Origin of the sequence: Dyadobacter crusticola DSM 16708 (genome assembly GCF_000701505.1) — a bacterium.
Taxonomy (GTDB): domain Bacteria; phylum Bacteroidota; class Bacteroidia; order Cytophagales; family Spirosomataceae; genus Dyadobacter; species Dyadobacter crusticola.
The window spans coordinates 57,672-288,357 of the sequence record NZ_JNJB01000006.1; the positions used below are offsets into that span (position 1 = coordinate 57,672).

The 230,686-nt window shown below is 48.4% G+C and carries 182 protein-coding genes (2 of these 182 only partly in view); 101 read left to right on the forward strand and 81 right to left on the reverse strand.

The genetic code is table 11. From position 1 onward, the window contains the following. Together Q369_RS0108755 and Q369_RS0108760 are read right to left on the reverse strand one after the other, a co-directional pair. Positions 1-1,112 carry the 5' portion of a TonB-dependent receptor gene (locus Q369_RS0108755; RefSeq protein ID WP_031527425.1) on the reverse strand. Its footprint begins 1,057 nt before the window's first position, so 1,112 of the gene's 2,169 nt are visible here — the first part of the coding sequence; its start codon is at positions 1,110-1,112; its stop codon lies beyond the left edge, outside the window. A gap of 72 nt (positions 1,113-1,184) precedes the next feature. Further along, positions 1,185-1,499, reverse strand: coding sequence for a hypothetical protein (locus Q369_RS0108760; RefSeq protein WP_031527426.1), 315 nt, complete (start codon positions 1,497-1,499; stop codon positions 1,185-1,187). 201 nt (positions 1,500-1,700) lie between these two features. On the opposite strand from Q369_RS0108760, the gene Q369_RS0108765 reads away from it, so the two are divergent. Then, positions 1,701-2,108, forward strand: a complete 408-nt coding sequence (locus tag Q369_RS0108765) for an EthD family reductase (RefSeq protein WP_031527427.1) — start codon at positions 1,701-1,703, stop codon at positions 2,106-2,108. Positions 2,109-2,188: 80 nt separating this feature from the next. Here the strand turns inward: Q369_RS0108765 and Q369_RS0108770 are convergent, their stop codons facing one another. Beyond that, positions 2,189-3,727 (reverse strand): RagB/SusD family nutrient uptake outer membrane protein, encoded by a 1,539-nt coding sequence (locus Q369_RS0108770; RefSeq protein ID WP_031527428.1) that lies wholly within the window; start codon positions 3,725-3,727, stop codon positions 2,189-2,191. A 10-nt stretch (positions 3,728-3,737) separates the two neighbouring features. Beyond that, positions 3,738-7,097: a SusC/RagA family TonB-linked outer membrane protein gene (locus Q369_RS0108775; protein WP_031527429.1), complete on the reverse strand. Its 3,360-nt coding sequence runs from the start codon at positions 7,095-7,097 to the stop codon at positions 3,738-3,740. A gap of 225 nt (positions 7,098-7,322) precedes the next feature. On the opposite strand from Q369_RS0108775, the gene Q369_RS0108780 reads away from it, so the two are divergent. After that, complete coding sequence (locus Q369_RS0108780; protein ID WP_031527430.1) at positions 7,323-9,341, forward strand: M13 family metallopeptidase; 2,019 nt, start codon at positions 7,323-7,325, stop codon at positions 9,339-9,341. A 31-nt stretch (positions 9,342-9,372) separates the two neighbouring features. Then, complete coding sequence (locus Q369_RS0108785; RefSeq protein ID WP_229206776.1) at positions 9,373-11,103, forward strand: GH39 family glycosyl hydrolase; 1,731 nt, start codon at positions 9,373-9,375, stop codon at positions 11,101-11,103. Between the two features lies 1 nt (position 11,104). Here Q369_RS0108785 and Q369_RS0108790 read toward each other — a convergent pair whose 3' ends face one another. The 4 genes from Q369_RS0108790 to Q369_RS0108805 all read right to left on the reverse strand — a co-directional run bounded on the left by Q369_RS0108790 (position 11,105) and on the right by Q369_RS0108805 (position 15,743). Next, entirely contained in the window at positions 11,105-11,809 is a 705-nt protein-coding gene (locus Q369_RS0108790) for a porin family protein (protein WP_031527432.1), read from the reverse strand. Positions 11,810-11,959: 150 nt separating this feature from the next. Beyond that, the gene (locus tag Q369_RS0108795) at positions 11,960-14,404 is read right to left on the reverse strand and encodes an ABC transporter permease (RefSeq protein WP_031527433.1); all 2,445 of its coding nucleotides are present in this window, start codon (positions 14,402-14,404) and stop codon (positions 11,960-11,962) included. A gap of 200 nt (positions 14,405-14,604) precedes the next feature. Next, entirely contained in the window at positions 14,605-15,060 is a 456-nt protein-coding gene (locus Q369_RS28295; protein ID WP_051663981.1) for a hypothetical protein, read from the reverse strand. 134 nt (positions 15,061-15,194) lie between these two features. Then, positions 15,195-15,743: a 2'-5' RNA ligase family protein gene (locus tag Q369_RS0108805; protein ID WP_051663982.1), complete on the reverse strand. Its 549-nt coding sequence runs from the start codon at positions 15,741-15,743 to the stop codon at positions 15,195-15,197. An 83-nt stretch (positions 15,744-15,826) separates the two neighbouring features. Between Q369_RS0108805 and Q369_RS0108810 the strand changes: the two genes are divergently transcribed. From Q369_RS0108810 to Q369_RS0108820, 3 genes are all read left to right on the forward strand, one after another. After that, on the forward strand, positions 15,827-16,228 hold the full coding sequence (locus tag Q369_RS0108810; RefSeq protein WP_031527436.1) for a barstar family protein: 402 nt from the start codon (positions 15,827-15,829) through the stop codon (positions 16,226-16,228). Positions 16,229-16,375: 147 nt separating this feature from the next. Then, positions 16,376-16,942, forward strand: coding sequence for a hypothetical protein (locus Q369_RS0108815; RefSeq protein ID WP_031527437.1), 567 nt, complete (start codon positions 16,376-16,378; stop codon positions 16,940-16,942). Beyond that, positions 16,939-17,943 (forward strand): alpha/beta fold hydrolase, encoded by a 1,005-nt coding sequence (locus tag Q369_RS0108820; protein WP_031527438.1) that lies wholly within the window; start codon positions 16,939-16,941, stop codon positions 17,941-17,943. The genes Q369_RS0108815 and Q369_RS0108820 overlap by 4 nt, the downstream gene beginning before the upstream one ends. An 8-nt stretch (positions 17,944-17,951) precedes the next feature. On the opposite strand, the gene Q369_RS0108825 is transcribed toward Q369_RS0108820, so the two are convergent. Further along, positions 17,952-19,406 carry an aminotransferase-like domain-containing protein gene (locus Q369_RS0108825; RefSeq protein ID WP_229206777.1) on the reverse strand — a complete coding sequence of 485 codons (1,455 nt, stop codon included), beginning with the start codon at positions 19,404-19,406 and terminating at the stop codon, positions 17,952-17,954. A 188-nt stretch (positions 19,407-19,594) separates the two neighbouring features. Between Q369_RS0108825 and Q369_RS0108830 the strand changes: the two genes are divergently transcribed. Beyond that, on the forward strand, positions 19,595-20,842 hold the full coding sequence (locus tag Q369_RS0108830; RefSeq protein ID WP_031527440.1) for a hypothetical protein: 1,248 nt from the start codon (positions 19,595-19,597) through the stop codon (positions 20,840-20,842). 11 nt (positions 20,843-20,853) lie between these two features. On the opposite strand, the gene Q369_RS0108835 is transcribed toward Q369_RS0108830, so the two are convergent. The 4 genes from Q369_RS0108835 to Q369_RS0108850 form a co-directional block, all read right to left on the reverse strand. Further along, positions 20,854-21,504 (reverse strand): ATP-binding cassette domain-containing protein, encoded by a 651-nt coding sequence (locus tag Q369_RS0108835; protein ID WP_035333184.1) that lies wholly within the window; start codon positions 21,502-21,504, stop codon positions 20,854-20,856. 2 nt (positions 21,505-21,506) lie between these two features. Continuing rightward, a complete protein-coding gene (locus Q369_RS0108840) occupies positions 21,507-21,827 on the reverse strand; it encodes a hypothetical protein (protein WP_031527442.1) in 321 nt (106 codons plus the stop codon). 93 nt (positions 21,828-21,920) lie between these two features. Next, the gene (locus Q369_RS28300) at positions 21,921-23,705 is read right to left on the reverse strand and encodes a serine hydrolase domain-containing protein (RefSeq protein ID WP_051663983.1); all 1,785 of its coding nucleotides are present in this window, start codon (positions 23,703-23,705) and stop codon (positions 21,921-21,923) included. A 50-nt stretch (positions 23,706-23,755) separates the two neighbouring features. Then, positions 23,756-26,167 carry an ABC transporter permease gene (locus tag Q369_RS0108850; RefSeq protein WP_031527444.1) on the reverse strand — a complete coding sequence of 804 codons (2,412 nt, stop codon included), beginning with the start codon at positions 26,165-26,167 and terminating at the stop codon, positions 23,756-23,758. Positions 26,168-26,434: 267 nt separating this feature from the next. Between Q369_RS0108850 and Q369_RS0108855 the strand changes: the two genes are divergently transcribed. Continuing rightward, entirely contained in the window at positions 26,435-26,689 is a 255-nt protein-coding gene (locus tag Q369_RS0108855; RefSeq protein ID WP_035333186.1) for a hypothetical protein, read from the forward strand. Positions 26,690-26,737: 48 nt separating this feature from the next. Here the strand turns inward: Q369_RS0108855 and Q369_RS0108860 are convergent, their stop codons facing one another. After that, entirely contained in the window at positions 26,738-27,628 is an 891-nt protein-coding gene (locus Q369_RS0108860; RefSeq protein ID WP_031527446.1) for a dienelactone hydrolase family protein, read from the reverse strand. A gap of 165 nt (positions 27,629-27,793) precedes the next feature. Here Q369_RS0108860 and Q369_RS0108865 point away from each other — a divergent pair, with 165 nt between their 5' ends. From Q369_RS0108865 to Q369_RS0108875, 3 genes are all read left to right on the forward strand, one after another. After that, on the forward strand, positions 27,794-28,057 hold the full coding sequence (locus Q369_RS0108865) for a hypothetical protein (RefSeq protein WP_031527447.1): 264 nt from the start codon (positions 27,794-27,796) through the stop codon (positions 28,055-28,057). A 106-nt stretch (positions 28,058-28,163) separates the two neighbouring features. Continuing rightward, the gene (locus Q369_RS0108870; RefSeq protein ID WP_031527448.1) at positions 28,164-29,684 is read left to right on the forward strand and encodes an FAD/NAD(P)-binding protein; all 1,521 of its coding nucleotides are present in this window, start codon (positions 28,164-28,166) and stop codon (positions 29,682-29,684) included. Further along, positions 29,668-30,582, forward strand: a complete 915-nt coding sequence (locus Q369_RS0108875) for an AEC family transporter (protein ID WP_031527449.1) — start codon at positions 29,668-29,670, stop codon at positions 30,580-30,582. Before Q369_RS0108870 ends, Q369_RS0108875 begins: the two co-directional genes overlap by 17 nt. Here the strand turns inward: Q369_RS0108875 and Q369_RS0108880 are convergent. After that, on the reverse strand, positions 30,556-31,053 hold the full coding sequence (locus Q369_RS0108880; RefSeq protein WP_051663984.1) for a DoxX family protein: 498 nt from the start codon (positions 31,051-31,053) through the stop codon (positions 30,556-30,558). The genes Q369_RS0108875 and Q369_RS0108880 overlap by 27 nt on opposite strands. Positions 31,054-31,116: 63 nt before the next feature. After that, positions 31,117-31,683, reverse strand: a complete 567-nt coding sequence (locus Q369_RS0108885; RefSeq protein WP_031527451.1) for a Crp/Fnr family transcriptional regulator — start codon at positions 31,681-31,683, stop codon at positions 31,117-31,119. 321 nt (positions 31,684-32,004) lie between these two features. On the opposite strand from Q369_RS0108885, the gene Q369_RS0108890 reads away from it, so the two are divergent. From Q369_RS0108890 to Q369_RS0108910, 5 genes are all read left to right on the forward strand, one after another. Beyond that, entirely contained in the window at positions 32,005-35,136 is a 3,132-nt protein-coding gene (locus Q369_RS0108890) for a SusC/RagA family TonB-linked outer membrane protein (RefSeq protein ID WP_031527452.1), read from the forward strand. Positions 35,137-35,147: 11 nt separating this feature from the next. Next, positions 35,148-37,043 (forward strand): RagB/SusD family nutrient uptake outer membrane protein, encoded by a 1,896-nt coding sequence (locus Q369_RS0108895; RefSeq protein ID WP_031527453.1) that lies wholly within the window; start codon positions 35,148-35,150, stop codon positions 37,041-37,043. Between the two features lie 143 nt (positions 37,044-37,186). Next, a complete protein-coding gene (locus Q369_RS0108900; RefSeq protein WP_031527454.1) occupies positions 37,187-37,876 on the forward strand; it encodes a DUF3823 domain-containing protein in 690 nt (229 codons plus the stop codon). 56 nt (positions 37,877-37,932) lie between these two features. After that, the gene (locus tag Q369_RS0108905; protein ID WP_031527455.1) at positions 37,933-39,243 is read left to right on the forward strand and encodes a glycoside hydrolase family 99 protein; all 1,311 of its coding nucleotides are present in this window, start codon (positions 37,933-37,935) and stop codon (positions 39,241-39,243) included. Positions 39,244-39,311: 68 nt separating this feature from the next. Further along, positions 39,312-40,877, forward strand: coding sequence for a glycoside hydrolase family 43 protein (locus tag Q369_RS0108910; RefSeq protein ID WP_031527456.1), 1,566 nt, complete (start codon positions 39,312-39,314; stop codon positions 40,875-40,877). Here Q369_RS0108910 and Q369_RS0108915 read toward each other — a convergent pair. Then, on the reverse strand, positions 40,874-43,423 hold the full coding sequence (locus tag Q369_RS0108915; protein WP_031527457.1) for a hypothetical protein: 2,550 nt from the start codon (positions 43,421-43,423) through the stop codon (positions 40,874-40,876). The genes Q369_RS0108910 and Q369_RS0108915 overlap by 4 nt on opposite strands. Before the next feature lie 202 nt (positions 43,424-43,625). Here Q369_RS0108915 and Q369_RS0108920 point away from each other — a divergent pair, with 202 nt between their 5' ends. After that, on the forward strand, positions 43,626-45,857 hold the full coding sequence (locus Q369_RS0108920) for a GH92 family glycosyl hydrolase (protein ID WP_031527458.1): 2,232 nt from the start codon (positions 43,626-43,628) through the stop codon (positions 45,855-45,857). A 14-nt stretch (positions 45,858-45,871) separates the two neighbouring features. On the opposite strand, the gene Q369_RS0108925 is transcribed toward Q369_RS0108920, so the two are convergent. The 3 genes from Q369_RS0108925 to Q369_RS0108935 form a co-directional block, all read right to left on the reverse strand. Beyond that, positions 45,872-46,813 carry a hypothetical protein gene (locus tag Q369_RS0108925; RefSeq protein WP_031527459.1) on the reverse strand — a complete coding sequence of 314 codons (942 nt, stop codon included), beginning with the start codon at positions 46,811-46,813 and terminating at the stop codon, positions 45,872-45,874. Between the two features lies 1 nt (position 46,814). Next, positions 46,815-48,251 carry an MBOAT family O-acyltransferase gene (locus tag Q369_RS0108930; protein WP_031527460.1) on the reverse strand — a complete coding sequence of 479 codons (1,437 nt, stop codon included), beginning with the start codon at positions 48,249-48,251 and terminating at the stop codon, positions 46,815-46,817. Positions 48,252-48,422: 171 nt separating this feature from the next. Then, on the reverse strand, positions 48,423-49,112 hold the full coding sequence (locus tag Q369_RS0108935) for an HAD family hydrolase (RefSeq protein WP_031527461.1): 690 nt from the start codon (positions 49,110-49,112) through the stop codon (positions 48,423-48,425). A 79-nt stretch (positions 49,113-49,191) separates the two neighbouring features. Here Q369_RS0108935 and Q369_RS0108940 point away from each other — a divergent pair, with 79 nt between their 5' ends. From Q369_RS0108940 to dgoD, 3 genes are read left to right on the forward strand one after another with little or no spacing between them, the layout of a single operon-like run. Continuing rightward, positions 49,192-49,755, forward strand: coding sequence for a Crp/Fnr family transcriptional regulator (locus Q369_RS0108940; RefSeq protein WP_031527462.1), 564 nt, complete (start codon positions 49,192-49,194; stop codon positions 49,753-49,755). Between the two features lie 59 nt (positions 49,756-49,814). After that, positions 49,815-51,518 carry a PQQ-dependent sugar dehydrogenase gene (locus tag Q369_RS0108945; protein WP_031527463.1) on the forward strand — a complete coding sequence of 568 codons (1,704 nt, stop codon included), beginning with the start codon at positions 49,815-49,817 and terminating at the stop codon, positions 51,516-51,518. Positions 51,519-51,576: 58 nt separating this feature from the next. Further along, positions 51,577-52,725 carry a galactonate dehydratase gene (dgoD, locus tag Q369_RS0108950; protein ID WP_031527464.1) on the forward strand — a complete coding sequence of 383 codons (1,149 nt, stop codon included), beginning with the start codon at positions 51,577-51,579 and terminating at the stop codon, positions 52,723-52,725. 161 nt (positions 52,726-52,886) lie between these two features. On the opposite strand, the gene Q369_RS0108955 is transcribed toward dgoD, so the two are convergent. Further along, positions 52,887-53,132: a hypothetical protein gene (locus Q369_RS0108955; RefSeq protein ID WP_157488124.1), complete on the reverse strand. Its 246-nt coding sequence runs from the start codon at positions 53,130-53,132 to the stop codon at positions 52,887-52,889. 121 nt (positions 53,133-53,253) lie between these two features. Here Q369_RS0108955 and Q369_RS0108960 point away from each other — a divergent pair, with 121 nt between their 5' ends. Continuing rightward, positions 53,254-53,958 (forward strand): formylglycine-generating enzyme family protein, encoded by a 705-nt coding sequence (locus Q369_RS0108960; protein ID WP_031527466.1) that lies wholly within the window; start codon positions 53,254-53,256, stop codon positions 53,956-53,958. A 27-nt stretch (positions 53,959-53,985) separates the two neighbouring features. Continuing rightward, the gene (locus tag Q369_RS0108965; RefSeq protein ID WP_031527467.1) at positions 53,986-54,180 is read left to right on the forward strand and encodes a hypothetical protein; all 195 of its coding nucleotides are present in this window, start codon (positions 53,986-53,988) and stop codon (positions 54,178-54,180) included. Positions 54,181-54,199: 19 nt separating this feature from the next. Here Q369_RS0108965 and Q369_RS0108970 read toward each other — a convergent pair whose 3' ends face one another. Further along, on the reverse strand, positions 54,200-55,492 hold the full coding sequence (locus tag Q369_RS0108970) for an alpha/beta hydrolase family protein (RefSeq protein WP_031527468.1): 1,293 nt from the start codon (positions 55,490-55,492) through the stop codon (positions 54,200-54,202). 236 nt (positions 55,493-55,728) lie between these two features. Between Q369_RS0108970 and Q369_RS0108975 the strand changes: the two genes are divergently transcribed. From Q369_RS0108975 to Q369_RS0108990, 4 genes are all read left to right on the forward strand, one after another. Beyond that, a complete protein-coding gene (locus tag Q369_RS0108975; protein ID WP_031527469.1) occupies positions 55,729-58,134 on the forward strand; it encodes a GAF domain-containing protein in 2,406 nt (801 codons plus the stop codon). A 78-nt stretch (positions 58,135-58,212) separates the two neighbouring features. After that, positions 58,213-59,187 carry an OmpA family protein gene (locus Q369_RS0108980; protein ID WP_031527470.1) on the forward strand — a complete coding sequence of 325 codons (975 nt, stop codon included), beginning with the start codon at positions 58,213-58,215 and terminating at the stop codon, positions 59,185-59,187. Between the two features lie 53 nt (positions 59,188-59,240). Further along, entirely contained in the window at positions 59,241-60,458 is a 1,218-nt protein-coding gene (locus tag Q369_RS0108985) for a Pycsar system effector family protein (RefSeq protein ID WP_031527471.1), read from the forward strand. A gap of 4 nt (positions 60,459-60,462) precedes the next feature. Beyond that, entirely contained in the window at positions 60,463-61,329 is an 867-nt protein-coding gene (locus Q369_RS0108990) for an SdiA-regulated domain-containing protein (protein WP_031527472.1), read from the forward strand. Here the strand turns inward: Q369_RS0108990 and Q369_RS0108995 are convergent. Further along, positions 61,326-63,038: an alpha-amylase family protein gene (locus tag Q369_RS0108995; protein ID WP_084165690.1), complete on the reverse strand. Its 1,713-nt coding sequence runs from the start codon at positions 63,036-63,038 to the stop codon at positions 61,326-61,328. The genes Q369_RS0108990 and Q369_RS0108995 overlap by 4 nt on opposite strands. 275 nt (positions 63,039-63,313) lie before the next feature. Here Q369_RS0108995 and Q369_RS0109000 point away from each other — a divergent pair, with 275 nt between their 5' ends. Beyond that, entirely contained in the window at positions 63,314-64,783 is a 1,470-nt protein-coding gene (locus Q369_RS0109000; protein WP_031527474.1) for a PhoX family protein, read from the forward strand. Positions 64,784-64,849: 66 nt separating this feature from the next. After that, the gene (locus tag Q369_RS0109005) at positions 64,850-66,637 is read left to right on the forward strand and encodes a cytochrome-c peroxidase (RefSeq protein WP_031527475.1); all 1,788 of its coding nucleotides are present in this window, start codon (positions 64,850-64,852) and stop codon (positions 66,635-66,637) included. Positions 66,638-66,763: 126 nt separating this feature from the next. Here the strand turns inward: Q369_RS0109005 and Q369_RS0109010 are convergent, their stop codons facing one another. Next, positions 66,764-67,642: a helix-turn-helix domain-containing protein gene (locus Q369_RS0109010; RefSeq protein ID WP_031527476.1), complete on the reverse strand. Its 879-nt coding sequence runs from the start codon at positions 67,640-67,642 to the stop codon at positions 66,764-66,766. A gap of 100 nt (positions 67,643-67,742) precedes the next feature. Here Q369_RS0109010 and Q369_RS0109015 point away from each other — a divergent pair, with 100 nt between their 5' ends. Together Q369_RS0109015 and Q369_RS0109020 are read left to right on the forward strand one after the other, a co-directional pair. After that, positions 67,743-68,621, forward strand: a complete 879-nt coding sequence (locus tag Q369_RS0109015; RefSeq protein WP_031527477.1) for an SDR family oxidoreductase — start codon at positions 67,743-67,745, stop codon at positions 68,619-68,621. 93 nt (positions 68,622-68,714) lie between these two features. After that, a complete protein-coding gene (locus Q369_RS0109020) occupies positions 68,715-69,584 on the forward strand; it encodes an NmrA family NAD(P)-binding protein (RefSeq protein WP_031527478.1) in 870 nt (289 codons plus the stop codon). Here the strand turns inward: Q369_RS0109020 and Q369_RS0109025 are convergent. After that, positions 69,581-70,921, reverse strand: a complete 1,341-nt coding sequence (locus Q369_RS0109025; protein WP_051663985.1) for a hypothetical protein — start codon at positions 70,919-70,921, stop codon at positions 69,581-69,583. The genes Q369_RS0109020 and Q369_RS0109025 overlap by 4 nt on opposite strands. A 177-nt stretch (positions 70,922-71,098) precedes the next feature. Here Q369_RS0109025 and Q369_RS29460 point away from each other — a divergent pair, with 177 nt between their 5' ends. From Q369_RS29460 to Q369_RS0109050, 6 genes are all read left to right on the forward strand, one after another. Next, complete coding sequence (locus tag Q369_RS29460) at positions 71,099-71,710, forward strand: carboxypeptidase-like regulatory domain-containing protein (RefSeq protein ID WP_229206778.1); 612 nt, start codon at positions 71,099-71,101, stop codon at positions 71,708-71,710. 20 nt (positions 71,711-71,730) lie between these two features. Further along, positions 71,731-74,157 carry a SusC/RagA family TonB-linked outer membrane protein gene (locus Q369_RS27595; protein ID WP_310588982.1) on the forward strand — a complete coding sequence of 809 codons (2,427 nt, stop codon included), beginning with the start codon at positions 71,731-71,733 and terminating at the stop codon, positions 74,155-74,157. A gap of 20 nt (positions 74,158-74,177) precedes the next feature. Next, complete coding sequence (locus tag Q369_RS0109035; RefSeq protein WP_031527480.1) at positions 74,178-75,854, forward strand: RagB/SusD family nutrient uptake outer membrane protein; 1,677 nt, start codon at positions 74,178-74,180, stop codon at positions 75,852-75,854. A 44-nt stretch (positions 75,855-75,898) separates the two neighbouring features. Beyond that, entirely contained in the window at positions 75,899-78,376 is a 2,478-nt protein-coding gene (locus Q369_RS0109040) for a hypothetical protein (RefSeq protein WP_031527481.1), read from the forward strand. Between the two features lie 314 nt (positions 78,377-78,690). Beyond that, a complete protein-coding gene (locus Q369_RS0109045; protein ID WP_051663986.1) occupies positions 78,691-81,708 on the forward strand; it encodes a SusC/RagA family TonB-linked outer membrane protein in 3,018 nt (1,005 codons plus the stop codon). Between the two features lie 12 nt (positions 81,709-81,720). Beyond that, positions 81,721-83,220, forward strand: a complete 1,500-nt coding sequence (locus tag Q369_RS0109050; protein WP_031527483.1) for a RagB/SusD family nutrient uptake outer membrane protein — start codon at positions 81,721-81,723, stop codon at positions 83,218-83,220. Positions 83,221-83,296: 76 nt separating this feature from the next. Here Q369_RS0109050 and Q369_RS0109055 read toward each other — a convergent pair whose 3' ends face one another. After that, the gene (locus Q369_RS0109055) at positions 83,297-83,683 is read right to left on the reverse strand and encodes a helix-turn-helix domain-containing protein (RefSeq protein WP_031527484.1); all 387 of its coding nucleotides are present in this window, start codon (positions 83,681-83,683) and stop codon (positions 83,297-83,299) included. Positions 83,684-83,791: 108 nt separating this feature from the next. Here Q369_RS0109055 and Q369_RS0109060 point away from each other — a divergent pair, with 108 nt between their 5' ends. From Q369_RS0109060 to Q369_RS0109075, 4 genes are all read left to right on the forward strand, one after another. Further along, positions 83,792-84,244: a carboxymuconolactone decarboxylase family protein gene (locus tag Q369_RS0109060; RefSeq protein WP_031527485.1), complete on the forward strand. Its 453-nt coding sequence runs from the start codon at positions 83,792-83,794 to the stop codon at positions 84,242-84,244. Between the two features lie 66 nt (positions 84,245-84,310). Continuing rightward, positions 84,311-84,652: a YciI family protein gene (locus Q369_RS0109065; RefSeq protein WP_031527486.1), complete on the forward strand. Its 342-nt coding sequence runs from the start codon at positions 84,311-84,313 to the stop codon at positions 84,650-84,652. 177 nt (positions 84,653-84,829) lie between these two features. Then, complete coding sequence (locus tag Q369_RS0109070) at positions 84,830-86,047, forward strand: RNA polymerase sigma factor (RefSeq protein ID WP_205624309.1); 1,218 nt, start codon at positions 84,830-84,832, stop codon at positions 86,045-86,047. Between the two features lie 2 nt (positions 86,048-86,049). Beyond that, on the forward strand, positions 86,050-86,547 hold the full coding sequence (locus Q369_RS0109075; RefSeq protein WP_031527488.1) for a GNAT family N-acetyltransferase: 498 nt from the start codon (positions 86,050-86,052) through the stop codon (positions 86,545-86,547). Positions 86,548-86,613: 66 nt separating this feature from the next. On the opposite strand, the gene Q369_RS0109080 is transcribed toward Q369_RS0109075, so the two are convergent. Further along, positions 86,614-87,555 (reverse strand): nitrilase family protein, encoded by a 942-nt coding sequence (locus Q369_RS0109080; RefSeq protein WP_031527489.1) that lies wholly within the window; start codon positions 87,553-87,555, stop codon positions 86,614-86,616. A 513-nt stretch (positions 87,556-88,068) separates the two neighbouring features. On the opposite strand from Q369_RS0109080, the gene Q369_RS0109090 reads away from it, so the two are divergent. Further along, entirely contained in the window at positions 88,069-88,737 is a 669-nt protein-coding gene (locus Q369_RS0109090) for a response regulator transcription factor (RefSeq protein ID WP_031527490.1), read from the forward strand. Positions 88,738-88,745: 8 nt separating this feature from the next. On the opposite strand, the gene Q369_RS0109095 is transcribed toward Q369_RS0109090, so the two are convergent. The 3 genes from Q369_RS0109095 to Q369_RS0109105 all read right to left on the reverse strand — a co-directional run bounded on the left by Q369_RS0109095 (position 88,746) and on the right by Q369_RS0109105 (position 90,962). Beyond that, entirely contained in the window at positions 88,746-89,012 is a 267-nt protein-coding gene (locus tag Q369_RS0109095) for an SWEET family sugar transporter (RefSeq protein WP_031527491.1), read from the reverse strand. Positions 89,013-89,094: 82 nt separating this feature from the next. Continuing rightward, positions 89,095-90,414 (reverse strand): chloride channel protein, encoded by a 1,320-nt coding sequence (locus Q369_RS0109100; RefSeq protein ID WP_229206780.1) that lies wholly within the window; start codon positions 90,412-90,414, stop codon positions 89,095-89,097. Further along, positions 90,381-90,962, reverse strand: coding sequence for an HPP family protein (locus Q369_RS0109105; RefSeq protein WP_374754347.1), 582 nt, complete (start codon positions 90,960-90,962; stop codon positions 90,381-90,383). Before Q369_RS0109105 ends, Q369_RS0109100 begins: the two co-directional genes overlap by 34 nt. A 257-nt stretch (positions 90,963-91,219) precedes the next feature. Here Q369_RS0109105 and Q369_RS0109110 point away from each other — a divergent pair, with 257 nt between their 5' ends. The 5 genes from Q369_RS0109110 (at position 91,220) to Q369_RS0109130 (ending at position 100,004) form a co-directional block, all read left to right on the forward strand. Beyond that, positions 91,220-91,858 carry a (2Fe-2S)-binding protein gene (locus tag Q369_RS0109110; protein ID WP_031527494.1) on the forward strand — a complete coding sequence of 213 codons (639 nt, stop codon included), beginning with the start codon at positions 91,220-91,222 and terminating at the stop codon, positions 91,856-91,858. Next, complete coding sequence (locus tag Q369_RS0109115) at positions 91,855-92,853, forward strand: FAD binding domain-containing protein (RefSeq protein WP_031527495.1); 999 nt, start codon at positions 91,855-91,857, stop codon at positions 92,851-92,853. The genes Q369_RS0109110 and Q369_RS0109115 overlap by 4 nt, the downstream gene beginning before the upstream one ends. Positions 92,854-92,868: 15 nt before the next feature. Next, positions 92,869-95,094, forward strand: a complete 2,226-nt coding sequence (locus Q369_RS0109120; protein ID WP_031527496.1) for a xanthine dehydrogenase family protein molybdopterin-binding subunit — start codon at positions 92,869-92,871, stop codon at positions 95,092-95,094. A 66-nt stretch (positions 95,095-95,160) separates the two neighbouring features. Further along, entirely contained in the window at positions 95,161-96,837 is a 1,677-nt protein-coding gene (locus tag Q369_RS0109125; RefSeq protein ID WP_035333188.1) for a serine hydrolase domain-containing protein, read from the forward strand. Between the two features lie 179 nt (positions 96,838-97,016). After that, a complete protein-coding gene (locus Q369_RS0109130; RefSeq protein WP_084165691.1) occupies positions 97,017-100,004 on the forward strand; it encodes an ATP-binding protein in 2,988 nt (995 codons plus the stop codon). 35 nt (positions 100,005-100,039) lie between these two features. Here the strand turns inward: Q369_RS0109130 and Q369_RS0109135 are convergent, their stop codons facing one another. From Q369_RS0109135 to Q369_RS0109155, 5 genes are all read right to left on the reverse strand, one after another. Then, on the reverse strand, positions 100,040-101,194 hold the full coding sequence (locus Q369_RS0109135) for an efflux RND transporter periplasmic adaptor subunit (protein ID WP_031527499.1): 1,155 nt from the start codon (positions 101,192-101,194) through the stop codon (positions 100,040-100,042). Positions 101,195-101,203: 9 nt separating this feature from the next. Next, positions 101,204-105,562 carry a CusA/CzcA family heavy metal efflux RND transporter gene (locus Q369_RS0109140; RefSeq protein WP_031527500.1) on the reverse strand — a complete coding sequence of 1,453 codons (4,359 nt, stop codon included), beginning with the start codon at positions 105,560-105,562 and terminating at the stop codon, positions 101,204-101,206. 100 nt (positions 105,563-105,662) lie between these two features. Continuing rightward, positions 105,663-106,040, reverse strand: coding sequence for a hypothetical protein (locus Q369_RS0109145; protein WP_031527501.1), 378 nt, complete (start codon positions 106,038-106,040; stop codon positions 105,663-105,665). Positions 106,041-106,117: 77 nt separating this feature from the next. After that, positions 106,118-107,548, reverse strand: coding sequence for a TlpA family protein disulfide reductase (locus tag Q369_RS0109150; RefSeq protein ID WP_031527502.1), 1,431 nt, complete (start codon positions 107,546-107,548; stop codon positions 106,118-106,120). Positions 107,549-107,677: 129 nt separating this feature from the next. Next, complete coding sequence (locus Q369_RS0109155; RefSeq protein WP_169739244.1) at positions 107,678-108,553, reverse strand: response regulator; 876 nt, start codon at positions 108,551-108,553, stop codon at positions 107,678-107,680. A 171-nt stretch (positions 108,554-108,724) separates the two neighbouring features. Here Q369_RS0109155 and Q369_RS0109160 point away from each other — a divergent pair, with 171 nt between their 5' ends. Next, positions 108,725-109,177: a VOC family protein gene (locus tag Q369_RS0109160; RefSeq protein WP_229206781.1), complete on the forward strand. Its 453-nt coding sequence runs from the start codon at positions 108,725-108,727 to the stop codon at positions 109,175-109,177. A 3-nt stretch (positions 109,178-109,180) separates the two neighbouring features. Here Q369_RS0109160 and Q369_RS0109165 read toward each other — a convergent pair whose 3' ends face one another. After that, entirely contained in the window at positions 109,181-109,651 is a 471-nt protein-coding gene (locus tag Q369_RS0109165) for a nuclear transport factor 2 family protein (RefSeq protein ID WP_031527505.1), read from the reverse strand. Positions 109,652-109,729: 78 nt separating this feature from the next. Continuing rightward, on the reverse strand, positions 109,730-110,170 hold the full coding sequence (locus tag Q369_RS0109170) for a GNAT family N-acetyltransferase (RefSeq protein WP_031527506.1): 441 nt from the start codon (positions 110,168-110,170) through the stop codon (positions 109,730-109,732). A 94-nt stretch (positions 110,171-110,264) separates the two neighbouring features. On the opposite strand from Q369_RS0109170, the gene Q369_RS0109175 reads away from it, so the two are divergent. From Q369_RS0109175 to Q369_RS0109190, 4 genes are all read left to right on the forward strand, one after another. Beyond that, a complete protein-coding gene (locus Q369_RS0109175; RefSeq protein ID WP_031527507.1) occupies positions 110,265-111,068 on the forward strand; it encodes a hypothetical protein in 804 nt (267 codons plus the stop codon). A gap of 8 nt (positions 111,069-111,076) precedes the next feature. Then, positions 111,077-112,609, forward strand: coding sequence for an alkaline phosphatase family protein (locus Q369_RS0109180; protein ID WP_031527508.1), 1,533 nt, complete (start codon positions 111,077-111,079; stop codon positions 112,607-112,609). A gap of 48 nt (positions 112,610-112,657) precedes the next feature. Then, a complete protein-coding gene (locus Q369_RS0109185) occupies positions 112,658-113,008 on the forward strand; it encodes an iron chaperone (protein ID WP_031527509.1) in 351 nt (116 codons plus the stop codon). Between the two features lie 98 nt (positions 113,009-113,106). Beyond that, positions 113,107-115,998, forward strand: a complete 2,892-nt coding sequence (locus Q369_RS0109190) for a PVC-type heme-binding CxxCH protein (RefSeq protein ID WP_031527510.1) — start codon at positions 113,107-113,109, stop codon at positions 115,996-115,998. Positions 115,999-116,090: 92 nt separating this feature from the next. On the opposite strand, the gene Q369_RS0109195 is transcribed toward Q369_RS0109190, so the two are convergent. Then, positions 116,091-117,290: a DUF748 domain-containing protein gene (locus Q369_RS0109195; RefSeq protein WP_031527511.1), complete on the reverse strand. Its 1,200-nt coding sequence runs from the start codon at positions 117,288-117,290 to the stop codon at positions 116,091-116,093. Between the two features lie 135 nt (positions 117,291-117,425). Between Q369_RS0109195 and Q369_RS0109200 the strand changes: the two genes are divergently transcribed. Together Q369_RS0109200 and Q369_RS0109205 are read left to right on the forward strand one after the other, a co-directional pair. Next, positions 117,426-117,797: a hypothetical protein gene (locus tag Q369_RS0109200; protein ID WP_031527512.1), complete on the forward strand. Its 372-nt coding sequence runs from the start codon at positions 117,426-117,428 to the stop codon at positions 117,795-117,797. 37 nt (positions 117,798-117,834) lie between these two features. Continuing rightward, positions 117,835-118,302, forward strand: coding sequence for a GNAT family N-acetyltransferase (locus Q369_RS0109205; RefSeq protein ID WP_229206782.1), 468 nt, complete (start codon positions 117,835-117,837; stop codon positions 118,300-118,302). Positions 118,303-118,366: 64 nt separating this feature from the next. On the opposite strand, the gene Q369_RS0109210 is transcribed toward Q369_RS0109205, so the two are convergent. Continuing rightward, a complete protein-coding gene (locus Q369_RS0109210) occupies positions 118,367-118,759 on the reverse strand; it encodes a hypothetical protein (protein WP_031527514.1) in 393 nt (130 codons plus the stop codon). Between the two features lie 157 nt (positions 118,760-118,916). Then, positions 118,917-119,657 carry a lysophospholipid acyltransferase family protein gene (locus Q369_RS0109215; RefSeq protein WP_031527515.1) on the reverse strand — a complete coding sequence of 247 codons (741 nt, stop codon included), beginning with the start codon at positions 119,655-119,657 and terminating at the stop codon, positions 118,917-118,919. A gap of 142 nt (positions 119,658-119,799) precedes the next feature. Between Q369_RS0109215 and Q369_RS0109220 the strand changes: the two genes are divergently transcribed. Next, complete coding sequence (locus Q369_RS0109220) at positions 119,800-120,786, forward strand: acyl-ACP desaturase (protein ID WP_035333190.1); 987 nt, start codon at positions 119,800-119,802, stop codon at positions 120,784-120,786. Positions 120,787-120,836: 50 nt separating this feature from the next. Here the strand turns inward: Q369_RS0109220 and Q369_RS0109225 are convergent, their stop codons facing one another. After that, positions 120,837-122,828, reverse strand: coding sequence for a T9SS C-terminal target domain-containing protein (locus Q369_RS0109225; protein WP_031527517.1), 1,992 nt, complete (start codon positions 122,826-122,828; stop codon positions 120,837-120,839). Between the two features lie 160 nt (positions 122,829-122,988). After that, positions 122,989-124,443 carry a S41 family peptidase gene (locus Q369_RS0109230; RefSeq protein WP_051663988.1) on the reverse strand — a complete coding sequence of 485 codons (1,455 nt, stop codon included), beginning with the start codon at positions 124,441-124,443 and terminating at the stop codon, positions 122,989-122,991. A gap of 213 nt (positions 124,444-124,656) precedes the next feature. On the opposite strand from Q369_RS0109230, the gene Q369_RS27600 reads away from it, so the two are divergent. Both Q369_RS27600 and Q369_RS0109240 read left to right on the forward strand, forming a co-directional pair. Next, positions 124,657-124,896, forward strand: a complete 240-nt coding sequence (locus Q369_RS27600) for a DUF433 domain-containing protein (protein WP_031527519.1) — start codon at positions 124,657-124,659, stop codon at positions 124,894-124,896. Continuing rightward, positions 124,880-125,206 carry a DUF5615 family PIN-like protein gene (locus Q369_RS0109240; RefSeq protein ID WP_031527520.1) on the forward strand — a complete coding sequence of 109 codons (327 nt, stop codon included), beginning with the start codon at positions 124,880-124,882 and terminating at the stop codon, positions 125,204-125,206. Before Q369_RS27600 ends, Q369_RS0109240 begins: the two co-directional genes overlap by 17 nt. On the opposite strand, the gene iolE is transcribed toward Q369_RS0109240, so the two are convergent. The 8 genes from iolE to iolB all read right to left on the reverse strand — a co-directional run bounded on the left by iolE (position 125,203) and on the right by iolB (position 135,879). Next, entirely contained in the window at positions 125,203-126,105 is a 903-nt protein-coding gene (gene iolE / locus Q369_RS0109245; RefSeq protein WP_031527521.1) for a myo-inosose-2 dehydratase, read from the reverse strand. The two genes, Q369_RS0109240 and iolE, sit on opposite strands and share 4 nt — an antisense overlap. A 155-nt stretch (positions 126,106-126,260) precedes the next feature. Beyond that, the gene (gene iolD, locus Q369_RS0109250) at positions 126,261-128,126 is read right to left on the reverse strand and encodes a 3D-(3,5/4)-trihydroxycyclohexane-1,2-dione acylhydrolase (decyclizing) (protein ID WP_031527522.1); all 1,866 of its coding nucleotides are present in this window, start codon (positions 128,124-128,126) and stop codon (positions 126,261-126,263) included. A 25-nt stretch (positions 128,127-128,151) separates the two neighbouring features. Further along, a complete protein-coding gene (locus Q369_RS0109255; protein ID WP_031527523.1) occupies positions 128,152-129,102 on the reverse strand; it encodes a class II fructose-bisphosphate aldolase in 951 nt (316 codons plus the stop codon). Between the two features lie 204 nt (positions 129,103-129,306). Beyond that, complete coding sequence (locus Q369_RS0109260) at positions 129,307-130,920, reverse strand: sodium/sugar symporter (RefSeq protein ID WP_031527524.1); 1,614 nt, start codon at positions 130,918-130,920, stop codon at positions 129,307-129,309. Between the two features lie 155 nt (positions 130,921-131,075). Next, on the reverse strand, positions 131,076-132,104 hold the full coding sequence (gene iolG, locus Q369_RS0109265) for an inositol 2-dehydrogenase (protein ID WP_031527525.1): 1,029 nt from the start codon (positions 132,102-132,104) through the stop codon (positions 131,076-131,078). 116 nt (positions 132,105-132,220) lie between these two features. Then, a complete protein-coding gene (locus tag Q369_RS0109270) occupies positions 132,221-133,687 on the reverse strand; it encodes a CoA-acylating methylmalonate-semialdehyde dehydrogenase (RefSeq protein WP_031527526.1) in 1,467 nt (488 codons plus the stop codon). Between the two features lie 118 nt (positions 133,688-133,805). Then, the gene (gene iolC, locus Q369_RS0109275; protein ID WP_031527527.1) at positions 133,806-134,813 is read right to left on the reverse strand and encodes a 5-dehydro-2-deoxygluconokinase; all 1,008 of its coding nucleotides are present in this window, start codon (positions 134,811-134,813) and stop codon (positions 133,806-133,808) included. A gap of 205 nt (positions 134,814-135,018) precedes the next feature. Beyond that, on the reverse strand, positions 135,019-135,879 hold the full coding sequence (gene iolB, locus Q369_RS0109280; RefSeq protein ID WP_031527528.1) for a 5-deoxy-glucuronate isomerase: 861 nt from the start codon (positions 135,877-135,879) through the stop codon (positions 135,019-135,021). A 125-nt stretch (positions 135,880-136,004) separates the two neighbouring features. Between iolB and Q369_RS0109285 the strand changes: the two genes are divergently transcribed. The 6 genes from Q369_RS0109285 to Q369_RS27605 all read left to right on the forward strand — a co-directional run bounded on the left by Q369_RS0109285 (position 136,005) and on the right by Q369_RS27605 (position 144,708). Beyond that, on the forward strand, positions 136,005-137,036 hold the full coding sequence (locus tag Q369_RS0109285) for a LacI family DNA-binding transcriptional regulator (RefSeq protein ID WP_031527529.1): 1,032 nt from the start codon (positions 136,005-136,007) through the stop codon (positions 137,034-137,036). 100 nt (positions 137,037-137,136) lie between these two features. Next, positions 137,137-139,809: a DUF3857 domain-containing protein gene (locus Q369_RS0109290; protein WP_084165693.1), complete on the forward strand. Its 2,673-nt coding sequence runs from the start codon at positions 137,137-137,139 to the stop codon at positions 139,807-139,809. A 39-nt stretch (positions 139,810-139,848) separates the two neighbouring features. Further along, positions 139,849-140,736, forward strand: a complete 888-nt coding sequence (locus tag Q369_RS0109295) for a helix-turn-helix domain-containing protein (protein ID WP_031527531.1) — start codon at positions 139,849-139,851, stop codon at positions 140,734-140,736. Positions 140,737-140,825: 89 nt separating this feature from the next. After that, a complete protein-coding gene (locus Q369_RS0109300) occupies positions 140,826-141,827 on the forward strand; it encodes an aldo/keto reductase (RefSeq protein ID WP_031527532.1) in 1,002 nt (333 codons plus the stop codon). A 144-nt stretch (positions 141,828-141,971) separates the two neighbouring features. Next, positions 141,972-144,359, forward strand: a complete 2,388-nt coding sequence (locus Q369_RS0109305) for an ABC transporter permease (RefSeq protein WP_031527533.1) — start codon at positions 141,972-141,974, stop codon at positions 144,357-144,359. A 130-nt stretch (positions 144,360-144,489) separates the two neighbouring features. Continuing rightward, entirely contained in the window at positions 144,490-144,708 is a 219-nt protein-coding gene (locus Q369_RS27605) for a helix-turn-helix domain-containing protein (RefSeq protein WP_229206783.1), read from the forward strand. A gap of 184 nt (positions 144,709-144,892) precedes the next feature. On the opposite strand, the gene Q369_RS0109315 is transcribed toward Q369_RS27605, so the two are convergent. From Q369_RS0109315 to Q369_RS0109330, 4 genes are all read right to left on the reverse strand, one after another. After that, a complete protein-coding gene (locus Q369_RS0109315) occupies positions 144,893-146,584 on the reverse strand; it encodes a RagB/SusD family nutrient uptake outer membrane protein (protein WP_031527534.1) in 1,692 nt (563 codons plus the stop codon). 10 nt (positions 146,585-146,594) lie between these two features. After that, the gene (locus Q369_RS0109320) at positions 146,595-149,570 is read right to left on the reverse strand and encodes a SusC/RagA family TonB-linked outer membrane protein (RefSeq protein WP_031527535.1); all 2,976 of its coding nucleotides are present in this window, start codon (positions 149,568-149,570) and stop codon (positions 146,595-146,597) included. Positions 149,571-150,028: 458 nt separating this feature from the next. Next, complete coding sequence (locus tag Q369_RS0109325; RefSeq protein ID WP_031527536.1) at positions 150,029-152,572, reverse strand: ABC transporter permease; 2,544 nt, start codon at positions 152,570-152,572, stop codon at positions 150,029-150,031. A 13-nt stretch (positions 152,573-152,585) separates the two neighbouring features. Next, positions 152,586-153,254, reverse strand: a complete 669-nt coding sequence (locus tag Q369_RS0109330) for an ABC transporter ATP-binding protein (protein ID WP_031527537.1) — start codon at positions 153,252-153,254, stop codon at positions 152,586-152,588. A gap of 188 nt (positions 153,255-153,442) precedes the next feature. Between Q369_RS0109330 and Q369_RS0109335 the strand changes: the two genes are divergently transcribed. Continuing rightward, on the forward strand, positions 153,443-154,129 hold the full coding sequence (locus Q369_RS0109335; protein ID WP_031527538.1) for an arylesterase: 687 nt from the start codon (positions 153,443-153,445) through the stop codon (positions 154,127-154,129). A gap of 81 nt (positions 154,130-154,210) precedes the next feature. Here the strand turns inward: Q369_RS0109335 and Q369_RS27610 are convergent, their stop codons facing one another. Further along, positions 154,211-154,375 (reverse strand): lmo0937 family membrane protein, encoded by a 165-nt coding sequence (locus tag Q369_RS27610; protein WP_082489155.1) that lies wholly within the window; start codon positions 154,373-154,375, stop codon positions 154,211-154,213. A 172-nt stretch (positions 154,376-154,547) separates the two neighbouring features. Between Q369_RS27610 and Q369_RS0109345 the strand changes: the two genes are divergently transcribed. The 5 genes from Q369_RS0109345 to Q369_RS0109365 all read left to right on the forward strand — a co-directional run bounded on the left by Q369_RS0109345 (position 154,548) and on the right by Q369_RS0109365 (position 160,498). Further along, complete coding sequence (locus Q369_RS0109345; protein ID WP_035333200.1) at positions 154,548-155,375, forward strand: alpha/beta hydrolase; 828 nt, start codon at positions 154,548-154,550, stop codon at positions 155,373-155,375. A 96-nt stretch (positions 155,376-155,471) separates the two neighbouring features. Further along, complete coding sequence (gene fucP, locus Q369_RS0109350) at positions 155,472-156,716, forward strand: L-fucose:H+ symporter permease (protein ID WP_031527540.1); 1,245 nt, start codon at positions 155,472-155,474, stop codon at positions 156,714-156,716. Positions 156,717-156,854: 138 nt separating this feature from the next. Beyond that, entirely contained in the window at positions 156,855-157,754 is a 900-nt protein-coding gene (locus Q369_RS0109355) for an ROK family protein (RefSeq protein WP_031527541.1), read from the forward strand. An 82-nt stretch (positions 157,755-157,836) separates the two neighbouring features. After that, positions 157,837-159,018 carry an acetyltransferase domain-containing protein gene (locus Q369_RS0109360; protein ID WP_229206784.1) on the forward strand — a complete coding sequence of 394 codons (1,182 nt, stop codon included), beginning with the start codon at positions 157,837-157,839 and terminating at the stop codon, positions 159,016-159,018. A 70-nt stretch (positions 159,019-159,088) separates the two neighbouring features. Beyond that, a complete protein-coding gene (locus tag Q369_RS0109365) occupies positions 159,089-160,498 on the forward strand; it encodes an alpha/beta hydrolase-fold protein (RefSeq protein WP_031527543.1) in 1,410 nt (469 codons plus the stop codon). Positions 160,499-160,534: 36 nt separating this feature from the next. Here the strand turns inward: Q369_RS0109365 and Q369_RS0109370 are convergent, their stop codons facing one another. After that, a complete protein-coding gene (locus tag Q369_RS0109370) occupies positions 160,535-162,646 on the reverse strand; it encodes an alpha-amylase family protein (protein WP_031527544.1) in 2,112 nt (703 codons plus the stop codon). A gap of 153 nt (positions 162,647-162,799) precedes the next feature. Between Q369_RS0109370 and Q369_RS0109375 the strand changes: the two genes are divergently transcribed. Further along, on the forward strand, positions 162,800-163,930 hold the full coding sequence (locus tag Q369_RS0109375; protein WP_229206785.1) for a BamA/TamA family outer membrane protein: 1,131 nt from the start codon (positions 162,800-162,802) through the stop codon (positions 163,928-163,930). Here the strand turns inward: Q369_RS0109375 and Q369_RS0109380 are convergent. Then, the gene (locus Q369_RS0109380; RefSeq protein ID WP_031527546.1) at positions 163,927-165,063 is read right to left on the reverse strand and encodes an MFS transporter; all 1,137 of its coding nucleotides are present in this window, start codon (positions 165,061-165,063) and stop codon (positions 163,927-163,929) included. The genes Q369_RS0109375 and Q369_RS0109380 overlap by 4 nt on opposite strands. Before the next feature lie 75 nt (positions 165,064-165,138). Between Q369_RS0109380 and Q369_RS0109385 the strand changes: the two genes are divergently transcribed. Further along, complete coding sequence (locus tag Q369_RS0109385; protein ID WP_031527547.1) at positions 165,139-165,888, forward strand: DeoR/GlpR family DNA-binding transcription regulator; 750 nt, start codon at positions 165,139-165,141, stop codon at positions 165,886-165,888. A gap of 58 nt (positions 165,889-165,946) precedes the next feature. On the opposite strand, the gene Q369_RS0109390 is transcribed toward Q369_RS0109385, so the two are convergent. From Q369_RS0109390 to Q369_RS0109400, 3 genes are all read right to left on the reverse strand, one after another. After that, positions 165,947-167,668 (reverse strand): GMC oxidoreductase, encoded by a 1,722-nt coding sequence (locus Q369_RS0109390; protein ID WP_031527548.1) that lies wholly within the window; start codon positions 167,666-167,668, stop codon positions 165,947-165,949. 26 nt (positions 167,669-167,694) lie between these two features. Further along, positions 167,695-168,225 (reverse strand): gluconate 2-dehydrogenase subunit 3 family protein, encoded by a 531-nt coding sequence (locus Q369_RS0109395; protein WP_031527549.1) that lies wholly within the window; start codon positions 168,223-168,225, stop codon positions 167,695-167,697. Between the two features lie 380 nt (positions 168,226-168,605). Beyond that, positions 168,606-168,944 carry a DUF3592 domain-containing protein gene (locus tag Q369_RS0109400; protein WP_031527550.1) on the reverse strand — a complete coding sequence of 113 codons (339 nt, stop codon included), beginning with the start codon at positions 168,942-168,944 and terminating at the stop codon, positions 168,606-168,608. 172 nt (positions 168,945-169,116) lie between these two features. Here Q369_RS0109400 and Q369_RS0109405 point away from each other — a divergent pair, with 172 nt between their 5' ends. After that, on the forward strand, positions 169,117-170,166 hold the full coding sequence (locus Q369_RS0109405; protein WP_031527551.1) for an aldo/keto reductase: 1,050 nt from the start codon (positions 169,117-169,119) through the stop codon (positions 170,164-170,166). 4 nt (positions 170,167-170,170) lie between these two features. Here the strand turns inward: Q369_RS0109405 and Q369_RS0109410 are convergent, their stop codons facing one another. Beyond that, positions 170,171-170,812, reverse strand: coding sequence for a LuxR C-terminal-related transcriptional regulator (locus Q369_RS0109410; RefSeq protein WP_031527552.1), 642 nt, complete (start codon positions 170,810-170,812; stop codon positions 170,171-170,173). A 707-nt stretch (positions 170,813-171,519) separates the two neighbouring features. Between Q369_RS0109410 and Q369_RS28305 the strand changes: the two genes are divergently transcribed. The 3 genes from Q369_RS28305 (at position 171,520) to Q369_RS0109425 (ending at position 175,049) form a co-directional block, all read left to right on the forward strand. Beyond that, a complete protein-coding gene (locus Q369_RS28305) occupies positions 171,520-174,072 on the forward strand; it encodes a T9SS type A sorting domain-containing protein (RefSeq protein WP_051663991.1) in 2,553 nt (850 codons plus the stop codon). Between the two features lie 164 nt (positions 174,073-174,236). Continuing rightward, complete coding sequence (locus Q369_RS0109420; RefSeq protein ID WP_031527554.1) at positions 174,237-174,737, forward strand: hypothetical protein; 501 nt, start codon at positions 174,237-174,239, stop codon at positions 174,735-174,737. 117 nt (positions 174,738-174,854) lie between these two features. Then, a complete protein-coding gene (locus tag Q369_RS0109425; protein ID WP_031527555.1) occupies positions 174,855-175,049 on the forward strand; it encodes a hypothetical protein in 195 nt (64 codons plus the stop codon). 180 nt (positions 175,050-175,229) lie between these two features. On the opposite strand, the gene Q369_RS0109430 is transcribed toward Q369_RS0109425, so the two are convergent. Further along, the gene (locus Q369_RS0109430) at positions 175,230-175,763 is read right to left on the reverse strand and encodes a YfbU family protein (RefSeq protein ID WP_031527556.1); all 534 of its coding nucleotides are present in this window, start codon (positions 175,761-175,763) and stop codon (positions 175,230-175,232) included. A gap of 150 nt (positions 175,764-175,913) precedes the next feature. Between Q369_RS0109430 and Q369_RS0109435 the strand changes: the two genes are divergently transcribed. Then, positions 175,914-176,153 carry a hypothetical protein gene (locus Q369_RS0109435; protein WP_031527557.1) on the forward strand — a complete coding sequence of 80 codons (240 nt, stop codon included), beginning with the start codon at positions 175,914-175,916 and terminating at the stop codon, positions 176,151-176,153. On the opposite strand, the gene Q369_RS0109440 is transcribed toward Q369_RS0109435, so the two are convergent. The 4 genes from Q369_RS0109440 to Q369_RS0109455 form a co-directional block, all read right to left on the reverse strand. After that, positions 176,147-177,418 carry a replication-associated recombination protein A gene (locus tag Q369_RS0109440; protein ID WP_031527558.1) on the reverse strand — a complete coding sequence of 424 codons (1,272 nt, stop codon included), beginning with the start codon at positions 177,416-177,418 and terminating at the stop codon, positions 176,147-176,149. The two genes, Q369_RS0109435 and Q369_RS0109440, sit on opposite strands and share 7 nt — an antisense overlap. A gap of 91 nt (positions 177,419-177,509) precedes the next feature. Beyond that, the gene (locus tag Q369_RS0109445) at positions 177,510-178,091 is read right to left on the reverse strand and encodes an RNA polymerase sigma factor (protein WP_031527559.1); all 582 of its coding nucleotides are present in this window, start codon (positions 178,089-178,091) and stop codon (positions 177,510-177,512) included. A 160-nt stretch (positions 178,092-178,251) separates the two neighbouring features. After that, complete coding sequence (gene ade / locus Q369_RS0109450; protein WP_031527560.1) at positions 178,252-179,895, reverse strand: adenine deaminase; 1,644 nt, start codon at positions 179,893-179,895, stop codon at positions 178,252-178,254. Beyond that, positions 179,892-180,797: an AraC family transcriptional regulator gene (locus Q369_RS0109455; RefSeq protein WP_031527561.1), complete on the reverse strand. Its 906-nt coding sequence runs from the start codon at positions 180,795-180,797 to the stop codon at positions 179,892-179,894. Before Q369_RS0109455 ends, ade begins: the two co-directional genes overlap by 4 nt. A gap of 156 nt (positions 180,798-180,953) precedes the next feature. Here Q369_RS0109455 and Q369_RS0109460 point away from each other — a divergent pair, with 156 nt between their 5' ends. The 7 genes from Q369_RS0109460 (at position 180,954) to Q369_RS0109490 (ending at position 187,452) form a co-directional block, all read left to right on the forward strand. After that, positions 180,954-182,609 carry a UxaA family hydrolase gene (locus Q369_RS0109460; protein WP_031527562.1) on the forward strand — a complete coding sequence of 552 codons (1,656 nt, stop codon included), beginning with the start codon at positions 180,954-180,956 and terminating at the stop codon, positions 182,607-182,609. Positions 182,610-182,691: 82 nt separating this feature from the next. After that, a complete protein-coding gene (locus Q369_RS0109465; RefSeq protein ID WP_031527563.1) occupies positions 182,692-183,465 on the forward strand; it encodes an SDR family NAD(P)-dependent oxidoreductase in 774 nt (257 codons plus the stop codon). 216 nt (positions 183,466-183,681) lie between these two features. Beyond that, positions 183,682-184,551 (forward strand): fumarylacetoacetate hydrolase family protein, encoded by an 870-nt coding sequence (locus Q369_RS0109470; RefSeq protein ID WP_031527564.1) that lies wholly within the window; start codon positions 183,682-183,684, stop codon positions 184,549-184,551. Between the two features lie 135 nt (positions 184,552-184,686). Next, entirely contained in the window at positions 184,687-185,517 is an 831-nt protein-coding gene (locus tag Q369_RS0109475) for an amidohydrolase family protein (protein WP_031527565.1), read from the forward strand. A 10-nt stretch (positions 185,518-185,527) separates the two neighbouring features. Continuing rightward, entirely contained in the window at positions 185,528-185,863 is a 336-nt protein-coding gene (locus tag Q369_RS0109480; RefSeq protein WP_031527566.1) for an L-rhamnose mutarotase, read from the forward strand. Between the two features lie 28 nt (positions 185,864-185,891). Beyond that, positions 185,892-186,674, forward strand: coding sequence for an endonuclease/exonuclease/phosphatase family protein (locus tag Q369_RS0109485; RefSeq protein ID WP_229206786.1), 783 nt, complete (start codon positions 185,892-185,894; stop codon positions 186,672-186,674). 1 nt (position 186,675) lies between these two features. After that, positions 186,676-187,452, forward strand: a complete 777-nt coding sequence (locus Q369_RS0109490) for a (Fe-S)-binding protein (protein ID WP_031527568.1) — start codon at positions 186,676-186,678, stop codon at positions 187,450-187,452. A 65-nt stretch (positions 187,453-187,517) separates the two neighbouring features. Here the strand turns inward: Q369_RS0109490 and Q369_RS0109495 are convergent, their stop codons facing one another. Further along, positions 187,518-187,913, reverse strand: a complete 396-nt coding sequence (locus Q369_RS0109495) for a T9SS type A sorting domain-containing protein (protein WP_031527569.1) — start codon at positions 187,911-187,913, stop codon at positions 187,518-187,520. Positions 187,914-188,156: 243 nt separating this feature from the next. Between Q369_RS0109495 and Q369_RS0109500 the strand changes: the two genes are divergently transcribed. The 10 genes from Q369_RS0109500 to Q369_RS0109545 all read left to right on the forward strand — a co-directional run bounded on the left by Q369_RS0109500 (position 188,157) and on the right by Q369_RS0109545 (position 201,905). Then, positions 188,157-189,533: a lactate utilization protein B gene (locus Q369_RS0109500; RefSeq protein WP_031527570.1), complete on the forward strand. Its 1,377-nt coding sequence runs from the start codon at positions 188,157-188,159 to the stop codon at positions 189,531-189,533. Beyond that, positions 189,533-190,120 carry a LutC/YkgG family protein gene (locus Q369_RS0109505; RefSeq protein WP_031527571.1) on the forward strand — a complete coding sequence of 196 codons (588 nt, stop codon included), beginning with the start codon at positions 189,533-189,535 and terminating at the stop codon, positions 190,118-190,120. The genes Q369_RS0109500 and Q369_RS0109505 overlap by 1 nt, the downstream gene beginning before the upstream one ends. Positions 190,121-190,122: 2 nt before the next feature. Then, positions 190,123-190,629 (forward strand): GNAT family N-acetyltransferase, encoded by a 507-nt coding sequence (locus Q369_RS0109510; protein WP_031527572.1) that lies wholly within the window; start codon positions 190,123-190,125, stop codon positions 190,627-190,629. Positions 190,630-190,766: 137 nt separating this feature from the next. Continuing rightward, a complete protein-coding gene (cmk, locus tag Q369_RS0109515) occupies positions 190,767-191,477 on the forward strand; it encodes a (d)CMP kinase (protein ID WP_031527573.1) in 711 nt (236 codons plus the stop codon). A 2-nt stretch (positions 191,478-191,479) separates the two neighbouring features. Beyond that, the gene (locus Q369_RS0109520) at positions 191,480-192,547 is read left to right on the forward strand and encodes an NAD(P)/FAD-dependent oxidoreductase (protein ID WP_031527574.1); all 1,068 of its coding nucleotides are present in this window, start codon (positions 191,480-191,482) and stop codon (positions 192,545-192,547) included. A 16-nt stretch (positions 192,548-192,563) separates the two neighbouring features. Continuing rightward, positions 192,564-195,773, forward strand: a complete 3,210-nt coding sequence (locus Q369_RS0109525) for a hypothetical protein (protein WP_031527575.1) — start codon at positions 192,564-192,566, stop codon at positions 195,771-195,773. Positions 195,774-195,885: 112 nt separating this feature from the next. Beyond that, complete coding sequence (locus tag Q369_RS0109530) at positions 195,886-196,809, forward strand: PorP/SprF family type IX secretion system membrane protein (protein ID WP_051663992.1); 924 nt, start codon at positions 195,886-195,888, stop codon at positions 196,807-196,809. A gap of 108 nt (positions 196,810-196,917) precedes the next feature. Further along, complete coding sequence (locus tag Q369_RS0109535; RefSeq protein ID WP_031527577.1) at positions 196,918-199,680, forward strand: 2-oxoglutarate dehydrogenase E1 component; 2,763 nt, start codon at positions 196,918-196,920, stop codon at positions 199,678-199,680. Positions 199,681-199,728: 48 nt separating this feature from the next. Next, positions 199,729-201,315 carry a 2-oxoglutarate dehydrogenase complex dihydrolipoyllysine-residue succinyltransferase gene (odhB, locus tag Q369_RS0109540; protein WP_031527578.1) on the forward strand — a complete coding sequence of 529 codons (1,587 nt, stop codon included), beginning with the start codon at positions 199,729-199,731 and terminating at the stop codon, positions 201,313-201,315. Positions 201,316-201,392: 77 nt separating this feature from the next. Continuing rightward, entirely contained in the window at positions 201,393-201,905 is a 513-nt protein-coding gene (locus tag Q369_RS0109545) for a hypothetical protein (RefSeq protein ID WP_157488125.1), read from the forward strand. Here the strand turns inward: Q369_RS0109545 and Q369_RS0109550 are convergent. Further along, the gene (locus Q369_RS0109550; protein ID WP_031527580.1) at positions 201,902-202,234 is read right to left on the reverse strand and encodes a nucleotide pyrophosphohydrolase; all 333 of its coding nucleotides are present in this window, start codon (positions 202,232-202,234) and stop codon (positions 201,902-201,904) included. The two genes, Q369_RS0109545 and Q369_RS0109550, sit on opposite strands and share 4 nt — an antisense overlap. Positions 202,235-202,391: 157 nt before the next feature. Further along, positions 202,392-202,844, reverse strand: a complete 453-nt coding sequence (gene dtd, locus Q369_RS0109555; protein ID WP_031527581.1) for a D-aminoacyl-tRNA deacylase — start codon at positions 202,842-202,844, stop codon at positions 202,392-202,394. Positions 202,845-203,071: 227 nt separating this feature from the next. Between dtd and Q369_RS0109560 the strand changes: the two genes are divergently transcribed. Both Q369_RS0109560 and Q369_RS0109565 read left to right on the forward strand, forming a co-directional pair. Then, entirely contained in the window at positions 203,072-205,492 is a 2,421-nt protein-coding gene (locus tag Q369_RS0109560; RefSeq protein WP_084165694.1) for a cellulase family glycosylhydrolase, read from the forward strand. Positions 205,493-205,505: 13 nt separating this feature from the next. Next, positions 205,506-206,930 carry an L-serine ammonia-lyase gene (locus Q369_RS0109565; protein ID WP_031527583.1) on the forward strand — a complete coding sequence of 475 codons (1,425 nt, stop codon included), beginning with the start codon at positions 205,506-205,508 and terminating at the stop codon, positions 206,928-206,930. A gap of 2 nt (positions 206,931-206,932) precedes the next feature. Here the strand turns inward: Q369_RS0109565 and mgtE are convergent, their stop codons facing one another. Together mgtE and rsmA are read right to left on the reverse strand one after the other, a co-directional pair. Then, on the reverse strand, positions 206,933-208,285 hold the full coding sequence (gene mgtE, locus Q369_RS0109570; RefSeq protein ID WP_031527584.1) for a magnesium transporter: 1,353 nt from the start codon (positions 208,283-208,285) through the stop codon (positions 206,933-206,935). A 76-nt stretch (positions 208,286-208,361) separates the two neighbouring features. Beyond that, positions 208,362-209,162, reverse strand: coding sequence for a 16S rRNA (adenine(1518)-N(6)/adenine(1519)-N(6))-dimethyltransferase RsmA (gene rsmA, locus Q369_RS0109575; protein ID WP_031527585.1), 801 nt, complete (start codon positions 209,160-209,162; stop codon positions 208,362-208,364). Between the two features lie 81 nt (positions 209,163-209,243). Between rsmA and Q369_RS0109580 the strand changes: the two genes are divergently transcribed. Further along, a complete protein-coding gene (locus Q369_RS0109580) occupies positions 209,244-212,861 on the forward strand; it encodes a PAS domain S-box protein (RefSeq protein WP_031527586.1) in 3,618 nt (1,205 codons plus the stop codon). A 135-nt stretch (positions 212,862-212,996) separates the two neighbouring features. Then, entirely contained in the window at positions 212,997-215,885 is a 2,889-nt protein-coding gene (locus Q369_RS0109585) for a TonB-dependent receptor domain-containing protein (RefSeq protein ID WP_031527587.1), read from the forward strand. A 79-nt stretch (positions 215,886-215,964) separates the two neighbouring features. On the opposite strand, the gene Q369_RS0109590 is transcribed toward Q369_RS0109585, so the two are convergent. The 4 genes from Q369_RS0109590 to Q369_RS0109605 all read right to left on the reverse strand — a co-directional run bounded on the left by Q369_RS0109590 (position 215,965) and on the right by Q369_RS0109605 (position 220,472). Beyond that, complete coding sequence (locus tag Q369_RS0109590; protein WP_031527588.1) at positions 215,965-216,606, reverse strand: LysM peptidoglycan-binding domain-containing protein; 642 nt, start codon at positions 216,604-216,606, stop codon at positions 215,965-215,967. A gap of 61 nt (positions 216,607-216,667) precedes the next feature. Beyond that, entirely contained in the window at positions 216,668-217,159 is a 492-nt protein-coding gene (gene purE / locus Q369_RS0109595; protein ID WP_031527589.1) for a 5-(carboxyamino)imidazole ribonucleotide mutase, read from the reverse strand. Between the two features lie 5 nt (positions 217,160-217,164). Then, positions 217,165-218,307: a 5-(carboxyamino)imidazole ribonucleotide synthase gene (locus Q369_RS0109600; RefSeq protein WP_031527590.1), complete on the reverse strand. Its 1,143-nt coding sequence runs from the start codon at positions 218,305-218,307 to the stop codon at positions 217,165-217,167. 107 nt (positions 218,308-218,414) lie between these two features. Then, the gene (locus Q369_RS0109605; protein ID WP_031527591.1) at positions 218,415-220,472 is read right to left on the reverse strand and encodes a BatA domain-containing protein; all 2,058 of its coding nucleotides are present in this window, start codon (positions 220,470-220,472) and stop codon (positions 218,415-218,417) included. A gap of 197 nt (positions 220,473-220,669) precedes the next feature. Here Q369_RS0109605 and Q369_RS0109610 point away from each other — a divergent pair, with 197 nt between their 5' ends. Both Q369_RS0109610 and Q369_RS0109615 read left to right on the forward strand, forming a co-directional pair. Further along, a complete protein-coding gene (locus tag Q369_RS0109610) occupies positions 220,670-221,221 on the forward strand; it encodes a YcxB family protein (RefSeq protein WP_031527592.1) in 552 nt (183 codons plus the stop codon). 74 nt (positions 221,222-221,295) lie between these two features. Continuing rightward, positions 221,296-221,745, forward strand: coding sequence for a GNAT family N-acetyltransferase (locus tag Q369_RS0109615; protein ID WP_031527593.1), 450 nt, complete (start codon positions 221,296-221,298; stop codon positions 221,743-221,745). Here the strand turns inward: Q369_RS0109615 and Q369_RS0109620 are convergent. Together Q369_RS0109620 and Q369_RS0109625 are read right to left on the reverse strand one after the other, a co-directional pair. After that, entirely contained in the window at positions 221,732-222,355 is a 624-nt protein-coding gene (locus tag Q369_RS0109620) for a DUF1684 domain-containing protein (protein ID WP_031527594.1), read from the reverse strand. The genes Q369_RS0109615 and Q369_RS0109620 overlap by 14 nt on opposite strands. An 82-nt stretch (positions 222,356-222,437) precedes the next feature. Beyond that, entirely contained in the window at positions 222,438-222,977 is a 540-nt protein-coding gene (locus Q369_RS0109625) for a hypothetical protein (RefSeq protein ID WP_031527595.1), read from the reverse strand. Positions 222,978-223,249: 272 nt separating this feature from the next. Between Q369_RS0109625 and Q369_RS0109630 the strand changes: the two genes are divergently transcribed. After that, positions 223,250-223,669, forward strand: a complete 420-nt coding sequence (locus Q369_RS0109630; protein ID WP_031527596.1) for an OsmC family protein — start codon at positions 223,250-223,252, stop codon at positions 223,667-223,669. A gap of 6 nt (positions 223,670-223,675) precedes the next feature. Here the strand turns inward: Q369_RS0109630 and hemW are convergent, their stop codons facing one another. After that, positions 223,676-224,797, reverse strand: coding sequence for a radical SAM family heme chaperone HemW (gene hemW / locus Q369_RS0109635; protein ID WP_031527597.1), 1,122 nt, complete (start codon positions 224,795-224,797; stop codon positions 223,676-223,678). After that, complete coding sequence (locus tag Q369_RS0109640; RefSeq protein ID WP_035333208.1) at positions 224,797-226,863, reverse strand: TonB-dependent receptor; 2,067 nt, start codon at positions 226,861-226,863, stop codon at positions 224,797-224,799. The genes hemW and Q369_RS0109640 overlap by 1 nt, the downstream gene beginning before the upstream one ends. 240 nt (positions 226,864-227,103) lie before the next feature. On the opposite strand from Q369_RS0109640, the gene Q369_RS0109645 reads away from it, so the two are divergent. Next, the gene (locus Q369_RS0109645; RefSeq protein WP_031527599.1) at positions 227,104-227,562 is read left to right on the forward strand and encodes a hypothetical protein; all 459 of its coding nucleotides are present in this window, start codon (positions 227,104-227,106) and stop codon (positions 227,560-227,562) included. A gap of 56 nt (positions 227,563-227,618) precedes the next feature. On the opposite strand, the gene ctlX is transcribed toward Q369_RS0109645, so the two are convergent. Further along, on the reverse strand, positions 227,619-228,575 hold the full coding sequence (ctlX, locus tag Q369_RS0109650; protein ID WP_031527600.1) for a citrulline utilization hydrolase CtlX: 957 nt from the start codon (positions 228,573-228,575) through the stop codon (positions 227,619-227,621). Between the two features lie 47 nt (positions 228,576-228,622). Beyond that, positions 228,623-230,077, reverse strand: a complete 1,455-nt coding sequence (locus tag Q369_RS0109655; RefSeq protein WP_031527601.1) for an arginine deiminase family protein — start codon at positions 230,075-230,077, stop codon at positions 228,623-228,625. Positions 230,078-230,331: 254 nt separating this feature from the next. Between Q369_RS0109655 and sufC the strand changes: the two genes are divergently transcribed. Next, positions 230,332-230,686, forward strand: partial view of a Fe-S cluster assembly ATPase SufC gene (sufC, locus tag Q369_RS0109660; RefSeq protein ID WP_031527602.1) — the 5' end (the start) only. 404 nt of this gene lie beyond the right edge of the window; 355 of the gene's 759 nt are visible here — the first part of the coding sequence; it begins with the start codon at positions 230,332-230,334; its stop codon lies beyond the right edge, outside the window.

The following is a 230,686-nucleotide window of genomic DNA, read 5'->3' on the forward strand; positions in this document are numbered from 1 at the left end:
GAATTCTTAACAGTCAGCCGCATTCGCTCACTGTAATCATGCTCGAAGCTCAGTTGCATTGACAAGCGGCTGCTCTTGTTTTTTTCGAAGTACCGGTTTAATGCATCGCCTTCGTTCCTGATGTAGTTCATATCCCCGCCAATGCGGTCTTCAAAGACGGTATTCAGTCCGACATTCAAGCGCGTCCGGTCATTGAAATAGACGAACAATTTGGGGTTAAATACATAACGCTCAGTCTTTGGGATAGCTGAAAAACCCTCATCGGAAGGGTCGTAAGCGCGACTGCTGTTGCGTGCAGCAAAAAGCGTAAGCCCAATCTTGTTGAACTTCTGACTATAAAACCCATTCACATCCAGGCCGCCCGCAGAAGTGCCATTGATCAGAAAGCGCAGCTCTCTTTCGTCGGCCGGCGCTTTGGACACCAGGTTTACAAGTCCCGCAATTGCGCCGCCTCCGTACAAAGTGGAAGCAGCGCCTTTGATAACCTCAACCTGTTTGAGGTCCAGCGGAGGTGTTTGCAGCAAGCCAAGTCCGCCTGAAAAACCAGCGTATAATGGGAAACCGTCTTTCAGGATCTGGGTATAACGACCGTCGAGCCCCTGGATACGGATGCTCGAATTAGCGGAAGTTGCCGAAACCTGCTGCGTCTGGATACCGGTACTTTCATTGAGCATCATACGGATATCACCTGGTTTCATGTTGGCCTTTTCTTCCAGCTCTTCACCGCCGATAAACTCCACGCGGGTAGGAATGTTCTGAATTGTGCGCGAGCTGCGTGTTGCCGAGATGATCACTTCTTCCAGCTCTTCATCGCTGGCTTCCAGCAGTACAATGAGCGTATCGCCCGCCACAGGAAAGGTAATTTGCTGCTCCTGCGGTTGGTACCCGATAAAGCTGAATGTGAGCTTTTGCCTGCCTGCGCGTATCCCTGCCAGACTGATCAAACCTTGTTCATTTGCAGTTGCGCCGACCGTGGTTCCGGCAATCTTTACAGTTGCGCCGGGAAGCGCCTGGCTCGATGCTGCGTCACGGATAACGGCTGTCAATGTATGCTGCGACATTGCCACACTGCTGCTCAGCAGCAATAGGAAAGCGCCAAATGCTTTTTTCATTTGAAGTTGATTTTAATAAAAGAATAGCCTGGGAACGGATGTAACGACACCCGGCAATTGATGGGTGAAATATCAGGCTATCTGCGGCGGTTGCCAGATCGAAGCCGGCATATTAGTCCAGGTTGCTTCGAGGTAGTAGAAGGGTGCTTTGGGAATGGTAATGGCTGAGAGTGACAATTTTACAAACAGCTGGCTGGGCAAAATGCTGTTGCACGCTCCGCAGGCAAGGAATGGAATGCACACACTATGCGCTTTGTGATCGTTTGCAGGGCGATCATTGCTGGCTTGCTCGCTGATCTTTTCTTTACAGCAATCACTATCAGCTTCGCAGGTGAAGCCCGAAAGTGTCAGCAGGTAAAGTGAGAACAAGTAAATAAACCATTTCATACAGCAAATGTAAGCGGAAATGAACTCCTGCAAAAAAGTATTAAATTACTTCACGCTCAATGCAGCACGCTGATTTTCGCGAAGCAGCATTAATGTCCCGATCACACCCTGTAAAAGTCCCGGCTGCCCTGCCGGGGAAGTTCGTCAGGATACTATTTTTGAAGTATTTCACAAAAACATCTTAACACCGGAAAACTGATTATGAAATTGAAACTGCTCCTGTCGTTTTTTCTATTTGCCACTGTTCTCACTGCTTTTGGTCAAGCAAAGCCGAATGCGGCGACTCCTGAGAAGGGCCTGATTAAAATATCCGTGCTGTATCCATTCTCCGAAGGGAAAACCTTTGATGTGGATTACTATGAAACCAAGCACATGCCCATGGTAGCCGGGTTCCTGGGATCAAACCTGGTGAGGTATACCATTGAAAAAGGTGTTGCCAGCGGCATTCCCAACCAGCCGTTGCCATTTATGGCTATCGGCTCATTTTACGTAAAAAGCCTGAAAGAGTACCAGGACGCGATTGGCCCGAACAGGGATGCGATCCGGGCGGACTTTGCAAATTACACCAATATAAGCCCCGTCATCTTGGTCAGTGAGGTAGTGAAATGAAGTAGTGTGAATGCGTAGGTAATAAAAAAGGGGCGCTTCACAAAGTTGAAGCGCCCCCATGCAGGTTTCGTCCGGTTGGATCAATAGCCAGGATTCTGGTACATTCTCGTCGGATCAAGTTTGTATTCGTCAAAAGGGATCGGATAGTAGCGGTCTTTTGGTCCAAAATTCGAAAGTTTGGCAAGACCAAAACTGTCCTGGCTTTTCGCTTTGAAATAAGCTACCAGCTCGTCGGTTGTAAAAAAGCGCAGCAGGTCAAACCAGCGATGGTTTTCAAAGGCAAGCTCCGTGCGGCGTTCGTGCAGTATCGCGAGCTTCAACGTCGGATATTTGGCGCGGTAAGTCGCATTGCGGATCGATTCGGCGTACAATGGCAGACCTGCGCGTTCACGGACCTGGTCAAGGAAACCGATTGCCGCCGCTTCATTTCCCAGACACATATTGACCTCAGCCAACATCAGGATCACATCAGCATAGCGGATCAAAATCCAGTCATTTCCTCCAAAACCCTGGTTCGTAGCAGCCGGACTTGCATCGCGGAACTTGGTGATAAAGTAATCGCGTACAATTGGGTCCGCGGCAAACTTGATGCTGAAATCTTTTCTGACATCCGCTTCTTCATAGTCAAGCACAAGATCCGGCTTAACATTGCCGCCTGCGCCCGTGGAAGTCACCAGTGAGTTGATCGTTTCGCCTCTTGCCTGATTGTTCCGCGCAATGGCCGACGAAAAGTTAATGTCGCCCTGCTTGTTAACTACCTGGAAAATGATCTCCGGAACGGTAGATTTCTTAGCTACATCAAAAACATCTGCGTATGGGATTTCTTTCAAAGTCCCGAATGTGCGCAGGTCGTAACAAGCGGTCAGATAGTTCTTCGCCTGATTGAGGTTCGCAGTCCGGTTTGCCTGGTCCAGCGTGGTTGCCATCGTCAGATACACCTGTCCGAGCAATGCATTCGCCGCAGCTTTGGTTACTTTTCCTTTCAATGCGGTAGTCTGCACGGTCGGCAGCGGACTGTTCACAGCATCGGTCAGGTCGGTGACGATCTGCTGGTAAACCACATCCTGTTTTTCACGGAACGTATTTTGCGGTACTTCTGCAAATGTCAACGGTCTGGTAATCAAAGGTACATCGCCCCATCTGCGTACCAGATGAAAGTAAATCAATGCACGCATGAATTTGGCTTCTGCCTTGTACTTCTCTTTCAGGTTGTTATCTGTAAAATTCACCTTCTCAATTCCTTCCAGAACCTGATTGGAGCGTGTGATTGTCTGGTACAATGCCAGCCAGTGGCTTTTCAGATACGTGTTGCTGGGCAGAAGGGAAAAATCGTTGAACTGAAACGGCTCACCTGCATTCGACTGGTTGTCGTTCCTCCCCGTGTTGTCCGAACGTTCTTCGCTGTACAGCGCGCTGGTTTCCCCGATTCCGTTTCCATTGCGTAGCGATTGGTAAATGCCATTCACAGCCGCTTCCACGTCGCCGGGCGATTGGTAAAATGATGCATTGGAAACTGCATTCGGATCTTCCAGGTCAATGAAATCGGTAGAGCAGGCACTGAGCACGCAAAGTGCGAGCGCAGTAATGATATGGGTTAATTTATATTTTTTGTCAAACATAGCTGCTTAATTAAAAGGTGATGCGTGCGACAATGTTGTAGGCGCGGGCCAATGGATATTTACCGTAATCAACACCCGGCGTCAGGTTGGAACCGTTATTGTAATCCACCTCAGGGTTGTAGCCCAAATATTTGGTCAATGTAAATGCATTATCTACACCCACATAAATCCGGAGGTTACTGATCGCATTTTTGCTGATCTGGGCGATCTGAGGGAAGTTGTAGGCCAATGTCAGGTTGGTACATCTCAGGAATGAACCGTCTTGCAGATAGAATGTAGACAGACGCGTGCTGTTGCTCTGCGTGCCTCCGCGTGCGGCGCGATAGATCTTACCGTCGCCAGGTTCCGCTTCGGAGCGGTAGCGGTTCAGCACTTTGGAATACTGGTTACCTGATCCTTCCATATTGAAAATGTAATAATCCTGACCATCCAGTACCTGGCTGCCGTAAACGCCGTTGAACGAAGAGCTGAAATCAAAGTTTTTATAGCTCGCCGAAATCGCGAATCCATAGGTAAACTTCGGATGCGGCGTGCCGATCACCTGCTTGTCCGCATCATTCACGACGCCATCCCCATTGATATCCTCAAAGTAAAGGTCACCCGGACGGAGCGGATTGGTAGAGGCCGTTGAACGCGCCGGTCCTTTCGGCACATAACCGGCCGGGAATTTCTGCGTCGAAGCATTGTAAACCGCATTGTCAGCCGCCAGATTTTCCATATCCGACTCACGCACCATGCCTTTTACTTTGAAACCATAAAACATCCCGATCGGCTGCCCCTGCTGGGTAATGTGCGTAATGTAAGAGCGTTCCGCACCGGTAGAAAGAATGGTGTTCGCACCACCCATATCGAGTACTTTGTTGCGGTTGAGCGAGAAGTTACCGCTGATGTTCAGGTTGAAATCGCGGTTTGAGATAACTCTTGCATCTGCCTGGATATCAAATCCGGTGTTCTGTACTTTGGAATTTCTCAGGTTTGTCAAAATGGTTGAAGAACCGGAAATCGCCGAAAGCGGCTGATTGAAGAGCAGGTTGTAAGAACGGCTCAGGTAATAGTTGGCAATGATGGAAAGCCTGTCATTAAGTAGCCCGAGGTCGAGACCCACATTGTATTGTGAAGTCGACTCCCAGCCCAGGTTCTGATCTTTAATGCCCCCGGCCCACAAGGCTGTGTTCACCGTTCCGTTTCCGAGAACAACCCCGCCCGGAGCTGCCATCGTTTGCAGGAAGTTGTAGTTACCAATGTTGTTGTTTCCGCTCAATCCCCAGCTGGCGCGCAGTTTCACCGTGGAAGCGCTACCCAGCAGATCGTTGTAAAACGGCTCATTCGAAATGTTCCAGCCTGCCGAAACCGACGGGAAGCTTCCCCAGCGGTTGTCAGGACCGAAACGCGAAGATCCGTCAGTCCGGAAAGATACGGTCAGGTAATATTTATTGTCAAAATTATAAACCGCGCGGGCCAGGTAGGAGAGCAATGCCCAATTAGTTTTTCCCGTTCCGTCGCCTTCCGGGTTGCCCGTGTTTAATCCAAAATAAATCGCGTCCGCACCTTTTCCTGTAATTTCTTCGATCCGGTCGTTCTGGTAACCGCGTGCCGTAACGGAAATCACGTCCCGGTTGTTCTGCTGCGCTGTGTAACCGAGTAATCCGTCGAAATTATGCTTGCCCCATGTCTTTCTGTAATTGAGGGTAAATTCAGCAAGCTTATCCATGAAGCTTACTGTCCTTGCCACGGAATTCGCAGCTGCAATGGCCTGAGGTGATCCTGGCGGGTTAGCGCCTTCGCTCAGGCTCGTTGGCCGGTAAAATTCATACTTCTCATTATAAGTCTGCAAGCCCAGGTTTACCTTGAACGTCAGATCTTTAATGATTTCAAATGTGGCAAATCCATTGTAAGTTCCGCGCTGACCAGAACGGTTAATGTGCGTTTCTGTGGCCAACGCAACAGGGTTTTCTATGGATTGCAAACCAAATCCGGAGCTCAATGCAGCCGCCTCATTCTTGGCAAGCGAGCCGTCTTCATTATAAGCTTTGAAAATCGGCATATACACCAGCGCTCCCAGAATCGGCCCCTGATTGAACCGGCCTTCCTGCACCTCGCGGTTCATATTGTAAGTGTAAGCCAGGTTAGCACCGACTTTCAGCTTCTTGTTTACATCCGCGTCAATGTTTGCCCGGAAGTTCGTCCGCTCCTGTTTGGTGCTGAGGATAATGCCTTGCTGGGTCAGGTGCCCTCCGCTGATCGCATAGCGCAGGCCCTTTTGCCCGCCGCTGAAACTGATGTTATGGCGGCTCACCGGCGCATTGCGGTAAAGCTCGTCCTGCCAGTCGGTGTTGTATTTAGGTGTGATCAGCCGCTGGTTGGCAAAATCATAAATGTCCGTAGGAATGCTCACCGAACCCGCGCTGCCGGGGAGGTTTTTGATACGGGTTGCATTGTCGTCCGAAAACATGGCGTCGTTCCAGGGTTTTCCGCCGTTCACCATCAGGTCGCGATACGTGTTGTTACGGCCGTCAATCAGCAATTGCGCAAAATCAGAAGAATTAAGCATATCCACCTTCTTGGCCAGCTGATGCACCCCGAACTGATAATCGTATTCCAATTTCCCTCTGCCTTCCTTGCCGCGCTTTGTAGTGATCAAAACCACACCACCCGCCGCACGCGAACCGTAAATGGCCGCAGAGGCAGCATCTTTCAGGATATCAATGGACTCAATGTCATTAGGATTGATAAATACATCATTACCAGCCGGATAGCCGTCGATCACATAAAGCGGATCAGAGCTTGCATTGATAGAACCCACACCGCGGACACGGATTTTTGTTCCCACATAAGGCGCGCCGCTCACCTGGGAAATCTGCACGCCGGCTACTTTTCCAACCAGGGCCTGGCCGACAGTAGGTGTTGTGAGGTTTAATTCCTTTGCTTTTACACTCGAAACAGCACCGGTAAGATCGCTTTTTCTGAGTGTCTGGTAACCCACGGCCACCACCTCGTCGAGCATCATCGCATCTTGCTTCAACTGAACATTCAATGGTTTTTCATCCGAAACCACCACTTCGTGAGCGAGGAAGCCGACGAATGAAAATACGAGCGTGGATCCTGCCGCAGCCTCGATCACGAACTCCCCGTTTACATCGGTCACAGCGCCGTGGCTGTTGTTCCCCTTTTCAATGACAGTAACACCGAGCAGCGGGTCACCGTTGCCGTCAAGCACCCGGCCGGTGATCCGGATTTTCGGTGCGTGCGTCCCGGCGTGACTGATTGATACTCGGTGCTCTGGCCGCGCCGCCCGTGCCGGGCCAAACGCACTGAAAACCAAAGAACCAGCAATTACCACAGGAACAATGGGTAAAAGAAGTTTTTTCATAAACAGATTATAATTTGATTTTTACAAGATTGGGGCTTCGGGTTCTCGCAGGTCCAAACACAAAAAACGCCCAAATAAGGGCGCAAAGGTAGGTTTGCAGTGTTAAGTCAGGAGGTGCTTAATGTTACGGGGATGTGAATTTTACAAGATTGCAGGCAAGTGGCGCCACTTTTACGTAAGTTGTAGGACTTGTTTTACTTACCCGACGCGGCTACTTTCCAGATTATGAAACCTATCTACTCCCTCTGTTTTGTTTTGCTGGCGGCTGGCGCTTGCCGTCAAAAGCCTGATACAGGCGAAAGCCGGGTTGTGATCACCGGAGTCGATTCTACCAAAAAGCCGGGCGATGACTTCTTTATGTATGCCAATGGTATCTGGTACGATACGATCCGCATTCCCGATAGTCAGACCGGCGTGGGTTCTTATTCTTTTCTCAACTATCCCCAGCGTACCCGGCTGAAAGGTATCCTGGACAGCATCTCCGCGGCCAGCAATGCAGCGGGGAGTATCGAGCAGAAAGTGGGCGATTTTTATGCGTCGGGAATGGATACGGCCACAATCAACAAGCAGGGTTACCAGCCAGTCAAATCGCTGCTCGACCGCATTGATGCGATAAACGATCGGCCTTCGCTCCTGAAATTGGTAGCTGAGGAGCAAAAGGCCGGAAACGGCTCGATAGTCGGGTTTTACGTGGGTCCGGATGATAAGCAGAGTACAGTCAACATAGCGCAGTTTTACCAGGCGGGTACCGGTTTGCCGGAAAGAGAGTATTATTTCAAAAATGACTCAACAACCGCCGGGGTTCAGAAAGCATATCAAGCTTATCTGACCCGACTTTTTGAACTGTCGGGAACAGCAACGGATGCCGCGCAGAAGAATGCAGCGGTTACCTATGCGATCGAGAAACAACTCGCTTCCGCGCACAGGACCAATGTCGAGCTCAGGGATGTAAAAGCCAATTATAACAAAACCGCTGTCGCTGCACTTTCGAAAAAACACCCGAACATTGATTGGGCCGGATTATTGAATAATCTGGGTGCAAAAGTTGATTCCGTCAATGTAGGCCAGCCGGGTTACTACGACAAGCTGAATGCGATGCTCAAATCGGTTTCGCTGGCTGACTGGAAGGTTTACCTGAAAGCGCACGCATTGAGTAACTATGCCGATCTGCTGAGCCAGCCTTTTGTCGATGCATCTTTTGCTTATACCAAAATCCTGACCGGACAGGCTGTGAAACAAACGCGTGCCGAGGAAATGACGCAGGCGATTGATCAGTCTCTCGGAGATGCGCTGGCGCAATTGTACGTTAAAAAGTATTTCCCCGAATCGGCCAAAAAACGAATGGCAGTATTGGTCGATAATCTCAAAAAGGCTTTCGAAGCCCGCATTGACCGGCTTGACTGGATGAGCGATTCTACCAAGGCGAAGGCGAAGGATAAACTGCACGCATTCACCGAAAAAATAGGCTATCCTGATAAATGGCGCGATTACTCGCAGGTAAAAGTAAAACGCGATACCTATTTTGAAAACCGCCTTGCAGCCGACAGGAACGAATACCTGTACAATCTGGACAAGCTCGGCAAGCCCGTGGACCGCACTGAGTGGCACACCACGCCTCCTACTGTGACTGCTTATAACAATCCGCCGTTGAATGAGATCGTGTTTCCGGCAGGTATTTTGCAGCCGCCGTATTTTGATGTTAATGCAGATGACGCGCTGAATTATGGTGGAATTGGAATGGTGATCGGCCACGAGATCACGCATTCGTTTGATGATCAGGGTGCGCAGTACGACAAAGCCGGCAATGTGACTGACTGGTGGACCAAAGCCGATTACGCCAAATTCAAAGCCAAAACCCAGCAGGTGATCGATCAGTACAATGCGTTCACTGTACTTGATTCAATGCACATCAAAGGTGCGTTAACCGTGGGCGAGAATACGGCAGATATCGCCGGCGTGGCAATTGCTTACGATGCATTCAAGCTGACCGAGCAGGGTAAGGACACGACCAGGCTGGATGGTTTCACGCCCGATCAGCGCTTCTTTATCTCTATCGCGCGCATCTGGCGCGTGAAAACCCGCGACGCTTACATGTCGATGTACGTCAATACCAACCCGCACTCACCTGCCAAGTGGCGCGTGAACGGACCTTTGATGAACTTTACGCCATTTTATAAAGCATTTGATGTCCAGCCGGGCGACAAAATGTATAAGCCTGAGAAGGACCGCATTACGGTCTGGTAAAAAATAATGTCAATGTCGCCGGAATTAACTGATGAAAAACTTAGCTGCTAAAACCCGTCAAATGCTCCCTGTGAAATTCAAAACTACGTTATTCAGCGCCGCATTGTTTGCCGCAGCCTTCGTTCCCGCACTAAGTCAGGACGTGCAAAAACCCGTGAGGATAGAAGTTGACCTGACGAAAGTAAAAGCGCCAATGCAGCCGATCTGGGCGTTTTTCGGGTACGATGAGCCTAACTACACCTACATGAAGGATGGTAAAAAGCTGCTGACGGAGATTTCACAGCTGAGCAAAGTGCCGGTTTACGTTCGCGCCCATAGCTTGCTGGTAACCGGCGATGGTGAAGCGGCGCTCAAATGGGGCTCCACCAATGCTTACACGGAAGATGCGCAGGGTAATCCGGTTTATGACTGGAAGATTGTCGACAAGATCTTTGATACCTACATCGAAAGAGGCATGAAGCCCATTGCGCAGATCGGTTTCATGCCGCAGGCACTTTCTACCAAACCTGAACCTTACCGCCACCACTGGAAACCCGGCGACGATTATAACGACATTTACCTCGGCTGGGCTTATCCGCCCAAAGACTACAAGAAATGGGCAGAGCTGGTATACCAGTGGGTAAAGCACTCTGTCGCGAGGTATGGACAGAAAGAGGTCGAAAGCTGGTACTGGGAGCTTTGGAACGAGCCGAACATCAGTTACTGGAAAGGTACTGTCGATGAGTACATTAAGTTGTACGACTACACGGCAGATGCTGTCAAGCGCGCATTACCGACTGCCAAAATCGGCGGTCCGGAGGTAACTGGCCCGGGTTGGGATAAATCCGAAAAATTCATGCGGGCTTTCCTGGACCATGTAACGAAGGGCAAGAATTATGCAACAGGCAAAACCGGCTCGCCGATCGATTTCATTACCTATCACGCAAAAGGCGCACCGAAGATCGTGAACGGACATGTGCAAATGAATATGGGTACACAGCTGCGCGATCTGGATAAAGGTTTTGAAATAGTAGCTTCTTACCCGACTTTGAAAAAGCTGCCTATCATTATCGGAGAATCTGATCCGGAAGGTTGCGCGGCCTGCTCGGAGGATGTGAGTCCGCAAAATGCTTACCGGAATGGTACCATGTATTCAAGTTACACGGCAGCTTCATTTGCCAGAAAATATGAGCTGGCGGAGGCGAGGGGAGTAAACCTGCTGGGTGCGGTGAGCTGGTCTTTTGAATTTGAAGAGCAGGCGTGGTTCCGTGGCTTCCGTGACCTGGCTACGAACGGGGTAGATAAACCTGTGCTGAACGTGTTCCGTATGTTTGGTTTGATGGAAGGTAACCGCGTGGAAGTAAAGCAAAACCTTGCCTATAACTTTCAGAAAGTGAGGGACGAAAGTGTTCGTGGTGAAGCCGATATCAATGGTATTGCATCCAAAGCAGCCAATGCGGCAGCAGTAATGGTTTGGAATTACCATGATGATAATGTGCCGGCGCCGGATGCAACTGTTCAGGTTGCTGTCAGCGGATTACCTTCGCGGGAGGTACTGATGCACCATTACCGGATTGATAAGGAAAACAGCAATTCGTATGAAGCCTGGAAAGCAATGGGATCGCCGAAGCAGCCAACAGCGGAGCAGATCAGGTTACTTGAAAAAGCCGGCCAGCTTTCCTTGCTTACTTCTCCGGAATGGATCAGACCGAAAGCTGGCCAGGCAACGATAGAAATGCAGCTGCCACGACAGGGTGTATCACTGCTGCATTTCAAATGGTAGCTTATTTACCGACTGGAACGAGTACACCGATGTGAGCTGACGCGCCGCGGTTATACACTTTGGTATTGTCACCGTCAACCGATGTCGCCAGGTTGCGTAATCCGAAGTGGTAGCGTCCTTCTGCAAAAATTTTCAGTGCGCCGAGTGGGTAAGCCAGTCCCGCGCCGCCGACCATTCCGAAGTCGAACTTGCGGCTGTCTTCTCCGAAGCTGTACGTTTCATCCCGGCTTTCGCTGGCAATCAGCTCGTTGTCAATATAAAGCTTTGAGGTAGATTTCGTTTTCAAATTGCCCATCAGCAAACGGACTTCCGGACCTATGGAGAAAAGTCCTTCCAGCTTCCCCAGTTTTGGTCTGTATTGAAACAAAATTGGCAGTTCAATGTAGTTTACTGACAAATTTCCTTTTACATCGATCTTGACAGTCTGATTGTTAACCATCTCCTCAGATTTCATCCGAATCCGTGTGCCGCGTTGTGAAAATCCCGGTTCAAGCTGAATGCTGGTTGTGGCACTCATGGGCAGATTGAAAAGAACGGCGAAGCTCAATCCGGGTTTCGGTCTAAAAGGATAATTCTCGTCATCCTGCACTGCGAAATTGGCAAAGTTAGACCCGGCACGTAGCCCGATACTCGTTTGCGCCCAGGATGCAGACCCGGCGAATAAGCAAAATACTAGCAAAAGGAACTGCCGTACCGATGTTTTCATAGTCGTTGATTTTTGAGGAATAAGTTTGTTGAGATAACATTGAAATTTACTCCTAAAAAACCAAAACTATTCAAGATTAGGAACAAGTGGTGACTTAATATTTCTGTTAATAAAAAGTTTGTCGCGGCCGGGCTATAATAGCAAGCTGCATTACTCACTACGAAGCGTCTGGACAGGGTTCATCAATGCGGCTTTCAGGCTCTGAAAGCCGACGGTGAGCACTGCTATGATAATCACGAGGCCGCCTGCTCCCGCAAACATCCACCATGCGATATCAGTCTGGTAGGCAAAATCCTGCAACCATTTTTTCATCAGATAACCGGCAATAGGGCAGGCAATGAGAATAGAGATCAGGACCAGGCGCAGGAAATCCTTTGAAATCAAAGCTAAAATCCCGGCTACACTCGCACCCAGCACTTTTCGTACACCGATTTCCTTGATACGCTGCTCGGTCATGTAGCTGGCGAGACCGAATAAGCCCAGGCATGCAATAAAGATGGCGAGCATCGATGCCAGTGCAAACACCTGACTGTACTGCTTTTCTGTCTGATACTGCTCATTGAATTTCTGGTCGACGAAGTAATATTCGAAAGGATTGCCCGGGTAGGCAGCTTTGTACAGCGTTTCCAGTTCTTTGAGCTGCTCTTGCATGTTGGTAGTTGAAACCTGCAAAACCATCCTGCCGCCCGCCTTCCGGGGCATGAAAATGATCGGGTCTACCACACTTTGCAGTCCCTGGTGATTGTAATCCTTTACCACGCCCACTATCTCGTAAGGTTGTCCCCAGCTCACGATACCGCCCACCGCTTTTTGTGCAGACTCAAATCCGAGCTGCCGGGCGGCTGCTTCATTGACCATGAGCTTGCCGCTTTTCTCCCACGCCTGTTCGGCTTCACGAGGCGTGAAATTGCGGCCGGCGACAACGGGTATCTGGAATACGGACAGGTAATGGTCGTCAATAATGCCCATTGAATAGCTTCTTTTAGACTCGTCCCATTTGTCGCCTTGCCTCGTAATGCCAGATGCATTGAACGAATAGTAGGTTCCGGGCACAATCCCGGTATGCGAGAAGTTTTTGACGTAAGGCAATGCACCGATCTGATTGTCAAAAAGCGCGGAGCTTGTTGCTATACTTTTATCGTCCCCGATCTGCGGTCCGTTGATTACCAGCCGCTGCGCGGGTTTGAAGCCCAGGTCTTTGTTTTGCATGTATTGCAGCTGCTTATACAGCACAAGCGTCGCTATGATCAGAATGACGGAAACGCTGAACTGCATGACTACCAAAACTTTCCGGAGCCAGCTGTCTTTGCCTGTGTTCAACTTGGAGCTGGCACCTTTTAATATCTGCACCGGCTGCAGGGAAGTGACCGAAAATGCCACGTAGCTCCCCGAAAGAAATGCGCCTGTGATCAGCAGCAATGCCGCCAACAGCCAGGAAGGATCATTGAGCAGCCCTTCCAGTGAAAAATTCTTCTGGGTAAAATCATTAAAGCTTTTTTGAACTGAGTAAACCAGCAGTATTCCCAAAGCGAAACCCAACAGATTGAGGAGGAAAGATTCGCCTAAAAACTGATTAATCAGCTGGAATCTGCCTGCACCGACCACTTTTCGAACACCTACTTCTTTCGCTCTTTTCAGAGATGCCGCAGTGGACAGGTTGATGTAGTTGAACCACGCGATTCCGAGGATCAGGATGGCGATGCCGCCCAGCAGGTACACAAACGACAAACTGCCGCTGGTAGGGTAAGCATCGTCCATGGAAGAACCAAGATGGATGTCAGCAAGGGGCTGCAGCACAAATCTGCTTTTATCTTCGGGGTTCAGTTTCTGTTTGAGCGCATTTACCTTCTTCTCAAATGCGGCGTAATCGGCTTTTTCATCGAGCTGGAAAAAGTTTGTCACATAGGAGCCGTCAAAACTATCCAGTCTGGCCCAGCCGTTTCCATTCAGGTTGGCGGGATTCGCAAGCGTTTGAAGGGAAAGCACGGCGTCGAACCTGATATCCGAATTTTCAGGCATATCCTCGTACACGGCAGTAACGGTATACAAGGTTCGGCCAAATTGATTATTCATCACCAACGTTTTCCCAACTGCCTTTTCAGTGCCGAAATACATTTTTGCCCGCGACACAGCCAGTGCTACCGTGTTCGTTTCCGAAATCGCCGATTGTGCATTTCCGTGGCGTAACGGAAAGGTAAAAAGCGTGAAAAAGCTGGCGTCAGCATAAGCCATCGCATTTTCGCGGAAGGTTTGTACCCTGCCCTTATTATCCCGGCTTTCGATAGTTACCACGCCGTTTGCCGTACCATCCGCAATCCGGCAATAAGCTTTCACCTCGCTGAATTCCTTCTTGATCAAAGGAGCAACTGCGGGGGCCATTTGGACAAAAACGTCGCCCGTCGGCCGGCTGTCAAACATCCGGTAGATCGAAGGCAGCTCTTTGTGGAACGTGTTTACGCTTTTTTCGAAAGCTACATATTCGAATATCAGTATGAAAGCTGCGATGCCAAGACCCAGTCCGGCCACATTAATAATGGAAAACAGCCGGTTCTTGAGCAGACTGCGAATTGCGATTTTCAGGTAGGATTGTAACATAGTTCGGGGCGGCGCATAGTAGTTAGGTTTTTATAGAATAGCGAAGATTATGCCACTATCCAAAACCACTCTGAGCCGCTCCGTTCGATGATTTTTCAGCAAATGCTGTACGAATTCGAACAGTTGCAGACTGAATTTGTTCGGTAACTCAATGTACGTTGCTGTTAGATACGGAGCCCCGCGCTAATGCCCCTGCACTTCTATTTACAATCGCTTTTTTCCAGTTTCACACCCGCGTAGCGAACGTTTGATTTGTCGGCAAAAACGAATTTTCCGTTCTTAAAAACCCTTTTGCCAAGTCCTTCAACGAGCAAGGTATCGCTTCTGAGAAAGGTAACTTCATTGACGAACTCGGAATCTGCGGACATGAAAGTGTAAGTACCCCAGATTGTATCGCCGACCATTTTCCCGAGCAATAATCCATTGTTCTGATCTTTTTCATAAAGCTTGTAGCCGAGGCTGCCTTTGATACTATCCCCATACATCAATGCATTGAACAGGACGGTATCTTTCTGCGCGAAAGAAGAGTAGCACAGATTGAACGTGCTGTCCGACTCGGATTTCTTGGTATTAAGTGCAGCATTTTCAGTCGGGCCGGAGTTACAGGAGGTAAGGAACAAAGCGGCTAGTGAAAGCAGGAGAATGCAGTTTTTCATTTTGAAGATTTTTAGTTTTTGATCGTGTGATTTTGATCTTAGCTGACTGCAAAGCTACTTTTCCCTGAACCGCCAAAAAGTGACTGTAATGGGCTCAGATTATGAGAATGGTCATGATTTTCAACGCTGCTCACTTACGAAATCAACGTGCTGCCCAGGAAAGGAACGGTTGTAATAAATTCCCACGGACCGCCTTTGTAGCGCCACAAACTGATCCCGGTGACCGCGAAACTGAATGGTTCAAAGTTGTCTGACAGCTCAGCGAGCAGCTTTTTGGCAGCGGCGGGTTCTACCTTATTCTGTACAGTGATATGGAAATTCCTTTTTTGCTTGTCCTGGCTGGTCAGGTATTGGGCCCAGCGCTTTTGCAGCTCCTGGTGCAATGCAGGCAGCTCGGGTGAAACGATTTTGAATGCGGTACCGAAGCCCAGTGATACAAGGTGCAGGGCAGTTGCCCCGAACTGCGGCTGGTGCTGTGCGAGCTTTTCCAGGTCTTCCACAATCCACGGCTCGTCGGGTAATGCATGAAAGAGGGTTAAATGTGCACGCAGGTAATTGCGCTCGGGAGGGAAATGCTGCTGACGGAGCTGGTTGAAGAAATCCTGCGCGGCCGGCGAGATCACCAATGTAGCTACCAGCGGCTCCCGCTTGGGCTCCTCTTCCGAAAAGTTTGTTTGTTCCATTTGATCTCTGGAGTTAGCTGAACGGTTTCTGCAATGATCGTACCTTTGGCGCATTTCACAACCTCTATCATTCATTCACAACATTGAATCACAGAAAACAGATCGTCATCAACGGAAATGCAATCCACGATATAACCTCCTTTTACGACGAAGTTAACCGCGTGTTCATGCATTCAGAAACCTGGAATCTCGGCGCCAGCCTGGATGCATTCAACGATCTGCTGTCAGGAGGTTTTGGCGAGATAAAAGGGAACGAACCTGTCGATCTGATCTGGATCAATCAGAGCAGGAGCCGCGAGGTTTTGGGTTATGAGGTAACGAGAGCCTATTACGCTGCAAAGCTGGAACCTGGTTCGCCTTTTAACAAAACACTTTTCACGGAAAAATTGCGGGCGCTGGAATGCGGCGAGGGTCAAACGTATTTTGAAATCATTCTGGAAATCATTGCAGAACATCCGAATATCCGGGTGGCAAACGCATTGTAAGCGATTCAAGCTGCGCCTCAATACTACAATTCAGTTTTGTTTTGTGATGATCCGGGCTGGTAAATAGGCGTTTCACAAAGTCCCCGGTTGAACCGGCGGCTGTCATGCGGATACCTTTGTTGCAAATCAAACACAACTCGGAACCACATGATAAATCGTGGTATTTTCTACCTGGGACTCATTTTGACAGTCCCGCACTTGCTCTCTGCACAGTCTCTCAGAGTAGGTTACTTTGGCGAGACGGTCACGCACTACGGACTGCGTGCCGCTTACGATCAGCCCATTGCCAGTAAGGTTTCAAAGCGGAACTCAGCGCATAAGATCTTGTACTGGTCTGCTGGCCTGGCGGCTTACCGGCACCCGCAAAATCACGTCGGCCTCATTGTTTCTCCTGAGTTAGGCTACCGCCGGATTGGTAAACGCGGCAGCCTTTTTGAATTTGCCCTTTCTCCTGCCTACTTCCGGTATTTTCTCGAAGGCCGCACATTTGAAGCTACACCCGAGGGGGATTTTCGGCGCGTTAGAATGGCGGGTGGAAATGCGTTTTTACCCACAGTATCGGTCAGTCTGGGGCACGATCTGTCCGTTCGCAGGCAGGTGCCGCTTGCCTGGTATGTGCGGCTGAATGTGATGCAGCAGCGGCCTTACAATACCTCTCACTTAACACGCTTCGGGATTGAAGCAGGAACACTTTTAGCCCTCAAAAAACGATGAAACATTTTGCCAGATTGTTAATGTTCAGCTGCTTGCTCGTGCTGCTCGGCTGTAAGGAAAATGATTCGGAGCCGCGGGAAGATGCGACGCTGTACCTGCGGCATAAGGGCGCCGATATGCCGGTTTGGGTAAAAGGGAATAAGCAGCCCAACAAAATTGTGCTCTTCGTTCACGGCGGCCCGGGTGATTGTGCAATGTGCTACCGCTATTACCTGAAAGAGCTGGAAAACGATGTGATGATGGCGTACTGGGACCAGCGCGTTGCGGGCGCTTCTTCGGGCAAGGTGGATCCTGCTACCTTGCGCTACGCGCAGTTTGGAGAAGATATGGAGCTGGTGATCAGGTTGCTGAAAAAGCAGTATCCAAATGCGGAGGTATACCTGCTTGCGCATAGCTTTGGTGTGGAGCTGGCCTGGCAATTCTTGACAACTGGAAACAACCAACAGCAGGTGTCGGGCGCGATGATGGTGAACGGGATGTTTTCCTACTACCGGTGGCTTTACCAGGTACGTGAATGGGCATTAAAACAGGCGCGGGAGAAGGGAAATGTGGAAGCTGAAAATTTCCTGACTGCCAATCCGGTTACCGCGCAAAATACAGCAACTGTTGACTGGGAAGGCATTTACCGCTGGATGCACAAGCTCGATGGTAATCCTATATCGCTTTATTCAGACAAGAAGTACGTCATCAATTATGCATTCAACTCCCCGAACACAGCTCTGGCGCAATTCACGCACAGCAAAGCTTACGGCTACTACGGTGATGTGGAAAGCCGGAAGTTTGAAAAAGGCGGGTTGCTGGAAAATGTGCGTGTACCGATTGGCTTATTCTGGGGTGCGAAAGATGGAATCGTGCCGCTGGAAGTAGGGGAGGAAACGCAGGTTTTGTTAAAAAACACAGAGGTAACCCGCGTCACGTTCGCACAATCCTGGCACGAACCGTTCATTACTGAAACAAGCCAGTTCACGCAGGCTGTACGCTCGTTTGTGAGCCAGCATTGAAGCAGCATTTACGCCCTGACCAGCGATTGTGTCAGGGCACCCAATATTTTGATCGCGTGCTCGATCTGTTTGTTCATCGGAATACCGAAACAGATCCGGATATAGTTTGAAAACCGCCCGTCGGTACTGAAAACCTGTCCTGGTGAGACACTGATCCCCTGTTTCAGCCCCATATTGAAAAGATCAAATGCATCAATGGATTTTTCAAGCTCTACCCAAAGCACGTAACCTCCTTGCGGCTCGCTGATCCGCGTCGACGCCGGAAAGTGGGTTTCAATGGTGCGGGTATACAGCAGGCACTGCTCTTTTAGGGCAGCCCGAAGTTTCCGTAAATGCAGGTCAAACCGGCCCGTCTGAAAGAAAAGGCCTACTGCAGCCTGGGTTGGCGTGGCCGAAGATACGGTGTGCATCAACTTGATCTGAATGAATTTGTCCATGAATTTGCCGGGCAGGCACCAGCCTACGCGGTACCCGGGAGCCAGTGATTTCGACACGGAAGAACATAGCAGCACAAGTCCTTTTTTGTCATAACTCTTACAGGTCCGCGGTCTGGATTTGCCAAAATAAAGCTCTCCGTAAATATCATCCTCTATCAGCGGAATATCTGCGGCGGCAAGCAGCTCGACGAGCCGCTTCTTATGTGCATCCGGCATTACGCAGCCCAGCGGATTGGTGAAATTGGTGACAAACAGGCAAGCATTGATCCTGACAGACTGCATTGCTTCTGCCAGATAATCGATATCAATGCCGGTACGCGGGTCAGTAGGGATTTCCAGCACTTTCAGTCCCAGACTTTTCATGACATGGAAGATACCGAAGTAGGTAGGCGTTTCGATGGCAATCGTGTCGCCTGGTTCTGACACTGCTTTCAGACTGAAAACAAGCGCTTCCATGCAGCCTTGCGTAGTTACCACCTCATTTTCGCTGACCTGTCCGCCCCAGTTGAATGCATAGCGCGCGATTTGCTGTCTGAGCATCAGGTTACCTCTTACATCCTCGTAGCCAACGCATTGGTCTGCGCTGTTGCGGACTGCCTCGGCCATTGTCTTACTCAGTTTGGCAGCAGGCAGCAGCTTCGGCGAGGGCACTGCGACAGACAGCCTCACCAGTCCCTCGGCTTGCACATTTTTGTAAACCCACGCCAGGATATCGTCCACGCTCGCCCGCTCGGGCAAACGCTGCTCGTCGGGGAGGTACCGCAACGAATGCAGGGGCTGATCGCGGTGGCTGACGTAAAACCCCGATTTTGGCCGCGCTTCGATGAGGCCTTTTATTTCCAGCTGTGTATATGCTTTGAATGCGGTAGACAGGCTCACACCCTGTTCTTTACTGAGCGCCCGGACCGATGGGAGCTTGTCACCAATTTTGAGCGCGCCGCTCAGGATATTGCTTTCCAGCTTTTCGGCAAGCTGGTTGTATAAAAATTCCTCCTGCCTGGTTGTAGCAACTTCCGTGATCATCATATTCAGTTATGCCCAAAAATAAGCAAAGTGCAACTGCTCTCTTAGTCGCGCAAACTTTTATGGAGAAGCAATACAACTGTTTCGCACATTACCAGCCTCTTTAAGCAAAATAACAGCCCGAAATTTACCATTGTCGCCGGTAAGCGCTGAGGGCGCATTCCTTTAATCCTGTTAAATGCCTGCCCATTATGAAGCCGCTATACCTTGCTTTATTGTCACTGATCTCCCTTGCCGGCTTTGCCCAGGATACTGTCAAAGTTGCCTTCACCGAGGAGCAGGATACATTGGTCCGGCAGCGTTTTGTCGATCGGTACGAAAATGTTTTCATGACCAAAGTTCCCTCGCGTCACATGTTCAAGGTCAGTTTAACATTCCTTCCCAATTATTTGATGAATGTTAAAAACAGCGGTAATGAGGGAACCCAACTGGATCTCGGATATGAATATAAGTTGCTGCCTTCCTGGTCAGCAGGGGGAGAAGTGGGCGTTAGCGGCCATCAGGGCACACATGTTGGATTTGGAGGTGTGTTTTCAGCCAAAGTATATACCCGCTGGTACTATGATATGCGGCGCAGGATCAGGGAAGGAACAAGTGTCAACAATTTTACCGGTAACTTCCTTGCGCTGGTCGGCGAGAAGCAATGGGGCAAAGGGGTGGCACTTGACCAGCTTCAAAGGCTGGGCGTAGAGTTCGGTCTGCAGCGACGGTTTTTCAATCTCGGCCGGATCGAATTGGGAGTTGGTTTGTACTATCAGGATTATAAACAGTTAGAGTACCAGTTTTTGCTTACCCAACACCTGAACAAATCTTGGCCGGTGGCAATCACCTCGCGTACCAGCATGGGCATTGGTTTCGGGGATTGGAAACGACAGAAGAACATACCGATTTGTGACGTTTTATTTTGTGAAGATGATGTGCAGCAACAATGGAAACTGCTGTGGCCCAAACTGTACCTTTCTCCCAATTTCTTAAATGGGACAGTCGGTGTGGGCTATGAAAGAAAGATTGCAAAAAGTCCTTTTTCCCTCAATACCCAGTCCACTGCTTTTTATATGCGCATTGCTGCGAAGGGATTGTCTTACCCGTTGGATAAAGTCCGGGTAAGTAACGATTTTCAGGTCCACTCTTCCGTACAATTGCGTTATTACTTAGATCAGCGACGGAATATCAGGCGTGGGACCGGCGGTAACAACCTGTCAGGAGCGTACATCGGCCCGTATGCCGACCATTTGTTTTATCATAGCGAGACGATATTCGGGGTTGGTAAAAGTAAGAAGCACGTCGGCCTGGGACTTGGATTTGGCGTGCAGCAAACCATATTCAACAAAGCTTACGTTGATCTTTCAGCCGGCCTCAGCCACAACCTTTTAAAGACAGATGCAGATTCAAAACGCCGTCTCGGTTCAGTTAAGCTTGGTTTCGGGTTGATTTTGTGAAAACAGGATTGTTAATAAATGTATCCGAAGTCGCGGAGCTGCTTCATAGGTTCCTGCAGCAGAATAGTCCTGCCACCATCGCTTAGCAGGTACACCTGGTCTGACATTGCGAGTACATCCTGATAGTAATGATCTGAGATGAGAATGCCTTTGGAAGTTTTCAGTACCGAGAGCCAGGCTTTAATCCGCTCCACATGCAGCGGCATCAGATTTGAAAAAGGTTCATCCAGCATGATAAATGGCGCGGGGCAGGAGATAACCATGATGGTTTCAATCAAACGCTGCTGGCCTCCTGATAGCTGATCCAATTGTTGGGACAATATGCTTTCAAGCTCCGGAAAGTACGATACAGCCTCTTCAACGGGCACTTTATAAAGCCTGAGTGCCTCCGAAACTTTGAGGTATCCCGGTACAAACTGCCGCTGTGGCAGGTACGCAGCAACATTGGTTTGCTGGTAAAGTTTGCTGACGTACGTCTTGTCAATCCTGACAGAGCAGTTTTGCGCTGGCCGCGTGCCGTAAATCACTTGCAGCAAGCTCGACTTGCCGCTTCCATTCCGCCCGAGCAAGCCTACTATTTCTCCCTTTTCTATTTTCAGGTAAATATTTTGGAGAATCTTCCGGCCGCCGTATTCGAGCAGGATACTATCTGCTTCTAGCATATTCAGCCTAAGATGATGGTCTTTAAAATGATCCATAATGCAAACACGGCGAGGTCCAGCAGGTACGTCAGCAAAGCCAGTCTCATTTCTGACAGGCCGAAATGATTGTAAAAAACAAAACCTTTTCTGTTGGAGGAACGGAACAGGTACCATATCAAAGCCTGGCACCCGCTGCGCAGCCACAGGAAAATCATTATAAACGTAGGAAATACCTCAGCTGTGAAAGAGGGAAAGTCCACAATGCCCCACATCAGCAAGGAGGTGGCTGTGGTTACAGGCCAGATACTTCTGTAAAAGATAGCTATGACTTGAAGCTTTCGCATTCCCTTGTTTTTTGTGGGAAGATAGCGTGCTTCAATCAGCAGTTTTGAAATTTAACATCTTTTAACCTGCGAAAGCAGCTTCTCAAAAGCCGCTCATTTACTCACAACATCACAGTCAGTCACCAGACCTGCGGCGGTTAAATGAACAAGTACAAACCGGCCCGGTTTGTTGCCGGACAGCTGGTAAGTGACGATTTCATTTACATCGCCGCCGTGCCGCTGAATGCCGCGGCCCTGCACATTTTCGGTATGTACAAGCTGGATCGCCGTCATTCCGTGCAGGTCCCGGGTGCCCTGTGTAAAGGCGCGGCGAGTTCCATCGGCAATGCCCGGAGCTTCTTCCAGCGCCTTTCCGCCTTTCCCCATTGCATTGAGCGCGGCTTCTATCTGCTTGGTGCGCGCTGGATTCGGGTCGGAGGTGGTTTTCGGGCTTGTAAAAAGCGGGCCGATCCGCGGGACTTTTCGTTCCTCGTTACCGGTTTTCCACATGAAGTCAGTAACCTGCCCTTTTGCATCGGGCGTGAAAGTCACAATCGCGTCGCGGTCGGTGGAAGCGAATTGTGTTGGTGAGAGAGGCACAAACTCCTCGTCAGGCAGGTTATCCGTCAATGAATACAGGCGGTTGTTTTCAAACAGGAAGGCGATCATCCTGTTGTTATCGAGCTCGTACCTTCCCTCAAAAGCCGCCACTTGTGCGTGTTTCACATTGGCCGCCACACGTGGAATGGGCCTGCTCACCGGAAACCCTTCCCAATGGTACTGTGCGGCAACTGCATTCAACACCTGGCCCACCAATCTTGAATTATCATTTGCATTAATCATAATCACAACGCCCTGTCCGGTCTCGGCACCGGCTGTCAGCAAAGCATCAAATCCTTCGTCGCGGCCGCCATGACCAAACCGCAGGGCATTTCCTTTGCCTTCCACAAACACGCCGAGCCCGTCATTATTCTTCTGATCGGTGAGCATTTGCCGGATCATGGCTTGCGAGAGTACTGAGCCTGCTTTCCCGGCAAGACCATTTTGAATGCTGATCGCAAAACGGGCCAGGTCCGATGGGGTAGTCCATAGTCCCGCAGCTGCCATTTCGGGGTAAATGTGCCAGCGGCCTTCTACCATAGTTCTGTCACTCGTGTGAGCCGTAGCGGTCAGTTTCGCCTTATCGGCAGGCAGCGGCTGCTTAAAAGTACTTACGCGCATGTTGGTGGGCGTTAGTATGGTTTCCTGCATGAACTCAGGAAAAGATTTGCCGGTAACATCGATGATCATTTGCTGCATCACCGTGTACCCGCCACCGGAGTAGCGCCACTGACTTCCGGGAACAAAGTCGACCCGCACGGGGCCGGTATTTGCGGGTGTGGTCCCATCGAGTATCTGTACAACGGACGGGATAGGCCCGGCTGCGGCGTAACCCGGAAAGCCGCTGACGGTCAGTCCCGTGGTGTGGCTGAGCAAGCCGCGTAACGTTACTTTTTTGTCTTTCAAAAATTCATTTTCAGGTACTTTCCATGTTTTTAATTTGCTGTTCACATCCTCGTCAAGCGACAGTTTTCCTTTTTCAACCAAAAACAATGCGCCTACTGCTGAGACGGACTTGCTGATCGAGCCGGCCTGAAATAAAGTCGATTCAGTTACAGGTATCTTGCCTGTTTTATCGATAAACCCGTAACCTTTTGCCTTCACGATCTTACCATCCTGAATAACGGCAAGCGACAGTCCAGGTACCTGCCGTTTTTTCATCAACGATTCAATAATCAGATCAAGACTATCCACCTGAACCGCGGAGCTGGAATGCTGGCTGATGCTGTTTTTTGCATTGACGGTCACCGCTCCACTTTGAAAAGCAAGCGCAGCCAGCAGGAGAAATGTGTATTTCATTAGATAAGCGGTTTTGGGTTGAATTGAGAAAGTAAGCGGGTGAAAATCTCCTAGTCGGCACGCAGCGCTTTCACCGGGTTTTCCAAGGCAGCTTTGAGCGCCTGGAAGCTGACGGTCAGGATGGTGAGCACAAGTGCGGCCATTCCCGGGCCGGCGAAAATCCACCAGGTCATTTCAGAACGGTAATGGTACCTGGATAACATTTGACCCAGAAAGTAATAGCTGAGCGGCGCGGCAATGCAGACTGCAATGATGGTCAGGTATACAAAATCTCTGGCAATCATAGCCCAGATGCTTGCAATGGAAGCGCCCAAAACCTTCCTGATGCCAATTTCGCCCCGTCTTTGCTCAGCGGTAAATGCGGCAAGACCGAACAATCCGAGACAGGATATGCAGATTGCAACCGCGGCAAACAGGAAAGTCAGCTGACCAATGCGGTTTTCCAGACTGAATTTCGATCCATACTGCATGTCGGCAAACTGAAAATCAAACACCATTCCGGGTATGTGCTTGTCAAACAACGTGCGGATCTTTGCGAGCGCACTTGCTTGTTCAGTATTTTTATTTAGTTTGATAAACAGGTAATTAGGTGCGTAAGTCATGAAATAGATAGTCTGCTTCACCGGTTCGTAAGGCGATTGCATCACCATATCACGCACCACACCGACAATGTGATATTCCGAGTCATTGAAAGTGCCGTCTTTCCAGCGGACTTTGGTACCTACGGGATCAGTAAGCCCCATGTATCTGGCAGCAGATTCGTTGATGATGATCGCAGAGGAGTCGGCAATGTAATCTTTTGAAAAATCCCTTCCCTGAATGACTTTCCAGCCGACAGTTTGTCCGTAGCTGTGTGAGGCTGCGATCACTGCAAATTGATCCTGGTCGGTCCCTGATTTGCCTTTCCAGTAAAAACCCCGTGCATTGGAAAGTACATCGGTGACGGGACCGGAAGATTGCGCCACTGAAAAAACGGCGCCGGATTGCAGCAGATCATTTTTCAATGCTTCCAAATGCATACTGCCAGGCGGTATCTTCACATTCAGCAACCCTTTCTGATCATAGCCGGTATCCCTGTTTTGCACAAACTGAACCTGCCGGAATACGCCGACGGTTCCGATAATGAGGGAAACAGAAATTGTAAATTGCAGAACAACCAGTGCTTTACGTGGTGTTGAGGAAAACCTTCCGGTGCTGCCCGTGCCTGACTTCAATATATTCACCGGCTTGAAAGAGGAGAGGTGCATTGCCGGGTAACCGCCCGCCGCAAGGCTCACTGCAACACAGAAGGCAATGGAGATCCATAGGAAATACGAATTCTGTATTAATCCGTGTTCGCCGAAAACGTCAATGTGCTTGTCCGTGATTGCATTGAATTGTGGCAATGCAGTCTGCACAAGCAGTAAAGCCGCTACAAACGAAACAGCGACCACGAGAAAGGATTCACAAATAAACTGAAAAACAAGTTGCGCGCGCATTGACCCGACAGTTTTGCGCACACCCACTTCCCTCGCGCGCTTTGCAGAACGCGCCGTGCTCAGGTTCATGAAATTAATGCAGGCCAGCAGTAGAATGAAGATCGCAATCGCCGTGAACAGCTTGACATAGTAAATCTGGCCGCCTGTATTGACACCGTTTTCCCAGTTTGCATACAAGTGCCACCTGCTCATCGGATGCAACGAGATCAATGCTGAGGCAGGTGCATGGCTTTTCAGATGCTGGGCGGGTACGTTCCTGATCTTTTCCGAGACAGCCGCTATTGTTGTACTCTTCCGGGTTTGGACCAGTATTTCGAAGGTATTTACCTCCCAATTGTCTTTTAGCTGATCTACCCACTGCCTGCTTCTTGCCGATTTGAAGAGCTTCCAGGGAGCTATGAATGCGAGGTTATGGTAATCTGAATTGGATGGAAAATCCTTGTATACACCTGCTACAATGCCTTTCAGCTCATTGTCGATGGTCAGGACTTGTCCATTCGCCCGGGTTGTGCCAAAGATCGAGCGCGCGGCGGATTCGGATAGCAGCAGATTCGACGGACCTTCTAGCGCCGTGTCGCTGCCGCTGAGCATTTGAAGCGATAGGATTTTGGGGCCGTAGGGTTCCATAAACCTGCCTTTCTTCCTGAATTTATGCTCTCCCGCAATCAGGTTGTAATCTTCCGTATCCCATGAAACCGCAACATGTTCAAAGTCTGCCGCAAATTCTTCCCGCAGCGTGGCGGCGAGCGGGAATGGCATGTTCGGCGTACTGACGATCTCCCCATTTTGCGTGCGGTGCGACATCAGGCGTGCCACGTGCTGGTGGTTCCCGGCGCCTTTATTAAAGTTCCATTCGTCCCAGACCCATACAAAAATCAGTATGGCTACCGTCAGGCCGAGCGCAAGGCCCGAGAGGTTGATCAGGGTGTAGCCTTTGTTTCTGTAAAAACCTCTGAGCGCAATTTTAAAGTAGTTTTGGAGCATGTTGAAAAGGGGCAGGGATTAAGGCACGTCGTAGTATGTCACTACTTGTAGGATAAATATGGTGCCATTCTGGTAGTGTGCTCGGCAAGCGGTTTTTTTACGGAATCATGTTCGCAATCGGACACTTTTTCCGCTGTTTCCGAACAGGAACAATGCATGGAATGGAGCCCGGTAACAGCGCGGCACAATGTTTGAAACGGATCATACTGTACGTAACAGCAATGCGTATTGAACAATAATCCCAGCAGGATCTACACGAAGGCATTTATGAAAAAGAAAGACAGTCTGAAAGAAAGCTACATCAAAATGCTTGAATGGTATCAGTACCGGGCAGAAGAGAATACAGGATCATTAAAAAAGCTTCAAAAGCTGCTGGCCGAGCTCGACAGGGAATCCGAAGCGAGTGAGGCTTACGAAAAAGATGTGGACGATCTCGAATCCCTGAAATTCATTTACGAAACGGGCATCCGCAACTTTGAAAGCCAGGTCGAAAAGTACAAGGCAATGATCGCCGAAATGTGAACCCGCGAGCACAACGCAGTACGCATTGTGCTCCGTTTTTCAGGTATGCTAGGATTTTAGCTTCGCATTGAAGAACTCGATCGTACGTTTCCAGGCAAGCTCGGCCGCCGCCTTATCGTAGCGGGGCGTAGTATCATTATGAAATCCGTGGTTCGTATCCGGATAAATGTAGGCTTCATATTCTTTATTGTTGGCTGTTAATGCCTCCTGATAAGCAGGCCAGCCTTCATTGACGCGCGCATCGAGCGCGGCATAATGGATCAGCAGCGGCGCTTTGATCTTCGGAACATCTTCGGTCGCCGGCTGCCCTCCGTAAAAGGGAACCGCTGCCGCCAGTTCAGGTACGCGGACTGCCATCATATTGGCAATGCCGCCGCCGAAACAGAATCCGACAACACCGATCTTCCCATTGCAGTCTGGATGGTTTCTCAGATAATCGAATGCGGCAATGAAATCTTCCTGCATTTCATTCCGGTCGCGCTTGCTTTGCATGGCACGGCCTTCATCGTCGTTGCCGGGATAGCCGCCGAGCGGGGTAAGCGCATCGGGTGCAATGGAGAGAAATCCGGCCAATGCAGCCCGTCTGCCTACATCTTCAATATGCGGATTCAGACCGCGGTTTTCGTGTACAACGATCACACCGCCCAGTTTTCCTTTCGCATCCGCGGGCTTGGAGAGCAATGCCTTGATCTTGCCGCCGCCTTTTGGAGAATCATAGGTGATATAGTCCGATTTCAGCCTGGTATCGCCGGCGTGTACCTGGATCGCACCGTGGTAGTCGGGCATGAGGAAGCTCATCAATGAAGCTACTGTAATCCCGCCCACCGCGTAAGCAGATAGTTTTTGCATAAAATCACGTCGCTCGACGCGGTTGTGCGCATAGTCGTCGTAGAGGTCAAAAACTTCCTGTTTAATATCTTCTTTCCTGATTTCTGACATATATCCTTTTAGGTTGATGTGATGTGTAAATATATAGGTTTGAACCGATATCCGTGCGGGCGTATGCTTCACTTCAACTTATAACCGTAAACAAAATAATATTGACCTTTTGCTAGCGTTTTTGGCACAAATTGAATAATTTATGTGTCAAAAATGCATTCATCCATGAATTCAAATCTAGAAGAGAAACGGAGAGAGTTGTTTGAACTTCATAAAGCGAAACTGGGTACCGACGCCCCGCTGATGAGAAGACCTGTTGCTGCGCCTGCTGTTGCGCAGAAAGTAAAAGCAACCGACATGAGAGAAGCGGAGGCAAAAGTGCCGCTTACTACCAGAAACAAGATCAAGTACGTCATCATAGCTATAACTGCACTGATCGTTCTGGCTGAACTCGTATTCCTCGCCAGTCAGGCAGGTTGGCTGGGATAACCAAAGCTACCCGCGCACAATCCAGCCATTTTGCATAGCACGATTGTTTTAGTACTCACCTGAGCCGGAAGTTGGTTCCGGTGTGTGTCGATAGCAAACGTCAAAAATGGGTTCAATCAACATAACAATCATCGGGGGAGGAGCTTGCGGGATTTCCGCATTTACGGAGCTTTTCCTTCAACTCAGGATCGCAAACCTTCATCAGGAAGTCAGTATCACCATAATAGAAGAGAATGAAGAGGTAGGCAAAGGGCTCGCTTTCGGTACCAAACAACCAGGCCACATTCTCAATACCCAGGCCGACCTGATGGGGATCCATCTCGCAGAGCCAGAACATTTCAGCGAGTGGCTGATCAGGCACCAGCAGCGGATAGGAGAGGAGATAGTCGACAACCAGGGCAAGAATGAGGCTTTTACAACCCGTAGGCTCTACGGAGATTACCTGAAAGAGCAGTTCGAGCATTACTTTTCACTGGCCAAAGCGGAGGGAATGCAAACCGAAGTGGTACACGCAAGTGCCATTAACGTTAAAAAGGAAGAAAATGGCTTCACGGTCTTCCTTTCCAATCAGCAAACACATGCATGCGATTACCTGGTGCTCGCGCCCGGTACACCCGTCGCCAACAATTATCCGCACCTGGAAGGCAAGAAAAACTATTTCGGATCGCCCTGGCCTTCGTCAGATATCCTCGAAAATGTGCCCAGAGATGCAGATGTGGGCGTTTTGGGTTCAAGCCTGAGTGCGATAGATGCTTTGATGACGCTCGCGGATAACGAGCACCGGGGCAAAATTACCTTCTACTCGCTCGACGGGCTGATGCCGCGCGTACAGGTTGAAAAACCGGAACCTTACGAGCGTAAATACCTCACCATTAAAAACCTGCACCGCATTCAACGGGAAAAGCTGCGCAACCCGACCGTTGTGGAGGTTTTCAGACTTTTCGTGAAAGAAGCCGAAAGTTATGCGGGCAAGAAAATTGACTGGAAAGCGACTAAACGCGACAGAAAGCCAGCAGCTGAACTGTTAAGAGAAGACATCGAAACTGCTCGGGCAGGCGGGGATGCATTGATGAACATTCCATACTCGCTGCGTTATGACAGTTCCGAAATGTGGAAGGCGCTGGATGAAAGCGAGCGGATCAAATTTAAGCAATGGCTGGGCGGCTACTGGGCAACCAATCGCCACGGGATGCCGCTTGTCAATGCAGAGCGCGTTTGTAAGTTGTTTGACAATCAGCAGCTAAGCGTTCAGTCCGACCTGAAAGAAGTAAAATATATAGAGGACAAGGAAGGCTTCGAGATGCGTTTTGGGGATCAGGTGAATTTTACCAAATACCTGATCAATGCAACCGGCCCTGCTTCGGCTGTAAAGGCTATGAAATCGGAGCTTATCAAAAATCTGGCGGAAGGAAAGCTCATCGAACCAGAACCTGTGGGCGGGATCCGGATGGATACGCAAACCATGCAGGTAGTAACTTCCGGCAAGCCGGTCCCTCACTTTTACGTACTAGGCCACCTTTGTAACGGACTGTTACTCGACGTGAATGCGGTTTGGTTTAATGTACGTACTATCGGCAGTTTGAGCCAGCACATCCTAAAAACCATCGTCAGTGAAAGAACTGCTTAAACTCTATTCCGAGCTGCTTCCGGTGCTGGCATTTATCCCCATCGGATACTGGGTAAAGAAGAAATTCAATGTCCAGGCCAAGTACATCAGCGCGCCGTTAATCAAGGTATTGCTGCCGCTGGTCGTGTTTTTCAATGTACTAGATGCGGAAGCGCAGAAGCTTTACATTCTGCCGGTGATTACTTTCATACTCGCATTGTCGATGAACCTGGTGGCGAATTTTGCCCATAAAAAATTCGCAAATGACATGGAGCCGCTGCTGCTGCGAAGCTCATTCTCATTTTTCAACATTGCCTTTTTCGGCATTCCGACAGTTACCGCCCTTTTCGGCGAAAAGGATGTGAGCACATTGATCTGCATTTACCTCGGTTCCGCATTGTATGGGGATACGATCGGTTATTTTCAGGTTGCCAAAACAAAGCTCTCCAAGTCGGACGCGATCAAAAAAGTACTGCAAATTCCTTTTCTGTACGTTTTCGTAGCTGCGATGATCTGCAAGTTACTGGAAGTGGAAACCCCCGAATTTATGAAAGCGCCCATTAAGGTGGTCAGCTTTTGCGTTTCTTCGGCGGGTATGCTGATCGTCGGCTTGCAGCTGGCAGATGTTGATTTTAAAGAACTCAAAGGCAAGCTTTACGCCAAGCTTTTTGCATTAAGGGCAGTCGCGGCAGCTGTAATTGTCGGTGCATTGATCCTCGCGGAGTACCTGATCTTCAAAAAGCTGGAAGATAACGATTATAAAATGCTGGCGCTGGTACCGCTGTTTCCGGTGGCCGCCAATGTGACCGTATTTGCATCTTTTCTGAAAACAGGTGAGTCGCAGTCTGTACTGCTTGTTTTTCTCTCGACGATTTTGTCGCTGGTGCTCGTTTCACTTGCGGTATTGTTCTTTTTTTAGCCGCGGCTGCCGCATTGCAGGCTCCGGCCGGATCGCAGAAAGGTAAACCCACGCAATAAAGAAAAGCTGCAACGGAACCCTGAACCAGAGATATCCCGGCCCGTCGCCGTCGTAAGAGGCTGTTTGCAGATTAATGTGGTGCATTGCGCCGTAAATATTGGCAGGCAGTATCATTACGAAAAACACGATCAATAGCCAGCCGGTTAACCATGTGAATTTTGGTAAAAGCAAGCCGGCCGCGGCAGCAAGTTCCAGTATTCCCGTAATCCAAACGAGCTCCCGCTTAAACGGAAGAAAGTCCGGCAGCATCATTTCCATTCCTTTTGTAAATCCAAAATGCGCGAGCCCGGTAACAACCAGCATCGCTGCCATTCCGATCCGTGCAGCGAGCGCCAGCTCATATTGTCCACGCGTTTTTCTCAAAATCAATAATGAGATTGTAAATACAATGATCAGGACTATTTCAGGCATATCTGTCGGCGTTTTGTTTCTGCAAAGTTGCGCCGCTATAAAGTGCGATGAAATGAACCTGGGTTAAGAAATGCGTTTCCGGATGCGGCTGAGCGCCTGTGGCGTGATGCCGATGTAGGAAGCGAGGTACTTACCCGGAATCTCCTGAATGAGCTTAGGCTGGTTGTTGAGTAAATGCAAATACCGCTCTTCTGCGGTTTGGGTGAGAAAAGCCATTTCACGCTCCGTTTTTGTCAGGAACAATTGTTCCGCAGCAAACCGCCCGATCCGGTTACCGACGCTTGTTCGCTCATAAACTTCTTGCAAATCGGGGTAGCTGATGCGCCAGAGTACCGTGTTTGTCAAAGCTTGTATGTAAAAACCAGCCGGCTTCCTGGTAATGAACGAACTGTACCCGCTCATAAATTCACCCGCAAAAGCAAAGTCAAACGTGAGCTCTTCCTCATTTTTGTCGAGGAAAAAACGCACGATTCCCGATTCGATAAATGAAAGGTAATGCTCCACCTTTCCGGCTGTCAGCACCAGTTCCTTCTTCTGAAATTCCTGCTTCACCAGCCTGGATGAAAATGCCTCCCATTCCAGATCGGACAGAGGTGTAATCTGTTCAAAATAACTGCGGATTGCCTGCATGAACTTGGGTAGCTGTTTTAAATGAAAGATAAGCTACGAAGCGGCTTGATGCCTCTTTTCTTTCAATTTCTCTATTTTTTATACAGATAATTAAAAAATTAATGGGTTTTCCGGGGCTGTTAATCATTTATTAACTATTTCTTAATAGTGCCCCTCGTTCTTTGATCCCACGGTTTGGCCAGCCAGCATAGTACCTAAAACCTTTCAAATTAAATCATGATAAGAACCCGCAAGCGAATCTTCTCCATTCGGAGCAGCGTGGAGAAATGCTGTACCTCAGCTATCGATCAGTCAAAATGAAACTGGATTTAAACAGATAATATGGAAAATCAACTTTTATTAAAACGGGAAATCTTACAGGGTTTCCACAGGATAAGCCGGTGTTTATGCCTTTGCCTGCTGCTCGCATTGCCAGGACTGGCAGTGGCGCAAAGCAGCGAGGTAGAAATATCAGGCGATGTGCGGGATGAAAAAAATTTGGGGATACCCGGCGCAAGCATTGTTTTGCAGGGCACCACAAAGGGGACCACTACCAACACCGACGGTAAGTTTACGCTCTCGGTACCCAGGTCGGGATCGGTATTGATCGTGAGCTTTTTGGGTTACAAACGCCAGGAGATCACCGTAGGCAGCCAGACTGCATTTGATATCAAAATGGAGCTGAGCACCGACGAGCTCAATGAGGTGGTAGTGGTAGGTTACGGTACCCAGCGCAAGCAGACACTCACCGGCGCGATTTCCAATATCGTGACCGAGCAGATCAAAACCACCACGCATACCAGTCTCGCACAGAGCTTGCAGGGAAAGGTAGCAGGTGTGCAGATCCGCCAAAATTCGGGCGAGCCGGGATCATTCAGTACCAATATCAATATCCGCGGATTCGGCGAGCCGCTGTATGTGGTCGACGGGGTGGCACGCGACGGCGGGTATGAATTCCAGAAGATCAATCCCGACGATATCGAGAGCATTTCGGTGCTAAAAGATGCTTCCGCTGCGATTTTCGGTATTCGCGCGGGGAACGGCGTTGTGATTGTTACGACCAAAAAAGGAAAGCAGGGAAAGCCGCAATTCAGCTACAATGCAGTTTACGGAAGGCAAAGCCCGACCGACGTACCCATGATGACCAATGCACTGCAATGGGCTGAAATGCGGAATGACGCGGCCAAGAATCTGGGCGAAAACCCTGTTTACTCACCCGAGGAGATCGAAAAGTTCAGGTCGGGCGCGCCGGGTTATGAGAGTACCGACTGGTACAAGGAAGTGCTCAACAAATCGGCGAGCCAGCAACAGCATTTCATTTCCGCTTCGGGCGGTGAAGGTGCAGCCACTTACTTCGCCAGTTTTGGTTTCCAGAACGAAAACGGCTTGCTGAAAAGCAAGGATATGGGTTATAAAAAATACACTTTCCGTACTAACGTGGGTATCGATCTGACCAAAAACCTGAAAGCGGATATTATCCTGTCAGGCTTGTTTGATAAACGCGACCAGCCGGGAGATAACTTTTTCAACATTTACAAAGGTACCCGCATTGCCCTCGCTACCGAGCGGCCTTATGCCAATGATAATCCAAGATATCCTGCACTGCTGAGCGGCGGATACAACCCGGTTGCATTGGCAAATGGCGATCTGACAGGTTATAGCGAGGATGTGAACAAGTTCTTTCAGTCAACCTTTGCATTGACGTACACGGTACCATTTGTGCCCGGCTTGCGTGTGAAAGGTTTGGTAGCTTACGATAGCAATAACTACCGCAATAAGTCGGTTTCGAAAAGCTACAATCTGTACACTTACGACGCTACGCTGGACAAATACACAGCCCACCAGCAACGCAACCCTTCGCGGATCGGCAACAACTTTTCTGATAACAACCGCGTCACTTTCCAGGGACAGCTGTTTTACAATACAGTTATTGCCAAAAACCACACCCTGGGAGCCACACTCGTGTACGAACAGCAGGAATCTAAAAACCGCTGGGCGGGACTCGGGCGGGAGTATGCATTCTACACCAATGATCAGATCGACCAGGCGGGTTTAAATAACCAGACTACCAGCGGATCGGAAAGCGAATATGCAAGCCAGTCTTACGTTGGGCGTTTGAACTATGATTTCAAAGAAAAATACCTGCTCGAAGTAGCCGCCCGCTACGACGGTTCGTACCGCTACCATCCCGATCGTCGCTGGGGCTTGTTCCCGGTGGTATCTGCCGGTTGGCGCGTTACGGAAGAAGAATTTATGAAACAGATCCCATTCATTTCCATGCTGAAACTGAGAGGATCTTACGGTCTGGTAGGAGCCGATGCCGGCGCGCCGTTCCAGTATGTTCCAGGCTTCTCGCTGTCGGGAGGCGGAGGTTATGAGTTTACGAATGGAAACTACACTACCGGCGCGGCTTCACCTGCGATCGTGAATGAAAAACTGACCTGGTTCAAGTCCAATATTCAGGATATCGGGATTGATGTTGGCTTGTGGGATAACAAGATCGACTTCACGTTTGACATTTACCAGAGAGACCGCAAAGGCTTGCTGGCCAGGCGGAACGTTTCACTTCCAAACACATTCGGAGGTACTTTGCCGGAAGAGAACCTGAACAGCGACCGGGTACGCGGGGTTGAACTTTCAGCCAGTTACAACGGCCAGATACGCAATTTTAAATACGGGATTTCGGGTAACTTCAACTACGCCCGCACCATGAATCGGTATGTGGAAAGAGGCGATTTCCTGAGCAGTATGGACAGGTGGCGCAACGGCGCTGCCAACCGGTGGAATGACGTCGTGTGGGCTTACCAGCTCGAAGGTCAGTTCCAGAATACCGACGAAGTCATTTACGCGCCGATCCAGAACGGCGACCTGGGCAATACCCGCGAGCTTCCGGGTGATTTCAGATACAAAGATGTGGACGGAAACGGCGTGATCGATGGAAACGATGCAATGCCCCTTTTCTTCGGAGGAGATCCTAAAATGTACTATGGTGTGACGCTTACCGCAGGCTGGAAAGGCTTTGACTTTACTGCATTGTTCCAGGGATCGGGCAAATACAGCGTGCGCTTCCGGGAAGTTTATGCGGAGGTATTCGCATTCCGTGGCAATACGCCCGAGTACTTCTACGATCGCTGGCATTTATCGGAAGACAACCAATGGATACCGGGTACGTGGCCCGCTTCCCGCTTCAATTACAATGTGGGCGCGATGTACGCCGAGAGCTCAGCCTGGCGGAAAGATGCTTCTTACCTCCGTTTTAAAAGTGCGCAGCTGGGGTATACATTCAATGTAGGCTGGCTGAAAAAGATCGGTATTCAGGATGTACGCATTTACGGTAATGCGCATAACATCTTCACCTGGGCAGATCCGTTCGTGAAGCCATTTGACCCGGAAAAAATCGAGGGGTTGTTTGGTGCGGGACTTACTTACCCGGTGACGAGAAGCTACAACTTCGGTATCAATGTTAAATTTTAATAGCTGCAAAGATGAAAATATTTAAAAATGCAGGGTTGTTGCTCGTGGTCTTTTTCGCATTAAGCTGCGGGAATGTGCTCGACAAGCAGCCGCTCGATAAGTTGCAGGGAGAAAACCTTTTCTCCAACCCCGAAGGTGTGAAGCTGTACATGGCCAACCTGTACTATCAGCTTCCGATCGAGGATTTTACATTCTTCCGTCAGGGTTTTAACTGGAACACGGGCGATCCTAACAACGGCGGATTTGCGCCGGCCATGGTGACCGACGAAGCGGTACATACCGAGTTCGGCGATTTTGTCGGAAATGATGATTTTCAATGGTGGGACCAGGGCTACAAACTGATTCGCGACACGAACATCCTCATCGACATTATCCCGACGCTGGACATTACCGATGATGAAAGAAAAGCGCTCATTGGCGAAAGTTCGTTTATCCGCGCCTATGCGTATTTCGGTTTGGTGAAAAGATATGGCGGGGTTCCGCTGATCACCGCGGTTCAGAAGTACGAAGGCGATGTGGAAGCATTGAAAGTACCACGCAGCACAGAAAAGGAAACCTGGGATTTTGTGATGAAAGAATGCGACCTCGCGATCGCAAATCTCGCAGAATCGTGGCCGGGCGGGGAGCGTCGGGCGACCAAGTGGGTAGCTTATGCACTGAAATCCCGCGCTGCATTGCACGCTGCATCTCTGGCAAAATACGGGGACAGATCTCCATTATCGGGTACAGCGGTGGATCAGAAGCTGGTGGGGCTTGACAAATCTGCTGCTGCCGAATTCTACAAAGCAGCTGCTGACGCGTCGGAAGCGATTATGAATTCAGGTAAATTCTCCTTGTTCCGCGCCAACCCGGCGACACCGGAAGAAGCAGCTAACAATTACCGCCTGCTTTTTGAAGATCCCAACAATGCGCCAGAGGAAGTGATTTTTGTCAAAGGCTATGCAAGACCAGGTTCGGGTACTGGTCACAATTACGGGATCTGGTACCAGCCCAACCAAACCGCAAACGGCTGGCCGCACCCGGGCCGCATGAACCCGACGCTGGAACTGATGGACATTTATGAGAGCTACGATAAACCGGGCGTAAGTGCACCTATCCTGACGTCGGAAGCGAGCAACGACCTTACTGACTACAATGGATTCAATGCATCCAAGCAGTACAAGCGGTTTGAAGGTCCGAATGATATTTTCAAAGGAAAAGACGCACGGATGTGGGCGACAATGATTTTACCGGGGACTAACTGGAAAGGTCAGAAGATCATTATCCAGGCAGGATTCATCAAGCCCGACGGCAGCGCGCAGATTATGGGCGGCGAGCCTTTTACGGTGAATGGAAAAACATATTACACTTACGGAGCGGCGGACCGTACCCAATATTCAGGTTTCGATACCTGGGGCGGGAACAACACGCGGACTGGCGTAAGCTTCAAGAAATTCTTGAATGAGGGTGTAAATGTCCCCCCGGGCTGGAACCAGAGCATTACTGATTTTGCTGATTTCAGGTACGCCGAAATCCTGCTGAACTATGCCGAGGCAATTGTGGAAAGTGGGGCAGGTGACAAGGTAAAAGGTGCAAAAGCGCTCAACGATATCCGCCACCGCGCGGGTCACAAAACGGACATTCCGCTGACAATCGACAATGTGATCCGGGAGAGAAGGGTAGAGCTGGCATTTGAAAACAAGCGTTTCTGGGACCTGATCAGAAGACGTGAGTACCACACCGTTTTCAACAACACCATGCGCCACTCGATCCTGCCGGTACTGGACCTACGCGCTACGCCGGCAAAATACATTTTCATCCGCACCAACGTAGCCAGAAGCAACCCATCAACCTTCGACTACAAGCAGTATTACAGATACATCCCCGGCATCGGGGCGAATGGGTTGGTGCAGAATCCGCAGTATTGAAACCAAGGAGGATGGAGGAAAGGGAGGATGGAGGAAAGGGGCAAAGGAGAATCTTTCCAGGCTTTGTCAGTCTGAGCGGAGTCGAAGACATGGTGCACGATGTCTTCCTCCCTTCCTACCCAAATCATTAAAAAAAACAGATCATGAAAAAAATACATACCTACATTTCCGCCTTCGTGCTGATGCTTTCGGCTAGCGCATGCAGCATCGACAACTACCCTGCGCCGGATGCGCAGTTGTATGGGACTATCCTGGATATTGACACCAATGAGCCGGTGGAGCAGGATATCATTCGCGGCAGCGCGATCGAGTACATTGAGCACGGGTATGCTTCGCAGACCAAGCAGCTGATGATCTTCAAAAACGATGGTTCGTACCGCAACAATCTGGTTTTTTCGAATACCTACACCATTGCGCCGGTGCGCGGTAACTTCGTGCCGCTTACCCCGCAGGAGGTAACCGTAAATGGCGAAACTCAACTTGATTTCAAGGTGCAGCCTTACATCCGGGTCAAGGACGCCAGGATTGAAAAAGTAGGCAACAAAGTGGTAGCCAGCTTCAAATTGCAGCAAACCGTGATCAACAATGTGCGCAAGATCGGCTTGTACGCACATCCGGAGCCTTCGGTAGGTGAGCCAATGCGTACTGCGCTTGTCGAACAGGAGATCAATGGAGTAGTGGATGCAAACAAGGTCTACACCCTCGAACTGGATGTGGCTGCCAACAGCAATGTCCTGAAAACAGGTAACCAATATTTCTTCCGCATCGGAGCAATCATCGACGCGCCGGAGTCGAAGTTCAATTATGCGAAGGCAGTGCGGCTGGGATTGTGAGGTTTGTGCGCAAAATCAAACAAAACCAAACAAATAAATCAAACTAAACCATCAAAATGAAATTACTGACATTCCTAATCCTTTTACCTTTTCTTTCTTTAAGCTGCGATGGAGCAGAAAACAACGACAAACCAGTCTACCCCACCCCCGTCGAAGAAGTTAAATACGACACAACCGGCGTTCTATTCAAAAGCTACAAAGGACTCGTAATGGCGGGGTACCAGGGCTGGTTTACTGCGGAAGGCGATGGTGCGGGGCGGGGCTGGCACCATTATCAGAAAAACGGCAAGTTTGAGCCGGGATTTACTTCCATTGATTTCTGGCCCGATGTGACTGACTATTCCAAAACCTACAACACGGCATTCAAATACGCGAACGGAGAAGTTGCAAAGGTGTATTCTCCCTACGATGAAGAAAGTGTAGACCTGCATTTCAAATGGATGAAGGAGCACGATATCGACGGTGTTTACATGCAGCGGTTTGTGAGTGAAGTGAAGGGTGAGAGCGGCAAAAAGCATTTTAACAAAGTGCTTGAAAATGCTTTAAAAGCTTCTAAAAAGTACGGTCGCGCGATCAGTATCATGTATGATCTCAGCGGCTCGGTTTCGGCCGATATGGATTTTATCGTAAAAGACTGGGAAGAGCTGCAAAAGCTGTTCAACCTGTTTGACAACAAACAAAATCCGACCTACCTGCGCCACAACGGCCGGCCCTTGCTAGCAATTTGGGGTGTGGGTTTTAATGATGGCAGGAAATATACAATCGCCGATATTCAAAAGCTGGTTGAGAAAATCAAAGGTCCGACCAAAAAGGCATCCATTTTGCTGGGGGTACCTTATTACTGGCGCACGCTCGGGAATGATACCGAGAACTCCCAGCTTTTGCATACCGTGATCAAAAGTGCCGATGTGATCATGCCGTGGGCAGTCGGCAGGTACAATGCGGGTTCCTACACGCAGGTGGCAGGGACACAGCTGCCGGCGGATATTACCTGGTGCAAAACCAACAACATCGACTACGCACCCCTTGTGTTCCCGGGTTTCAGCTGGGGTAATCTCAAAAACGATAAGTCGCTCTACAATCAGATTCCGCGCAACAAAGGCGAATTTTTGTGGCAGCAGATAGCAGGTGCAAAAATGTCGGGTGCGGAAGCTTTGTATGTCGCAATGTTCGACGAGGTGGACGAGGGTACTGCCATTTTCAAAACCAAAAAAGAAGGCGAAACCCCGCTGAATGCAGATGGTCAGTTTGTGGGGATCGAGCCCGATCTGGCAACCGATTACTACCTCTGGCTTACGGGACAAGGCGCCAAATGGTTTCATGGAGGAAGCGGCTACAATGGCAGCAAGCCCGTCCGCAAACCATAGTATGCACATTTTCGCTTCTGAATTCTGAATAAAATTCTTTTTCTTAGGTCAACCATTCTAATGAAAAGATGAGATTTCAGCTGCTTGCATTTGCATTGATCCTGTTTTTAAACCATCAGATAACAGCCCAGAAAGCAACCCCGGGCCGGGTAATTACCTACCGTAACCCCGTGATCGCCGGCGACTTTGCTGATCCGTCGGTGATCAGGGTAGGGGATACCTATTATGCGGCGGGTACTTCGTCGGAATGGGGGCCGGCTTATCCGGTTTACAGTTCCAGAAACCTGGTTGACTGGGAGTATGTGGGACCCGTTTTCAACGAACTGCCCAAATGGACAATGGGCAGCTACTGGGCGCCAGAGCTTTTTTTCCGGAACGGGACCTTTTACGTTTACTATACTGCCCGCCGCAAGTCCGATCAGAAATCGTTCATCGGAGTGGCAACTACCAAAGATTTAAAGAAAGGTTTCAAAGACCACGGCTTGCTGCTCGAATGGACGAACGAAGCGATTGATGCATTTATCGTTGAGGACAAAGCCCAGCTGTACCTGACCTGGAAAGCCTACGGGCTCGATAAGGACAGGGGCATTGAGATCCTCGGGGCGGAGCTTTCGGCAGACGGATTGAAGGTGACCGGCAAAGAATTCACCCTCATCAAAGCCGACCCCACGGGTTGGGAAAGTGGTGGTGCAGAGGGACAGGCGATTTTCAAACGGGGCAATTACTGGTATATGCTCTACTCTGGCAATACGTGCTGCGGCGAGCAATGCGACTATCAGGTCGGTTTTGCGCGGGCCGAAAACCTGAAAGGGCCCTGGATAAAGTACCCGGGAAATCCTGCGCTTTTCGGCGATGAAACCTGGAAATGCCCTGGGCACGGAACGGTGGTGGTCACGCCGGATAACCGGTATTTCTATCTGCATCATGCATACAATGGTGTCGACTTCAATTTTGCAGGTCGCCAGGGCGTTTTGAGCGAACTGGTTTTTGACGAGACTTCCAAATGGCCGGCTTTCCGCTACGGGAAAACAACTCCTGCCCAGGCAGAAGCGCCTTCGTCGGCTACGGTAATCCTCAATCCCAGCTTCTCGCTTGATTATGAGCGCGACACTTTGCAGGCGCCGTGGGTATATGATGTGCATTTTCCAAAACCGGCCTACGCAGTGGAGCGCGGCGCATTGCGCATTGATAACACGAATAAAGGAGCAACAGGTAACTTCCTCGGTTTGGTCCTGAAAAAAGGCAGCTATACCTTCTCGGCAGAGGTCGGGTTGAATGAACTGATGCAGCAAATCGTGCTGTACGGCGATGCGGAGAATGCAATTGGACTCGGTGCGCGCGACGAGCTGCTGGAAGTGTGGCAGATCCGCGATGGAAAGCGCGAGGTGATCAAGTCGCAGGCTATTCCCGAACGCTTTAAGTATATTGACCTGAAACTGAGCAGCCGCTTTGGCTGCTTTTACGAGTTTAGCTGGGAGATCAAAGGGCAGAAAATTGACTCTCTGGCCAGTACCGTAACCCTGGAAGCGCCCTGGCTGCCGAGGTGGGACCGCGCGCCACGCGTGGGGGTAAGTGTATCGGGTGCAAGTCCGGGAAAAAGCGAAATCAAGGCAATCCGGATGAAGTATGATTAGGAATGCAGTACCTCCGGCATATCCTTACTGAACTCCTCGCCGTAAATCCTGCTGTATTCGCGGGCAAAGTTTTCGAGCGTGGTTTTGGCGAGGGAATGTTTACCCAAATGCGCCAGTGCCTTGCATTTCAGGATCATAGCTTCTTCGTTGACGGGGTCGAAATAGAAAATGTAGTTGGCGAGCCTGATCAGGAACTCCGGATCTTCGGCTATGTTGACCGAGCCGGCATACCGCAGGTAAGCGTCCACGATTTCGTTGGATACCTCTGATTTAAAACTGTCCAGCCACTCGTATTCCTGGTTGGAAAGGAAGCTGCCGCGTTTGGTGATATTTGCGAGTCGCGTAATTTCCTGTTTGTTCAAAAGCCGCTTTCCTGAAACCAATGCGAGGTATTCGGCATAGTCGACGCGTATCAGATCGTAATCCACATTGAGTCGCCAGTAACCCGTTTCTTTCGAGATCACGCAGCTTTTCAGCTTTTCCAGTACTGCTTTCAGCTTCGCAATATTCACAGAACGATTGTTTCGTGCGCTGTCTGCTGTTTTATCAAACCATAATAATTCCTTCAATTTCTCTGAACTGATCCCCTCGCGGCGTGTGGAATAGAGCAGGAGGACCAGAAACAGCTCTTTCAACAACGGCGTAAAAAGTTTGGTGATTTCCCTGCCGTCCTCATCGAAAAGTTGCAGGTTCCCGAAGAGGAAAATGCTGTTTTGAAGTGGAATGGGACTGAATTCCTGTACTAATGCAGGCGCCTCTTCGCGCACAGGCGCAATGGCGACACCATGTTCCGCTTCCTGCGAAACCGCAGGATGGCCGCGCCTTTTTTTGAAATAAATGAATGCGATAACTAAACCGATCGCGCCGGCTATCAATGCAAGCAGACCGGTGCTCGAAAATCCCGGCGACTTTTCACCAGCTTCCTGAATAGTAGGACTGCTGCCGGGCAGCGGCGGCGAGTAGAGCGAGTAAATGGATGCGACGGTCTGGTTCCGGTCGTTTTTGTGAAGCGTAACGGCAACAAAACGGCAGGTATGTTTATCATAGAAAAGATCCGCGTAAGAGCCTGTGTCGAGGAATTGAAAGGGGATTTTGGAACCGACAGCCTCGTAATCAGGCGTTTTGAGCGAGCCGCGTATCAGCTGCATTTCGGTCTGGAACTTGTCTTTCGGGAAAATCAATGCGTAGTAAGTGTGCTCTTTTTCATTGATAACCATCGAGTTGGCAAACACAAAATCCTCACCTGGCGTCGGGAGCTGATAAATTTGTCTGAATGATTGATCGCGCACATTGAAATACAGCAAATCGTACCAGTTGCGCGGATTGAGCACTTGCTTCCCGGTTGTACTACCATACCCACCGATCAGGTATGCGCCGCCCTCGGTCCGGCCCAGCGCAGCAAGGTACCTTGGATTGAAGACGGTATCCTGCTTCGTCAGATCTGCCCAGCTTCCGCTTTTCAGAGCATACTTCTGAATGTTGGCTTTATATTCGAGATGCCCGTAGCCGCCCAGCATATAAATGGAGGTATCCAGTGGGTTGAAGAATTTGTTGGCGTGCAGAAAATGCGTTTTTTGCGATGAATCAGCCACATTCCGGTCCCAGTTACCCGTTTTAAGGTCGAATGTAGTTACCTGCTTTTCATTGATAAACAGGTTAAAAATCTTGTTCTGCGTTTTGTCGAAAAGCACCTGGTTGTCCATGAAAAGGGACTGAGCCGGGTACTGCCGGTAATTTACCGCGTTCGTAGCAACGCGGTAGCTGACGAGGGTATCTTCACCCACTATAAATACAGAACCCGATTCCTGGTCACAGGTAACCCGGGCCGGGCCTTGTAATATGAAAGTCCGCAGCGGCTGCCAGTCGTAATGCATTTTCTTGATCCATAGCGGGTTGGTAGCTAGCCCGTCTTTGTGGCTCACGATTTCACTCGCCTTGCTCTCCTTCATCTCGTCAAGCGGCCAGTGGTATTTGAGCGCGCCGTTGTCGGTGAGCTGCACGTTCCGGATCTTCATTGGCGGCACGTCGGTGGTGTTGAAGTTCTTGTACCGCGTAGCGCCAAACAGTATTTTGAAGCAGGATTTTGGATTTAATTTCAAAGCGTGCCGGAAAGTCCTGGTTCCGGAGACCAGCCTGATTTCTTTTTCGTTGCTGCTGTAAATCAGGCGAATGCGGTTCCATTTCTGGAAGAGGTCCTGCTCGGGAATGTCAAATGCGATGGTGGAAAAGCGGTCACCGGTAACTACTTTGAAATGCTGCGTTACTGCGTCCGAATTATCGTAAAGAATGTCGATGTTACGGTTGTTGTCGTCGATCAGCCTGACGATGTAGCCGAAGTAGTTTTTCTTATCCGGCAAAAACGAAAGTTCGAAAGAGAGCTCAAAGTCGCCGTTGAAACAAAAGTTACTTCCCGGGCTCAGGTCCAGTCCGGTACGTTTATCCTGAACCGACTCAAAACTTTCAAAACCAAGCCCGTAAGCCTGTCCCTGCGCATTGGCGGCAGAATTGTATAAAAAGGTAAGCAGCAGAAAAACGCTGAAAAGCATTCTTTTTCTGCGCGCAATCGGGGTGTGTCTGATGAAGTGGAAAAGGGTTTTCAAATAAATCTCAAAAAGCGGGTTATACAGGTGCTGTTAAGCAAATATTAAGCTTTTTTTAAGTGCGATTTACTTAATTCGCTTCTCAAAAACGCCGTTGCAACCGTTCCGGAGAACGAATTTGCATTATTATTTAAATTTAAATGAATTTATGCTGATTAAACAGTTTGCCTTCCTCGGTTTTGTGCTGTTACCCCTTTTTCCGCTCCAAGCCCAGAAGAAAAATCCGGAAGCGGGCTCCGGCAATCTCCAATACATCGATCCCCGCATTGGCAATGTGGGCCAGCTCCTCGAACCCACACGCCCTACTGTACAGCTTCCCAACCAGATGATCAGAATGGCGCCGATCCGCGCCAACTACCTCGACGATCAGATATCCAGCTTTCCATTAACCATCGTTTCCCACCGGCTCGGCGAGGCATTTTCGATAAAACCCATTGTAGGAAATGTGAATGCAAAGAGCTGGGATAAAAAGCTGACTTACGACCACGACCTGGAAACGATCCGGCCCTGGTTTTACACGACCTATCTGGTAGATGATGAGGTAACTGTCTCTTATGTGCCGGGTAAAAAGACGGGTATATTTCACTTTAATTTCCCTGCAAATGCAGAGCGAAACCTCCTGTTCGGCCTGTACAATGGCGCGGGCAGCTGGGAGTTTCTGAATGGGAAGGAAGTAGTGGCGACGGAGCAATACCACGGCATGAAGATCCATTTATACGGCGTTTTCAGCGAGTCAGGAAAAGCGGTTACCGGACTGTCGGGCCAGCTGGGATCGGCGCAAAAGGTAGAAGGTAAGAATGCGCACGCCGCTATTTCATTTGCAAAAGGTGGACAGGAAATTGAACTGAAATACGCGATCTCGTTCATCTCTGCCGAGCAGGCGAAGAAGAATTTTGAAAATGAGCTAAAAGCAACCGATTTCGAAACGCTCAAAAAGCAGGGAGAAAGTGCGTGGGGAAAGGTGATCGGGCAAATTAATGTGCAGGGCGGCACGGAGGCGCAGAAACACAGCTTTTATACTGCATTGTACCGGACCTATGAGCGGATGGTCGATATATCGGAGGATGGAAAATATTACAGCGGGTATGACAACAAGGTACATCATGAGAACCGCACTTTTTACGTAGATGATTGGATGTGGGATACTTACCTCGCACATCACCCGCTCCGCACCATTCTCAACCCGGCGCAGGAAGAGGATATGCTGCAATCTTTTGTGGATATGTACAAGCAAAGCGGCTGGATTCCCCAGTTCCCCGTTTTGTTCGGGGACAATCCCTGCATGAATGGATTCCACTCTTCCATAGTGCTGCTCGACGGCTACAAAAAAGGACTCCGCAATTTTGAAATTGAAAAAGCGTACGAGGGAATGGTGAAAAATGCAAACGAGGCCACGATGCTGCCCTGGGTGAATGGGCCGAAATGCGAGCTGGATGATTTTTACCTGAAAAACGGCTACTATCCAGCACTGGGGAAGGGAGAGAAGGAAACTGTGAAGCTGGTTACCCCGTTTGAAAAGCGCCAGTCTGTGGCAGTAACGCTGGGTGGTGCTTACGACGACTGGGCGGTTGCAGAGTTTGCAGCTGAATTAGGTAAAACAGAGGATCAAGCGGTTTTCAGCAAGCGGGCTTTGAACTATAAAAAGCTCTGGAACAAAGAGCAGATGATGTTTATTCCCAAAGACCGCAAAGGTAATTTCATCAAGATCGACCCCAAGTTTGATGGTGGAATGGGCGGCCGGGAGTACTACGATGAAAACAATGGGTACACTTATAAATGGCAGGTACAGCACGATATCCCGGGGCTGATCGGGTTAATGGGCGGCAAGCAGCAATTTGAAGCCGAGCTCGACCAGCTGTTTCGCGAAGATCTGGGCAGAAGCAAATACGAGTTCTGGGCCAAGTTTCCGGATGCGACGGGTAATGTGGGCCAGTTTTCAATGGGCAACGAGCCGAGCTTTCACATTCCTTATCTGTACAACAGTACTTCACCCTGGAAAACGCAGAAACACATCCGGTTTTTGCTGGATGTATGGTTTAAAGACAACATTTTCGGAATTCCCGGCGATGAAGATGGCGGCGGGATGACCGCTTTTGTGGTATTCTCGTCAATGGGTTTTTACCCGCTTACGCCGGGTAAGCCGGAGTACACGATCGGCAGTCCGCTTTTTGAGAAAACTACTATCGACCTGCAAAACGGGAAGCAATTTACAGTACTGGCCAATGGAGCTTCTGTTGTAAATAAGTACATCCAAAGTGCCAGATTCAACGGAAAACCTTTGAACAAACCTTCATTTACGCATACCGAATTAATGGCGGGCGGAACCCTGGAACTTGAAATGGGGCCGAAGCCGAATAAACAGTGGGGGCTGGGAGAGTAGTGCCTCGTTGTTTGCTAATGATACCTTACTATGGGGGGCGTATTAACTAATTTCGACAAACCCGTTTCAACCTGGGAGGCTGCTTGCTGGTGACCGTGGCAGGTCCAGTGAATGTCGTAGTCGAAGGTCCAGCTATGAGTTCCTTTGGAGTTGAGTGTAATCACGGCAAATCCGGCAGCAGCTACTTCTCTGATAACCGATTCGGGCACATTTGGGTGGAATACGACAATCTTGTTGCTAACTGTATATTCTTGTTTAACGAAATCGAGTAACGGTTTCAGCATGCGTACTTCCTGTGGCTTGTCGGTTTGTGTTGGTATCGGAACGTGTTGTGCTCCAGGGGAGCTGATCTGGTCAAGCGGAAATCTGTTGAAAAGATAGTAGGCAAATTTCCAGTTGTACAGAATTCGTTTCAGGCCGGCCGCTTTCATGATACCGGGGACAATTTTCCTGTTTTTAAGATCTACCTGCGTGATATCCACATGCGGGTTTATGTCTCTGACACTTTCAATAAAATCAGAAGTATTGAGATATAATAAATGCCAGCGTGGCTTTAAAGAATCGAGCGAATTGGCGATTTCCATAGCTTCAATAAAGGACACGCCGGAACGGCCCGCTTCCAGAAAATTGAACTTCGGAAGTCTTGCTTTAAGTAGCGCACCTTGTCTGCAAGCATCGGGATTCATGAAATTTTCGATAAACGAATCTCCAATGATCGTGATAAGATTGCTATTGCTGGAGGGAGGCGCTCCCACCCAGCCGAACTTATTGATTTGCCAGGTATGCTCGCCACCTTTCCAGTAACCCGTCTGCCCGGGTATGTATTTCTGAATGTGGTTATGATCCAGGTATCGCTGCGGGATATCGCTCGTAAGATGCATTTGACGCACGATAATTTCTCCAACAATGAGCCCGATTGCGAGAAAAAGAAGAAATTTGAACAGAAATAGCTTCATCTCAGAATTGGAAGTAAATGAATTGCTGATCCTTGCCGGTAAAAACGAAAATGGCTAGGACAATCCCGTAATAGAGTGCCCATTTTAGTGGTTTCGGCCAACGTAACCCTATTTTGGCTAACGCATAGGGGTTTTCACGGCCCAACCATTCTACAGACAGAAAGGCGGCTATCAGCAACAGCAGGTCACGCGGCAGTAGCTGAGGGACAGTAAAGAAGCTTATCGAAAAAATCCCGCTTATGTAATTGAACGCGTGTGTCAACGTCTCGGCGCGAAAAAGAATCCAAGCAAACACGGTCATTGTAAACGTGACCAGTATGCTCGTGAATTCACGAAAGTTCGGTACCAAACGCCCTTGCGCTACGATTTCCAGATTGTCGCGGTTACGCTTCATCAAAAGAAGTGGAATGAAATACAAAGCGTTTAGAGCTCCCCAGGCAATGAAAGTCCAATTGGCGCCGTGCCAGAAGCCGCTGAGCAGGAAAATGATGAATGTATTTCTGATAGTAAGCCACATGCCGCCCCTGCTTCCGCCTAGGGGGAAATAGACATAGTCTCTGAACCATGAAGACAGCGAAATGTGCCACCGCCGCCAGAATTCGGCAATATCTCTCGAAAAATAAGGGTACGAAAAATTACGAAGCAACTCGATTCCCATCAATCTGGCCACACCTAATGCTATATCCGAATAACCGGAAAAGTCACCATAGATTTGGATTGTAAAGAAAAACGCGCCCATTAACAGCGAGCTGCCCGAGTAATCCTCCGTGTTATTGAAGGCCATATTGGCGTATTCCGCACAATTATCGGCGATCACAATTTTCTTGAAAAGTCCCCAGAGAATCTGTTTAAGACCGTCCATTGCTTGGACATACCTGAATTCTCTTTTCCTCTGAATCTGCGGAAGCAAGTGTGTTGCCCGTTCAATGGGACCTGCAACCAGCAATGGAAAAAAGCTTACGAAAACAGAGTAGTCGACAAAGCTTTTTTCCGGTTTGATTCTGGCTTTGTAAATATCGATTACATAGGAGAGCCCGTGGAATGTATAGAATGAAATACCCACAGGCAACACGACATTCAGGGTTCCCGGGCTGACAGTTGCGCCAAGCGCAAATAATGCCTCTGCAAAGGAGTCGGCAAAGAAATTGTAGTATTTAAGGACACCTAATAACGAAAGGTTTATTCCAACGCTGATGATCAGCCACATTTTCCTGATCTTTTGATTCTCAGCATTGCCCATTCTTAAACCCGTGAAATAATCGAGCGCAATGGAGAAGATCAGGAGAAAAAGGAATCTGAAATCCCAGCAGGCGTAGAAGTAAAAACTGGAAACAAGCAGTATGATATTCTGAAACCGGAGATTACCTCTTGCTACAAACCAGTATAAGAAAAATACAACGGGGAAGAAAAAGGCAAAGCTTATGGAATTAAAGAGCATTAGCTACGGAAGTATCTGATAGTGCGTTTAATAGTATATTGCAGATCTGTCGAAAGAGATATTCGACACGTCGACCGGGACAAATTTAGTAATGAATCGAAACTTTGCAATATAACAACAGCTAATATCAGGCCTACCGGATAACAGATAAGGTTTGCTTGACTACCAGCACTACAAATGCTGCAATATCTCTCCCAATCTTTCGAGCTGCATAAAATGGTCGTGTTCCAGCGTGTGCTCGTATTGCTCGTGGTGCCAGGTTACGTGAAAAGGAATATGCGCCGCGTAACCACCGAGTTCAAGTACGGGCAGTACGTCGGATTTGATGGAGTTACCCAGCATCAGGAAGTTTTCGGGGCGGCAATCGAGGTGCCTGATCAGCTTGCTGTAATCCTGTACGCGCTTGTCGCTCATGATTTCGATATGGTGAAAGTATTCCAGCAGTCCCGACTTCTGTAACTTCCGCTCCTGATCCAGCAGGTCGCCTTTTGTTGCTACGATCAGTCTGTATTTTCCTTTCAAAGTGTCCAGCACATGGCGCACATCTTCCAGGAGCTCTACGGGCTTGTTGAGCATCTCCTGGCCCAATGCGATGATATCTTTGATCATATCAAGGCTCGCCGTGCCGCCGGAAACGGTATAAGCCGTCTCAATCATACAAAGCATGAAACATTTAATCCCATAACCGTAAAGCGGCAGGTTTTTGACCTGTGTTTTATATAGTTCCTGCGAAATGGAATGCTGCGGCAGGAAGTCTTCCAGCATGGCGCAGAACTTTTGCTCCGTTTCCTGAAAAAAAGGCTCATTGACCCACAAAGTATCGTCCGCGTCGAATGCGATGACCTTGATATGATTCTTCATTGTAATGTTTAAATTTAAGCCGCAAAAATCAGCCCGCTTCCCGGCAGGTAAAAGGACATTTGTCCCAATTCACTAAAAAATGCTGCGTACCAATCTTTCGTTTTTATCATACATCAAATCCCTTTTCGAAAACCCCGAAAACAGGCAACATATCACTTTGGAAGTGTTCCCCGGAAAAGCCGCGATACTCAGTAAGGGAAGTATAACCAAGAAGGTGTTTTTTGTAAAAAGCGGGGTTACCAAATGCTTTTTGAGCGAGGAGAACGGGAAAGATTACATCGTGGAATTTCTGGGCGAAGGCGAGATCGTTGGCGAGATCGAGGCGATCAAGAATTCGGTGTGCCTCTGCAACATCGAAGCCATCACGGAGGTACATGCCTATGCATTGAATATAAGCTATTTCCATGCATTGTTGGAGCAGGATCAGCAGTTTAGCCGGCTTCTGCTGGAAGAAATGGCGGAACGGATCATCAATACGAGCAGCCGGTCGTCGGCGCAGCAGCTTTATACAATGGAACAAGGCTTGAAAAAGCTTCTGGAATTCCAATCCAGCCAGCAAACATCACTTTCGAAAGAAGATATGGCGAGCTACCTCGGTATCACTGTACGGAGCCTCAACCGTGCATTGAAGGCGCTGCAATAACTTGTGCGGATTTTTATATTATCTTTCAAAATTCCTTTGCCCGATTCCTAAACCTGAACATGTTCCGTAAGTTCCTTTACCTGTTGATGGTCGCCGTGCTTTTTACACGATGTACCCCCACTCAGAAATCTGCCGTGACCCAACATAAAACGGTTTCAAAAACCTCCGGCCAGGCTCTTTTTACTTCCAACTGTGCTTCCTGTCACGCGCTGGAAACCGAGGAAATTGGTCCGCGGCTCGGCGGTATCACAAGTCTGTTACCGCCTGATCAGCTGGTTGCATTTATCAAAAATCCCAATGCATTCATCGAGAAAGGCGATAAAAGAACAGTTGCGCTGGCCGCGCGTTACAAGATGGTGATGCCGCCATTTGACTTTCTGAAAGATGAGGAAATTCAATCCATATTGAGCTACCTGGACCAGGAAAGCAAATCCCGCGACCTCAAACCGCTTGTTGTAGAAACAGGCGAAGCAAATGTAAAAGCAGAGCGGCTCGCCGCGCCGATTACGAAGTCGAGCCTGAAAGTGGAGCTGGAAGACTTTGTTACTATGCCGTTTTCAAGTGAAAAAATGCCGCGCACCCGACTCGCGACCATGCGCTCTTCGCCTGCGCGCGACGGTAGCTTATATGTAAGTGATCAGCGGGGGTTTATTTATCATGTTGTGGGAGGACAGCCAGCAGAGTTCATGAGCATTCGGCCGCTGGTTGACAATTTCATCAATGAGCCCGGGCTAGGCACTGGTCTCGGCAGCTTCGCATTTCATCCCGATTATCTGAAAAACGGCCTTATTTACATTACCCACACAGAAGCTTTCAAAGGCAAGCCTGCGGACAATGCGTTCAGCGACACGATCAAGGTTGCTATGCAATGGGTGTTGTCTGAATGGAAAATGGATGATGTGAAAAGTCCGGTTTTCAACGGCAAGCGGCGTGAGCTGCTGCGGATCAATGTACCCGGCGCTGTGCACGGAATGCAGGATATCGGTTTCGTACCTGAGGTTTCAAAAAGCAATCCCGAGTACGGACTTTTGTACATCGGCATCGGCGACGGTTCTTCCACGATCAGCGGCTATCCGCAGCTTTGTCATACATTGAAATCGCCGCTCGGAACCATTCTCCGCATTGATCCGCTTGGAAGTAACAGCAAAAACAGCAACTACGGAATTTCCAAGGATAACCCGTTTGTACAGCAAAAAGGCGAAGGGATTTACACTGAAATTTATGCTTACGGATTTCGTAACCCGCATAGGATGGCGTGGTATGACGGAAAGTTGTTCAGTGCGGAAGTAAGCGAATCCAATTTTGAGGAGATCAATGTGGTGGTACCAGGCGGGGACTACGGCTGGAATGTACGTGAAGGTAACTTTGGAATTTCCTTTAAAGATCTGAAAAAGGTCTATAAAGTTGCAGAGCCGGATACGCTCCAATACATTCGTCCATTTGCATTGTATGATCATTACGACGGCAGCGCGATCAGCGGCGGGTATGTATATGAAGGCAAGCTGAATGCGCTCAAAGGCAAGTACATTTTCGGCGACATTGTGAGCGGCAGATTGTTTTTTGTCAATATTGATAAAAACCTGAGCGATCCTTCCGTGCACGAACTAACTGTTACCTATAAAGGAAAAGATACAAGTCTGACTGAACTTACGGGCGCAAAACGTGTGGATGTAAGGATCGAATACGACCGTCAGACTGGTGAAATGTATATCATGACCAAGCCCGACGGGAAGATCAGGCGGGTGGTGAATGCAGCTTTGTAAAACCGCGGGATAGCTGGTGAGCTGTCACCGCAAATGATGATTTAAAAAGAACATTGTAATGAAGATCAAAAGCTACGAATTGTTTCAGGTACCGCCGAGGTGGTTGTTTTTAAAAGTTGAAACTGACGAAGGTATCGTCGGCTGGGGCGAGCCCGTCATTGAAGGAAAAGCGGCTACCGTCAAAGCGGCTGTGATTGAGTTAATGGACACATTGATCGGCAAAAATCCGCTTGACATTGAAGGGCATTGGAATACCATGTACCGAGGCGGCTTCTACCGCGGCGGACCGATTCTGATGAGCGCAATTGCGGGTATCGATCAGGCACTGTGGGATATTAAAGGGAAGTTTCACAATGCACCGGTGTATGAGCTGCTTGGCGGTAAATGCCGGGACAAGATCAAAGTGTACTCCTGGATCGGCGGCGACAGGCCGGCAGAAGTAGCGAGCGCCGCCCAGGCTGCATTTGATATTGGTTTCAAAGCCATCAAAATGAATGGAACTGACGAAATGCAGTACATTGATTCTTACGAAAAGATCGACCTGGTACTCCGCCGGGTGGCTTCCATTCGCGAGGCAGTTGGCTATGGACTGGATATCGGCGTCGATTTTCACGGCAGACTGCACAAGCCGATGGCGAAGGTACTGGCCAAAGAGCTGGAACAATTCCGCCCGATGTTTATCGAAGAACCGGTACTGCCCGAGAACAATGAAGCGCTCCGGGAAATTGCGCAGCATACCTGTATCCCGATCGCGACCGGCGAGCGGATGTTCAGCCGCTGGGATTTCAAAAACCTGCTGATGGATGGTTATGTGGACATTATCCAGCCGGATTTGTCGCACGCGGGCGGGATAACCGAGTGTAAAAAGATATTGTCAATGGCGGAAGCTTTCGATGTAGCTGCCGCGCCGCACTGTCCGCTCGGGCCCATTGCGCTGGCCGCTTGTCTGCAGGTAGATGCTACCTGCCACAATGCATTTATTCAGGAGCAAAGTCTTGGTATCCATTACAATCAGGGGAATGATTTGATGGATTACCTGGAAGATAAGTCGGTATTTACCTATGAAAACGGGTTCGTAAAGATCCCGGGCGGGCCTGGGCTGGGCATTCAGATCGACGAAGCCCAAGTGAGAAAAATGGCAGAAGTGGGACACAATTGGAAAAATCCATTATGGACTCACGAAGACGGCAGCGCCGCTGAATGGTAACAAGTTTTTGCAGAAAGCGTGAAAGATCTGCAAATAGCCCAATGATTTATTTAGCCGAACTAGCTCTCCATTGCGAATAGGCAGCAGCGGCTTCGGTGTACTATTGTCGATATTTTTGAAAGTTTTAAAAAGGCTGGCACCACTGCCAGCCTTTTTAACGTTTAATGCTTTTCCCTGGTCGAATCTGCATTCAGGTTCGACTGATTGGCTGGGTAACCGGGCACTTCGTTCTGGTTATCTTCTCCCACACCCATTGCTTTGGTGCTCTCGGCATTGCCGCTGTCGGATTTGATCGTTGTTGCGGAACTATCTATGTTGCCGCCAGTGTCGTTCTTGGTTCCGCACGAATAGTTGGTGAATCCGATGGCTAGTGTCGCTAAGACGAAGCCTATTTTTAGCTTTTTCATGATCGTTTGGTTGATGAATAAGCCTGCGCTGTAAAAAAATGATACCAAGTGGCTGTCAATCCGGGTATTTGTTAATTTCGCCGCCCACAACATTCAGTTTTAAGTCGATCGGCTGTCTTTAATGGAACAACGCATTTACGAAAAAGCGATTTTAAACAGAGTAGATAAAGCAATGGTACCGATACCAGCAGGCAGCATAGAGCTTTGCGACGATCGGACCAAACAGAAATGGACTGTTCATCTCCCTGATTTTTACATCGCAGCTTACCCGGTCACACAGGATCTGTTTTCTGAAATAATGAAAGCTTCTCCTTCCGTTTTTAAAGGCGAAAACCGGCCGGTAGAAACAGTGAGCTGGAAAGAAGCTGTACTTTTTTGTAACGCACTTTCAGAACTCGCACAGCTTCAACCTTGCTATGCAATGGATAGCCATGGAGAAGAGATCAGTTTCAATGCAAATGCCGAAGGATACCGTTTGCCCACAGAAGCGGAATGGGAATATGCCTGCAAAGCGGGAACCACGGGAATTCGGTACGGTGAGCTGGACAAAATTGCCTGGTACCGCGGGAATGCAGGTGGTGAAACACATGAAGTAGGGTTGAAAGAACCGAATGCGTTTGGACTTTACGATATGCTTGGAAATGTGTGGGAATGGTGTACTGATGTTTATGACCAGACTGTTTACGGGTCATACAGAATTTTCAGGGGAGGCGGCTGGGCTGATGATGAAAGAGGTTGCATGGCTACAAACCGCCGCCGCAGCCACCCTGTTGCATTCAAAATCGATGATCTTGGATTTCGCCTAGCACGGAATTTGTCGCATTGATTTATTATAATGTAAATGCTACTTCCAATGAGACAAGGTGAATTTAAAACAAAAGATGACGAGTCGGTTACTGTACGGTTTTCGCTGGACGATGTGACCGATATCGTGCCTGATTCAGATATGCGTTACAGTCTGGTTGTCCTGAAAAACGGCGATAAACATTTCCTTTGCGGGACTAAACTGGAAATCCTGGATCAGCTGGGTTTGAACAATGTAAATTGAGTGTTGCGAGCATTTATAACTACAACAAAAATCGCTGCATATAGGCGATCATCAACTTCCAGTCTTCCGGCAGAACGGTGTGGCCGCCTTCGTGCATGAAGTAGCCAAGATCATTCATAAGCAGGGAAGTATCTCCCGCAGCCGGCATATTCCCCGCAGGCGGAGCTGTTTTGTTGAAAAGCTTGTAGACGGGTGCTGCTGCCTGAGCTGCGAGGAATTCGCCTTTCGGGTCTGACCAGTAATCTGTACTCCCGGTTTGTAAAAGGAGCGGGCGGGGCGCCATTAATGCTACCAATGCATGTGCATCGAAAGGCATTGTGTTCACCTTGTCCGCATAAGTGTGGTAGTTGGGTGCAAATTGGTACAGGTACCGGGAAGGGTCTGTAATGTGGCCGATCGTTTCACCATAATTACGCCGCGCCAATGCTGCTCCGCCTTCGCCGGAAATACTTGCGATCACCATTTTAAAGCGCGGGTCGCGGATTCCCGCCCAGAGTACCGTCTTGCCCAGCCGCGACGCACCTTGCAATGCAACCCGTTTGGCGTCGATCTGTTTATCGGTTTCAAAATAGTCCATTGCCCGGCTTAGCCCCCAAGACCACGCGGCGATCGCACCCCATTCGTCAGGAGCAGTTTCAGTTTGACCCCGCTTCAAATACACTTTCCTGATCCCATGATTGATCCCGTCTTTGAAGTCGGGCTCGATATCTCCATAGTAAACCGTCGCAAAGCCGATTCCTGCGTCCATAAATTGTTCAATATCCATGTTGCCAAAAACACTCGGCTTATCTGCCTTTACACGCTGTCCTTCCCTGTTCCAGATCGTCCCGACGAGCAGGCCAGGATCATCGATAATCTGATTGTATGCAGCGAAAGAGATATTCAGCAGCATCGGTGACGGCTTTTTAGCAGCAGCGGGCAGGTAAATGACAAGGTTCATCTTGTGGTCAGCTGTATCCGCAGTAAAATACACTGTAACCTGCTTGCGGAGCGCTTTCCCACTGAATGCGGGTGTACCTTTGTCGAACACATTGAATTTGAGGTTCGAAGGTTTACCGGGCATTTTACCAAACTGTATCTCTTCGACCAGCTTCAATAGTTCAGGCCTGCGTTTCTGTGTCCATATTTTTGCATTCGTCACAGCCTGTCCGTCCGCACATTTCAGCAGGTCGGGGAGGCTGTATGTGCCGGTTGAATCTTCACTGTAATTCACCGGAATGCCCGCCACGAGCGTGGGGCGATTAGCTGTCTGCTGCGCTTTTAAGCCACAGCCGGCAATGCAGAGGAGAGTCAGCAACAATATCTTTTTCATACGTGAAAGCAAAATGGATTTACTTCATGAAAGGCACGCGGGGCAGGCACATACTAGCAGCGGAGGTGCCCATTTTTTTGGATAAGAAAATCGATATTAAATCTTGCAAACATCACTTGTTTTGAGTGAATGGAATTCGGGCGTTTATTGTTAGACGGTTACCCTAAAAGCGCAATAAGGCACAAACTCACCTTCCGGGCCGCAAATGCCAGCTGCGATAGCCACAAACATAGTCAATGGAACCTATTACAATTGATGTTACAAATGACGTCCGATATGACGGCATCCCGATAGATTCGTCCATTTCATTCGAAAGCTTCATCCGCTTTCTGGAAGACAAGGCGAATGAAGAACAAACAATCAAGCGGACTTTTTTCGAAATGGCACTGGCGCGCCTCAAAGCGCAGCCTGCGCTGAGCGGGACGGTGCCGCTGGAAGACATAGCACGCTATAAAGAGGAAATGGCGCTTGTTTGCAGTCTGCTCATGCCGATGTTCGCTGACGAAAAGCAGGTTTGCTGGGCCATGAGCGCCCCGATCAATCCAACCGTATTTTATGCTACTTCCGGTTTTTACGATCTGCTGCTCGATAGCAAATCGGGCGAAATCCGGTGCGATATTGTGCTCGACGACGAGGATAGCGCTACCAAGAAGAAAGAAATGGTGTATTCTTTTGTTTTGGAAAAATTCTACGGAGTACCACCCGCGCACAGTCACGAGCTCATTATTACGATCCGCGACGAGAAATCGGGACTGCAAAAGTTTTATAAGCTCAATATCGATACCCGGTTTTGTGAGGTAACGCCGAAAGACGCATTGCCCGACCTGGACCCCGAGTGGCTCGCATCCGTCACACAGGATGGAATGGACCTGCCGAAGATCATGGAAGTTTTGCCGCTGTCGCTTTTCCGTTTTGTAGGATTCTCGGTGGTTACGCTTGAAGATGTCACTGCCCAGAATGCGGTGGAACAAATTAAAAATACCATTCTCGACCGGTCTCTTTTTGATCAGAATACCTACTTCAACCGAGTGGTACATTCGCTGAAAATGCTTATCGGCGATCCGCAGTTTAATTTTGGTACAATGCCCGTTTTGCGGGTAAATAACCGGCTGGTATTCAATAAGGGTACCGTGCTGTTCAGTAAGCTGATGAATGCGGCTACCGAGAATAACATGGCGGAGGAAATGTACTCGCAAATGGCAGATGAATACCTGCTCGATCCCAAGCCGCAGCTGATCCGCGAGCTTACTGCGGAGGCAGGTTACAAGAAAGACTTTGCAAGATTGCTGTACGAAGATGGTGTTCGTTCCTTCGCGCTGATCCCGGTCTTTTTTGATAAGAAAGTGGTTGGCCTGCTGGAAGTATACTCCTGCCGGGCAGACTCGCTCGATGAGCAGGTGCTGCATAAGCTGGATGTGGCGCTCCCGCTGCTCGCGCAGATCTTCAAGAACTATATCGACGAGTTTCATGCCGGGATCGATAACGTGATCCGCGATAAGTTTACGTCTCTCCAACCTGCCGTACAATGGCGTTTCCGGGAATCGGCCTGGCATTATTTGCGGGATAAGTCGCTCAATCCGCAGACTGCCGTAATCGAGAAAATCCATTTCAAGAATGTATATCCGCTCTACGGCGCGGTGGATATCAAAAATTCCACCATTGAGCGGAATATTGCATTGAAACAGGATTTGAACCTTCAATTTACCCTATTGATAGAAACCTTTACTACGTTAAAAGAAAAGCTTGGATTTGGTCTTGCCGATGAAATGATCTTCAAATGCAGGAAGTGGATCGAGGAGATCAATGACGATTCGACCGACAATGATGAAATGAAGGTGCGCGATTTTCTGGAAAGCGAGGCGCACCCGTTTTTACAGCATTTCAGGGAAGAAAGCCTCCTGCGCTCAGGTGCAAGAAGTATGCGCTCAGACGAGAACGAAGCGGTTCTGAGAAATCAAATCGATCGTTACTTTGCCATGATCGATGAGGCGACGGGCACCGCCAATGCAAACAGAAAGGCGCTGGAAGCTTCTATGCAGCGGATCAACAGCTCTGTAAATCTCTATCTCGACCTGTTTCGTCAGGAAATACAGCAATCGTACCCGACTTATTTCGAGAAATTCAGGACTGACGGGATCGAGTACGATATCTACATCGGGCAGTCGATTGAACTGGAAAAGAAATTCAGCGACCTGTACCTCAAAAACATCCGGCTCTGGCAGTTGACTTCCATGGCCGCTATTACGCGGATCACACATTCGCTGGTACCGCAAATGGAAAAGCCGCTCGAAACCACGCAGCTGATCTTCATTCACTCAACCAGCATTGATATCAGCTTTCGCGACGACGAAAGGCGTTTTGATGTCGAAGGTGCCTACAATATCCGGTACCAGGTGATTAAGAAGCGGATTGACAAAGTGCGTATCAAGAATACAGGCGAGCGACTGACACAGCCCGGGAAGATCGCATTGGTTTATTTTGCCGGAAAATCGGCGGAAGAATATGTGGGTTACATCCGGTATTTGCAGGAAAAAAATACTTTACTTGACGATCTGGAATTCCTGGACCTCGAAGAATTACAGGGCGTCTCAGGTCTGAAAGCATTGCGGGTTGGTGTGAACCTGAATGTCGACTGGGAATAGATTGAAACATCTAAATGTTCTGCATCGGTTAGTTAATTAGAATGGTTTTGGTTTTTATTTACTGTAAACAACCGTAAAATGAAATATGTACTTACCCTGGTATTACTTGTAATTTTCCATAATTATGGAAATTGTAAACAGGATAAACCCAACTATATTATTCTAAATGGGGCTTGTTTCGACTATAACAAGGGCCCGAATATTAACACGGATGTTTATTCGATTATAGATGGAAAAAAGCAGCACTTAGGTACGAGTAATGCGGCTGGAATTTATAGGGTAAAGGTGCCACTTAGTTCGAATTTCCTGGTTTTTGAATCCGCGGGTTTTCATGGAATTAAACTTCCAGTTCGGTTCATTGGACAGGCTACGTCTGAGGTAGAGTTTTTATTTGACTTGCCCACGTCTTCATTGGACTCTGTAATTGTGCCAATTGAAGACGCCTTATACCTGGGTGCTGCCAAATCGTTATGGAGAAATTATACTGTTCAGCTGGCGAAGAAGGAATGTGTTGTAGATATTCCTAAGGAAATGATAGATAGAGGGCATAGAGGTGCTTTCATGGGAGTTACAGAGCAATCTCCCTCAATAGATCTGTTAGTTACCTCCTCATCCGAAGAGATAATTATGAGAAAGCAAATTACGGTCGGCAGCGGATTAAATTTCCTATTGATTGATGATATAAAATCAGAGTTAGATTTATCTGATGTAAAAGCGCCTCTTGAATTTCCATTAACGAGAAATCTGTATTTTGGTCAGACAGAATACAAACTAAATAGTTCGTCACTTTCGGTATTGGATTCGATTATTGGAATGGTAAAGCCAATTCACAATTATACAATTTCTATAACAGGCTACACCGACAATATTGGAGAAGAAGACAAGAATTTGACATTGTCGGAATATAGAACCAGAATAGTTGCAAAATATCTGAAAGATAAGGGAATAAAAGATTTCAGAATTAGCAAGAAATGGTTTGGATCAGCGAATATAGTTTCAAAAGGTGAACCTGAAAAAAATAGAAGAGTAATTATCCAGGTTTTTCCTGAATAGTCAGATTAACACAACCAACGAAATAATATTCAACCGCACAACGGGTACCACATATGAATTATCAGCATCAGCTCGACAAGGTAAAGCACAGCGTTCACCATTTTTTCAACAATAAAAACCTGTCGCAGCTTTGTTACCACAACCTGCTACATACCGAATCGGTTGTTGGCAATGCTGCCCGGCTCGCGCGCCACTACGGGCTGGACGAGCGGGAAACTTTCATTGTACAGACAGCAGCCTGGTACCACGATACAGGTTATTTAAATGGCGAAACAGCAGGCCACGAGGAGCGCGGCGCCGAGCTGGCTGCTGCATTCCTGCGTTCGGAAGGAGTAGGAGAGGAGATTATTGAAAAGGTAAAAAAGTGCATTCTCGCCACGATCTGGCCGCAGAATCCTTCTGACTTGTTGGAGCAGATCGTCTGCGATGCTGACGTTTACCACCTGGGTACGCCCGAGTTTAGTGAATGGAACAAGCTCGTGCGGAAAGAGGCCGAGCAGAAAGCCGGACATAAAATTGATAAGGCAAAGTGGCGGGAAAGTACGATCAGACTACTCGAGACGCATCAATTTCAAACCGACTATTGCCGCGAACATCTGAATAAGCAGAAGCAGAAGAATCTGGCCAAGCTGAAAGAAAAGCAAGCCGATACCCCGGTTGAAGAAGATGTTTCCATTGAACTAAAAGAGCCGGAAATACAGCTGGAAAATATAGGTGAGGCTAAAAAACCAAAGTCCGACCGGCCTGACAAGGGAATTGAAACCATGTTCCGCATCAGCTCCAACAACCACCAGCGACTGAGCGATATGGCTGATAACAAGGCACATATCATGATCACTACCACATCTATTATCATTTCCGTGCTGCTTAGCGTGCTGATCAGGCGGTTGGAAGACAATGCTTACCTGATTTTTCCTACTACCTTGCTGCTGGCCGTTTGTCTGGTGACAATGGTATTTTCCATTCTGGCGACCCGCCCCACGATCCCGCACGGGACTTTTTCGCAGGAGGATATTGATAACAAAAGTGTAAACCTGCTTTTCTTCGGCAATTTTTACAGAATGTCGTACCAGGATTACGCCGGCGGAATGCAGCGGCTGATGAACGACCGCGAGTTTCTTTACGGCTCGCTTACCAAAGATGTGTATTCACAGGGTGTGGTTTTGGGTAAAAAGTACCGGTTGCTGCGTATCGGGTACAATGTATTTATGTTTGGGATTATTGTATCTGTGATCTCTTTTGTAGTCGCTTCGCTGCTTTTTGAACATTAATCCAATGCGCCGCATCCATTCTTACGTTTTCGATTTTTTATTAAAACCCGCTTTGATCCTGCTTTTTCTGGTCAGCTGCAATGCAGCCGAGAAAAAGGAAGTACGCCGTGGAGACTACGATCTTACAAGTCCAGACAGGTTCAATATGCCCGAAAGTCTTTTCGAGATTTCCGGGATTGCCTTGCGTGACGGTAATAGTGATACCGTTTACGCTGTGCAGGATGAAGAGGGAAAAGTGTTCCGGCTGGGCTGGGATATAAGTCGGCAGAAACATACCAAATTCTCCAAAAAAGGGGATTATGAAGATATTGCCTTGCTTGGCGGCGCCGTGTTTATTCTCAAAAGCAATGGTACAATCTACACTTTTCCCATTGCCGAATGCGCGTTTGAGGAAGCTGAGAATGTACGTGAGCTGAAAGGTTTGCTACCGAAAGGGGAGTACGAAGGAATGTTCGCCGACGATCAGTCCGGCAAGCTGTTTGTGCTTTGCAAAAACTGTCCGGGCGATGATTCCAAGAGTAGTGTAACCGGCTATATGCTGGATCCAAAAGAAGATTTCGCTTCTACCACATTCAATATCAATGTCAAAGAGATTGTCGCAATCAACGGAAAAGTAGCGCGCGGTTTTCGGCCATCGGGCCTGGCCAGGAATCCACTCACCGGCGACTGGTATATCATTTCGGCTGTCAACAAGCTGCTGGTAGTTACCGACTCGAAATGGAAGGTAAAAGATGCCTTTCCGCTGGGCGGGAATATATTTATCCAGCCGGAGGGTATCGCATTTGACAAGGAAGGCAGTCTCTACATTTCAAACGAAGGCGACGATCTTTTCAGCGGCAACATACTCAAATTCAAAAGAACCGCGCATTAGCGAATCACATCTCCTGCGCGGAACCATCTGTAGCCGTAACCGTCCAGGGCAACATTATATTTATTCCCGGCAGGTTTCTGATCATCCATATTAATCAGGTCAAAAAGGATCTCGTTTTCTTCCAGGGTGATCGTCGATTTTTGTGGCTTGTCACTAAAATTATGAAGGATCACTACCGACTTACCTTCATGTTTGTACCGGATCGCAAACACATGCGGTGATCCGGTTTCAAGTAGCTGGTATGTGCCCAATGCAATTTCGGGACACGATTTCCTGAGTTTGATGATCCTGGCAGTCCAGCTGAGAAGTGAATTCGGGTCGCGCAACTGCTGGGCTACATTGAGCGTCTGATATCCGTATTCCCCAGAGCTGATCACCGGCCTGAATGCGGTATCTGCACTGGTAAAGCCGCCGTTTTTCTCCGCAGTCCATTGCATGGGTGTACGTACCGCAATCCTCTCCTTTAATCTCAGATCGTCGCCCATTCCTATTTCGTCTCCATATCTGATTACCGGCGTTCCTGGCAGTGAAAACAACATGCTGTAAGCGAGTTCCATTTGTTTGCGGTTGTTGGAAAGCATCGGTGCGAGCCGGCGCCTGATTCCCCGGTCATACAATTGCATGCCCGTATCGGGGCCCATTTTGGCATATACTTCCTGGCGCTGCTTTTCGGTAAGTCTGCCCAGGTCTATTTCGTCGTGATTTCGCAAGAAGTGCGCCCACTGCGAAGCTTGCGGGATTTGCTGGGTCTGAATGATTGCCTTTTTAAATGGTTCAAGATTCCCCGTGGCCAATGCATAGAACAGATGCTGGTTGGCAAAAAAGTTGAACATCATATGCATCCCGTTCCCATTCTCTCCAAAGTAGTTCTTGGTATCTTCCGGGACCACGTTTGCCTCTCCTAAAATAGCTACATCTGCCTTGCGCGTCTGGGCAAACTGGCGGATGTCGAGTAGAAATTGAAAATCCAGCTCAGGCTTATCACTTGGCGTTTTCGGGAGTTCAAGAATGAATGGAACAGCATCCAGCCTGAAACCGGAGATTCCCTGATTGAGCCAGAAACCGATGATCTTCTGACTTTCTAGGACTACCTTCGGATTGGTGAAGTTCAGGTCCGGCTGAAACTCGTAAAAACGGTGGTAATAATACTCGCCGGATGCATCCTTGGTCCACACTGCTTTCTGTACGCCGGGAAACACCATTCCTTTATCATAATCTTTCGGCCGCTTCTCCGACCAGATGTACCAGTCACGGTAAGGCGAGTTACGGTTCTGGCGGGCGGCTTTGAACCAAGGATGCTGGTCAGAAGTATGGTTAATAACCAGGTCCATGATCACCCGGATACCACGCTTTTGCGCCTGAAACATAAATTCGGCGAAGTCACCCGGTGTACCCAGCTTCTCATCGATCGCGTAAAAATCAGCTACATCGTATCCGTCATCCTGCCCGGGAGAAGGTTGGAAAGGCGCCAGCCAGATTGCGTCGACACCTAATGCGGTCAGGTAATCGAGCTTTTGGATCAACCCCGTGAAATCACCCCGGCCGTCGCCGTCGCTGTCTTTGAAAACACCTACTTCCAGGTTGTATATCACACTGTTTTTATACCATAATTGATCTTTCAGGTCGACACTCGCCAGTTTTTTCTGTGAGAAGCATGCTCCGGACAAGAGCAAAAATGAGAGTTGTAAAAACGCGTATGTCTTTTTCATCAAGCTGATTTTTTGATTTACACCAAACGGACGGATGTATGCTGTCTTTGAACTGCGAACGGGTATACGCTGCAAAACACATGCCCGGAGCTTTAAACCGCATTTTTGTTGTGTGAATGCAACAGTGACGGGTACTTAGTGCCCGTGTGTGTCTTCTTCCGGTTTTTGGGTTGGGCAAATCCATTTCCGCATTTGCCGAATAGGATCACAATTGCTTAACACAGGCTTAACTATCAGGTATTATTGGGAGGATAGCTTTGTGAAAACAACTCACCATGACCAAACATCTTACGCTCAGCAAGGCTGCCGGCGCAGCTTCCATCATCCTGTCGTCCATGACGTTCTCAGGATGTGCATTGCAGGACCATACCAACCTGCCCGTCGATCCCGACAAGCTTGTGAACCGCTCGGTAAACCCGGCATTGATCCAGTCACTGCCAGGTTTCGAAGATCTTAAAATCACCACTTTGATCAGCTCAGACGATCAGCTTCCCGAATCACCTGATTTCATATACGGTGCCCAGCCTGATGGCGGCGCATTCATGAAAAATCCGAACGGAGAAGGTTTTGTGATGATCAACAACCACGAGATCCTGTTTTCAGTATCGCGCGTTTACCTGGATAAAGAATTGAAGCCTGTGAAAGGCGAGTATATCGTAGATGCGGAAGGCGGACAATGGCGACTTTGCTCTGCTACTATGGCGACGCCAGAAGAGCACGGATTCGGACCGGTATTCCTTACTGCCGGTGAGACCAACTCTGAGTCTATGACCCACGCGATTGATCCTTTCGGTCCTGCTGACAAGAAGAACAAAACCCGCACTGTGGCTGCATTCGGTAAATGGAATGCAGAAAACGCGGTACCACTTCCGAAAGATGCATTTCCAGGGAAAACGGTGATCATCATCGGTGAAGATGATACAAACGGACAGCTGGTAGCTTATGTATCCGACGTAGTAGGTGATCTGAACAACGGTAAACTCTATGCATTGCGCCGTACCAACCAGGAAACTGTGGAAACGGATATGGTAAAAGGACAGAGCTACGATGTGGAATTTGTGCCTTTTGACAATGTAAAAACAAGCACAGGTACAGAATTGCAGGCGCAGACAGTGGAGAAGAAAATGATCCAGTTCGCACGCGTGGAGGATATCGATTACGTAAAAGGCGGCAATGGCGCTGGTCGTGACATTTACTTCACTGCGACAGGTGTGAGCCAGCCTGATAAAGTGACGCCGGTAGCAGGCAAGAATATGTGGGGAAGAGTTTATCACCTTGAATTTGACAAAACCAACCCGCTGAAAGGAAAGCTGAACATCATTATGGATGGTGCAGACAATCCAGGCAGCTTCATCGTAAACCCTGACAACATCTGCGTAACCAAAAATTACGTGTATGTACAGGAAGACGGCGATTCATTCTACCGTGACAACGACCACGACGGAACAATCTGGCAGTATAACATTGCTACCAAAGAAAGCAAGGCAATGCTCCGCATGAACCACCGCCGCAACGATCCTGCATTCAATGCGAAATACAACTCAGTTGGCAACAACTCTCTGAGCACCTGGGAATACGGCGCGATGATCGATATCTCGGAAGTAACAGGTATCCCTGAAACTTTCATGATCAACCTGCACCCGCACACCTGGCAGGACGAAAAATACAAAGGCGCTGACGGAAGCGGTATTTCTACCAACAAAGAAGGCGGCCAAACCGTAATCGTGAGAGGTATCAAGCAATAATTGATCAGAACACCATGCATCAGGAAGGCTCCGCCACGGAGCCTTCCTTTGTACTTATATAAGTGTATGAAAAAAATTCTGGCATTAATGAGCTGCTTGCTGTTTTCTGTGGCTTTGACCAGCTGCAACAGTGGGCGGAATGCAAGCGACAAAGTTTATGCGCAGTTTTTGGAAGACCTGAATACGCTCATTGCACGGAACGAAGATTTCCTCGGCTATGTACGTACCAGTTCCGACAAGGGTGAGCTGCAAGAAAAATTCCTCGAACTCAGGCTGCAGTACAAGAAAACGGAAGCATTTGCAGAGTACTTCTTTCCAACTACGGTGAGACTTGTGAACGGCGCGCCGCTGGATGAAGTGGAAGATGAAGAGAATGCCGTTTTCGAGCCGGGCGGCTTGCAGGTGATCGAGGAGCTGATCTATACAGACGAGCCGCTGGAAAAAGAAGAGCTGATCCGTCACGTGCGCAAATTGCAGGTGAACAGCAAGCGTATGAAAATGCTCTGGGCTGACATCAGGATCACGGATACTCACGTGCTGGACGCGATCCGGCTGGAAATGTTCAGGCTGATTTCACTTGGTATCTCCGGATTTGACACACCAGCTTCCGGAAATGCGATCGCGGAGAGCAAAGTTGTGCTTCTGGCCGCTGAAAATTACCTGGGATATTATAAAAGTACATTGCCGGAAGTCGACAAGCTGCAAGAGAGAATCGGAAAAGCGGTGAAGTTTTTAGACCAGAATAAAGATTTCAACAGTTTCGACCGGGCTGCATTTATTACCGAACACATCAATCCTTTTTGCGAAGCCCTGCACGAAAATCAGGTTTTGGCTTCCATTCCATTCAGTAAAGACCGTAAGTTGCTCCGCAGCGACGCAGCAACGCTTTTTGAAAAAAATGCATTTGACCCGGAAGCAATGGTCTCCGTAAGCAGGTTCAGTGCTACTGCCGATCGCGTCGCATTAGGGAGAAAGCTCTTCTTTGACGCCCGCGTTTCCGGCAGTGGAAAAACAAACTGCGGCTCCTGCCACAATCCCGCACTCGCTTATACCGACGGACTGAAAACAAGCAACGGAGCGGGCAAAGATCCGATCCTGCGGAATGCGCCCACGGTGATGTATGCAGCCTTGCAGCAGAACATGTTCTACGATTTGCGATCGCCTTCGCTTGAAGACCAGGCTGCGGATGTGATCCACAATACGGATGAAATGCGCGGTTCTTTAAAGGATTTTGCAAGAATGATCACGGGCGATAAGGAGTATCGGCAAATGTTTGAAAAAGCCTATCCCGAGCTTGGTAGTATCCGCCCGGTATTTGTCCAGAATGCGCTGGCTACATTTGTCCGTTCGCTTAACCCCTTCAATTCCCCATTCGACAGGTATATGCGCGGTGATAAAAAAGCATTAACCGACAACCAGGTAGCGGGTTTCAATGTATTTATGGGTAAAGCCAAATGCGGTACCTGCCATTTTGTTCCGCTGTTTAACGGTACCGTGCCACCGGATTACCAGCGCACCGAATCGGAGGTACTCGGTGTGACAAGTAGTGCCGACTTTACTAATCCCGTGATGGACTCGGATAAGGGCAGGGGCAAGTACAACCGTTTTCCGCAATGGCAGCATGCATTCAAGACGAGTACACTCAGGAACATCGGCAAAACTGCGCCTTATATGCACAATGGCGCTTATACTACTTTGGAGCAGGTAATGGAATTTTATAATGAAGGCGGAGGAGCAGGATTAAAAATCAACGTTCCCAACCAGACACTGGCGCCTGACAAGCTGAACTTGACACCAGAAGAAATAGCACAGGTGATTGATTTTCTGGAAAGTCTCACCGATCAGCCTCAATAATCAAACAGCGTCGCTCGCGCTGACAGTACCCGGTGTCGCGCCTGATCACGGTGATTCGCACTCGGATCAGCGCCATTCTGCTGTGCTCGCGGTAGGTAAGGAGTGACGATGATGTCACAGACAAATTCACTTTGGATTAACAGCGGGCGCATCAGCTTTGCTAACACAAAACTCTTTTCCTAAAAACTCTTGTATAAACTTTCTGGGAGTTGTGGAAAGGTAATGGCGAAAGTCGCGGATCAGGTGGCTTTGGTCATGATAGCCAAATTGGTCCACAACAGAAAGCCAGTCGACAGCGCTTCCTTCTTGCTGTATAAATTCGATTACCTGTTTAAAGCGAAGGTAACGGGCCAGTTCTTTGGTCGAAAACCCCAGGTACTTCTGGAAGCGCATCTGGATCGTGCGCGTTGAAAGGTCCGCGTCAACGGCTATCGCCTTCGCAGGCTGCATCTTGCCTGTCCGCGGCTGCTGCAAATCGCCGAACAATAATTGCGCTTCTGCGTCCGCTTTTCGGATGAAGATATTTCCGTACTCCATCAGTACGTCAATGCGGCTTTCCAGTGTGGAAAGTGGCTGCAGTATCTGCCAGAGTTCCATAAAGCCGCCAATGCCCAGCATTTCGTCCGGGTTTTTGATTACCTCACTTTCCATGCTGTCGGCCGGAATTTGAAACAGTCTGTAAAATCCGTTCGGCCTGAACACAACCACAATCAGATCGCTGTTTGGCAATAATTCGTAGTTCATCATTTTGCGGATTGGTCCCGCAACCGCAATGCGATCCAGCCGTTGATTTTCAAATTCTTTGTCACCAAATGAAATCCTCATCGGCTCTCCGAAATTGAACACCAGCATGGTTTCAAGGCTGGGGGACAGATGTTGGGTGATGATGGTAAAGTCCGCCGGCGTGCGAATGCAGTAAATGTGCTTGATCACCTCGTACAACTCGCCAGCCACTTCGAAATGCCGCCCAACTGGCTGCGGAGGTACATTGCTGGTATCTGTCATGGCGTGTTTATAGTTAGCGTTTCGTTTTCTTACAATTTTGGCAGGAAGCAGGATTCTAATTTTGGTAAACGTAAAATCAAAACATTAATCATTACTGCAAATGGAAACTGCAAATTCACCCCAAATTCTGATTACGGGCGCCACCGGAAATATCGGCAGGGAACTTATTAAGTATTTGTCCGGCAAAGGCGCGCCATTTCGTGCAATGGTACGTTCACTCGATAACGTTGCTGCCGGAAGTCTGCTGAATGCAGCGTATGTAAAAGGCGATTTTAACGATGTAAGTTCATTGGAGAAAAGCCTTGTCGGGATAGAAAAGGCATTTCTGCTGACTAATTCCTCTGAATTAGCGGAAGCTCAGCAGCTACGTTTTGTGGAAGCGGCTTCGCGGGCCGGCGTGAAACATATCGTAAAACTCTCACAATGGGCGGCTGACCTGCATTCGCCGGTAAGATTTTTACGCTATCACGCCGTGGTAGAGAATGCAATACTGGCATCCGGTTTAAAATATACCTTCCTCCGCCCAAACCTTTTCATGCAGGGGTTGCTCGAATTCAGGGATACCATTCGTTCGCAGGATCAGTTCTTCGGTGCAATCGGAGAAGCAAAGGTGAGTGTCGTAGATACCAGGGACATTGCAGCTGCTGCCGGCGAAGCGCTCATTCATCCTGCGCATGAAAATAAAATTTATAATCTGACTGGCCCGGAAGCTTTGTCGCACTACGAATTGGCCGCGAGGTTATCCACTGCTGTTGGAAGAAACATCCGGTTTGTCGATGTTCCATCAGAGGCGCTGCGAGATATGCTGCGGCACATTGGCTTTCCCGATTGGCAGGCAGAAGGATTAATCGAGGATTATGCGCATTACAAAAGGGGAGAGGCGGATACTGTAACTTCCGGGGTCTTGGAAGCAACTGGAAGCGAACCGCGCAGCTTTGATGCGTTCGCCGCAGACTACGCTGGCCTTTTTGTAAATTGATCAAAATCAGACAGAACGTGACCCGCTTCCAGGAATAGTATTTGCTGCACTCTCAATAACTTACAAAGCTAGTTTTCACTAACCTGAAACGTTATGCATATCATACTGGGAGGTACCGGGCACGTGGGTTCTGCGGTGGTAAATGCACTGGTCAGCAAAGGCGAGCCGGTAACCATTGTAACGCGCAACAAGCAAAATGCAGCAGCATGGGAGGGGAAAGGTGCACAGGTAGCAGTCGCCGATGTATTTGATTCGGCGCGATTAAAGACCGTCTTTTTAAATGGGAAAACCGTATTGCTGCTCAACCCGCCTGCAATGCCCCATACCGATACCGTGGAAGAAGAGAGACGAAGTCTTAGGTCTATTTTCAATGCAATGGACGGTTCCGGGTTGCAGCGCATTGTGGCATTGTCAACCTACGGAGCCCAGCCCGGTGACCGGATCGGCGATTTGGGAACTTTATACGAAATGGAACTGGCGCTCAGGCAGCAAACTATCCCATACGCGGTTGTCCGTGCAGCATATTACATGAGCAACTGGGATATGTACCTGGATTTTGCAGACCAGTCAGGCGAACTTCAAAGCTTGTATCCACCTGATTTCAAAATTCCGATGGTAGCACCGGAAGATATTGGCGAGCTGGCCGCCGATCTGTTGACAGGCTTTGATAAAAATGGCGAGATGCACTACATCGAAGGTCCGGAACATTACAGTACCCGCGACGTAGCGGCCGCATTCTCCCAAAAACTAAAAAAAGCGATTGTCCCCGTAGCTATTCCGCAGCAAAACTGGCGCACATTCCTCACTAGCGCTGGCTTCTCCGAAGTCGCAGCTGAATCCCTTGCCAATATGAGTGAAATCACATTGAAGAAGGACTACGAAATTACATTAGAGCCGCATAAGGGAAGGATTACCCTGCAAGATTATATCAAAAGATTGGCGCCTGCGCCGGCAACATCTTAAAAGTTGCCGGCAAAAGCTTTCCCCGACTTATTGTCCGTCAGCGAAACTGCGTGGATGCTGCCGACGCCCGAAAATGAAATACTCAGGCCGTAAATGCGACGCAGCGGACGCTGGTAGCCCGCCTCGTACACGAGCTTGTCGTTGACATACAGCTTGGCGCGCTTGTTTTCAACCCGCAGCTGCAATTTTCCGCCTGTTCGAAAGTCTGCGCCGAGGAAGTCGAGCCCGTTCTGCTTGCCGTCTTTGTTGATCTCGGAAAATTGCAGTTTGGTCCAGTGCAGACAGCCGGGCTTCATCATATTGACTGTGTGCCGCGACGATTCTCCAAATACGATCAGCTGTACCTGCGAGCACCGCACACCAACCCGGTCGGCAGAGGTTTGTATGCTGGTCACGAGATTGAAGTTATCGCCGTCGATCTCCGTGGGCTGACTGTTTATGAAATCAATAAAGAAAGTCCGGTTTGTATCCACGCCCGCCCGGGACACTTCTGTCGCGCTGACGAAGTTCTTCCCCTTCGTAAATAATCCGGGTATCTCCACAGGATATACGCGCGTGGTATCGTACATCATGTTGGCCGTGGCAGTCCACCCGTTTGAGCGCAGGTACACGACCGTGGAGTCAACTACCTGTTTGTTGAGTTTGAGAAATGCATAATACCTGCCCGGTCGCTCGTAATAATGCGTAACTACGCTGTCGGCCTGCGACAATGTCACCTTTCCGCCATCCCCGAATTCCAGGAAAAGCGGTTCGCTCGAATTTTCGTATTGTTCAGCTCCTACGACGGAAAAAATGGCTGAATGCGGGTTTCCTCCAATGGGGTTGCGGCACGTAAGGCGTGCCGCAGCTGCCGGCGTGCCGTAATGTTCTGCATAGTATTCAGCCGCACCGATCAGCATGATCAGGACAATCAGCCCCAAAAGAATCTTAATCGCATACCTCCTGGATACAGGCTTTTTCGCCAGTTGGGTGGTCTCCGGCTTGCGGGGGGGTGGTACAGCTGTTACCGGCGCGGCAGGTACCGGATTTGCCCGCGCGGGAATTGGTTTTGCCTGCGTAAAGCTCTCCCAGTCGCGGTACCCGATGTAGCTGGCAAGCGCATCCCGGGTCGCCTTTTGGGGGTAATAACGTGCGTCTGTTTTGATTTTGCCAAAAATGCGTTTAAGCGTATTGGGACTGATCTGTACGTGCGTCTTCTTGTAAAGTATACTGCTCAGCCGAATGTAGTCGCTGTTCGTCCATTCCGGAATATCAGGTTTGCCATAGATCTCGCTGATCAGCTGACACCCGTAGTCCAGGTAGTCAAGCTGGCTGGTCTGACCTTGTCCATTCTCCATAATAATTTCACTCTAATATCCTGATATGTAAAGGTTTGGCTTGTCCATAATTTTGTACATGCAGCTGGTCAAGCGCTTTTTCGGATCATCGTATTGTGCAAATTTATATTTGCTAACTCAAATTTTCCGAAACGACCAGGATCGTTAACTGGCACTAAACCTAAATATCTAAAAATTATGCGACAAAAAACTCTACTAGGTTTTGTCATGCTGCTCTTTGGAATTTCACCATTAATGGCGCAGACCAGAGAGCTGAGCGGCAAAGTTACTGACGAGGCTGCGAAGGAATTACCCGGTGTCAGCATCGTTATTAAAGGTACGCAGCGCGGGACCGCCACCGATGCCAACGGTTTATACAAGCTCACTATTCCTGACCAGGGCCCCGTCACGATCACTTTTTCATTTGTTGGTTACCAGAGCCAGGACGTTTCTCCGACGGGACAATCAACGCTGGACGTTACCATGAAGCCCGAAGATAATGCATTATCGGAGGTAGTAGTGGTGGGTTACGGTACACAAAGGAAGAAGGATCTGACCGGCGCCATTTCTTCCATTGGCTCCAAAGAAGTTGCCGGCCGTCAAACCATCCAGGTTTCCGATGCATTGCAGGGGAGCATAGCGGGTGTGTCGGTAACCCGCAGCAGCGGCGCGCCGGGCGCGGGTTCCAATATCCTGATCCGGGGTATCACTACCATTGGCACCAATAACCCGCTCGTGATCGTCGATGGAGTACCCGTGAGCAGCATTGATAATGTAAACCCGGGTGATGTTGAAATATCACGGTTTTAAAAGACGCGGCTTCTGCGGCTATTTACGGGTCGAGAGGTGCAGCCGGGGTGATTCTTGTTACTACCAAACGTGCTAAGAATGGGCAGGGTAGTCTGGAATATACCTACGAGTATGGCGTGCAGCGGGCTACTGCTATGCCGGAATATGTGGGCGTGCAGGATTATATGCGATATTTTAATGAGCAAACCACGAACGATGGCGCGAGTACCGGCCCATTTGGGCAGGCTTTCATCGATTCGTACCTGGACAGCAACCGCGTCAACCCCGACGAGTTCCCGAATACAGACTGGCAGCGCGCATTGGTTACCAGAAGAAATGCGCCGCGCCAGCGCCACGACCTGGTGTTTACAATGGGCACGGGCAAGATCAAGACCAAAGCTTCACTGGGCTATACCAGTTCAGGCGCATTCTACGACAACCGTTCTTACGATCGCTACCTGTTTCGGGTCAATAATGATTTGCAGGTGAATGATAAGATCGGTGTGAACCTGGATGTTTTTTATAAAAGAACAAACAACCAGGGCAATGCGAACGAGCTTCCCAACAGCGATTTCAACCCGATCTATGAGGGGCGGGTAATGCCTCCGATTTACGACGACGTGTATTCCGATGGCAGGCTGGCATTTGGGAAAGACGGAAGAAACCCGCTGGCCAAGCTCCGCAACGGGGGCTTTACGCGCTCACTTTACAACCAGATCGGCGGCCGGATTTCATTTAACTACAAACCGGTCGATGGATTGACGGTAACTGCATTGGTAGCGCCTGTTTTTGATCTGGATAAAAATAAATATTTCTCTAAACAGATCCGCTACACCAATCCCGACGGTACACCAAGTACGATTGTGAACCAGGCGCGCACTGTGCTCACGGAAGGGCGCTCAGAAGCTGTGAGCATCAATGGACAGCTGCTTGCCAATTATGTGAAAGAGATCAATGGCGCACATACGATCGATATTCTGGCAGGTTTTGAAGAAAATTACCGCTCCCTGGAAACATTAAGCGCGTCAAGAAGCGGCTTTGCGTTGACTGATTTTCCTTACCTGAATTCGGGTTCCACCGAGTTGCGCGACAATGCGGGGAGTGCCAACGAGTCGGGCCTGCATTCGTTTTTTGGAAGAGTGCAGTACAACTATAAGAGCAAGTATTTTCTGCAGGGAAACCTGCGCTCGGATCTTTCATCGAGGTTCGCGGCTGCTTACCGTAAAGCGGTATATCCGTCGGTTTCTGCGGGCTGGACAATCTCCGAGGAGAATTTCATGAAGGGCAATACCTGGCTCTCGTTCCTGAAACTGAGAGGCTCCTGGGGCGAGGCAGGCAATGAGCGGCTGCTCGACAAAGACAATAACCCTGCTTACTATCCCTACCTGGCCACGATTGATTTCAGTACTGCCTTGTTTTATCAAAATGGCAGTGTAGTTCCGCTGACCGGCGGTGCACAGCAGGTTTATGCTGTTGAAAACATCTCTTGGGAAACGAGCCGTACCATTGATTTTGGCCTGGACGCGGCTTTCCTGAATGACAGGCTTACCATTGCAGCAGATTATTATAAGAAAACAACGACCGACATCCTGCTTCCGCTCGACATTCCCCTTTATCTCGGTTTCGACAAACCGAACCAGAATGCAGGTACCTTGAACGTGCGCGGCTGGGAGTTAGAGGCAGCCTGGCGCGATCGCATTGGCAAAGTGGGCTACTCGGTAGCCGCCAATCTATCCGACGCCAAATCAACTGTCGGCGACCTGAAAGGCACGGAGTTTCGCGGCGACCAGATCATCCGGAATGGCAGCGAGTACAACGAATGGTTTGGATACCTCTCCAACGGACTTTTCCAGACGCCGGATGAAATTACCGGTGCGCCGGTCTTGAATGTAACCACCAAGCCGGGCGACGTCAGGTATGTGGATGTGAATAAAGACGGAAAGATCACGACCGACGATAAAGTACTGCTTGGAGGCGCCTTGCCGCGTTATTTATACGGAGGTAACCTGCGTGCCGATTTTAGCGGATTCGATTTCGGGGTGAGTTTTCAGGGTGTTGCTAAAAAGTTGTCCCGCCTGAACAACGACGCAGTACAGCCTTTTGCCGAAGCCTTTGGCAATATGCCGGCGGATATGGTGGGTAAGTTCTGGAGTGCCAACAATTCTCCCGAACAAAACCTGCGGGCTACTTACCCTCGACTGTCGCGCACTTCCAATGCAGCTAATTATACGCTTTCGGATTACTGGCTGATCAATGGCGGGTATTTCCGGGTGAAGAACTTCACGCTGGGCTATACTTTGCCGCAGGACCTGATCAAGAAAGCGGGCGTACAGAGTTTGCGGTTTTATATATCCGCCAATGATGTTTTCTCGCTCAGCAAATTTCCCAAGTACCTCGATCCCGAATCGGCCAGCTACTCTTACCCGATCGTCACCACGCTCATGGCAGGCGCAACCATTCGATTCTAAACCCAACCCGCATTTACGTTATGAAAAAAATAGCATTTACTTTTCTCCTGGGGGCGGCTCTATCGGGCTGTCACACGCTTGACCTGAATCCTTTATCCGAAGCTTCCACAGGTACTTTTTACTCCAACCAGACAGAGCTGGAACTGGCGGTAAATGATCTGTACCGCACGGCATTCTGGTCAAATGACAATGAGCTTTTCAGCGACAATGAGTGGCACCGCGGCCAGCTGATCAATGCGGTAATCGGCGGCACGATGAATGCCGACGATGCCGCCGTGCAGACTTTCTGGCTCAATTCATACAAAGCCATCGCACGTGTGAACTCGTTTATTTCAAACAAGGACCGTGCCGCTGCCAACACGCCGGCTTCGATCATGCTCAGGCTGGAAGCTGAAATGCGCCTGATCCGCGCTTACCAATATGCCAGGCTGATCACCCATTTCGGCGACGTGCCCCTGCTGACCGAGCCGCTGGTGCTGGAAGAATCTTACACAGTGCAGCGGACAAACAAAGATGAGATTCTGGCATTCGTTTTCTCAGAACTTGATTTTGCGGCCCAAAACCTGCCGGTAACCTATGCGGCTGCGGAGACAAAGCGGCTCACAAAAGGCGCCGCGCTTGCCATTAAGTCGCGAACTGCATTGTATATGAGCAAATGGGCAATTGCGCGGGACGCGGCAAAGGCGATCATGGAGTCAGGGGCCGGTTATGAGCTTCATCCTTCTTATGCGCCACTTTTTACCAGAGCAGGTGAAATGAGCCGGGAGCTGATCATCAGTATTCCCCGGGATGAAAAGCAGCAGGTTTTCGGAGGTGCGGGTTATGTGCAGGATAATATTTCGAGGAATGCAGGCGGTTTCGGGGCGCAGCTGCCGACCCGGGATATGGTCGACGCTTATGAATGCATTGACGGAAAACCGATCGACGAATCGCCGCTCTACGATCCGAAAGCGCCATTTAAAAACCGTGATCCGCGCCTCACAGCTACGGTAGTCGAGTTCAACACGCAGTGGCTGGGCTACAACTACACGCCACACCCGGACTCTTTGCAGGTTTTCAGTTCCAAGGAAAACAGGAAAGTACCCAACAAGGATACCCGCGCAGTGGCTGCATTCGCCAGTTTCACAGGGTTTTTATGGAGAAAAGGAATTGATCAAACCTGGCCTGACCGGCTGGTAGAAGATAATGACGCGATCATTGTCCGCTATGCCGAAGTATTGCTGACTTACGCGGAGGCGAAAATCGAGCTTGGCGAAATCGATGCCACTGTTTTGAATGCAATCAACCAGGTGCGGGCGCGGGCTTATGGGGTGAGTGTGGAAGAAACCAAATCGTATCCGGCGATTACTGCCACCAATGCAAATGTACTCAGGCAGCTGGTTCGGCGGGAGCGACGTGTGGAATTTCCGCGCGAAGGTTTGCGCTACATGGACCTGATCCGCTGGAAGTTGGCCGAGAAAGTACTGACCCGCCCTGTGATCGGCTTGCCCGATCCGGCCGCACAGAACCGCGCCAAATGGCCTTTCCCTGGTGTGACGCCGCTCGACGAAGACGGCATTGCCGATTACTCCGTATTTGGTGCCGACGTAAAAGTGCTGGCACAGCGGAATTTCGACAAGAGCCGCCAGTATCTCTGGCCAATCCCGGCAGTTGAACGAAGGGTAAATACCAATGTCACGCAAAACCCGGGTTACTGATTTTACTTTTTTTCTAATTCCTGATAAGCTTAATGATTGTTTTAATGAAAAGATATTCGCTCCTGACCCTGCTGCTGGGTTGGCTGGTTCTGTGTGGCTTTGATGTGAAAGCGCAGTTCAAAGGCAAACCGTCATTTAGCGGGATTTACCCGCATCTGGCGATGTATAACAATGAGGGTGAGTGTGGTACCGGTGCAGTTGTGCCCTGGGCAGGCAAGCTTTGGGTGATTACTTACGGTCCGCATTTGCCGTTTGGTTCTTCTGATAAATTATACGAGATCAGCACAGACCTGAAACAATCCGTATTCCCGGGCAGCATTGGCGGAACTCCCGCCAACCGCATGATCCACAACGAAAGCAAACAGCTTTTTATCGGGCCTTATGCGATTGACGAAAAGGCGAATGTGCGCGTGATACCGTACAAAGCAATGCCCGGCCGGCACACGGGCAATGCAAGACATTTGACCGACCCCAAAAACAAAATCCTGTACGGGACAATGGAGGAAGGTGTTTATGAAGTAGATGTCGCCTCATTGAAACCGACAATGCTTTACGAAGATGGGAATGTAGACCGGGCAAAGGCAGCCGACAAAGCTACTTACCAGTTTAAAGGCTTGCTTCCCGGAACGCATGGAAAAGGTTTTTACTCGGGCCAGGGGGTGGTGGTTTATTCCAATAACGGGGAGCCGGGGAAGCGCGCCGAGATTGATTTCGATATCGAGTCAGGTGTGCTGGCTGAATGGGACGGAAAAGACTGGAAAGTGGTGCGCCGCAACCAGTTTGTGGAAGTAACCGGCCCCGGCGGTATTTACGGAAACAAAAATGCCAAAACAGACCCGATCTGGGCGACCGGCTGGGACCATAAGTCGGTATTGCTGGGCGTGCGGGACAATGGAAAATGGAGCTTTTGCAGATTGCCAAAAGCAAGTCACGCTTACGATGGCGCGCACGGCTGGAACACCGAGTGGCCGCGCATTCGGGACGTGGGAACTGCTGCGAAACCCGATTACCTGATGACCATGCATGGCATGTTCTGGCAGTTTCCGGGTGCATTCACATCCAAAAATGCAACGGGAATACGTCCGCGCTCAGCTTATTTGAAGGTGATCGGCGATTATACGCGCTGGAACGATCAGCTGGTTTTCGGCTGCGACGATTCGGCACAACGCGAATTTTTGAACAAAAGAAAAGCGAAAGGCGGCATCGAAGGTCCGGGACAATCCAACTCCAACTTGTGGTTTACTTCGTTGGATCAACCCGATAAGCTTGGTCCGAATACAGCCGAAGGTTCTGTTTGGTTAAATGAAAATGTAAAAGCAGGTGAAGTGTCCGAACCATTTTTGTTTGCAGGCTGGCCCCACCGGTCGGTTTGGGTGCAAAATAACGGAGCTAGTGAAGTGAGTTTTGCCATGGAAGTTGATCAAAATGGAAAGGGTACCTGGTCTGCATTGAAATCTATTTCCATTCCCGCAAAAAGCGCCAGACGCATTGATTTCACCAATGCAGAAACAGGCGAGTGGATCCGGCTAAAAGCAGCAAATGCCACGAATGTCACGGCGCATTTTTACTATTCGGCCAGTGACAAACGTTCCGCTACGCCCGACACCATTTTCAACGGACTTACCCTGGCTTCCAAGGCAAAAACCACCGGTGGCCTGATCTATGGACTGGGCGAAAACCGTCGTTCGCTCGCATTGGCCGCCATGGATTACAGCGGAAGCACGGCAAAAGAAACGGGTTATTATGAGCTGGATGCAGACATGAAGCTGGTGCGAAAAGACGATGCGAAAACATTGGATTTTGTAAAAACCAAATTTGCTATCCCGCAAAAAGTGGTAACTATCGAAGAATCTTCGGTGCTCGTGGTGGATGATAAGGGGAGACGCTGGCGGTTGCCGCTGGGTAACGACGCTTTTACGGGATTAACAAACGAAGGCGCATTGCGGATCTGTCGGGAGGTAGCTACCGAGCGTGACCTCTTCAACTGCCACGGGACATTCTATGAGCTGCCGGCTGAGAATGCAGATGGTTATGCCAAAATCCGCCCCGTTGCTTCGCATAACTTCCGCATCAACGATTACGCTTCTTACCGCGGCTTGCTGGTAATGACCGGTCTTGATGCAGACAAAGCTTCCAAGAACAGCCATATTATTGTTTCAGACGACAAAAAAGCGTCAGTTTGGGCAGGGGCGATCGACGATCTCTGGAAATTGGGCAAGCCAACGGGACACGGCGGTCCCTGGAAAAACACAAAGGTGAAAGCCGGTGAAGCTTCCGATCCTTATCTGATCAGCTTTTACGATAAGAAGAAGTTGTCTCTTTCTCATGATGCAAAGACGACAGTTACATTCACCCTCGAAGCAGATCCGGTTGGCAACTGGCCGTGGATGGAGTATAAAACCTTTGCCGTGAAACCTGGCGAAACGCTCCACTTTGACTTCCCGAATGAGTTTGCCTCCCGCTGGGTCCGGTTCAGGACCGATGCCGATTGTGGGGCAACTACCTGGCTCGACTATAAGTAGGACAATCTTTATACCGGCTTTATACAAAAAGTGTGCACGTGCACACTTTTTGTATTTCTGGCATTTTCAATAGTAACTAAAATAGAAGTCTTTGGAAGAAAGTCGAAATAATATTTTACTAAAAGGGAGATACTTAAAATTTAATTACATTACCTGCGGTTACTAGTTCAATAATCCAAAATTAAACCTGCTGCCTATGGAGAAAGCCAGATGAACAAACTGAAGTCTGCCCCACTTGTGCCCGTTTCGGGATTCATGCACCTGTTATAAAACTAAACTCTTAAAAGCTTCACGCTTACCAACCCATTTCGGTTATGAACGATCGATACAAAAACCTATTCAGGATCCCTGTCATTGCAGCATTGTCGCTGTACATGGGACTGGAACCTGCCGGAGCTGCAAACCCCGGCCTGCACAGCAATGAGCTGACAGCAGCAACATCAAAACGCGCCGAGTATACGGTAACGGGAAAAGTAGTTTCCGCCGAAGGCGAGGCTCTACCCGGAGTCAGCATAGTTGAAAAAGGCACCAACAAAGGTACCACGACCGATATTGACGGCGCATTCAGCATTAATCTTACCAATCCCGGTACCACACTTACTTTCAGCTTCATCGGCTACACAACCAGAGAAGTGGTGGTAGAAGGAGCTACGAACCTTGATATCGTCCTCGAATCGGACGCAAAGGGGCTCGATGAAGTGGTGGTTGTGGGCTATTCAGCCAAGAAGGTAAGGTACCTGTCGAGCTCGGTATCTACGATCAGCAGTCAGAAACTGCGTGACGTCACTTCCAATGAACTCCCGAACCTGTTGCAGGGTAAAGCGCCGGGCGTGGTGGTTTCCACGAACTCGGGCGATCCGACTGCTCCGGCCAGGATTGTGATCCGCGGTGCGGGTACCATTTCCGCAAACAGCTCGCCGCTCTACGTGGTCGACGGGAACATTGACGGTAGCTATAACCCGGTGGATGTGGAGAATGTAACCGTTCTGAAAGACGTAGCAGCTACCGGTTTGTACGGTTCACGCGCTGCAAACGGGGTTATCATCGTGAATACCAAAATGGGTAAGGCGGGCAAGACAGAGATCAATTTCAATAATACATTCGGCTGGGCCAAAGCCACGACAGGTAACTTCCGCCTGATGGATTCGCAGGAGCTGTACGATTTCCAAAGCACTTTTAACCCACGCGACCCGTCTGTTTTGCAGCGGAACACAAACTGGTGGAATGAAGCATTCCGTACCGCATTTGTCAATAACCACAACGTTTCCATTTCCGGCGGTTCGGATAAAACTACTTTCTACGTTTCCGGCAACTATTATAAAGAGCAGGGAACGGTGATTGAGAATGATAAAACAGGATATAATTTCCGGACAAACCTGCGGTCGCAGCTAACCAACAAGCTGACTGCCGCAGTGCTTTTCAATGCACAGTATACGAGGGATAATTACCAGAACAGTAATACCTTGTACGATGCATACACAAACCTTCCATTTGATCCGGCCTACGAAAACGGCGCGCCGACTGATGGTCGCTCTTACCCGAACTGGCTCGGTCGCGACCGGGAGAACTTTCTGCATTCCATTCAATACAATTTCGCGAATGCAAAAAGCCTGAGAACGAGCCTGGACATAAACCTGGATTATGACCTGACTGACAAGATCACACTGTCGAGCTACAACAGGGCCAACTTCGGAAATGGCTCCGGCGCTACTTACTACGACCGCCGTACCAAACAAGGCGGCGCGAATGGCGGCGAGCTTTATAACAGTAATTACAACAACTACCGTTTGCTGACGTCTAACCGGGTCCGTTATTCGGAGGAATTCGGCAAACACAGCCTGACTTTGCTGGGCGTAGCGGAAGCCGAAACAACATTCAGGGAGGAGAATACGACTTCGGGCAAAGGACTTCCCGCGGGACAGGATGTACTATCAGTCGCAACGGACATCCTCGTCTCGCCGACCAGCTTCAATGAGCAGATTGCATTCCGTAAGTTTTTGGGCCAGGCCGATTACAATTATGACAACCGCTACTTCCTGGTAGGGTCGCTGGTGAATGAGTTTTCTTCTTTGTTTGGTAAAAACAATTCCACAGCCAACTTCTTCCAGCTGGGCGCTTCCTGGGTTTTAAGCAATGAGAATTTTCTCAAAAACAACAAGGTACTTTCGTTCGCAAAACTGCGCCTGAGCCACGGAACAGTAGGTAATGCAGCTATCCCGAATTTCGCATCGCTCGGATTGTACACGATTTCTCAATCAGCCAGCTATGCGGGTATCCCGGGTGCGCAGCCATTTCAGAAGGGTAACCCCGACCTGACCTGGGAGAAAATCCGCGCTTCCAACCTTGGGTTTGATATCAGTCTGTTTAACCGCATTGACCTGACCGTTGATCTTTACAACAAAAAATCCGAAGACCTGCTTTACCAGAAACCGCTCACCGCGACGACGGGTTACAGCTATGTCTGGGTCAATGCAGGATCTGTGCGCAACAGGGGCGTAGAGCTCAGTCTGACTTCCAATAACCTGAGCGGAAAAGAGCTTACCTGGGAAACCAACTTCAATATGGCGTTTAACCGCAACAAGATCCTCGAACTGAGCGGTGGTGCGGCGACATTCCGTCCGGGTAACCGCTTGCCGCTTGCAGCCGGCCACGATATGGGCGAGTTCAATTTACCGGTTTGGGCGGGTGTAAATCCTGAAAACGGCGACCCGCAATGGGAGAAGATCGTAACAGATGCGAATGGGAATGTGACGAAAGAACTGACCAATTCATACAGCTCCGTGCAAACCGCGCAGTCCCGCCAGTTTACAGGTAAATCGTCCAACCCGAAATTTACGGGCGGTTTGACCAATACATTGGGCTACAAAGGATTTACATTGTCTGCATTCTTCAACTTCGTGTACGGCAACTGGGTTTATAATGAAAGCCGCGCGTATTTTGACAATGATGGTTTGTATGAAAGCTACAACCAGATGATACTGGCAAAAGACTGGTCGCGCTGGGAAAAGCCGGGCGACGTTGCGACGCACCCGAAGCCCATTGTGGGCGGTAACAAGGATTCCAACCAATCTTCGACGCGGTACCTGGAAGACGGAAGCTATATCCGCCTGCGGAACGTGCGGCTGGGCTACAACATTCCGGTGGACGCGATCAAACGGATCGGATTTGCGCGTGCCAACATTTTCGTGAGCGCGGATAACCTTTGGACAGGCACCAAGTTCACCGGCCCGGACCCTGAGGCTTCTTTCTCATTTGAAGATACCCCGGGAAATTCCAGCATTAAATACCCGATCAGCCGCAAGCTGCTCTTCGGTGTCAATTTCACATTGTAAAATTCAGCAGATATGAAATTTATAAAATCAAAACTGTTATTGGCACTTGGAGTGGTGTCGATGCTATCCTGCGAACAATATTTTGATCCTACCACCAACATCGATGAAACAACTGCGCTGACAAACGAATCGGACGTGCAGACTGTAACCATCGGGACTTATGCATTTTTAAATAAATCCAATTACGTATACAGCGGCCATATTATGATGGAGTACCCAAGCGACGAAATCGCACAAGGGCAGATCTCCGGAAATGATTTTACGCGCGTGTACCGGTATACCCATATCAACACGTCGACGCACGCGACCAATTACTGGAGTCAATGCTATAAGATCATTGCAGCGACTAACAAGGTGATCGGCTTTGTTTCGAACGACGCTTCGACAGAGTTGAAGCAGCTGAAAGGTGAAAATCTGTACCTCCGTGCGATGGCGCATTTCAATATGGTGCGGATGTTTGGAAGACCTTATCCACAGGAGAATGGAAATAATCCGGGCATCCCCATTCTGCGCGACGGCCTGAGCGATGAAGAAGCCACGAAGTTGCCGAGGTCTTCGGTGAAGGAAGTATACGATTTCGTGATCAGCGACTTGCTGGCTGCGGCTGATCTGATGACGGTGAAAAAGTCGAATATTTACGCGTCAAAGGAAGTGGCTTATGCATTGCTTTCGAAGGTATACCTGTTTAAAGGCGACAATGCAAATGCATTAAAATATGCGAACCTGGTGATTGAAAGTGGCAGGTATTCCTTGCTTTCTTCGTCCAATTACCCGAGCTATTTTAAAGTTGTTCCTGAAAATAACACGGAGACGATCTTTGCAGTGCGCCACACGAGCGTGCAGATCGCTGAGATCAGCAGTATGTACATCAGCTCCGATCGTTCGGGTACTCCGCTCGCGCAGGGTGTGAGTGGCTGGGCCGAGTTGTATGCTTCTCAAAAGTATGTCGACTTTCTTTCTCAACATCCTGAGGATCTGAGAAAATCGTTCATTACGCCTTATGTGCTCAATGGGAAGTTGCAGACCAACACCAAACTGACGCCCGCCACGCCGATGTATTATATCAATAAATACACTTTGCAGGATAATGTGATCAATGCATCCTCGCCGGTGTACCTGCGTCTGGCAGATATTTACCTGGTGCGTGCAGAGGCGAATGCGAAGCTGGGCAATACTGCTGCTGCACTAGCCGACGTGAACCTGATCCGCACACGTGCCGGGCTGTCGGGAAGCGCATTGCACACGACTGCGAATGTGGCCGCTGCCGGTAAGACTATCCTCGACGTGGTTTTGGAAGAGCGCTTTCTGGAACTTGCGTTTGAAGGTCACCGGATCTACGACCTGTTCCGCAACGGGCGCCCGATGGTGCGTAACTATCCCGGCACCCACGCACAGAACAATACGCCGACCACGGATGTAAGGCAGACCATTCAGCCTACCGATGCCCGGGTCGTGTTTTTCATTCCTCAGAATGAAATCGATCAGAACAAAAACCTGATCCAGAACCCATAATCACATTATATTCTGTTTAAGTAGTGCGGACAGCAGACAGGTTTTCTGCCTGCTGTTTTTTTGCGCTTTTTTCTGACTATGCTGCGCTCGGCATTTTGTCATTAATAAAGATTTCCAGAGGCAATCCGAGATGCTTGTGAAGGTTGTGGATTTGCTGTAAGGTAAAGTACCGCTTCCGGTTAAGTATCTCAGATACTCTTGACTTGGGACCTATAAACTGTTCCAAATCTTTATTCTTCCAGCCATTTTCTTTCATCAGATATTTGATTGCGTCGATTGGATCCGGATATGGTATTGGATTGTGCGTTTGTTCATAAGCATGCACCAGCGTGCTGATGACATCCAGCTCATCATCCAATTCAGAATAAGGGGGCGGAGCCAGCGAAAGTAGCTCATCAATGCGTTTGAGTGCATTCTGGTAATCTAATGCCGTTTTGATTGGGGTTATGGTTACTGTACGCATTGTTGCTGAGATTTTGCCGTAAGCCGGTAATTTCAGTATTATTTTCCAGACTTGTCTAATCCTGGATTTTCAGTTGTCATTGGTTTTTAAACATTTAAAACTTTACAAATGGAACCAAGATTAGATTTTCAGGAAAAAGGAAAAAATGCGGCGAAGGTGCTTTTCGGAGTGGGCGGTTACCTGCATAAGTCGGCGATTGAGCTGCCTTTGCGGGAGCTGGTGGTATTCCGGGTGTCGCAGATTAACCAGTGCGCATACTGCCTGGATATGCATTACAAGGATGCGCGCGCAAAAGGGGAGACCGAGCAGCGGCTTTATGGTTTGAGCGCGTGGCGTGAAGCGCCTTATTATACCGAAAGGGAGAGGGCCGCTTTCGCCTGGGCAGAAGCGGTTACCAAGTGCGAGGTACCCGATACGCTTTATGCCGAAGTGAAACAGCAGTTTTCAGACGAGGAACTCATTGACCTGACGATGGTAGTGACGAACATCAACACCTGGAATCGTATTAACATCGCATTTCCGAGCACGCCGGGTAGTTATCAGGTCGGCCAGTTCGGTTGAGAAATGCATTTCTTTGCAGCTGTTTAAACAACCCAGATCATTTAAAATTTCAAAATAGAAACCAAGATGAACGAATTCCTGATCGCAATCCATCGTGACCTGAAAAGCAAGGATGCGAGTCCCTCGCCCGAACAAATGCAAGCTGCAATCAAGCCTTTCCAGGATTGGATCGGCAGCATAGCCGCCCAGAACAAGCTCGTAGCCCCTCCAAAACGCTGGGACCTCGACGGCCGCGTAGTGACCAAAAACAGCACCGTTACGAACGGACCGTACGCCGAAATCAAAGAATCAATCGGCGGCCTGTTCCTGATCCGCGCCGAGGATTATGAGGAAGCGGTAGAAATAGCCAAAGGCTGCCCGATCCTTGAATGGGGAGCGTCAGTGGAGGTCAGAATGGCGGTTGGTTAATGGGAGGAAAGGGGGATGGAGGAAGGGGAGGATGGAAGTTTAGAGTTTATGAGTCTATGAGATTGAAGTTCATTGCATTAAATTCCGTTTCCCCCAAATCACTCATTCATTCACTAATTCGCCGTTCCACAGCGGCTCATTCAATCATTCAATCATTCACTCATTCAAAATTACTCCATGCTCCCACACCTCTTCCGCACAGAGTATCGCAACATTGTTGGGGTGCTTTGTTATTTGTTTGGGATTGAGCATGTTGAAATTGCGGAGGATATTGTGAGTGACACATTTCTGGCAGCTACTGAGCACTGGAGTATTCATGGTGTTCCCGATAATCCTACGGGCTGGCTTTATGCAGTTGCGAAGAACAAGACCAAAAATTATCTCAAACGAAATAGCTTGTTCGAGAAAAAGCTGGCGCCCGAAATCAGGTATACCACCGAAATTTCAGAAGAGATCGATATAGATCTTTCGGGTAAGAACATCTCAGACAGCCAGCTGGCGATGATCTTTGCGGTTTGTAACCCGGTTATTTCCACAGAATCGCAGGTCTCGCTCGCATTGAGCCTGCTCTGCGGTTTCGGCGTGCAGGAAATAGCAGATGCTTTTTTGACGAACAAAACAGTGGTGTACAAGAGGCTCAACCGCGCCAAGGAGAAGCTGAAAGAGGCCCGGATCCGCATTGAACAGCCTACTTTGTCAGAGATCAACAGTCGCCTTGATCCGGTACTCAAGACTTTGTACCTGCTATTTTCGGAAGGTTATTATTCGGAAAGTCAGGATACCGTGCTCCGGAAGGATCTGTGTACCGAGGCAATGCGGCTTGTCTCGCTGCTGCTCAGTAGCCCCGTTACTAACAAGCCTGCTGTCAATGCGCTGCTGTCGCTCATGTGTTTCCATGCATCCCGCTTCGATGCGCGTGTCGGGGATAATGGTGAAATGATTTTGTACGAAGATCAGGACGAGACACTTTGGGATCAGGAGCTGATCAGTCTGGGGACGGATTTTCTGATCAAAGCGTCGACGGGAGATGAAGTATCCAGGTATCATCTGGAAGCCGGAATTGCATTTTGGCATACTCAAAAAGAAGATACGACCCGGAAATGGGAGAGTATCCTGGAACTTTACAATAACTTGCTGATACTCGAATATTCGCCCGTAGCTGCATTAAACCGTACATTTGCAGTCTCGAAAGCAAGAAGCAAGGAGCAGGCGATCGCGGAGGCAGAAAAGCTTGGGCTCACTGGCAGCCACTTCTACTATTCTCTCCTCGGGCATCTTTACACGGATCTGGATAACAGCAAAGCTCTGGCCCATTTTCAAAAGGCACTCGAACTGGTCGCTTCCAATGCAGACCGCGAGGTGATTAGAAAGAATATGACAAAACTGACGAAATAGAAATGGTACGTCTGGAATCTGAAAGGTTGACTTACAAAAAATTCACACCTGCGGACTTTGATGATTATTTCCGGCTGGTTTCCCGCCAGGATGTAATGGCGTACATCACAGGCGCCGGGCTGGATGAGGACCTGGCAAAAGCGCGTTTTCAGGTGGCACTGGATGCAGATTGCGGCCTGGACGAGTTTGGCTTTCTGGCGGTGGCTGAAAAGAATGGCGCTGCATTTGTAGGATTAGCCAAGATTGTCCCGTTTGAATCAAACCTGACAGAGGTCGGATACGCATTGTTTCCCGAATTCTGGGGAAAAGGTTATGCTTCGGAAATTACGCGCACCATGATTGATTATGCAACGGAACTAGGGACCGTGCGGGAATTGATCGCGATTGTAAGTCCGGAGAATGCGTCTTCGATCAGGGTACTTACCAAACAAAACTTCGAGTTTTTCCGAGAGCTGTCCCAGTCTTCGGGTACCCGCCACGATTATATTCTTCGGATTTGAATTGAATGGATTTCATCAAAAAGAATGCTCCGGAAAGACAGTCTGCGCTTCCGGAGCATTTTCATTTTACAGCCAAACCACCTTCTGCTCGGAAACGTGAGACTGTCCGATAACGTCCGCATAGAGCTCCGGACGGCGTGCTTTCAGGTAGCGGGAGCCGCCGGCTTGGTCGAGTTTTTCGGGTGTCAATGTTGCAATGGCGATCGCGTCGTCAAGCTCGCGGCATTCGGCAATAATGTCGCCAAATGGATCTAGGATCATGGAGCAACCATTTTTCAGCTGGTCATCGTCCATTCCGATCGGGTTGGAGAACACAGCATAGATCGCATTGTCGTAAGCACGGGCAGGCAACCATTTCATAAGCCACGCCCTGCCTTTCAGACTGTCAAATTCCTGACGCAGCGAGGTAGGATCGGCGGCGCGGTTGTGCCACAAAGCCGGATCTACGAAGCCCGCGCCCGGACGCGTCGAAGGCGTACACATCGTCACATGCGGCATAAAGATGATATCTGCCCCGAGCAATTTGGTAGCGCGCACATTTTCAATCACATTATTGTCATAGCAGATCAAAATGCCGCATTTCCAACCTAATAAGTCGAACACAACATATTCATTTCCAGGTGTCAGGTGCGAATTGATGAATGGATGAAGTTTGCGGAACTTAGCCACCAGCCCATTCTGGTCCACACACACGTAGGCTTTAAACAGATTTCCTTCTTCGTCCTTTTCAAACAATCCCGCAAGCACTGCGATGTTGTTGTCGCGGGCAATGGACGTGAGCTCGGTAATACTCGGGCCGTCAGGAATCGGTTCAGAAAGTTCCAGCATCTGCTCCCGCGAGAGCTTCCGAGCGAAAGTGTAGCCCGTAACGGAGCATTCATGAAAAGCAATGGCGTTTGCGCCTTTTTCGGCAGCTTGCTGCGACAGCTTGCGGATCACACCCAGGTTATAGGCTTTGTCGCCGCTCTTGTTTTCAAACTGGGCAGTCGCAATTTTAATAGGTTCCATACTCGATGATCGTGAAAGTCGAAAATGTGAGCACAAAAATAAGCAGGTGGCCCGCAGCACGCATCATGCAAAGAGGAAAAGTAAGGCCGGAGTCGCACGGTAATGAGCAAGCGGCGCATTTGCCCGCCTGCTTCGCAACGGGAATTTAACAGAATGATAATCTAATATCATCCTTTGGCCGTAAATGTTGGGGTACGTATTAGTTTTCCTGCAAACAAGCGTAAAAAATGCTTAAGCGGACAGATTTCATGGAACTTCTTCGGGAATGACCATGTACCTATTTAAGTACTATTGTGTGTGTGATGTGAATCTGGGGCTCAAAGGCCGGAGATACAGCCTTCACACATACGCTGCATGAACTCATGAATGTGCAGGTAGTGGGGCCGGTCTTGTAGAAAAATCGATTTGCTAACAAAAACTAGTGATAAACATCAATGACACGCGTATGGTAACGGGACTACTTTCGTCGAACTGGTCTTACACCTCGGCACGGATGTTGAGTAGTGGTTATTTATGATTGACAAAGTGGAAATTTTGATTTTTGAAGATCACCCGGTGACAGCCAGGGGATTAAAGGCTTTTCTGGAAAAAAGCCTGAGTACAGACAAACCCGCCACAGCAGAAATATGGTATCCAGGTCAAAAGCCGGCACGGCAGGCGCCTGCGGATATCTTTATCCTTTCCGTTAATCCGCGATCTGCGTTCCCGGGAATTTTTGATAAGCTACAAAAAGAATATTTCATTGACCCGAAACAGCTGGTCGTTTTTTGCGACAGTTCAGAGTTTCGCACGGGACTTGAATATCTATATAAAGGCGCAGCAGGCTTCGTTTTCAAAGAAACCAACCTTTTAGAGCTGGTACGGTGTGTGGAGACCGTTTCAAGCGGACAGCCGTATATCTGCCAGGAAGCCGTACAAAAAATACTGTGGCACTTTATGCCCGGTTCAGATATAACCTTAAACCTGAAATCCGAAGAATTCCCGCTGACTGCCAAGGAGTTTGAGATCGCGAGGGAATTGTCCCGGGGGCTCCGGGTAACCGAGATCGCACGCCGCTTCAACATCACGCCGGGGCGGGTAAGTATCTGTAAATCTTCCATTTTTCGGAAACTCAACATCAAAGATCACCGTGAGCTGTCGGCCAGGCTCTTCGAACTTTCGGCAAACCGGAAGGTCGTGTAGGCTCTTTCTCATTTTTCCGCATCCTTGTACTTGTATTTCAGGAACAGCATGATCACGTTCAGGATGATCGTAAATGCATTGGTAGCGATAATGGGGATATCCTTTTTGTCCGCCCCGTAGTAGATCCACAATGCATTACCAGTGAGCATCACAATGAACATCATGGTCGAGACTTCATTCGCCTTTTTCTTTTTGATGGTCGTGATCAGCTGCGGCAGTACCGCAGAGGAAGTGCATATCCCCGCTACTAATCCAAGTATTTCAATAAAATCCATTTCCTGTCGCTGTTTGGTTGGCGCAGGTTTAGATAAAAATTGTGCCGTGGAGCGCAAATCCTTGCTGAATGGGCCTCAAAAATTACTTGCTGATGTTTAGTCCGGGCTGGTAAGTGTATACAGAGTAGGGGAGCAAACGCGCCGCGACCCAGCGTGCGACCAGGCAAGCCACTACGATCGGGACGAACAGTACATAGCTTTCCGAAATGGCGCAGGCCAGGAAAATGGCGGTAAAAGGTGCGTGAATGCTGCCGCTAAGTACTGCCGCCATTCCGATTACTACAAAATTGACAGGGATCAAGCCGAGCCCGAAATAGTGGTTCAATGCATTGCAGACCAGCAGTCCCAGGAATGCGCCTATGAACAGGCTTGGGGCGAAAACGCCACCATCGCCGCCGGCGCCCAATGTGACCGAAGTGGCCACCGGTTTTAGCAGCAGCACGATCAGCAGTGGTAATAAGAATGCAAGCGAGCTTTGGGGCGCGGCAGCAAGCGCGTGTTTTATTCCCGAATATCCTTCGCCGTAAAGGCTCGGAAAAAGGAAAATAAGGGTGGAAATCACCAGCGAGCCGAGCACGATCCGCAGCATATCGTGCTGGATGGAGGCAAAAAGCTTTTTGCCCAGAAGTACGCATTTGGTCAGGTAGGCTGCGCTGAATCCCGCCAGTACGGCCAGCAGCAGCATATAAGGTATTGCCTTCAATTGCCAGCCGCTGATCTTGAAATCAAACAGCGGCTTGTAAAACCAGAAGTGCGTCAGCAGCCAGGCTGTGAGTATTGCGGTGGCCACGCTCACGTGGTGCAGCTTGCTTCTTCTTTTTGTAAAAACTTCGTATGCAAACAGAAAACCTGCGAATGGCGCATTGAAAAGGGCAGTTAGCCCCGCTGCCAGCCCGGCGCAGATCAGGTCAGTTCGGTACTTTTTCAGAAAGCCCGCTTTTCTGGAAGACAATGCGCCGATCGCCGCTGTGGACACTACTGTGGACACTTCAATTCCGGTAGACCCGCCAAAGATAACCGTGAGAAATCCATTGAAATAATGGGACGGGATCTTGTAAGCCGGCAACATGTGCGCATCCTTGTTGATCGTGTCCATTACTTCTTTAATACCCTTGTTGGTTTTGTTACGAAACAAAAACCGCCGCAGTACATAGATCATCGCCAGGCCAGCAAAAGGCAGGACCAGGATCAGCGCTTTGTTGTGGACAATGCTTTCGAGGAAAAGTTCTTCGTAGTGTTCTGTGATTACTTTCAGGGTGTCGGCAACGAGCGCGGACAGCAGGCCGGTTACTGCGGCTGCGAGGATAACTGCGGATACGCGGCGGACTTTCTTGTTTTGGTATGCACTTAGTTTCATAGCAGGGATGGTCACCGGTACCTCCGTTTCCAGATTTTGTACCAATGTTTGTTTTTGGGATAATGGCGGTTCGGTGCCATATTATTGACAAAAATGGCCACCAGCAGCAGGATCAGCACACCCGTAAGAACCGGGCTGAGGACATATTTATAGCCAAGTGCCGTAATTTTTTCTGAGCCAATGTTCGCGATTAATGCAGTAGCTCCGCCGGGCGGGTGCAATGTGCGGGTAATCTGCATGAACACAATCGAGATCGATACTGCGAATGCAGACGCCAGCCAGATGTTTCCCGGAATCAGCTTGTGCACCGTAACACCCACCAATGCACAGATCAGGTGGCCGCCGATCACATTTCGAGGCTGTGCGAGCGGACTGTTGACAATGCCGTAAATCAAAACAGAGGACGCACCGAAGGAGCCGATCAGGAACACGCTGTCGGAAGCGGTAAACATATTATTGTTGAAAAAACCGATCAGCGCGATACCGCTGAAAGATCCCAGAAATGTCCAGAAATGGTCTTTGAAATCGACCAGGGTTTCCTTATAAATCACATAACGCGCCATGCGCATGTGCTTTCTTAAATGCTTTCTCAATGTTGGTTCGTGATTGAACTGCAAAATTATAATGTTAATGTGAACTATACGGTTCCCTGCGGCCAGGAAAATCTCCCCGGCAACGCTATTCTCGGCATACACTAATCATTGCTGTGTGATTATGGAAAAACGTTACCTGCTGTTTTTATTGAGGTAAAGCGCTGACCGCCCGGCCAGTGCAGAAGATTCAGTACTTCATTGGAGTAATCCGGTAAGCGGTTGGTCTTTCCTTTTTGGAACTATGAACCTGGATTCTGATGAGTAATGAAAAATTAGTTTGCGGCGGAGAGCTGGAAAACGAAGCTGATTTCAGCGGAGAGCGCCGCTTTTTTCTCAAACAATCTGTCGCAATAGCCGGGCTCTCGTTCCTGCCTGTGCCTTTTGCAGCTGCTGAGGGTGCACCTGAAGTTTTTGAAAATACAGAAACAATCCAAATGTCCCTTACTGTCAATGGTACCAAGCACCGGCTCGCCATTGATCCGAGAACTACTTTGCTGGACTTACTGCGCGAGCAGCTTGCATTGACCGGCACGAAAAAAGGCTGCGACTTCGGACAATGTGGCGCGTGTACCGTGCATGTAGACGGACAAAGAACACTTGCTTGCCTGTCTTTCGCAATTATGCAGCAGGGCAAAAAGGTACATACCATTGAAAGTCTGGCTAAAAATGGCACGCTGCACCCATTACAGCAGGCTTTTATCAAACACGATGGTTTTCAATGCGGGTACTGCACGCCCGGACAGATTATGTCGGGTGTGAGCTGCATTCGTGAGGGAAAGGCGGACAATGCAGCAGATATTCAAGAATACATGAGCGGAAACCTCTGCCGCTGCGGTGCTTATCCCAACATTGTGAACGCAATTATGGAGGTCAATAAAAGCAGCAAGCAGGTATGAAAGTGTTCCAATATCTGCGTCCCTCGAAAGTTCAGGACGCAATCCGGGCAGTCAGCTCTGATCCGGGAGCCCGGTTCATCGCAGGTGGTACCAATCTCATTGATCTCATGAAAAGGGGCATTGTTGCGCCCAACAAGCTGGTGGATATCAATCACCTGCCTTTGAAAAGGATCAATTATCAGTCAGGTCGCTTGAAAATCGGCGCACTTGCACTGAACAGTGAAGTAGCGGCACATCCGATTGTGCTGGCAAAGCAGCCGCTCCTGGCGCAGGCTCTCAACGCCGGCGCCTCGGGCCAGCTCCGCAATATGGCGACTGTGGGAGGTAATGCATTGCAACAAACCCGCTGTCCTTATTTCTACGATATTGCATTTCCCTGCAACAAACGCCAGCCCGGAAGCGGTTGTGCTGCTGTGGAGGGTATTAACAGGATACACGCGATTTTCGGTGTTGAAAAAGAAACTGCCACGCAATCGTGCATTGCTGTGCACCCAAGTGATATGAGCGTGGCGCTGGCGGCACTTGATGCAGAGGTGACCATTGCGGGTACAGGCGGTGAGCGGAAAATTCCATTTACCAGTCTGCACCGGTTACCGGGCGACCAGCCGGAGCGCAATACCACGCTGGAAAGGAATGAGCTGATTACGGGCATTGAAATACCTGACAATGGTTTTGGCAAACACGCGCATTACCTCAAAGTACGCGATCGCGCTTCTTTCGCTTTTGCAATCGTGTCGGTTGCGGCTGTTTTAGATATAAAAGATAGCAGGATCAATACGGCGCGACTCGTCATGGGCGGTGTGGCGCACAAGCCCTGGCGGCTTTTTGAAGCAGAGCAGCATTTGGTGGGTAAGCCGGTTTCAGAAGCGGAGTTCCGGCAGGCGGCAGAACTGGGTATGCGCGGTGCCGTCACTTTTGGTCATAACGATTATAAGCTGAAAATGGCGCCAAATGCAGTTGTTCAGGCGCTGCTTTATGCTGCCGGACTCGAATAAAAAGCACAAACGATCATGGAGAATAGAGATTCGCTGGATAGGGTGGACGGGCCGGAGAAAGTGGCAGGTACAGTTACGTATTCAGCTGAATACAGGTTCAAAAACCTCGCACACGCAGTTTTGGTGACGAGTACCATTGCCAAAGGGGAAATCACTGGCATCGAAACCCGCCAGGCTGAAAATGCCCCCGGTGTGCTCGCCGTATTGACGCACCTGAATGCACCGGAGATACCCGGAAATCCCAAAGCAGTGCAACCTGCCGGCCGCGCAGCAGTAGGTACTGCTTTCCGCCTTTTTCATGACGCTTACATCTACTTTGACGGTCAGCCGGTTGCATTGGTTGTTGCTGAAACACCTGAAAAAGCAAAGTACGCAGCTTCTTTGGTGAAAGTGACTTACCAGGCCGAAAAGCACGCGACTGACTTTGAAGCAAACATATTGAATGCGGTAGTGCCGGGTAATGTACAAAGAAGCCAGAACTCGCCTTTCAAGGATTACGAACGCGGCAACCCCGGCGCGATTGCCAATGCAGCCGTAAAGATCGAAGCCACTTACACCATTCCCACGCAGCACCACCAGCCGCTGGAACCTCACGCTACAGTCGCGGTTTGGGAGGGCGATGATAAGCTTATTGTTTATGATAAAAATCAGGGAGTTAAGTCTGCTCAAGGGAACCTTGCGCAGACTTTTAAATTAAAAAGAGAGCATGTAAAGGTAGTTTCGAAATACATTGGCGGCGCGTTCGGCTCCGGTATCCGCGTGTGGCCGCATACCGTGGCGGCGGTGCTGGCGGCGAAGTATCTGAAACGTCCCGTGAAGCTGGTACTTGGCCGGGAGCAGATGTTTACGTCAGTCGGTTACCGGCCTTACACAGTACAAAAACTGGCAGTCGGCTCCGAGCGAAACGGAAAGCTGGTGGCCATGGTACATGAAGGTACCGGCCAGACTTCCCAGTATGAAGAGCACCTGGAACGTACCATTCTGGCAACCCGCGCCTTGTACGCCTGTCCGAATGTAGCTACGAAGTACCGCCTGCTGAACCTGGATGTAAGTACACCCACCTGGATGCGCGGCCCCGGAGATGCTACGGGTATGTTTGCATTGGAGTCGGCGCTTGATGAGCTTAGCTATGCGCTCGGCATTGATCCGCTTGAACTGAGGCTCCGGAACTATGCGGAGTTTGATCCCGAGAGAAACCTGCCTTGGTCGGCCAAGTCGCTCCGGAAATGCTATGAAACAGCGGCGAATGCATTTGGCTGGAAAAACCGGAAACCTGAGCCAGGTTCTATGAAAAGCAAAGGCGTGCTGACAGGCTTCGGAATGGCGTCGAGTTTGTACGGATTTCACCGGCACCCTTCGCAGGCGAAAGCAGTCTTGAACCGCGATGGTACGCTGGTCGTGCAAAGCGCCACGATGGACATCGGTCCGGGTACAGGTACCGCCATGACGCGCATTGCGTCTGAACAACTGGGTATCAGCAGCGACAAGATAAGGTTTGACCTGGGCAGCTCAGACCTGCCTGATGCGCCTGGACAGAATGGATCTTCCACAGTTCCGAGTGTAGGTTCGGCGGTATATGCCGCTTGTGAATCGCTGAAAACCAAATTACTATCGCTGGCCGGCACAATGCCCGCCTCTCCGTTTCAGGATATTGGCCTCAATGAAGTTTTGTTTGAAAACGGGCAGCTGGTTTTAGCGAGCAAAGTAGGAACATCCATTTCTTTCCGGAAAATTCTTGAACATCACAATTTGACGCAGATCGAGGCGCAGGAAGATTCCAGGTCCGGTGCAGAGCGGGACAAATATTCGATGTATTCTTTCGGCTGTCATTTTGTTGAAGTGCAGGTACAGCCGCTCACAGGCGAGGTGCGGGTGACGCGCGCAGTTACCTGTGCTGACGTGGGCAAAATCATCAATCCTAAAACCGCCCGCAGCCAGGCAATCGGCGGACTCGTAGGTGGCATTGGAATGGCGCTCATGGAAGCTTCGGTCATGGACCACCGCTTTGGCAGGTATGTGACCAGCGACTTTGCAACTTACCACATTCCCGTCCACGCCGATATACCGCAAATGGAGGTATTCTTCATAGACGAACCCGATCAGCACGTCAATCCCATTGGTGCGAAAGGATTGGGTGAAATCGCGATTGTGGGTGTGGCGGCTGCGGTTGCCAATGCAGTTTTTCACGCCACAGGCAAGCGTATCCGCGCGCTGCCGATCACACCAGACAAGCTTGTTTGATAATATCCCGACTGACAATTAGCTTGCTGTTCTCGAATCTTAAATGCAGATCTACTAGCCATATTCATGAAAAAAACCATTCTACCAACGCACAGCCTTTTCGTTTCATTGATGCTGCTGCTCGCACTGCCGCATTTGAGTAGCGCCCAGCAGGAAGATACTTCCCGCGAAATCGATAGGATATTTGAGCAATTCAAAAAGACAGACCGGCCCGGTTGTTCCGTGGTAATCGTGAAAAATGGTGAAGTAGTTTATAAAAACGGTTTTGGAATGGCCAATCTGGAATATGGGGTTCCGATTACTTCCGGTACTGTTTTCGACATTGCGTCTGTTTCCAAACAATTTGCCGGCGTGGCCATTTCTACCTTGGTACAGGAAGGTAAAATCTCGCTGGACGACGATATCCGCAAGTATCTCCCGGACGTACCTGATTTTGGCCACAAGATCACGATCAGGCACCTGGTACACCACACCAGCGGGATTCGCGATTGGCCGGAGGCACTCCGAATTGCAGGCTGGCGCTGGGATGAGGTGATTTCTTTTGACGATATCATGCGGATGGTCAAATACCAGCGCGACCTCGACTTCAATCCGGGCGAGCGTTATTCTTATTCCAACACCGGCTACAATCTGCTCGCAGCCATTGTAGCAAAGGCGAGCGGGAAAACTTTTAGTCAGTGGACAGACGAACAAATTTTCAAGCCGCTGAACATGAGCTCCTCCTGGTTTCAGGATGATTATACCAAACCGGTCAAAAACCTGGCTTACTCTTACTCGCCTGGTGAGGGCGGTTACCGGAAGGTTCCGGGCTCGCTTACTGCTTACGGATCCAGCTCGCTCTTTACCTCGGCCGAAGATCTGGGTAAATGGGTGATCCATTTTGATAAACAGATCGCAGTGGGAAATCCCGTTTATACGAACATGCTGAAACCAGGTCAACTGAACAATGGCGAAAAGGTAGACTATGCTTTCGGGCTGGCGAGAGACGAGGAGCGCGGAATAAAAACAGTTTCGCACACCGGCGGCTGGCAAGGTTACCGGACTATTCTGCTGAATTATCCCGAAGAAAAGCTCTCCCTGATCCTGCTCAGCAATGCGGCAGACTTCAACATCGCCCGCTTCTCCGCTGAGGTCTCCGAAGTTTTCCTGAAAGACAAATGGAAAAAAGATGAAAAAGGCGCGGCGAATGCAGGAGTCGGGCAATTGCCTACCGTCGCGCTGAATACATCACTCGCCCGGAAGTATGTGGGTACCTATGAACTGGGTCCCGGCTGGACCGTTGCTGTGACCCTGGAAAACGGCGCATTGATGGTGCAGGCTGTCGGTGAGCCGAAGTTCCCGGTTCAACCCAAATCCGATTCCACTGTCTGGATCGAGGCTTACGGTGCTTCCATGACTTTTGTTAAAGACCAGAAAGGAGAGTTTAATCTGCTTAGGTATAAGGATATCAAAGCAAAACGGGTGAAAATATATCCCGTTGATAAGCAATCATTTGGAGGGCTGGCCGGTACCTATTACAGTCCTGAGTTTTTCACCGAATACAAAGTGGATGTAGCCGGAGGAAAAGTTACAATGTACCACATGCGAAACGGAGATCTTGTGCTTACGCCCGACGCCACAGGCGCTGACCGGTTTTCAAGCAACATCGGGACAGTTCAGTTTACCAGAAATGCGCAGCAAAGTGTTACCGGGCTGACTTTCTCAGGCGGGCGCGTGAAGAACCTGCGTTTTGACAAGCGTTAGGGGCCACCTGAAAAATTAAAACGGCATTTGATCAAAATGAACAATGCGGTAAGTATTTTTAACAAAGTCAACTTTAAACATGTCCACGGGAGATTTCAGACCCGTTAATCATTGTCCTGATTGTTGGCATGGATTTTCTTATCAGATCCTGAAACCCGTTAAAAATCCACGACTCCGTAATGAGCCAAATTGTTAGTAAGACGCTTGAATTTCTAGTTGGAGGCGGTGAAATGGGGGAGAGGATCCGGCAGTTTGCCTGGGAAAAATCTCCGCTCGGTGTGCCGGAGGGATGGCCGCAAAGCCTGAAAACCTGCATTCGTATTATGCTCAGCTCCAAGCAGCCGATCTGGATCGGTTGGGGCGAGCACCTGATCAAGTTCTATAATGACGCTTATATCGATATCGTCCGCGGAAAACACCCTGGTGCTTTGGGCCAGCCTGCTTCGGTGGTTTGGAAGGATATCTGGCGCGACATCGAGCCCCTGCTCGAAAGGTCCATGCACAAGGACGAAGGTACTTATGTGGAATCGCAGCTCTTGATCATGGAGCGGAGCGGCTTCCCGGAGGAAACTTACTACACATTTTCATATACGCCCGTCCTCGGCGAAGATGGCCGGCCGGCTGGCATTATTTGCTACAATACTGCTGATACAGACAGGATTATCAACGAACGTTCGCTGCGGACGATGCAGCAGCTGGATACCCTGGCGCAGAAGAAGACGGAGGAGGAAGTATACGCGCAGGCGGCACGCGCGCTGGTCAGCAATGCACTGGATTTTCCTTTTGCGGTGATTTATAAAGTGTCGGATGAAGGGAAAAGGGCAGAAGTAGCGGCATTATCCGGCATTATTCCGGAAGATTTCAATATTTCAGGTTCTATTGATCTGAGCAGCGGCAGTTCACATTGTGAGGCGATTGCAGAGGCGGTAAATGCGCAGCGGATCGTAGAATCGAGCGATAGTAGCCGCTGGAAAACACTGCCCAAAGGCGCCTGGGATGTTTGCCCCCGGCAATTTGTCGACGTGCCCATTAAATCAGCCAATAAGAAATTCCCGATCGCTATCCTGACTGTGGGGCTGAACCCTTACCGGAAGTTTGACGATGCATATCGTAACTTTATTCAGCTCATTGCCGACCAGATTTCACTCGGGATCAGCAATGCGCAGGCTTACGAGGAGGAGCGGAAACGCGCCAAAATGCTGGAAGAGATTGACAAGGCAAAAACATTGTTTTTTACCAATATCAGTCACGAGTTCCGTACGCCGCTGATGCTGATGCTCAGTCCATTAGAAGAGCTTTTGAACAAACCGCAGATCGGACTTACTGAGACCGAGAAGCAGAACCTGGAAGTGACCCATCGCAATGCGGTAAGGCTGCTCAAACTCGTGAATACCTTGCTTGATTTCAGCCGAATCGAGAGCGGCCGGAGTATGGCCAATTACGTGCTGACCGACATTGCTGCTTATACCAGGAATCTGGCAGCGAACTTTCGGTCGGTGATCGAAAAAGCTGATTTGCAGCTGGTGGTCAAAACGGAGCCCGTTGCCGGGGAGGTGTTTGTAGATAAGCAAATGTGGGAAAAGATCGTTTTCAACCTGCTATCAAATGCATTCAAATTCACATTCAAGGGATCAATCACGGTAACACTCGTGCCGGGAGATCATGGGGTAGTGCTTACCGTGGAGGATACCGGAGTGGGTATCGCTGAACAGGAGCTGCCGAAGATGTTTGAGCGCTTTTACCGCATACAAAATAGTGCCGGAAGAACATTCGAAGGCACAGGAATCGGCTTGTCACTGATCCGTGAGTTGATCCTGCTGCACCACGGAGATATAAGGGTTGAAAGTGAGCTTGGAAAGGGAAGCCGCTTTATTGTGACCATCCCTTACGGAAAAGATCACCTGGATCCTACGCGTGTATTCCTGACCGATCCGGGCTTCGAGGATGTGACGCCCAGCCTGTATGTGGAAGAAGCCGCTACGCTGCTGCAATCTGCCGAGGTAGCCAATGCAGCGGAGGAGATAAACAGCCTGGCAGATACGATTCTGGTTGTAGACGATAACACCGATATGCGGCAGCACGTGCAGTCACTCCTGGGGAGGCAATACAGGACCATTCCGGCTGAAAATGGTGTGGACGCACTCCAAAAAATTGCCGAACAGACGCCTTCACTGATTTTGAGCGACATTATGATGCCGGAAATGGACGGTATCGAACTGCTCCGACATGTAAAAGATAATCCCGCCAGCGCGCAGATACCGGTTGTTCTGATTACGGCCAGGGCGGGAGAGGAGTCAAAGCTGGAAGGGATTGAAACCGGCGCAGACGATTACCTGGTGAAGCCATTCTCGTCAAACGAGCTGCTGGCTCGCATCAAATCGCAGCTGAAAATCTCGAAAACGCGCCGCCAGTTTACCGATGAGCTTGAAAGAGCCGTAAAGCTCCGGACAGAGGAACTAACTAAGGCGAACAAGGAGTTGGAATCGTTCAGCTACATTGCCAGCCACGATCTGCAGGAACCGCTCCGCAAAATCCAGACGTTTATCCATCTGATTGATAAAAACAAAGACAATCCGGAAGCCACGCAGAAGTACTACGAAAAGATCAACTCTTCTGCTCAGCGCATGAGCGAGCTGATCCATTCCGTGCTTACTTACAGCAGACTTTCAGGGACGGGACAAGAGCTGGCGAAAGTCGACCTGAACAACGTTATCAACGACATCAAGGTTGATTTTGAACTGCTGATTGCAGAAAAAGACGCGACAATCGTGACCGAAAACCTGCCGGTTATTCATGCAAATAAATTTCAGATGAACCAGCTGTTCTCCAATCTGATCAGCAACTCTTTGAAGTTCTCTCAAAAAAATCCGTGCATTACCATTAAATCAGAGCTGGTGGAAGGCAGGTCAGTTTCGGCTTTTCCGATTTTGCAACCAGAAAAGCCTTTTGCCCACATTATATTTACCGACAATGGGATCGGGTTTGAACAGGAGTTCAGCGAGCGTATTTTCAGCTTGTTCCAACGCCTGCACGGCAAGCAGGAGTATTCGGGAACAGGCATTGGATTGAGCATTGTCAAGAAGATCGTGGAGCAGCATGAAGGGTATGTCTCAGCCGAATCACGGCCTGGCGAGGGCGCGACGTTCCATATCTGGCTGCCGGTTTAAGTTGGCAGTTGCCCCGGAGCGCCGCACCTTGTGCCTTAACTTTCCTCGTCCGTATTCTTGATTTTCATCAAAAGCGCATACGCATTCTTGACAACCAGTTTCGTGTTGCTGCTGATCCCGCTTCCTTCAATCTGCTGGCGGCCTGCATGTACAAGTCCCGGCGTGATTTTGACCATTTCAAATTGTCCGCTGCCGCCGTCAGTAAATACGTATGAACTGTTTTCCCAGCGCACCACCGCATCCTCGGGCACGGTGAGTACCTTTTTGTTGCTGATCGATACATCGCCATTTACGAACATGCCGGGTACAAGCGTGGGGCTGTATTTTTCGAAGTGACAATGCACCTCAGCCATCCTGTCCTGATCCAGGTTTTTACTGATTAAAATGATCTCCGCCGAAAATTTCCTGTCGGGCTCGCTGTTGGTGTACGCAGTAACCCGCTGTCCGATCGAAAGTGACTGCAGATCTTTTTCAAACACATTCAATGCAAGGTGAATATCTCTGGGATCAACCAGTTCAAAAAGCATATCCGTCGGGGAAGTGTATTTACCCACATTCACATTCACCTGGGACACAAATCCATTGATCGGGGACACAATAGGTACTGACTTTGAAATATTATCCGCCTTCAATCCCGCGGGGTTAATGCCGATCACTTCGAGCTTTCTCGCGAGCGCATTCATCATGATCCTTTGTGTTTCCATTTCAGCTCTGGCCTGTTGAAAAACCTTGTCGCTGGCTGCCTTGGTTGCATTCAGGTCACGCTGGCGGGCGAATTCACTTTCTGCAAGTGCAAATTTCTCGCGTGCAGTCAGGTAGTCCTGCTGGAGCTGGATAAACTGCATATCTTCCAGTTCCGCGAGCACCTGACCTTTCTTCACGTGCATACCCGGCAGCATTTTAGTCGATTTCAGATAGCCGCCAAGCGGAAAGCTGAGGCTGACGGTACTCTGCGGCGGTACGTCGATTTTGCCGTGCAGGCTGAGTGTTCCGCTGATATTTTCGAGCTCGGGAGTCCCTACTTCGATGCCTACATTCTGCATTTGCTGGCTGCTGAAAGATACCAGCTGCTTCGAAGACGAGGAAGTTGCTGCGGTACCTGCTACGGGTTCGTCGGCAGGTGTTTCGGTGCGGCCGCTGCAAGCTGAAATCAGGCAGGCGCAAAGTCCGATCAAAAGGTATGTTTTCATGGTAAGTATCTAGTTATTGGTAAGTTCTAGTAATTGGATGACCGCCTGGTTGTAGCTGCTCAGCGCCTGTATGTAGTCTGTCCTGATCGTGATCGATTGGTTAACCAGGAAAGTCCATTGTATAAAATCGATTTCGCCTGCCTGGAATTGCTGGTCGGCAGTGGCGATGATCGCTTCCGCATTTTGCAGCGCCTGGTTGTCGAAGTAATCGAGGCTCTGCCTGAATTTCAGGACAGCTGCCTGGGCATTCGCACGTTCGGTTTGCAGCTGAGCGTGCAGGTACGCGGTTTCTTTTTGTGTTTTTTCAAAATCGGTTTTGGCAGCAGCTACCTTCGCCGACTGTGCTTTGAAAAACAGCGGAATACCAAGCCCGGCACTGACATAATGGAACCTGTTTTTACTGTTATAAGTAAGCTCTTGCCCATTCACAAGCTGAGAGCCGTTAATGCTCTGATTGTTGTAGCCAAGAGTCAAGTCGGGCAAGAGCCGCGCTTTCTCATTTTTCCAGCGGAACTCGGAAGCTTGCTGCTGGCTTCTTGCAAAGTCTAACAGCGGAATTTGATTCACGGAAGAATCCTGGACAGTCAGCAGGTTTTCAATGCGCGGACGCACTGCCTGCGGGATATACTGAATGCTGTCCTGCAAAAGCAAATTGAACGAACGGATAGCGATGGTGAGGTCGCTTTCGAGCAGGTTCAGCTGGTTGGTGATCTGCTGGCGCTGAGATTGCGCGGTTGTTTTTTCGAGTATGTTAGCTTCTCCCTTTTCAAACCGCATGTTGGATTTTGACTCAAAAAGATTGTAAATGCTGTCGGCGTACATCAGCAGCTTTCTGCGTTCTGCGAGATTGATGTACTCGTAAAACAGCTGCCGCACCTGCGTTTTCACTTCCAGTTCGGTCAGCCTGGTCTGCGCCTGCGCCGACTGGAAATTGGCTTCCAGCAACCGACGCTGGCTCGTGTACACAGCAGGAAAGCTAAAAGTCTGGCTAATCCCAAAACGGGTGTCCGAATTAACGCTGTTGAACTTGCCGATATCCGCATTGATGCTTGTTTTGTTGAGGTCAAAAGCGCTGGACTGTAATTGCCTGCTGCTTTCTTCATTCAGCCGCGCGCCTTGCAGTCTGAGATTCTTGCTCTGGGCAATTGAGATCGCGGTTGGAAGATCGACCGGTTTCAGTGCCTGCGCATTTGTATTTATTGGAATAAAAACCAAGAGCATTAACACCAAAGCCACGGTACCAGGCGGCAGTTTCTTTTTACCCTCAAACAAAAGGTACAATGCAGGTAACACAAACAAAGTCAATAAAGTAGCAGTGATCAACCCGCCGATCACCACCGTAGCGAGCGGCCGCTGCACCTCGGCTCCCGCGCCATTGCTGAGCGCCATCGGCAGGAACCCGAGGGAGGCGACGGCGGCAGTCATCAAAACAGGTCGCAGCCGGTTGCGGGTACCTGTGAGTACGAGGTCCCGGGGATCAGTGATCAATCCTTCCGCCTTAATCCTGTTGAACTCCGAGATCAGTACGATCCCGTTTAAAACGGCTACCCCGAAAAGCGCGATGAAACCCACACCGGCGGAGATACTGAACGGCATATCCCGCAAAGCCAGCGCAAAAACGCCGCCGATTGCAGACAGCGGAATGGCAGTGTAGATCAATGCGCCCTCGCGTACCGAGGAGAATGCGAAATACAGCATCAGGAAAATGAGCAGCAATGCAACCGGGACGGCAATGCTCAGGCGGGCTTTGGCTTGCTGCAGGTTTTCAAAAGCGCCGCCGTAGGTCACGCTATAACCCGGTTCAAAGCGGATTTTTGCATCTACTTTCTTTTGCAGCTCTTCTACGATCGACTGCACATCGCGGCCTCTCACATTGAACCCGACAATGATCCGCCGCCTGGTATTTTCACGCTGAATCTGATTCGGGCCTTCCACTTCGGCAATGCGGGCGACCTGGTAAAGTGGGACCTGAATGCCCGACGGAGTAGAAATGGGCAGGTTCTGAACATCGGTAATGTTTTTCCGGCCTTCGCTGCCGACGCGTACCACGAGGTCAAACTTCTTTTCTCCCTCGTAAATCTGCCCGGCGGAGGCTCCGGCGAATGCAGCATTAATCGTGCGATTAATATCTTCGATGTTAAGCCCATAGCGTGCGATTTCGCTTCGGTTAAAATCGATCACGATCTGCGGCATGCCGGTTACTTTTTCCACATACCAATCTGCTGTACCTGCTACCGTTTTTGAAATAGCACCGAGTTGCTCTGCGTACGTCGCCAGCTTGTTCAGGTCTTCGCCGAAAATCTTGCAGACCACATCCTGCTTGGCACCTGTCATTAACTCATTGAAACGCATCTGAACGGGGTACTGAAAGCCGGTTGTGATTCCCGGAACTACTTCCTGGGCAGTTTTGGCCATTTTGTCGGCGAGTTCCGGGAAGGTTTCAGCGCTGGTCCATTCCGATTTATCTTTTAAGACAATAATCATATCCCCGCCTTCGATCGGCATTGGATCGGTCGGAATTTCGGCGCTTCCTATGCGGGATACTATCTTCTCAACTTCGGGATAAGCATTTTTCAAACGCTCGGAAACACGGTTGATCGCATCGATTGTAGTACTCAGGTTCGTACCCACCAGTAGCCTGGTTTCAGTGGCAAAATCGCCTTCTTCCAGCTGGGGGATAAACTCTCCGCCCATTTGAGAAAATGTAAAAACAGCCACGCCGAACAATGCGAATGCGGCAACAACAAGTCCCTTTTTGAAATCCAGTGCGCGGATCAGCAGCCTTTGATAACCCACTTCGAGACGCGCCATAATACGGTCTGACCAGTTGGGTTTGTGTGCGACTTGCCGGCTGATAAAAACCGCGCTGATCATCGGCACGTAAGTAATGGATAGGATAAATGCGCCCAGAATCGCAAATGCGACAGTTTGCGCCATAGGTTTGAACATCTTACCTTCAATACCCGAAAGTGACAAAATCGGGAGGTAAACGATAAGGATGATGATCTGCCCAAAAACAGCCGCATTCATCATTCGGGAAGCTGAGCTGGTTACTTCACGGTCCATTTGTTCCCGCGAAATCGCGTGCACGCCTGCATACTGGCGAGATGAATGCAAATGGTGCAATATCGCCTCCACGATAATAACTGCGCCGTCGACGATGAGTCCAAAGTCCAGCGCACCCAGGCTCATCAGGTTGCCGCTCACGCCGAATGTGTTCATCATCGCAATTGCAAAAAGCATCGACAGCGGGATCACCGAAGCGACAATGAGGCCCGCACGCAGGTTACCCAGAAAGAGTACCAGGACGAGTACCACGATCAAAGCACCTTCCGAAAGGTTTTTTTCAACAGTACCAATCGCATTGTTCACCATTTTGGTGCGGTCCAGGAAGGATTCTATTTCCAAACCTTCGGGCAGCGTTTTCTGGATTTCTGCAATGCGGTTTTTGACATTCTTGATCACATCGGAGGAGTTGCCGCCCTTCAGCATCATCACGATCCCACCAGAAAGTTCACCTTTGCCGGCCATCGTCAATGCACCGTACCGGATCGCTGATCCCAACCTTACTTCGGCAATATCACGCACAAGTACCGGCGTGCCGTTTGTATTGGTCTTAACCACGATGTGCTCAATGTCGTCCATTGAACCAGCGAGTCCCACACTGCGGATGTACAGTACGGTAGGACCTTTTTCAATGTAGGCTCCGCCGGTGTTCTGATTGTTTTTACCCAAAGCTGTAAATACGTCGCTGATGGTCAGGTTTAATGATTTCAACTGTGCCGGGTTGACAGCCACTTCGTATTGCTTCAAATCTCCGCCGAAAGTGGATACATCGGCAACGCCAGGCGTGCCCAGTAGCTGGCGTTTGACGATCCAGTCCTGCGTGGTGCGGAGATCGGCGAGGGAGTATTTTTTTTCGAAGCCGGGTTTGGGTTTGATCACATACTGATATATCTCGCCCAACCCAGTGGTGACAGGCGCTAGCTCGGGTGTTTCTGCATTCTCATCGATCTCAACCTGGGCGAGGCGCTCGGTGACCTGCTGCCGGGCCCAGTAAATATCCGAACCATCTTCAAAAACAATGGTAATCAGCGAAAGTCCGAAGCGGGAGAGGCTGCGGCTTTCTTTCAGGCCAGGGATGTTGCTGGTGGCTTGCTCAATGGGAAATGTGATCAGGCGTTCCACGTCTTCGGCACCCAGTGAAGGTGCGGTAGTGATTACCTGTACCTGGTTGTTCGTAATATCAGGAACTGCATCTATGGGTAGTTGCGTCACTTCATAGGTCCCGTAAGAAACCCACAGGAGCATGAAGAGCGCAATCATCAGTTTGTTATGAACTGAAAATTGGATGATCTTATGAAGCATAAAGGATTGAGTATAAATACATAGCAAACGTGCTATGAGCCCGACCGGAAGTGAGCACATAGGGACGACAGGACAGACTTATCCTGTTGTATGTAAGTATTTAAACTCGCGGCGGGCGGAAGAGCGAACCCAGCGCAGCATTGTAATGCCCCTGCGGCTTGTCGGGGCCGTAATCGGCTTTCACAGGCCAGAAGGTATTTTTGAAGGTAAATGTGTTTGAAAATGGGACGAAAAGGAAGCTGGTATGCTGGATCTCAAATTTCTTGAAAGGCAGCTGCATATCCTTTTCGTCATCGTTATCGTTCAGGTCATCACCCCAATAATGCATCGACAGATAGTCTAAAAAGCTGATATCCTGGTTCAAAGCCTTATGCTCCACATAATGCCGGATCAGGGTAGGCACCTTGAAAACCTGGTACAACGAGGTCGTGTCCAGGATCAAAACGGTGAGCATGAAATGTAATATCAGCTTTTTCACGGCTCTAAAGTAGAGCCGCTTAGTTGCTTATGCAAGTATTTGTACGAATTCCCGGTTGATTATGTCTCCCGCGGGCACTAAAGATTGGCGTAAGCGGAGACGAATGCGATCCAGTCAGATCCAAATGGGACGGTCAGGTATTTTCCCTGCGGTGTAATGAGGATTTTGGTTGGATAGCCGGTAACAGGATAAGTTTTCTCGATCTGTTTGTCGGACATTGCAACCGGAAACGACAGCTTCTTTTCTTCCATGTATGATGCCACTTTCGCCTCGGTGTCGCGGCATGCGATAGTGAGCAGGGAAATCGTCTCCGGTTTTTTCAAGATCGTATTCTGATAAAATTGCTGCAAATCGGGATGTTCTCCCCGGCACGGGCCGCACCACGTTCCCCAAAAATCAATCAATACCCATTTACCTTTCACCTTTTCAGTTGAGAAAACGGACTTATCTGTCATTTCAAGTGCAAATGCCGGAGCTGAGCTGCCGCGCTCATTGATGCTCTGCAGCCAATACGTATCGAAATTGCTGTCATTATGATGAACGACCGTATAGAGCTTTTTCAACTCATTTTTATGGTCCGGATCGTCGAGCGCCATCTTGAGCAGCAGCGGCAATGCAAGCTTTTCATTCCCCGGCTGGCTGCGCAGGTACTGGTAGTAATCATTTTGAAATCCATTCCTGAAATTTCCAAAGAGCAGCACACTGTCGTCGAAGTATGCAGCGGCGCGGTTTCTGTCCGCAAGATCGGGACTGAATTCATAACCCAATTGAAGGTGACGCTGTTTTTCTCCGCCTTCTGCGTTTTCCGACGCGAGGTAATTAGTGGCGGCTAACATAAAACGGTGCCACGCGCGGTGGTTACTTTGTACCGAAGCAGTTCCGGTGGCCGGCTCAGCAAGCTGGCTTTTCAACTTTTCGTCTATTGTATTGAGCAACCGAGCCGCTAGCGGTCTTAATGTGGTGTTTTGCTTAACAATCTGGTAAATCTGCAAACCATAACGCCCTGACCTGTATTTGTAAATATCTCCTGAGAGTTCAGTTTCAATGAATGCATTTGTCAGCCTGCGCAGCGCAGCAGAATCTGCGCTTGCGTCCTGGATCTGGCTGTACTTATACAAAGGTGCAATGCACCGGGTCAGGAGCTTATTGTTATCTCCGGCCATTTGCGCGATCAGCTGCTTTGTAAATGGCTGCATCTTACGCTGGTAGCTTAGTTTGGCTGTGTCTGACTTGTCAAGGAGCGCGGGATCAAGGATTCCCAGCGCGAGATTATTGTGGATCATGTCTGTCAGCAGTGGCGCGAAGATGGTGTCCGATGCAAGTTCTTTTGCAAAGTGCCTGGCTGAGTCGAGGTTAGGGCGGGTTTGCGTGAAGTGGATAAACTGGTCGAATGCATTGAAGGCCGCCTGTGCCTTTTCAGCGGACTGCGCCTGTGCCGGGGTGGCTGTTAAGCCGATCAGCAATGTAAGTGCATAAAACAGGACGGAGTAGATTTTTGCTTTTTTCATGTTGACGGAAGTTTATTTTTACACTAAACCTGAATACGCGTCAACTCTACTCTTTGTGGCTGGTGTACAGTTACTTTCGTTTAAATGGATTTAGAAAATCTGCCGACAGCGGAAGAGCAATGCGGCTATTTAACCCACGTTCTTTTTAGGAAACCAGACCGTATTCCACCAGAAGTTATGCAGGTTCTGAAACTCGCTTTCCCATTTCAGCCTTGTACTGCCTTTGATCATGTAACCATTTGCCTTGTTGATATAGCTCTCCTGTATATCCTTAGGATCATCGGAGTAGCTGAAAACAATCAGCGGAATCGCGAGCAGCCTCTGTGATATCAGGGTTTCACGAATGTTTGTCAGGAGTTCAATGCCTTTGTCGCGGGTTGGAAAGTAGAGGTCAAGCAGCACCAAATGCGGCTTTTGCTGCATAGTCGGCAGCTGGGTCTTGAAGAAATGCATTACCTGTTCTACGGAGCCCAGCTCAATCACCTGCACGTCCGGCATCGTTTGACTGATCGCCGAATGAACAAACATCATATTATCCAGATCATCTTCTATCACTACAATGCTGGTATCACGCAGGTTGGGCTTGCCGATTGCCTCCGTCATGCCGTGGTAGGCGTGCAGGAAGCAAACATCAATGGACTGTGCCAGGTGGGTGTATTCCAGTTCTGTGACGGGTTTAACAATGTACGCATTGATGCCAGCCTCGTAAGCCCTGGTCACGAGCTCGTTGGTGGAAGTTGTGGACATCATCAGGATCGGAATATGCTGCGCGCGCACGTCGGCTTTCAACAGCGGAAGCGTTTCCAGTCCGTTCCTACGGGGCATATTCATGTCCATCAGGATCAGCACGGGGCCGTCGAACTTTTCCTGGGAAGTAATCAGCTCAACCAGCTTTTCACCGTTGCTTACCTCGATCACATTTACATCGCGGATGACGCGCTCAATAGCGTCCCGGATCAGCATCCGGTCGTCCTCATCGTCGTCGGCTAAATATATCGTTTTCAATGCGCAAGTGTTAATGTGTGAAACTAAGTCGGCGTCTCTGATTATATAAAAACAATGCCAATCCACACGCTTGCTGACGCTAATACCCCCCATTTAAGCCGGAAACACACCCGCTTTCAGCACTGTTCTTTTTTCAATTTTGTATCCGGTAAAACAAACCGCCAAAATCCATTGGATTCAGAGCTGGTTGTTCTTCATGGAAAACAAATTTCGGGACCAAAAATGGCGGTATATCCCTTCCTGACCTTTAATGGAAATTGCGGAGAGGCAATGCGGTTTTACCAGTCTTGTTTCGGTGGTGAGCTGCGGTTCAGGTACCTTGGAGAAGCGCCTCATGGCCGCGCACTTCCGCCTGCAATGCGGCAGCTGATCGTGCAGGCAAGTCTGGTTTCGGAGAATGTCAGCATTTTTGCTTCCGATCTGGGCAATGAAGAGGGACTTTATGCAGGCAACAGCATTTCGCTGCTGATCAGTATGCCGCGCAGCGAAATGTTGGAAGACGTATTCGGGAAACTGGCATGGCGGGGCGAGGTGATAACCCCCTTATTGCCTCAGACAGAAACCGGTCAATGGGCGACATTGACAGACCAATATGCTGTTCAATGGATTTTTGAAGTATTGTGATCGCTATTCCAGTGAATTATCGTAATACGTAAAATCCTTGGAGATCAAGCCGTTTTCTATGGTAAAGACAGTGCAGATCGGCAGTTGGAAGGTTGACTTGTCCGGTGCGGTGCCCGTGGATACGAATTCCACAATAATGTGGTTTTCACCTGACGGGTACACATTTACGATTTCATCTTTCAGGTCTGAAATCATCTGCGCCATCTCGGCGTATTTTTTCTCGGTTTCCTGGCGGGTCTGCTTTAAAATCCCGGTGCCTAGCGAAGGATCCTTAAACTCTGCTGTTTCCGTATACATTGCTGCCATTTTCTTCCATTCATGATTATTAAAATGCTCGAAATACTGTCTTACCAGCTTCTCGTTTGCGGAGGTACCTGTACTATTTTCTTCTTGAACTGGCTTTTCAGCCTTTTCAGCGTTGTTGCAGCCAAAAGCGGCGGCCAGGAGCAGGGCAGTGAGCAGGAGATTTTTCATGAAATTCGAAAATGATTTGGAGAGAAACTTGGTTTCGGGAAGATAGCAAATCATTGCCCAGGTTCAATGCGGCTACATTCAGGGTAGTTCCAGATGTAGGATCGGATAAGGTTTTCCCAATCCGTCAAAAGGTGAGCGGCTCGCGATCTTGAAGCCGAGGTGCTGGTAAAAGGCAAGTGCATCGGGATTCTGTTCATTGACATCCACTTTACGAGCGCCGTTTTGCAGGGCGTGCTGCATCAGTACCTTGCCTATTCTTTTGCCAAACTGATCGGGGTGGACAAACAGCATTTCCACCGTCTCTCCCGAAACACCGCAAAAACCTAGTATGCCATTAACCGTGTCCCTGATGCAAATGAGCTGCAATGCAGCCAGGTATTCATTCAAAACCAGCGGCCTGAAAAAAAGAATATCGGATTCAGGTAAAAAATGATGCGTGGCGCGCACCGAGGCTTCCCACAGATCGGTCAGTTCGGGATAGTCTTCTTTTGCAGGGATCGTAAGTGTATACTGTTCCATTCTTCATGTTCAATTAACGGCCGAAAATAAACAATAACATCAATTTAATGAGTAAGAGGAGGTGCAGACTACTTTTGTCAGACAATATGATCTTATGAAAATGAATCTTTTGAACCGTTTTTTATTCCTGGTGATCTTGCTCGGCGCGCCGCTGTTGAAGGCCCAGTCTCTTCGTGAGCTTGCCAGTATTCAGGTCAAAGAAGCCAAGCAGGCAGTGGCCGTTGACGGCGCTCATTTCTATGTGATCAACAACAGTACGATCAGCAAATACAGCAAGAAAGGTAACGAGCTTGTTAAAACCTGGGATGGTGAAAAAGACGGGATCAAACACCTGAACAGTGGCGTGGTGATCAAAGGCAAGCTTTATTGCGCCAATACCAATTATCCCGAAATCCCGATGGCGAGCTCGCTGGAGATCTTTGATGTTAATTCAATGGAACATATCGGCAGTCACAGCTTTGGCATTGCATCGCACGGGTCGCTCACCTGGGTAGATCAGAAAGACGGGTTCTGGTACGCTGGGTTTGCGCATTATGCAGGCAAGGAAGCGAGTGAGGGACGCGATGTCCGGTGGACTTCGCTCGTAAAGTTCGATATGGAATGGCGGGAGCTCGAATCCTGGGTTTTTCCCAAAAATCTGATCGCTCTTTTTACTCCCAAAAGCAATTCAGGGGGTGGCTGGGGGAACGATGGAAAACTATACTGCACCGGCCACGACCGTGGTGAGCTGTATGTACTCAAACTCCCGAAATCCGGCTACACACTGGAACATGTAACGACACTCCCGGCACCGATCGAAGGTCAGGGGATAGCGTTTGATCATTCAGTGAAAGGTTCGGGGGTTCTCTACGGGATCAAACGATCGGAGCAGGTAGTAACTGTTTCAGAAATAAAATAATTGTTGTTATGAAAAAGCTGTTTGCAGTTGTTTGCTGTCTCCTTCTTTTGCCCGGACTGGTCGCCCTCGCGCAAACCAAAAAGCCCGGCGCAGGTCCTAAAAACAAAACCCTGATCGTCTTTTTCGACGGACTCCGGCCGGATTACATTACTGCCGAACAAATGCCGAACCTGTTTGCATTCAAAGAAAAAGCGGCATTCGGAGCAAATCACCACAGCGTTTTTCCAACTGTAACGCGCGTTAACTCGGCTTCCTATGCGACGGGATCTTACCCTGGGACACACGGCTTGCTGGGTAACTCGATTTACATTCCCGAGGTGAAATCAAATGCGGCGATAGGTACGGGTTACGGTGATTTAAGTCAAATTCCCGCAGCGACCGGCGGCGGCATTCTGACGGCTCCCTCCCTGGGCGAGATATTGGAGTCGGCAGGTGAAAAGATGATGGTTTTTAGTTCAGGGACTACCGGACAGGCTTTTTTACAAAATTACAAGGTAAGCGGAGGCGCGATCGTCAACCCGGGCCTGATCCTGCCGGAGACATTCAAAGCCCAGGTTTTAGCAGAAATGGGGGAGGTCACCAAAGAAGGAAATGAGGATTTCAACCGGCATAAATGGGTAACCGATGCTTTGCTGAAATACGGACTTGCCGCAAATGGGCCGCTTGTCAGTGCGATCTGGCTGTCGGATCCTGACGGCGCGGCGCATGAACATGGGATCGGCTCACCGGAAGCTGTGGAGGCAATTAAATTTGTAGACGGACAGTTTGGACGTATTCTGGATGCGATCCAAAAGCAGGGCCTTGCTGATAAATGGAATATCATTATCTCGACGGACCACGGTTTTGTGACCCAGATCGGAAGTATCAGCTTAACCGATTTTCTCGTTCAGGAAGGTTTAAAGCAGGATAAAGAGTCGGACGATGTGATTGTGGCAGAGGGAAGTATTTATGTAAAAGACCACAACCCGGAAACAATACAGAAGATCGTTTCTGCATTGCAGGAGGAGGAATGGATCGGGGCGATATTCACCAAAGCCAAACAGGCGGGCGACGTAAACGGCTGGATAGAAGGTACTTTTGCCTTTGATGCTGTCCACTTCAATCATCCGCGCGCGGGAGATATCCTGGTAGCGCCGGCCTGGAATGATGTGAAAAATGACAAGGGCTTTGCCGGTACCGACTATACAAAAGGAAAAGCGGGACACGGAGGATCCAGTCCGTACGAGATACACATCGCGCTTTTTGCAAAAGGTCCTGATTTCAAAAGCGGCGGGACAACCGAGCTGCCCACCTCGAATATCGACATTGTACCTACTATACTTCAGATCTACAACATTCCCCAACCAGCTGGAATGGACGGGCGCCCTGTATCGGAATTGCTGAAAAAACCTTCAAAATCCATTGGTAAAGCCAGGAGAGAGTCGCTCAAAACGGAGGTTAAGCATTCATGTGGTACCTATTTCCTCACACTGGAAATGTCGGTAGTAGGCAAGTACCGGTACTTCGACCACAGCAAAACCGAGCGGGTTTTCAGCAAATAGGGTCAGTACGATGAAAGTTTTGACGTAATCCAACTTACATTCATAACGATGGCAAAAAATCCAATAGAGACAGTCGACGCGTACCTGGCTTCGTTGCCGGAAGAAACGGCAACGAAGCTGGAACAGATCAGGCAAACAATCCGGGAAGTCGTGCCTGGTGCGGAAGAAGTGATTTCTTATCAGATACCAACATTCAAACTGAATGGGCGCTATCTGATTTATTATGCCGGCTGGAAAAAGCACATCGCATTGTATCCGGTTTCCGGTGAAATGGTCGAAGGTTTGAAGGAGGAGCTGGCAGGTTATAAAGGCTCCAAAGGTTCCGTTCATTTTCCTCTAAACAAGGAAATGCCACTCGACCTTGTTCGGAAGATCGTAGAATGGAAGTTGAAAGAGTGATTCAAGAGCGGCCGGTTGCAGCAGAAAGCCTATAAGTAAAATAGTAAACAGGGTTTCTTTTCTTTTCTCAAAATGAAAGAAATTCTAAATACCATTATATGAAAAGGTTTGGCTTAATTCTGGCTTCTTTGCTGATATATACCCTGGTTCCCACCGACGACGCGCTCGGTCAGAAAGGCAAAGCAACACCTGCAAAGGCAGGGGCGGCAAAAGCAGATACCGGAAAATACGACCGGGATTATGCGTTGGAAGCTACTATGCTGGGTTTTTTTGCGCCTGATGGTGCCCGAAATCCAACTCTGAAAGCGAAAAAGGGCGAGCGCGTCAGGATCAGGATTACGAACGGAGAGTTGATGACCCACGATATCGCGCTGGAAAAGCTGGGCATAAAAAGTAAGGTTATCCTCGAAAAAGGGTCAAGTACCGCCATTCAGTTCGAGGCAAAAGAGAGCGATACTTACTTCTGCTCGGTTCCGGGGCACCGTGCGGCTGGAATGGTCGGGAGCTTTGAGGTAGTGGAAGGCGAAATTAATCAGCAAACTGTGGCCGGGCAGCTGCCTGCCCGGAATGGAAAACCGCTGAACCTGAACTTCGAAACTGGAAATCTCAGCGACTGGACTGCACAGGGAGAAGCTTTCGCCAACCCGATCTTCCATACTGATCCTTCTCCGGTACACGAAAAAGAGCTGCATATCGGTTTTGATGGAAAATACTTTCTGAGCAGCGGCGGCACTACCAATGCGAAACTGACCGGTACGCTCACTTCTGCACCTTTTAATGTTACCCAGCCGTTTGCGGCATTCAAGGTATCCGGCGGTGCTTTGCAGGATACGAGAGTGGAGCTGGTGCTTGCGGGGAGTGACAGCATTATTTACCATATCACCGGACAGGGGAGAGCTACTTTGCAGCCTGCGGTGGTTGATCTTCAAAAATACCTCGACAGGGAAATTTTCATTCGTATTATCGATAACGAAACGGGCATCTCGCAGATACCCTATATACCAAATGATAAATGGGCGCACATCAATTTCGACGAATTCCTGTTTTATCCCAGCCGCCCGGCGTTTGCCAATGAACTGAAACCGGCGGATATTATTATCTTGCCGCCCCTTGATCCTGTACTGAATGCCGGTCTTTCAGGAGAGAAGGCAGCAGCGGCGATGACGCCGCCCAAAGGCTTTAAGGTTACCCTGGCTGCGGCTGAGCCCGATGTAGTAAAGCCGATCAGTTTTACAATTGATGCAAAAGGCAGGCTCTGGGTTGCGGAAGGGCATACTTACCCGGTGCGTGCGCCGGAAGGGCAGGGAAGGGACAGGATCCTGATTTTGGAAGATACAAATGGAGATGGTACCCTGGACAGCAAGAAGGTTTTTGCAGAAAACCTGAACCTGATCAGTGGAATAGAAGTGGGAATGGGCGGTGTGTGGCTGGCTTCTGCACCTTATCTAATCTTTATTCCCATTGACCCGAAAACCGACAAACCGGCCGGCCCTGCCCAAACGCTGCTCGACGGCTGGGGACTGGACGATACCCACGAAGTGCTGAACAACCTGCGGTGGGGACCTGACGGCTGGCTGTATGGTACCCACGGCGTTTTCACGCATTCGAATGTAGGAAAGCCAGGCGCAACGGATGCGCAACGGACGAAGATCAATGCAGGTGTCTGGCGCTTTCACCCGACTGCGCGCACGTTCGAGGTTTTTGCAGAAGGGTCGAGTAACCCGTGGGGCATTGACTTCAACGACTACGGGCACCCTTTCATCACCGTATGCGTGATCCCGCACATGTACCACGTGATACAAGGCGCGCGCTACCAGCGGCAGGCAGGCCAGCATTTCAATCCATACACTTACGACGACATCAAAACGATAGGTGACCACGTGCATTGGCTGGGCGAGCGCGGGCCGCACGCAGGTAACTTCCGCTCGGCAGCGGCTGGCGGCGGGCATGCACACGCCGGTGCGATGATCTATCTTGGACATTCCTGGCCGAAGGAATACCGGAACCAGATTTTTATGAACAACATCAATGGCGCCAGATTGAATATTGACCACTTCGAGAAGAAAGGCTCCGGCTATGTAGCTCAGCACCGTCCCGATTTCATGGCGATGAACGATTCATGGTCGCAGTGGCTCAATTTCAAGTACGATGCAAGCGGGTCTGTGTGGGCGATTGACTGGTACGACAAGAACCAATGCCACAGCCCGAATCCCGATGTGCACGACAAGACAATGGGACGTATTTTCAAGATCACCAATGAAAATGACAAATGGGTGAAAGTTGATCTGACAAAAGCTTCCGATATGGATCTCGTGAATCATCAGCTGAATGAAAACGAATGGTATGTGCGGCAGGCGCGGACGATTTTGCAGGAACGCGGCGCAAACAAGAAAGTACACAAGGCGCTCAAAGATATCCTCGCTAAAAATCCGGATGAAACAAGAAAGCTGCGGGCACTCTGGACTTTACACGTTACCAAAGGATTGGAAGAAAAAGATCTGATGGAACTGCTCTCCAGCGGGAGTGAGTACGTGCGAAGCTGGGCAGTGCAGCTGATGATGGAGGATAAAATGGTATCGCCGGAAGCACTTGCCAAGTTTGCTGAAATGGCAAAGAATGACCAGTCAGCGGTGGTGCGTCTGTATCTCGCATCAGCAATGACGAGGATCGAGCCGGCACAGCGCTGGGAGGTAGTGGATGCATTATCCCAAAGAGCCGAAGATAAAGACGACCACAACCTCCCATTGATGGTATGGTATGCAGCCGAGCCGCTCGCAGCCATTGATATGAAGCGTGCGCTCCAAATGGCTGAGAAGTCGAAGCTGCCTAAGATCCTTCCTTATACCATTCAGCGCGTCGCTGCGATCGGTACGGAAGATTCTAAGAAAGCCTTGAAAGACCTTAACGAAAAGCTCGGCCACAACGGATCGCACGAAAACCACGAAAGTCAGATGTTAATCGGAAAAGTGCTGGAAGGCAGCAGCAAGTAAGGTTTTGATAAAAAATACCTGTAAAACAAACAGCGCCCGCATCCATGAATGCAGGCGCTGTTTCTATAATAGCTTGAATAGCTCGGAAAAGCTTAGTTCTTTTTCTTCTTTTCCTCCTTTTTCCGTTCTTCCTTTTTCTCCTTCTTATCTTCATCCTTCCCGAAAACCTTTTGTAAAAAGGTCTTTTTATCTTCCTTCGGCACTTTAACCGAACCGATCGAAATCTCATTATCTATCGAAGGCTGCAATGCAGTAATGAATGCGTTTTGCAGGACAGTCGCTATTGCCAGCCAAATATTCGTTTTAGGATCATCCATCCGGCCGCGGAAAGGAATCTTGGTAGCTACCTGATCTTTTCGCTGGTTTTCAAAAAGCTCACCAACTCCACCGGCAACTGCTTCCCACATCTGGCGGAACAGGTTATCCTTCCGGTCTTCCTTTCCAAGCACATCCAGGTTTTGAATAACAGGTTTGACATAACCCGTAAACGCTTCGTCCTTCGCCGCTACCTCAGTGTATAGCCCAAAAATCCCGTCATTCACATCGATCTTGGCATAAGCCTGGAAGAAGTCATTCATTTTGACAAGGTTCGTGTTTTTAAGCTCCGCACTGACGTCGAATGTAGGAGAGTCGGCAAGGGGATTGAGCTTTGCATCAGCGCGTAAAGTGCCGTCGTACAGGTTTGCTGTCATGTTCACCGAGGCGGGCAGGACAGAGCTTGAATCGTAGCTGTTCCGAAGGTTGCGCGCAATCAAATGCAGGTTGGTCATTTCCAAACCAACATTGGGCTTCGTGGTAAAGTCGTTGTACTGAATTTTCCCGCCGTTAATCTCCGCGACGTTGATGTTGAGCGGCATAAACCTATTGAGTACCTTCCGGAAATCAGCTGAGTCTTTTACAATTTCCTGTGGTTCAACTTTGTCTTTTGTAAACACCAGGTAGGGCTGTTGCAGGAAAACCTGTCCCACGATCTCGCCCTTGAAAAGGGCCTTCCATTCCACAGCAAGATCAATTGCATTGGCTGCGAAGAATGGGGTTTGTTTACCTGTTATTGTATCCGATTTGTTAAGATAAATGCTGTCGATCCGGTATGCACCGCGGATTATTGCCAGATCTATGTCGTCGATATGCCCGTAGTAACCATTGATATTAGCCAGACTTTTGTTGGCATAATGAAGAACAACATACGGTAATATAAGTCTGATCACAACCAGCAGCGCTACAATGCCGATAAAGATTTTTAATGCTCTCCTTTTCTTGCTTTTCCTGTGTGTAGTTGATCCGGGGGCCATATTTTAAAGTTTTAAGTCAAAAATCAACATCATGCACAGAGCGTTAAAAACAATCGTACCAGCAATCCTTTGTATTTATTACAACTTTCCTGCTTGACGGAGTGTCTGTGATGTAATACTATTCCGTTAACTACTATGAAAAAAACATTACCTCTTTTGCTGCTCCTGCTACTTGCGCTTTCCTGTAAAGAAAAAAAAGTTGCCAAAAATGTTGAAGCCTGCGGGGTACGCGATCCGATTCATAATCTGCCGTGGCTCCGGGACCTTGTCGAAAAGGCGAAACAGAATAAGGAAGCGAACGTGATGACGATCAGCCTGGTTCAGCTTCGCGGTGAGCCGGTTATCAATTATACCTTGTCGTATATGTCATGTATGGGTTGCTATAATTTCCATTGTGACGGCACTCGGGTTGATATGGGTATCTACACTGAGGCCGAGATCAGGGAATTTCAGAAGAACGTTTGGGACGAGAAGGGTAGTCGAATTGTGCTCTGGCCTGAGAAATAGTTCTATTTTTGCTGTTTCAAATTACTCAACACTCCTGATGAAACAGTCGATGATCAATTCAAGTCAACTCCTGATCCGAACCGCCACAGACGAAGACCGTAATGCAGTTTATAAGATGATATGCGGACTGGAAAACACAATACTTGATCGGCAGGGCTTTGATTTTGTTTTTGACAGAAACCTGAAAAGCAATAACATTCGCTACTTTCTGGCATTTCTTGATAATAATCCGGTTGGGATCGTGAGCTGCCATATCCAGCCGCTTTTGCACCACGCAGCGCTGGTATCCGAGATCCAGGAAATGTATGTAGAGCCTGAGTACCGGTCTTTACAGATCGGCAAAGCATTGATAGAGCGCGTGGTGAATTTTGCTAAAAAACAGGGCGCTATCCAAATGGAAGTCACGTCCCGCAATATCCGGGAACAAGCCCATCGCTTCTACCAGCGCGAAGGTTTTGACAATTCGCACGTCAAGCTTGTGAGGTATTTCAGAGATGAAGCATAAAAAAGCGCCGGATCAAAGACCCGGCGCTTTCTACATTACCCTAAACCTTCAACTGCCATAAAAATTAGTATCTCTGTCTGCGTTCGCGCGCCCAGTGATCGCCTCTGCGGCTGCTCATTCTTCTGGTATCCGCCATTAATCTTTGCAGGTCTTCGCGAATAATCCGCGCTTCCCGTGGAGACAATCTGCCCCGGTGGCTGAATCTCTGTTCACGCGCTTCGATCCTTTCGTATTGGACCATCAGCGCATTGGCTTCACGGGAAGAAAGGGTGCCGCGTTCCACGCCCATTGCGATCTGCTGGCGAACTTCTCTTTGCAAGTGATTGATGTCGGAGCCCCGTCCATTGCGTTGACTGTTGTGGTAGTCGCCGCGAGTATCATAGTGGGGACCATACTGTGCGTTAGCGGAAGAGAAACCAAGAACAAGTACTGCGGCGGCAAAAAGTATCTTTTTCATGACCAATAAATTTTTAAGTTCGTTGGTTAGAGGGCCGCAGGATATAGAGGTTTAAATGGGCATTGTTAACAATTGTTAAGGCAAGAAAGTGAGGGTAAAAATGGTTGCGGGGATTGTTGGGATAGGCTGGTAACACATTGTCATGCAGTGTGCTAAATTACTCAGCAATGCGGATTGTCTTTCTGATCTCCTCCTGTGCTTCGGCGAGAACTTCTTCCACTTTTCTTCCGGCCGGTTCAATGCCCGGTAAGACTGTCCAGCTAAGTTGCGCGAAAGATTTTAGCGGGAAAATTCCCTTGGGATTAAAAGCGCCTGTTCCATCGATTGCTACGGGGACGATCAATGCATCCGGGGCACGTTTCAGCAAAGTAGCTACGCCGCCCGAAACAAACGGGCGCATGATCCCGCTGGCAGTGCGGGTGCCTTCGGGGAAAATGATGGCGGATGATTTTTCTTCCTGGATCAGCCTGCCCAAACGCGCAATCTCGGTGATAGACTGCTTGCCGTCTTTACGGTCGATCAATGCGGCGCCGCTTTTTCGCAGGTTGTATGAAATGCTTGGAACGCCATTTGCAAGTTCTATTTTGGATACGAACCTTGGTCTGTATTTTCGCAGGTACCAGTAAATGGCGGCAATATCAAAGCTGCTCTGGTGATTGGCGACGAATATAATGGGACGATTCTCGGGGAGGGTGGTGCGTGTTTGCAACGTAAGTCGGGCACCGGTGAGGTATAAACCGAAGCCCAGACTGAAATTGAGCCACTCGACGGAAGTACGATGTGCTTTTGGCCCGAATATGTTAAATGCAATTACCTGGATAACATGGAAAAGCAGGAGAGTAACACCAAAATGAATCAGATATACGACACTTAACAGATAATCCAGGATTTTTTTCATTCGTATTTTTTCTGCAAAAGTAACCTAAAACTGTTTTGTTTTATCCTAAATTCTGGAATTCGAAATGACTCCTGTCATGTAAAACTTACAGATTATTGACGTTATTTGTAAAATATAATTGAGCGTTAAAACGAATTTGACAATGGACATCGCACTTTCAGCAGAGAGGCTTGAAGTCATGAAGCACATAGGAAAGGACCTGGATGCACTGATAGCCGAATATCTTAAGCCAATTGACGAAAACTGGCAACCTTCTGACTTTCTTCCCGATTCCAGGAGAGAAAATTTTGCCGGCGAGGTGAAACTTTTGCAAGAAAGCTGCCGCGATCTGCCATACGATTACATTGCAGTTCTGATAGGGGATACCATTACGGAAGAAGCATTGCCGACTTACGAATCCTGGTTGGTGGATGTGATCGGTGTAAATCAGGTAGACGAGCCTGAATCGGGCTGGGTAAAATGGGTAAGAGCCTGGACAGCAGAAGAAAACCGCCACGGCGACCTTTTAAACAAATATTTATACCTCTCCGGCCGCGTGAACATGCGCGCAATGGAGGTATCTACCCAATACCTGATCGCCGACGGTTTCGATATCGGCACCGACAGAGATCCTTACCGGAACTTCATCTACACGTCATTTCAGGAGCTTGCTACCAATGTATCTCACAGACGTACGGCAACTCTGGCCAAGAAATTCGGCAACCCACATTTGTCGAAAATTTGCGGCGTGATCGCGTCTGACGAAGCCCGTCACGCGAAAGCCTACAAAGCGTTTGTTACCCGCATCCTGGAAGTTGATCCTTCTGAGCTGGTACTTGCGCTGGAAGATATGATGAGAAAGAAGATCGTCATGCCGGCGCATTTTATGCGGGAGACGGGCATGAAGATGGGCGAAACATTCTCGCACTTCTCGGATGCAGCCCAGCGGCTCGGCGTTTACACAACACAAGACTACATTGAAATACTCGACAGCCTGCTCGCTGAATGGGAAATCGGAGCGGTAAAAGGAATCAACGAAAAAGCGGAAAAAGCGCGCGACTACCTGATGGCGCTGCCCACCAGGTTGAGAAGAATCGCCGACCGGACGCGGGTCCCTGACCTGAGTTACGAGTTCAGCTGGATCAGCTAGTATCTTCGAAAAAAATCTCGAACGCTCTTCATTCAGAAGGGCGTTTTTTGTTAATAGAGCAGCATTACTGCTCCCTTTTTCTGAATAACCTTGCCTTTACCTGAGGTACCCACTATTTCCCAGACGTAAGTTCCGCTAACCGGATTTGCGCCTTTGAAGCGGCCGTCCCATCCGGAATTCAGCTGGTCTGTCGCAAATACCACTTCTCCCCAGCGGTTGTAAATACGGAAATACTGAATAGACGCAATATCGTTCAGAATAGGCAGCAGTACTTCGTTCTTACCATCTCCATTCGGCGTGAATGCGTCGGGGATAACAATGCTTTCTGATCGTTTGATAGCCAAATTGACCTGCCCGCTACCCTTACAGCCGCGCTCAGAAGTGATCTCTACTGTATAAGTCTGATCTTCCTGCAAGATAGTTACTGGACTCTGGCTCGCCGGATTGTTGAGCCCGTTGGGCGGCGACCAGGCGAATGTAGCGCCGTTCAGATTGAGGACCTGCGGCGATGAGGCACTGAGCTGAAAAGGGACATTGTACTCGATCGTCGCGTCAGGAGTGACGCTCACCTGAATAGCCGGCAGTACTTCAACCCGGACCGTATCCGAAACTGTGCAAAAACCTTTCGTGGCAGTTACCACATACTGGGTGCTGCTTTCAGGATTTGCTGTCGGTGTTTTAGAAGTCGCATTGTCCAGCCCCGCAACAGGCGACCAAGAGAAACTCTCGCCATTTCCCGTTGCCGCCAAAGCTACCGACCCGCCTGCGCAAACAACGGTATCTGCATTGACGCTCAGGTTGATATCACTTTTGAAATCCACAGCTACGGTTTTGGCAACTGTACATTCATTCTGATCTTTCACGTAAACGCGGTAACTTCCGGTCGGTACTACAAACACCGGATCCGTTTGGTAGTTAACAGAATCGAGGGAGTATTGGTAAGGTTCGACACCCTTGCTTCCATTCAATGTAATCGTGCCGCCGCTTCCCGTTTCACAAGTTCCCGATATGGAGGTTGTTTCAAGATCCAGCGTACTGATCACAGCCTGTTTCCGGTTATAGAGTGAGTTCCCGCATGCATTGTTAATGACAGTCAGTGCAACATCCTTGGAGCCGCCGCTATCCCAGCTTACCACATAAGGTCCCATTCCGGAGCCGGAAATCACCTTTGCGTCGCCCCATTCCCAATTAAAGGTGTAACCTGTTCCCGGCGCAGGAATGATGCCGGTGTAGGTTATCACGATGTTTTTGGGAAAGCCGCAGCTTGGATTGGGTGAGATGGAGAAGTCTGCGTAGGTGTTTACATTGGCCACAAAGCAAATGTCGCGGTATGCACTGTCTACATCTGTCTGCGAGAAGTATTTGTTGCTGAAAGACAGGTAAGCGAAGTTAGCCGAACCCGATTCACAGGACTTCAGCCTGTCGTCACGGAATATGTAAATGGGCGAGCCCGCTTTGCCGACATACCTCTTTTGCGCGTCGTTGTAAGAAGTAAAAAGGGTATTGTTCACATACACATCCATAATCCCCGTTTGTCCATTGCGCGTGAATGTGAGCAGGTAGTAAGTCGATTTATTGAAAAACGGACAAGCGCCCGCAATTCCCGACGGATAAAAATCAATGCAACGATCTTCGGAGCCGGGCGTACTTTTGAAATAGATACCCTCATCCAATGTGCCGTTTGAAAAATCAATGATCCGCGCCCAGGTGGTACCCCAGTCCGTCACCTTGATGTACATCTGAATGGAGTAATTGTCGGTGATTGCTCCCTCATCATTCGGGTAAGACAGCCCCCAGTTCAGCGTGTTGTGGTAAACTGTTCTTTGTACGCCGCAAGGAAGCCGATCTTCGGGGTAAGTTCCGCCTGTGGTACCGGCGGCACAAGAACCCAAAGCGGGCACTTGCGTAAGAGCCGGTCCGCATTCAGGCTGCGCGACTAACAAATCTTTATAAAAACGATAAGTATGTTTTACAGACTGTCCTGCCGCAGTTTGTATGAAGTAAAGGCAAAAGAGAAGAACGGGTAGAAATTTGAATCTCATAGAACAGCCACAACCAGAAACGATGAACGTGAGCAAAACGGTAACAAAATTACTTCAAAAGCAGGCAAATCGGTGGAAAGGCGGCCATTTTGTTTTAACCAAAATAAAGGGGAAGCCTGATTGCCAGACTTCCCCTTTACAAAATCAATTATTAGTCGCATTACAGGTTCAGCAATGCAGGTTTTTCCGAGCGGATCATCAGGTTGCGTGGCCCCTGCAAATCATCACGGAGTGATTTACGGAAGGAGTTGACGGTTTTGGTTGCACCGACGCGCAGGTTCGTGCTGGCAGGAATTCCCATTACGTCCAGCGCCTTTCGGAACAGCGTTTCATTTTCGTCTCCGAACGCAAGATAAGGCACTCTGGAATCTTCGGTCAGATAATCCGGCGTCATCCCGTTTACAGTTCCATAATCGGATTTATCATTTGCATTGACAGTCTGGCCGAGCATGACATACGCACCCCAGTTCCATCTTTTCTTATCGTCGTTGATGAGCGAACCGAAGAGGTTTTTGCCTGCTGTATTTTCACCGATTGTAACCACGTCCATGTAAGGTTCAAGTCCGTTGATCACCAGCTCACTCGCTGAGGCAGTTCCGTTTGAAGTAAGTACGAAAACACGGTTAAGGTTGTTTCCAATGTTATTGGCTTCGTTCTGAAACTTGTAGTTGAGTGCATCTGTCCCGTTCGTGCGCTGCCAGTAAGCATTGTATTTATCATTCCAAACCTCTTTGTAAAACACCTTTGAGGTGGATATGTTTTTCCCGATCAAAGAAGCGAGTGTTTTTGCCGAGCTGATATATCCGCCCGAATTAAGCCGCAGGTCCAGTACCAGTTCGTTCACGCCTTTGCTCTTGAAATCTGCAAATATCTGGCGCAGCTCGTTGTCGTATTTGTTTTCATCGGCTGCGGTTCCTGGCACAAATTGCGTGTAGACGAGGTAGCCGATTGTTTTACCGTAAGCCGGTTTAGATATCACCGTTGAGAATGCGACAGGATCCTCGGTTACCTCTGCTTTTGTAATGGAAACCGTATTGTTGGTAGCTGTAATGGAGGTACCCTGGAACTGGCCCAATGTAAGCGTGATGGTTTCAGTGGCATTTAGCAGGTTTGCGTAGTTGTTGGCAGTAAGCTGGGTACCATTGACTTTAAGAAGAATATCGCCGCGTTTCAGACCTGCCTGATCAGCGGGACTGCCTTTTACCACATAATTCAGGAACACACCTATATTTGAGTTTCCGTTATCAATGTAGGAAAGCGAGTAGCTGATCCCGAAAATTTTGCTGATTCCATTAAACTCATTCTGCAACGAGGCAATATCATTGGTTACACCTGAAAAGCGGTCTACCGTAGCGCGTTGGTATACCAGCTTTTCGAAGTATTGGTAAGGATCCGCATTGGCGTCCAGACTTGATTTGGTAGGCATTTCCTTGTACCAAAAGTACGCATCGTTCATAATCTCGTACAGCCAGTTGTTTACAGCAACATGATCTGTACTTGCAGTAGAATCAACAGCAGTTTCGATATCCGGCGCAACTTCCTTCTCCTTGCACCCCGCCGCTACCAGTACCGGAAAGAGTACATAAAGCAAATTCAATCTTTTAACATTCAGCATATTAGTAGGTTTATATTTAAGTAAACTACTGGTCCATAAGCACGATCAGATTTGAGTTACATTAACGAATCTGATGACTTATTACGTATGCTTCCTGCGAAATGTGCCGATTCAGGATTGAGAAACTGGGGAGTTGGTGAGTGCCTGAAAGAGAGTTGTCAATTTTTTTTATTTTTAACGTTACTTATCGGAATTGTAAACGTCAAAAGAGGTATGGTAATCAGTGAAATCATAACGATAGACCAGGAGATACTTGGCGGAGAGCCCGTTTTCAGCGGAACGCGCGTACCGATAGTGTCTTTATTTGATCACCTTGAAGCAGGTGTGTCCCTGAATGTTTTTTTGGCTGATTTTCCGACGGTTTCGAGGGCGCAGGCTGTTGCGCTGCTCGAAACCGCAAGTAAATTATTGTCCTCTAAAAACATTGAACAGCTATATGAAGCTGTTGCTTGACGAAAACTTGCCAAAAAGATTGAAGACAGACTTTCCTGATCATGATGTTTTTACAATTCGTGATCTTGGCTGGAATGGGAAAAAAGATGGAGAACTTTTGTCATTGTTAGAAGCGCACCATTTCGATGCACTTCTAACATTTGATAAAAACATGAAGTACCAAAACTTTAAAAGAGCAAATATCACAGAAATGGTGCTCTCTGCTAAGATTAACTCCTACGAAGAGCTTTCTAAATTAACCAACTCGTTGCGGGCATTTCTTAAAAAGCCGACGCTTCCACCCGGCGTTTTTACATTTCGGGCAGACTAAATCCCAGTTAAGCTCCTGAAAAAATTTCTGGCGATGATAGCGTATTCAAGTGGATTTGCTTTGGCTGGGTCCTGCTCAGCTTCGAGAACGATCCACCCCTGGTAATCGCTTTCTTTGATGATCGCGAAAAGGGAAGGGAAGTCAATGCAGCCCTCGGGATCTCCCGGAACAGTGAAGACGCCGTTTTTTACAGCCGTTAAAAAGCTCAGCCTTTCATCATGCACCCGCTGTAACACATTCGGGCGAACATCTTTCAGGTGGATATGTGCAGTTCTTCCAATGTACTTAGCCAGCGCATCCACCGGGTTTTCACCCGCAAAATGGAAGTGACCGCAGTCATAATTCAGGTACACATTTTCCGGATCCGTTTCATTGAGGAGCCGGTCGGTTTCTTCCATGGTTTGAATGCACGTCCCCATGTGGTGGTGAAATGCAAGCTTCATACCGCGGTCGCGCGCGATTTTTCCAAGTTCGTTCAGGCCGAACGTAAAGCTGTCCCATTCATCTTTGGTTTTCAGCATTCCTTTTCCTTCCAGAACAGGTACATCCATTCTTCCCTGACAACTATTGCCGGTCTCGCCACCGCCGATCACTTTCGCGCCCATTACTTCCAGGAAGTCGAGCAATTCCGTAAAGTTCTTCCTGTTTTCGGCAAATGATTTGGTTGTAAGTTCGTAGCTGTTCCATTGATTGCAGATCTGCAAGCCGCGGAGTTCCAGCGCTTTTCTCAGCACATTGATGTCGCGCGGAAACTTATTACCTACTTCACAACCCGTAAATCCGGCGAGTGCCATTTCGCTTACGCATTGCTCAAAAGTATTCTCACCGCCGAGCTCCGGCATATCGTCGTTAGTCCAGTTAATCGGCGCAACGCCCAGTTTGATGTTCTCGAAGTTCATTTTTTTATGTGGAGGAAAGGGAGGAAGGAGGAAGGGGAGGATGTAATTTTTCCCTTTCCAGTCTTCAATCCAATCCTATGTTTTAATGTTAGTTAATATATAGATCCTCCCTTCGTCCCTCCTCCCTTTCCTCCCTTTCCTCCCTTCTCTCCCTTTCACAAAAACACCCTCTGTGTCTTCTTGTTTTCCTGGTAAGTTTCAAATGCCTGCTGCACCTTTTCGGAAGTTGAGACTTCTGCTATCGGCACTTCCCACCAGGCGTGGTAGCCTTTGACTGTCCGGTACAAACTCGTTTCAATGTAAATTACAGTCACCCGGTCGCTTGTCTTCGACGCGGCCAATGCAGCCTCCAAAGAATCCTTGTCCGTCGCTTTGATCACGTTGGCTCCCAGACTTTCTGCATTTTTGGCAAGATCAACGGGCAGGAAGCCTCCTGATAGCTGGCCTGAGTTTTCCTCTCTGTACTTATACATTGTTCCAAAGCGCTCGCTTCCAATGCTTTCTGAAAGTCCGCCGATGCTGGCAAACCCATTGTTATTCAAAAGCAGGATCGTAAATCTCACAGCTTCCTGTATCGCCGTGACAATCTCATTGTTGTTCATCAAATACCCTCCATCGCCGCAGATCACGTACACTTCCCGCGTTGGATCGGCCATTTTTGCACCCAGGCCGGCGGCTATCTCGTAACCCATGCAAGAGTAACCATATTCAAGATGGAAATTCTTGGGATCCGTGGCTCGCCACAATTTGTGCAGGTCACCAGGTGCACTGCCTGACGCATTGATCATCACGTCGCGATCGTCCATAAAGCTGTTGAGCGTCCCGATCACAACGGCCTGGTCGATCGGGGGCGCGGTACTGTTTCCTTCCAGGTAGATTTGCGTTACTTCGTCGTCCCAGGCTTTGTTCATATCAACAACACGCTGGCGGTATTCGGCCGGCACCTGATAGTCGCCGATCAGCTGCGAAATTTCTTCCAAAATGACCTTCGCGTCACCGGTTACAGGCAATGCAGCGTGCTTGAATGCGTCAAATTCACTGATGTTGATATTGATAAACTTAACCTCCGGATTCTTGAAAATAGATTTGGAAGCCGTGGTAAAATCACTGTAACGCGTCCCAATGCCAATGACAAGGTCAGCTTCATTTGCGATTTCGATCGCGTACTTGGTCCCAGTCGCGCCCAGGCCGCCAATGCTGTACGGCGCATCGTAACGCACTGCACCTTTACCGGCGAATGTCTCTCCAACAGGGATGCCCGTTTTGGTGGCAAAATGATGTAAAGTTTCGCTGGCGCCACTGTAAATCGTACCGCCGCCCGCCACAATCACCGGATTCTTGCTTGCTTTAATCCATTCCGCCGCTTTTTGCACAGTCGGAACATCCGGTCTTGGCCGGCCTACATGCCAGACTTTTTTCTGAAAAAGCGATTCCGGGAAATCGTAAGCATGCGTTTGCACGTCTTGCGGCATCGATAATGTGACAGCGCCCATTTCTGCTTGCGAGGTCAGCACGCGCATTACCTCAGGTAAAGAATAAATCAGCTGCTCGGGGCGATTGATCCGGTCCCAGTATTTAGAAACGGGTTTGAAACAATCATTGACTGAAATATCCTGTGTCGACGCACTTTCAAGTTGCTGTAAAACCGGGTTTGGCTCCCTGCTCGCAAAGATATCCCCGGGCAACAGCAGCACAGGCAGCCGGTTAATTGTCGCCAGCGCCGCGCCGGTAAGCATGTTGGTCGCACCCGGACCAATGGAAGTAGTGCAGACAAACGCGCCCAGCCTGTTTTTTACTTTGGCATAAGCCACTGCGGTATGTACCATCGATTGTTCATTCCGGCACTGGTAGTATCTGAAATCGGGATTTTCCTGTAAAGCCTGACCCAGACCAGCCACATTGCCGTGGCCGAAAATGCCAAAACAGCCCCCGAAATAAGGAACTTCCACGCCGTCGCGCTCGATGTATTGATTTTTCAGGAATGTAATCGTAGCCTGAGCTACTGTAAGTCTTCTCGTCATAATCCTAGAAATTTTCTGATCTGGTTCAGGAGTTGATGTTTTTAAATTCTCCGGCCTTGTTTGTACAGCCGAAAAGCGCAAATTTTTTCAGCATAAACTGCTTGTATTCTTCCATGAACAGCTTTCCTGGTGTGGTCGGCGCAAATTCCTCGGGGCGGTCCCGGAAAAATTCACGGTTCACCATTGTCCAGAGCAGCCGCGTATCAGTCGCAATGTTGATCTTGCAGATACCCAGCGGGATCGCCCTTTTTATTTCTTCTTCCTGAACTCCCTTTGCATCGGTTTTTAGCTTGCCGCCAGCTGCATTGATGCGGCCGATTACTTCGGGAATCACATTCGAGCCGCCGTGCAGCACGAGCGGAAAACCCGGAAGTCTTTTCTGGATTTCTTCTAGAATGTGAAACTGTAAACCCTGGCCTCCAGAGAATTTATAAGCACCGTGACTGGTACCCACTGCAATCGCCAGACTATCACAGTCTGTCGCACTTACAAAGTCGACCACTTCCTGAGGGTTGGTGTAAAAAGAATGGGCAGCATCAACAGTCAGATCGTCTTCCACACCCGCCAAAACGCCCAGTTCCGCTTCCACACTGATATTCTTTGCATGCGCCTTTTCTACCACGACCTTGGTTCTGGCTACATTCTCTGCAAAACTATCATGTGAAGCGTCGATCATCACCGAGGTATAGCCGCCTTTCTCAATCGCATCAAAAATGTGTGCTTCGTAACCGTGGTCCATGTGAATGGCATAAGTTACATCCGGGTAGATCCGTGCGGCGGCGCCAATCATCGAGAGTAGCATTTCGGGGTGCGCGTAGTCTCTTGCAAAAGGCGTCGTTTGAACAATAAACGGCGCCTGAGCTTCCTGCGCCGCCGCAAACAGACCATGGATTTCCTCCATAAAAAACACATTCACCGCCGGAATCGCATAGCGGGAGTAGCATTGAGCGAAGAGTTGTTTGGTGGTTAGGAGCATACTTGGCTTTCGGCTTTCGGCTTTCGGCCGTCGGCTTTTTTGATCTGGTAATTTTTTGGTTGTCGGCTATCGGCTTTCGGCCGTCGGCTTTTTTGATCTCGTAATTATTTGGTTACTACGACTCATACTTCATTCTTGTAACCATCTAAAATATTGGCCCAGCCAACATATAATAGCGGATAGCCGACTGCCGACTGCCGAAGTCTACCAAAACACCGTATACAACGCCGCTATCACTCCGCATATCAATATCGAACCGATCACGAAGCTTTGGCCGGGCATGAACATTGATTTTTCTATTTTCAAGCCCTTCGGATTGTTGCGGCTTTTTGGGTCTGCCAGGGTGATTGCAACGATGACCGCGCAGAGTATCAGGAAGATGTAGCCCATTCTGTCAAGAAAAGGTACTTCTGGCGCCAGGAATTTTCCGGCGGTTGATAGCGGGATTGTGAGCAATGCGGCTGTCAGCGCGGCTGCGGAAGTTGTTCTCTTCCAGAACATTCCTAAAATAAAAATCGCGAATACGCCTGGTGTGATAAAGCTGCTGTATTCCTGGATAAACTGGTAAGCCTGGTCAAGCACACGCAGCTGCGGCGCGATCAATACGCCGATCGCCATAGCTACATAAATGGTATAGCGACCAATGCGGACCAGCTGCTTCTCGGAGGCATTTGGTGCAATGTATTGTTTGTAAATGTCGAGTGTAAATATGGTTGAAATACTGTTCGCTTTTCCCGCCAGGGACGCTACTATCGCTGCTGTCAATGCAGCAAAGGCCATTCCTTTCAAGCCAGCTGGCAATAAGTTGAGCAGCACGGGATAGGCGTGATCGGGCTTTACTGCACCTGCTCCGTCGAGCATTTCCCGCTGGAACATTCCGTTTTGGTACAAAACAAAGGCTGCAATTCCTGGAATCACGACGATAATCGGGATCAATAGTTTAAGTAAAGCTGCGAACAGAATACCCTTGCGCGCAGTCGGCAAATCGGCTCCCAGGCTACGTTGAATGATGTATTGATTGCATCCAAAATAAGCGAGGTTATTGATCCACATTGCACCTATGATCACTGTTAAGCCTGGTAAGTCTTTGTAAAAAGGATTTTCTTTCGGCAAGATCATGTGGAAATGGGAATCGGCCTGGTCCCTGAGCAATGCGAGTGCATTGAAAATGCCGGGCTTGTTGAAATGCGTGGAAACAAGGTCCAACGCAAGATAAGTAGTAGCCAGTCCGCCCAAAACGAGCACGATTACCTGAACCACGTCGGTATACCCAATCACTTTCATGCCCCCGATTGTAATGATTACCGCAAAAATGCCGAGCCCGATGATTGCATAGTTGAAATCCAGCCCCGCAGTAACTTCCAGGGCAAGTGCCCCGAGGTACAGGATCGAAGTCAGGTTTACAAAAACATATAACAACAGCCAGAAAACCGCCATAATTGTCGCCACCGTAGGATTATACCTTTCGCGCAGAAACTGCGGCATGGTGTAGATCTTGTTTTTGAGATACACCGGCAGAATAAACACCGCCACTACAATCAGCGAAGCCGCCGCCATCCATTCGTAGGAAGATATTGCCAGCCCGATTGCAAATCCGGAGCCGGACATCCCGATGAAATGTTCGGCAGAAATATTGGAAGCAATAATCGAAGCGCCAATCGCCCAGAACGTCAGCGAACCTTCGGCTAGGAAATAATCTGTTGAACTGACTTCTTTTGCTGTTTTCTTCTTGTAAATCCAGTATCCATAAGCAGATACGCCTATCAGATAAATAAAGAAGACAACATAATCCAGCGATTGCAATCCGGTAGTGGACATTCGGGTTTTAGGGGTTAGGGTAAACTATTGGTCATTGGTCGTTATTCATTGTTATTTGTTGTTTCGTAAGCTTTTGTTGATTTACGAAAAACAAAAATGAGTTTAAACAATAAATGACCACACCTGACCATAAATGACAAAAAATGTCAAACTACTCACGCCTCTGCCAGCTGCAAAACCTCACTCATTTTCACAATTCTGCCTTCTGTAAGTGACCGCATCGCGGCAATGCCGATGGCAGTCGCCATCAATCCGTCGTGCGCGTCAACAGGGGATGGTTTGTCATTCAGCACGCAATCTATGAAAGATTTGAGGCAAACGCGATAAGCAGTTTCATACCTTTCGAGGAAGAAATGCAGGGGCAATGAGCTGTGGCCGCCATTGCTATCGAAGTGGATCAATGTATCCGTTGTGTTGTTTTCAGCCTTCGCCATTCCCTTCGAACCAAAAATTTCCAGGCGCTGGTCGTACCCGTAAACAGCCTTGCGACTATTGTCAATTACGCCGATCGCACCGTTTTCGAATGTCAAAACGATTACCGCCGTATCAATATCACCAAACTCCTTAATCTCGGGGTGGATCAATGCATCGCCTTTTACAAACACCTCTTTCACCTCACTTCCCACGATGTACCGCGCCATATCGAAGTCGTGGATCGACATGTCCAGGAAGATCCCGCCTGAAATTTTCAGATATTCGACAGGTGGGGGCGCCGGGTCGCGACTGGTAATGCGAAGTATGTGCGGGTCACCTATCTTGTTGGCCTCGACAAGTGTTCTCACATTGTTGAAGTTGGCATCAAAGCGACGGTTAAAGCCCAGCATAAGCTTTACCCCGTTTTCAATTACAGCTCTTTCTGCCGATTGAATCGCCTCTAATGTAACGTCAAGCGGTTTTTCACAAAAAATATGCTTCTTCTGCTGTGCTGCCGCCACTGTGTAAGGAACGTGGAACGGAGTAGGGGAGCAAACAATTACAGCTTCGACATCGGGATGATTGATCACGTCGTAAGCGTCGGTTGTTACCTCTTTTACCCCCAGGTTTTTTGCAAATTCGTGCGCAGCCTGAGATACGTCCGAAGCGATGATCACTTCTGCGTCCGGCATATGGTGCATCAGGTTGCTAAGGTGGATCTGGCCAATCCGGCCCAGTCCGATCACACCAGTTTTAAGTTTCTTTGTCATTTAATTTGGCTTTCGGCTGTCGGCCATCGGCTCTCAGCACTTTATTCTATATACTTGATTGTTATAAATTTTTCAGCGAACAGCCGGCAGCCGACAGCCGACGGCCGAAAGCCGCCCTAAAATTTTCTGGTCCATTCTTTCAGCCAGCGCTCGATTACCACTTTTGTTTGGGTGAAGAATTCGACAGCGTGTTTTCCCTGACCGTGCAGGTCGCCATAGAAGCTTTCTTTCCAGCCCGAAAATGGGAATTGTGCTACCGGGGCAGCTACACCGATGTTGATCCCGATATTGCCAGCCTCGGCCTCGTGACGGAATTTGCGCGCACTGGAACCGCTGCTGGTGAAGATGCAAGCCATATTTCCGTATTTTCCGGAGTTAATAAAGCGGATCGCCTCGTCGATTGTATTAATATGTATCAGACTGAGAACAGGGCCGAAAATTTCCGTTGAAGCAAGCTCCCCGTCAAGCGGAATATCTTCAATAATAGTCGGGTTAATGAAGTTACCCTGCTCGTATCCATTCACTTTTGCATTCCGGCCGTCTACCAGTAAACGTCCGCCTTCATGTACTCCTTTTTCAATGAGTTGCTGCACACGGTTCTTGCTTTCACCGGTAATCACGGGGCCCATTAACACGTCGCTATCGAGGCCAAAACCTGTCTTCCGGTTCCTTGCAGATTCTACCAGACTTTCTGTAATGTCTTTGTGCTCGCCTACCGTGATAATGGTAGAAGCTGCCAGACAACGTTGTCCCGCACAGCCGTAAACGCTGTCGATTACGATTTGCGAGGTCATTTCAATGTCTGCGTCCGGTAAAACGATCACCGGATTTTTGGCACCGCCCTGTGCCTGCACGCGTTTCCCGTTTGCTGCACCTTTGGAATATACATAACGGGCTACATTCGACGAGCCCACGAAGCTGATGCCTTTGATAACTGGATGTTCCAGGATAGCGTCCACCGTTTCGCGTGCTCCCTGTACAAGGTTCAGTACGCCTTTCGGTAAATCAAGCTGCTCCATCAAACCCACGATTTTTGTCATCGTAAGCGGCACTTTTTCGGAAGGTTTGATGATATAGCTGTTGCCGCAAGCCAGTGCGTAGGGCAGGAACCAGAATGTGATCATTCCCGGGAAGTTGAATGGCGCAATGCACGCGCAAACGCCCAAAGGCTGCCGGATCATGTATTCGTCGATTCCTTTGGCAATATCCTCTGAAAATTCCCCCTGGATCAGGGTAGGGGTTCCGCACGCGTTTTCTACGTTTTCGATCGCGCGCACCATTTCCGCTTTTGCTTCCACGAAGGTTTTGCCGGACTCCAGTGTGATCGTCCTCGCAATGTCGTCGAGGTTATCTTCCAGCAGTGTTTTGAGTTTGAAAAGATATTGTACCCGCTTGGAAACCGGCGTACTTCTCCATTCCTGAAAGCCCGCCTGCGCTGCTGCGGCTGCATCCGCCACATCCTGGTGGTTACCAAAAGGTACCTGAGCCAGCACTTCCTGAGTGGCAGGGTTCAGCACATTTTCAAAGTGACCCGAGTGGCTATCGACCCACTGTCCGTTGATATAATTTCGTAATCTTTCCATGATATCGATGTTATGTCCCTCTGGGACTACCTATGTTATGTCCCGCTGGGACTTTTTTTCTTTTCTATCTTCTTCCTTCCTCCCTTTCCTCCTTCCTGCCCTTCCTCCGTCCTCCCTCCTACAATCCCCCATAAGAATCCGTGAACTCCACCACTTCTTTGAAAGTTGGCATGAAGTTGGCGCAGCCTTCGCGGGTGACGATGATGGCGCCGCAGGCGTTGCCCATTCTTACACTTTTGTACAAATTCCAGCCATTTAGTAAGCCGTAAGAAAAGCCTGCACAAAATGCGTCACCCGCCCCGAGTACATTCAGAACGTCTACCGGGAATCCGGGGACTTTTACTTCTTCCTTGCCTGGTTGAAATATAGATGCGCCGTCTTTGCCGCGTTTGACAACGAGCGTTTCTACTCCCGAGGCCAGGATTTCATTAATTCCATTTTCAATATTACCCCTGATTTCAGGCGCGGAGATCTGCTGGTGTTTGATTAGCAGCTGTTCTTTGTCTGTCAGGAATGTGGCGAGGATCTCTTCTTCTGTGCCTACAACAATATTGAAGCTTCCAAGTGCAGCACGGAGTGTTACACCGAATGCGCGGGGATCAAACCATTGATCTGCACGGAAATCGATATCGAGCAGCCTGATCACATTGTTTTTCTTAGCAAGCTCCAAGGCATAAAACATCGCGGTCCGGCTTGGGTCCTTGCTGAATGCAGTTCCCGAAAAAGCAGCTGCTTTGAACTGTTCGAAAGGAATAGCCGCAACGTGATCAATATTCAGATTAATGTCTGCACAGTTCTCACGGTAGTATACGAGCGGAAAACGGTCAGGCGGTTCTATACCCAAAACCACTGCAGAACTGCGCGTACCTTCGATCACCGGAACCCATTCCGTGGAGATACCTTCTTCCGTCAGGAAGTGTTTAATAAAATTGCCCACCTGATCGTCACCAATTCCAGTCAGGATCGCCGTTTTAAGGCCAAGCCGCTGACCCCCCGTAGCGATATTCAACGGACAGCCACCAACAAATGCATTAAATGCTTCGATCTTCTCAAATGGGCTGCCCACATTGGCCGAATATAAATCAATGGAAGAGCGCCCGAGCGTCAGGAGGTCGTAGGTTTTCATTGGCAGTCGGCTTTCGGCAGTCGGCCGTCGGCAGTGTTAGGTTAGGATTGGAAAGCTGTTTTATAGTCAATGCTTGGCACTTGTTGTCCAGTATTGTCATTAATTGTCACTTATTGTACGGGATGGAACCGGAGAATTACATTCAAGGCTAAAAGCCCAAAGCCAGCCGCAAAAAGCTGACAGCTGAAAGCCGAAGGCCCAAACCTCATCCATTCATCTCCGCAGTCACAATCGGTAATCTTGGGTCCTGTCCTTTCCAGGTTCCGTAAATCCAGTCGTGGTCGGGGTCGGAGGTGTTGGCGAGTGACTGGTCGCTGCCGGCCAGGAAGTTGAGGTAGTAGACGTTGTAACCGTGCCCGGCTACTACGGGATGGTATCCTTTTGGGACAAGTACCACCTCATTGTGCTTTACGCGAATAATCTCGTCGAGCGAGCGGTCTTCCGTGTAAACCTGCTGAATGGCGTAACCCTGCGGCTTGTCGATTTTGTAAAAATAAATTTCTTCGAGGTTGGCTTCGAGCAAAGTGCCGTCAGCGGCTACCTTCCTTTCATCGTGCTTATGCGCAGGAAACGAGCTCCAATTGCCCGATGGCGTATATACTTCGACGCATACAATCTTGTGACAATCGAAGCCGGGTTCGAGCAGACTGTTGATTTGCCTGTTCGCATTATCGCCTCCCCGGTACTCGATCGCGGCTTCTTCCGGACGCTTCATTCTTGGCGGGTGGTCTTCGTCGGATAGGACTTTACAGATCGCAATATCTGTATTGGGTGCCTGTGCTGTAAGTACAAAAGCAGTATTGCGGGACAGGTACATGGCGTGCCCAATGCCGCTGAAAACATCTTTCCTTCCATTGCCTGTCTCCCAGGTTTGCCCTGCTGCTTCTACCTTGAAATTTCCACCTAAAAGCACAAAGCAATATTCATATTCTCCGGTATTGCCGGTAATTTCTTCGTTTACATCCAGTATTTTCGCCTCAAAGTTCAAATAGCTCCACCCGGCCTGCTCCGCTGTCAGCGAATGGTAGGTTTTAGCGTTTTCAGGCTTAATCAGTAGGTCACTCATTGTGGTAATCGGATAGATTTGCACAATGATAGTGTTGTATAAATTAAGTACAAAATGTAAATATGTTAATACTGAATGCAAACGTTTGAAAAAATTTTAAAGAATCAATCGCTCTAATTCGACAAATGAATTCCTCTCGGCCCGTTACCATTAAAGATATTGCTCGTCGCTTCCGGTGCTCGCCGTCGACCGTTTCAAGGGCATTGAACGACCATCCTGCGATCAATGAAGACACCCGGAAAAACATCCAGGAATATGCCAGGGAGGTAGGTTACCAGCGAAATGAAGTGTCGCTCAGCCTGTTAAATAAGAAGACCGCCTCGCTCGGCGTAGTAGTGCCGACGATCAGCAACTATTATGAAACTGCGGTCATAGAAGGCCTGCACACGGTATTGCAGCCGCTTGGGTACACGCTGAATATCTGTGTTACCAATGAGAATTATCTGCTTGAAAAGGAGTATCTCGCCAAGCTGCTGTCCAATCGTACCGAGGGTATTTTCCTATCGGTATCCCAGGAAACCTACGACTCGGGCTATTACGAGCATTTGGAGAGCGTCATCCAACGCAAAACGCCGCTGATTTTCATTGACCGGGAATATGAAGATTTCGAAACCAGCCGGGCGACTGTCGACGACTACCACGGTGCATTCGCTGCGGTAGAGCATTTGATCAATATCGGGTATAAAAAGATCGCCCATTTGAAAGGCCCCAATGGACTTACTGTTTCTGAGCAGCGTCTGAAAGGTTATGTGGATTGTCTGAAAAAATACGAAATGCCGGTACTCGACGAGCTGATTATCAATACAAACTTCAAAGTCGAAAGCGCTATTCTTCCTACCAAGCGACTCCTTGAAATGGCTGCTCCGCCGGATGCAATTTTCGGGGTAAATGATCAGGTAGCGATCGGGGCAATGCGGGTGGTGAAAGATAAGGACCTGAAAATACCGCAGGAAGTCGGACTGGTTGGCTTTGACAACTCACCGATATCCGCTTACACTTTTCCCTCATTAACCACCGTCAGCCGCCCGGGCCGCAAGATCGGAATGGAAGCTTCCAGGCTCTTTCTCAACCAGGTAAACGGTTCCGGAGACTTTTCCCACGAAAGCATTGTACTGCCCTCAGAGCTGGTGATCAGGGAATCGACTTTGCGGATTTAGTAGGTTGAGAATGAGCGCAGAGATAATATCTGATTTGCTACAATCAAAAATGTAGAATTACTTATCTTGGTGAACTAAAAACCTCTATCCTTCATTTCGCTTGATTCTTCACGCTACTGCCGCCAGAGTTTCTCTTTCTGTATTGCTTTGCTTGCTGCTATTTACTCCATCACTATTTGCTGGTCCCAGGGTCAGCATTTCGCCTAAGCCCGGGTGGATCGTCCCGGTGACGCCTGCGGGAAAGCCTGCTTTGCGCAAAGATATTGCGGGCGGCTTTTATCTTGCTTTTTCAGATTATCAGGTAAATCTGGACGAACAGTCTGGGTACACCCATTTTACCCGGCAAATCATATCTGAAAGCGGCATTCAGAACGGATCTGATATTACCGTCACATTTGATCCCACCTACGAAAAGCTGGATTTTCACCAGGTAACCGTTTGGCGCGATGGTAAAAGTACTTCCCAGCTGCAACTGGCAGAGATCAAGGTAATGCCGCTTGAAACCGACCGGCAGCGTTTCATCTACAATGGATATTACACAGCTTCCATCATTCTCAAAGATATCCGCAAGGGAGACCGCATTGAAGTAGCTTATTCACGTAAGGGCTGGAACCCGGTGTTTGAGGGTAAGTATTCCGATTTCTTTTACTTCGATTCGTTCGACTACACCCAATACCAGCACGTCGCGATTGTCGCAGATCAGAAAAGGGCTTTGATTTTTAAGGATTTCAATAAGCCACCTGCGAGAAAAGTCACTGCCGGGGATGGCAAAAATGTTTATGAATGGGAAGCGACAAATGTGAAGGCCACTTCTTACGACGACTATGTGCCGGCCTGGTACAATAAAAGCCCTCTTGTGCAGGTAACAGAATTTAAAACCTGGAAAGAGGTAGTGGATTGGGGAGTAGCACTTTACAGTGACACCAAACTCGCCGGTGCAATCAAAAGCAAGGTGACCGGCTGGAAAAAGGACGGGGAAAGCGAATCCGAGTTTATCGGGAAAGTCGTGCGGTTTGTGCAGGATGAGATCAGGTACCTGGGTGTCGAAAGTGGCTTGAATTCACACCGGCCGCATTCGCCTGAGCAGGTGTTCCGGCAGCGTTATGGGGATTGCAAGGATAAAGCATTTTTGCTGTGTGCGATCCTGCGGGACCAGGGCATTGAATGCGATCCGGTCCTCGTAAATACATACAAACGGTCCCATTTATCGGAGTACCTGCCTTCGCCGATTGATTTCAACCACGTTGTGGTGCGCATTCAGGAGTCTGCGGGCGTACCGGGCAGACCGGAAACGAAGATATTCAAGTTTGTAGATCCCACCATTTCCCTGCAAGGCGGTAGTTTGAGCACGATCAGCTTTCCGCCTTACGGTTCAGGTTTATTGCTTCGCAAAGGACAGATCAAGCCGATTTCCATTCCATTACAGGGAACAGGCAATATTTCTGTTACCGAAGATATTTACCTCCCGCATCGCGGCGACACGCTGACACCGGGGCAGATCCAGGTAAAAACCGTCTATTTCGAATCGCTCGCAGATGAGATACGGTCGACATTCCAGGAAAATGTTACCTCTGAAACTGAACAAGCCTACCTCAATTATTACCGCGAAGTATACAAGCACACGGAACTTGACCTGGCGGACACGCTCACTTACTACGACCAGCGCGATGCTAACAACTTTTCAATGCTTGAAAATTATACGATGCTCAAGGCGTGGCAGTATGATTCGGCGAGCAGGCGTGAATACTTCGGTGTGCTGGGGAAAACGCTTTATGACCAGCTGCGCATTTTACCCAAAAAGTCAAGAAAAGATCCGGTAGCACTGCAATTTCCCTATCACAATACCTACAAAATCCGGGTACATATGCCCGAGTATTGGAACATCAAAAAGGAAGCGTGGCGGATTGAGCGGGCAGCTTACACTGTTTCATTCAGTTCGGATTACATTCCCAGGGAAGCTGTTTGGGAACTCTCTTATGAGTACAAAATCCTGCAAGACCATGTTGCCGTTGAAAATGTAGCCGAATTCCGGAAAGATATGGCCAGGCTGGCGGAAAATCTCGATATGGAACTTCGGGCGCCCACATCGGACTCATACTCAGACTCACCGATCAACTGGGCAATGGTGCTGGTGTCGCTACTGACTGCGGCAGGCTGTGTGTTGCTTCTTCGCAAGCTTTACCGTTACTCGCCACTCAGTGGCCAGATCTCAGAACCCGCGCTACCCTTCGGCTCGTGGATACTGCTGACAGGTGTTCAGGTTGTTATCTTCCCGCTTGTCACATTTGCAAACCTGACATTTACTGGTGGTAGGCTCTATTTTACCAATGCCGGCTGGAATACAATGACCGGGCATTCGTCAATGCTGGAATTTTTTTACAGAGTTTCGCTGGTATTTGAGACAGTCGCATCAACGATCATATTCTGTTTCTCGATTTTGCTGGCTGTTTTGTATTTCAAAAAGCGTGATTCTTTTCCGCAGCTTTTCTCTTTTTTTCTGATTGGAAATGTAGTTTTCGCTATGATTGGTGTCATTGAAGCTAATACAATCTATGCAGAGATCGCCGGCTTTGACGCAGATCTTGTTTACAAGCAGATTGTTCGGACGCTCATTTCGGCGGCAATCTGGGTGCCGTATTATTACCAATCCAAGCAGGTCGCGCAGACGTTTGTAAATACATACCCACCGGGAGGCGCGCTTGAATATGCATACGAAGAAAGCCAGGAAGCAGGAGAAAATGAATCCGGTGAGATGCAGCCTGACGAGGCTTAGAGCAGCTTGCATTCTTCTTTGAATTCATTAATTTTGAAGATGGAGCAATTTGAAGTTGTTGCGCGGGCTGACTGGCGCGCGCCGGAATTAATGTTCAAGCCGGCGCAATTCAGGGTATCGGTGGTGGGGGAGGATCAATGTCGCCTCGCTTCCTACAACCGGCGGGATTTTTATAAAGTTTCGCTGATTATGACCGGCCGGAGCAAGTTGCTTTATGCCAACCGCGGCATTGAAATCGCCGGGCCGGCGCTCGTTTTTACCAATCCGCTGATTCCCTATTCCTGGGAGGTGATCAATGAGGATCCCACAGGTTATTTCTGCATTTTTACCGACACTTTCCTGCATCACGGCGGCCGCAATGAGAGTTTGCAGGATTCGCCGCTCTTTAAAGTAGGCGGTGATCCGATTTATAATCTTAGTGCAGAACAAGCTCATTATCTGGAAAGTATCTTTCTAAGAATTCGCCAGGAATCCGATAGTGAGTACATGTACAAGCTGGATGTGATCCGCAATCAGGTGAGTCTGATTATCCACGAGGCAATCAAAATGCAGCCCTCCATTGGCTACTTTTCACCGTCCAATGCATCTTCAAGGATTGCCAAATTATTCCTTTCGCTTTTGGAAAAACAATTTCCTGTCGATTCACCTGAAAATACCCTTAAGCTGAAAAAAGCCAGCGATTACGCCGACAGTCTTTCAGTACACGTAAATCACCTCAATGCTGCTGTTCAGGAAGTTACCGGTAAATCTACCACTGCACATATCAACGAGCGGCTGCTTACCGAAGCCAAGTCGCTGCTCCAATATACAGAATGGAGCGTAGCAGATATCGCATTCAGCCTGGGATTTGAATACGCATCTTACTTCAATAACTTCTTCAAAAAGCATTCGGGGATCACACCGCTGGTATTCCGGAAAACACTTTGAAAACTATAATTTTCGCTTTGAAACTTGTAGCCCGAGGCGCAACCCTGCACTTTACCTTTGCTGATGTTATCATCAAATCATAAACGCAAATGAAAAAGGTAAATTTAGGAAGCCAGGGGCTGCAAGTACCCGTTCAAGGGTTGGGCTGCATGGGGATGACCACCATCGCAGGCGGAAATATATACGGGCAGGCAGATGAAAAAGAATCTATCGCCACCATTCACCGCGCGTTGGAACTCGGTATCAACTTTTTGGATACAGCCGATTTGTACGGACCGCTGCTCAACGAGCGGCTGGTCGCAAAGGCCATCCACGGAAACCGCGAACAGTATATCGTAGCAACCAAATTCGGTTTTGAAGTAGATGACAATGAGCAGCTTACCTGGGGTTTCAATGGCAAACCAGAATATGTGAAAAAAGCGCTTGACCGGTCACTCCGGAACCTGGGCACAGATTACGTTGACTTGTACTACCTCCACCGCCTCGATCCCAATACGCCCATTGAAGATACAGTCGGCGCGATGTCGGAGCTGGTTCAGGCTGGTAAAATTAAATACATCGGTCTGTCGGAAGTATCTGCTGAAACGATCCGGAAAGCACACGCGGTTCATCCGATTACTGCTATTCAGACGGAGTACTCACTGTTTGAAAGGGAACCCGAAGCAAATGGCGTGCTGGATGTGACCAGAGAGCTGGGGATAGGATTTGTAGCTTACTCGCCGCTGGGAAGAGGCTTTATCACCGGTCAGATCAAAAGTCCGGATGATTTTGAAGAGAACGATTTCAGAAGAGGGATACCCCGTTATCAGGGAGAGAATTTTTACAAAAACCTTGACTTACTGAAAGAAATTGAATCAATGGCTGCAAGCAAGGGCATTACGCCTTCACAGCTGGCACTTGCCTGGGTTTTTGCCAATGACATCGTCGCCATTCCCGGTACCAAAAGGATTAAGTATATCGAAGAAAATGCAGCTGCAGCAGAAGTGGTACTCACCGCAGAAGAGAAACAGAAGCTGGAATCGATCGTGCCGGTTGGCGTTGCAGCAGGTACGCGTTATGAAGCCTCGCAAATGCAATGGGTGAATGTATAGCGGCAGCTGAAAGCGGACAGATTTTGTTCAAAAGCGTACAAGAGATGCACGTGAAAAAACCCATTTAAATGGATTGGAGCGTTTTCTGGCGAGTGGCATATTAATTTACATTTACCCGTAAATAGACTGCTGAATCGTCGGAAAATGCTCCAAAACTATTTTAAGATCGCCTGGCGGAATTTGATCCGTAACAAAACGTACAGCCTGTTGATCCTCGCAGGCCTTGCCACGGGCATGACCTGCGCAGCTGCATTGTGGCTCTATGTGCATGACGAACTCAACTTCGATAGGTACCATACAAAGGCCGATCGTATTCACCGCCTCAATCTCAACATCCGGTGGGAAGGAAACGAGTTCAAGCTTGGTCAGGCTTCAGCGCCATTCGGGCCGGCGCTGCAACGTGAGTTTCCCGAGGTAGTCAGTAATTTACGCGTGAAAAAAGGGGAGCAGCAGCTCAGGGTGGGTGATAATGCTTTTCTCGTAAAAGACGTGATCTGTGCAGATTCCACGCTCTTTTCCTTCTTCGACTATCAGTTTATCGAGGGCAATCCAACCATTGCGCTCGCCGGGAAAGACCGTTTGGTGCTCACCGAAAAGCTTGCATTGAAACTCTTCGGCAAATCCTCCGGACTGCTCGGAAAGGTTGTTTTGGTTAAAGATAATATGCCATTTACCGTTTCGGGCATTATCAGAAATCCCCCCGCCAACCACCATCTGGCATTCGACGCGATCTTACCTTATACGAATGCAGCAGTAAGCAGAGTTACGCTTGATAAATGGGATGGTTTCAACACGTTTACTTACCTGCTGTTGCAAAATGGTACAAAGCCGCAGTTGCTCGAAGGCAAAATGCCTGCTTTTTACAAAAAATATGTGGCTGAAACGATAGGGGATACGGACGGTAGCAAGGTGAAGTTTACCATCAGCTTGCAGCGTTTGACAGATATCCATTTACATTCTTCCCACCTTTTAGGCGAGGAAAATGGCAGTACAATGCGGTATGTGTACACTTTTTCGATCATCGGCCTCTTCATTCTCCTCATTGCGATTGTCAATTATGTGAACCTGGCTACGGCACGGGCGGCCAACCGGGCAAAGGAAATCGGTGTCAGGAAAGCAGTTGGATCGAAATGGTCGCAGTTGGTCGGACAGTTTCTCTCCGAGTCCGTTTTAATGTCGGCCCTGGCGGCTGTTGCGAGTATCATTTTGCTTTATTCACTACTCCCATTCTTCAATCACATATCCGGTAAATCGTTGATCATCGACTTCGGGAATGTAGAAACGATTGCGCTGATCATCGGTTTTACTTTACTTACGGGGCTTATCAGCGGACTATATCCCGCATTTATTTTATCAAAGTTCAAACCGGTGGCCGTGCTGAAAGGAGCAGGCGGAACAAAAGGCGGCGGCGCTTTTTTCAGGCAATCGCTGGTGGTTTTTCAGTTTTTGATCTCAATGGTGATGATTGCGGGTACCATTACTGTGTACCGGCAATTGCAATTTATGCGTAACTCTGCATTGGGCTTCAATCAGCAACAGGTAATCTCCATTCCATTATCCGTGCCTGCATTGAATCGTAATGCAAAAGTGTTGAAGGACAAGTTGCTGCAAAATCCAGCTATCAAAAGTGCGACGCTCACCAATGGATCAATCGGCGATCAGATCAATAACAAAACCACCTTTTCTTTTTACAGAAAAGGTACGGAGCAGTCGATCAGCGCAGAATACTTTGACGTGGATCCGGACTTCGCTGACGTACTGCAGATCCGTATCACGCAGGGCAGGGATTTTTCCCCGCAGCTGGATCACGATAGTTCCAATGCGGTATTGATCAATCAGGCTATGATGAAACGGCTGGGCTGGAAAAACTATGACGAAGGATTGATTGAGCTGGATACGAAGAAGGTTCCTGTGACCGGCGTAATCAGCGACTTCCATTTACGATCATTGCACAACCAGATCGAGCCGCTGGTACTTGTAATGAAGACTGCCAAGTCAGATAATTTGCTTGTCAAAATCTCGGGAGATCAAGTTGCAGGCACATTGGATTACATCAAAACAACATTTAGGCAGGTGAATGCGGGACAGCCGTTTGAATACGATTTCTTGGATCAGTCATTTGCGAGACAGTACAAAGCAGACGAACAGAAAGGCCAGCTTTTTCTCTCCTTTTCCATTATCGCGATCATCATCGCCTGCCTTGGACTGTTCGGTCTGGCGGCGTTTGTAGCCGAGCAGCGCACCAAGGAAATCGGTGTCAGAAAGGTATTGGGCGCATCGGTAACCAGCATTGTGGCATTGCTTTCCGGCAATTTCCTGAAACTTGTGTTAGTGGCGATTGTCATTGCAGTGCCCGTGGGCTGGTACTTAACGCGGATCTGGCTTCAAGACTTTGCTTATAAGATTAACCCCGAATGGTGGATATTCGCCCTGGCCGGCGTCCTTTCATTATGCATTGCCATTCTCACAGTAAGCGTACAAAGCATTAAAGCCGCATTGATGAATCCAGGCAAGATCTTGCGGTCGGAATGAGTTGGGGTAGGTGTTGCAATCAAAAAAATCTTATCAATTTTAAAATGTGACCTTCTTGTAGTGTCTGCGTCTAAAAAGGTGCGAAAGTTAGTATCGATGAAAAATTACAGCGATGAAAAAAGACATGCAGATGGAAACTAAGAGCTGGAACGAGATCAAGGATCAGGTATATGGGCAGCCGGGTACTCAGAGACGCGATGATCTCGACCGGGACTTCGAGAGCTTTAAAATTGGCCTGCTATTAAGGAAAGCGCGGGAAGAACGGAAGTTGACGCAGGCTCAACTTGCTGCATTAGTTGACAAAAAGCGCGAGTTCATCTCCCGGTCGAACAGGACGGGAGCAATTTGAATTTGAAAACACTTTACGAAATCGTCGAAAAAGGTTTCGGAGGTAAAGTACATATTAGTCTGGAACTATAAGCGCTTATGAAACTGCCTTAGAAACTTCTTACAAATTAAATACTAATGCTCAATAACAAAATGGCCAGCCCGTCAACTAACAGGCTGGCTATTTTGTATAATATCAAACAATATCAATATCCTTCGTTCTGAACCAGGTATCCTGGCAGGTTCGAGGCACCGTCGATTGCGGTTTGTGGGATTGGGAAAATGCGTTTGCGGACGTCAGAATTGGTTTTCTCAGTCCATTTACCTTCGTATTTACCAAAACGGATCATATCCGTGCGGCGCAGCATTTCCCAGTAGAATTCAAATCCTCTCTCGCGGAATAGTATATCAAGGTTCATGCTGGTCAATGCGGGCGGCGCAAGTCTGGACGTGCGTGACGCGCGAACCAGGTTCACGTCAGCCAGTGCACTCGCAGCATCCCCTTTGCGCAGCTTGGCTTCTGCACGCATCAGGTAAACATCGGCAAGGCGAACAATTACGATATCCGCTTCTCCTTTGTTCCGACCTGTGTTTGACTTGCTGCTGAATTCATATTTAGCAACGCGGTAGCCGGTATTGTAGTTACTTCCGGCAGTGGTAAAATCGATCAGCTCCGAAAAACTGACAGGAAGGTCTGTCCGGTTGCGTGTCACGTAAGTAAGCTTACCTACTTTCAACCTGCCGTCCGGACATCTCACGAATGCACCGTTTACGCGCAGTGCACCATATTGCTGGCCGCGCAGGATACCTCTGTTGATTTTGTAATCCGCATCATTCACGCAGGTATCTGCCGCATTCGTATAAATGGACATATTCTGCTGGTAGAAGCGAGGGTCGCGGCTTGGGTCAACAGCGCCGTAAGCCTGCACCCAAGACTGGTAAAAGTCTGATGTGATACCAGGCCCGTCGGTACCATTTGCGCCTGGGAATTCAGCCAATGGAAACTGATCGCCAGAGATCGAGAAGTACGCCATGCGATTGTGGCCATTCAGATCTTCACGCTGGTCCACAGCAAAAATCAGTTCTTCGTTATTGTGGTTATTGTTTCCAAAAATAGAAAAATAATCAGCTGACAACTTCGCCTGACCGGACGCAATTACCTTATCTGTATACTCGATTACCTTGTCGAGATCTTCCGTGCGGAACTCAATCGTAGGTGCGTAACGGTTGCGATAAACGCCTGCATTCAGGTACAACCTGGACAGCAAGCTCCAAGCAGCGGCCTGGTTCAATCGACCCGGGCCAACAGCCGCTTTCGGTTTAAGCAAAGGTTCTGCGGCAAGAAGCTCACTTTCAATGTACTTCACAGCTTCTTCGCCGCGGATGATCGTGGAAGTGGTGCCCGGATCTTCCTTTACAAATGCGATCCCGAACATATCGAGCAAAACCATATTGTAGTAAGCGCGCATTGCTCTCGCTTCGGCCAGAAATATGGGCGCACTCGGGTCTGCCGATTGTTTGTAGCTCGTAATCGCGGTGATCGAGCGGGAAATGGATTGTACCAGCTGGTTCCAGGTGTTGTTCACGTTAGGGTCAGTAGCAGTGGTATTGTGCTGGTGCAGCGCGAGGTAAATCCCATTGTCGCCCCAGTCGGTACCGCCGCGGTACGGGAGTATCGCCTCGTCGGTGCTGATTTCCTGCAATGCGAAATAGTTGGTATGCAGGAACAGGTTAGGCAGCAATGCGTAAACAGGCGCGATCAATCCATTGGCTTCGTCCTGGGGCGAAAGCTTGTTGCTCAGGGTTTCGTCCAAAACTTCTTCCTGCAGATTCGTGCAGGCGGTGGTAAAATATAGCAGGCTGGCTGCCGTAAATATGAGTGATAATCTCTTTTTCATTTTGTAATAATTAAAAACCAACATTGACACCAAACAGCACAGTTCTCGATTTCGGATAGCTCAGGTAGTCGATACCATAGGAAGTTACGCCTCTGATTTCGCGGTCGTTGTTAACTTCCGGATCATATCCGTTGTACTTCGTCCATACAGCCAGGTTTTGGCCCGTAACCGAAAGCCGCACAGTTTGTACCCATTTGTTGATCCCCAGCTTGGTCGCGTTCAGGTTGTATCCCAGTACCAGGTTGTTCAGACGAAGGAATGCGCCGCTTTTCAAAAACCTGGTCGATACGGGTGCAGAGTTGTTGATCGATTCGGCTTCGTCGGACAATGCGTCACGCGTTACATTCAGGCCTTTTGACAATTTCAGTTTATAGAAATTCGAGTTGGCTGTATTGTCGTAAACCTTGTTACCTGCTACGCCATTGAAATTGGCTGCCAGATCAAAGCCTTTGAAGCTCACATTACCACTGAAATTGTACATGCGGGTCGGGAGTGCGGTACCTGCGGCAATGCGGTCGTTGTCGGTAACAATGCCGTCGCCATCCACATCACGGAACTTGCTGATGCCGTTTTCGTCGAATCCAATGTGTTCTTTCAGGAAGAAGGTACCAATCGGCTGACCGCTCAGGTAACCGTTGATCGTAGCCGAGGTAAGTCCCGATCCCTGCGCCGAACCCGAAGGAATGACGGAGTAAGGAGAACCTTTTACCTCGTTTTCAATAAATGTGATGTTACCGCCTACACCATATCTAAGGCCGTTTTCAAGTGCATTCCGGTAATTCAGTTCGAGTTCAACACCGCGGTTGATAATGCGCATATCAGGTACATTGGTCCAGAAAGTTCCTGCTGGCTGCACGGGATCGGCTGGGATTACTTCCAGCAATATCTTTCTTGAAGCTTTGGAAAAATAATCGATTTCTCCACTTAATGCACCTTTGAACAAACCAAAATCAAGTCCGATGTCCGTTTGCTGCGATACTTCCCATTGAATGTTCGGGTTGGCTAGACGCGTGTAAGTTGTACCTGCCGGATATGGACTGGTACCGTCAAGCGGGTAGCTGGTAGTTCCCGATACCACGGACGTAAATCTGGCCTGCGTGATTTTGGAAGGGATTTCCTGGTTACCCGTCGATCCCCAACCCGCGCGTAATTTCAGCTCAGAGAATGGCGAGGATTTCATAAATGCTTCTTCCGAAATCCGCCAGCCCAGTGAGAAAGACGGGAAATAGCCATATTTGTTGTTCGCACCAAACTTCGACGAACCGTCGACGCGCAATGTAGCAGTAGCAAGATACCTGTCTCTGAAACCATAGTTAACACGGCCAAAAAAAGATTGCAGCTCATTGATCGTCGCAAAACCGCCGGGTTGGTTTAGTACCAGTGTGAGGTCCTGTCCTAAACCTGGGTTATAAATGGGTTCAATATCCGAGATAGGAAATTTATTAATGCTGAAATTCCGTTCCTGCAGGAATATACGTTGGTAAGAATGTCCTGCCAATGCACTGAAACTATGAACCTTGCTGTTGAATGTATAGGTCAGATAGTTTTCGATCAAACGGTTGGAGTTCTTGTTGCTCCAATTTTCCAGACGGCCGATTTCGAAAGGTACCGCGTTGGGAAGTGTTTGCTTGTCTTCCACGGAAGTGGAGTGGTCAAGACCAAAATTCAGCTTGTACACCAGGCCTTTGATGATCGTTACGGAAGGAGAAATGCTGGCCAGCACGCGATTAGTGTTTACCAGTTCCTTATATAGTCGCAGTGAAATCAGAGGGTTTGTCCCATCCACATATTGGAACGGTTCACCATTGTCCTGATAAGGTCTGTAAGTCGGATTGGCTGTGATGGCACCTCCGATGATGCTCTGGATGTTAGGCCGCTGGGTTTTTGTATTTGACGCATTCAGGTTTACATCCAATGTAACTCGGTCGTTCAATAATTTCTGGGAAAGATTGACACGGCCGGTGTAACGGTCCTGGCTGCTGCCTTTCAGGATACCTTCTTGCTTTTGAGCTCCGAAAGACGCGTAATAAGTCATACGGTCTGTCCCGCCGCCAATGGAAAGGTTATGGTTGTGGGTGGTCGCAGTGCGGGATATTTCTTTCTGCCAATCAGTGTCAGCGCCTTCATTGATCACCGTACTTCCCAGCTTCTGGGCTTCGGCAACGAATTCAGGTCCGCTCAGTATATCCAGCGGACGCGCCATTTTGGAGATACCCAGACTTCCTGAGTAAGTGACGCTCGCCTGGCCGGATTTGCCCTTTTTGGTGGTGATAAGGATCACACCATTTGCTCCCCGCGCTCCATAAATCGCTGTGGCAGAAGCGTCTTTCAAAACGTCCATTGACTCGATATCCGCGGGATTGAGGAAGTTGAGAGGATTACCATCTCCACCTGTGCTGCTGTTATCAAGCGCCATTCCGTCGACTACAAAAAGCGGAGTACTTCCGGTACGCACGCCGCCAGGCCCGCGAACGGTAATGCTGGTTTTGGCACCTGGTTCACCTGTTGCCGAGGTTACATTTACACCCGACACTTTACCTTGAAGCAATTGCTCGGGCGAGTTGATGATACCCGCATTGAACTCGGTGCTTTTCAGCGACTTCACTGCGCCGGTGATATCTTTTTTTGCGGTACTGCCGTAACCGACCACAACTACTTCTCCCAGGTTTTCGGCGGTCTCTTTGAGGCTTACCTGTACGGAAGCTGCGTTGGCTTCTGTGAGAAGAAAGTTGGAGAGTGTTTGTTTTTCAAAACCTATGTAGCTGAACTCCAAGTTGTAACGTACTTCTGTTTGCAGGTTTGCAAATGAAAAGCTACCATTTTCGTCGGTCGTGGCGCCTTGTTTGTTGCCGCCATTCACGTCCGAGATCACAACGGTAACACCCGGTAGCGGCTCGGCGCTGCCTGCGGTAAGTACTTTTCCTTTGAGCGTAACATTTTGCAGTAGCGGGTTCGGCGCTGCATATGCGTGCAGGCTGAGCAGCATCGCAGCGAGCATTGCATAACTTCGCCACAGACCAATTCCGACTGATCGGGATAGAGTTTTCTTCATACTTGTGGATTATTAAATTGGAACAACATTAAAGGTGAGTAATTATAAGGACTGAATGCAAGATTGCAATTGTATTTTTAAAATAAATTATAGAATATAGCTAATAATGATTTCAAACGTTTGAAATTCTGTGCAAACGTTTGAAAAAATAGAGGAACAAATAGGATTGGATTGATATTGCTACCATCTGGGATTTAGGAGAGCGCAAAAGTGGCATTTGCGTCCGGAATGAAGGCGATCCGAAAGTTAAGGAATTGTTAAATTGTAAGGTTCAGTAAGTAAACCTGGTGCTAGGCAGTACTTTCAAGCGGGCTGATCTGAATTGAAAGACCATAGGCTTGCATTAACTCGTCGAGTTCTCTGGATAGTCCTTGTATTTTGGATCGGTAACTCTAAACATCCTGCCGCAGCACTTCTAATGGCGGCCTCGACAGGATACCCCGGCTGTTGATTAATCCGATGATTACTGTTAGCAGCGAAACAAAGAAGAAGACGCCAAGTACAGGCAGCAGCTCAGGCTTGAACTCGGCTTCAAAGCTGAATTTTGCCAATGCGAAACTGCCGATCAGCGCGATGATGATGCCAGTTAATGCGGCCAATGCACCCAGGAAGAAATATTCCAGAGCGGTAATTGCAAAGATCTGTTTCCGGCTCGCGCCCAGCGTTCTCAGCAAAACGCTCTCCTGCAAACGTTGGTATTTGCTGATCATTACAGAAGAGATCAGTACAATCAATCCCGTAAGAATGCTGAACCCGGCCATAAACCGGATCACGAAACCTATTTTGTTGAAAATGTCGTCCAGCAAACGCAGTACCAGTGCCAGGTCGATAATGGCGATGTTGGGGTACTTCCGGACTACTGCCTGCTGAAATGTAGCGGATACCTCCGGACTGGGCACGTGCGTGAGCATGGCGTGAAATTGCGGCGCATCTTCGAGCACGCCGGTAGGGAATACAACCAGGAAGTTGGTCTGTACCTCACCCCAGTTCACTTCCCGCAAGCTGGAAACGCGGGTGTTCATCAACGTACCCTGCACATTGAAAACCATTGTGTCGCCCAGCTCAATTTTGCTGCGGTCGGCGAAACCTTGTTCCAGCGAAATGGGGACCAGGCCTTTTGCAGGATCGTATTTCCCTTCCCACTTACCTTTTGTGATTTTTTCCGAAGAGGTAGTCGAATCGCGGAAGGTGACGCGGTACTCTCTCCCGAATATCCGTCGCGATTGTTCCATAGTAGTATCTCCCTCAAAGTCGGCCGCCGTTTTTCCATTCAGCTCTTCCAATCGCATATTAACAATCGAAACACTCTGGTTCACAGGTACGCGCTGCGCTTTTGCAATGGCAAGTACACCTTCCTTTTGGTGGCCCTGAATGTCAAAAAGGACAATATTGGGCTGGTTGCCGCTGGTTGACAGCTTGACACGTTCCAGCAAAATGCTTTGTACAAAAAACAAGGTGCAGATCAGCGTGGTACCCAGTCCAATGGAGACGATCAGTATCGTTGTCTGGTTATTGGGCCGGTACAGGTTGGCCAGTCCCTGGCGCCATAGATAGCTCCACGATACCGGGAAAAACCGGCGCACCAGCCAGGTAAGCAAAAGCGCCATTCCATAAAGTACCAGAAACGACCCCAGAATGCTCGCCGTGAAAACCAGTGCTTCCACCCAGGTGCGCATTTGTAAATACGAGAACCCGAAAATGAACAGCACGATCAGGGCATACAGCAGCCAGGTAACCGGATCTCTTTCAAGCTTGATCGGGTCGAGTGAGACGCGGAGCACATTCAGCGGGGAAACACTGCGAATGGAAAGGAGCGGAGGCAATGCAAAAAGCACGGAGATCAGAATGCCGATCGCAAGTCCCTGCGCAATCGCAACCCAGGAAATGGCGGTTGTGAGTTCAAACGGAAGTAAGTCTTTGATCACAACCGGTAAAAACTGCTGGATCGCAGTACCAAGTGCCGCTCCGATCACAGACCCTATAATGCCGATCCCAAGAATCTGGATCAGGTAAATGAGGAATGCCTGCGATGCTTTTACACCCAAACACCTCAGGATAGCAATGGATTTCAGTTTTTCGCGGATGTAAATATGAATAGCGCTCGCGACGCCAATGCAGCCCAGCAACAATGCCACAAAACCGACCAAAGCCAGAAAGCGTGTCAGGTCGCGGAATGAGCGGCCGGTATCTTCTTTTTGCTGCTGGACAGTGTTGTGGTCCAGGTCAAACTTTTCAAAACGCGGTTCCAGGTTCTTGACAAGCTTCTCAACATCGGTACCCGGCGCAAACTTGAAATAATGGCGATAAGCTACGCGGCTTCCTTTTTGCATTAAGCCCGTCTGGTCAAGGTACTGCATCGGAATGTACACCGTCGGCGCTACGGAACTTGTAATACCCGTTGCTCCCGGCGCTTTTTCGAGGATACCGGCGATCGCGAATGTAACTTCCCCGATCCTGACGGAGTCGCCTACTTTGGCATTGTATTGCAGCATCAGCGTTTGGTCCACCAGTGCCTCACGCTTGGTCCTGAATGTTTTTTCAGCCGTTACCGGAACAGTTTCGAATTTCCCATAATACGGGAATGCACCCGACAATGCTTTCACCTGCGCCAGCCTGTTACCGCCACTTTTTGTAAAATAAACCATGGAAGCAAAACTGCGCTCCTCCGAGCGGATCTTGCCCAATGAGTCCACCAGCTCTTTGGCTTTTCCTTCTACTGCGCGGTTTCCATAAAGGGAAAGATCGGCGCCGATGAGAGTAGCGGCTTGATTATCAATGTTCTCTTTCAGGTTATCGCCGAGCGCGTAAATGGCGACTAGCGCAGCAATGCCGAGAATAATTGAAGAAATGAAAAGTACCAGGCGAGAGCGGTTTTTCCGACTGTCGCGCCACGCCATTTGCAGCAGCCAGGATATATTCAGGTTGTTGGAGTCCATCAGGAAATTGAGGTTATGCTACCAGTTTTCCGCCTTTGATGCGGATGATCCTTTGCGTTTTTGCGGCCAGTTCCAGGTCGTGGGTTACCACCACAAGCGTAGTTCCCGCCTCTTTATTGAGGTCAAAAAGCAGGTTAACCACTTTCTCGCTGGTTTCAGCATCGAGGTTTCCGGTGGGTTCGTCGGCAAAAAGGATCTGTGGTTGATTGGAAAACGCGCGTGCGAGTGATACGCGCTGCTGCTCGCCGCCACTGAGCTGTGTAGGGTAGTGATGGCTGCGTTCTGCGAGTCCGACCTTGTCAAGCAGATCCAGCGCGCGCGACTTGATATTTCTTTCACCCCGGAGTTCAAGCGGTACCATTACGTTTTCCAGTGCTGTAAGGGTGGGCAGCAATTGGAAGTTTTGAAAAATGAAGCCTACATACTTGTTCCTCACCGCCGCGAGCTGGTCTTCATTCAATCCGTTGAGCCTGGTACCATGCAGCTCCACGTTCCCGGAAGTAGCGCGATCAAGACCTGCGCACAAGCCAAGCAGGGTAGTTTTCCCACTTCCCGACGGACCCACAATGGACATTGTTGAACCTGCCGCTACTGAGAAATGAATGTTGTCTAAAACGGTCAGAGACCGGTCACCGCTTTTATATATTTTACTTACCTGCTGCAGATCGAGTATGGTATCCATTCTAATGTTCCTATTTTTATGATTTCGTGGTGCTAAGCTTGGGCAACCTGTTTTGGTCTAATTTGGTTCTTTTGGTTTTATGTCGAATATAAATATAGGTTAAACGGCATTGAAAACTAAGTGAGCGGTTTTCGGGCAATTCCCGCGATGGTTTGTCTTTTTAAATTCTGTCAAAATCAATTTCTATTATGAAGCGCATTTCATTTTTTATCTACACACTTTTCATTCCGCTGCTGCTGTTTTCGTGTAATGGCGGAAAAAAGGAGGAAGCTGAATCCACGGAAGAAACCGCGAAAGCACCTGCGGCGGAAAAGGCAGCCCGGAAAAAGACCATCGTTTTTTTCGGTAACAGTCTTACCGCAGCTTACGGCCTTGACGATCCTACCCAGGGTTTTGTCGGATTGATCCAAAAGAAAATAGATTCACTCGGACTGAACTATAAGGTAATCAATGCAGGTGTAAGCGGCGAAACTACGTCCGGCGGAAACAGTCGCATTGACTGGCTGTTGAAGCAGCCGCTCGATGTATTTGTACTGGAACTCGGAGGGAATGACGGCTTGCGGGGCATTCCTGTGCCGGAGACAAAAAAGAACCTGCAAGCGATTATCGATAAGGTACATACCAAATATCCCAATGCGAAAATTGTGCTTGCAGGAATGCAGATTCCGCCGAATATCGGACAGAAATACGCATCCGATTTCCGCGCAGTTTATGCCGATTTAGCCAAAAAGAACAATATTACCCTGATTCCGTTTTTGCTGGAAGGCGTAGGAGGCGAAGCCAAATTGAACCTGCCGGATGGTATTCACCCGACAGCAGAAGGACATAAGATCCTGGCCGAGAATGTCTGGGTGATAATTGAAGATCTGCTTTAGGAATCTAAAAAGGGCAAAAAGAAAGGCCCGGAGCTGTTTAAAACAGAACTCCGGGCCTTTTTATTCAATGTTCTCCTTGCTCTACACAACCCTGTCGCCACGAATCAAACGAAGAATAATTGCCACGACGGCAATCACTAAAAGAATGTGGATAATGTTACCAAGTCCAAAGCTTGCGAAGCCAAAATAGCCTATCAACCAAAGGATTACGAGGATGACAGCTATTGTATAAAGAAGATTTCCCATTGTTTTGTGTTTTGAGTTAGAGATGTTAGTGATCTGCTTACATCCTATCAATTTAGATGCCAGCAAGAAATAGCTGCATTTCGCGCCCTAACTTTCCCCGGATTCTACAATATTTGCGCTGCATTGAAATTACATAGCCATAAGTTGTAGAAATTTATCTCAAAGCACTTCTATGAAGCGAACATTAATAAACCTGTTCTTCCTTTTAACAATTTCTTTTTTTACAGAAGGCGCCGTCGTTGATACAGTGGACACTTACAGCGCGGCGATGAAGAAAAACATCAAGGCGGTCGTGATCCGTCCGGATAATTATGCAACTGCAGGAGAAATGCCCGTCGTTTACCTCTTGCACGGATACAGCGGCAATTACGCGGACTGGGTTAAAAAGGCGGCCGGTTTTCAGAAGGCGGCGGATTTGTACCAGATGATGATCGTTTGTCCCGACGGCGGTTACGGAAGCTGGTACTGGGATACGCCCGACCCGGCATTTAAATATGAAACCTACGTGGCCAAAGAGCTTGTGGCGTTTGTGGATAGCAAGTACAAAACGATCAAAGACCGCAGAGGCCGGGCGATCACCGGGTTAAGTATGGGCGGACACGGCGGACTTTACCTCGCTTTCCGGCACCAGGATGTATTCGGCGCTGCGGGCAGCATGAGCGGCGGCGTGGATATCCGTCCATTCCCGAACAACTGGGATATGGCCAAAAGATTGGGCAAATACGCAGAGAAGCCGCAGGCGTGGGAGGAGAACACCGTGATCAATATGCTGCATCTGCTGACACCCAACACATTGTCGCTGATCATTGACTGCGGGCGGGAAGACTTCTTTTTCGAGGTAAACGAAAAGCTTCACCGCGAGCTGGCTTACCGCAACATTCCGCATGATTATATCGTAAGACCCGGCGCTCACAACTGGGCTTACTGGACCAATGCAGTACAATATCAGCTGCTTTTTATGAGCAACTTTTTCAATAGAAAAGAAGCTGCGGGCAAATAGGCTGTATTTTCAATTGTTTACAGTTTTTAAATTTCTCTCATTTACATTTGCACAAAATAGAATTAACCTACCTTTTAATTTTACTATTCAGCTATAATGAGCAACTATTCCTCGTCTGCACCGGCTGGCGCTCCCAAATTCACTGAAAACAGATACCTGATTACCCTTATTTTTGTTACCTCCCTTTTCATGTTCTGGGGCATTGCCATCACGATGGGCGATGTTTTGAACAAACATTTTCAACACGTACTCAGCCTCACCAAAACGCAGTCGGCTTTTGTACAATTTGCAATCTTTGGGGCTTACGGGGTAATGGGGATACCTGCTGGGCTTTTTATGAAGCGATTTGGTTATAAGAATGGCGTGCTTTTCGGTCTTGCGCTTTTTGCGGCGGGATCATTCTTGTTTGTTCCGGCGGCGGCAGCGGCTTCATTCCCGTTTTTTGGAGGTGCATTGTTCATTCTTGGTTGCGGTATTTCCACGCTCGAAACAGTGGCTCACCCGTTTGTTGCGTCCCTGGGCGACCAGCGTACCAGCGATATGCGCATTAACTTTGCGCAGGCATTCAATGCATTGGGTACCATTATCGGTCCCGCGGTAGGTTCTTATTTTTTGTTGAGAAATAATGTCGAAGGCAGCACAGACCTTACTTCGGTTAAAACTTTATATATCGTAATCGGCAGTGTGATCGCGACGATCGCGGTGCTTTTTTCTTTCGTAAAAGTACCTGCGCTTACAGATCCGCACGTAGCAGTAGATCCGGCAGCTGCGAATGTAGATACCCATCCTGAAAAAGGTCTTTTTCAGCATAGCCATTTCAAGTGGGCGGTATTTGCGCAGTTTTTCAATGTAGCCGCACAAGCAGGTACCTGGGCGTTTTTCATCAATTATGGTCACGAGAAAATGGGCTTCACGGATGCGGTTGCGGGTAACTGGATGATCCTATTCTTCGTGCTGATGCTGGCCGGACGTTTTATCGGTACTTTCCTGATGCGCTTTATCGCTCCGCCCTCATTGCTTGCGATTTTTGCTGCTTGTAACATTGTCATGTGCCTCGTTATCGCTCAAAGTCTGGGCTGGCCGTCGTTCATTGCATTGCTGATGCTCAACTTCTTTTTCAGCATTATGTTCCCGACGATTTTCAGTTTGGGTCTTAAAAATTTGGGAAAACATACGCAGCAGGCTTCTTCCTTTATTTCAATGGGCGTAGTAGGCGGTGCGTTTTTCCCATTCGCAATGGGCGCCGTAGCCGAGCACGACGTAGCCACAGCCTACTACCTGCCGATCATCTGTTATACGGTGATATTTCTGTTTGGATATAGGTTTTATAAGGTGAAGTGACTTCGGCCAATTGGCTTTCGGCAGTCGGCTTTCGGCAGTCGGCTTTTTTATTTGCCTTCGGAAAGACAGCCGAAAGCCGAAAGCTGACAGCCGATTGCCACTAGCTAAATCAATAATTAATTCACAACAAATAATTGAATGAAACTCTGGGGGATTGACTTAGGAGGTACTAAAATAGAATGTGCGGTGCTGGACTCTGCGCAGAATCTGGAAGTAATAGCGAGGATGCGCCTGCCGACTGAATCGGCGAAGGGGTATGAGCATATTTTGTCTCAGATCAAGAGGTTGATCGATATGGTAGCAGAGCAGGTGGGAGAGCGTCCGACCAAGATCGGGTTTGCTACGCCGGGCGTATTGGAACCCGATTCTCAGCTGATGAAAAACTCTAATACTACCTGCCTGAACGGGATGCCGCTCAAAGCCGACTTGCAGAGGATTCTCGATGTGCCTTGTCAGCTGGCTAATGATGCGAACTGTTTTGCTTTGGCGGAAGCTTTAATGGGAGCAGGCAAGGAGCACCATACTGCCGAAGTTGTTTTTGGTGTAATTATGGGTACCGGTGTGGGTGGCGGTTTGGTGGTTAACAACAAAATCATTGCCGGTCACCACGGAATAGGAGGAGAATGGGGCCACAATATATTGGAAGAAAATGGCGAGCCTTGCTACTGCGGTAAGGCGGGCTGTGTTGAGCAGGTGATCTCCGGACCTGCATTGGAGAGGTTTTACGAGCAGCAAAGCGGCGAGCGCATTACCATGAAAGTCATTCTGGAAAGATACCGCGAGGGAAATGACGTGCATGCGAGTGCTACTATTGAGCGATTGCTTGAATATTACGGCCGCGCTATTTCCACATTGATCAACGTGATCGATCCGGGATTGATCGTGATCGGCGGCGGGGTAGGGAATGTGGATCTGCTTTACACGGCGGGTTACGAGCGGATCAGAAAGTATATTTTCAACAAAGGTGTAGTTACCACACCGATCGTAAAACCCAAGTTGGGAGATAGTGCGGGTGTTTTTGGCGCAGCTTTGCTCTAAGATAAACGTTAGCGCGAACGAGTGCTGGTCTGTCGTTTGAAAATAGTTCGTTAAATCATAACGCTCCATCACAGTGACAAACGTGAAGGCAGTTCAGCGCATTCAGTCCATTGATATCGTCCGGGGCCTGATCATCGTGATCATGGCGCTGGACCACGTCAGGGATTACTTCCACATAGCTGCTTTCACAGGCGACCCGCTCGACCCGCAGACTACGACGGGAATGCTCTTCTTCACCCGCTGGATAACCCATTTCTGCGCACCTTCTTTCATGCTGCTTTCGGGCATCTCGGCATTTTTGTCGGGACAAAATAAGACGCCCGCCAGTACCTCTTCTTTCCTGATCAAGCGTGGCTTCTGGCTGATTTTGGTTGATGTGATCTTCATGACATTCGGCTTCACCTTTGATATTACTTTCAAAACAATCCTCTTTGCGGTACTCTGGGCACTGGGTGGCAGTATGATCCTGCTCGGTTTGCTGGTGCGCTTTTTGTCGCCGCGGACTATTTTGGCGGTCGGGCTATTTATCGTATTTGCGCACAATCTCCTGGACTACATTCAGGTTGCTCCTAACTCTCCGGCTGACATTGTGCTCAGTATTTTCTTTACCGGCGCGGGTAAGTTTTATCCGCGTGGTGACGGCGGTACCCTTGCATTCTTGTACGTGATCGTGCCCTGGGCTGGTATTATGATGTCCGGTTACGGCTTGGGTACGCTTTACAGGAGCAGTTTCCTGGCTGAAAACCGGAGAAAGATTCTTGTGATCACAGGGATAGTGATGACGATCCTTTTTGTTTTGCTGCGGTTCGTCAATAAATACGGAGATCCTGCACCTTGGAGCGTGCAGCAGGATAGTTTCCGAACATTTCTTGCATTTATGAATGTGCGTAAATACCCGCCGTCGCTTTTATTTACACTGGCGACGCAGGGTCCTATACTGCTGGTACTTGCCTTTGCGGAGCATTGGAATGATCAACTTTCGAGGTTTTTCAAGGTTTACGGAAAAGTGCCATTCTTCTTCTTTGTGGTACACTTCTACGTGATACATTTCGTCAGTGCCATTGCCGTGCTTGTCTCGGGTTACACGTGGGCGCAGGCTACGGATGAGAAGCTGTTTTTCAAGTTCCGGCCAGATGATTTCGGTTACAGCCTGGTCTGGGTTTACATCATCTGGATCTTGATTGTGCTGGCGCTCTACTTTCCCTGCAAGTGGTTTGGCGATTACCGCACGCGCGAGCGCAAATGGTGGCTGAGCTACTTATAGCTTCGTTTATTGCCCGGTAAGTAGAAATTTGTGATCTTCATTTTATTACAACAACCTAAACATTGCTGTAATGAGATACCTCCTTTCACTTGCATTCTCGCTTTGCGTTTTCTGCGCTCTGGCCCAAACCAGTGCGGAAACATATCCCATTGATCCTGCTTCCCAGCCACAAGCCAATGTACCCAAAGGCGAAATCCTGAAATTTACATTCGATCAATCCAAAATATTTCCCGGCACCTGGCGCGAATACTGGGTGTATGTGCCGGCGCAGTACAAACCGGACCAGCCTGCCTGTGTTTATGTAAACCAGGACGGAATTCAATGGAATGCGCCGACGGTTTTTGATAATCTCATCCAAAGCAAAGAAATGCCGGTTACGATCGGCGTTTTCGTGATGCACGGAAAGGTACGCGCGGCTGATCCGGAGAAGGCAAATGACCGCTTTAACCGCAGCTTTGAATACGACGGACTTGGCGATGCGTATGCACGGTTTATCCTTGAAGAGCTCCTGCCGGAAGTGGAAAAGCAAAAAACAAGCGATGGACGGGAAATTCGCCTTTCGAAAAGCGGGAACGACCGTGCGATAGGCGGATCAAGTAGTGGCGCGGTTTGTGCATTCACCGCAGTCTGGGAGCGGCCGGATGCATTTACCCGCGTTTTCAGCGCAATCGGGACGTACGTTGGTCTGCGCGGTGCCGATCGCTACCACACCTTAGTCCGAAAATTCGAACCGAAACCAATAAGGATCTACATGCAGGACGGCGCCAATGACCTCAACATATATGCAGGCGATTGGTGGATGGCGAATCAGACGATGTTGCGTGCGCTCACATTTGCCGGGTACGAAGTGATGCATCAATGGGGCGAAGGCGGGCACAATGGAAAGCACGGATCAGCCGTATTTCCGGAGGCAATGCGGTATTTATGGAAAAACTGGCCGGAGCCTGTGAAGAAGGGTAACTCGCAAAATCAGGTACTTGCGTCAATCTTGATTCCCGGGCAGGATTGGGAAACTGCAACGGACGGCGCGCAGGTTTTCGCAAAAAGACCAAATCCAAAATCCGCTGCTAACCAGGCTTTGTCACCCGATCAAACGCTGCTTTATGAAACAGAGCCTGCGTCGCATTGGGTTTGGTCTTCCCAATTTCAGGCTAACGGGAAAACGGCGTACAAACAAAAGTTTGGGTGGCTGCACGTGAATGATTGGGATGATAGTGCATTGGCTGGCGGGCTGGTGTGTGATATGGAAGGGCGCATTTATGTTGCCACAGCTGCCGGTATCCAGATTTTAGATCAGACGGGCCGCGTCAATGCGATCCTGCCTGTCCCGGATGGTGCGCCATTAAAGGTTGCATTCGGAGGAAGAGATTCAGACGAATTGTATGTCGCCACATCCCGCAAAATCTACAAACGTAAATTAAACACAAAAGGCACAACCGGATCCAAAACCCCTACCAAACCCAACGCGCCAAAGTTATAAGCCCCCGAGCCCCCTCGGGGCACCACATCGGTACGCTCAATTCCACTCCATTACAATACCGTCAAATCCATCCAACGCGCCTACTTCAAGCGCGATTTCGCGGTTTTTCCATGTAGATTTTACGGGTTTGCCAGTAGCCAGGGAGAATACCCTCTTAGGCTGTTTTTCGCATTTAAACTGAAAACTCAGCTTATACAAAGGAAGTGGCTCGAAATAAGTATTGCCGCTGAACCCGGTCAGGTTTACCAGATGAAGGATCATTCCGTCGCTTTTTTCCTTATATCTGTTCCCGTCAGTGTTTTTTACGAATTCATTCAAAATCGTTTCCACTCTCGCGGGTGCATTGGTCTGAATGGTTTGCCTGGTTCCTGGTAAAAGGTGCTCAATTACATCAAGCAGCAGATTTTTGTGCTCCTGGTATCCGTGCATGTAGTAGATCCGGCCCAGGTTAATCGGCATGATCACGGCTTTGCTTTTCGGGTGATTTTTGATCGCCAGTGCGTAGTTACCTGTGGGATCGTGGCCGCCGATGATCTCTGGCGGGCCGGGCCGGCCTTTTGAGAGAATGGGCAGCAATTTCTGATCGGCTGCGGAAAAGTCGTACAAGCCCATATTGAACTTCCAGAAAAGCATTTTTTGTCCGGGAAAGCTTTTGAAAATGGTCCGGTCGTCGGGCACGAGGTAATTGCCGGCACCGTCGTTATCCTTGTTCCTGATTTTTGCGCCGAATAAATCCTGCAATGTTTCGGGACTATCGAAAAGGCTGCGATTGGTTGCGATCAGATGCGTGCCTTGCTGACTGGCCGCTCTCAAAACAGCGAGCGCCTCGGGTTTCAGGTATGTGATCTCAGGCAGTATCAGGAGCTGGTAGCCTTTTACTTTCTCAGATAAATTGTGGATCTGACCGTCTTCAATAATGTCGAACGGGATATGTGCCTCGCGCAGCATCAGCTGAATGCCGCGATATTCCTGCATCGGCTCGCCGCTCGGCCAGGCACCAGGCGCGATCACAGCAATTTTCGCCACCGACCGGTACCTGCCAAAGTAAGCTTCATGTTTCTTGTGAAAACCGTATACTTTTTTAAAAACATCAAAATTACGCTCGTCTTCGTAGTCCCGCATATCTCCCATCATACTCAGGTCCAGCCCGGATCCGTTTGCAATATTCTCATAAAGCCGGATCTGTACTTCCTGCGGCTCCACTGCATTGTACCTGGACTGAAAAGAAATCTGCTGAATACTTGCATTGCTGATAATGTGATCAGGAAAGGAGTTGACCGCATTATTAACATTGTCGGACGCTGAATAGGGCCAGTAAGGCAGGGTAGTCATACTCTGGGATTCGTGGCGGATAATATCGACGAATTTGTCTGAATAGGTACAAATAGCTACCTGCTCGTTTTTGGATTTTACCAGTTTGTGCAGCCGCTCCGACCAGTCTTCCACAGTATGTTTTTTGAATTCCAAATACTTCTGAAAAAGCGGGTCGGCCTTGTTTTCTTCGGTTGGCAATTGCTGTCCGCCTGAGAACGCAGCAAAGCGCTTTTTGTCAAACTCGTTCTGGTCAATGCCGTGGTATTTGCCTTCGTAGGGATTATTGACCTGGTAACCTGGCATATTCAGGAAAATACCGTCGATCGGAAAACTATCCATTACTTCTTCAATGATTTTGAAGGCTTTTTCCTGCACATAAGGGGCATTGATGGACACCACATACATATCAGTATTAATGATCCTTTCGCCTTTGGGAGAAATATAGCACCACTCGGGATGCGCCCTGAAAATGCTTTCATGCACGCGGCTGAAATCGAAACGGACGATTACTTTGATATTGTGATCGTGGCACTTGCGGATCACATCGCCGAGTACGTTGCTTTTCACGTGCGGGTTTTGGTAATGGAAATCCAGCTTTGTAGGGTAGAATGCCATGATGCCGCCCGCATTGATGAGCAGCGTATTGGCTGAAAATTTCACGAGGTCTTCTACAATGGAATCTGCGTGAATGCTCGCGGCTTCATAATCCGGCAGGTTCATTTGGATTACCCGCAGGTTGTTCTTTTTCCACCAGAGATCTTCGTTGCCGGTGTTTTGGGCAGAGAGAATATTGGAGAGTACTAGCAGCGCTGGCAGTAAAAGGTATCTTATCATTGAATCGACATTTTGCTGAAAAAGGTGCCGACGTTTTTGTATCTACTTGAAAAGTCGCATTTTCAGGTTCGCTAAAAGGCAGGGGAGAGAAGCTGGCTTAATTTTTTAATATAGTACTCAACTACTACTTCTTAATCTCTAAGTGTTCTGAAATTGAACAAACTCACATTTTTTTTCCTGTTCGCGTCTATGCTGGCGGACATACCTGCGGCTTTTGGCCAGGGTGACTGGTTTAAACGCTTTGTCGCAAAAACCGTTTCTGATACTACTTCCCCAGGCGAATCAAGTTTCAGGATTTACCCCACATTGGGCTATTCTCCTGAGACGAGCTTTGAGTTTGGTTTATCTTCCCTTTTAATTTTTCAAGCCAAAAAAGACACACTGAACCGGCTGAGCGAAGTACAGGCTTTTACATTTGTGACCCTCGAAGGGCAGTATGGTATCTGGCTCGACAATGCGATTTATGGAGATCAGGACAAGTGGTTTTTTCTGGGCCGCACCCGATTTCAGCGTTTTCCATTGCTTTATTACGGAATTGGCCCGGAAACACCGGATAAAGATCCGGCACTGGTCGACGCAAACTACCTGCTCCTGAGGCAGCGGGTTCTTCGTAAAATTGTTCCAAACCTGTTTGCAGGACCAGAAATCGACTACCAGCAGCTTTATAACACCGAGTTTAAACAGCCGGAAAACCACTTTTACGAAAAACCGCTCGGGGCTGACGGCGCAAGAAATATCGGCTTGGGCGCAGCGCTCGTATATGATACCCGGCACAATGTGCTGAATGTGCGTAAAGGATTCTTTGGTGAGATATCTTTTTTAAAATACAGTCCGGCGCTGGGCAGCAACCAAAACTTCCGTACGATCAACCTGGATGTGCGCGGTTCCCACCCGACCAGCATACGGAACGTGCTGGCCTGGCAGGTTTACGGCAGTTTCAATGCGGGGAATGTTCCTTTTAACCAGCTTGCACTGATGGGCGGCGAAATGATCATGCGCGGCTACTACTACGGCAGATACCGCGACGAAAGTATGCTTGCCACGCAGATAGAGCACCGGTGGCTTCCATTCGGGTTCAGCAAGCGGTTCGGGGCAGTTGCTTTCGCCAGTACCGCAGTGGTCGGACCGAGAATCAAAGATTTTTCTCTGAAATACATCCGCCCCGCTGGCGGAGTAGGGTTACGTTATCTGCTTTTCCCTAAAAAAGATATTTTCCTTCGTCTGGATGTAGGTTTCACGAAAGACGGGCCCGGCTTTTACCTCTTTACGGGAGAAGCATTTTAATCGCGGTGCTTATAACCGAATGCAACTACAAAAAGCAGCACACCCACCAGCCCAAGTGCTGCTGACAGCGAGGTAATCTCGGCGATAATGCCAATCAGCGCCGGTCCGGCCAACTGCCCGGAGTAGCCGAGTATCGTCACGGCGGACAATGCAATGGAAGGAGGAATGCCCGGAATGCGGCCAGCGGCGGTAAAGAATACGGGAATTACATTGGCGGCGCCCAATCCTACAAGCACAAAGCCAAGCAAAGTGGTGGCAGCCCAGGGAGCCAGCACTGCGATCAGAAATCCGCTCCCTGCGAGTAATGTGCCATATAAAACTACTTTCGCAGGTCCCAGCTTGTGAATAATACCGTCGCCAGCAAGGCGCATCACCGCCATTGCTACGGAAAAAGCGGCATATCCCATTCCTGAGAGTGAAGGATCGAAATTGCGGGAAAATTGCAGGAAAACCGCACTCCAGTCGAGCATTGAGCCTTCTGCCAGAAAGATTATAAAGCACATCAAACCCAGGATCAGCACAGGTCCTTTGGGTAGTACGAAATTGGTACTATCCATTTTGGCCTCCTCCGAATGCGGCAGCAGGTGCCTGATCTGGGTGACGGTGATAAGAATGAGCATTGCAGAAATGGTCATGGCGGCAATGTTGGGTGATAATCCTGCTTTGATCAAAAAGCCAAGTCCGATAGAACCAAGCAAACCACCGACACTGAACAGGCCGTGAAAAGAAGACATAATGTGACTGCCGAAACGATCCTGCACGAGTACAGCCTGTGCATTCATCGCCACGTCGATAGATCCCACGCCTGCGCCAAAGACAAAAAGCGCGGCGGCCAGCTGGTAAGCGGAAGTTGTCAGCAGTAGCAGCGGGAGCAATGCAGCGATCACAAATGCGGCGATCAATACGATAATCCGGCTTCCATATCTATTGATCAAAAAGCCGGAAAGCGGCATAGTCAGAATTGCGCCTGCGCCAAGTGAGAGCAGGACGATACCCAGGTCGGCATCATTTAAGCCCAAACGTATTTTTGCAAAAGGTACCATAGGGGCCCAGCTCGACAAGCCGATACCGCACACCAGGAAAATAAGTAAGACTGCTCTTCGTGCCCGTCGGATCTTCAATTGTTCATTCATCAGGATTGTAGTTCAAATTTCGTTTTGCAAACTAATGCAAATTTGCATAATATTGCAAAAACTATTTTTCGAAACATGTTAAAGGAGAAACGCTTCTCTTATATCCTGGCCAAGTTGCAGGATAAGCAGCAGGTAGGCTTTGCAGAACTGAGCAATGAACTGCAAGTGTCGGAGGATACTGTCCGGCGAGACATTGATATCTTGTCGAATAATGGTTTGTTGATGAAAGTAAGGGGAGGAGCTATCCCTCGCTCGCATAACCCACTGACATTCAAGGAACGGATCAGTTATCTGAAAGACGATAAGGAGGTAATTGCATTGAAGGCCCAGTCGCTGATCAGGAGCGGGCAAACGATATTTCTGGATGGTGGTACCTCTGTTTTTACCCTCGTTTCACTGCTTCCGACCGATATCAAGCTTACTGTCATTACGAATAACACGGCCATTATTCCTGCGCTTTCCGCTTACCCGGGTATCAAGTTGATCCTGCTTGGCGGGATTTATTTCAGGGAGTCGGAAACGATCGTGGGGACGCAGGCTATCAAAATGGTAATGAATTTCCAGGCGGACCTGTACTTCATGGGAGTGTGCGCGCTGGACGTGAACAAGGGTGTTACCGCGAGCTATATGGAAGAGGCTGAGCTGAAACAAGCAATGCTGCAAAACTCCGGCAGTGCAGTCGCATTAAGCACCTTCGAAAAGCTCGAAACTTTCGAGAGTTACCGGGTATGTGCCATCGCTGATCTCCAATGCATTATCACAGAACTCGACGCAGAAGATCCTAAGTTGCTGCCCTTCCGGGCAGAGGGTGTTAAAGTTCTTTAGCCAAAAAGCGGCTACTGTATCCCTACAATAGCCGCTTTGGTTCAATGCAAATACTGCACTAGATATTCTTCTTCTTACTCTCTTTAACCGCAAAATCAACCGCGCGGGCGGTGAGCGCCATGTAGGTGAGTGACGGGTTCACGCAGGAAGCCGACGTCATTGAAGCGCCGTCCGTTACAAACACGTTTTTCACAGCGTGCAGCTGGTTGTTTCCGTTCAGGACAGAAGTCTTCGGGTCGCGTCCCATTCTGGCTGTGCCCATTTCGTGGATCGCCATTCCGAGGTACGAGCCGTTATCGTAGGTTTTTACATCTTTAAGTCCTGATCTTTCAAGCATTTCCGCCGCATCGTTCATCATATCTACCCGCATCTTCTTCTCATTCTCGCGAAGTTCTGCGTCAAATACTACAGTCGGGATACCGAACTTATCTTTTTTCTCTTTGCTGAGGTACATGTGGTTTTCGTGGTATGGGAGTGTCTCGCCAAAGCCGCCGAAGCCCATTGTCCAGCTTCCCGGTGTGGTCAGCTCTTCTTTGAAATCAGCTCCGAATGCAAGTTCTGCCACATTGCGCTGCCATCCCTGACGACCGCCGCCGCCCTGGTAGCCAAACCCACGCAGATAATCGCGTTTGTCGGATCCGATATTGCGGTAACGCGGTACATAAATACCATTTGCGCGCCGTCCGAAGTAATATTTATCAAGGTCGCCTTCCCAAACACCGCTTGCGCCTGTCCGGAAATGATGGTCCATCAAATTGTGTCCAAGTTCGCCGGAATCGTTACCCATTCCATTTGGAAAACGGTCGGAAGTAGAATTCAGCAACAATGCAGCCGAAGCAATTGCGCTGGCGCAGACGAAGATAAGTCCTGCGAAATACTCTCTTTCCTGCAATGTTTTGGTATCAACAACCCGCACGCCGGTGGCTCTTCCGCCTGCCTTTTTGCCGTCGTACATAATCTCCTTCACCGCCGAATCAGGCCGGAGTGTTAACAAGCCTGTTTTTACTGCCGGAGGCAATGTGCTGGATTGTGTACTGAAATAGGCGCCATAAGGACAGCCATAAGAGCAGCGGTTTCGGTACTGGCACGGAGACCGGCCTCCTTCGAGCTGGATTTTAGTCGCTTGCGAAAGGTTTGCTACGCGGCCGATTGTCATGGTGCGTCCGGGGAATTCCTTTTCGAGGCGTTTTCTTACCTCTTTTTCCACAAAATACATGTCCATTGGCGGGAGGAACTCGCTATCCGGCAACTGTGGCAATCCCAGCTTTTCTCCTGAAATACCCACGTGCTTCTCAACATAAGAGTACCATGGTGCAATGTCTTTATAGCGGATCGGCCAGTCCACTGCAATACCTTCCTTCAAGTTGGCCTCGAAATCAATGTCGCTGAGCCGGTATGATTGTCTGCCCCACATGATAGACTTCCCGCCGACGATGTCCGGACGGAACCAGTCGAAGCGCTTTTTCTCTTCGTAAGGTGCGTCCATGTCGTTCATCCAGTACTTCTCGGTATTTTCATTGTAGGGATAGTCGCGGGAGAGGAACGGGTGCGTTTCTTTTTGTTTTACGGTCAAACGGCCGTTGTACTTGGTTTCCCAGGGCGCTTTCAATGCGTTTTCGTAACCTGTGATGTGTTCCAGGTTCTTCCCCTTTTCAAGCATCAGCACTTTAAGTCCCTTCTCAGTAAGCTCTTTTGCGGCCCAGCCGCCGGATACGCCCGAACCGATCACGATTGCGTCGTAGGTGTTTTCTTTTAATGCGTCAATATTAAGATTCGCCATTTTGATAGTTTTAGCAGGGTTTTGGATTATAGTGCCCAGCTTTTCTGACCTTTTGGCATTTGCCAGGAGCCATCAAAGCGACCAGGGATCGGCAGGTAATCGAGCGCCTGTGTAGCACCGATCTCGGATGTGAAATAACCAGTCACAGTCAGTCCTTTCATTTGCAAGAAGAAAGGCTTGTCAGCCACAGTAGTTTTCCTGATGATCTCATTCTTCTGCGATTGATCGAGAGAAACAAAGCCTTTATTGTAAGTCTGCTTACTCAATGCATCAACCTGGTCGAGGCCGGCATAAAACTTCTTCTGCTCATCAATGGCGTAACAATCCTGCAAAACGCGAGTTATAAATTTGTCTGCACCGGCCGCCTTGGCGCCGGGAGTGCTGGTTGTGGGAATAATTACGTCAGCAACTTCTGCCAGAAGTGCTTCCTGGCTTTCTGTTATGGAAATAGAAGGGCCAAAATTCAACTTTTCCCCCATGATCCCGGCCATTAAAGGGGCCGAGAGGGTTCCTCCCAACAGGAAGGTTATTTTCTGAACAGCTTCTCTACGGTTCATGGATTGGGTTTGATATAGTGAAATACGAAAAGGTATAATCGATCTTTAAATATAACACGGATCTGTATTCAAACTATCAAAATCGGACAGGAATGATGCAAATTCCCGATTGTTCATCCAAGAGTGCCGGTTGCTCATCAAATATTTAAAGGTCGAATTTGCCGTAGCATATTTGAATCATATTCTAGGCCTTTCTAGATCGCCGATCTCCCCGGTCGGCATATGACTGAAAAGGTTAAGTAATAGAGGAACGTTGAGTAAATAATGCAAATAACTTCTCTGAGATTTCAGGGAAGTTATTTTTTTGCCCAATATGGAAGTCGAAGTGTTCTCGGTTAAAGGTCTAACGTGGCGATTCCGGTGCAACTTCGCAGGATTACTTAGAGCATAATCACCCGCTTTGGTCGGCTCGGATCATATTTTATATTGATTCTCGCGCCGATCCGCAATGCGGCCAGCTCTGAAACCTGCGCCCACCGGTCCAGTTCAATCACATAATTTCTCTTCTTTTTTGGCTCCACCTGCAACCGTAGCCTGATTTTTGCAACCGGTCCGCTTTGCTCCGCATTGAGCATCTCAACATCCAGGATCGTAGCAGCCGACTCCTCACCATGAGCTGCGAGATCGCGCTTGCATTGCCTGATTTGACGTGTCCGGATCAATTTCAACCAGGTTAAGATCCCAAAGACAATAATGACCGGCAGTAAGAAAGTTTGCATAATTTTAATTTAATTGAGCGCAGCTCAATTAAGGTTAGCGCGAAGGCTTTCGCAAACGCGATTATTCAAAGGCAGAGCAGCAATGAGCGATCGAAATAAGTTAGTAGCTGTTTGTAGTATATGTTCGATTTAGTAGAATGCAAGTAATTATTGGTCATAAACAAACGTGAATATGGAATACAGAAAATTAGGCGCATCGGGCTTGAAAGTGCCTGTCCTGAGCTTTGGTACCGGTACTTTTGGCGGGGGAGGGGATTTCTTCAAAGCCTGGGGGAACACGCAGGTGGACGAGGCTAAGCAGCTGGTCGGCTTATGCATGGATGCGGGTCTCAACTTTTTTGACACCGCCAATGTGTACTCGCAGGGAGCCGCCGAGGAAATTCTCGGTAAAGCGATCATCGGAATGCGCGACCAAATTCTCCTTTCAACAAAGGCTACCTTCAAAATGGGAAGCAAGCCCAACGATTTTGGTTCGTCCAGGTTCCATTTGGTGAGAGCTTGTGAAGACAGCCTGCGCCGCTTGCAGACGGACTATATCGACATTTACCATATGCACGGTTTCGACGGCGTGACGCCTGTTGAGGAAACATTAAGCGCATTGGACGATCTCGTTCGTGCGGGGAAAATCAGATATATAGCGTGTTCCAATTTCTCGGGCTGGCATTTGATGAAATCGCTGACGGTGTCAGAAAGGTATGGATGGTCGAGGTACGTTGCGCACCAGGCACATTATTCATTGCTGAGCCGGGAGTTTGAATGGGAGCTGATGCCGCTGGCTCTGGATCAAAATGTAGGTACGATCGTCTGGAGTCCGCTTTCTGCCGGTCGGCTCGGGGGCAAGTACCGCCGCAATCAGCCCATTCCCGCGGACGGTCGCATTGCGCAGGGCGGAGGAGAAGGCCCGGCTGTTCCAGAGGAATTTTTCTTCAATCTGATTGACGTACTTGATGAAGTGGCGGCTGAGACTGGAAAAACGGTTGCGCAAGTTGCATTGAACTGGCTTTTGCAGCGCCCAACCGTAAGCAACATCGTGATCGGCGCGAGAAATGAAGAACAATTGAAACAGAACTTAGGTGCAATTGGCTGGAATCTCACATTGGAGCAGGTGAAAAAGCTGGACGCGGCAAGTGAGAAAGCGCCCGTGTACCCGTACTGGCACCAGCGGAAGAACCCCGATCTCAATCCGTTACCCGATTTTTACAGTCGTTTTAACCGGGGCTAGCGCCTCATTGTTTCTGTAATTCGGGGATAAAGAGCTTGTGCTGAATGGCGTACACGATCAGGTCTGTGGTGCGTTTGACCTTCATTTTGTCCATCACACTGCGGTGGTAATACTGTACGGTATGCACGCTGAGTTTAAGGTCATATGCGATTTCCTTAATCGTGTGGCCGCTGCACACTCTTTGCAATACTTCATTTTCCCGGGGCGACAGGTGAAAAGCAAGCTGCTCGCCGGCAAACACGCTATTGATCAGCATATCCTTCAATGCTCCGCTGATAAATTGTTTGCCGGCTGCTACCGCCCGTATGCATTCATTAAATTCTTCAAATAAGGTGTAGCTGGATAATACACCATGCGCCCCACGCTTGATCAAGCCTTTGATCGTGTGAATGTCAGGTACATCACAGAGCACGACCACTTTCATCTGTTCCATTGAAGTTGATTTACATTCTTCCAGCAAGTCGCGACCTTCCTCGTCCATGATGGACAGGTTCAGGATTGCTACGTCAGGGCACTCGTCTGTTATTTCTTGTAAAAAGTCGGCTCCGGCTATATAGGTGTTTACACTATACGCCGGATTTTGTAGTAGCAGGTTTTTCAGCGAGTCAACTAGTAGTAGGTTTTCGTCTACAAGAGCAATTCTCATAAGGTATGTCGGATTGTAATCAAGCTTTCGCTTCAAGCCTTTCGCAAGTGCCTGTCAGTTTACTTCTCATAGCATAAAGAGGACTTCTAAATGCATTTAATGTGTATATACGATTTAAATAAAGCTAAATACCATCATCTTACCTCATTTTTTCTTCAGAATAAAACAATCTGTAAGGGAAAGCACGCCTGTACTGTCGAAAGTGATTAATTGCTTTGTAGCTTAAATTTATTTGATATCTACTATAAACAGCTGGTAAACGTATAGTAATAATATGCGGGTTTAATTTGAGCTAATTATGGATAAATTTGCACGTAACTCGTATTTGTAGGCCGCAAATAGTTTGACTTAGTAGCACTTATTTTATCCATCAACTCAAAACGTATCATCATTTAACTAAAATCCTCATAGAGAATACTTTACATCCCCATAATAGCTCCCGGTACACCCACCTTTTTTGCCAGGCTTAAAAATCAGATACTGTATTCGACGCAGTTGGCTGGGCAAAAGAGTGGTACAGTGAATCGCCCGGTTTAAATGTAAGGTCCAAGTGTTGACGACTCTGGGCTCTCAGACCTTCTATGTCCAAACACGAACCTTCACTTACTCACATTGGCTTGCCGGCAGCCTGGTTCCTGAGCTTGTTTTCGACTGCGGTGCTTTCTGGAAATGCCATTTACTCATATTCAAAACTTAATTGAAACCTTATGAAACAATCTATTACGCAAACTTTAATCAACAGAAGACGGGTCGGATGGCTGACTTCCGCTCTTCTGATGATCTTATCGCTTTCGGCAATAAATAAGTCTTTCGCACAGATCTATGCGAATTCCGACGCACGTTCCGGAACCTATGACTGTAATGGAGTCACAGGTTGTGGAAATTCAAGCGTTACCGCCGCAGGTTCAGCACGCGACGGATCCGATTCTGATGCCTCTATCGCAACGCTATTCTCAAGAAAGACAGTTTTGGAGCTTGGAGGTGCAGGAAGCGCATTCATCGTTTTGCGATTTCCGGATAGTCAGCTACCGACTCCCGGGAAAACAGTTTATGTAAAAGTAGACTTGCCACAGGTAACAGGCCTGGTTACGGGGGTGCTTGGCGTTGTAGGCTTATTTGAAAACAACCGTATTACAGCTCAGCTACTTACCGGTGCTACTAACAATGCCAACGGTACTCCGGTCGCAACCGGCACAACCCGCTTGGTAACCGATGCAACTGGCACTAACTATTACATTGCCGTTACGCCAGCCAGCAACAGCAGCAGCTTCAATGCAGTGCGGATCAACGTAGATGCACAGCCATTGGATATTGTGTCTACACTGACATTGAATGTATACAATGCGTTCTACTACCAGGATGGCGTGGAGGATGCTTGTACAAGACCTGCATTCGCGTCTTTGGGTGAGGTATCTGGTACATTGAATGTAAGTTTGGGCAACGTGGTAAGCTCATCTCAGAATGCAATCGATAACAGCCTTATCACTTCCTCGACGATCGGCGGCGGCGGAGTAAACATTGGCGCGTTGAGCTCACTTTCTCAAACGATCTACTATAAAAAGTCCTCACCTGCTACTGAGCGGGCAGTTGTTTATCTTTCTTTTCCTCGCTCATTAGTAGATGTGAATCTATTGCAAGGTATTTCCTTACAAGCATTTAGCGGTGACGAAAGTGCTGGTCCCGAGTCGGGCCTGGGCTCGTTGCTGAGCGCCAATGTACTGAGTCTGATTACTGTAAACGGTATTGGGCCAAATACGGTTATCCCATTCTATTATACGCCAAGCAGTTCTTTCGACAGGATTCGCATCAGTCTAAATAATACGGTGGACGCTTCTGTGCTGGGTTCTAGTGGTATTCAGGTGTTTGGTGCGGGAGTGGTTCCGCAAAAACCTACTTTGAGCCAATCTCTTGTATATCAGTTTGAAGGTGCAACACCCAATGTTACTGCGACTGCCTCCAATGGAGGGGCGATATTCTGGGAGGGAGCACTTCCGGCGCGCACGAGGCTGTCAGACACACCCGGCGCTGCATTCCCGGTTCCAGTGAATGCCAACGGTTCTTTCGTGGCGGTAGCTGCCCAGGGAGCAGGATGCTTGTACACTTCTGATTCTACAAGATTGACTGTGATTGTTCTCAGAGACGTGTCTACTACCATTCCAACCGGGGTAGGCTCAGAAGCATTCCCGAACGGGGCTGCCATAGTGGCAACATCTGTGGGAAATACAGTTTCCTATGCTGCCGCAACCGGTCTGCCCGCCGGAATTACGTTTAATACTACCACTGGCGCGCTGACTGCGTCAGGAACACTGCCGGATGTGGCAGTTACAACCTTTTACAATGTGGAAGTTGGATTATTTGTAAATGGCCAGCCAACCGGTCTCACTTTGACCAAAACGATCACCATTGATCCATTACTAAGGATTCCCGGCGGAGTATTCCCTTTCGTTTCTACTAATGAGACAACGTACGCAAGGAACATTTCTGAATCACTAAATGATAATGGAAACGGATCAGCATCAGGCGGAAAAACCGGTTCTACACTGAAATATTCGTTGAACCCACCTACCGCCAGAGTAGCGGCTGCGCCCGGAACATTCACAATTTCAGAGGATGGTGTTTTGAGCGGAAACCCGCAAGCTGCTGGTGAAGGTACTTATGAATTCACAATCTATGTGACTGATGACGAGCAAGTAAGGCAGGCTCAGTACATCCTCAGAATTACTACTCCGCTGCCTGTTACACTGGCGAGCTTCAACGCTGCCGCAGAAGGCACTACCGCTTCACTTAGCTGGTCCACGTCAGAAGAGTCCAACAGCGACCGGTTCGATGTTGAGCGCAGCCAGAATGGCAAGGTTTGGTCGAAAATCGGGTCTGTAAAGTCGGGCCAGGAAAGTAGAAATGTGAAGTACTACAACTTCTCTGACAATATGCCTGCTGGCGGGATTAATTACTACCGCCTGAAAATGGTCGACCTTGACGAGACTTTCACTTACAGCCAGATTAAGGAAGTGAAATTCGGAACCACTGCATTTGTATCCCCAAATCCGGTGAGGTCAGGAGAGGCACTGAAAATCACGCTGGCTGACTGGTCAAAAGTGAAGCAGGTGCAAGTAATTAATGCAAATGGTAAAACAGTTTTCGAATCAGCCAATGCATTTTCTGCTGATATCAGCACCACGAATTTGTCTGCGGGCTCTTACATTGTCAAAGTAATCCAGATCGACGGCAATGTCTCAACCCACAGATTTGTAAAACAGTAGCCCTGTCAACACGATACACATTCAAACCGCTGAGTTTTCTCAGCGGTTTGTTTTTTTTATAAGCCGGACCACTTCAATGCACTCGAATATATTTGACAGCAACGATATATACATATATTTGCGCTGTAAGTTTTTGTACAACGTAGCCTAGTTATCGCACCTTTATGCCCGGAAGAAAAAGCAAAAGACGTAAATGGAAAAAAGCGGCCATTGTCGTACTTAAATGGGTCAGCGCTATTTTGCCGGTTTGCGCATTTATCTACATTCTTTACTACTATAAGCAACTCGATTTCCTAAAAGAAAAAAAGGAGACTGTTTCAAAAACGGAGGTGATCTCCAACTCCGACTCGCTGGAAACATTTTCCAACAACGCGAAGGAGGCGCTTCTCAAAAACATCGCAATTCAAAATAATGAGTGGCACTCGGTAGGTGGCGTTGCTATCCACAGTATGACAATTGTGAATGGGACCAACAAAAAACTGTCGAGCGTAGATGTGGAATTCAAGTACCTTTCCGAAACGCAGACAGTAGTTACGTCCAAGATCGTCAACATCAAAGCAGCTGTTGCGCCTGGTAAGTCGCACAAGGTTTCCGATGTAAGCGTGGGTTATGTGAATAACAGCGTTGTGGGTTGTGACACGCGGGTTGCGAACGCCAAATTTTAGTAGAAGTTGTGGTGTAAATTCCTCAAATTCATACCGTAACGACGAAAGTAGCCTGGTATGATATTTTCATTTTTTAGTTCAGTAGTATAAGAGAACCTGACTAAAAACTTGAAAATTATGGCACAGCTACTTCAAAACTTTTACCTGATACTTCCGTATCTCTTCTTTGTGTTATTGCTGGTTGCCGGCGGAGTGGGAGTGTGGTTGATAGCACAACTGAAAAAAGGTAGCCACTACCAGAACTACTCAGTTGGAGACAGGCTCTTCATGAAGCGCAACGCTTCCCGCCTGAGAAAAATGCAGTTGAATTAATAGTTACTTCCTATAAAGAAAAACATCCCGGATGCAAAGTATCCGGGATGTTTGATTTTACTCAACGTTATTGAAAACCATCGCTGGCTTTCGAGGTCGAAATTAATGATTTCTTAATTGAAAACCGAGGATTTTCGAGGAAACAATTATATAATTTGCTGTTTCTTAAAATTATGGTTTTCAGGCCGGATCCAGGACAAGCGCCTCGATAAACTTCTTTAAATCAGTTGCCGAATATTGCAGCTTCTCCGCCTTCTCATACTCCGAAAAAACAGATAACATTCTGTTGTATTTAATCATTGATGTGCTTTTGTGAGATTTTAGCTGGCGACCTTTGTACTCGCCATGCTGATCCATGCGGTCTACCAGATAGGACATCATATAATAATGCATTCCGCTGTCCTCGTCGAAGCCTTCAAATTCCAGGGAAGAAAGGTCAAGTGTTTCCTTGTCCTCGTCTGTGAGCAGGCGAATGGAGTCATTGATCCTGCCGTACATTTTCATAATGTCGGAAATCTCGTTGTACACGCTGATCGGAACTTCTTCATAAAGTGTGTTGAATACTTTCGGGTAAAGACCAGTGTAGCCTTTTTTAAGTATTTCTATGCGTCTTTCATTGATATCCTTCTCGGCTTCGTCGCCGAGGATCGACAAAATCTTACACTGATTGATGAGTAGCTGGCGTTGCAGCAGAGGGATGCTTTCAGGGATCATTATATGAGGTAGCTATAGTATTGCGAGCAAGTTAATGGCAAAATGTATTAAAAGATATGAGATAAATCAACCGCCGCTCAGAAATTTCAGGCAATGCACGCATCTTTGTATTTAATCTTACTCGATATTCCCTAAGCTTACCTTTTGATCATGGAAACTACTGAGAGACCATTGCCGGAAAGACGCGATTCGCTGGACGAAAATGCAAGTTTGCCTCCTACCGAAAACGAGCTTGCCGAATATGTGGCCAGGGTTGAAACAGAAGAAAACATTCAAAAGCTCGCCAGGAAGCTATCTCAGGAATGGAACGAAGAAAATGAAACCGCTCACAAGCCGGACCTTTCCTATGCCAGGTTCGAAGAAAAGCGCAGGAGCGCCTCAGATCAGTAATCGTACCAGTCGCCCCACCAGTTTTGCAGTTTTTTCCGGATTTCCTCTTCACGCGCATTTCTGCCGGGCTCGAAGAATTTGCTGCCTTTGATTTCGTCGGGTAAGAAGTTTTGTTTCGCAAAATTTCCCTCGAACTCGTGCGCGTATTTATAATCCTTTCCATAACCAATCTGCTTCATCAGCTTGGTAGGTGCATTGCGTAAATGCAGTGGAACGGGTAAATGCGCCGTTTTCTCGGCGACTTGCATTGCTGCTGAAATGGCAGTGTAGCTTGCATTGCTCTTCGGCGAGGTTGCGAGGTAAATCGCCACCTGCGACAGGATAATCCGGCATTCAGGGTAGCCGATTACATTGACCGCCTGCATGCATTCATTTGCCATAATGATAGCGGTCGGATTGGCATTGCCGATATCTTCGGAGGCTAGGATGAGCATCCGTCGGGCAATAAAAGCCGGGTCTTCGCCCGCTACAATCATCCGCGCCATCCAGTAAAGCGCCCCATTCGGGTCGCTGCCGCGCAGGGACTTGATGAATGCAGAGATTATATCATAATGCTGCTCTCCCGATTTATCATATCGCGCGATGTTCTGCTGTGCAACTTCCACCACCCATTCGTCTGTGATTTCAATCTCTGTTGCTTCGCCTTTTCCGAGTACTACCAGTTCGAGCAGGTTCAGCAGTTTTCTACCGTCACCGCCCGACAGCCTGAAAAGCGCATCATACGATTCAAACTTAATGTTCTTTTCGCTGAGCCACTTGTCCTTTTCCAGTGCGCGTTTGATCAGGTTTTTCAATTCTTCTTCTCCAAATGCTTCGAGAATGTAAACCTGGCAGCGGGAAAGCAAAGCCGAATTGATCTCGAAGGAAGGATTTTCGGTCGTCGCTCCGATTAAGGTTACCTGTCCTTTTTCAACTGCTCCCAGCAATGCGTCCTGCTGGCTTTTGTTGTAGCGGTGTATTTCATCAATAAACAAGATAGCAGGAAAGAGGCCCGAAGGCCGCGCCAGTACCTCGCGCAGGTCTTTTACCCCCGAACTAATCGCACTCAGGTTATAGAACTGTCGCTTCGTAGTTTCCGCAATAAGTAGCGCCAGCGTGGTTTTGCCGACACCTGGTGGTCCCCAGAAAATCATGGAAGGAATTGCATTTTGTAAAATGGCCCGGCGAAGTGGTCCTTTTGGACCGAGCAATTTCTCCTGACCAACAAAATCGTCCAAAGTTCTGGGGCGCAAACGTTCTGCAAGCGGTGTGCTCAAAAGCGACATTCAGGTGTATTTAGTTTGTTTATAGTACCCATATCAACAAAAAAAGCGTGGCTAAGTTCGCCACGCTTCTCATCACAAATAGTAAAAAAGCTTAGAATGTAAGCCTGTCAAGTGTCATTTGTTTTTTGAGGTTACCCAATGCGCCAAAGACAAGATTGTACACCGACTGGATGTTAATTTTCATCAGATCGGCAATCTCGTGGTTGTTCAGGTTCATATAAAATTTCAGGAAGATCGCCTCGCGCTGGCGGCGGGGAAGTCCATTGATCGCCACGTTCAGGTGCTGGTTGGTCGATTCAAATTCTTCTTCTGAGATCAGGTGATTTTCGTGGGAAGGTGTGTTGATATGCCAGTACTCAACGGGAATATCTTCATTGCTGGTGTGTTTCTGCTGTGCATTCAGGTGGCGCACCAATTTACGCTTGATAGACGCCATCAGGTAGAACCGAACGGAAGTGGTATCACCCAGCGTAGCCCGGTTTCTCCATAGTTCAACAAACAGGTCGTGAATGCAATCTTTAATTAAAGGTTTGTCAATGGTAAACTGTGAACAATACTGGTAAAGAATGTGAACGTAAGAGCGGTACAGGCATGCATAAGCATTTTCATCGCCTTTTCTGAATTGATCCCAAAAACAGAGTTCTTCTTCTTGCTTGTAGCGTAGGTGAGCCATTGTTTGGAAAGGATTTTGATTGGGGTTAGGAATTGAAATGTAATAATAAGGGTCATTATAACACTTGTAAATATATTTATAAAAAAACGTATTTAAAAAATATTTTCATCAGAAAATTATATTTCAAAGTTTAATGTTGCTATTTCGCAATTTTTGTAACTTATCGAACACTTAATGGTACAAAATTGAAGTTTTTACCATCAAAAAGCCCTTTATCACTCAATTTCAAAGCTGGTATCACCAGCAGCGCCATAAACGAAAGGCTCATAAACGGCGACTTCAGGGTAGATTCTAGCTTATTCTTTACAAACTGATCTATCTCCGTGTAAGCAGCTGCGACCTGATAGCCATCTTTGTCGCTCATCAAACCTGCAATCGGTAGCGCGAGCAGCTTTTCCTCACCCAATCCAACAGCAGAAACGCCTCCTCGTGCTGCAATGATCAGGTTTACTGCTTTTGCGATCGCTTCATCGCTGGTGCCCACCACGATAATATTATGTGAATCGTGGGCGACTGAGGATGCGATCGCACCTGTTTTAAGGCCGAAATTCTTAATGAATGCAACAGCCGGCTTCGAATCAGAATAGCGGTTTACAACAGCTATTTTCAATATATCCTGATCAGGATCAATGGATATCTGCCCGCCTTTAACCTTCACAGTCGCATTCAGTTCTCCGGTAATCAACTGACCATCAAACACCTCTATTACCCTTACTTCTGTTTCGTTTTCTCTTTCGCTTTCGGCCGGCAAACCAAATTCCTCCGCATTTTTTAAGCTGCATTCGAAATGGTTTGGATGTGCGCTTCGCAGGTCAGGAATGAGCGTGTTGCCGCCTTTTGCCACCATTTCCCCGTTGATCCAGGTTTCCAGAATGTGGAAGTCAGTCAGGTTATTTACCAATATAAAGTCAGCAGGATCGCCGGATTTCAATAGACCTACTGGTAGGCTGTAATGCAGTACCGGGTTAATGCAGGCTGCTGAAAGCACATTCCACAAGTCATAGCCCAGTGAAAGTGCACGTTTTACCAATACATTAATATGTCCTTCCACCAGATTATCCGGGTGTTTATCGTCGGAGCAGAACATGATGTGCTGCGGGAATTCTGCGATCAGCGGGATCAATGCGTCGAAGTTGCGGGCTGCACTTCCTTCACGGATCAGGATTTTGACGCCATAGTCAATTTTCTCACGTGCCTCTTCATACGTAAAGCATTCATGGTCAGTGCTGATGCCGTTTGCCGCATATTTTTTTGCATCATCTCCACGTAGTCCGGGCGCGTGTCCGTCTATTACCTTATTATAATGTTTGGCCCACGCGATCTTCTGCATCATATCCGGATCTTCGTTCAGGACGCCCGGAAAATTCATTACCTCTGCCAGATACCCGATCTCCGGCTTGGCAAGCAGCGCGCCGACTTGCGCCGCGTCGATCGTCGCGCCGGCAGTTTCAAAAGCGGTAGCCGGAACACAGGAAGGCGCGCCGAAACAGAATTTGAATGGAATCCGCTTACCATCTTCAACCATAAAATCAACGCCGGGCAAGCCCAGTACATTGGCGATCTCATGCGGGTCCGAAACCGTTGCCACGGTACCATGCACTACAGCCAGCCGGGCAAACTGCGCAGGTGTGAGCATGGAGCTTTCTATATGTACATGCGCGTCTGTAAACCCGGGCATCGCGTAGGGGAGTTGCGGATCTTCACCGCCAGTCTTTTCAATGCGCGCTATGTTGCAGCCTGTAATTTCCAGTTCGGCGGCGTAAATAGTTTTCTCTTGTATATCAACAATATTGACCTTCATCATGCGGGATTAAGCGTGGTAAGATGTCCTGAAATCGGGATTTTTCTGAATTCTTTCTGGTACTGCATCGGACTTTTTCCGATGTGCAGCTTAAAGTACTTATTGAAATTGGCAAAGTTGTTAAAGCCGCTCTCAAAACAAACCTGGGCAATTGGCAGCTTGGCTTCTGAAAGTAGTTTGCAGGCGTGACCAATGCGCAATTCGAGTAAGAATTGTGAATACGTTTTCCTGCTCCGGCTCTTGAAATAGCGGCAAAATGAATGCGGACTAATGTTCGCAACCTCTGAAATCTCCTCGATGGAGATCTTTTTTTGAAAGTTGCTGAGAGAGTACTGATAGATGTTGTTGATCCTGTCGGTATCGAACTGATCGTAATCGTGAAGGTAAGGCGTGTCTGTCAGCAGCTCCACGCCGGTACAATGCGACAGCCTTTCGAGGATTTGCAGTAATGCAATAATGGAATTCCCATTGGTCTGGTTCAAAAGATCTTTCAGCAGCTTTTTGACAGTCTGGGTACCCGCGCCGGATATTTTCATCCCCAATCTTGCCTTTACAAGAAGTTCTGAAATGGACTTGTTCTCGGGCAGGTCAAGAAATGATTTGCCAAAAATATCTTCGGAGAAATGCACAACAGTAGCCTGTGCATACAGCTGACTTTCACGGTCGAAGTACTTTTCATCACATCGCCAGTAATGCGGCAGGTTTGGTCCGATCAGCAGCAGGTCACCGTTTTGGAAGCTGCTGATGTTATCACCAACAAACTGGGTGCCAGAACCTTGCTCGATGTGGATCAGTTCAAGTTCGGGGTGATAATGCCAGCGGTTATAAAAGTACAGTACCACATCCTGGCGAATGCTGAAAGACTTTTGCAAACCTCTGGGTACTTTAAGCAGCTGTGGTTTCACTAATATTTACAAGAATGGCGTGTAAATTGAATATATATGCCAATATAGTTGAATAATTTGCTACGATATTCATTTCTGATATTGATATATTATGTTGTTTTGTTGATACATTCCAATATCATCCACCATCCTGATCTGTATTAATAATCGTTAATTATGGCTTCACAGCTTTTAAAAATACATCCTTCTGATAATGTTATAGTTGCTCTCCGCGATTTGCCGGCCGGCTCTGAGGTTACCCTGGACGGCGCAGATTATGGTCTGCAATATGGTGTTTCGGCCAAGCATAAGTTTGTTACGGAAGACATCGAGACCGGAGGCGCTATCATTATGTATGGTGTGCTCGTGGGCCGCGCGACGCAGCCTATTAAAAAGGGAGAGCCTATTACCACTTTTAATCTCAAACACGACGCACACGATTACAGTACCGCCAAGCGCCAGCCTTATTCCTACACGCAACCCGATGTAAGTAAGTGGGTTAATCGTACTTTCAACGGATATCATCGCGAAGATGGACGCGTTGGTACCTACAATTACTGGCTCGTGCTGCCGCTGGTTTTTTGTGAAAACCGCAATGTGCTGATCATGAAGGATGCATTTGAGCGGGAGCTGGGTTATGCGCAAACAGACATTTATCGTGATCAGGTAAGGGAATTCCTGCATTTGTACCAACAAGGCGATATGCGCAGGATCAAGAGTCTTGAACCTTTCATAGATGCGCCGGTGCAAGCCAAGAAAAAGCCCGAGCGCCCGTTTGCGAATGTGGATGGAGTCAAATTCCCTACCCACGAAGGCGGCTGCGGTGGTACCCGCTTCGATGCCAATACATTATGCGCGCTGTTCGCCGCTTATGCGGTACATCCCAATGTAGCTGGTATCACTGTACTGAGTCTCGGCTGCCAGAACTCGGAGCTGAAAACTTTGGAAGACGAGATTAAAAAACGTGATTCGCAATTCAACAAACCGTTCTTTGCATTTGAACACCAGAAAGGAACCGAGTACTCGCTTATGTCGGGTGCAATCAAGGAGACTTTCATGGGATTGACCAAAATCAATGAATTCGAAAGATCGCCTGCGCCATTGTCCAAATTGTCTGTTGGACTGAAATGCGGCGGCTCTGATGGATTTTCAGGAATTTCCGCAAACCCGGTGCTCGGGCATTTGTCTGATCTTGTTGTTGGACTGAATGGCCAGACTTTGCTGGCAGAATTTCCTGAGCTGAACGGGGTAGAGCAGGAGCTGCTGAACCGTTGTGTGACAGAGGAAAAAGCAGCGAAATTCGAAAAGTTAATGCGTGACTATGCAGGCAAAGCCGAAGCAGTGGGTTCTGCATTCGCATTTAACCCTTCGCCTGGTAATATCAAAGATGGGTTGATTACTGACGCGATTAAGTCAGCCGGAGCTGCTCGCAAGGGTGGCAATGCCTATATTTCAGATGTGTTGAACTACACGGAAAGAGCTACGGAAGCTGGGTTGCAGCTGGTTTGCACACCTGGTAACGACGTGGAAGCAACCACCGGACAAACCGCAGCAGGCGCGAATATCATCCTTTTTACAACCGGGCTCGGAACGCCGACAGGTAACCCGATCTGCCCGGTGGCAAAAGTTGCTACCAACTCGGCATTGGCCAACAGAATGCCGGATGTGATCGACTTCGACTGCGGACCTGTTGTGGACGGAACGCAAACGATCGAGCAGAATGCGGAAGCCTTGCTGGAATATGTGATCCATGTAGCAAGTGGCGAGCTTACCAAGGCGCAGCAACTCGGTCAGGATGATTTTATTCCTTGGAAAAGAGGCGTCTCGCTTTGATCATTGATTTGATCCAAAAAACAGGAAAGCAGGGTAAATATCCAGATTAGGGGCCTTTTTCTTTTATATTAATACTAAATGCATGTTTGATTTAAGTGGAAAAACAGCGCTTGTAACAGGAGGCGCAAGCGGTATCGGGTTAGCGATTTCGCGGACTTTCGCCAAGCAGGGTGCCACAGTTCATATCCTGGAACTGAACATTGACCTGGCCAAACAGATTGCAAGCGAGCTTGTTGCCGATGGCGGAAAAGCAGAAGCACACGCGGTGGATATTTCCAAACAGGCAGATGTGGTGAATGTGATCAATGCAATTGCAGCCCATTCTCCGATCCATATTCTTGTCAATAATGCGGGTATCGCGCACATTGGAAAAGCAGATACAACTTCTGAAATCGACTTCGACCGGATTATGAACGTCAATGTAAAAGGCGTTTACAATTGCCTGATGGCGACTATCCCGCATTTGAAAGCGAATGGCGGCGGTGTGATCCTGAATATGGCTTCGATCGCGGCGACAGTCGGGATTCCGGATCGTTTTGCTTATTCCACTGCCAAAGGAGCGGTTTACTCCATGACCTTATCCGTTGCGCGCGACTATCTCGCAGAAGGTATACGCTGCAACAGCATTTCCCCGGCGCGCGTGCACACGCCGTTTGTAGACGGATTTATTGCAAAGAATTATCCGGGTAAAGAAGAAGAAATGTTTGAAAAACTATCAAAAACCCAGCCAATCGGAAGAATGGCGAAACCAGAAGAAATCGGCGCCCTGGCACTATATCTCTGCTCCGACGAAGCCGGCTTTATTACAGGCTGTGATTATTTGATAGATGGGGGATTTGAGAAGTTGAATAATTAGGAGAACCTCGGCTGTCGGCGATCGGCTGTCGGCTGCTTCTGAATGTCAAGGCAATCCCAAATTGTAATTGAAGCGATAAAAAAAGCCGGCTGCCGATAGTCGAAGTAAAAACAATGTACCTAAAAAGGCCGACTGCCGATAGCCGAAAGCCGAGGTAAAAAATAATCTAACTCAAAAAAGGCCGACAGCCAACAGCTGAAAGCCGAAGTATAAATTATGAAACTATTCCGATTTGGAGCTTTTGAACAGGAGAAGCCGGGTGTTGAACTGGCAGACGGTACAAAACTGGATATATCCGCGTTTGGCGAGGATTACAATGAAAAGTTCTTTGCTACAGGTGGCATTGATCGACTGGCGGAGTGGCTTGGAGCCAATGCTTCGGCTTGTTCGACTGTGGAAGATGGCTTCCGTTACGGATCCTGCATTGCGCGTCCTTCCAAAATTGTCTGCATTGGAATGAACTACGCCAAGCACGCCTACGAATCAGGCGCAACGGAATTGCCGAAAGAGCCAATTGTATTCTTTAAATCTACCTCAGCCTTATGCGGGCCATTTGATCAGGTGATCATTCCCCGGAATTCTGAAAAGACTGACTGGGAAGTAGAGCTGGCTGTGATTATCGGCAAAAAGGCGAGTTATGTGGAGGAAGTGAATGCGCTTGAATATGTAGCCGGCTATGCTGTGCACAACGACTACTCTGAGCGTGCATTCCAAATGGAGCGCGGCGGCCAGTGGGTGAAAGGAAAGAGTAACGATACTTTCGCGCCGCTCGGACCTTATCTCGTAACAAGCGATGAAGTAGGAAATGCTAATAACCTGGATCTTTGGTTGAGCCTGAACGGTGAAAAAATCCAGGACAGCAATACTTCCGATATGATATTCCAGGTACCATTCCTGATCAGCTACCTCAGTCAATTCATGACATTGCTGCCGGGCGATGTGATCACAACAGGTACCCCCGCCGGTGTGGGACTTGGTATGAAGCCGCAGGTTTACCTCAAACCCGGCGATGTAGTAGAGCTGGGCATTGAGAAGCTGGGCAACCAGAAGCAGGAAGCCGTAGCTTGGAGTAGGAGTCAATTATAGTCACTTGTGGTCATTTGTAGTCATTAGGTCATTAGTAGTTCTTAGAGTTGATTGTGAAATGCAAATAACAATACCTGACACCCATGACTATTAATGACAATCAATGACCAAAAAAGGTCCAATAATATAAAATCAATGACAATAGATAGTCACCAGCATTTCTGGGTTTTTGATGAAGAAAGAGACTCCTGGATTACGCCGCAAATGGCCGCGATCCGGAAGAATTTTTTACCGGAAAATCTCTGGCCGGTGCTCCGGCAGAATGGGGTAAATGGCTGTGTGGCTGTGCAGGCCGCTTCAAGCGATTCAGAAACCGAATTTCTGCTTCAACTCGCCGAAGCCAATGATTTTATCAAAGGGGTCGTAGGCTGGGTCGATCTGTTTTCGTCCGATTTATACCGGAAGCTCGAAAGGTACTCGCAGTTTGAAAAGCTTAGAGGATTTCGCCACGTGGCACAGGGACAGCCGGAAGGTTTTTTACTCCAACCTGATTTCATCAAAGGTGTAGGTCAGCTCGTTGCATTTGACTTTACTTATGACATTCTCATTTACCAGGATCAGCTGAAAGAAGCCTTCAATTTTGCGGTGAAGCTGCCTAATGTTCGTTTCGTGCTTGATCATATCGCCAAACCGAAAATCAAAAACGGCGAGCTTAAACCCTGGGCCGATGATATACGTGCCCTCGCAGAACTGCCCAATGTAAGTTGCAAAGTTTCAGGAATGGTCACAGAAGCCGACCTGAGCAACTGGGAGAAAGCTGATTTCAGGCCCTATCTGGATACGGTCTTCGAAGCATTCGGTACCGAGCGGCTGATGTTTGGTTCTGACTGGCCGGTGTGTTTGCTGGCAGCGGAATATGAGGGCGTTAAAGGAATCTTGACAGATTACCTGAGCATGTTTTCCGATGCGGAAGTGCGGCAGGTAATGGGAAAGAATGCGATAGATTTTTACCACCTGGATATTTAAATAAGAAGAAATGAAAAGGTACTGTCTTGCTGTCGACCTGGTTAACGATCCTGTGATGATCAGTGAGTATGTAGCTTATCACAAGCAGCTCAGGCCAGAGATAGAAAAAAGTATCAGAGACGCAGGCATCACACAGATGGAAATTTTCCGGCTCGGCGACAGGTTATTCATGATCATGGAAACGGAAGATGATTTCAGTTTTGAGAACAAAGCCCAAATGGATGCGGCGAATGCCAAAGTTCAGGAATGGGAGCAATTGATGTGGAAATACCAGAAAGCGCTGCCCCAGGCAAAACCTGGCGAAAAGTGGGTATTGATGGAGAAAATTTTTGCCCTCGAACCATAGGAAGTTTTGTGAACCAGATTCGAACAGTTTGAGCAGATTAGGCTATATTTTACTGATTGCACTTATTTCATGCAGCTTATCGGCCTCGCAGCCGCGCCGCACAACGGAGGTGAAAGTAATGAGCTTCAATATCCGGCACGGACTTAATCTGAAAGACGAGTCGAACCTGAGGGATATTCTCAAAATTATCTCCGATCACAAACCTGACCTGATTGCATTGCAGGCTGTCGACAGTTTGGTAGATAAAGGGAAAACGCAGTTTCAGCTCCGGCAGATCGCCGTACAAACCGGAATGCATTACCTGTACGGAGAGGCGGACCGATCGGAAAACGGATCGCAGGGGGTGGGGATATTGTCCAGGTGGACGTTTGAAAACTCGCAGTCCATTGCATTGCCCACCACGCAAGGCGCAGATCCGAAAGTGCTGCTGTGCGGGCTCGTGAATCCGACGAAAGGACTTACGTTCCGGATGTGCAGCTCGCGGCTGGAATATGCCTCAGTAATGGACCGGGCTTTGCAGGCTGCCTATATTAACCAGATGCTGGTCAACAGCATTCAACCTGTGCTGATCGGAATGGATATGGGCGCTCGTCCCAATGAACAGCCTTACTTTTCCTTCCGTAAAAACTGGCAGGATGCGGCACAAGGTTCGCAATTGCAGACCTGGAATGAAGGATTACCGGGCGACAGGCTCGATTATATTTTCGCATTACTGAATAACAGAGTACGCGTTAAGAACTATAAAGTGCTGCGAAACTATCCCGAAGTTTCCGATCACTATCCTATCCTTGCCACCATTGAATTTTGGTAAAATGAATTACTCAAGCCTCAAAATCGGATTATTTATTCCCTGTTACGTCGATCAGTTTTATCCGCAGGTGGGTATCGCCACGCTTGAACTGCTGGAAAAGCTGGGCTGCCGGGTTACTTTCCCGCTCAACCAGACTTGTTGCGGCCAACCGATGGCCAACTCGGGTTTTGAGCATCTTTCAAGATCCTGCGATAACCTGTTTTTCGACCAGTTTTCACAATGCGATTACGTGGTTTCCCCATCGGGAAGCTGTGCGCTGCACGTTAAAGAACATTTAAAGGCCGATAACCGCGCCGATGAGTCAAAGGTGTTACGCAAGAAAGTGTACGAACTGGTTGAGTTCATTACTGATATCCTGAAAATAGAACATATCGAAGCGGAGTTTCCTTACCGCGTCGGACTGCACCAGGGTTGCCACGGGCAGCGGGGATTATATCTTTCGCAAATGTCGGAGCTTAATGCAGAGCCATTCTCAAAACCCGTTTCATTATTGCGGCAGGTAAAAGGATTGGAGCTGATCGATCTCGACCGCACCGATGAATGCTGCGGTTTCGGCGGAACGTTTTGTGTAAGTGAAGAAGCGGTGTCGGTTAAAATGGGCAAAGACAGAGTTGCGGACCACATCAGGCACCATGCTGAATTCATTACCGGCTCGGATATGAGCTGCCTAATGCATTTGAGTGGGATTTTGAAGCGAAGCAACTCCAAAGTACAGGTAAAGCATATCGCGGAAATTTTGAACAGTGCTGTAAAACAAATACCGGAACCCATCGCGTGAGTCCCGGTATTTTACAAAGTTTACGGATGTGCTCCGCGCCTGTTCAGAATCTGAGAAGAGCCTCGTTAGTTGATTGAAGAAACAACGCGGCTCGTTGTAGTCAAAATGTCAAACGATTGTGAAGCTTTCTCTTTTCCGTCCGTGATTTCGAAGGTATAAGTACCATCCATCAGGGTAGACAAATCGAAATACTTCAGATAGCTGTTGTCAATGCGTTTGTTTTCTGAGAAAAGTACATTGTTTTCAGTATCCAGAATGCGTACTGAAACATTCTTTGAAACTGGATTATTATATGAAACGCGGAATTGCATTGGTTTAATCTGCAGAATAGTCAGTTTGTCAGAAGCTGACTTCGTATTTTCAGCAGAAACGATGTTGTCCTGTGCGATAGAATTAAAAGCAGAACCCGATAGTAGCAAGCCAGTCAAGGCTGCGATGATAAGAGTGTTTTTGGTTTTCATAGGAGTGAAAATTTTAATGTGTCTAAAAAAAGTTAAACTAAACTTTGTTTGAGACTCCGATGCCCCGATCGAAAAACTTTGTGGTTCAAAAGTATAAGATATTGCAATACAATAAAATAGCTTTTTTTGGAGATTTTAAAAGTTGTTTGTTAAACAATTTGCAAACTTGAAATAGTACAACGAATGTGAAAAGTACAATTCTTATTCTTTTAAAAGTACTATTACTAAATTGTTAAGGTAATTATGTCTAACACAATCACAGCACATTCCGAAGCCTCGGAAGTTTTCAATCGCGACGAATCGTATGTTGACTGGCACGACGAAACACTCTGGTTTGTGCGCCAGAAGCGGGATAAATCGTCTAAGCTGCTACCGGAATGGGAGCAGCTTCGCGAAGCTGCATCCGGCATTAAGAACTACGTTTTGTCTCATATGGATGAGCTGCTGATCAGTTTCGAGCAAAAGGCAAAAGAGAACGGCGTGCATGTGCATTGGGCCGCGAATGCTGCGGAACATAATGAAATAGTGCTGGGCCTGCTGAGAAATCACGGCATTACCAAAATGGTAAAAAGCAAGTCCATGCTGACCGAGGAATGCCTCATGAATGAATTCCTGGTAAACAATGGCATTGAAGTGATCGATACCGATCTGGGTGAGCGCATTGTTCAGCTGAGGAAAGAGCCGCCGAGCCACATCGTACTGCCCGCTATTCACCTGAAAAAGAAAGATATAGGTGACCTCTTTCACGAACATCTTGGCACAGAAGCAGGCGCAACCGACCCGCAGTACCTGACGGAAGCCGCGAGGCAACATTTGCGCGACAAATTCCTGACGCGAAGGGCTGCATTGACAGGCGTTAACTTCGCCATTGCCGAAACCGGCGGATTTGTTGTCGCTACCAATGAAGGAAATGCGGACATGGGCGCGCACCTGGCCGAGATTCATATTGCTTCCATGGGTTTCGAGAAAATTATTCCGAAGCAGGAGCATCTTGGCGTGTTTTTGAGATTACTCGCAAGAAGCGCAACCGGCCAGCCTGTCACTACTTATAATAGTCATTTCAAAAAGCCGCGCGAAGGACAGGAAATGCACATTATAATTGTTGACAATGGACGCACCACCCAGCTGGGGCGTGAAGATTTTCGTAATTCGCTTAAATGCATTCGGTGCGGCGCCTGCATGAATACCTGTCCGGTATATCGGCGGAGTGGGGGGCACAGCTACCATAATGCAGTTGCCGGCCCCATCGGTTCGATACTGGCTCCCAACCTCGATATGACGAAGAATGCAGATCTTCCGTTTGCGAGTACATTATGCGGAAGCTGCTCCAATGTATGTCCGGTGAAAATTGATATCCACGATCAGCTTTATAAATGGAGGCAGGTACTGGCAAAAGCCGGCCACGTGCCGCAGTCGAAAGGTTTGGGCATCCGAGCAATGTCAATGGTATTGTCGCAGCCGCGGTTTTATCAATGGTCCGGCAGGCTGGGCCGCTCGGTCATGCGTACCATACCATTTGTTGTAAATAACGGATTGAATCCCTGGTATAAACAACGCGATATGCCCGAAGCACCCAAAGAGAGTTTCAGAGACTGGTACATCCGCAACCGCAGAGAATAATGGGTACAAGAGAACAAATCCTGGAAAAGATCCGCCTGAACAAGCCGGGGCCGATTGCGTTGCCGGAACAGATACGGTTTGCCAGTTTTTTCGAAAGCACGGAAAGCAAGTTTATCGAAACGCTGCAATCGGTTTATACGGAAGTTATTATTGTAAAGAATGCACAGGAGCTTGCCGAGAAGGCAGAGGAGCTTTACGCAGGTGTTGTAAACCGCGCGACCAACATTCCGCAGCTGGGTTCCTGGGCTGATTTTAGCTTGAATGTAACCGATCCGCATGAACTCGAACTGATCGAGATCGCAATCCTGAAAGCAGAATTTGGTGTAGCGGAGAATGGGGCAGTGTGGATTTCAGACCGGCACCTGCAACATCGGGTACTGCCTTTTATCACACAAAATCTGGCACTTGCTATTCCTCGCTCGGCTATTGTCAACAATATGCACGATGCTTACGAGCGGCTTACCGACACCACTGGCTGGGGGTGCTTTATCGCAGGTCCTTCCAAAACGGCCGATATCGAGCAATCGCTGGTAATCGGCGCGCACGGCGCTCGGAGTATGGTTATTTTCCTGATTGAAGAAGAATAGGTATGGAAAAGGAAATCGAGCTTCGGCTTTTTCAGAGAAGCATGGCCAGTGACCTGGCGCGGCTGGCAGATAACCCGAAAGTATCGGCCCACGTGCGGGATAATTTTCCTTATCCATATACTATAGCCGACGCCCATTATTGGATTGATATGTGCAGCAATGTGAATAGCAACGCATTTCAGCGGGCAGTTTTCGTAGAGGGCGAGTTTGCAGGCGGGATTGGCGTAGTGCGGCAGGAGGACATTTACCGGAACAATGCAGAAATCGGCTACTGGCTTGGCGAACCTTTCTGGGGGCGTAATATCATGACAGCGGCATTGAGGGAAATGACTGCGTGGATCTTTGAGAATACCTCTATTACAAGGTTGTTTGCTGGTGTTTTTGAATCCAATGCTGCATCCATGCGTGTACTGGAAAAAGCGGGTTATGAGCTGGAAGCTGTTCACCGTAAAGCAATTATTAAAAATGGCCAGGTGCTCGACGAACACTTGTACGTGAAGCTGGCCTGAGCAGTTATTTCTTTTTCTCCAAAAACTTTCAGCAAAAAAGTCCGAGGCGAGTTCTTTCCTCTATTTTTGCATAGTTCACGATATTTATTTTTCCGGCTGATCCGCATTTGGAAAAACGGAAAATGACGACTCCAATTATGCCAAAAATCATTGTTGCAATCGATGGCTATTCCAGTTGTGGCAAAAGCACGACCGCGAAACAGGTTGCAAAACAGCTCAACTACCCCTACATAGACACGGGCGCGATGTACCGGGCTGTGACCTTATATTTTATTCAAAATCACGTCAGTCTTACCAACCCGAAAGAGGTTGAAACTGCATTGAGCAACATTCAGATCTCCTTCCGGCGGCATGCACAGCTGGGCCGCAACGATACTTACCTCAATGGCGCGAATGTGGAAGATGAAATCCGCAAAATGTATGTTTCCGAAAAGGTAAGCGATGTGAGCGCCATTGCCGAAGTACGCCACGCGCTTGTGGCACAGCAGCAGCGAATGGGCAAAACAAAGGGGATTGTCATGGACGGGCGCGATATAGGTACCGTGGTATTCCCGCAAGCTGAGCTGAAAATATTTATGACTGCCGACCCGCTCATTCGTGCACAAAGAAGGCAGATCGAGTTGATGGAGCGCGGCGAGCTGGTAGGGTTGGAAGAGATTGCGGAAAATCTGAAAATGCGCGATCACATCGACACAAACCGAGCCGAAAGCCCGTTGCGACAAGCGGAAGATGCAGTTTACATTGATAACTCCATGATGACGCTTGACGAGCAGGTGGAGCTTGTGGTGCGTCTGGCCGACGAGCAGATCGGACTCTCTCTGCGTCGCCGAAATGCCAGCAAGGCTTGAAAATGGCTGATTTTGACTACGAATACCTGATAGTTGGGCAGGGACTTGCGGGTACAACACTGGCGATGCACTTACTTGATCTGGGTAAGAAAGTTCTTGTTCTGGGAGATTCTACATTGCGTTCTTCTTCTAAAGTAGCCGCAGGAATATTCAATCCGCTGACAGGCAAAAAGCTTGTAAAAACCTGGCTTGCCGATGATCTGTTTCCCTACTCGCAATCATTTTACAAAAAGCTTGAAGATCAGCTGGGTTGCAGGCTTATTTATTCCATTCCTATTTTCCGGCCTTTCAGATCCATTGAGGAGCAGAATACGTATTTGGCTCAAACGGCAGACCCGGCGATTGCACCGTACATTGCAACGGATCAGCGCGCCGACTTGTCTGCCTATGTACAGTCCCCTTTTGGCGGACTGCAGGTAGTACGGTCGGGTTGGGTGGATTTGCCTTTACTACTTGACCAAAGCAAAACGTTTTTTCAGGAAAAAGGGTGTTATCAGGAGGCGAAGTTCAATTCGGAAGATATTCAGATCGATATCCATTCCGTTCGTTATAATGGATTGACATTCAATAAGGTAGTTTTTTGTCAAGGTTTTTTAGGGAACGAAAATCCGTATTTCAGCTGGCTTCCATTTGCGCCGGTAAAAGGCCAGATCCTTGATGTTTCAACTGACATCGTTGTGCCGGATTATATTGTGAACCAGGGAGTATTTATGCTGCCGGTTGGCGAAAGCAACATGCGGGTAGGGGCTACTTACTCCTGGGATCCCCTCGATTGGGAACCTACCAAAGCAGCGGAAGATGAGCTGAAAGAGAAGCTGAATGCATTGATTAAAGTACCGTATCGCATTCAGTCTTCGTCTGCCGGCGTGCGGCCCTCCGTGAAGGACAGGAGACCGCTGCTGGGGATCCATCCCGAGCATAGTAACATATGTATTTTCAACGGTTTAGGTACGAAGGGAGTTACACTGGCACCTTTTTTTGCAAACCAGCTTGCCGGGCACCTGGAAAACGGCAAAGAATTGAATCCGTTAGTTAATATTAAAAGGTATTTTTCGTTATATTTCCGTTGAAGACAGCCCAAGTATTATGAGCATTAGAAATATATACAAACTAATTTTCTCGGTCGGATTAGTAGCACTTACAGGCGTGATAACGCAAACAATGGCGCAGCGCTATCCATCTCAGGAAACTTTCGGAAAGAACCGTGTTCAGTTCAAGAAGTTCAACTGGAAGATTTTCAAGACCACCAATTTTGAAATCTATCATTATCAGGGCGGTACCAATCTTGCCCGTCTCACTGCCCAGTATGCGGAAAGTGAGTTTGACAAAATCACAGATATTCTTGGCTGGACTCCTTACAGCCGCGTCAAAATTTTCCTCTACAATTCACCCGCAGAGCTCGAACAAAGTAATATGGGATTGTCTACGCTGGACAATCTGAACGAGCAGAAGCTGGACCTTTCGCAATCGCGGGTGGAAGTAGCTTATACAGGTGATCAGATCGGTTTTCGCAAGAAGCTGGTGAAAGACATCAGCTTACTTTTTGTATATGACATGCTCTATGGCGGCAACATGAAAGAGGCGCTGCAAAGCTCGCTTTTACTGACGCTTCCTGAATGGTTTATGTCAGGTACCGCCGCTTACATCGCTGACGGCTGGTCGCCAGAGCTGAATGATTACATGCGGGACTTTTTCAAAAACAGGCATGTAAGAAAGCCAACTTTGATGACCGGAAACGACGCAACGCTGATCGGTCAGTCCATTTGGAATTACATTGCTGAGCGTTACGGAAAAGATAAGATCTCAGATATCCTCAATCTTACGCGCATTATCCGCACTGAGCAAACGAGCATCACCAGCACTTTGGGCGTACAATCTTACAACCGCTTTCTCCGGGAATGGCGCGCTTATTATCTCAATCAAAACAAAAACGCAGAGCAGTTTTATGCAGAGCCAAGTCCTTCCTGGAAGTACAAGCTAAATGAGTTCAATGTTTCGGATGCGAGCGCTGTGATCAAAATTTCGCCTGATAAAAAATTTACGGCTGTCAGCGAGATCAAAAATGGCCGGTATCGCGTGTACTTGTTTGATAGCGAAACCCGCTCCAAGAAAATTATCCGTCAGGGAAAACTGGATCTGATCGGCGGAAGAGCCAAAACGCAGCCGCCGCTTTTGGCGTGGTTCAGGAATAACCAGCTGGCTGTGCTTGCTTCCGAAAATGAGCGCAAGAATTTATATATATACGAAAACCTGGGTACTAAGAAGGTGAAGATCAAGCTGAGAAGAAATATCAGGGGCTTGGATCAGATCATGGATATGGACATTTCTCATGATGGTACCATGATGGCTGTGAGTGCAGATAAAGGGGGACAAAATGATTTGTTCCTGATTAGTGTAGCCCGCGCCTCACCACTTGCTTTGACGAATGATCTTTACGACGATCTCTCACCAAGATTTATCCAGGGATCTTCCCGCAAAGTGGTATTCTCATCAAACCGGCCTGTCGATTCAGTAGGTACTGCCGATAAGGGAAGTTACAAATCGATTTCAACTTCCTATACCATTTACGAGCACGACGGAACGCCAAGATCCGCCAATGTCGTAAAGCTGGTGCAAGGCGACGGCAAGTCTAAGCTATTGCCTGTGTATGCTGACGCGAACGATCTGGTTTACCTCTCAAATGGAAAAGGAGTAAATAATCTTTTCAAATACAACAGAGCTTCTTCAACCATATCGCAGCTGACCAACCACATTCAGAACATCCGTAATGCAGATATCAATTTCAAATCGGGTGGTGCGCTGGCTTATACTTATCTGAATGACGGCCATTATGTAGCTGCTTACAAGAATGCATTTGATCTTAATTCAACCATCAACACCCCTGCACTCACCGGGTCCGCTGCCCAGGTTAGTGCCGCGAATATAGGCACAAAGGTAGATTCTGTTAAGCCGGCGGAGCAGCAGGCGGCAGAAACGCCAAAGCTTGCATTGAAAGAGGGCGAAGTTGATACAGACAATTATGAGTTTGATGAAGATGTTTTGAAAGCATTTGAGTCGAAGCGTACCAGAGGCACTTTCCCGACGACGCCCGGCGCGCTTTCCAGAACGAGAGCAACCCGCGAGAACATCGCTATCAAGGGGCCGACTTCTTACAAAGGATTGTTTATCACCAATGACGCAAGTTCGGACTGGCGCGTTGATCCAATCAGAGGGTTCGGGTTTGCACAATCTATTTCGATGAATGATCTGCTCGAAAACCATGTGATCAAGGCAGGATTATTCATCTCCTCGAATTTCCGGAACAGTGATCTGTTTGCTGAATATTCCAATAATACTTATCGCATTGACTTTGGTGTCAGGTTTGACAGAAAAAATCTCTATATCGATACCGAAGGCGCGCCGCAGAAATACCGGTTCAATCAGCTGATGTTCACCGCATCGTACCCATTCTCTACAACGAGCCGCTTCTCTGTTTCGCCTATGTTTACTTCGACCCGCATGATCGATGTTTATATTTTGCCAAATCCGGATCTTGCATCGAGTTACGGCGGCTTACGGAGCGAATATGTTTACGATAATACCCGCGTCAACGGAATGAACATGATGGAGGGTACGCGTTTCAAAGTACGTTACGACATGCACCAGGGGCTAACTGACGGAAATGAGAGTTTCAACCGGGTAAGTCTGGATTTCAGGCACTACCAGAAATTGCACCGCGACCTGATTCTAGCAGTGAGAGCGGCAGCAAGTCACTCAGGCGGCCGCGCTCCAAAGCAGAACATATTGGGTGGTATGGAAAACTGGATAGGAAATAAGAAAGAAAACAGAACCGGGGATAATCCATTGAATTTCCAGAAAGACAACCGGGACATTTTCTTTGCAGACTTCGCTACCAACCTGAGGGGCTTCAATCTAAACCGCCTGTCAGGAACCAGCTATATGCTTGTGAATGCGGAGCTGCGTATTCCATTGGTGAAATACCTGTACCGCGGCGCAATCACATCGAGCTTCCTCCGGAATTTCCAGATCGTAGGTTTTGGGGATATCGGAACAGCATGGACTGGGAAAGGACCATTTAGCGAAAACAACAGTCTGAATACCCAGATCATCGGTACCGAAGACGATCCATTCCGTGCAACTGTTACCAATTATAAAAACCCTTACCTGATGGGATACGGTATGGGTGTAAGAACAACCTTGTTCGGCTTCTACGCGAAGTTTGATTATGCGTGGGGCGTTGACAATGGATATACCGGAAAGGCAGTACCTTATGTAACACTGGGTTATGATTTTTAGGAAAAATTTTAAGTATAAAGTCAAATAATTGGAGTTATAAAGATGGCAGAAGATCAAATCTTCTGCCATTTTTAGTATCTGAGAAGCACTTTCTTATGAAAACTATATCAAAATGAACACACATTACGGAATGCGAAAACTCACTTTTACCGTGCTTTTGCTGCTGGGTATTTATCATTCTGCATCGGCGCAGAGGGAAGTGCTTTACGAGCAATATCTCCAAAATCCAATGTCGATCAATCCGGGATTTACCGGCGTGCGTGAGGATTTCAATATGACGGCCATGTTTCGAAGGAAGTGGTTCAATATCCGGAATTCCCCATCGAGCCAGACTTTCGCGGCAGACGGTACGGTTGCGAACGGCAAGTTTGGAATTGGTTTCCAAGCGCTTAATGACCAAACCAGCTATTTTACTACTACCGGATTTACCGGATCTTTTGCATTTCACCTCGGAATTTCGGACCAATGGAAGCTTGGGCTGGGAGCGCAGGGAGGCATTAACGTGCTGCCCGTAATGGACCAAAGTGGTTATGGCGGCAACAACAAAGCCGTAGGTTCGTTTGGAATAGGTGCGTGGCTGCGTTCAGACAACTTGTATTTCGGTGTTTCAAAACCTGAGTTGCTGGGAGGTAATTTTGGAAACCAGCCCCTGGCCTCAGTATATCGGAGACCGTTGTATATCATGGCGGGGGGGAGCTACGAGCTCGGCGACGAATTGATGCTGCTGCCTCATGTTTTGTTTGTGCAGGAAAAGGACAGAAAGCTTAGGTTCGATTTTGGTACAAGGTTATGGGTAAGTGAAAAAGTGGGGATCGGTGCCTCTTACCGGGCCGGCGGAGGATATACTGCCTTCTCTTCCAAAGTAGATTATCTTCAATTATCGGGTGAAGTACAAGTGGGGAGGAATGTGCGGCTGGGATATTTTTACAGCACCCGCACAGCTGAGCAAATTTACGCTTCTTATACCGGCCCGAAGGGAATTCACGAACTAATGCTGAAATTCGTTCCGAATCCCAAAGGATTTCATAAGTATTAAAATATGCGCAGTAGAAATGTTTTTAAACCCAGTTAAAAGGAGATTTTATTCGTAATCTTTACATAAGTCTCGTACCTTTGTGCCATAAATGAAATAATCACTTTTGTGATGGATAAATACACTTACATAGCAAATTCCGACGCCGCTTACATAGAGGAATTGTACAATTCCTACAAGCAAGATGCCACCTCAGTTGATGAAGGATGGCAGAAGTTTTTTGAAGGATTCGACTTCTATCAAAAATATCCCGTCAATGGTAACGGGCACTCAAACGGGGCTGCTGCCGGTAAGGAAGCCGCCACAGTCGGGAAATCAGATCCCGGCAGGATCCGCAAAGAAATGGAGGTTGTCCATTTAATTCGCGGATACCGTTCACGGGGCCATTTAATGGCCACTACCAACCCAATCCAGAAAAGAAAAGACCGTCGCCCACAACTTGATATTGCCGATTTTAACCTGGGTCCCGAGGATCTGGATACGGTTTTTGAGGCCGGTGTTGAAGTTTTTGGCCGACCTGCAACGCTGAAAGAAATCGTAGAATCGCTCAAAACGATCTACACAAGAAATATAGGTTTCGAATATCTCTACATTCGCGACCGTGAGCAAAAGAGCTGGCTTCGTAAGAAAATCGAGACCGAAGCATTGAAAATGGATTTCTCAATAGATGAGAAAAAACATATTCTTTCAAAGCTGAACGAAGCAGTCGTTTTTGAGAATTTCCTCCATACCAAATACCTTGGACAGAAGCGTTTTTCACTGGAAGGTGGAGAAACGACCATTCCTGCGTTGGACGCGATGATCAACAAAGCCGCCGAAATGGGTGTGGTGGAAGTGATGATCGGAATGGCGCACCGCGGCCGCTTGAACGTGCTCGCCAACATTATGCAAAAGACTTACGGACAGATTTTTAATGAGTTCGAAGGTAATTTGCCAGATCAGGTTTGGGGAGATGGTGACGTGAAATACCACATGGGTTTCGCTAGCCAGATTACCACCAAAGATGGTCACAAAGTGCATATGAAGCTGGCTCCTAACCCTTCTCACCTGGAAGCGGTTAATCCGGTTGTGGAAGGTTATATCCGCGCCCGTGCCGACGGAATGTACGATAGCGACTACGATCGCGTGCTGCCTGTGCTGATTCACGGAGATGCGGCTGTTGCCGGTCAGGGTATCGTTTACGAAGTAACCCAAATGTCGGCACTGAATGGTTATTACACAGGAGGTACTATCCACTTTGTGATCAACAACCAGGTTGGTTTTACAACAGACTTCATTGATGCGAGATCGAGTATCTACTGTACTGATATCGCCAAAATAGTTGATGCGCCGGTACTGCACGTGAATGGGGATGATCCGGAAGCAGTAGTATACTGTATGCGCCTGGCTGTGGAATACCGTCAGAAGTTCAACAAGGATATCTTCATTGACATGGTTTGCTATCGCCGCCACGGACACAATGAAGCAGACGAACCGAAGTTTACGCAGCCGGTTTTATACAAATCGATTGAAACGCACCAGAACCCAAGAGAGATCTATCAGAAGACACTTGCTGACAGGGGTGATGTAGACGCGCAGCTGGCTGCAAATATGGACAAAGAGTTCAAGCAGTTGTTGCAGGAGCGTCTGGACATGGTGAAGCAAAAAGCATTGCCTTATACATTGCCTAAGCTGGAACAGGAGTGGCATACATTACGCAAGTCGAAGCCGGAGGATTTTGAAAAATCACCTGAAACGGGCGTGCCGCTTGATATTCTTGAAAAAATCGGAAAGGCGCTGATTTCAACTCCAGAGAATTTCAACAGACTTAAACAAATCGACAAGCTGCTCAAAGATCGCGAGCAGATGATTTTTGATAAAAAAGAAGTAAACTGGGCTACTGCCGAGCTGCTTGCTTACGGATCCATTCTTGCAGAAGGAAATATCGTAAGACTAAGTGGGCAGGATGTACAGCGCGGTACTTTCTCACACCGCCATGCAGTACTCCGTGATGTGGAAACCAATGCGGCTTACAACAGTCTGCAGCACATTCAGGAAGGCCAGGGCCAATTTATGATCTATAACTCACTGCTTTCTGAGTACGGAGTTTTGGGCTTTGAATTTGGCTATTCAATGGCGAACCCAAATGCACTGGTAATCTGGGAAGCGCAGTTTGGTGACTTTGCCAATGGTACACAGGTGATTATTGACCAGTTTGTAACTTCAAGCGAAACGAAGTGGGACCGCTGGACAGGGCTGGTGATGTTGTTACCTCACGGATATGAGGGACAAGGACCAGAGCACTCGAATGCGCGCCCGGAGCGGTATCTGCAACTTTCGGCTAACTATAATATCATTGTGGCCAATGTGACAACACCTGCCAACTTCTTCCATTTGTTGCGCCGTCAGCTAAAATTCCCATTCAGGAAGCCGCTGATCGTGATGTCGCCCAAATCAATGCTGCGTCACCCGCTTTGTGTTTCTCCGATTGACAGCCTCGTAAACGGCTCTTTCCAGGAAACGATTGGCGATACTTATGCTGATCCGAAGAAAGTGAAGAAGGTACTTCTGTGCACAGGAAAGCTCTACTACGAACTTTACGAGAAACAGCAGGCAGATAAGCGGGACGATGTTGCTATCATTCGTCTTGAACAAATGCATCCATTCCCGCAAACTCAGATCGACGCGCATCTGAACCAGTATCCGGACGCAAAAGTATATTGGGTGCAGGAAGAACCTTTCAACATGGGCGGCTGGACATTTATGCTGCGAATGTACAAAGGCGCGAAACCGCTGCAAGTAATCGCCCGTGAGTCAAGTGCATCACCTTCGACAGGTTTTGCCAAGATCCACTCAAAAGAGCAGGCGGAGATTATCAGAAGAGCTTTTGAATGATTGTTCCCATAAATTAAGACTTAATTCGACAACAAGATTGCAGATAAAATGGCTGAAATTGAAATAAAAGTACCGCCCGTTGGCGAGTCTATTACCGAGGTTACAATAGGAAATTGGTTCAAAAATGATGGGGACTTTGTGAAAATGGATGAGGTCATTTGTGGATTAGACTCAGATAAAGCAACTTTTGAGTTAACCGCAGAGGCAGAAGGTACCCTGCATATCAAAGCGCAGGAAGGAGATACACTCAGCATCGGCGACCTGATCGCAACAATTGATTCCGCTGCGAATGGGGCTTCAAATGCGCCTGCTCCTAAATCCGAAGCAGCAGCTCCTGCGGCATCTGCGCCAGAAGAGCCTGCGGCTGAGAAAATGGAAGATAAGGCAGCTGAACCTGCTGCTGTTGCGACAGCACCTGCAACAAGCGAAGCTTCCAAAGTGTACGAAATGAAAGTACCGACAGTAGGAGAGTCTATTACCGAGGTTACCATTGCTTCATGGAGCAAAAAAGATGGTGACCACGTGGAAGTAGACGAGATCCTTTGCGAGCTTGAATCGGACAAAGCCACATTTGAGTTACCAGCAGAAGCTGCCGGAACACTCAGAATTGTTGGTCAGGAAGGCGATACACTGGCGATCGGTGCAGTAATTTGTACAATCGAACAAGGTGCCGGCGCTCCTGCTCAGGCGCAGCAGCAATCTGCGCCTGCAAAGACAAGTGCACCTACGGAAAAAGCTTACAGCGAAAAGCACGCATCTCCGGTAGCTGCCAAAATACTTGCTGAAAAAGGCATTGATCCAAAAGACGTAAATGGATCAGGCTCAGGTGGCAGGATCATGAAAGACGATGCATTGAAAGCAGGTAGCAAACCTGCATCGGCTCCTCAGCCAGCCAGTGCGCCAGCGCCAAAACCAGCCGCAGCTCCCGCCGGAGCACGCTCACAACGTCGCGAGAAAATGTCATCTCTCCGCAAAACCATTGCGCGCCGTCTGGTAGCAGTGAAAAACGAGACCGCCATGCTGACCACTTTCAACGAGGTGGACATGAAGCCGGTAATGGATCTGCGGAATAAGTTTAAAGATAAGTTCAAGGAAAAGCACGAAGTTGGACTCGGCTTTATGTCTTTCTTCGTGAAAGCGGTAACTGTTGCATTGAAGGATTTCCCAGTCGTGAATGCTTCGATCGACGGTGACGAGCTGGTATATAACGACTTTGCTGACATTTCAGTGGCAGTATCAACACCACGCGGACTGGTTGTACCTGTGATCCGCAATGCGGAAACACTCTCTTTCGCTGCTATCGAGAAAGAAATCGTGCGTTTGGCAGTACGTGCCCGCGATGGTAAACTGGGAATGGACGAAATGTCAGGCGGAACATTCACGATCACAAACGGCGGAACATTTGGTTCAATGATGTCAACACCGATCATCAACGCACCACAATCTGCTATCCTCGGAATGCATAATATCGTTGAGCGTGCCGTAGTAGTAGACGGACAAATCGTGGTTCGCCCGATCATGTACGTAGCACTTTCTTACGATCACCGGACTATCGACGGAAAAGATTCAGTGAGCTTCCTCGTAAGAGTAAAGCAGCTTCTCGAAGATCCAATGCGTTTGTTACTGGACATGTAATGACCAGAAGATAAATTAATGTCAGAAACGCCCGGCTTGCCGGGCGTTTCTGTTTATATTGTTATCAAATCGAACCTATGATAACAAAGCTACTCCTCTCGTTTTCAATACTTGTGACCGTACCAACAAGTTTGTTGGCGCAGCATGATTATCCTAAGATCAAACGCGTGCTCGGACGGTATATATCAGAAAAAAGGTTTATTACAACGGAGCAGGTATCTTACTGGCTTGAAAATGCTGATCCTGATGCGCACCGAAGTTTTATTGCCGGACAAAGGGTTGTAAAAAGAGGTGGTATCGTCGCAATCGTTGGGGGGAGTGTTGCTGCTGTAGGTGGTGCTATTGGAGCGGTGGAGGGATTTGGTACTTTGATTTCGCTAGGAGCCCACGAGGCAACGCTTACCGGACCTATAATTCTGCTTGCTGGAAGTGCAGTCGCCATCCCAGGATTCGCCATTATGATAGCCGGGAAGAGCAGAAAAAATCGGGCTGTTAAGCACTATAATGCGACCATCAGTCACCCCAACGAAAGCGCCTATTTTTATCACAACATCTCGCCTGGGCGCATTGCGATAGGTATCAGATTTTAATCTTTCCGCAACTTCTCATTCTCCTTGTGCCTGTCTTTGTCGCGGGCTGTTTTCTTTGCAATGTTCTTTTCCAAAGCTTCGGTGAGATTGATACCGGTCTGGTTGGCGATGCAGATCAATACCCAAAGTACATCCGCCATTTCATCGCCCAGGTCTTTTTCAAGATCGCTTTTTTTGAAAGACTGATCACCATAAGTACGCGCCATAATCCGCGCCAATTCACCTACCTCTTCCGTCAGGATCGTCATATTTGTCAACTCCGAAAAGTAACGAACCCCATAAGTTTTGATCCACTGATCAACATCGTCCTGCGCTTGCTGAATGGTCATGGTTTTGGTTTTGAATGATTGAACGATTGAATGATTGAATTAGTGAATGAGTGAATATTTGTTTAAAGGAGGAGCGGGGAGGGATGTTTGAAAACTTAAACTCATGAACTCTCAAACTCATCCTCCCTTTCCTCCCTCCTCCCTTTCCTCCCTTTCTTCAAACCCTGTTCTTCGAATCGATCACAATCGTCACCGGGCCGTCGTTTAGCAGCTCTACTTTCATGTCGGCGCCGAATTGGCCGGTTTGGATTGGTTTTCCCAGTTCGGTTTCTAGGAAACGGATCATTTTTTCGTACATAGGAACAGCGATATCATGTTTCGCGGCTTCGATGAAGGAAGGTCTGTTGCCTTTTTTGGTGCTGGCGTGTAGTGTGAATTGACTAATCAGCAGTATATCTCCATTCACGGATTGTAAGTCTAAGTTCATTTTACCTTCATCATCGTTGAAAACACGAAGTCCGACAATCTTTTTTCCTAACCATTGAATATCGTCATTATTGTCGAGGTGAGTTATTCCCAGCAACACAAGAAAGCCAATATTAATCTCTCCATTGACCTTCGAATCAATGGTAACGGAAGCGTGGGTTACCCGCTGTATAACTGCGATCATAAGGGATATTCTGAAATTTGGAGGTTCCAAAATTAAGCTGATTCAATAGGAATCCGCATGCCGATCACTCCTTTTTGATAAAGATTTAGCTTTGGCAGACAAGCTTGAACGTGAATACTTGCCGGTTAATAAGAGTAATAGTTGTTTGTAGTAAACAGTAGAATAATTTCTACTCAGATTGGTTAAATTCAATGATGATACGTCAGGTTCTAATCTAACAACCTATTATGGAGAAGCTTATAACATTTACACTACATACTTTGGCTGCGATGTTCTGTTGCCAGTTAGGTGCTGCAGCTTTTGACGGTACCGGTACGATTACTTCCTCGGGCAAGTCGCGCAGCTTCATTTTTCATGCTCCGGGAAATGCAGTTCCGGAGAATTTGCCCGTATTGCTCATTTTTCATGGAGATAACGGCTCTGGCGCTGCAATCAGGAATACGACGCTATTCAATGCGACTGCTGATGCAAACAACTTCATAGCTGTTTATCCGAATGCAGATACCGATGGGGGCGGCTGGCACCGCGCGATCGATCAAACGAAAGATGTCGTTTTTACTTCCGATCTGATCGACTATCTCTGTGCTACTTACCACATTGATGCCAAGAGAGTGTACGCAACCGGACTTTCCGCAGGTGGTTTTATGACCTATAATCTGGCTGTCAACTTGCCGGGCAAGATCGCTGCTTTTGCGCCCGTTGCCGGGAATATGTACGCAAATAATGGGAACTACACTTATTTCAGCGGACCGAATTTCAAGCCTGTTCCTATTCTGCACATTCACGGAGACGCAGATAATGTGGTGAGTTACCCAGATCCCAATCACACCCCAACACCGTGGAGCGAGTGGCCGCTTACACAATGGTCTTATTATTCATGCAGCAAAACGACCTACACACTTCCGAATGAGCAAATTGCCACTTCTGTTACAAAACTCAGATTCTGCGTTGGGACTCCGCCCTCCGGGAAGGAGATTTCATTGATCAGAGTACAGGGAATGGGGCACGCGTGGCCGGTAACGGCGAATTTTAATCCAAATCAAACCATCTGGGATTTTGTAAAAAAATACAGTATTGAGTCAGCTGCAACCTGCGCCGTAGAACCGGAGCTACCCACGCATGCGGAAGGTACCATCCACACGGACGGAAGAAATATAGTGAGTCCGTGCGATCAGGTTTTTGTGCCAATGGGCGTGAATTATTCTCTTGCCGATGACTGGGAATTTCCCGCCAACATCAATGGCGATCCCACCAATGTAAATGACGAATTGTCCGCTGAGATTATCAAAGCGAAGCCGAATACCGTGCGGATCCAATGGTATGCAAACAGGCAGAGCGGGTGGAAACCATACGCTGTATCCGATCTGGATATAGTGGTCACGCGCTTCCGCCAGGCCGGAATTGTTTCTGTACTTGAACTGCATGATGTAACCTGTTCGAACGATTATACCAAGTTTACTTCCGTTATTTTACCATGGTGGAAGCAGCAGGCAGTTCTTGACCTTATCGAAAAACACCGGGGCTTTGTGATCGTGAATGTGGCAAACGAATTCGGTACCGTTAAATGGGCCGCAAACCAGATGCAGGCTTACAATACCTGGCTGACTTATTACAAAAACGTGATCGGTCAATTACGTACAGCGGGTATTGAGGTGCCGATCATGATAGATGCGCCTGATTGCGGGCAGAGCCTCGATGTGGCTTTGCAGGCTGGGAGTGCATTGAAAGCAGAAGATCCACTGCATAATATCATCATGAGTGCGCACGGATATTGGTATACTGATAATGCAGCCGCAATGGAAGCGCGGGTCCAGCAAATCGCAAATGCTTCTTTCCCCATTGTTTTGGGTGAAATTGCAAATATTCAGGACGCTACCGGACCTTGTTCTGATGCCATTACCAGCTATACTGATCTGCTGCAAAGCTGTAAAAACCACCAGGTGGGCTGGCTTGCCTGGACCTGGACGGACGATTGGTGCGATGGGGCAAATGGACGCAGGATCAGCTTAAATGGCGACTTCACAAACTTGTCAGTTTACGGGAATACGATTATCAATAATCCTGACTTCGGACTAGCCGCAAATGCACAGAAAATGCAGATTGGCTGTTTGAACCAGCCGCCGTTACCGGTGAAGTTAATGACCTTTGAGGTCACCAAAGAAGAAAACAATGCAGTCAGCTTGCTTTGGAAAACAAGCAGCGAGCAAGATTTTGATCGCTTTGAGGTGGAGCGAGGTACAGATGCTAAAAGCTTCAAGCTTGTAAAAACAGTAACCCCATCGAAATCATCGACAGGCGGGAGCTACAATTACCTGGATCAGGGACTGGCAGGAGGTATTTATTATTACCGGCTCAAAATGCTGGATGCGGATGGAAGTTTTACTTATTCTAAGATCAGGTCTGTCCAGTTTTCGGCATCTTCACAATTCACCGTCTTTCCGTCGCCCACCAAGGATTACATTGTTGTAAAATCTGAAACCTACAAGACTCCACTGAACATTCAGATTCTAGATTTTTCGGGGCGGTATATTGTAAGCAAAACAGTGCGACAAGCAGATGAAAAAATTGATATCCGAGAACTCAAAGATGGATTGTATATTGTAACTGTGAACGGTACGGTTGCAGGGAAGATTGTAGTGAGTAAATAGTTCATATACTTTCATGAAAGAAGAGAGAATATCGGTTTTTGACATTTTCAAAATTGGCATCGGACCGTCCAGTTCGCATACGCTCGGACCGTGGCGCGCGGCGCAACAGTTTCTCAATGTCGTTAAATCTCGTGGAAAACTTGATCAGGTGCGAGCGGTTTACGTGCATTTGTATGGATCTTTGGCCAAAACAGGAAAAGGGCACGGTACCGACATTGCTGTGATCCTCGGCCTGAGCGGCTATGATCCGGTTTCCATTGAAACCCGCGCAATTGATCAGATCCTGGCTGACATTGCTTCGCAAGAAACTACATTGCTCCACGGTGAAATGGAAATCTGTTTTTCGCCCAAAGAACACGTGGTATTCCATAGAAATGAATCACTGCCCTTTCATCCCAATGGACTTACATTCATTGCCGATTGCACCGACAGTACTTTGCAAGAGACTTACTATTCAATCGGTGGTGGATTTGTAATTCAGGAAGGGGAGAACCAAGGAGGGGTCACAAGCCTGATCTCACTTCCATTCCCAATCGATTACGCCTCCGATCTCTTGAAATGGCACAAGGTGTCAGGTAAAACTATTTGGGAGATCGTTTTGGAAAATGAAAAAGCGTGGCGCGATGAGGCAACAATCCGTACCGACTTAATGCAGATCTGGCGGGTAATGCAGGATAGCATTTTCCACGGCTGTCAGGCCGCTGGTGAATTACCTGGCGGGTTACATGTTCGAAGGAGAGCTGCCGCATTGAACCGGAAACTGTTGCAAGAACAGGATTGCGCAGGCTGTGCAGACTGGGTCGACAAGATCAGAGCCGGCGGGACGGGGTTCAATTATACGCTGGATTGGGTAAGTTGCTTTGCACTGGCTGTCAATGAAGAAAATGCGTCTTACAGCAGGGTAGTTACTGCTCCTACCAATGGCGCGGCAGGCGTAATCCCGGCCGTGATCCAATTTTACATTACATTCTGCGGCGGTACCGACGAGGACATTTTCAAGTTCTTACTGACTGCCGGCGAGATCGGAAGTATTTTCAAGAAAGGCGCTACTATTTCTGCTGCCATGGGCGGCTGCCAGGCTGAAATCGGCGTATCGTCGGCGATGGCTGCTGCTGGCTTGGCGCAGGTTTCGGGCGGTTCCGTTGAGCAGTGTTTAATGGCGGCGGAAATAGCAATGGAGCATCACCTCGGGTTAACGTGCGATCCTGTTGGGGGTTTGGTGCAAATTCCCTGTATAGAACGTAATACAATGGGCGCGATCAAGGCAATTACAGCGTCTCAGCTTGCATTGCAGAGCAATCCCGACAATGCAAAAGTATCGCTCGATAATGTGGTACAAACCATGTGGCAAACTGCGCTGGATATGAACCATCGGTACAAGGAAACCTCTGAAGGAGGACTGGCTGTAAATATCCCGATCAGTCTGAGCGAATGCTGAGCCTACAAGTCCAGCAACAAATGCGCGAGTCCGAAATACACACCGTACCCGATCAAATCGTTGGCAGTTGTAATAAACGGACCGGAAGCCACAGCCGGGTTGATCCCGATCCTTTCCAGCAAAATGGGTGTAATTGTTCCCATAAACGAGGCCAGGAAAACCACTGACATCAAAGCCGTCGAAACGACCATCGCAAGCTGCACCTCATTCCCGATCAGGAGATTAAACCCGAAAACAATGGCGCTGATGATTAGCCCGTTGATAAATGCGACTGCAAACATCCGGATCAAACGCTTGCCGACAGTAGTATCCAATCCCGTTTTATCAGCCAGACTTTGCAGGATAATGGAAGATGTTTGAATGCCGACATTCCCGCCGGTTGATCCGATAATGGGAATGAATGCAGCCATTGCAGGAATGATTTTCAAATCACCTTCAAAGAAACTGATGAATTTGGCGGCTAGAATTCCTCCCATCATTCCTACCAACAGCCATGGCAGGCGCGCTTTGGTTTGCTGCCAAATTGTATCATCTTCCTCAACATCTCCCGTAATACCCGCCATTGCAAGCGTATCCGAGCTTGCGAGATCGGTAATTACGTCAATCACGTCGTCAATGGTAATGCGGCCGAGGAGTTTGCCTTGTACATTCACAACCGGCAATGCGTCCAGGTCATAGCGCTGCATTAGCTCCGCGACTTCAACGGCCGGGCGGTAGGTTTCTACAAAAATCACATCTTTATCATACAGACTTTCAATGCGCGTGTTTTTGTGTGCAAGAACAATCTTTTTCAGTGACAGAATACCGTGCAACTTGCCAAAATCGTCCACTACATACACGGCGTACACTTTGCCCACATCTTCCGCCTGTTTTCTGAGCTCTTCAATGCATTGATTAACAGTCCAGTTTACATTCGCTTTCACCAGCTCTTTCTGCATCAGACCGCCCGCGACATCTTCATCGTAATGCAGCAGATCAAGGATAAAACGCGCTTGCTCCCTGTCTTCCAGCAATGCAATTACCTCTTCCCGAACGCGGATCGGCTGTTCGTTGAGCAAATCCACGGCATCATCGGAATCAAACAGATTAACAAAACGCGATATTTCCTCGGAGGTAAATGCTTTCAGAAACTCCCGTCTTTCGCTGGGCTCCATATCCGCGAGAATGGCGGCGCCCGTTTCCAGGTCTAGCTGGCTGATCAGGTATTTGCCGCTTTCGGTTTCCAGCTCGTAAAGTAAGCTGGTTATATCCGCAGGATATACATTTTCTATCTCCGACCGGATAGCCGCAGCGTCTTGTCTTGCAATTAATTCCTGTATATGGTCAACGTAGAGTTGGGTTAGCTCGAAAGTCATTTCTTAACAGCTTTTGGCGGTTAGCATTTAGCGATTAGCTTTTAGCTTACAATTTGTGTTTATCGGGAATCCCGAATTAGGCAGGCAGGTTTTCTGCGAGTTTGGTGAGCTCGACAAAATCATTGACACTGAGTTGTTCCGCTCTCTTGTCCAGCAAAGGGGTTTCCGGGAAAATTCCGATCGGCTTCAATGCATTGCGCAACGTTTTCCGTCTCTGGTTGAAGCCTGTTTTAACAACGGTAAAAAACTTCCGCTCGTCACAATCCAGCTTTTGAACACTGTTCCGTCTCAATCTGATTACACCGGATTGAACTTTCGGTGGCGGATCGAACGCGCCGGGAGGCACGGATACCAGGTAATCTATATCATAAAATGCCTGTAAAAGCACACTCAGAATACCATAATCCTTATTCCCGGGCGGCGAGGCAATGCGCATTGCTACTTCCTTTTGAAGCATGCAGACAATCTCGGGAATGTGATCCCTGATTTCCAATGCGCGAAAAAAGATCTGTGAAGAAATATTATAGGGAAAGTTTCCGATAATTGCGAAAGGCTCGTTGAAATAGCTGACGGTATCAAACCTCAAAAAATCGCCTCCGATAATTCTCGGTGCAAGTTCCGGGTAATGCTGTTCAAGGTAGGTGACAGATTCTCTGTCGATCTCGATAACAGAAGTAGTGAAATCCGCTTTAGATAAAAGGAACTGAGTGAGTACCCCCATTCCCGGTCCTATCTCCAGAACCTGTTTATACCCGCCGTGACCGGACAGCCCGTCGACAATGCGTTGAGCAATATTTAAGTCTTTCAGAAAGTGTTGGCCAAGGTGCTTTTTAGCTCTTACTCTCCCGTCATTCGGTTTTTTATAATTCGTTTTCACGAACCAAAATTACGTCTTAATTCGTAGATTTATCGAATAAAGAATTGGAAGGAACCTTAAAAGTGCGTTGATCCCCAAACCATGGAAATGATTTTGTCGCAGGCCGACTGGCATACTATACACGCTACACTTCAGCATTTAAATCTGATCGGAATAACCTTTTCTCCTGACTTCACCATCAGGAATATAAGTGCTCATGCATTGATGAAAACGGGCTGGCTGGAATCTGACCTGCTGGGCCAGAGCATATTTGACCGGCTGATCCCGAAAGAAGAGGAATACGAAGTGCGGCAAATGCTCGAAGAGGGTATCCAGGGAAAACGGAAGCTCGAACAACGCGAAATTCCATTCCTGGCACAAAAAGGCGCGGTACGTACTTTCTCCATTAATTCGGTGCTGATCCACCGGGAAGGTGATGAGATTGAATGCATTACGCTGGTTGGTGACGATATCACCAGGCGGCGGAGAATGGAATCTTCGATCGCCAAATCGAACTCGCAGCTGCAGGATCTGGTAGATAATACCAGCGACCTGATCCAGCTGGTTGCGATTGATGGCAAATTCATTTTTGTGAATAAAGCCTGGCGGGAGGTACTCGGCTATGGGCTCGACGAAATAGCTTCCATGCGAATGGAGGATATCCTGCATCCGCAACATAAAGAGCAGGCGCTGGAACAATTAAAGAAAATTGAGCAGGGTAATTCCAATTCCAATTTTGAAGCGGTTTTTCTAAGCAGGGAGGGGAAAAAGGTATTTGTCTCAGGCAGCGTCAATTGTCGGTACGATAATGGAAAACCGACTGCATTCAGATGCATTCTCAATGACTTTACTGAAAAGATTAGAGCAGAAAAGGCGCAGAACCTGTATTACAGCATTGCAAACTGGACCGTTACAACCCAGAATCTCGACGATTTTTACCACAGCATTCACGAAGAGCTTGGTAAGATCATTGATGTAAAAAACTTCTTCATCGCACTTTACGATCAGAGCAAAAGCTTCATTTATTTCCCGTATTACGTTGATCAGTACTTTCAGGGCAATGTTCGGTTTACAAAACGGAAGCTGGGAAATGGCGTAACGGAATATGCGATCGCTTCGAACAAACCTTTGTTTTTGTCCGACGGGGACATTGAACAACTCGCTAAAACCAACAGCTTATACCTGTACGGAGTTACCCCCAAGCAGCTTTTGTGCGTGCCGCTACGGATAGGCGACCGGGTTACGGGCATTATTGGGGTGAAATCCTATGATGATCCCAATATGTTTGACGCGCGCGACCTCGAACTGCTCGAATTTATTTCCGGGCAAGTGGCGCTCGCGATCGCAAGAAAGCAGAGCGAGGAAGAGCTGAGCAAATATGTGGCCCGTCTGAATGCGATCTTCGACAGCAGCTCGCATTTGATCTGGTCAGTGAACAAATCGCTGCAGCTGACATCTTTCAACAGAAATTACGCAGACCTGATCCAGAACCAACTCGGCGTGCGTCCGTCGCTTCAATCCAGTCCTGAGAAGTTTGGATGGAGGATGGTGGGCAACAGCAACCGGCGCACGCTCGAATCCAAATACCGGCAGGCGTTGCGCGGAGAAGCGCAGTACTTTGAGTTCAAAATCGAGCGGAAGGATGGGAGCAACATGTGGCTTGAATTTTACCTCAATCCGATCCATTATGCCGACGGCGTGATTGAGGAAGTATCCGGTATAGCCCGCGACATTACCCGCCGGAAAGAGGCAGAATTGTCGCTGCGGCACAGTGAGGAGCTTTTCAGGGGGATATTTGAAAACCTGCAGGATATCTATTGCCGGATTGACCGGCGCGGCGAAATTACGATGATAAGCCAGTCGGTACTGAAAAGGCTGGGTTATTTGCCTGAGGAAGTGATCGGGCACAAGGTTGTCGAATTCTTCCCGGACAAAAAGCGGATCCATTCTGCATTGATCAGGCTGAGAAAAACGAAGAGCCTGCGAAACTTCGAGATCACGCTTTACCGGAAAGACGGGACAGAGCGGCAGTTTATGATCAATATGCTCATGTTCTCGAATGAAAAAGGCAAGCCGACCGAAGTGGCTGTACTGGCGCGCGACATTACCGAGTTGAAACGCAATGAGCTGGAACTGCTGAAAGCCAAAGAACATGCGGAACGATCACTGAAAGTGAAGGAGGGATTTTTGGCCAATATGAGCCACGAGATCCGTACCCCAATGAATGGCGTGATCGGTATGATTGATCTGCTCGGCGAAACACCGCTGAATGTAGAGCAAAAAGATTACGTGCTCACGATCAAACGTTCATCGGAAACGCTGCTGAATATTCTCAATGACATTCTCGACCTTTCCAAAATTGAGGCCGGCAAAATGGAGCTTCATCAAAGCCCCATTTCTGTGGAAGAGCTGCTTTTGAAGCTGGTTTCGCTTTTTGGACAAACCGCAAAAAGCAAGAATAATACATTGACTTATCACATTGCGCCCGATATCCCCAGGTTTATCGTCGCCGATCAGACGCGCCTTTTGCAGATCCTCTCAAATCTGACTTCGAATGCATTGAAGTTCACCGAGAATGGTGCTGTGAATGTCTACCTCACATTGGTGAAAAAAGACGGGCTGAGGCACAAAATCAAGGTGGAAGTGCAGGATTCGGGGATTGGTATCAGTGCCACGGACAAACAGATTCTGTTTACCTCATTTACGCAGCTTGATAATTCTTCCCGCAAATCTTTCGGCGGTACAGGTCTGGGGCTGGCGATTTCCAAGCAGTTGTGCGAGCTGATGAATGGAGATATCGGCGTCGAATCTACATTGGGGCAGGGAAGTACTTTCTGGTTTACATTCGAGACTTTGGAAACGACAGGCGCATTGGTGAGTAACCTCGCTCCGGTGGAAGAAACGCACATTGAAAACGTATTTTCAACTTACCACCCCAGTATCCTGCTGGTAGACGACAATGCAGTGAACCGGAAAGTGGCATTTGAAATCCTCAAAAAGTCCGGCTGCGATGTTGACCTGGCCGAGAGCGGATTCAAAGCAATCGAGATCGTGGAAAGCCGGGTTGAAAAGCAGATTCCGCTTTACGACATTATTTTTATGGATATTCAGATGCCGGATATGGACGGTGTTCAAACTTCTCAGGAATTACGGAAAAAGTTTCAGGGATTGCCGCCGATCGTAGCTATGACCGCCTATTCCATGAAAGAAGACCGTGACCGGTTTATCAGTCAGGGAATGGATGATTATATCGCCAAGCCGATCCGCGCACAGACTTTAATCCAAAAGGTTAAAGAAATTATAGCAAGCAAAACAGTACAGCACGCCGCAGTTGTCAGTGCTCCCGACTTATCAGAGCCCGAAGTGCCGGTGCTGGATAAAGAAATTATAGATCAGCTGAATGAAATCGGCGGCGCAGATCTGGTCTGGTCTGTTTTTGACGACTTCGTTACCGAGTCAAACGAGCTTATAGCAGGTGCATTAACTGCGTACGCTGCTGGCGACATTCCTACTGTAAAGAGCAATTTGCATACATTGAAAGGCAGCGGTGGTACGGTGGGAGTAGCGCAGGTGGCCGAGATTGCAAGAGACGCAGAGTGGAGGTTGAAATCCGATGATACAAGCACTTTGGCAGAAGCATTGCCGCAACTGAAAGCAGCTTACGACGTTTTTCTTAATCAGTATGAAGGCTTATTGAAAGATTGGTTAAAATCGAAGTAGAATTTCTATCGAGTGAAAAGGTGGATTGATCTATAAACTCGCGCAGATCTGTCGATTGTAAAGGTCCCCCGGGAAATACAGTTAAACTTTCAGGAGAAGTCTGGCTCTAACCTCCGAGAAACCTTTATAGAAACCATGAACAGATTCAGTTACTTCATCCTCCTGGCACTGGGCTTATTGAATGCCTCGTTTTCACAAGCGCAAAATGCCCAGATAAAAGGTACTGTAGTGGATAGCGCAAGCCGCTCGGCGGTAGTTGGTGCCTACGTGGCTGTGAGCCGCAATGTGCCCGACGCTAAGCCGGAATACGTCACTACCGATGTGAACGGACATTTTGCATTTACCGGTCTTTCCAGGGAAATTACCTATCTGGTCAAGGTTACTTATCTCAGCTACAAGGATTTTACCAAAACAATAGCCGTCACCAATGATGTTCAGGATCTGGGGACGATCCAGCTTACCGAGGCAGTTGCCAACCTGAAAGAGGTAAAAGTGGTAGGACAGGTAACTGCCATGGAGCAAAAAGGCGATACTACCCAATTTAATGCAGCCGCATTCAAAACCAATCCCGACGCTACAACCGAGGATTTGATACAGAAAATGCCAGGCATTACCGTCGCCAATGGGACAGTTACAGCTCACGGCGAGACTGTAAACCGCGTTCTCGTGGATGGAAAGCCATTCTTCGGAGACGATGCTGCATTGACATTAAAATCCCTCCCGGCAGAAATAGTGGATAAAATCGAAGTTTTCGACAAGCTGAGCGACCAGGCGCAATTCACAGGCTTTGACGATGGGAATGCACAGAAGACGATCAATATCGTGACCAAAGCCGATCGTAAAATGGGCCAGTTCGGGAAAGTTTTCGGTGGCTACGGACTCGATAACCGGTACCAGGCTGGCGGTAATGTGAGCTTTTTCAAAGGTGATCAGCGCATTTCTGTGATCGGGCTGAGCAACAATATTAATATGCAGAACTTTTCGAGCCAGGACCTACTGGGGGTGACCGGAAGCGGCGGTCGTGGCGGCAGAGGGGGCGGGGGAGGTTCGTCGGGCAATTTCCTGGTGGGTAACCAAAGCGGTATCACGGGCACCAATTCTTTCGGGCTTAATTATGCCAATAAGATCGGCAAGAAAGTTGATTTGTCCGGCAGCTATTTTTTTAACAGAACGAACAATGTAAACGATCAGACCACCCAGCAGCAGTACCTTCTTGCCGGGACTGACAACAACCAGCTTTACAATGAGGCGAGCCGGACTTCCAGTACCAATGCGAATCACCGACTCAACATGCGTGTAGAGTACAATATCACTCCCAACAATTCGCTGATCGTAACACCACGCCTGAGTTTCCAGGATAACAAATCCGGAAGTATGCTGACAGGACTAACCACAGTTGGTGGAAAGCCCATTAACAGCCAGGATAACAGCCAGTCCAACAAGAATGCAGGCTACAACTTTTCTAATGACCTGCTCTTCCGTCACAGTTTTGGGAAAAAAGGCCGGACCGTAAGCGTGAATGTAAATACGCAGCTGAATGACCGAAATGGGACCCGTAACCTTTATTCCCGCAATTTGTACTACAATGGTTTTATGCTGCCCGACACAGCAGTACGCGGAGACACGATTGATCAGGTGAGCTACACCAATTCTGACGGGCTTACGTTAGGTGGGAACCTGATTTACACTGAGCCGATCAGCAAGAATGCGCAACTGCAACTGAACTACGGCCTCACAGTGAGCAACAGCAATTCCAGCCGTGAAACTTACAACATGAGTTTTGATGAAGGCACTTATACCGATCTTGATACTTTGCTCACCAACAATTTTGACAACAGATATGTGACAAACCGCGCCGGGCTGGGCTACCGCTACCGTAAGAACAGCTGGTCGGCCAACTTTGGGCTGGATTTTCAGAATACCGGATTGTACAGCCAGCAGCTCGCGCCTGCGACCAACAAGGTAGATCAATCGTTTACGAATTTTCTGCCCAATTTTATGCTGAGTTACCGGTCTAAGTCAGGTACGCAGTTCCGGACGTTTTTCCGCAGCTCTACAAGTCAGCCGTCGATTTCACAGTTGCAAAATGTGGTAGATAACAGCAATCCGCTGTCGCTCACAGCAGGTAACCCGAACCTGAAACAGGAATACCGCAACACGCTCAACATTCGCTATTCACTGGCCGGCGCCGAGCGCCCTTACAACCTGAATGCAATGGTGTTTTTGACACAAACAAACAATGCGATCGTGAACTCAACGATCATCGCACAGGAGCCGACTACATTGCCTAGCGGCGTTGTACTCGAACGCGGCGCAAGACTCACTTCACCGATCAACGTGGACGGTAGCTGGAATGCGCGGACCTTTTTGGCTTATGGAAAACCGGTAGCGCCATTGAAATTGAATGTGAACCTGACAACCGGATTCAATTACGTACGATCGCCAGGTATGATCAACAATGTGCCAAACTTCTCAAATACTTACGCGATTTCGCAGGGACTGGTGTTGAGCAGCAACATCAGTGAGAAGCTGGATTTCACCGCTTCGTACTCTGGTAATTACAATGTGGTGAGAAACACGATCCAGCCAAACCTGAACAATAACTACTATACGCAGAGCATTACCGGCCGCGTCAACTGGATCTTTGGGAAAGGTTTTGTGGTGCAGAGTGATATCAGCAGTCAGTCGTATCGTGGCTTGGGCGCGGGATTCAACCAGAACTTTACCTTATGGAATGCGAGTGTCGGTAAGAAATTCCTGAAAAACAATGCAGGTGAACTGAAACTGACTGTTTTTGATATCCTAAATCAAAACAACAGTATCAGTCGTACCACTACTGAAACCTACATTCAGGACGTGAGTAACAGGGTGTTGACGCAGTACGCAATGCTTACATTCACTTATACATTGCGGAATTTCGGAAAGGCTCCGACAGGCAATAATTCCCGCAGACGTGATTTCGAGGGTGAAGGCGGCGGGTTCCGCAGAAGCGGCGGAGAGGGAAGAGGTCCCGGCGCTTTTTAAAGAGATTAAACTCTCGGATAAGGCAAAAAAAGAATCCCGACTCAATGTAATGGGCCGGGATTCTTCGTTTATGGACTTACTACTTTCTGCTTGCGAAAGGAATAATCAGCTTTTCGCCGCGTTCTGCAAAATCTTTTGATTTACCATTGGCTTTCATCAATGCTTCTTTCGTTACCCCGTACTTATTAGCTACTACACGCAAAACGTCGCCCGGACCAACTGTATGAACACCCTGAACCTGAACTTTCAGCTTGGTAACACCCGATTTAATGTCAGATACATCGCTGTTAAGTCCCTGTAATGTTTCGGTTTTCAGGTTATATCTGGATGCTATACTTGAAAAAGTTTCTCCGCCTTGCACAGAATGAGTGATGGTTTCTCCACCAAGTGAACCAGCCGAAACAGTCGGCTTTGCTTTTTCAGGTTTGGCCACTACCGGCGTCGGATTTGATGCGGCTTTTTCATCAGCGCTTGGTGCTTCAGTTGTTTCCGGTGTGCTTAAAGGTTCGTCTGTGATCGGCTCAGCGGCTGATTCTTCCAATGTTGAGTCGACAACCACAGAAGTGAGCTCCTCGGAATTGGAAGAGCTGTCTGAGATATATTCATACCCGACATAAAGCATGGCTAATACCAAAAGCACTAACACGAACAGCGTGACGATCGGTAAATTTGACTTTTCGGTAGGACGGATATTTCTTTTTTTAGCGAATTCGTCTTCCATAACTTAGCCGTAAATCAGGTTTTTAGTGGAGTTAATATTTCACGAAAATAATAAACGTGTACTAGTTTGCAAGTTGCTTTCTCAATTCCTCATTCATCGCTGAAACTTTGTCTTTCAGGCTTTCTTTGAATGCATCGAGGCGTTTTCCGGTCGCTTCGTCACTCGCACCGATGATCTGAGCGGCAAGTATCCCGGCATTTCTTGCGCCGTCCAGGGCTACTGTGGCGACAGGTACTCCGGCGGGCATTTGCAGGATCGAAAGTACCGAGTCCCAGCCGTCAATGGAATTGCTGGACAATACCGGCACCCCGATTACGGGCAGCGAAGTGAGCGAGGCTACCATTCCCGGCAAATGTGCCGCGCCGCCTGCTCCGGCTATAATTACCCTTAATCCACGCGACCTGGCAGTGGAAGCATATTCCAGCATGCGCTCAGGGGTGCGGTGCGCGGATACAATCTCCATTTCAAACGGAATACCCAGCTCTGTCAGCGCGTCGGCTGCGAGCTGCATTACTTTTCCGTCCGAGAGGCTTCCCATGATAATACCTACCATTTCAATTATTGCGTTGATTTTGTACTGATAACCCTGATATTGTTCTTAACGAATTCTACTTTCTCCCTCAATGCGCCCAGATCGCTGTCCATGATGGTAATATGTCCCATTTTGCGGAAAGGCTTGGTAATGCTCTTCCAGTATAAAAACGGGAAGACCTCATCTTTTGCCAGCAGCTTTTCCATTCCCTCGTAAACGGCCGGGCCCTCAAAACCATCTTCTCCCAGCAAATTCACCATTGCAGACGGACCGTAAGCTTGTGTACTGCCCAATGGCAGGCCCAGGATTGCACGCCAGTGCTGCTCATATTGGGAAGTTGCATTGGCGCGGATCGTGTGGTGCCCGCTGTTATGCGGCCGCGGCGCTACTTCATTGATCAGTACCTCGCCGTCTTTCGTGAGGAAAAGTTCTACCGCAAGCAGACCTACTATCTGAAAAGCTTCCGCTGTTTTCTTGGCAATCTCCTGTGCCTTGTTGTTGATTTCCTCTGTAATTTCTGCCGGTGCAAACAGGTATTCAACCAGATTGTGCTCGGGATGAAAAACCATTTCAACAGTAGGAAATGTAGCTGTTTCTCCCTGCGCATTGCGCGCTACCAGCACCGCCAGCTCTTTCTCAAAATCCACTGCTTTTTCAAGCAGTCCGGGTTTGTCAAAGGCCTTGGAGAGATCCGCTTCGGAAGTAAGCCGCTGCACACCGCGACCGTCGTACCCGTCTTTTCCCAGCTTGTGGAACGCAGGCAAAAACGACAGGTAATTATGTACGTCCTGTTGATTTTCGGTTAAAATGAATTCAGCTGTGGGCAGGTTATGGTCGAGGTAAAACTGCTTTTGAATGCGCTTATCCTGGATCTGGCGAATGACTGAAGGCTGAGGGTATACTTTCTTGCCTTCCTTTTCGAGCGCCTCCAAAGCCTCCACATTTACCTTTTCGATCTCAATCGTGATAATGTCAAGGTTTTTGCCAAACTCATAAACTGTATTATAATCCTGTAGAGATCCTTGCTGAAAGTGAGGGGCAATTTTGCGGCAGGGCGCTTCTGCATCCGGGTCCAGCACGTGGATATCCAGGTTCCAGTCAACAGCAGCTTGTAAAAGCATTAAACCCAACTGGCCGCCTCCAAGAATTCCAATTCGGTATGAAAGCATTTACGAATCAAATTTGATGGTCGCAAAATTGGCTTAAAAACCGCTAACATAAAACTGAATTGGCATCTTTTGACGAAAATGTGACAAATTTCGACAAGGTGCTGCAATCATTTAAGAAGCCTGATCAATGCGATTTCAACCAGGAGAAAGAACAGTGCTGCATATAAGAAGTACTTCCAGAGGTAGGTACCCATATTTTGCTGCTGAAAAGCGGTTGAGAATGCGTCGTCGTCGATTCTGTCAAAGACCTGAACATTCTTTTGTCCTGCAAATAATGTCCTCAGTTCTGCGGGCGAGTAGTATTGCAGTTTTGATTCCGCGTTGTTGTGGTTGAGCGCAATAAGCTGCTCTGCTTTATTATCCCGTACCAGCTCGTAATATCCGGCTGCCAGGCCTTCGCCCAGCTGGTCGCCTTGCGGTATGCTGATCAGCAGCTGGTTGCCGCTGACGCGCTGCACGGGAATAATCTCGGTTTTGTCTCGGCGGAGTTTATAGACCGCATTGCCCTGAACACCTGCGATACTCAGACTGATCGGATCCTCGTCAAAATCGAAAGATGTACGCTGCGCGCGGACACTCGATGCTGCGATCTTGTACATAACAGGCACAAAAATCGCATGCTGAGCCACTTTCCCGTATTCCGGATTGAACGGCGCCGCGAAAAGGTACAACCTGCCAAGACCAGCTGTGACCTGATTCAAGTAAACTTGTCCATTGCGCAGCGAAAGCAGCGGCTGTCCCGAACTCGACCAGCTGAGAACAGGGGCGGCGGTAGGCAGGTTCAGGTTGATCTCCTGGCGGACAGATTCTTCAAATACATCACTGAAAAACGGATTGTTCCGGTCCGGTGAAGCCAGATCTATCGGGCTGGGAGTATTTGCATTCACATTCAGGCCGCGGACACCTAAATTGTTTAAAAATGCAGCATAACTTTCCGCCTGGGGATTTGTCGGCGGGATCAATGCAACACTCCCGCCTTTCCTTACAAAATCCTGCAATTCCTGCGGCAATGTGCCCGGAACCTGGGTTAATCCCTCTAAAACTACCAGATCAGCATTCTTGATCAGTCCGGGATCTACATTCTGAACACTGTGACTTTGGAGTGTAAACAGGCTGTCATTGTCATATACATTCTCCACATAATTCCCGCCCGATTTCTGACCGTATATATGTAAAACACGGATCAAAGGGGAGGAGTTGAGTACGAAGAAGTAGTCGTTGTCGAAAGTAACAGGAAAGTCGTCGAAGGTAATCTGTCCCTTTTTGTAGCCTTTTCCTTTTAAGTTAAAATTAAACTTGGCAATCGCGCTTCCATTTGCGGGTACATTCACAGACGCAGTGGAAGCCTGCGTATTGTCCAGGCTAAGTTTTAAAACCACATTTTTCGCCTCCTCGGTACCAGAGTTACTTACTTTCACAAACAGGATATTGTTTTGAAGCTCACGGATAAATGGGGTATTAAGCCATGTGGAGTCAACGAAAATGTTCTTCTCGGCTGCGGCTTGTACCGGGACCAGAAAAACCTGGTTGGTAGTATCGGTCTTCAATGCGCTCAGGTTGCCGGCGGTACTTTTTTGAAAATCTGAAAACCAGAAAAGCTGGTTTGCCCCTTGCTGCTGGTGGCGCGCAATGAGATGTTCCTGTCTTCGGTAAATCTGTTCAAATGTTCTTGGTGTATTGGAAAGATTGATCGTAGTCAGCCTGTCCCGCAGCTTTTCTGCCGGGTAAAGTCCCTGTTCCTGCGCTGAAAAATCGTTGGTAACGAGTTGCACTGAAGTGGAATTCTTGAATAATCCCAGCAAGTCGCTCAGCCGCTGCGTGGCAATGTCCAGATACCGTTTATTGTTGAGCTCGCTTTCCATGCTGTACGAATTGTCGAGGTACAGACTGGTAACACCCTGCCGGTTGACTGCGAGCTTGTTTTCTGCGGGGATAAATGGTTGCGCGAAGGCAAATGCGAGACAGCTGATTGCCAGAATCCTGGCTGCGAGAACGAGCCAATGTTTGATCTGCCTTACTGATCGGGTTTTCGTTTCAACTGCTTTGAGGAAAGCCACATTGGTAAAGAATACTCTTTTGGTGCGGCGGAAATTGAAAATATGTATGGCAATCGGAACGGAAACGGCCAGTAAACCCCATAAAAATGATGGAAACAGAAAACTCATTGGATCGAATCGAAATGGCTGATTTACTTGTTCAACGCAGTTAAGAAAGACAAATTACACTAAAATCTCATAACTGGTTTTTATTTCAGGGGCTTTCTGATATGTAGCCTGGTTTTTCCTAACTTTGCACTTCATTTTCGAAAACTTATTGTTCTTTATTCTGTCGAAAATCGGAAGTTGTTAATTTAAACTAAGTTATGGCGAAAGTTTCGGTGAACAAACACCAACCCGTTTATCAAATGCCCACGAACCCGGCTGCGGTTCGTACCAAGAAATACGCATTACCTACCAAAACATACATTATTCTGGCTATGCGTTACTTTTTCAAAACGCAGCTAAAATGGGGATTGATTCCCCTAGCCCTGATCCTGATCAACGCAGTACTCAATTTGACGGGCGTTTATCCCAACCTTTGGATTTACATTACGGTGTTTGTGGGTGTGATACTTTACATTCTGTTCTGGCTGATCCAGTTTACCGGAATTACCCAGCTGGCGCAATACAAGCCGATGTTTGAAAAGTTTCAATACGAGATCGACAACCGTCAGATCCTGATGAAGCTGAACCAGAAAGAAGGAAGCATTATGAAGTGGGAGCAAATTATGGATGCGTACAAAGACAAGGAAGCTTACGTACTCGTCATTTCAAAAGGTCAATTCCTGCACCTTCCGTTCAATATCTTCACTTCCGAGCACGATATCAAAGTATTTGAGCGCATTATGAAGCAAAAGAACTTCTTGAAAGCTTAGTTACTACATTGTCAATACCTGCCTGATTCTCAACGAGTCAGGCTTTTTTATGGCGCCACTTTCAGCTACGTATTATGGATCAGCCTGTCATATTTACAAGGTTCAAAGAATCGGATCACGCCGAGCTGGCTGCATTGTATGAACGGGTCATGCGAGAAACTTTTTACTGGTTTGACGAAGCCCGTTTGCAAGAGGCGAATTTTGATGATGATACAGAAAACGAGTTTATTGTCGTGGCTAGAGTGGGAGAAAAGCTGGCCGGATTTGCGTCAGTATGGCTGCCTGACAATTTCATTCACCATTTATACATCGACAGTGCGTTTCAGGGAATGGGAATAGGAAAAGGGCTTTTGGCCAACGTAGTCAAAAGATTGCAGGGTAATGCAACACTCAAATGCCTGGTACTGAATACAAGGGCAGTTGCATTCTATAAAAATAATGGATGGAAGACACTCGCCGTGAGCGACTCTGACGATGGAGAGTACATTCTTTTTGCCCACACTCCGGAGCTTACTTCAAGCTAGTTTCCTCATGCTCCTTTGCAAATTTCTTCTCGCCAGCTGGTATTGCAACGGATAAATGGTTTGCAGCAGGTGGAATAGGGCAGTTGTAGCCTGTGCTGTACGCGCAATATGGATTGTAAGCTTTGTTAAAATCCAGCACGTAAGTATTGTTCTTGATATCTGTCGTTTTAAGGTCAATATAGCGGCCGCCACCGTAAGATTCTGTTCCATTGGTTTTGTCTTTGAATGGAATAAAAAGGTAATCCTTATACTTGGCGAGCGCCTGCAGGCTGAGGCTGCGGTACACATTCAATGTTTCTTTCTTTCCATTCACCCTGAATTTCAGGACACCATAGCGAACGTAGGTCTTTTGGGTACCGCTGTAAGTGGGCATTTCGAATGATTTTCCTCCTCTTGTTTTTTCAAAACGCGCTTCAACCCGATAACTAGAATCCGCATCAAAAAATTGAAGAAAGCGGAGATCGTCTTTTTTTAATGGTGAGTTGGCGGTATGAAGAAACTCCTTCTTGTAATTGTCGCGAAATTGTTTCGTCTCTTCCAAAAAGCGCTGCGCGCTGCATAATGCAGTTGTTGCAACCAGGAGCAGAAGTGTGTTAAAAAAGGCTTTCATAGGGAAAAAGTAAATCCGGTAAATCAATTACCGGATTTGGGTGAATGTGTTCTAAATATATAATTAAAAAACCATTCCAGAATTATTTCACCGATACTTTACGGATTTTAGATTCATCGATGTTCAATGCTTTTACGACTGCATTGTAATCGTTGTAATCCAATGCACCGTTGGTACGGGCGGCAAATTTGGATGGCACTATAATAATCCTGAATTCCTGATTTCTTGTGTAGTCTGTTGTTAGCGTGCTCAGGTTGACTGTTCCGTCCAGGAATATCCGAAAATCGTTGGTAGTGCGGTCGTAATTGTAAGTCAGCATTCCGTTCGTCAGGTATTCTGTTTGAGGCAAGAGTCGGTAAGCATCTAACTGCTGATTACCAGAAGTTACTGTATTCCAGTTGCTGTAAATCAGAACCGCATCCGAGTCGTAAACTTCAAGATCGGCCTGATCCCACGTCATGGAATATTCAAAATCATTATCGGCGGTAAAATTTACTCCAACCAGATCTATGGTTTCTCCGATAAGTGATTCTCCTATTGGTCCTTGTGGCCCCTCCGGACCGCGGCATCCCTGGAACAATGCAACGAATACGAGTAGCAGGGGAATGAGTTTCTTGTTCATGATTGCGCTAAATTAAAATTGAAGATTGTTTGTAAATATGCATTTAGATTGCCTTGCAATGATAAAGTTTAATTCCTGACTGATCGTTAACTTTCATTAACTAAATTGCCCTGGAAACCAAGTACAGGCACTTTCTGGAACTGTTGGAAGATCGTTTTTATTGCAAAAGGGTAATAATATAATAATTTGCGTAGATAGAGGAAGCGCATTACTTTACGCTTTGAAGATGCATTATCTTAAACCAATCAATACATACAAAACCAAGACCAAAAATGATAAACCGTAAAGCAACAGCCGTTTGGAAAGGCACCGGTAAAGAAGGAACCGGCACGATCAGCACGCAAAGCACAGTGTTGGAAAACACGCAATATTCTTTCAACACACGATTTGCAGAAGGAAAAGGTACTAATCCTGAGGAGCTTATCGCCGCTGCACACGCAGGTTGTTTCGCAATGAAGCTCAGCTTCGAGCTGAATGCCGCTGGTTTTACAGCCGACGAGTTGAACGCGACTGCGACAGTGAGCCTGGATCCAACAAAAGGGCAGGTAGTAAAAAGCGCAATCGAATTAAAAGCGACAGTGCCCGGCGTATCTGCCGAGCAGTTTGCGGAAATTGCTGAGAAAGCAAAAAAAGAATGTCCTATCTCGCAGCTGCTGAATGCAGAAATTACTTTGAACGCGGAGTTAATCTAAATGCATTCAAATAAATAAATCGCTCGCGATCCTGTCTGCGAACAATTTTCCGGATTCGGTCAGCAGCAAGGTTTCGGATTCCTCGCGGATCCAGCCGTTTTTCTTCATGGTCAATAGTTCATTGCTGTTGGCCGTGAAGAATTTTCCTTCCGAAAGCATTTGAAGCTTGCTTACATTCACGCCCCATTTGGTACGCAAGCCGGTCAGCACATATTCGTTCGTCTGATCCTCTGCCGAAAGCTGCTCGAAAGTGGCCGGGATTACATGCGCAGCAATCGCCTCCACATATTTAGCATTGTTTGAAATATTGAACTCCCTGCTCGCACCATTGTAAGAATGCGCACTAGGACCGACGCCCAGGTAAGGGTGCTGCTGCCAGTAAGAGCTGTTGTGCCGGCTGTACTGCCCATTTCTGGCAAAATTGGATATCTCGTACTGCTCGTACCCATTTTCAGCCAATGTTTTAATGAGTATTTCAAATTGCCTGGCTGCAAATTCTTCGTCGATGGGCTGGATTTTCTTTCTTTTCAGCCAGTTCCCAAATACCGTCTGCGGCTCGATTGTGAGGCAGTAAGCTGAAATATGTGCTACATTAAGCGCAAATGCTTTTTGCAGATCGTCTTGTAAGATCTGGTCATCGGCAGCCGGGATCGCGTAAATCAGGTCAATGGAGATATTGTGGATTCCGACTTCCTGCGCCAGCTTCACGCATTGCATTGCATCAGTTGCAGAATGCACACGGTTTAGGAAACGCAGGTGGTTTTCATTAAAAGATTGTATTCCAATGCTCAGCCGGTTAATTCCGGCCTGAGCAAAGTTTTCAAGTCTTGCCCTGTCAAGATCGTCGGGATTTGCCTCCAGCGTAATTTCTGCATTTCCGGCGATGCTGAAATGCTTGCTGGCGGTATTCAGCAGGATATCGAGCTCTTCTCTGCTCAGCACAGAAGGTGTACCTCCACCGAAGTAAATGGTTTCAATCTGCTCTGAGCCGAGGTATGATCTGCGTAATTCAATCTCCTTTGCGATTGCCTCCACCATCTGCCGTTTGCCGGAAGTATTGGTACTGAAATGGAAATCGCAATAGTGGCAAGCCTGTTTACAAAAAGGAATATGGATGTATAAATGCATTACCTCGCGTTTTTCTGCCACTCCCAACCGATTTTCAACCCAGCCCAGAGGTTATTTTTTGGTGCACTATTGTAATACCGGTTTCCAAATGCATTTAAATCATAACCCATGCTGTAAATTCCTGCATTGACCTTTTCTGCCGATGCTGAAAGTTCGCTGTACAAGTGTCTGCCCCAGTTGCGTTTCCAGCTTACCCGTGCAATCCATTGGTTGTAGGACGTATTTTTAACAGTGTTAGCATCATTGAGATACATTGCGTCAGCACTTTGGTAAGTCACGAATGCGGAAATTCCATATCTAAGTAAAATATCCAACCCTGATGTTTGTGTGAAACGAGGGATACCCGGCAGGAATTTGCCGCTTAAATCCGTATCTGCTTGCTGGAAATTTTCGAACGTGTATCTCGTCCAGGTCCCATTGTTCCATAATCTGAGGGAAACAGGCAACTCCGGATTGGAAAGCAGATCGTAGGATACAGTCCACTCCAATCCATTCTGCCGCGTTTTTCCTGCATTGATAAAGTACTCAGAGCCGGCTTCGTTAGTTCTGCGCACAATACTTTCTTTCAACGCAAAATGGTACAGACTTACTTCCCCGGTAATGCGTTTGCCTGTTCTGCGTAAGCTAACTTCTGTGTTAACTCCGCGTTCCGCATTCAAATCCCTGCGAAAACCTCCGGCGGAAGGCCGCACTTCCTGCAAGGTAGGAGGTGAAAATCCGCCGCTGTAAGAGGCTGTCACCGACCAGTTGCCTGCTATTACCTTGTTAGCTGCAAAGCGCGGTACGAAAATGCCGTCGAAATTGCGCTGCTCTTTTGCGTATGGGAGCTCAAAAAAGCGCTCGTATTTATATTTGAATGTGTTGTAGCTTACACCAGCACTCAATGTCAGGTCGGTGAGCAGCACAGCTTCCAGCTGACTGAAAACGGAGAGGTTTGTGGTCCGGATATCCTCGACAGTTTGTTGTGGACCCGGAATGCCGCCCAGGTTATCATAATTACGCTGCGCCGATTTTCCATACTGCCACTCAAAACCGCTGGTCCACTTGGTTTTTACATTGCCAAATTCAGCCTGGTTTTGCCAGATGTTGCGACCGCCAATTCCATTTTCATCCCGCTTTTCATAATTGGAAATAAATGGATTGGCAAAATCGGTGTACGTGAGGTACAATGCATTCGATTGGGTCCAGCTGTCGGAAAGTTGCAGCGTGTAATTTCCTCCTATAAGTGCCAGTTTTGTGTAAATAGCTGCCCGCTGTGCCTCGCTTCCGGGAACCGTGGCTGTGGGCTGTCTCGCTTGTTTCGGATCGGCCCTGTATTGCGCCAGGTTGATACCCCCGGGGGTTTGATAGTAGAGGTCAGAATACATACCCAGCAGCGATAATGTCCCTTTTTCTCCAATTTTAGAGGAGGAAGTAAATCGAATCGCATCTCTGTACATCGCGCTGTGGTTACGGTAGCCATCCTGTTCGCTATGTCCGTACTGAATGGAAATGTCGCCGACCTGGATAAGTGAGTTTCGGCTCTGAAAACCATATTTCCCAAAACTCACACTTTGCTCAACCCGGTTTTGGAAAGCATTGTTCGGATAGCTTTGCAGCAGCACAACTCCTCCTGTACCTGCCCCATAAATACTGCTGCCCGGGCCTTTGATAATCTCCATTCCCTGAATCGCGTCGTAATCCACGGAATTAAGCGGGGTATTTCCGCTTGCGTCGGTGAATGGAATCCCATTCCAGTAAAACTTCACGTTTCTGACGCCGAAAGGGGAGCGCATCAGGCTGCCCCTCACTGAAAACCGGTAGCTACCCGGCGAACGTTCTTCCATTCTCACACCCGGCACGCTGCTTACCGCATTGACCCAGGTTGTGGGGGAGAATCTTCCGAGCGTGCGTGCATTGAGCACTGCGACGGTGGCGGTTGTGGTAAGCGGGTTTGTTTTTGATTCAAATGCATTGACTGTGACTTCCTGCAACTGGCGGGCGGCCAGCGAATCGGTCTGAGCGAATGCTGCCGGGCAGGTTGTTCCAAAGAATAATGTCAGGGCTAGTGGGTAAAGTTGGCGCATGGGGCTGTGGTTATACCAATAAAGTACAAAACCGGATACATAAAGAAATCGGGCCTGTCTATTTACCAACAAACCCATTCCATTTACGCGAAGTTCAGCCAGGAACAGGTAACTAGGGCATTGAGAACAAACTTCCACAAAAAGCAAGTGAGAATAGGGCTATACGTTTTTGGTAAGATTTTTTTAATAAAACCTTCAAATGACAACATTCGCATACAAGTTTTACCAAAACAAAACATTATGAAAAAGATCACTTTGATGGTCGCTTCAATGCTGACCATGGGCATGCTGACAATGACAAGCTGTTCAGAAAAAACAAAAGATTCTGCACAGGAAACAGTTGATGAAGCGAAAGATGACATGGACGACAATGTAGCCGAGGCAAAAGCTGACATCAAAGAAGCCGGAAATGATTTTGAGGCGAAAGTGAAAGAAGACAAGGCTTCATTGAAGAAAGATATCGACGAAGCTGTTGCGAAACTCGACAGGAAAATTGAAGAAGCAGACGCCAAAATGGAGAAAGCTGCTGATAAAGAAAAAGCAAAGTGGCGCGACCGCAAAGCTGAGCTGAACAAGGAAAAAGACGAACTGAAAGCTTCCTGGAACGAGGTAGAAGATGAAACCGCCGAGAAGTGGGATGCATTCAAAGCTAAAACGAACGAAAAGATCGCTAAGGCGAAAGCAGATATTAAAGACTAGGAATTTGGATTAGGGTTATGTATTCTAAAAATGCTCCTGTTAACGGGAGCATTTTTTTATTTTCTGGGTAAATGGATCTCCGTCATCATACACCTGGCCGAGCCTCCGCCGTGTGCTTCAATGTACGACAAATCGGTATGCAGCAGGCGTGCGTACTCGTTTAACTGGTGCACCTGCTTGCTGGTAAGTGATTCGTAAGCCTGCGTCGACATGATTAGGAATTTGTCTGCGCTTGCATTTCGCACCATCAGCATATTGCCGGCGAAATGGCGGACCTGATCCAGTGATATTTCTACAATGTACTTGTTGGTATCTTCCAGTGCAGCTCTCACTATTAATCTCTCGTCGGGATCTTTAATTGATTCCAGGCAAACCACCGCGAAAATATCTCCCACACACATCAGTACATTGGTGTGGTAAATGGGCTTGTCGTTCTCGTCAGTCGCATTGAATGCGATGATTTCATAACCCATTGCCTCACCAAAAGCGGCCAGTACGTCGGGATGTGTTCTGGGCGAAAGGCAGGCGTAAGCGATCTTGTATCTTCTGTCGAGCACCATGCTGCCGGTACCTTCCAGGAATTTGCCCTCTTCCTCGAAGTAAGTAAGGTCGATGATCTCTTCGATCTTATATTCTTTTCCGAGCGCCTCGATAATATCCTTCCGCCGTTCCAGCCGGCGATTCTGTGCCATCATCGGGTACAATACCACCTTTCCGCTTTGGTGAAAAGACACCCAGTTATTTGGAAAAACGGCATCGGGCCGCCTCACATGATCAGTATCGTCGAATATCTGCACTTCAATGCCCGCCTTGCTGAGCTGATCGGTCATTAAAGCAAATTCCTCTTCGGCGGTTTGCGCGGGCGTGTTGCTTTCGTTGGGCGACAGGTTCCGCTGCTGGTATTCATTGGTTGCGGCAGTCTCTTCATTATACCCGAAGCTGGCCGGGCGGATCATCATAATCCTGGAAGTAGACTGTGGCTGTATCTGGGCAGATGAAGTGATAACGCGCATAGGAGTTTTTTTACACAATTTACGATCGAAACGGTATGATTACAATATTAAAATTCACGCAAAATGGGCATGCTCATACAATGAGATCCGCCCCGCGCACGGGAAAGTTCTGCTGAGGGGAGGGTAATGAACGTATCGCGGAGGGTTTCGGGATCAAGGTGCCCCGACTCGAATTGTTGTATGATATCTTTGGCACTGATCACCGTAAAACCCTTCTTGCGAAAAGCTTCCAGCGTTTTGTCATTGCGATCGTAACCGATTACCACGCCTTCCTGCAATGCGAGCAGATTACAGGAATCGGTCCATTGTTCGCGCTCTCCGTAGGGAAATTCATTGTCGCCGGAGTAAATAAATTGGACAGGCTCTTCGCTGCCGAGGTCCGTTTTGCTGATATCTGTTAGAAGATCTTCCAGGTTCTCGATTTCCCGGGGTTGTTCCGTTCCTTTCTCAAACTGTAATATCCTGAATTCCTTGTTTATATCCGTGGGCGCGAAAAAGTGTAGTACGTCTTTCTTTCGGGCCTCGTCGCCGAGCCGCGCCAGTGAACCCAGCAGTACCCACACATTTTTCTTAACCTGCGTGAAAATGGTATCAATGTGCATGTAGTCACGCTTTTTCGGGATTTTGATGATCGTGATTTTGCTGACCACATTTTTTTCAAACAAAATCTTCATCACCTGCTGAGCAGCGTAAATGCTGGTCCGCTCGCTGCATCCGATCACCAGGTGATTAGGCGCCACGGTCATGATATCGCCGCCTTCCAGCGTGCAGCGGTGGTAATCGCTCGCTTTTTCGTCATCGGGCAACAAAAAATGCTTTTCATTATCAGGTATCTCGATCACATTGTTCCTGACATGTTCAAACATCGGGTGGTTGAAAAATACATATTGCGCCAGAATGGATTCGCGGGTCCGTGCGGTTTTGGCGGGTTTATTCAGGAGAATGTATTCATTGATCACAATGCCGATATCCCGCATAAAAATCAGGTTCGGCAGCGGCGCAAATAGCATTCGCTCGTCGGAACGAGACCCGGAGATGAAGATCTTGGCCAGTTCGTGCGGGTGGCAGGTATGCAGCTCTTCCTGGATTGCGAATGCACATTTTTCTATTCCGCAGATCGCCGCTGTCAGCTTGCTGCGCGTGCCGGGTTCTTCCAGTATCTCGGCAAGTAATTTCTGAAAATCGACGACACAGTCCGAATTATAATAATGATCCGAACCGGGGATAAAAAAGGAGCGTCCGGTGTCTGCGTCGACTTCGGCGAGCTTTCCTTTGATCTTCTCAGGATCCAGAAAGTAGAGCAGCAGCTTGACGTAATAATCATATTCGTCCCGCCGCATGGTGTCCAGATGAACAATATCTTCGAAAAGCCAATCCTGCGCCTTGCTGGGCACAACTTTGCCGAGGCCGCGGTCGGGACTATGTATCAAAAGTCGTTTGAGCCGCCCTGTCTCCGACGTGACTTTTACCTTGTAGCGGTGGTCTGTATTGGTCGTTTGCATGAAGTATTACAAATGCTTTGATCGCAAAATAAGGGTTTATTGATCAATTAAAAATAGCCTCACGCGCCACAGGCAAGGATGCAGCCGTTTTGAGATATAATATCATTTATACGGGAACAAGGGCGGTATTAAAAAGGTTGTAGGTTAGGTGTGGTGCACGTTTTCAGCCAGTTGCGTCCATTTTCTTTTACGGCCAAAACGTGTTACTTTTGCGGTAAAATTGCCACGAACTATCTATTAAGAATTAATCAGTTATGCTCTCAATAAATGACTTGCGTGCCTCAGTTGAAGGTAAGGAAATATTAAAAGGTATCAACCTGGAAGTGAAACCGGGTGAGGTACATGCAATTATGGGTCCTAACGGTTCCGGCAAAAGTACGTTGGCGTCTGTGCTTGCGGGAAGAGAGGAATACGAAGTAACAGGCGGGAGTGTTGTTTTCAACGGAAAAGATATTCTTGAAATAGCTCCTGAGGAAAGAGCCGCTGAGGGTATTTTCCTTGCGTTTCAGTATCCTGTTGAAATTCCTGGTGTTACTACCATTAATTTTTTGAAAACTGCGGTTAACGAAATCCGTAAATATAGAGGAGAAAGCCCGTTGGATGCAGCTC

Bases quoted from the DNA above. Each gene is read 5' to 3' on its own strand.
- Q369_RS0108760 (WP_031527426.1), bottom strand. From the start codon at position 1,499: ATGAAATGGTTTATTTACTTGTTCTCACTTTACCTGCTGACACTTTCG.
- Q369_RS0108765 (WP_031527427.1), top strand. From the start codon at position 1,701: ATGAAATTGAAACTGCTCCTGTCGTTTTTTCTATTTGCCACTGTTCTC.
- Q369_RS0108770 (WP_031527428.1), bottom strand. From the start codon at position 3,727: ATGTTTGACAAAAAATATAAATTAACCCATATCATTACTGCGCTCGCA.
- Q369_RS0108775 (WP_031527429.1), bottom strand. From the start codon at position 7,097: ATGAAAAAACTTCTTTTACCCATTGTTCCTGTGGTAATTGCTGGTTCT.
- Q369_RS0108780 (WP_031527430.1), top strand. From the start codon at position 7,323: ATGAAACCTATCTACTCCCTCTGTTTTGTTTTGCTGGCGGCTGGCGCT.
- Q369_RS0108785 (WP_229206776.1), top strand. From the start codon at position 9,373: ATGAAAAACTTAGCTGCTAAAACCCGTCAAATGCTCCCTGTGAAATTC.
- Q369_RS0108790 (WP_031527432.1), bottom strand. From the start codon at position 11,809: ATGAAAACATCGGTACGGCAGTTCCTTTTGCTAGTATTTTGCTTATTC.
- Q369_RS0108795 (WP_031527433.1), bottom strand. From the start codon at position 14,404: ATGTTACAATCCTACCTGAAAATCGCAATTCGCAGTCTGCTCAAGAAC.
- Q369_RS28295 (WP_051663981.1), bottom strand. From the start codon at position 15,060: ATGAAAAACTGCATTCTCCTGCTTTCACTAGCCGCTTTGTTCCTTACC.
- Q369_RS0108805 (WP_051663982.1), bottom strand. From the start codon at position 15,743: ATGGAACAAACAAACTTTTCGGAAGAGGAGCCCAAGCGGGAGCCGCTG.
- Q369_RS0108815 (WP_031527437.1), top strand. From the start codon at position 16,376: ATGATAAATCGTGGTATTTTCTACCTGGGACTCATTTTGACAGTCCCG.
- Q369_RS0108820 (WP_031527438.1), top strand. From the start codon at position 16,939: ATGAAACATTTTGCCAGATTGTTAATGTTCAGCTGCTTGCTCGTGCTG.
- Q369_RS0108825 (WP_229206777.1), bottom strand. From the start codon at position 19,406: ATGATGATCACGGAAGTTGCTACAACCAGGCAGGAGGAATTTTTATAC.
- Q369_RS0108830 (WP_031527440.1), top strand. From the start codon at position 19,595: ATGAAGCCGCTATACCTTGCTTTATTGTCACTGATCTCCCTTGCCGGC.
- Q369_RS0108835 (WP_035333184.1), bottom strand. From the start codon at position 21,504: ATGCTAGAAGCAGATAGTATCCTGCTCGAATACGGCGGCCGGAAGATT.
- Q369_RS0108840 (WP_031527442.1), bottom strand. From the start codon at position 21,827: ATGCGAAAGCTTCAAGTCATAGCTATCTTTTACAGAAGTATCTGGCCT.
- Q369_RS28300 (WP_051663983.1), bottom strand. From the start codon at position 23,705: ATGAAATACACATTTCTCCTGCTGGCTGCGCTTGCTTTTCAAAGTGGA.
- Q369_RS0108850 (WP_031527444.1), bottom strand. From the start codon at position 26,167: ATGCTCCAAAACTACTTTAAAATTGCGCTCAGAGGTTTTTACAGAAAC.
- Q369_RS0108855 (WP_035333186.1), top strand. From the start codon at position 26,435: ATGAAAAAGAAAGACAGTCTGAAAGAAAGCTACATCAAAATGCTTGAA.
- Q369_RS0108860 (WP_031527446.1), bottom strand. From the start codon at position 27,628: ATGTCAGAAATCAGGAAAGAAGATATTAAACAGGAAGTTTTTGACCTC.
- Q369_RS0108865 (WP_031527447.1), top strand. From the start codon at position 27,794: ATGAATTCAAATCTAGAAGAGAAACGGAGAGAGTTGTTTGAACTTCAT.
- Q369_RS0108870 (WP_031527448.1), top strand. From the start codon at position 28,164: ATGGGTTCAATCAACATAACAATCATCGGGGGAGGAGCTTGCGGGATT.
- Q369_RS0108880 (WP_051663984.1), bottom strand. From the start codon at position 31,053: ATGCCTGAAATAGTCCTGATCATTGTATTTACAATCTCATTATTGATT.
- Q369_RS0108885 (WP_031527451.1), bottom strand. From the start codon at position 31,683: ATGCAGGCAATCCGCAGTTATTTTGAACAGATTACACCTCTGTCCGAT.
- Q369_RS0108890 (WP_031527452.1), top strand. From the start codon at position 32,005: ATGGAAAATCAACTTTTATTAAAACGGGAAATCTTACAGGGTTTCCAC.
- Q369_RS0108895 (WP_031527453.1), top strand. From the start codon at position 35,148: ATGAAAATATTTAAAAATGCAGGGTTGTTGCTCGTGGTCTTTTTCGCA.
- Q369_RS0108900 (WP_031527454.1), top strand. From the start codon at position 37,187: ATGAAAAAAATACATACCTACATTTCCGCCTTCGTGCTGATGCTTTCG.
- Q369_RS0108905 (WP_031527455.1), top strand. From the start codon at position 37,933: ATGAAATTACTGACATTCCTAATCCTTTTACCTTTTCTTTCTTTAAGC.
- Q369_RS0108910 (WP_031527456.1), top strand. From the start codon at position 39,312: ATGAGATTTCAGCTGCTTGCATTTGCATTGATCCTGTTTTTAAACCAT.
- Q369_RS0108915 (WP_031527457.1), bottom strand. From the start codon at position 43,423: ATGCTTTTCAGCGTTTTTCTGCTGCTTACCTTTTTATACAATTCTGCC.
- Q369_RS0108920 (WP_031527458.1), top strand. From the start codon at position 43,626: ATGCTGATTAAACAGTTTGCCTTCCTCGGTTTTGTGCTGTTACCCCTT.
- Q369_RS0108925 (WP_031527459.1), bottom strand. From the start codon at position 46,813: ATGAAGCTATTTCTGTTCAAATTTCTTCTTTTTCTCGCAATCGGGCTC.
- Q369_RS0108930 (WP_031527460.1), bottom strand. From the start codon at position 48,251: ATGCTCTTTAATTCCATAAGCTTTGCCTTTTTCTTCCCCGTTGTATTT.
- Q369_RS0108935 (WP_031527461.1), bottom strand. From the start codon at position 49,112: ATGAAGAATCATATCAAGGTCATCGCATTCGACGCGGACGATACTTTG.
- Q369_RS0108940 (WP_031527462.1), top strand. From the start codon at position 49,192: ATGCTGCGTACCAATCTTTCGTTTTTATCATACATCAAATCCCTTTTC.
- Q369_RS0108945 (WP_031527463.1), top strand. From the start codon at position 49,815: ATGTTCCGTAAGTTCCTTTACCTGTTGATGGTCGCCGTGCTTTTTACA.
- dgoD (WP_031527464.1), top strand. From the start codon at position 51,577: ATGAAGATCAAAAGCTACGAATTGTTTCAGGTACCGCCGAGGTGGTTG.
- Q369_RS0108955 (WP_157488124.1), bottom strand. From the start codon at position 53,132: ATGAAAAAGCTAAAAATAGGCTTCGTCTTAGCGACACTAGCCATCGGA.
- Q369_RS0108960 (WP_031527466.1), top strand. From the start codon at position 53,254: ATGGAACAACGCATTTACGAAAAAGCGATTTTAAACAGAGTAGATAAA.
- Q369_RS0108965 (WP_031527467.1), top strand. From the start codon at position 53,986: ATGAGACAAGGTGAATTTAAAACAAAAGATGACGAGTCGGTTACTGTA.
- Q369_RS0108970 (WP_031527468.1), bottom strand. From the start codon at position 55,492: ATGAAAAAGATATTGTTGCTGACTCTCCTCTGCATTGCCGGCTGTGGC.
- Q369_RS0108975 (WP_031527469.1), top strand. From the start codon at position 55,729: ATGGAACCTATTACAATTGATGTTACAAATGACGTCCGATATGACGGC.
- Q369_RS0108980 (WP_031527470.1), top strand. From the start codon at position 58,213: ATGAAATATGTACTTACCCTGGTATTACTTGTAATTTTCCATAATTAT.
- Q369_RS0108985 (WP_031527471.1), top strand. From the start codon at position 59,241: ATGAATTATCAGCATCAGCTCGACAAGGTAAAGCACAGCGTTCACCAT.
- Q369_RS0108990 (WP_031527472.1), top strand. From the start codon at position 60,463: ATGCGCCGCATCCATTCTTACGTTTTCGATTTTTTATTAAAACCCGCT.
- Q369_RS0108995 (WP_084165690.1), bottom strand. From the start codon at position 63,038: ATGAAAAAGACATACGCGTTTTTACAACTCTCATTTTTGCTCTTGTCC.
- Q369_RS0109000 (WP_031527474.1), top strand. From the start codon at position 63,314: ATGACCAAACATCTTACGCTCAGCAAGGCTGCCGGCGCAGCTTCCATC.
- Q369_RS0109005 (WP_031527475.1), top strand. From the start codon at position 64,850: ATGAAAAAAATTCTGGCATTAATGAGCTGCTTGCTGTTTTCTGTGGCT.
- Q369_RS0109010 (WP_031527476.1), bottom strand. From the start codon at position 67,642: ATGACAGATACCAGCAATGTACCTCCGCAGCCAGTTGGGCGGCATTTC.
- Q369_RS0109015 (WP_031527477.1), top strand. From the start codon at position 67,743: ATGGAAACTGCAAATTCACCCCAAATTCTGATTACGGGCGCCACCGGA.
- Q369_RS0109020 (WP_031527478.1), top strand. From the start codon at position 68,715: ATGCATATCATACTGGGAGGTACCGGGCACGTGGGTTCTGCGGTGGTA.
- Q369_RS0109025 (WP_051663985.1), bottom strand. From the start codon at position 70,921: ATGGAGAATGGACAAGGTCAGACCAGCCAGCTTGACTACCTGGACTAC.
- Q369_RS29460 (WP_229206778.1), top strand. From the start codon at position 71,099: ATGCGACAAAAAACTCTACTAGGTTTTGTCATGCTGCTCTTTGGAATT.
- Q369_RS0109035 (WP_031527480.1), top strand. From the start codon at position 74,178: ATGAAAAAAATAGCATTTACTTTTCTCCTGGGGGCGGCTCTATCGGGC.
- Q369_RS0109040 (WP_031527481.1), top strand. From the start codon at position 75,899: ATGAAAAGATATTCGCTCCTGACCCTGCTGCTGGGTTGGCTGGTTCTG.
- Q369_RS0109045 (WP_051663986.1), top strand. From the start codon at position 78,691: ATGAACGATCGATACAAAAACCTATTCAGGATCCCTGTCATTGCAGCA.
- Q369_RS0109050 (WP_031527483.1), top strand. From the start codon at position 81,721: ATGAAATTTATAAAATCAAAACTGTTATTGGCACTTGGAGTGGTGTCG.
- Q369_RS0109055 (WP_031527484.1), bottom strand. From the start codon at position 83,683: ATGCGTACAGTAACCATAACCCCAATCAAAACGGCATTAGATTACCAG.
- Q369_RS0109060 (WP_031527485.1), top strand. From the start codon at position 83,792: ATGGAACCAAGATTAGATTTTCAGGAAAAAGGAAAAAATGCGGCGAAG.
- Q369_RS0109065 (WP_031527486.1), top strand. From the start codon at position 84,311: ATGAACGAATTCCTGATCGCAATCCATCGTGACCTGAAAAGCAAGGAT.
- Q369_RS0109070 (WP_205624309.1), top strand. From the start codon at position 84,830: ATGCTCCCACACCTCTTCCGCACAGAGTATCGCAACATTGTTGGGGTG.
- Q369_RS0109075 (WP_031527488.1), top strand. From the start codon at position 86,050: ATGGTACGTCTGGAATCTGAAAGGTTGACTTACAAAAAATTCACACCT.
- Q369_RS0109080 (WP_031527489.1), bottom strand. From the start codon at position 87,555: ATGGAACCTATTAAAATTGCGACTGCCCAGTTTGAAAACAAGAGCGGC.
- Q369_RS0109090 (WP_031527490.1), top strand. From the start codon at position 88,069: ATGATTGACAAAGTGGAAATTTTGATTTTTGAAGATCACCCGGTGACA.
- Q369_RS0109095 (WP_031527491.1), bottom strand. From the start codon at position 89,012: ATGGATTTTATTGAAATACTTGGATTAGTAGCGGGGATATGCACTTCC.
- Q369_RS0109110 (WP_031527494.1), top strand. From the start codon at position 91,220: ATGAGTAATGAAAAATTAGTTTGCGGCGGAGAGCTGGAAAACGAAGCT.
- Q369_RS0109115 (WP_031527495.1), top strand. From the start codon at position 91,855: ATGAAAGTGTTCCAATATCTGCGTCCCTCGAAAGTTCAGGACGCAATC.
- Q369_RS0109120 (WP_031527496.1), top strand. From the start codon at position 92,869: ATGGAGAATAGAGATTCGCTGGATAGGGTGGACGGGCCGGAGAAAGTG.
- Q369_RS0109125 (WP_035333188.1), top strand. From the start codon at position 95,161: ATGAAAAAAACCATTCTACCAACGCACAGCCTTTTCGTTTCATTGATG.
- Q369_RS0109130 (WP_084165691.1), top strand. From the start codon at position 97,017: ATGAGCCAAATTGTTAGTAAGACGCTTGAATTTCTAGTTGGAGGCGGT.
- Q369_RS0109135 (WP_031527499.1), bottom strand. From the start codon at position 101,194: ATGAAAACATACCTTTTGATCGGACTTTGCGCCTGCCTGATTTCAGCT.
- Q369_RS0109140 (WP_031527500.1), bottom strand. From the start codon at position 105,562: ATGCTTCATAAGATCATCCAATTTTCAGTTCATAACAAACTGATGATT.
- Q369_RS0109150 (WP_031527502.1), bottom strand. From the start codon at position 107,548: ATGAAAAAAGCAAAAATCTACTCCGTCCTGTTTTATGCACTTACATTG.
- Q369_RS0109165 (WP_031527505.1), bottom strand. From the start codon at position 109,651: ATGAAAAATCTCCTGCTCACTGCCCTGCTCCTGGCCGCCGCTTTTGGC.
- Q369_RS0109170 (WP_031527506.1), bottom strand. From the start codon at position 110,170: ATGGAACAGTATACACTTACGATCCCTGCAAAAGAAGACTATCCCGAA.
- Q369_RS0109175 (WP_031527507.1), top strand. From the start codon at position 110,265: ATGAAAATGAATCTTTTGAACCGTTTTTTATTCCTGGTGATCTTGCTC.
- Q369_RS0109180 (WP_031527508.1), top strand. From the start codon at position 111,077: ATGAAAAAGCTGTTTGCAGTTGTTTGCTGTCTCCTTCTTTTGCCCGGA.
- Q369_RS0109185 (WP_031527509.1), top strand. From the start codon at position 112,658: ATGGCAAAAAATCCAATAGAGACAGTCGACGCGTACCTGGCTTCGTTG.
- Q369_RS0109190 (WP_031527510.1), top strand. From the start codon at position 113,107: ATGAAAAGGTTTGGCTTAATTCTGGCTTCTTTGCTGATATATACCCTG.
- Q369_RS0109195 (WP_031527511.1), bottom strand. From the start codon at position 117,290: ATGGCCCCCGGATCAACTACACACAGGAAAAGCAAGAAAAGGAGAGCA.
- Q369_RS0109200 (WP_031527512.1), top strand. From the start codon at position 117,426: ATGAAAAAAACATTACCTCTTTTGCTGCTCCTGCTACTTGCGCTTTCC.
- Q369_RS0109205 (WP_229206782.1), top strand. From the start codon at position 117,835: ATGAAACAGTCGATGATCAATTCAAGTCAACTCCTGATCCGAACCGCC.
- Q369_RS0109210 (WP_031527514.1), bottom strand. From the start codon at position 118,759: ATGAAAAAGATACTTTTTGCCGCCGCAGTACTTGTTCTTGGTTTCTCT.
- Q369_RS0109215 (WP_031527515.1), bottom strand. From the start codon at position 119,657: ATGAAAAAAATCCTGGATTATCTGTTAAGTGTCGTATATCTGATTCAT.
- Q369_RS0109220 (WP_035333190.1), top strand. From the start codon at position 119,800: ATGGACATCGCACTTTCAGCAGAGAGGCTTGAAGTCATGAAGCACATA.
- Q369_RS0109225 (WP_031527517.1), bottom strand. From the start codon at position 122,828: ATGAGATTCAAATTTCTACCCGTTCTTCTCTTTTGCCTTTACTTCATA.
- Q369_RS0109230 (WP_051663988.1), bottom strand. From the start codon at position 124,443: ATGCTGAATGTTAAAAGATTGAATTTGCTTTATGTACTCTTTCCGGTA.
- Q369_RS27600 (WP_031527519.1), top strand. From the start codon at position 124,657: ATGGTAATCAGTGAAATCATAACGATAGACCAGGAGATACTTGGCGGA.
- Q369_RS0109240 (WP_031527520.1), top strand. From the start codon at position 124,880: ATGAAGCTGTTGCTTGACGAAAACTTGCCAAAAAGATTGAAGACAGAC.
- iolE (WP_031527521.1), bottom strand. From the start codon at position 126,105: ATGAACTTCGAGAACATCAAACTGGGCGTTGCGCCGATTAACTGGACT.
- iolD (WP_031527522.1), bottom strand. From the start codon at position 128,126: ATGACGAGAAGACTTACAGTAGCTCAGGCTACGATTACATTCCTGAAA.
- Q369_RS0109255 (WP_031527523.1), bottom strand. From the start codon at position 129,102: ATGCTCCTAACCACCAAACAACTCTTCGCTCAATGCTACTCCCGCTAT.
- Q369_RS0109260 (WP_031527524.1), bottom strand. From the start codon at position 130,920: ATGTCCACTACCGGATTGCAATCGCTGGATTATGTTGTCTTCTTTATT.
- iolG (WP_031527525.1), bottom strand. From the start codon at position 132,104: ATGACAAAGAAACTTAAAACTGGTGTGATCGGACTGGGCCGGATTGGC.
- Q369_RS0109270 (WP_031527526.1), bottom strand. From the start codon at position 133,687: ATGGAAAGATTACGAAATTATATCAACGGACAGTGGGTCGATAGCCAC.
- iolC (WP_031527527.1), bottom strand. From the start codon at position 134,813: ATGAAAACCTACGACCTCCTGACGCTCGGGCGCTCTTCCATTGATTTA.
- iolB (WP_031527528.1), bottom strand. From the start codon at position 135,879: ATGAGTGACCTACTGATTAAGCCTGAAAACGCTAAAACCTACCATTCG.
- Q369_RS0109285 (WP_031527529.1), top strand. From the start codon at position 136,005: ATGAATTCCTCTCGGCCCGTTACCATTAAAGATATTGCTCGTCGCTTC.
- Q369_RS0109295 (WP_031527531.1), top strand. From the start codon at position 139,849: ATGGAGCAATTTGAAGTTGTTGCGCGGGCTGACTGGCGCGCGCCGGAA.
- Q369_RS0109300 (WP_031527532.1), top strand. From the start codon at position 140,826: ATGAAAAAGGTAAATTTAGGAAGCCAGGGGCTGCAAGTACCCGTTCAA.
- Q369_RS0109305 (WP_031527533.1), top strand. From the start codon at position 141,972: ATGCTCCAAAACTATTTTAAGATCGCCTGGCGGAATTTGATCCGTAAC.
- Q369_RS27605 (WP_229206783.1), top strand. From the start codon at position 144,490: ATGGAAACTAAGAGCTGGAACGAGATCAAGGATCAGGTATATGGGCAG.
- Q369_RS0109315 (WP_031527534.1), bottom strand. From the start codon at position 146,584: ATGAAAAAGAGATTATCACTCATATTTACGGCAGCCAGCCTGCTATAT.
- Q369_RS0109320 (WP_031527535.1), bottom strand. From the start codon at position 149,570: ATGCTGCTCAGCCTGCACGCATATGCAGCGCCGAACCCGCTACTGCAA.
- Q369_RS0109325 (WP_031527536.1), bottom strand. From the start codon at position 152,572: ATGGACTCCAACAACCTGAATATATCCTGGCTGCTGCAAATGGCGTGG.
- Q369_RS0109330 (WP_031527537.1), bottom strand. From the start codon at position 153,254: ATGGATACCATACTCGATCTGCAGCAGGTAAGTAAAATATATAAAAGC.
- Q369_RS0109335 (WP_031527538.1), top strand. From the start codon at position 153,443: ATGAAGCGCATTTCATTTTTTATCTACACACTTTTCATTCCGCTGCTG.
- Q369_RS27610 (WP_082489155.1), bottom strand. From the start codon at position 154,375: ATGGGAAATCTTCTTTATACAATAGCTGTCATCCTCGTAATCCTTTGG.
- Q369_RS0109345 (WP_035333200.1), top strand. From the start codon at position 154,548: ATGAAGCGAACATTAATAAACCTGTTCTTCCTTTTAACAATTTCTTTT.
- fucP (WP_031527540.1), top strand. From the start codon at position 155,472: ATGAGCAACTATTCCTCGTCTGCACCGGCTGGCGCTCCCAAATTCACT.
- Q369_RS0109355 (WP_031527541.1), top strand. From the start codon at position 156,855: ATGAAACTCTGGGGGATTGACTTAGGAGGTACTAAAATAGAATGTGCG.
- Q369_RS0109365 (WP_031527543.1), top strand. From the start codon at position 159,089: ATGAGATACCTCCTTTCACTTGCATTCTCGCTTTGCGTTTTCTGCGCT.
- Q369_RS0109370 (WP_031527544.1), bottom strand. From the start codon at position 162,646: ATGATAAGATACCTTTTACTGCCAGCGCTGCTAGTACTCTCCAATATT.
- Q369_RS0109380 (WP_031527546.1), bottom strand. From the start codon at position 165,063: ATGAATGAACAATTGAAGATCCGACGGGCACGAAGAGCAGTCTTACTT.
- Q369_RS0109385 (WP_031527547.1), top strand. From the start codon at position 165,139: ATGTTAAAGGAGAAACGCTTCTCTTATATCCTGGCCAAGTTGCAGGAT.
- Q369_RS0109390 (WP_031527548.1), bottom strand. From the start codon at position 167,668: ATGGCGAATCTTAATATTGACGCATTAAAAGAAAACACCTACGACGCA.
- Q369_RS0109395 (WP_031527549.1), bottom strand. From the start codon at position 168,225: ATGAACCGTAGAGAAGCTGTTCAGAAAATAACCTTCCTGTTGGGAGGA.
- Q369_RS0109400 (WP_031527550.1), bottom strand. From the start codon at position 168,944: ATGCAAACTTTCTTACTGCCGGTCATTATTGTCTTTGGGATCTTAACC.
- Q369_RS0109405 (WP_031527551.1), top strand. From the start codon at position 169,117: ATGGAATACAGAAAATTAGGCGCATCGGGCTTGAAAGTGCCTGTCCTG.
- Q369_RS0109410 (WP_031527552.1), bottom strand. From the start codon at position 170,812: ATGAGAATTGCTCTTGTAGACGAAAACCTACTACTAGTTGACTCGCTG.
- Q369_RS28305 (WP_051663991.1), top strand. From the start codon at position 171,520: ATGAAACAATCTATTACGCAAACTTTAATCAACAGAAGACGGGTCGGA.
- Q369_RS0109420 (WP_031527554.1), top strand. From the start codon at position 174,237: ATGCCCGGAAGAAAAAGCAAAAGACGTAAATGGAAAAAAGCGGCCATT.
- Q369_RS0109425 (WP_031527555.1), top strand. From the start codon at position 174,855: ATGGCACAGCTACTTCAAAACTTTTACCTGATACTTCCGTATCTCTTC.
- Q369_RS0109430 (WP_031527556.1), bottom strand. From the start codon at position 175,763: ATGATCCCTGAAAGCATCCCTCTGCTGCAACGCCAGCTACTCATCAAT.
- Q369_RS0109435 (WP_031527557.1), top strand. From the start codon at position 175,914: ATGGAAACTACTGAGAGACCATTGCCGGAAAGACGCGATTCGCTGGAC.
- Q369_RS0109440 (WP_031527558.1), bottom strand. From the start codon at position 177,418: ATGTCGCTTTTGAGCACACCGCTTGCAGAACGTTTGCGCCCCAGAACT.
- Q369_RS0109445 (WP_031527559.1), bottom strand. From the start codon at position 178,091: ATGGCTCACCTACGCTACAAGCAAGAAGAAGAACTCTGTTTTTGGGAT.
- ade (WP_031527560.1), bottom strand. From the start codon at position 179,895: ATGATGAAGGTCAATATTGTTGATATACAAGAGAAAACTATTTACGCC.
- Q369_RS0109460 (WP_031527562.1), top strand. From the start codon at position 180,954: ATGGCTTCACAGCTTTTAAAAATACATCCTTCTGATAATGTTATAGTT.
- Q369_RS0109465 (WP_031527563.1), top strand. From the start codon at position 182,692: ATGTTTGATTTAAGTGGAAAAACAGCGCTTGTAACAGGAGGCGCAAGC.
- Q369_RS0109470 (WP_031527564.1), top strand. From the start codon at position 183,682: ATGAAACTATTCCGATTTGGAGCTTTTGAACAGGAGAAGCCGGGTGTT.
- Q369_RS0109475 (WP_031527565.1), top strand. From the start codon at position 184,687: ATGACAATAGATAGTCACCAGCATTTCTGGGTTTTTGATGAAGAAAGA.
- Q369_RS0109480 (WP_031527566.1), top strand. From the start codon at position 185,528: ATGAAAAGGTACTGTCTTGCTGTCGACCTGGTTAACGATCCTGTGATG.
- Q369_RS0109490 (WP_031527568.1), top strand. From the start codon at position 186,676: ATGAATTACTCAAGCCTCAAAATCGGATTATTTATTCCCTGTTACGTC.
- Q369_RS0109495 (WP_031527569.1), bottom strand. From the start codon at position 187,913: ATGAAAACCAAAAACACTCTTATCATCGCAGCCTTGACTGGCTTGCTA.
- Q369_RS0109500 (WP_031527570.1), top strand. From the start codon at position 188,157: ATGTCTAACACAATCACAGCACATTCCGAAGCCTCGGAAGTTTTCAAT.
- Q369_RS0109505 (WP_031527571.1), top strand. From the start codon at position 189,533: ATGGGTACAAGAGAACAAATCCTGGAAAAGATCCGCCTGAACAAGCCG.
- Q369_RS0109510 (WP_031527572.1), top strand. From the start codon at position 190,123: ATGGAAAAGGAAATCGAGCTTCGGCTTTTTCAGAGAAGCATGGCCAGT.
- cmk (WP_031527573.1), top strand. From the start codon at position 190,767: ATGCCAAAAATCATTGTTGCAATCGATGGCTATTCCAGTTGTGGCAAA.
- Q369_RS0109520 (WP_031527574.1), top strand. From the start codon at position 191,480: ATGGCTGATTTTGACTACGAATACCTGATAGTTGGGCAGGGACTTGCG.
- Q369_RS0109525 (WP_031527575.1), top strand. From the start codon at position 192,564: ATGAGCATTAGAAATATATACAAACTAATTTTCTCGGTCGGATTAGTA.
- Q369_RS0109530 (WP_051663992.1), top strand. From the start codon at position 195,886: ATGAACACACATTACGGAATGCGAAAACTCACTTTTACCGTGCTTTTG.
- Q369_RS0109535 (WP_031527577.1), top strand. From the start codon at position 196,918: ATGGATAAATACACTTACATAGCAAATTCCGACGCCGCTTACATAGAG.
- odhB (WP_031527578.1), top strand. From the start codon at position 199,729: ATGGCTGAAATTGAAATAAAAGTACCGCCCGTTGGCGAGTCTATTACC.
- Q369_RS0109545 (WP_157488125.1), top strand. From the start codon at position 201,393: ATGATAACAAAGCTACTCCTCTCGTTTTCAATACTTGTGACCGTACCA.
- Q369_RS0109550 (WP_031527580.1), bottom strand. From the start codon at position 202,234: ATGACCATTCAGCAAGCGCAGGACGATGTTGATCAGTGGATCAAAACT.
- dtd (WP_031527581.1), bottom strand. From the start codon at position 202,844: ATGATCGCAGTTATACAGCGGGTAACCCACGCTTCCGTTACCATTGAT.
- Q369_RS0109560 (WP_084165694.1), top strand. From the start codon at position 203,072: ATGGAGAAGCTTATAACATTTACACTACATACTTTGGCTGCGATGTTC.
- Q369_RS0109565 (WP_031527583.1), top strand. From the start codon at position 205,506: ATGAAAGAAGAGAGAATATCGGTTTTTGACATTTTCAAAATTGGCATC.
- mgtE (WP_031527584.1), bottom strand. From the start codon at position 208,285: ATGACTTTCGAGCTAACCCAACTCTACGTTGACCATATACAGGAATTA.
- Q369_RS0109580 (WP_031527586.1), top strand. From the start codon at position 209,244: ATGGAAATGATTTTGTCGCAGGCCGACTGGCATACTATACACGCTACA.
- Q369_RS0109585 (WP_031527587.1), top strand. From the start codon at position 212,997: ATGAACAGATTCAGTTACTTCATCCTCCTGGCACTGGGCTTATTGAAT.
- Q369_RS0109590 (WP_031527588.1), bottom strand. From the start codon at position 216,606: ATGGAAGACGAATTCGCTAAAAAAAGAAATATCCGTCCTACCGAAAAG.
- purE (WP_031527589.1), bottom strand. From the start codon at position 217,159: ATGGTAGGTATTATCATGGGAAGCCTCTCGGACGGAAAAGTAATGCAG.
- Q369_RS0109600 (WP_031527590.1), bottom strand. From the start codon at position 218,307: ATGCTTTCATACCGAATTGGAATTCTTGGAGGCGGCCAGTTGGGTTTA.
- Q369_RS0109605 (WP_031527591.1), bottom strand. From the start codon at position 220,472: ATGAGTTTTCTGTTTCCATCATTTTTATGGGGTTTACTGGCCGTTTCC.
- Q369_RS0109610 (WP_031527592.1), top strand. From the start codon at position 220,670: ATGGCGAAAGTTTCGGTGAACAAACACCAACCCGTTTATCAAATGCCC.
- Q369_RS0109615 (WP_031527593.1), top strand. From the start codon at position 221,296: ATGGATCAGCCTGTCATATTTACAAGGTTCAAAGAATCGGATCACGCC.
- Q369_RS0109620 (WP_031527594.1), bottom strand. From the start codon at position 222,355: ATGAAAGCCTTTTTTAACACACTTCTGCTCCTGGTTGCAACAACTGCA.
- Q369_RS0109625 (WP_031527595.1), bottom strand. From the start codon at position 222,977: ATGAACAAGAAACTCATTCCCCTGCTACTCGTATTCGTTGCATTGTTC.
- Q369_RS0109630 (WP_031527596.1), top strand. From the start codon at position 223,250: ATGATAAACCGTAAAGCAACAGCCGTTTGGAAAGGCACCGGTAAAGAA.
- hemW (WP_031527597.1), bottom strand. From the start codon at position 224,797: ATGCATTTATACATCCATATTCCTTTTTGTAAACAGGCTTGCCACTAT.
- Q369_RS0109640 (WP_035333208.1), bottom strand. From the start codon at position 226,863: ATGCGCCAACTTTACCCACTAGCCCTGACATTATTCTTTGGAACAACC.
- Q369_RS0109645 (WP_031527599.1), top strand. From the start codon at position 227,104: ATGAAAAAGATCACTTTGATGGTCGCTTCAATGCTGACCATGGGCATG.
- ctlX (WP_031527600.1), bottom strand. From the start codon at position 228,575: ATGCGCGTTATCACTTCATCTGCCCAGATACAGCCACAGTCTACTTCC.
- Q369_RS0109655 (WP_031527601.1), bottom strand. From the start codon at position 230,077: ATGCAAACGACCAATACAGACCACCGCTACAAGGTAAAAGTCACGTCG.